Below are 230,686 nucleotides of genomic sequence, written 5' to 3' on the forward strand. Positions count from 1 at the left end.
GAGAACATTCTTTAATTTTTCATCAAAGTATGTACAATACTCTTCGGCTCGCTCCGTAGCTTCAGATCCTAATACTTTTCCATACAGCCTGAGTGAATCCTTTAAAGATTCCAGTTTTGTAGTATTTCCTGTAGAGCAAACCACCGGGATACCCAGACTCTCCATCTTCTGGGTATTTTTATCATTTCCAAAGTAGAAAACTACATCCGGATTTTCTTTTAAAATATCTTCGACATTTGGATTAGATGGATTACTGAATGAAGGTAAGGAATCAAGGTGTTTATATATGACATGAGCCCACGAAGCATGCGTTTTGTGATAATCTGCACACATGCCTATTTTGTCTTCTGCATCTAAGATGACAATTTTTTCATAAGCAGGTCCATATAATGCCAGAATATTGTCTATCGATGCTGGCAGCGTTACGGTTCGGCCTGCCATATCGGTGACTGTATGAGTACTCTGATTAGTGGTTTGATCTGCGAATGAGACCGGAATTACTGAAATGACTCCTGTAATAAGGCATATCACAAACAAGATTTTCCAAAGCTGAGGTAATTTGATTGTTTTCATAGTTCTCACAATTTAGATTTTTCCCACCAGATCAAGGACCATACCGGTTTATCATCAGGAGCTTGTAATAATCCATTTTCACATTTGACCAGATTTTTTTCAATAACTGGTTGTACAACTTTCATCTGCTCTGGATTGAGGTGATACAGTAACTGATAACTGCTAAGTGCCTGTGAAATAGTATGGTACGTAACCCTGCTAGAACACATTAAATGCTTGACATTAGGCTGAATTCCCATTTGGGCTAGAATGTTGAAGACATAGAGGTAATCAGGACTATTATGGTATTCTAAACCAAGAGCAGCCATGATTTCCTTATTGATCCTTCGTTCTCCCCCTCCCCAAGCTGTTACATATGCAGACTGGATTGCTGCCTGATTGACCTTTTTCAGAGTTTCTGAAAGGTTCATCGTCCGGGATATTGCTCTGGACATAATAACAGCATCATGAGGCTCGATATCTACTCCAATACGAGCATCATCCCAGGATACATATTTTGTATCAAGGTTGGAGATCGATTGTTTCTCAGCATCAGATCTGATTATCTCAAGCATTTTAGGAGAAAAATCAATACCTGTTACAGATTTTACAGTCTTTGCAATCGGAATGGCAATAGCACCTGTTCCGCATCCAATATCAAGAACTGACCATTCAGGTTCAAGATGTATGCTCTCTAATACTTTTAATGGATAGTCATCGATTGTCATCCATTCTTTAAAAAGGGGAGCAATACAATCATATCGCTCAATTTCTGAATGCTCACTTGGTTTGGATGGATTTGCATGAGCCTGGGTTTCTTTCCACATTTCCTCCCAATCGATATCGTTAATTTTCACCGCTCACAAACTCCTTTTCTGGGGTAAAATATTTTTGAACTATTTATTCATTAATGTATGTAATTTAAGTGAACATTAATTAAAGTCAATATCAAAAGACTACAAAAGAGATCAGATACTATTGTAGAACAAAAAAGTAAAAAATAAATAGGGGAAATTACGCGGTTAATCCTGAATATGTGATAATAGTATTGACTTCAGTGTCAGTAATATCATAGTTCAGGTACTTCGTGTAGTATTCCTTTATCAAAGAGTTCAGATCAATATCTGTAAATTTCTCTGGATATATTACCTTTGCCAGCCATGGGATACCAATGATACGGTTTGCACCCGGTGGGCGGTCAATCCATCCAAATGGCTGGTTCGGTATAAGGTAGACCTGCTTATCCTTTACTGCCTTAATATCCTTCCAGTTTGGATCAGTCATGACAGATTTGTAGAATTTCTTGTCTCCGGCAACAATCACATCAGGATTCCATGATACAACCTGTTCCATTGAAACAGGGGACATTCCCCCGCTGCTACCCTGACTAACCTCGGCTACATTATTACCTCCACAGACTGCAATCAACTGTCCGTGTGGTGAACTTGCCGGATCGGTCTTTAATCCGTCAGGACCTTCTGCATAATACACCTTCTTCTTCTGATCATCTGGAATAGAGGCAACTGTAGTAGTGACCTTCTTATAGAGATTATCATAGAATGAATTAAGTGAGTTAGCACGGTCTTCAGCACCCAGGAGTGTTCCCAGGAATTTTATTTCAGGACCATAATTTGTGGCATTGGTTGAGTCAGCGCATGCAACAACAGGAATTGGGTTCAGCCTTGTTTGAACATCTTCAATATCAGCCTGGTTCCCTCCCATTGCAGGATCAAATCCATAGAGAACAATATCAGGTTTCATTGACTGGAATGTCTCATAGTTGAGTTTACTCCCCATCTGCTGACCGCCAACATTGGGCAGTGATTTATACTTTTCTGGAACATATGAGGAATTCTTTAGATCAAAATTAATCCCAATGAGATCATCAGGCTTAATCATGTAGACTGCTTCAGAAGTTGGAGGTGCTGTTCCAAGAATTGAATGAATTTCTGTTGGAATCGTTACAGATCTTCCAACCATGTCCGTAATTGTGCGAGTGTTTTCAGCAAAAACAGGGCTGACACATATTATAGCACAACATGCAAGGAGAACCAGAATTAGTCCTCTATACCATTGCTTGTTCATCTTTCAACCGTCCTCAACACGCATCTATATCAATCCTCAAGGGTTGCATATGAAATGGTGTAAATAACTTATATGTCAAGTCATATTAAGAGATCTTGTAAATAAATATAAATTAAGTATAATATTATTGCCAAACAAAACATCTATTATTTAATAAATGCTCTATATATCTGTTAACTATGTGTGTAGGTAATGCTTGTGGCGGCATGAGCGTCACTACGATTTATCCGGTTGCTCATAGCGATCCGGGTTTTATGATGATGGGTATCGGTCTTGGGGTAGCATTGCTCCTGATCATGGCGCTGATTAAACACTCTCAACTCCTCACTGGCAGGACAATCCCATGTTTCGTACAGTTGTTCTGATAACAATCCTTTTTTCCTGTATTATTGGATTAGTGGCAGCAGCAGATAATTCAGCAGCAGGGAGTTCATCTCCTATAACACTTACAATAATGACTCCCTATGACCAGGATCTCAATTCAGGGTTAAAAGAGATTGCAAAAGAATATGGGAAAGATCACAATACGATCATCAATATTATCAGTGTACAGGGCAGAAAGAAGATTGTAGATGAACTTTCCAGCGGAAACACATCTGCAGATCTCGTTGTTATAGAGAAAGAATACCAACCCTTCAACCTGAAAGGACTGTCCAGTCTTGAGAAAAAAGGACTTATTGATAAAAGCGAGAAACTGTATAACGCTGAAGCAGACCTTGTTGTTTCACAAAAAAGTCCTATCCAGTCGACACAGGATTTAAATGGAACCAGGTATGCTGCAGTAGATCTTGTGAATTATCATATGCCTGGTGGTTGTCTCGCAACCTCGTTGCTCTCTGTACTACCGGTACAACCTGAAGTGGTAAACCAGTCTGGAATTGATAAAATCTACGAGGCTGTTGAAAATACCTCCGCTGATTCAACTATTTTGTGGGCATCAGATTATAACGTGCAGAAGAAAAATCAGGGAGAATTGAAGGCAATACCATTACCAGAATATAGTATGGACAATTACATTGCTACCCTGACAAATTCTGCTAATAAGGATGAAGCTGCAGCATTCATGGATTTTGTCTTATCTCACAAGGATAAGCTACAAAATTAAGCGATTATATATCTTCTTTTTTGAATCATCCAAATGAAGAACTCCTCCGTTTCTTATCTGATCCCTCCATGAGGTCCATTGATCATCGACCTTTTGAATATATCTCATGGCAAGCCGTTCTTCTTCATCAGGAATAATAATTCCTGCAATCCCACCATTTTTAAAAAAGAGTCTTCGTGAACCCATCAGGGCAAGGACGGGATCATGAGTTGCAACAAATGTAATTTTCCCTTCTTTAACAAGCAACTCCAATGCGTTTTTCCTGTTTACTCCTGCATTCTCTATCTCATCAATAAGAACAACAGGGGATGGGCATAGAAGAGCTGTGTCAGCAATCATTAGAGCCCTGGATTGTCCTCCGCTTAATTGAGTAAGAGATACATCTGGTGAAAACTGTTCTCCGGATAAATTATTAGCCGTCTTCAGAATAAGATCAATGATATTTTCTGGATCAGGAATAAGGCGGGATTCAGCATGTAGGGCAATAAATTCTCTCACTGTTAAATCCACAACAAAGTTCATCTGTTGTGATAATTGTGCAATTAACCCAATCGCACTGGTTCGCAATGAAGATGATGGTATTTCACCATTTATTAAAATTTTTCTGCCTGAAGGAGTATCACCCTGAGCAAGAGATTCAATATCTCCGAGCATCCTGCTCTTACCAGAGCCAGTTGGCCCAACCAGACAGATAATATCACCGGATTGGCAACAAATGGAGTATGGTTCAATATCGCCTGATTTGTTGGTTCCTCCAATTATCGTCATATTTTTGACTTCAGGGAATAGTCTTACATTATTATAATCTTCAGAAAGACCTTCCTGAATTTGCAAATGGGTATTCTCAATGCTCAAAATTCCATCCTCTTTACGTTTCCCATTTGATAGTCTCTTCCGATTCTGATTTCACCAAGGCAATAAGAACAGAGAGCAGCTGGCATCGCAAATCTGAGTGAACAATCATTTACAGTTATGGTATCCGGAGTATTCTTCATTTCATCTGCCAATGGAAGGACTCCCTGACCAGTCAGGCCGTTGATTTTTATAACTTTTGCAGATGGATTTGCTCTGCCGACTCTAAATGCGAAAACTTCCCGTTCAGCCTGAGAGACAATATCCCCTTTGGTTATAACAATCATATCAGAAAGTCTCAGCATAGGTCCAATTTTTTTCGGTGTATTAATCCCGCTGAGCGTATCAATAACGCATATGCCAAGGATGCCTCTAATGTGGGGAGAACACCTGTTACAGAGTCCCGCACTCTCAGTAATCAGAAGATCCAGATTCTCTTTCAGTCCCCAGGATACACATTCCTCAATATTTGAAACAAAATAGTGATCAGGACAGAGGTTTCCGGCAAGGCCTATATGTATTGGAACACCTGCTGCCTGGTATGTATCTTCATCTCCTGATGAGATACAGTCAAACTTTATTACACCAACTGAAATTCCTGCTTTTTTAAGTTCACGGATTGTATGAAGAATTACCGATGTTTTACCTGAAGAAGGAGGACCTGCAACAGTTACAAGTTTCATGATGTTTTTCCATAAAACAACCGGGTAAATTCAGAAGATATTTGATCGATTTCTGCACCGATGTCATGAGTATTTATGTAATCCCATCCAATCCAGTTGAATTTGGCGTCTGGATCCACACATGGTGGAACTCCTGTCATACTCGGAAATGCTGCATTACTAAATATAGATCCGGTTTTTTCTCCAGCTAAAAACGATATAAGGGGATCGAGTTCTGGTTGATGTTCTCTTTTTACAATCATCGTTACCGGACTGACAATTGGACCTTCTTCTGGCCAGATAATTGAAACTTCTGAAGATTTCTCAGCCAATTTCGCAAAGAAAAGAGGAAGTATGGAAATGGGGGGGGCAGGGTGTCGTTTAAATTTCGCCGCCTTAACCATTTCTGATGGATGTGAACCTTTTTGAACAGTCTTTGCAAATTGTCTTACTCCTTCAATGCCATATTCGGAGTATATTGTGAGAAGAACAGTCTCACAAAAAAAACCATCCTGGCCCCTGATTGTGAGAGAATTTTCATATTCTGGTTTTAAAAGATCACTCCATCGCTCTGGTACTTCAAGATCACCAAGCCGGGTGTGGTCAACCATAAGAACCTCAATGTTTGCACCAATAACTGAGTATTGATGTTCAGGATCCTGAAGATCAAGGTTTTTATATGGAGATCTCCCGTGTTCAATGGGATCCATAAATAAGTTTCTTTTCCTGAACTTATCAAAAAAATTTCTGTAATAATATCCATTCAGTCCTGGAGAAATTACAATATCAGGCATTTGGTTTATGTCTGTAAAATTTTTGACATAATCATAGTATGATAACTGATTATTTGCATTAGATTCAAGAAGATATGTAAACGGGGGATTATTATCATATGCTTTGGATAAGAGGTCTGCAAATGCCATATCAAAGGGCACTTTGACCGGACAGGGGAGAAGAGCAAGAAAATTAATATCGTGTTGATCATAACCCCGTTCAACAAGAGTGGATGGTGTTATCGTCGATGGATCTGGTAGTTGTTCTTCAAGCAATTTGATAAATCCGGTTTTATCAATGTGATGCTGTTTTAAAAAAGCTCCCAGATGAATTCCATATTCTGGTGATTCTTCATCAATCTCTATATTATAATGTCTGAATACTTTTCTGGTTTCCGGAAACCTCGTTAAAACCTCACATACTGGTATGTTTGGAGTAATCCGAGTTTTTTCAGAGGAGGAAGGATGGTTTTTCATGATCTGAACCTGGTATGTACGATACTATGTACTGAGTGCCCGATGAATTCTTTGTTTTAGACGAGTTTAATCCTAGTGTGACTTCATGTTGGGTTTTAAGAGTTTGTTGATATTAATATCCAATAATTCTTCCATTACACGATAACTGACATATTACATAGGGATTAATAATTTTTAATCTTTTATTTCCATATTTAATCATGTAGTTCTTGTTTTTATGATCTGATCAATAGTAGGATGTCCAGAGTTATCATGGCCCAATTGGTATCAAATGTTGATTATAGAACAACCTGTAACATCCAGCTTCTTTTGTAAAAAAGAAAAAAATTTTTTCAAATGAAATTTTACTAGATGTTGTGTAAAAATCGAAAAATAGGTTTTAAAATGCAACAAAGTTTCAAAAAATTAATAGGATTGTAATCCAGATCCTGTCATAATGTCCTTTACATCACTATCTGTCAGGTCATAGTGATAGAATTTTGAGTAAAACTCTTTGGTGAGGGATGTAATGTCAAGATCTTTAAATTCATCGGGATATAGAACTTTTGCCACCCATGGGATTCCGATCACTGTGTTGACACATGGTGGGCGATCAAACCAGCCTAGTGGATCACTTGGAGCAAGATATACCTGTTTATCCTGAACCGCTTTTATCTTCTGCCAGTTTGGATCAGAGTAGATATCGCTGTAGAACTTAGGTTCTCTTACAATAATTACATCCGGGTTCCATGAGATAATGTCCTCAATATTTACCGGGGTTTCTCCCATTCCACCTTTTACTGCTACCTTTGAGGCAACATTAATACCACCACAGAGGTTGATGAGTTGGACATGTGAATTGTCTGGTTCGGTCTTTAGTCCATCAACACCCTCAGCATAATAGACTTTCTTTCTCTTATCCTGTGGGATTGTTTGTGCTTTGTCTTTGACTTTATTATAAACTGTCGTATAGAAGGTATTAAGTTCATCTGCCTTTGTTTTGGCATCCCCTCCAAGTGTCTCTCCCATGAATTTTACTGACGGAGTATAATTGTTGACATCAGTGCTATCTGCAACTTCAATCAGCGGGTATGGATTCAGATTTTTCTGACGTTCATCAATAGTTTCCTGATAATTACCGGTTCTGGTAAATCCTTCAAAAATGGCATCTGGATTCATTGACATGAAGGTCTCATAATTTGCAGTCAAACCACCATACCAGCCACCGACCACCGGGAGATTTTTGTACTCATCCTTCATGTATTTGTTTTTTCCAGCACTTGTTTGCCATCCCATTAATTTTTCCGGAGCAAGCATATACACCAGATTGCTTGTCGGGGGATATGTTGTCAGGACATGATTGAGAGTTGTGGGAATTGTCAGAGTTCTTCCATCCATATCTGTGATTGTTTTAGTACTGCCAGATCCAGTATCTGCTACGCAACAACCAGGTATACAGACTAATGCTATGACAGCCATCAGAATTATCAGACCAGATAAATTCATCAGACGGGATGATCTCCTGGTACCAGAATTAATTGTTCTCATAGAAATCCTCTTATTCAGCATTTGTTCAGAAGAACAAATATTAGAGTAATAAACTGAACATTAAGTATTTTTTAACTACAATATTTAATTATGATTTATTTGATCGATTAAATTATTGCTTATTATTGATAGAATCAGTTCACAATTGAGAATGTCAGGAATGGGTGGAAGACTTTTGATCTATCTGTCTCATTCTATCAATCATTGAAAAGAGGAAACAGGAACATAAAGAGTCCCGAGTGTCATGGTGGGACAATATTATAACACTTCCTATGTGATTTGGGTTAGATAATTTCGGTATCTGATGTTATCTATTTATTTTTTGTTATTTGGAATTCATATAAATTTTGGAATTTTAGTGGCATATTATTGTAGTTCAAATTATCATAATAAATGTAGCATTCGATATATTTCATGCGGGTAATCTCATAAATATATCACATATCTGCTGGTTTTAAAAAAATAGGGACAAAAAGGAATTATTCCACAAAGGATTACTCTATTGTTTTGTAGGAGGAACAAAGGGCATCCGAGTTTGATTGATTTCATCAATTTGATGAAAACATTGGTTCTATATTCTAACCGATTCCCTTTTTGAGTGGATTAACCCTTAAAATGTATGTCATATTATCGTATAAATAAAATTCTATTTATTCTTCTAATAAATAAAATATTATCACTATGATATTTAGAAATCTTAAAATAAATGGCAATCTTTAATGGTTAAATCTACCTTTTTTCTTCTTTAAAGCAATCGTTGGATTTGTATGTGTAATTAACTAATAGTACGATTATTGAATCCTTGTACTTATCAATTCAAAAAACAATTATGTTTATAATGTCATCTCAATAAAATATGAAAAACCATGTTTCTCCATCTTTCAATATATTATCAATACCAAACAATTAATTTTCGATATTCTTAGTTAAATTTAAAAAAATTAATATACTCTTCATACTTACGAATAGGTGTTGATGCTGAGAGTATCAGCTTGATTGTAGGAGATAGTACATGAAGTTCGTATTTGTAGCAATTGTTGCAGTGGTTGCCCTTGTGGCAGTTACCGGTTTTGCAGCAGCAGACCGTTTGCCCAATGCAACCCCTGAGAACCAGGTTTTTTCCATTGACACCGTAATCGATGCCACTGGAGCAGTAGACGACAAGAGCACCATGTCCTGGGTTATTGCAACTCCAGGTAAAATCCCAACCGGAATCCTTGGAGCAAGTCAGGTTATTTCTGATGTAACCTACAAGGATGCAATCCTCACTAATGGTGGAAAGCTTGCTGAAAACAAGAACTTTGATTTCAACTCAAAGAGCCAGAGCAGTGGCCTTTACAACATTGAATCACAGAAGGTTCTGACCTATGCAAGCACCGAAGGTGCACACCTTGTTGGTGAGGAAGAGTACACTCTCTCTGTTGCAGGAAACTTTGCAAGCTCATCAGATAACATCCGCTGTGTATTTTCAACCCTCAATGGTTCAATGCTCCCGGCATTCTGTAACATTGTCTCTGCAAAGAGCAGCCTTGTTAATGTAAACAGCGCCCAGGTTTCAACCAAGGGACAGATTCGTGCAACTGCAGACACCGCTGATGTTCCAGCAGGTCTGAACTACCAGATTGCAGTTACTCCTGATGCAAACTCCGGAAGCGGCTTTGCAGAAGGTACTGTAAAGACAGTCTTTGCAGGTAGCATCATGGAAGCCCGTGATAGTAACTACGACGATGGAACTGGAAGAACCTGGAACAAGACCGCAGCAACCAACAACTGGAAAGACACTACCTCAGTAACTGGTGGAATCAAGACCCTGCAGAAGGCCTTTACCTACCAGTCCGGTTTCAAGGTATAATCAAAGACTCCAAGATCTGATAATTTTTATCAGTTCTTTTTATTTTTGATCACCTTTTTACCCCTACATTTTGATTATTATCTGAGCATGAATTATATTTTAAATATATTCGATAAACTTCCTTAAAGATAGTCAAGAATGTAGTATCCCTAAAGAATATTATATCGAAAAAAATGGTGTTTTATTACATAGAACGAAACATATTACATATCTTTCAGTGTCACTGATCTGAAAAAGAAGATTTGTTTTTTCGGTTTTTTTTATCTTAATCTATTGCAATTCCGCCAAAGTCACGATACTCAAAGCATTCGCATTTGAGATGTGAAAGATTCGGAGCACTTGTCCCGGACTCTAATTCATCAGGTTTTCCTTTCCATATTACGGTTCCTTTCTCCAGAATAATTACCCTGTCACCGATAATCTGGGCGTCCTTTATTGAATGAGTAACCATAATCGCAGGATGACTACTTGTAACCAGTTGTTCTCTCAGTTCAAGTCTGATCTTCTCTCTGGCCATAGGATCAAGAGCTGTAAGTGGCTCATCAAGTAACAGGAGATGTGGCTGAACGATAAGAGCCCTGGCTAGAGCTACACGCTGTCTCTGTCCTCCTGATAGATTTGTCACCCTCTCATTCCTTACATGTGCAATTTCAAGATCCTCAAGGGTCCTCTGGATCTGAGAAACAATTTGTTCTTTTGGTATCTTTCGCATTTTAAGGCCATATGCGATGTTATCGAAGACAGACATATGGGGGAATAGTGCATAATTCTGAAACACATATCCAATGTTTCGCTCTTCAGGGGGGGAGAATATTTTTTGTTTAGCGTTGAATACAACGTGACCGTTGAGGACAATTTCTCCATCATCCGGTTCTAATAACCCTGAGAGAAGGTTGAGAACAGTTGATTTTCCAGAGCCATTTGTACCAAGAAGGATAAGAACTTCTCCGGGATTAACCGTTAAATCTATATTCAATTTAAAATCCCTGAGTTGTTTCTCCAGGTTTGCAGTTAACATCAGGGTGACCTCCCTGCAAGAACCCGTATTGTAATGAGAATAACACAGGATATCGCGATAAGTACAAGAGATAAGGATATTGATGCAGAGAGATCATTCTGCATAAAACCATAGATTGCCAGGGGCATTGTCTGTGTCTTTCCTGGTAGATTTCCTGCAACCATAATGGTTGCTCCAAATTCTCCAATAGCCCGGGCAAAACCAAGAATTACACCAGATACCAGCCCTGTCCATGCGAGAGGTATTGTGATCCTGATGAATGTTGTAAGTTGTGATGCCCCTAGGGTTCGTGATGCAGATTCATATGACTGATCAACCATAGCAAAGGCAGTTTTTGCCTGTCTGATGTAGAGGGGCCCTGCAACAAATACCTGGGCGAGTACGACTGCAAAAGTTGTAAAAATTATGGTTATTCCGATACTATTAAAATAGGACCCGATAAGGCCCCTTCTTCCAAAAAGGACCAGAAGTGAAAGACCGGCAACAGAGGGGGGAAGAACAATGGGGAGATCAAGAAGGGTTTCAACAAAGTCTCTTCCATGATAGGACACCCTGGCGTTCAGGTATGCCAGAGGAGTGCCTATGATCACCACAATCATTGTTGATGCTGCGGCAGTGATTAGTGAGAGAAAGATTGCACTCTCGACCTCTGGTTTTAAAATCGCAGCAATAAATTCATCAGGAGTTATCCTGAGCAATAGTGAGATGAGAGGCAGAGTGAAAAAAAGGATTGTTATGAGAACGATAAAACCAAATATGACCGGAGCTATCCTGGCTGCCAGAGTTCTGGAATTGATGGTGCCGGGTTTCATGATCCTAATTCCTGTGGTGACATATAGATCAGGCTTGCTAATCTATTCATTCCCTAAATGTCTTTCATAGGTAATTTAAATTTCCAATCATATTTCCAGAAGAAGGTCTGGAATAATGGAATGATAGATGTAATCCGCCCATATTATTTCCTATTATTTTCACTTGGTTGTATGTTCTGATTGTTCATAGGTAACACTTCAATTTTTTTATCTGTATAAATTCGTATACTCATAGCAATAATTGAAATAATCTTTTAACTTTTTTTACATATATCATAGAGTACTAAGTATCGTTTCGGAAAAATCATGAATCAAAATCCTGTATCAATCCTTGAAAAGGGATATAATAAACTTCTAAGCGAGTATAATAGGCTAAATCTACCTGAAATCAGAGTGAAACAATTCGGAATCAATCCGGGATGGAATGCTGTCATCGGAACCAATGGTTGCTGCGGGGTTGCGATGAGTTTTCAGGACAATAATCCTGTCTATGACTCTGATCAGACCGGATTGGATTATTCATATCTTCAAACCTGTATTGGCCAACCACTCTTTGAGGTGTCCAGGGAAACGATGTCAGATTCATGTTTAAGTAGACGTTCAATCGGCCTTGCCGCATTAAATGCCCTTTCACAACCGTTTGTAACAGATGAGATCCTGAAAGAGAAAGGATTCAAAGTTGGGATCGAGGTAAAAGATCTGGTTAGAAGTGATGATAATCTTGTAATTGTTGGATATGGCGGTCTTGTAAAGAGTTATGCTGGCCGTTGTCGGGAATTACATGTTACAGACCAGCGGCCGGTTGAATCCTTTAAAACTATGATTATTGGTGAAATCATTACTTCAGGCCCGGTTGGTATAACTGTCCATCCTGCAGATGAAAACCGGGAGGTACTAGCCGATGCTGATGTGGCAATAATAACTGGTTCGACTCTTGTGAATGGAACATTTAATGAGGTAGTCGGATATGCAAAGAATGCCAGAATTAGAGCACTTTATGGATCTAGTGCCCAACTAATACCTGATGTACTTTTTGAGAATGGCATCAATATCGCGATGTCGGTTGCTATCAGCGATCCTCAAAAGTTTGAATATGATGTCATGAATGCTCCAGATATGGAAACGGCCCTTCGTAAGCATCAGAGAAAATATAATGTTGGAGATCCCGATAAACTCTATGATATCAAATAGATATCATTATATTATTGATAAATGGGATTATCGAGAGATTACTTAGAAAAAATTATCCAGAACCCTGATTCATCATTGATGATCCGAAATTCACTAATACCAGCAGATCGTATACTATCCTCAATCTCACCAGGGCCATATTTACGAAATCGTACTCCCGGAATTGTCTCCATGTCACATTCTGATGAGTTCTCTTTTTTTTGTTGATTGACGGCATTTCTAATCTCTGATGAACCATACCCTCCACCAATGTATGCAAGGCCTCCATCTCTGAGAACCCGACGAATTTCATTAAATGCAATTGGAAGGTTCCTCCAGAAGTGATATGAACCACGGCTCACAACCAGGTCGCACGATCCATGAGTGAGGGGAATTCTATGAACATCACCGATAATTGGATGTATACGCCCTGATAAATTCTGTAATTTGGTATTTTTCATCAGAAGGGACTGCATTTTTGCTGAGTTATCAAGTGCCATTATGGATAGATTTGATGAAGTAACTAGTGCCATGGAAAGAGGACCTGGACCTGAACCAATGTCTATACAGGTTCCATCTCTGATCCCGGTTTTCTCAAGAATCTGGCTGGCAATAACCGGATAAATCTGTGCAAATACAGATCTTGTTAAATTGTCATACCTGTCTGCGTCTTCAGTTTTCATCAAAAGGTATCCTGTAATATGATCATGGATATGAAAAAAACTAATGATATCATTTGTGATGATTAGTAAATGTAATTTCTTAATCTATCTAAATAAATTACCTTTGTGTAAGGGATGATTGAACAAAAAAGAACTGGTATTATTGGTTTTACCGGTAATTATAGGAAAACAAGCATTGTGGCAGTCTGATTGATATGACCTATGTATTCTTCTCCATAGGTTGAAAATCCAACCATTGGTATATCTTTGAATATTGATCCATATGCATCATTCTTGCCATCCTGATAAAGTTGAAGAGTTCTCAGAATGCAGTTAAAGTTTATAAGCCCTTTAATAGGCCCGTTCTTCTCCTGAATTTTTTGAATGTCTGCTGTTGTGTCAGCAATGATATCTGTGGATTCAAGAACTTGGAGATCAACTCCCTCCTTGATCTGGCAGTAGAAGTAGATCGAACTTCCGTCAACACGCTGTGGACTTCGAACAAATGGTTCGCCGTCAGCAATAAGCCCTACTGGATGAGTCATGAAGTATGAAGCCACATCGGTTTCGTTGGCATCAATTGCTTTTGCATATGCACTGACTGCAGGCAGGCCATTGAACTCAATAACCTTACGGTTCGCTTCATCAACAGATGTTGGGGTTAGTTTTTTACCAGTTTCACAGAAAGACTGTGTTTTGAGAAGTTCAAATCTCGATGCCGGCTTGATGAGAGCAAGGACCGCTGCATTGTTGTAGACCTTTCCATCCAGATACACATAGGTCTTTTTAAAAGCCAGGTCATCGCCAGCTGAACCGCCGATTACCGGAATGTCCACAAGATCCCCTATCTTTTCCATGAGCCCTTCTTCAGCACAAGAAAGTCCGTCGATAAGGATTATCCCCACATACTTATCTGGGTTTAATTCAAGTGGTTTTAATCCGAATTTGTCTGCAAGGCTGATTATTGCACGTGAAGGAGCCTTACGATCACTGAGATCAATAACATCTGCCTCAATTCCTGATATAGCATCAGATTCTAAAGCCATTGCAACAACTGAGTTCTTCAGCATGCTTCCTGATACCAACTCACCTGCAGTAGAGCATCCAATCACTGTTGCAGTAGGGAATTTCTCTTTCATGGTCTTGCTAATGGATTCTGGATCGTATTGTGAAGACGCAAAAAAGAGAACAACAACCGGTGTAAGCCCAGAAAATGAGGATGAAATTTCTGTTGCAGCAGCAGTCGGGTCTGGTTTTATTGAATGTGATACCTTAATTGTCATATTACACCGTTAGCTGAACGCCCATATCTTTTGCGATCTGTCTGATCTTTTCAATAACAACAGGATCATCATCAGATGAGGCAGTATACTTCGCTCCGTCAATACCTTTTAAAAGAAGTTTCGTTCTTGTAGTAGATTCCAGGCTGGGATTTCCCTTTGCCCGTTGCTCAATGAGGTTATCTATAAGCGTTTTAATTTTTCCTGACATACATCATCCTATGGATTCTTTAAATTCATATTAACTTGTGACTATATCTATATTCCTTAATTAAATTAGCAAGATTTGCCTAATGCTCAAATATTATGCCTTATAATTATCGGTGAATCTGATTGATTCGTATGAAGTGAAAAGATCCGGGAAAAATTCGGAAAGTACCATGAGTAATATAAAAATCCTCTAGTGACGTATCTGTTGAGCCGCTGTTATTGCCAGATTTAAGGAATTTTGTAACTGGGAAAAACATGATATGGGAAACCTCATGGTAATGGACTCATCAATACTATTCTATGACTTCCCCTCCTCGTGATATCTACCTCAATAACGCTGCAACAACCTGGCCAAAACCAGAACGGGTTATCGATGCTGTACAGGCTCATCTTCACAGACTCCCCGGTGAATCCGGGCGTTCAACCGATGAACTAACCGTCGATCCGGTTCAGGAGGCACGAGAGACTGTATCAGAATTTTTGGGTTGTAAAGAGCCTGATCATCTGATCTTCACTTCTGGTGCAACTCAGTCTCTGAATATGTTGATTCATGGATTTGCAGCCGGGCAGGAGGATATGTTTCATGTAATTACCACGGATTTGGATCATAACTCAGTCCTGAGGCCACTTACAACCCTTGCTGATAATAATCGAATTGAGGTCTCGGTTATCCCATCACGAGACGGATATATTCACTCGTCTGATATCATCAGTGCCATAAGGGATGATACGCGTCTTTTCGTCATAAATCAGGGAAGTAATGTTCTTGGGACAGTTCAGAATATTCATGAGATACATTCTGCTCTCAAACGTGCTGATTTATTCATGATAGTTGACGGATCACAGACAGCAGGTCAGATACCCGTTGATCTCTCTAGACTTGGTGCTGATGCCTTTGTATTTACCGGGCATAAATACCTCTTTGGCATGCCCGGAATTGGAGGCTTCTGGATCCGCGATCCTGATGTTGTACAACCAATAATACAAGGAGGAACTGGCACTAATTCAGCAAACCTTCGGCAACCATCAATTCTTCCTGAACGATATGAAGCAGGAACGCCCAATTATCCTGGAATTGTATCACTTGAAGCCGGAATATCCTACCTGCGTGAGATTGGCAACTCCCGCATCGCTGATCATCAAAGAAAGTGTATCGATGCTTTTTATGATCCCTTAAAGGATTCAGATCAGATTATCAAATATCATCCTACACCCGATATTCCGGTTTTTCCGGTTAACATCAAAGGAATGGATCCCGATACCGCAGGGTTTGTAATCAGAACAACATATGGAATCATTACGAGAACTGGCCTTCACTGTGCTCCACTAATTCATGCCAGAATCACCGATGGAAAAGGGTGTGTGAGATTAAGTCCATCTATACTCACTGATCCATCAGATTGTAGGTTTGCTGGTGAAGTTCTGGCATCATTGGGTGATCAGGTTCAGTCTGCAGGAACTACATCTAAGGCTAGTCAGTAAACCCGGGATCACTTTTCCTTGATGAAATACCCATTAATTCCAATGTTTGCAGCCATTCAGGGTTCTGGGTATCAACAGTGAGCGTGATCATTTTTTCACGTTCTTTTTTTGAGAGCAATGAAATCCGGAGACAGGGAGCTGGTTTGGGCTCTTCTTTCTTTTTGCAGATGATCATGGTTACTGAATAATCATCTGTGAAGAGGTCAGGTATTCGTTCTACCTGTTTTATGGTAAAACCACAATCCTGGAGAGAGCGAAGATAATCGTCTGAAAGAAATGTCTGTTTCTTGCCTCTGTGAGATTTCCACTCGGGTTCTTCACCAATCATCCACATCCTGCTCTCTAACTGGGAAAGAGGGTTATCAGCAATCTCATTATCACCAGACTGGATATTGACAAAGATTCCTCCCGGAGCAAGAGCATCATAGATCTTAGGTATCATTGAAGTATTCTTTCCACTTGGGTTCGAGGATGAAAGGATGAGATTATATCCTGCTCCAATTTCATCTGTAAAGAAATTTCCAGGACATACCTTCACCTGCTCATCCATATCATGGGCTATTATGTAATCACATGCTGTATCCGTTACTTCCGGTAAATCAAACACAATACATGTGAGATCCTGTTTCAGGGAGGCTAGGGCAATAGAATATAGTCCGTGACCTCCGCCGAGATCCAGCATTAGTCGGGCAGAGAGAAATTCAGGAAGTGCAACAATAGACCTGATAACCTGCTGAAGTCTTCCGGTCATTGCATTCTCTGCCATCGGAGGCAGGCACATATCGCAGAAGAACTCCTTTTTATCATATATTACAGGCCCATTTTTTATGACATCAGGGAGATGTACCCAGAGTTCAGAGATCTTTTTCTTAATTTTCTCCAGATATGCCCCCTGATAATACGGTGATCCAGATGAGAAGTATGTGGTGGCTAATTGTGTATTCTGATATAATCCATTATTCTCACAGATAAAGTCACAATCAACAAGAATTCGTAACAATGGGGGAAGCATTTCATGACGAGGAATAACCTTGCTGAGTTCAGTAATAGAGACCGGTGTATCCAGATAATCGAACAGTTTTAATTCAAGTGCTGCAAGAAGAGAGTAAAACTGTTGTGTTTGAGCAGCCATCCTGTTTACTTTCCGAAACAGCAGATGTGGCTCAGTTGGGGGATTTGTAATAAACACCCGTTGCTTGTTTCGGTTATTTTGTTTTCCTTTTTGGCACTGTAGAGAGGATATAGTAGATGATATTTGGTGTGAACAGAGTGTTGGTATCATTTTGATCAATACTTATTGTATCTTATTATATATCATTTGTATGGAAGATATCTTCCTAAAACAACTATTTAATTACTATTGTTGTGGATATTTGTAATAGCAGAAAGTCAATTAAATCAGGATATTAATTGAATATGTATTTACGATTTTTATATTATATTGAGGATTCAGGTTATGTTTAATACCATTCAGGAAGTTAAAGTCAAACAATGTGGAGACGGGAAGATAAAAAAAGAGTATCTTCTTCCCGGTCCGGTCAAACGCGAGATGCTCGATTCCATGAAACCTGCAGGAGATATTTACATCATGGATTATCTGGCAGATCCTGTATATACCATTATCAATGGGACCGTTTTTAATATGAGAGGAGTTATTGGGAAAAAGAAGATTGAAGTCTGGTATGCAGCAGATGAGCTAAAACAGTCAGAAGAATTTCTACTCTCACTGTTTTTGTCAGTACTTTCAGGGGAATAAATAAATATTTATCACAATGCAGGTTCCTGAATAATCGTATATTGAACTTTGAGTAGAGTAATAATCATTCTATATTCGGAAAAATATGATCTACAGTCTGAAAAGAGATACCTAATGTTGATTTAGTAACAAAACAGGTGATGAGATTAGTAACTCTATATAAAGGGAGATCCGGAGAAATTTTACTTACTCCTTTCTTCCTCAAGAACGGTAAAAACCGTAAATCCCTTCCATAAATCCAGAGTGTTCTCAGCCGTGAAAATGATCAAAACATTCAGCACACTGTTTCCGATCGAAATCGTAACGCCTGTATTGACCATTTTCTGATTGTTCGATGGAGTTGAAGTAGAATCCCGTCCACTGGTTTCATACAACCCCACCTCCTGCAGTGCCATCCTTAAATGGCAATGCTTTGTTGCATATGTGTGTACTTAAAAATATGCCATGCAATACAAACAACAAATGGCACTCCATTTAGATATATATATATTATCTTGGCAATAATAAATCAATATCTATAACCTTCCCTCATAATGACCGTTTTCGAAAAAAAGACTTATGGTAATGGTTTGATGCCAATAGATACTTCACAGTCTACTGAAATAAACACGTAATTAAACGTGGACTACTGCCTGTACCATAATGGTATTATTCTTGTAAATCCCTCATGATCACTGATCATGGTCCGTATCCTTCTGAATGAGTGTTTTAACTCATCTGATCCTGTAAGATTCGATTGTTTACCTGACCATACAAGGTCAGGGATGATACTCATTGCACAGTAAAGAGCATACCTATTCCAGAAATCATATGAAGGAGAACCATTATAATATCCGTCAACCTGTCCTCGTGCAAATGAGATACTGATATTACGGGTGAACAGGGCTAGTTTATAGAAATCATGAATGGGATCACCCCAGTCTGACCTGTTAAAGTCGATAATCCCATTCAGGTGTCCATCATGAATGATGAGATTGGCTGGATGGTAATCATCATGTTGAAAGGTTTGCCTGACTCCTTCCAATAGGTATACATTTTTCGTGATAAATTGCTGAATAACATCCAGATTTACTCCCTTTGTGTCCACTGGGTTACGAGAAAATTCTGAACAATACCATTCATGCTTTCGTAGTTTCATCATGAACCAGGGGGGAGTTTCTGGTGGTGCAGACAACTTATGGAGTTTTTTTAATTCTTCTCCTGCCTGAAAGCCGATTCGATATTGATCTTCACAACTTAACCTGATGAGTGCCTCTTCACCATCTTCCCCATCAACATAGTCAAGTATCAGCAGGCATAATCTCCCATCATCATCGATCTGAAACTGGTGAGGTTTTGGGATATACAAAGAAAATTTACTGAGGTCTTTTAAAAGATTATATTGATCACGCATAGAGGATATCGCCCTGGCATCACCAACTGGAGTGATCCGTGCCAGGTATTTCCTACTGGATGGGGTGATAAGAAGATACTTCAGATCTGAAGAATACCCTTTTTTTATTGGGATAATCTCTGAAAAATCTACACATTTGTGAATCAGATTTAGAACCGTGGGGCTTATATATTCATTCATACGAGTAAAAATTAAAATAATATTCTTAGCAGTGTTATATGATTAATCATATTCCCAAATAATTATACCCTCTTCATCCCAATATCTTTCTACCGGAGTCTGAGAAATGCATCTGGACGATATTGACTGGGATATGTTATGGAAAGAAAAGCAGAAGATGCATAATTTCACATCCAATCCCGTTTCGCAGGAGAAGCGATGGGATCAGATGGCTTCCTGGTACAGATTCTGGTCAGAGCATGATGAATACCCTCCTAAACTCCTCCAGCGCATTCAAATGGATCGAGAATGGTCTGTTCTTGATATTGGGTGTGGAACTGGAACCATAAGCATTGCAGCTGCGATGAGAACCAAACGGGTGACTGCTCTTGATGTATCAACAGAAATGCTCAATATTCTGAAAGAAGATGCAGAACGCAGGTATCTGGGAAATATCAGGTACCTCCACCAGACCTGGGAAAGTGTCAAAATTGGAATAGATATCAAGCCTCATGACATTGTCGTCGCTTCCCGTGCAATCTCCCGGACCGGTGATCTCTGTGAATCACTCCAGAAGATTAACCAGGCTGCCCGAGAGTATGCGTATATAACAGCCTGGAGTGGAGAGGAAGGAGATTTTCCTCAAAACCTTCTGAAGGCAATTGGCAGGAGCTACACAAATACTGCTGACGATATCTATGTCTATAATATCCTACACAAAATAGGAATTCGCCCCAATGTTGAGCAACTTGAGTGCCGAAATCCTATTTACTATAAAGATCACGAACATGCTCTCCAGAGTTATCAGATGCTATTAAATCTCACACCTGAAGAGACCGTGTGTGCAAGAACCTACCTAAAAGAGAATCTGGTCCGTAGGCGTGATGGCAGATATGAAACACCAGAAACACGGACCTGGTGGTCACTCTTCTGGTGGAAGAAACAATCTTAATTAGCGGTACCTGTTTGGATCATCCAGATTATCTTCGTGATTTAATCCGTAAATTCTCAGGTATATGCAGATTTGCATTTAGGACAAAGATATATCCTGCAGAGTTCAGGTCGTGATGCATAAACAGTACAGATTACAGAGCCCTCGTCTTTCTCCCTCAAGAATGGACATGCGAGAGGCCTTTTTTCTAGGATTGTATTGTTCAGAAATAATTCATGTTTGTCTGGATCGATTATGACGACCTGTTCAACCCCGGTAATCAGGTATTGAATCCTGAACCTGAATGTATCCTGTTGTTCAATGATGCCAAATACATCGCCCATGTAACTGCAACAATATCCGCATTTACCACATTGACCTGGTGCCATATGTTACCCAGAGGATATCTCCTTAAAAATATTAAACGCAATATGGCTTTTTACTTCCGATAACGCGGCCAGATTTGGTTCGATCTTGAAGACCATATTTATAAGCGCGAATTTTATTCAAGGATGAGTAATTTGAATGGACAAGTGAGCACCAGGATAGATTCTCCCAAGAAAAATTATTCATTTAGAGAAAAGAAGGTCCATACGGAATATGGATTTGTCTGATGATGTCTAATGAGTTATTTATGATTCAGAGATTAGCGGTTATATTTTTTAAAATATAAGGCATTGATCATCATTATTTGTATAAACTTTTTATTGAAATAATTATTATTTACAATTAAAAATTCATTTTACTATAAAAATATAGCAAATTTTATTACTTAATCTAATTATTTAAATTTTGATATTAATCAGATTCATTCAAAAGATTTATGACTGGTGATGAGAAATATCTATGTGCCGAGATTCGAGGTTAACATATGGTAAAAGTAAATGAACTATATGAAATTGAGGTCTTTCCCTCTGACTGGCATGATATTGTGTCCCAGTATAACTCAAACCGGAAAGCTGGCCGTGACACAGTAATTGAGAGGGAGATTGCCGGAAAACCCGTTCAGTGTGTTGTCACCGGTTACGCATGGAGAGAGTCAAGAAAGCCTAATGCTCCCCAGAAACAGAAGATAACAGTCCTGATAAAGGACATCAAAGAAGCGTAGATAACTGCGAATCCATATATTCACATCGCAGTTCAGCCTGCCTTTACACGTCATTTCGTACGCACCAGAAACGTCGTGATCGGAGTAGGATATTCCCGAAATCCATCCGATTTCAAAATGAATCGTAGTGTCTTTTTTTAAGCCCTCTGGTGAGTATACCCTTCGGAAAAAACTATTATTGGCTAGTGCAGACATATTACGGTCATCATATTGTGGGAAAAAAGGGTGGAGGTTTATGCGAATCAGTGCTCGAAACTCAATAAATGGAACTATTATTTCTATTACGAAAGGTGTGGTAAATTCAGAGGTAGTACTTGATATCGGTGACGGTATTCTGGTGACCTCCATAATCAGTACACATGCTGTGGAGAGTCTTGGGCTTAAGGAAGGAGTTCAGGCATTTGCTGTTATTAAATCCAGTGAAGTGATGATTGCTGTGGATTAAGAAAAAAATAATGAATTAGAATGATCTCCCGGATTCAGATCCTGGTGTTTGTTTGATTTGTTTGAATATCATTAAGTAGCGTATTGAGATATTTTTCATCCTCTTCAAGAGAGAATCTGATTATTTCCGGGTGCAGAAGGTTTGCAAAATACTCAAGTGCAAGAATCCATCTAATTCCGGATACCGGGTATTTCTTTGGGATACAATAAACCTGTTCAGTCTCTATTGCTGGTGCTAAAAGGCCTTCAATATGACAATGATGGAGAAAATCGGAGGTATCAGATATCCCCATTCCTAGACAAAGGATTATTTCCGGTTGTAGGGCCATGAACTCCTCCCGGGACAATGGGTGAGGTCGTGATTCTGTATAGCTTATCTGATAGTTGAGAACATCACCTCCGGCTCTTGCAGCGAGGGCCACCTCCATCTTGTCAGGATATGATGCAAGATATGGGTGTGAAAGAGCACAAAATACACGTGGATGCCTGAGGTTAGTTACAAATTTTGTAATCTGTTCAAGCCGTTCTGTGTAAAACCCAAGAAGTGGATGAACCAAATCCTGAGTATCAGCGAACTGGCCAAGTGTTCTGATGTATTCGATGTATCCTTCAGGTGTTGCAAAAAAAGTCTGTAACTTCTCAAGCCAATCTCCAGATAGAATCTGTACCAGAACCCTGCTGACCACCTTTTTATCATAAATCCCAAGTTGATTTAGTGTTCCGGAAACCATGTCCAGGAGAACCGAGGTCCTGTACCCTCCCCTGAATCGAGGTTCATAGCCATCATTTCTATAATATTCCCCGAAAACTGGAATCGTTCTCCCACAGGTGCATTCTGACTGATAGATCCTGTTTGTCAGCCGGGCCCCCATTGGGCCATAAAACGTCCGTTCAATAAGCAGGGTCTTACAATCAGGACAATAAGAACTGAGGTTGTATGTCCCGGGTGTGTTGAAGAGATAAACCCAGTTGAGCCAGGTTTTACACTGAGTGACTAACTTCTCAGCGTCATCTGGTGCAGGTTCACAATCATTATCCGCTCCATTGAATGGAATGAAGCGCATGATATGCAAAGGAATTTCTGCAGATAAATAAGAAAGATGTCTTGCCAGGTTGGTAATTTCATGCTCCCGCCGGGCTTCGAAAACTACTGATACCTCAAGATGAATCCTGGTGTCATGAATGATTTTGATGTTATCAAGCACTTGTTTAACACCACAAGGAGAACCACATGTACGGTACACATCATCTGACAGACCCTTCATTCCAATGTTTACCATATCCAGGTATGGGAGAATTTGCCTGAGAACAGGTGATTCCATACACCCGTTCGATGCACATCCCACCAGTAATCCCTCCTTCTTTAGTGTCTTTGCAGTATTGATTAATGTGTGAAATGAAACTGATGGTTCGTTTAAACAAAAAATGACTCCGAGACATGAATGGTCCCGAACCTGGTTCAGAATCTCATCCGGATCTGCCTTGAGCAGGGCACCAGCAATCAGGTCAGGATCATCGACAAGCATATGTGATACACATCCTGGACATGAAAGATTACAACCAAGAGTTGAAAGGAGCAAATATCTTCCTCCCGGAGTATAGTGAAGGAAGGGGACCGTCTCAATTGCACTAGGCCAAAGTGCCAGGTACTTATCAGCAAACCGCTCATGCAGGATTCCATTTGCGCAGGTTTGCATCCTGCACTTGCCAGTTTTTCCTTCAGAAATCTGGCAAAAATGCCCACAAATTTGGCATTCCATAATAAAAAAGAAAAAGTTATGGAGAGGAGGGTTTATTCAGAGTAACCGGTGTCTTGTCTGCAAGTAATGCAGCGACATCCTTATCTGTAAGGGTAAGCCGGTAGAATTTCTGATAAAACTCCTTGATTTCTGAGGTCAGGTCATTGTGGACATGGTCGGGATACAAGGTATTCTGGAGCCACATCATACCGAGAACATTTTCAGGTACTGGGAGTTCCCAGGCCATGATATATTTAGGCATACGGTATACCTGTTTTTTCTTGACCGCGGTAAGGTCCTTCCATGCCGAATCTGTGAGAATATCAGTCACGTTCTTAGAGTTATATGATAACAGAATGATATCATCTGGATTCCAGTTGTAGATCTGTTCCAGTGTAACCTTGCTATCGCCTCCCACAACGCCCTGTGCAACATTGTATCCACCAGCAATACCCAATGACTTTGCTTCGTACCAGTCATCACCCAGTGTTGACAATGGCTCCCTCTGACCGAAGTATACTTTTGCCCGGTTTACATCAGTATAGTCAGCAACATTCTTTTCCAGTTCGTCAACTTTTCCGTTGTAATAGGAAATGAATTCCTCTGCTTCTTTCTCTTTGCCGGTGATCTTACCGATCATCTCGTAACTCTTCATAAGAGTATCAGGTGATTCCACATCAACAACAGCAACCGGAATGCCTGTTGCGGCAATATCTTCATTAACTTTCGAATATGCCTTGTCAGAGATAACAAGTTCAGGCTTAAGAGCAATTAACTGCTCAAGATTTACATTTGTCTTACATCCTGCATTTGGAAGTTTACCAAGGTTATTTTCTGTTTCATTTACCTTGTTTCTATCTGCAGGTCCGACACATGTTCCGACCAGTTTGTTGTCAGCACCTATAACAAAGAAGAATTGGCTTGTAAAAGGATCCACCGTTACAATCCTGTTGACATTTGCTGGAAATTGAATCGTATTTCCCGCCAGATCGGTGATCGTTTTGTTTTCAGCAAAGGAAACTACCGGGAATACTAAAAGCGCAATTAATAATCCACATAGTAAAAGTTTGAAATTTGTACCCATACATTGCACTCCATTGGTCATGGATGACCACATTACTGTTGGGAATATTTAACTAAAATAGTTATGTGGTTTATCGAGTAAAGTTAATTCAGTTTATTATTCATTTGTGCCTTAAGAATATGTGTTTCAGATACTGTATCGATTTCTGAATTAAAACAAGTGGATACCAATCAGGTTTTTCAGAATCAGGTATGGTTGAAAGAAAACCATGAAAATAGTCCTCAATTCCGATTGATATTTCTGGAAGACTTTCAACAACGATAACCGGGCTCTTAAGGATTCCACTGATTTGTAGACCTTCATGATTAGAGATACAATAAGTAGGAGAGAGATATTGCCAGCCAGTATTTTCATAACTTCCTTGTGAGAGTGCATACAAGACCTCCCTGGTAACCGGGCTGGACAAGAGGTATTCTGTTTTTACTCGTCCATCAGAGAGAACTGGCTGGGTTCTGACTGATACAATCTCCATACATAGGTCATATGTTATGAGAGTTCTTGAAAGTGAGGGATGAACAGGGTGTATTCACCTGAATTCAGACCTGCGGTGTATGGGCGGGACCCATGTTTTTCAGGTAATCCGGTATCTCTATATATGTCATTGCAACACAATTCAGAAGTAGTTCGGGTGGATTGTATGTATCTCCAACAGAAAAACACCTCTCAAATATCAGGTACATCCTGGGCAGAGCAATGGACTCGCCTAAAGGAGAGACATATCCGGTCGATACATACAAACAATCAAAAGACCTTCTGGGATGATCCCGACAATGTCAGCATGTATCTTGAGAATATCCAGGGGGATTACTCAAAGATGGTGGATGAACAACTCAGAATTATTGATGCCCCACCTGGATGTTCTGTGCTGGATATCGGATCAGGACCTGGGACTCTTGCGGTTCCTCTGGCTAAACAGGGCTGTAATGTAACTGTTATTGAGCAGGCCCCCCTCATGTGCCAGGCTCTTGAAGAATACAGGATTCAACAGGATGTTCCTCTGATAAAGATAATAAACCGGCCGTGGGAGGATGTTACCTGTGATGAACTTCGGGGTCTGTTTGATCTGATAATATCTTCGTTCTCCCTCACCATGACAGATATAGCCGGAACCATCAGGATGATTCAACGAATCTCATCAGGAAGAGTCTACCTGTTCTGGTTCCTTACTCTTCCATCCTGGGCTCAAATGATGCAGGATCTCTGGCCTGAACTCCATGGCAGGGAATATTATCCTACTCCACTTGCAGACTGTCTCTGGAATGTCCTGTATGAAATGGGAATTTATGCAAATCTTGAGGTCATGGAACCGGCTCCACCAGTTTTCTATGAGTCAGTTGTGCAGGCTGCCAGGACTATTGCAAAGCAGTTTGAATGTACTGAAGAATGGCAGGATAAAATAATACATGAGTATTTGACCAAAAACGTCAGTATCACGCCTGATGGAAGGATACTGGCAGGAGGAGAGCATCGAAGCGCGACAATCTGGTGGGATAATCACCGGTTATAACTAAAAAAAAGAAGATGTCTGATACACTCAAATATTTCCGCCCTGAAAACTGGTTTCATTTTTCTGTTTGAATGCATTTTCGATCAGATCTTTTGAGAAGACATCCGGGACTGTACCGTTTTTTGCATATAGGTAAAGGGCTGTATTATATATTCCCTGCATGGCGTTAACCATAACAAAGAGTACTATCAGGATAAGGAGGTATAAAGAGACTGCAGCAATAATGAGTTCCCCAACTCCTGTAAGCATCAAAAGAAACACAGGGATTAGAGCAATAAGCGCTATCAATACAAATATAAGGGCAATACCTCCCTGACCAACAACGGTTTCTCCCCATGTTCGCTTAAAGAGTGATGCTGACTCTTTGATTGACTCAATGGCCCCCCGGTTTTCAATGATCATTATCGGAACCACAAAGAAGGTCAGAAGACTCCATGCGACTCCGATTAGAGATGAGATAATCTGGGCAACAAAATTATTATTATCTCTGATTATCTGAAGAACAAGCCCAATTGTTGCAGATATAAATGCCCATACAAAAATCTGTATGATGTTTTGTTTTGCGGCTGATATTCCGTCTGAAAACGTGGGGTCACCCCCTGTTAATCTGATATGTGCACAGGCTACAAGACCCGCGTTGAAGAAGATAACCACGAAATAAGTGATCAAGTAAAAGAGGAATATGCCAACGTACACCAGTGGGGAACTGTGATTCTTGGTATCAAGACCTACTCCCATGAGAACAGCAGGAATGAGAAACGATGCAGCAATTATGATGCAGACAATTCCAGACAGAACCGGGAATAACAGGAGTTCTTTATCCTTTTTGATTACTCCCCAACTCGCTTTTATCAGAGCGATACTTCTGCCAATCGATTCGAACATACTATAGATTCACTAAAATTCTATATAATATGCTCCATCCCCAAAAAATTGGTATGAATATAATATCCATGATTCTGCAACAAAAAGCAATTAGAGATTTCAAAATCCGCTTATTTTTCTAATATTAATATTATGTAATTAACGATTTCCTTTTATCTATATGAAATCCATAATTAACCTGTATTTCGGAGTGCTATTATGAAGATGAATGTATCGTATCTTGCAGTCGGGCTCATGCTGCTTCTTCTTGCAGTTCAGATCGGCTGTGTTTCAGCTGCAGACACAAATCAGACTGGCCTGACAATCTTTGCAGCTGCATCCCTTACTGGTGTGGTTGGTGACCTCGATAAGACGTTTGAGGCTTCACACCCTGGGATTACTATCACACCCAACTTTGACAGTTCTGCAACACTTGAAACCCAGATTAAAGAGGGCGCTTCTGCTGACCTCTTCCTTCCTGCAAGTGACTCTAACATCAACAACCTGATCAAGGTCAACCTGATTAGCAAAGATGATGTCACACCCTACGCAACCAACAAACTTGCACTTATTGTTCCAGCAGATAACCCCGCTGGTATCACCGGACTTGCTGACCTTGCAAAGCCAGGTGTAAAGATTGTAAGTGAGACTAAGGATGTTCCTGTCCGTAAGTACACCGAGCAGATGCTGAATAAGACCGTCAACGACACTGCCTATGGTCAGGCATTTGTTGATGCATTTAAGAAGAACGTCATCTCTGAAGAGACCAACGTCGCTGGTGCAACCACCAAGGTTTCCCTCGGTGAAGCAGACGCAGGAATCACCTACTACTCAGATGTCTCAAAAGAACTTGCTGATAAGATAAAGATCATCGAGATTCCTGAAAACCTCAATGTAGTAGCAAAGTACAATGCAGGTATTCTCACAGAAGCAAAGCAAAAGGATCTTGCAAAAGATTACGTAAAACTGCTGACTTCTGATGAAGGAAAGACTGCACTGAAAGAGTACAAGTTCAGCCCGGTATAAGATAACTCAAAAACCGGTTGAAAAGGCAGAAGATAGATAATCATCTGCCGACTTTTTCTTTTCTTGAAAAATTAATTATTGCACTTGAATGCTTTGATTATTCAATAATGCTGCTCTTTGCACCGATAATACGCTCTGGTGATGTATAGATATTCATTTTTCCACCTCTGATGAATCCGATGATGGTAAGCCCGGTTGCTTGTGCCATTTCTATCGCAAGTGAGGTTGTAGCTCCCCGGGATGCTATCATAGGAATACCTGCAAGTATACACTTTCGTGACATTTCTGAAGATATCCTGCCAGATATCAGGACACAGGTCCGGGTAAGGTCCCAATTAGTCCGGAGTGCATATCCGATTACCCGGTCGAGAGCGTTGTGTCGTCCGATATCTTCAGTCTTTGTTATCATCGTGTTACTGCTGACAAGACCAACGACATGAATCCCTCCGGTTCTGATGTGAAGATCAGAGTCCAGAACCAACTTCAACGCCTGATGGATCCATACCGGATCCATTCGAACATCAGATGTGATCAACGGTAGTTTGTTTATGTCAAGAAACGAAGAATCGCCTCCACAACCTGATAATATGGTCTTTTTGCCCTCCCTGATGGCAACTTTTCCAGTTGTAAGAACTCGAATCGTCTGTTTCTCTATCTGTAATGATTCGATGTCATCTACCTGTTTGATCATCCCTTCAGTGTAGAGGTATCCTACAACAAAGTCTTCAAGCCGGCTGGGGCTTGTCATGACATTGAGAATCTGCCTGCCATTGACCCACAGGGCATATGGGGCTTCAATAACGACTTCATGATTAGAAGTAGAAAAAGCGTGATCTATCTCTTTTATACAGGGAACGGTTATCGATAATTCTTCTGTCATTACAACTCCAAGTATTGATGATTAGCGATATACCAGTATTGTATGGATTATATATTTTACTTCAGAATGCGGTAAAAAGTTACAATAACTATGATTAAATGTGGCAAATTTATATACATCAGCGAAAATTTGGAATTATTATATGACAGGGGGTATAATTTCCTTTCACTTCATCATCAGTATAAAAAACACGAGGATTCTCCTGTAATTTTTCTCTTTACCTGATTGTAACAAACGCATAACAAGAAAGTGTGCTTTCAATCCTTGTTTTGCGAAATTAATACTGATTATTTGGAATCATTTTGAGGATATATCCATATATTCCGCTTAAAATTATAGGTATCCCATAATCCATTCATGATTATTACAGATTGCGGCATTAATCGGATGGTAAAAGGTCATTCATGTCAATTGTGAAACCGAATCAGAATTATATATTTTGAATTCGCAGATAACCATGTTCCTCGGTTCGTATCATTTATCCCATGGTGTTTGTTATGAAAGAAGTACTGAATTTTCATAATGTAGAAGTTCATCACGTAAAAGAGACACGTCAAAAACCATCCGATGATATCCAATTATCTCAATGGACAAACTTTTCTATTCCACGTAACTTAATAGACACATCTCCGTTTTTTATTTTTGCTAACGGCGAGTTGATAAAGAAAAATTGCAAACCACCTCCAGATGCTGATCTTACCCTGCCACATACTAATTCTGAATAATACTGTCACACACGTGGGGATATCATGCAATTAAAGAAAATATAAAGAAATTGGTGAATGACAAGATTTGGATTGATTGATGAAAGTATGGCACTTATTGTGGAGTTGAAATCATTATGTTTCTTGATAATATCAGAATCAGCAATAAACTGATTGGTAGTTTTTTACTAATCGCTGTAATTGTGGGTATAGTTGCAGTGCTTGGTTATACAAACATGGAAACGATCAATAAAGGATCGACAGCCATGTATTCAGACCACCTTATCCCAATTCAGGATTTGGGCCTGGTGTCATCTACGATATATCAAATAAGGGGAGATTTTTACAAATATGTTCTCATTCCACAGGAACAGGCAAACACTCAAAAAATACTAGAGAAAAATGTTGCCACTGTTAATTCCATAATCGGTTCATATCGGAATCTACACATCAGCAATGCGCAGAATGTAGAACTTCAGAAGTTTGATTCATTATGGGCCCGGTATCAACAATTATTAAAAGATAACAAGGCACTCTGGGATTCAGGGCAAAAAGACGCGGTACTTGAATCATTAACAACCGGTGAATTACAGAGAGTCAGGAAAGATATGGGTGCCTCAATCGATAACCTCACTCAGATAAGTAAGGATGAAGCAGAAACGATTAAATCAGAATCTGATGCGACATTTGTTCAGTCCTCATTCCTTATCACAGTAGCCGGAATCATTGGGGTGCTTGCAGCCCTTATTTTAGGAATAGTCATTAGTAAAGGAATTGTCGGACCTCTTAACCGAACTGTAGAAATGATTCTGGAAATGGGGAAAGGACATCTAGGCATGAGATTGTCAATGAACCGGAAAGACGAAATAGGAATAATGGCGGATGCTATGGATACCTTTGCCACTGATCTTCAGACACGTGTTATTCACCGTATGCAATTGATAGCAGTAGGAGAAAAAGTCCAGGATATTCCTCCATATGATGAAAAGGATGAGATTTCCCCTGCTCTCAATCAGATGATCAGTACACTCAATGCATTGCTTGATCAGATGGGTATCCTGATTGGAAATGCAAAAGAAGGGAAACTTCAGACAAGGGGAGATCCAGATCACTTCATCGGAATATATCGGGAACTCGTTAATGGTATTAATCAGATGCTTGATGCTATTACCATTCCACTGAATGAAACGCTTCATGTTGCTGAAGAATATGCAAATGTAAACTTCAACGCCCGATTCAATGACACCTATGAGGTGAATGGGGATCTTCTTGAACTCAAACTCAAATTGAATAAAATCGGGGAACATGTAGGTAAGGAATTAAAAGCACTCATCCTTGAGATCACAGATCAGGTTGAGAACCTTACCAAATCAGCAGAATCATCTGCTGCAACAGTTGAACAGCTTGCAGCCGGTGCAGATACAATCGCTCAGAATGTTGAAAATGTTCAGTTAAATGCTGATCTAACTAATAAATCAGTTCAACAGGTCCTCACAGCAATGGAAGAGTTATCTACATCTGTCTCCACCGTGGCGGTAAAAGTGGATTCCGTTTCCAAGCTCAGTCAGGATGCAGATAGAACATCGACACAGGGAGTAGAAAAAGCAGCGATTGCAGAGGATGGTATTCATTCAATAACCGGATCCGTAAATGATGTTGGACATATTATATCAGAAATTAAGGGGCAAATGATTGAGATCGGTAAAATCGTTGAGATCATTAGTGGTATTGCAGACCAGACAAACTTGCTTGCGTTAAATGCAGCCATTGAAGCTGCCAGGGCGGGAGATGCTGGTATGGGTTTTGCAGTGGTAGCAAATGAGGTCAAAACATTGGCACAAGATTCTCAGAAATCAGCAGAAAATATCGCCAATATTATATCCCTGCTTCAATCACAATCAGAAAAAGCAGCAACAGCAATGAACCTCGCTGAGCAAGAAGTGAAGAAAGGTTCTGCTGCAATAACCGACACTATTACATTCTTTAGATCTATCGCAAATCAAACACAACAGATATCGATGTATATAACCGAAGTAGCTGGCTTGTCTGAAGAGGAAGCAGCGGCTGTTCAACAGATCACAGCCAGTGTTTCTGAGGTTAATAAACTATCAATGGCTACAGCAGAGGAAGCAGTGGGAGCTTCAGCAGCATCAGAAGAAGCAGCAGCCGCATTGAAGCAGTTGTCTGATATGCAGGAAATATTGGCAGACGCTTCACAAAAGATTGGTTCATCAATGGTGAGACTCACGGGATAACGACATGTTTATTTAAAAAACAGAAGATGTCGAAATCTAAAAGAATATCATTTTATAAACGATGATAAAAAGGAAAAAACTGGCGGATTATCCACCTCCAAGCAATTCTAAAGTTACTTCATAGGGATTCTAAGGACTTCTCCCATTTTTTGTTTGAAAAGAAAGTATCTGGATGAATCTGTCAGAGTTGATCAAGAGATAGTCTGTCTATAATATCAGGTGCAATTTTTTCTGCCCCTTCTTCTTTCCAGGGTTTTTCATCAGATATCCCATCCGTACATGCATACGCATCGCTTTTTAGATCTTCTTCTGATAACTGGTTAAATGAAGCGGAGACGAACCGATCAGAACTGATGTCATTGACCCACAGGGCATATGAGGCCTCAATGACAACCTCATGATTAGAAGAAGAAAAAGCGTGATCTATCTCTTTTATGTAAAGATGATTATCGATAATTCTTCTGCCATTACAACTCCAGGGATTGGTGAACAACGATATATCAGTATTGTATGCAACCCATATTTAACTGAGAATGCGGGAAAGGTTCGATATAGAAAGCAAAGAAAAAAGAATTAAATTTTTTAATAATATTACTCATAACATTTGCAATAGTTGGGGAAAAGATCATACTGGTACTCTCTTTTTAAATAATCTGGAAAAAATTTCGTTGCAGGGAAAAGAGAGATTTGTGGATTAATGGGTTTCATATTAAAGATAAAAGATGCTTTTTTACTTGACTGTGATATATCCTATTTTCTCAATACTTGCTGACGTTAAACTATTCTGCACCGAGAGCCTGACAGAGTATGTTCCAGGTACCTGGTAGATGTGGGTCAGATTCTGGGATACAGATACATTCCCATCTCCGAGGTCCCATAACCAGGAAGTTGGGTTCCCGGTAGAGAGATCAATGTAAGAAATCTGAACCGGAGCAGAACCGACAGTCCGATCAGCCTCAAAGGACGCTGTGATTTCTCCTGGAACAGGTGTAGGGGTTGGGGATGGGATCTCCCCCGATGTCACTGTTATGGCTTTGTTGAGAGTTGCCATTCCACCGGTCTGATCATTCATTGCTTTCAGTGTCACAGAATAGATACCAGGGGTAGTATAGGTATGGATCGGGTCTCTGTCTGTTGAAGTTCTTCCATCACCAAAGTTCCAGAAAAACGAGGACGGGTTACCCAGCGACTGGTTCGTAAATTCCACCGTCAAGGGAACTGCTCCCCATGTCGTGTTCAGTGTGAAGAAGGCATGAACCTGACCAGGTGTTGGACGACCTGAAGAGGAGATTGTATGGTTTGCGATGATGTTTGAAAAAGTCCAGGAATTCACCGGTCCGACAAGAGTACCGTTTACCGAGACGTTCATAAGGTCAGCCCCCGGTTTTGCCTGGGCAATGTAGGTTGCTATTTGAATACCGGGGATATGATTGATTCCCGTTTGGATGTAGAATCGTCCAGTCATCATGCGATGCATTAATGATCTGGGCTACCCTGACTAGAGGTGCTGTGTCCCAACTGCCTGATCCATCTACTACCTCATAGGGAACTAGAGAGTATCCGGTTTCTTTGGGATCCTGTAGATCTGACCAACCAGATCCCTCTGGGTTGCTCCAATAGTTACCAGCGAGGTATGGTCCTCCTATCACATTGATTCCCGAAACCGGGCCTGTTGGATGATTCCAGGTGAAACATCTCGTACTATCATTCATGAAGATATTCTGATTATTTGCGAGAATATTGTTATAGATGGTGAAATTGCCCGGTTTTGTGTAGGTACCATCAACCAGAATGCCGGCTTTTACACTCTCCCGAATGATGTTGCCGGTCATCGTGACATTATACTGGTTACTGTACGTAGTTCGAATCCCAATGGTATTATTCGTGAGCAGGTTGTCACTTACCGAATTGTTTAGACGTGATCTGATCATTATTCCGGCTTGATAGTTGTCATATATCGTATTTCCAATGACCCGTGCGCTGGGTTCACAAGAATATATGCCATACATACCATTCTCATAAGCAACATTTCCGGAGATATTAGAATAATATCCATACCCACAATCTCTAGGATCTATTCCACCGCAATCACCTCCTCCTGCCATGATACCATATACATTGTTCCGAAATGCACGGTTTCCATACACGAGTGAGCTGTCTCCTCCGGTATATATCCCCATACGTTTGTTCAGGAAAGCTGTATTGTTCATTATTACGCAATTCCTGCCGTAATGCGGTGTAGAATAAATTCCATTACTGTTCAGGTATGCTGTATTGTTCACGATCGTTCCATATGCTCCTCCAACATATATCCCCGTATAGCCATTATCAGAGACGGTATTACCATTGACCAGTGAATTGTTTCCATCAAGCCTCATACCGTAATAAAAATCGGATATTTTGCTAAAGTTGATGATTGTTGTGTGATGTGAACCCTCCTTTCCCATTATACCGATTTCAGATGATCCGGTCAGGTTTTTTCCGTTACCATCAAGTGTTATGCCTGTTCCCTGGATCAGAATACCATACTCATATGGTGATGAGTTGAGATCATCGGTGAGATAATACGAACCTGATTCATTAATGATCACTTCACCGCTGGAATATGATCCAAGAAATGTATAATTCGTCCCGTTATACCCAGGCACAAGAGCCGTATGGTTTGATAATCCATCTGCTGATACTATTGCCACTCCACTGGAGAGCAGGAAAGAACCTAAAACAAGGACAAATATGAACCCCCCGCAATACCCGGTTTTATCATCGGTTTGAACATAATCTTTCATCATACCTACACCAATCCCCCACATTGTGGTAACAATGGATAGGTTATTAAACACCTTTATTGTTTTGTTATTATTTCTGTAAAAAAATGAAATGAAGTTTTATAAATCATCAAAAAAATATCTGGCTCTCTCTATAGTTGGTGATAAAAGGCAATTCTGTTTTGAGAACCAGTCAGAGTGTATATCTAGGTTGTATACGCAGTAAGCCGCCAAATTTCTGTTTAACTCTTCATTTACATCATACAAGAAGAATACAACTACCCAGAAAGCAAAAATGATCAGGAATAATTTCGGTATGAATGATTATTGGGACTCTGAATTTTCTACTTCAAAGATAAAGAGTTCAGAACCCTTAAAAAACTCCGTATCAATAAAAATAGATTAAAAACCTGTTAAGATACCGGACTGCTGAATCATCCCTCTCCAAGCAATTCTAAAGCTACTTCATAGGGATTCTTAGGAAGTTCTCCCATTTTTTTGTTTGAAAAGAACGTATCCGGATGAATCTGTCTGAGTTGATCAAGAGATAGTCTATCAATAATATCCTGTGCAATCTTTTCTGCCTCTTTACTCTTTCCAGGGTTTTTCATCAGATATCCCATCCGCACATGCATGAGCATCGCTTTTTTTAGATCATCTTCTGATAACTGGTCAAATGAAGCGGAGATGAAACGTTCAGGTGCTTCTGCCATTATGCTCCACTCCCGGTCTTTGTCCCCATGTGAATAGTTGATTCTCCATATGCACTCCGTAGTACACCGGTCTGGAAGATTACAAGGCCGTTTTCATTACAATTCTTTTCGTATCCTTCCCGGTCCTTGATAGCATGATATTTATTGTGTATACCGAGTTCGAGTTCATAGAGGCCCTGCATTCCGGTTCCTTCAGATTCCCTGATAAACCAGTTGTTTGAGATGAAAAGACCACCTTCATTAAGGTGGGCACTGATATCCTTCAGTATAGCATCTAGGCGGTTCTGGTCTGCATAAAGGACATGAGAAACCAGGATGATATCATACTTACCCTCGGGAAGAGATCCCAACTTTCCTTTGATCGGTGTGATCCGATCCTTCATCTCATACCTGGTAATATTCTGTTGAAGGAGCTCGGAACTTGCAGGTTGTTCAAGAACCGATGCTTTTAGATCTGGATGGATCTGGCAGGTAGCCATGGTATACAGACCATGACCACTGCTAATCTCAAGAAAGGATTTTGCATCTTTAAATCCAGCCCACCGGCTGATAACTGTCGTAATGTTCTTGAGCATCCCCCTGATCTCCTGCTCTGCATGGGATGCACCCATCAGTGGGGTCTCCTGGTCAAACGTTGTTTTTGTTTCACCACTTGTCAGGTATGTTTTCAGATCATTCCAAGGGGACTCAGGCTCTGCAAGTGCCATAATGATATCTCCCTGGTAATACCTGCTGTTTGTTACAAAATGTAGGTTGGCTGACGGTGAGACCAGATATTTCTCTCCAGAACGCCTAACGATATCCAGGTAAAAGAGCATCCCAATCAGGGGTGCCATATATTCTATGGGGATTTTAGTCCCTTTACTAATATCTTCAATTGTGGCAGATCCATTTTCAGCCATCCAGTCAAATACTTTAAGTTGCAGGGCTGCCCGGATAACCATAAACTCCTTGTATACCTGGATGAGATCATCAACTACCTCAATGACCGGAAGTTCTGGCAATTTAATTAAATCAATCTCTTCTGTCATAATTCCTCGATAATTCGGTTATTCCCTTTCCGTTTCTCACTGGTTTTCAGCCATTGTTTTCAGGTGCGTATCTGAATATCTGGGGTCAGTGTTTCGGTAACTCCGGTATGAAAATACGGGGCAAGACCGGATTGTATCTGGTAATTCACGAGGCGGAAATAAAAAAAAGGTTAGTTTGCCTTGAGGTAGATATGACCCCAGACAATCTGTCCCTTCTTCTTCTCTTTCCGCTCTCCAAGGTCACCGATGTATTCATCAAAGGTGTAGGTCTGACCGTCACATTCCTTCTCGACAGTTCCAACCTTCTTGTATCCTGGCATTGGGTAGAGGAGTTTTCCAAGGATATATGCATCTCCCTTAACCAGTTGTCCACCGACACGGCCTTCAACATCTCCCTTGATGATGACCGTTCCGCCTTCAGCGTGGGTCAGGACATGGATGAAGACATCACCCTCAATGATGATGGTTCCACCGGTCATGGCGGTTCCAACATCATTACCGGCTTTACCTTTTACCCGGATCAGACCGCCGCTCATACCACGCCAGTCACCACGGTAGGCACTACCGACATGGTTGTCAGCATCTCCTTCAATAAGGATCTCGCCGCCTTCCATACCGATTCCAAGGAATGCATCAGCATTTCCCTTTACGGTAATCTTTCCGCCTCTCATCCAGCAGCCGACGTACATATCGGCATCGCTGTTGATGAGGATCTCACCAGCTGTCATCTGCTGGCCGAACCGCTTCATCTTACGGACATTTCCGTTGACGATGATCTTGGTATCGGCTGCGGTCTCTCCAGCTTTTCCGGAAAAGGAGAAGAAGTCTCCAAGTTTCCAGACAACTTTTCCCTCATGAGCCGGAAGATCTGCGATCTCGGTCAGAGATTTCCCTGCGAACTTATCAGGGGTTACACTGTAGCATTCGAGGTACAGCTCAGGCTGCTGTACCAGGGTCATTGTTACGGTTTCCATCTTTTGCACCTCAGGCTACTTCTACTTCAAGTGCCCGTGGGCGGTACACATGGTCGTCGAACACTGCATAGTTCTCAAGGTTAACAGTGTAACTCTTGGTGAACTTCTCTTTGATATCACGCATAACCTGTGAGTTTTCAGGCATGGTGACCTTGGTCCAGATGGTGTGTCCCTTCGGCTCTGCAACAATCTCACCATTCTGGACGATAACAACTCCTTCCTTGATGGTGTAGGCAGTCTTGGTGAATGCCTCTTCAATCAGTTCTGGGTCAGCCGGGATCTTCTTGGCATCAAGGTTGTAGATAGATACGTTTCCATCTGCACCCGGAGCAAGGCTGCCGTACATGCTTGACATACCAAGAGCCTTGGCCGGACCTGCACGGGTCATCATGGCAATATCGTAGAGGTTGAGTTCGCGGTCCATGGAGGCGAGATCGGTTGCTGCAATAACCTTGTCCTTACGCTTCATGGAGTCAAGGGTTGCATCACGGGCCTTTCTGGACATGAGCCACTTGATGATACGTGGGTAGCGGCTGAATGGTCCTCCGTTCGGATGGTCAGTGGTGATAAAGGTCCGCATCAGGTCTTTTGCATAGAGTCCAATCTCAAGACCGACTGCCCACTGGATACCAATGACAGCAACGTCCTTATCATAGACAAATGGCACGATACCTGAACCGGTTTCGAGTTCAACATCACAGTTTGCCCACTTGCGGTGGTTGAGTTCCATGAGGTGGTGCTCGAATGGACCGTCTGCAGTCATGGTGGTTGTTTCATCAAGAGTGACACATCCGAGATCGACGGTGATGTTTTCAGTCTTGTTGACGTAGTCCATGACTTCCTTTGCTGCAGATCCAAAGGTTGCCCAGCTGTCACCTTTGTAGGAGTGGAACTGAAGGTGAGTGTTATGCAGAACCTGTTCTCGTCCGAACTTGTTCTTTGCTTTGTATCCCTCTGCAAGCTTCAGGGTGTCAAGGGTATCTGTATAGTTACCCGGGTTTCCAAGGTTGTTGGGGTGCAGATGTATTGAGTGGGGCAGACCAAGGTACTCGTTGGTCTCGATAAGGCCCTTGACAATCTCGGCAGGGGTGATATCGAAGTAGGGAACAGGGTCATGGATAGTGTTACAGTTCTCTCCCCATGCCCAAGCTTCTGTGCCACCTGGGTTGACGACCTTGATACCAACACCGTATGTTGCCTTCAGAAGCCAGGCGACATATGCAGCGTTGTTCTCGATCTCCTTGTTCTTGAGGTACTCAAGACAGAACCAGTTGTTACCGAATACCGGCATGGCACTGATATCGAGGATTGGTGTGTCCCTGATCTCTTCATGCACGTGGGGTGCCATGAGTGGAGGCATTGCTGCCTCGTTGACGTAGGTGTATCCCAGACGGGAGTATGCATACCCGGTCTTCCAGGTGGTTGGAATTGAGTATCCCATCTCCATCCGTTTACCCTGTTTGAGAATCCCACCACGGTAGTCACCACGGAAAAGTTTGTCTTCAGGTCTCATCTCACGTCCAAGGTTGACTTTTGGGCCAACTACGTGTGTATGGATATCCACACCACCGGCCATAACAGTCTTACCACTGGCGTCGATGCTCTTTGCCTTTGAAGAGACCTTTTCTACGATCTTGCCGTCCTTGATAGCAATATCTGCTTTGTCTCCTTTGATTCCGGAGATTGGATCAAAGACGTATCCGTTCTTGATAATCAGTTCAGACATATTCAGGCCCCCTGTGCATTGAGTTCATCAACGCGGTCAGCGATCTTGTTCAGCAGTTCCTCATCGGTAAGGAGACCCTGTGGATCGAGAACCTGTCTGAACTGGATTGGTACGTTGTCCATCCTGTATACAATTCCGCCGGTGTCAACACCACAGATACAGACCGGAATGTGCAGGTCAGAGATCTCAGATGCCATGCAGACGCTTGGATCAATTGTAACCCAGGGGTGCTTTTTGAGATGCTGGACTGCCGGAATTGGGAAGTGTGCACCTGCATCGGTTCCGATGTTGATGAACATATCAGTTTCATCACGCATTGCCATATCCACTGAACTGGTCTCACCTGGATTCATGTGGGCATAATTCTTCTTGGTAAGGTCAAGGCAATACGGGAATCCGAATGTCCAGGACCAGACTACACCAGGACCTGCGATATTGTAGTGACCACGCATTGCCATGATCGTCCACTTGGCAACCTTGTTCAGGTCACGCATAAGGGAGATTGCAATGTCGATGTTGTGGTTACGTCCATCTGAATGGGTGAGTCCCATACCGTAGAAGACAGTACCGAACCTGGCATTGGCCATGATCTCGGCAACCTGGAGGATCTGCTCTTTTGGAACATCTGCAACGACATCAGGAAGATCATCTCCATGTCCGTGCATGACCATCCTGAATGCATCGAAGAGTTCGTAGTCGTGACCTTGCTTTACCCTGACATGAATATCAGCTACGTTTGCAGTATCAGTGTACCGTGGATCGATGACGACTACGGTACGCTTCTTCTGTCCCTTTCCGGTGAAGAATCCACGAGGGAAGATAGAATACCGCGACATGTGACGTGGGTGTGCGTGTGCCGGGTTGGATCCCCAGTAAACAATCACGTCTGCACGGTTCTTAACTTCTCCAAGGGTACACGTCGGGTACCCGTTATCGAATATTGCAAGGAAAGACGGGCCGTGACAGATGGTTGCACAGTTGTCAAGGCAACCACCTGCAGACTCCATAACACGGGCTGCTGCTGCCTGACCTTCACAGTTTGTTGAACCAAACCCGTACATGAGTGGCTTTTTTGCCTTGTACAGGTGCTGTGCCGTCCATTCGATGGCTTCCTCGTATGAGATCTCTTTCATCGAGCCATCTGGCTGGCGAAGCCGGGGAAGGCGGTGTCTGTGTTCTGAGCTTCCGTGTTTGAAGATCTCAGTTCCGATTGCACAGACATTCTCGACCTCAAGCACCTTTTTTCCGTCATCAGAGACAGTGACTCTGACATCATCGCAGGAGCAGCCACAATATGGGCATCCCACATTCTCGTATACCTTTGGCATTATTCCTCACCTTTCCACATGCCGACTGCACCCTGAACCAGATGGAGAGCAGTCTTCAGTTTCTCTTCCGGTGCAGGTTCCACAGTTACTGGAAATCCACTGTATTGGGGTGTTCCGGTTGACTGGGTACGGGGAGGAACGACCTGGTTTGCCCAGACACCCTGCCTTATGTGGCAGAGACCTGGGTATACTGTCTGTCTTCCGACAACAGCTTTGACAACGACCTGACCACTCTCGCTGGTGACCCGGACGTTAGTATTCTTTAAAATTCCCAGTTTCTTCATGTCCTGTTCATTCATTTCAATGATGTTACAGGCATCGAAGTATTCCGGAGAAGTTTTCCCTATTTCCATTGCGACACCTTCTTCGAAGGCACGCTGGGTTATCATGTTTAAGATGTACTTTTCAGCCATAGGATCTCCCGAAAATCCTACTCGTCATGTTCAGGTGTTGATCAGGTCTACACCATACCACTGATTGGTTTCCTGTTTTAACAGGAGTCAGAAAGGAGGTGTATAGAATGGTACGATTCGTAGATCACGAATATGAGCCGAACCCGATCGGCTTAAGATCAACGATCTCAATTCATAATCTGAATCATTAGTTCCATCTGGAATATCATCCAGAGGAGGTTTACCAAACCTAATCTGCAATCATACATCGGTTTTAATTTATTATATAAACCCAGGGGATGCGAAAGTTAGGCATATTGACCGATTTGTGAGAATTGCCCCCTGCGCTATAAAAATTTAAATTATGGGATTTTTACTTATTTTTATGTAATCCTGGGAGTTAAAATTATGACAATATTTGTGAAAGTCAACATGAATGATTGATATTTCCTGTTGCCGCAATGTTTCTCCTAATAAATATTTTGCACGAGGTGAATAATTAGTTGTAATTTATTATTGGTTATGATTAAATTACTTTAATGAAGATGGCAGTTGGAATCCAACCAGAATCACAATGAAGATAGGTCTCATGAGTTAGGCACTATGAGCGATCAATATATGCCTAAATCAGACCGATATTATTGACAAGACGCAGATTTTCAGGAAGTTATGCATCAGGGAAAACGAGGGTATGGATCTTTCTATATGTCACAAACCACAATCTGGTTGTCAGTTGGAGGTCGTATCCCTTAAAGATTTACCAGTCATAATGCCTAATTTTTTGTGACATCTTTCAGCAGATATTTATGAAGAGTTTTATCAGGAAAAAAGTAATCAAAGGGCATGAGTATCTGTATGAAATAACTCCGTATTTCGATCCTGATACAGGGAAATGGAAGCAGAAATCAAAATACCTGGGTAAGAATGTTGAAGGAGAGCCGGTTAAAAAGGAAAAACCTGCTGTTCCAAATCAAATTTTTGATCTAGGCCAATATATTCCTCCTTTTTGGGCTGTCCACGAGTATAAAATCCTGGAAGCATTGATTTCATGCTGTTCACCTGTTGAAGCTGCAACTCTTGTAGTACTCGCGATAAATCGACTGATACAACCCTGTCCTCCTGAAAATCTGTCGACATGGTATTCAGGTACCTGTATGCCACTCCTTATACCAGGCCCGGACCTGACCAAAGAAGAGGTAATTCAGACACTCGAGAACGTATCTGATACACCTGCTACAGGTATGTTTGCCAGAATGTTCTCTCTCGTCAACAAGTTATCTGATCAGCGAGTATTGATGACACTTCAAAGTACCCCTTCCTGTCAGACCGGGATCTCTTCAAATGGTCCGGAAATTGAAGGATGTCTGGAACGGGATCTCATGATGAGATTGCATTATGATCCTGTCATGAATATTCCGGTCGGGTGTGATTTCTTCTCATTTCAAAAAGAATCTATCGAAGATTCGATTAAGCAGGTAAAATCTGGGCATATTCCCGGGGGGATTATTCTTCCCCATTGGGATTATATGTCCCCATCACTGATTCCCCTCATCATCAGAAATGAATGCCCGTTTATCATCAGAACAAATCTTGGGTATGAACCAATTTCATCGCATATATCTGAGTTAGGGGGGCAGGAGTACCATTCGACAAACATCAGGTATTACCAGGGACAAGCCTGCTATGTCAAATCATTCTCTCCAATAATCGGAGGACATAAGGTAATGGGATTTTTCCTGCATAATATTAGAAAAGAGCAATCTGATCGCTTATTATTTCACAAAAATCTGCAAAACATCAGGGATTTGATCCAGGAGATGAGTATCAGTGCCTGGATTGAAGAGGAGAAGTTGGAAGAGATTGCAGGTCCGTTTAAATCATTTTTCTCCCGTGAAGAAGCAGGTGAGATAACAACAGTACGACGTAATGAAGAAGAGATTAATCGGGCTCTTATGCAGTTTGGAAAAGACGGAGTACTCTATCAGGGTGACCTTACATGGGAATTCTGTTTTAATCTTGTTGATATCAGAAATGAATTTGAAGAAGAAATTAACAATTATATCAACGAATTTGAACGCGATTATTCTAATTTTCGGACAGAACGAATAAAAGCAGGCATCTATTTCGTTGCATTTCTAACTTTTCAGATCCGCCATTTAGTTGAAAATCGCTTGAAATCGATGAAAATTAAGCATGTTTCTACGGTTGAATCATTAATTGCAGAATTAACTCCGATACACCTGGTTAAAAGTTCTGATTTTATGGTGGTTCCAGGGCGACTCAAACGTGAACAGAAGATACTGCTCTCATTTTTTGGAGGGATTCCCTCATTACTCGATATCTAAAAAGGACTGCATGAGTATCACCGAAAGATACTCTACAGTATACTAATCGATCAGAAGACTGGTGCGAATCTAAATTTAATATGGTATTTCCGGTTTTGACATTAATCCATCATACCATAAAAAAAGGGATGATGGTCAGGTTTATTTCTGGAACTCTTTGATTGGACTTGGTCCAAGTTCCCGGATCTTGGCGCTGACATCTTCCATAACTTTACCCCATTTTGCACCCTCAGATGCTGAAACGAAGGTCATACGGAATCTCTTGTCGTCAAGACCGATGTTCTTCATCAGGGACTTGATCATGAACATCCTCTTTGCTGCCTTGTAGTTTCCTTCAAGGTAGTGGCAGTCACCGAAGTGGCATCCGGAGACGAGAACTCCGTCTGCACCGTCGACGAAAGCTTTCAGGATGAAGAGCATATCAACACGGCCCGTGCACATGACACGGACACCACGAACATCTGGCGGGTACTGGATACGGGCACCACCAGCAAGGTCTGCTCCGGCATACGAACACCAGTTACAGATGATTGCCTGGATTTTTGGGTTCCACTCGTCAGACATAGTTACTCCCCTCCGAGGAGGTATGCATCAATCTGTGCAACAATCTGTGGAGTTGTGAAGTGCTGCATCTTGATTGCACCACCTGGACAGAATCCACCACAGGTACCGCAGCCTTTACACTTTGCTTCGGTAACCTGCATGACTGTCCGTCCGTCCTTCTCTACCAGATCAAGTGCACTGTATGGGCAGAGTTTAATGCACATACCACAGCCTGCACACAGATCCTGTATACACTGGGCGAAGTATGGCTCAAGTTCCACATGCCCGATGTGGATTGGAATAGATGCTGCTGAAGCTGCACCTTCTGCCTGTGCTACTGTGTCAGGGATATCTTTTGGTCCCTGGCAGACACCAGCAAGGAATACACCGGCAGTAGTAGTTCCACAGGGGTTCAGTTTCGGGTGTGCTTCAAGCATCCAGCCATCTGCAGAGGCTGAAACACCGAACTTCTTTCTGAGGACATTTGCACCATCGATGGGCTGAACTGCTGCTGCAAGAACAACGAGGTCACATTCGATGTCAACCGGACGGTTGAGAAGTGTGTCTTCAGCAAAGACATGCAGATTCTTGGTATCAGGATCTTCAAGGATGTTTGCAACACGACCACGAATGAACTTAGCTCCTTCGTTCTGGATACGGTAGTAGAACTCCTCGTATGCCTTACCGAAGGATCTGATGTCCATGTAGAAGATGTATGCTTTGCAGCCCTCGATCTTTTCCATGATCTGGTGGGCGTGCTTGAGCGAGTACATACAACAGAATCGTGAACAGTATGCTTTGTTGACGCCACCGGTGTTGTCACGTGACCCTGCACAAAGGACGAATCCGACTGACTTTGGTGTCTGTCCATCGCTTGGGCGAACCAGGTGACCCCCGGTCGGACCGGATGCACAGATCAGACGCTCGAATTCAAGGGAATGGATAACATTCTCGTGTCGTTTGTATCCCCATTCTCTCTTCTCTTCGATTGGGATGTAGTCGTATCCGGTTGCCAGGATAACAGTTCCAACCTTATACTTGGGGAACTCGTCAACCATCTCAAGATCGATTGCTTGCTTGGTACCGCAGGCCTCGACACACAGACCACATTTGACACATGAATCAAAGTCTACGGTGTAGATCAATGGCACTACCTGAGCGTGATTGATGTAGATGGCCTTGCGTGGAGCCATACCGAACTCGAATGCATTTGGCTTAATGACTGGACAAACTGCGGTACAGTCTCCACAACCATTACAGCCACCTCCAACGATACCCTTGGCTGCTGCCTCTACGGGGTTCATGACACCACGAGCCTTCTTGCGGAGGGTGACTTCGAAGTTACCGATGTACCCTTCTACATCTTCGACTTCATGGTAGGAGAGGAGCACGATGTTCGGGTGACGTCCTGCATCCACCATTTTTGGCGCAAGGATACACTGTGAACAGTCGAGGGTTGGGAAGGTCTTGTCGAGCTGTGACATGCGGCCACCAATGCTCGGAGACTTCTCAACCAGGTAGGTTGTAATTCCTGCACTTGCAAGGTCCAGTGCTGCCTGGATACCACCAACACCACCACCAACGACCATTGCTGCCTTTTCGACAGGAACTGCCTTTGGAACGAGGTCTTCGAGGTAAATTGCCTTGGCAACTGCCATTCTGACCTGGTCTTTTGCCTTTGCAGTTGCATCGTCATGCATACCATGCATGTGAACCCAGGAGTTCTGCTCACGGATGTTTGCCATCTCAAAGCGGAACATGTTCAGGCCACCTTCCTTGGTTGCAATTCTGAATGTGGGCTCGTGAAGACGTGGAGAGCAAGCTGCTACTACAATACCGGTAAGGTTGTGCTTCTCAATGGCCTCCTTAATCATTGTCTGACCTGGAGTGGAGCACATATACTGGTAATCAGCAGCGTAAGCGACATTAGGAAGTGTCTTAGCGTACTCTGCTACATCCTTGACATCAAGGGAACCGGCAATGTTGGTTCCACAGTGACACACGAAGACACCGATTTTTGCTTCTGTATTTTCTGCCATGTCATTGCCTCCTTACAGCACCTTCTCCAGGAATGGAGCACAGTCAATTGCATGCAGATCAAGAGCAAGATCCTGTGGGCTCATACCCTGTGCAAGACCAAGCAGTTCATTGAAGTGCAGAACAGGAATGTTGTACACATCGCCGAACTTCTCTTTGATCTCAATCTGACCACGGTCAAACTGGAGCTGACAGAATGGACAGAGTTCAGTGATTGCATCGGCACCAACTTCAGAGATATTGATGAGTTTCTCGTTGGTGATGTCGAGAGCATGGACGATATCGTATCCACGGACACCGCCACCAGCACCACAGCACTGCATTTTATTACGGTACTGAACTGGCTCTGCACCGACTGCTGCTACAAGTTCTTCAAACCACATTGGGTTCTCGGTGTCACCAAAATGACGATCCTTTTGTGGTTTCATTAAGTGGCAGCCGTAGTGACAGGCAACCTTTGCTCCGGTCATTGGAGTGGTTACTGAGTCACGGATCTTCTGAACACCACAGACTTTGGGGTCGTAGTAGAGCTCGGCAAGGTGGAATACATCGATGGTTCCCTTGTATTCCATGTCGATCTCTTTCAGAACTTCGTTGACCTTGTTTCTGAGTTCCTCGTCGTGCTTGAGAATGTGGTTTACTTCCCAGATCGACTTGTAACATCCATTGCACACAAGTGCAATGTCCTTCTTCATCTGCTCAGCGAGGACAAGGTTCCGGGCTGCCATGGCGTACCAGACAGTCAGATCGATGGAACCGAATGCACCAGGTGCCGGGCAGCAGCTGGCTCCTTCAAGGGGCAGTAATTTAATGCCGACCTTTTCACTGGTCTTGATTGCGGATGCTTCACAGCCGGGGTACCGGTTTGGTGCAATACATCCGAGGAACAAAGCGTATTCGTGCACGTTTAGTCCCCCTTGAGGATACGGTCAGCGTTCTCTTTCAATCCGTAGTGGTCCAGGATCTTCTGGATACCCTTGATATATTCGGGGTACATGTGGGTTGTTGGTGGGTCAGCGGTCAGGCCAAGTCTCTTTCTTGCGGCCCGGTTGACATCGTTGTTCGGAACACCGTGACCGGAGTTGTAGATCAACTGGACGGTCTGGAGGAAGTTGCGTGGAACAATGTCCTTCTTGAATGCAAGATTCCGCATTGCCATGATGACATCGGTTGGAGCGATGTCACGTGGGCACCGGTCAGTACATGAATAACAGGTGGTACATAACCAGAGATCTGGGTCGGTTAATGCTTCGTTCTCGAGTCCAAGTACATTCCGGCGCATGAACAGGCGAATCCTGTATGTGCTGCGGGGTGCAGATGGGCAGGAACCGGTGCAAGTACCACACTGGTAACACATATTTGCGATTGTGCGGCTTGTCTTTATAACGTCCTTTGTGAACTCTGGATTTGACTGACTGTTGTGATATCTTGTGTCAGCAAGTTTTTTGTTCAGTTCAGGGTTGTCGTAACTTTTTGCAGCCATTTCTATCCTCTTTTACTGGCCGACCGCCTTCAGTTCGACCGAGCCCATTCCTGATGCCTTTTCCCGAACCATTGAGGTTCTGGCAGTACAGAGTTTGGCTTTGATCTTCTTGAACAGGTCAGTCTCTTTGCCCTTGATTCTGACTGAGTCACGCCTGAGGTAGATAATGTCCTCACCAGGACAGGCGTTTACACAGGCACCACAGAGGATACAGAAGTCTTTGTTGACTGCGATGTTTGCCTCAATCTTACCGTGCATCTCCTTTGCAGGAAGCGGGGATGGGGTATAAATCGCGTTTGCTGGGCAGACATCGACACAGGTTGAGCAACCTCCCGGACACTTTTCAGGATGGAAGGTGATCTCTCCCTCAAAGATCTTGTTGACTGTGATTTCTTCGGTTGGGCAGTTGATGGCACACCAGCGGCAGGTGCAACAGTCATCCTCGATGATGCTGACCTTTCCAAGGTTTACCTTCCCTGACATCTCACGGGTTACTTTGATGGCATCGTTTGGACAGGCTTCTGCACAGACATTACATCCGTCGCAGTAGTCACTGTCCCAGATAACGCGACCTTCAACCTTTCCAACTTCCGGAGTGTAAGGTTTATGCTCAACAGTTAATGCCTGACAGAGATTTCCGCAGATACCACACTTGGTGCATTTCTCATTGTCGACCTCGAAATCAATCTTTAAATTGACTCCCTGGCCTTTGGCTAGACCCTCACAGTCCTGACCCTCAAAGAGTGGGACGTCACGGTCTATTGCATCACGTGGGCATACATCCTGGCAGATGTTGCAGCGGACACATTTCTCATCATCGATAGATGTGCCCTTATCATAGGTTGGGAATCCCTCTTTCTCAAGAATTGGGAGCCGTTCTTCGTTGTTTATCTTCAGAGAGAGAGCTGTGAAGGGGCACATGATGACACAGACACCACAGTATGAGCATTTTGTCTCATCAATGTGGACGCTTGCTGCATCACAGACCAGACCACGCTGGACTCCTCCAACAGCTCCAACAGCTATTGCTTCTTCAGGACAAACCTCGCGACAGATTCCGCAGCCCGTGCAGATATCATTGTCGAGGATGAGGTTGTTGACCTGCTGAAGAAGCCGCTGCTCCATGATAACCCGGGATCCATCATAGGACTTCGAGTACTTCGGAAACAGTGTTGACATTAAGATACCTCGTAAGTGTTCACGATTTCGGTTCTGATAATATACCCTGGACGTGCCTCAGGCGAATGCCTTATTAGGCGTTTGTCCCGACAGCTGAATCACATCGTACGGGCATGCATCAACGCAAATCCCGCATCCGGCGCAAAGTTCATGATTCACATCAAGAATAATTGCGTCGCCATTTATGACCTTATAAATCTTATCGGTCGCAGAGGCCTCGGATGGAGAGATTGTGTTGAGTTCCAGCGCATTGACCGGACATGCCACCACACAATTGTTACAGCCGGAGCATCGCTCAATGTTCACATGTACTGCAAATGCCATATCTTACGCACCAGCCTGATCGATTAAAATCGACTGCACAAAGGTTGTAGGAAAATATAGATAAAGGTATTGAATTTTATCGCGTTTTCTGCCCTTTTTTCTAATAAAATGTAAATTACTCCTTTTTTATCTACGCCTCAAAATAAGTGATATTATTTATACACTTGAATGTATCTATCATGATTGTTCATTATGATTGTAAATTTGATTTTCACATAAATATCTGCGAATATTTGATTAATTTACAAATAGGTCTCAATTCACGTTGTTTATTCGTGCGCAGGGGTTAATAAAATCCAGAAATCCAAAAATATCTGATATAATGCATATTCCTCGGTTTCAGGCTATAATTTGGGATATTTCAAAAAAAAGTCTCTCCATTTTCGGCCAAATTGTCCATATTTTTCTTATGCGTGCAACAATTTCCGTTAAATCAAAATTCAAGGGATAAATTTTCACTAGATTCTGTCAACTTTCATGCGCCCAACCTGATAGTGACCTGGCGTGCCGCACCAAAAAGGTCTGTGTCTGAAGGTATTATGCTTAAATGTAATATCTTCAGAAGAATCACCCACCATTAATCAACATGAAAACGACCCGGTGAGCACTTATAATTGTATCGGATTCATCCAACTTTTTCAAAGGCATTCACATTGTCCTCTTAGAAAACTATCATTTTCTTATATTGTTAGATGTTCAACCCTGGTGAGCTGAGAATCCCTTCATCTACACAGACTTGAGAAAATGATATTTCCTGACTACCTGGATCCTTGAATATTTTAAACTTGGTTTATATCACTGATTCTTTGGATTGGGACCTTGTGAGAGTATGAAAGTTTAGCCACTATTAATAATACCTGGTTTAGTAGGATTCTGAATAATGTATGTAAAGAATGGTGGAATAAAACTGTGTTCTCTTTATACTTTCATGCATAACTTCGTTTCATGTCTCATGCTTTATCGCCTGTATATCTCCTCGCTGTTCTCTCAATGATTCTGCTCATCCCTACTGGAGGGGTATTGGCAGAGGATACACTCTCTTCTGCATCTCCTAAACAGCACACGCAAGACCTGACATTTTATACTGAACAACTCCCACCATATAATTATCAGGAGAATGGGTCTGTAAGGGGATTTTCCATAGATATTCTCAATGATATCAGTGCAAAATCAGGATTAAACCTCTCCCCTGAAATGATACACGTCGTTCCATGGGAGGAGGGCTACGAGGCTGCTCTTAACGGAACCAACACAGTTATCTTCTCAACTGCCCGAATTCCTGAACGAGAAAACCTGTTTAAGTGGGTTGGACCGATATCCAATGAACGGTATGCTCTGTTCGCTCCCAATGAATCATCCGTTTTGATAAATTCTCCAGATGATTTAACACATTTTAGAATTGGTGCAATATCCGACGATGCTTCTATCTCCCAGCTTCTTGCGAGGGGGGTAAATGAGAGCAGTATTGTCACTGCAGATACCATATCAGATCTCATCTCGATGATACACGACAAGAAGATTGATCTCTGGGTATATCCTGAAATCACAGGACGATATTATATTGGCCAGATAACCGGGGATTATAATTCATTTGTACCAGTGTATACCTTTGAAGGAGTTGGAATCTATTATGCTTTCAGCAAGGATGTTTCAGATGCAACAGTCAGTTCATATCAGAACGCTCTTGATGAACTGAAGCAGGAGAAGAATGAGACCGGAGTGAGCAGATATGATCAGATCCTCGGGCAGTACATCCGTTCATATAGTGCTGTAATAAACTCCAATACAAAAATATAACGTTAATGAGGGGTTTTTCATTTCCCTCCACCTTTTTTTAAATGAAATAAAAAACTAGACTTTGGTGGTTACCTGATCCAAGGTATTAGGCCTGGTCAATAGACAGTTGAATGAAAAATCAGGATATTACTCTGGCTGTCACCACTTCTTCTTCCGGTTCGAGTGGAATGAGTATCCATGCACAGATATAGATCAGGATCCCGGTTCCGCAGGTAAATAATAGTAATAACGCGATTAACCTGATGATCACCGGATCAATATCCAGGTATTGTCCAATTCCACTGCACACTCCACCCAGGATTTTATCGTTTCGGGATCGATATATCCGTTTATCAACCATGACATATCATGTTCATATCAATACCCAAAAATTGTACTCCCTAAATTGAGCCAGACTTATATCATGAATGACAAACTCAAATCACTTTCCGGTGATACACAACTTGTACCTCCCAGGAATCGCCATCTCATCCTTCTTATCATCCTGGCCTGTGGATTTATCGGAGTTGTTGATATTCAGATCGTTTCAATTGCTCTTCCTACGATCACACACCTGTTGAATGCCTCAGTTGGCCAGACACAATGGATAGCGACCAGTTATGTCATCACCGTTCTTTGCACAGTATTATTAGTTGGAACCATATCTGCCGGGATTGGTAAAGGCAGAATACTAAAAGCCGGAATACTGGTATTTACAATAAGTTCTCTTGCCTGCGGTCTTTCCACCACTCTCGGAGAATTGATCTTCTTCAGAATACTCCAAGGTCTTGGTGCTTCGCTGATGATGAGCGTTCTCATGGCTTTAATCATCGAAATCTTCCCTCCTCATGAGCGTGGAAGGGCGATGGGTCTTAACACAGCTGTGATAGCACTCGGCCTTATTGTAGGTCCGTCTGCCGGTGGGTTTATTGTTGATACAGCAGGATGGCCGTTTATATTCTTCTTCAATATCCCGGTGGGCACCCTGCTCTTCCTCGGTGCTCTTCACTATCTCCCTGCTGATCGTATCGTGAAAGGGTACAGGTTCAGCGATTATACCGGTGCTATACTCCTCGTTCTCTTCATGGCAGCATTAGCCATGGTTTTTAACACGCTTGCGAATCCACCCATCCAGGCCGCTTATCTGGGAGTCTGGACTGGTCTGTGGATAATTCTTTTTGTTGCCTTTATCCTTCGTGAGCGATCTCACTCGCAGCCTCTATTATATACCAGCATCTTTAGAAATTCCAGATTTGTTCTTCCTTCAATCAGTCTTGTCCTCTATCTCGCTGCAACCTTCATCCTTCTCACCGGTCAGCCGTTTTACTTTCAGGGTGTGATGGGTCTCTCTCCCTCCCATGTCGGCCTCATCGCATTGATCACTCCGGTTACGATGATTCTTTCAGCTCCTCTCTTTGGAATGATATACGACCGGACAAAGTGGCGGGGATATACAGTCACCGGACTTAGCCTGATGGGATTTGCTTATTTTGGCTGCGGTGTTGCATTTTACCGCATGGAGTATCTTCTCATTATCGTTTTCTTTGTTGCAACCGGAATTGGCAGGGCGATATTTCAGGGGCCAAATGTGATTGAGATCATGGCTGCAGTCCCTCCCTCGCTCCAGGGAATGGGATCAGGACTGATAACGACCCTGATGTATCTTGGCATCATGGTTGGTATCTCGCTCACTGCCATCCTTCTGACAACTGGACTTGCAACATCAGGATATTACGGTCAGGTTCTTGATGCAGATCCCCAGGTGCTTGCAGCAGTATTTGGACAGATTATGGGCATTGGGGGGTTGCTCTGCCTTACTGGAGCGGTATGCTCTTTTAAAAGGAAACATTCAGATGGATAAAAAAGGTTTTTTCTGTCTAAACAGAAAACCCCACAACATTGTACGCTAAAGGATCAATATTATGCGTAATTATTGTGAATATTCGATCTCTTCTTTTGGGATTATCTCTGATTCCTGATTCGGACATGCATCCGGGCATTGTATCTGGTGTAGCCTGATGATCCCGTTACATGAACTGCAGACATAAAATTCATCCTTCCAGCATTCAGGACATGCCCATCGTCCACAGATCACACATTGCCGCAATGAAGGAACAGGGGCAGCCCGGTGGCAGAGATCGCAGATATACCGCGAAAATGACTCGCTGTCCCTGACTGGTGGCTCACCCTGTCTGCGAATCTCACCAATCATGGAGCGAAGATGGGAGTAAAAACTCCCTGTCTGATCACTTCCTGCCGGTTTTTTCTGTTGCCAGGGAATTTTCCAGGGCATTGAGCCGACCTTCGAGATCTTCCAGAGTGGTTTTCATCTCGCTCTCAAATTTTTTCAGCGTCACAATCCGCTCTTCATCGCGGGTAAGTGCTGCATTTCTATCTTCCTTGAACGAGTTCAGGACCGGTCTGCGTACCAGTGACCACTCCTCAACAAACCGCTCAAACTTTCGGTCTAGGTACTCATCGACCCTGCTTTCAACAGGCCTGCTTATTGCAATTCTGCCACCTGATCCCTTGAAGAAGTAATACACCAGGAAGATTACCAGGATAGCAAGAATAACAATCAGAAGTATTTCTTCCGGAGTCATTTCACTTTCTCCTTCAGCAGGCGGACACGTGTTTCGAGATCGCTTAGTTTGGTTGATGTTTCCCGTTCAAATGACTTCAGACCTACAAGTTCATCCTGAACACGGTGGAACCGCTGGGTGAGATCGGTAAGATCATTTCTGGTGGAGAGCTGCCACTCTTCGATGATCAAACTCATTCTGCGGTCGAGATATCCGGAGAGGTAGTTATCAAACTTCATACTTTCTTCTCCAGTTCTTCGATTGCCAATTTCAAATCTGAAGTACGTTTTTCCAGATTAGATTTTTCAACCACCAGTCTCTCCACTTCATATGAGAGGAACTCAAGTTTCTGTTTCAGATGGCGGAGATCATCATCAGTCACAAGTCCCCACTCTTCAATGACTGCTTCCGCATTACGGTCAAAGAACGAGTCGAGTTGTTTGTCAAAGGTAGGGATTGAATCGGCTATCGATCCAGGCAGTGAACTTAGTTCCTGCATGTAATTCTTGGTTCTGGTAAATGTTGGATACATACCCATCACAGAATTTTCTTCTCTTCATCCTGAATCTTGGTCAGCATTCTGTCGAGTTTCTCATCCTTGATCATATTCTCAAGTTTCTGGATCCTTCCTTCAACAAGTTTCTGTTTTACAAAGATGTCAGATTGAAGGGCTGCATTCAGATCTTCGATTTCACGCATCGATGAGAGTTTATCTTCACTTATTCTGAGCAAAGATGGTCCTTTAGTACTTGAATCTTCTTTAAGAATACTAAGTTTTTCCCGCTCAAGTTCAAGTTCAAGTTTCCTGTTGTTGGTTTTCATCAGGCGGATTTCACGAACTATGAGGAAGATAAAGACAATAACTCCAAAGATGATAGCAATACCAATAAGCCCGTCGTTTGTAAACGTGATATCCACGCCTACCCCTCCAGTAGTTTGGTCGTATATTCAAGACCCTTATCTGATCCAGCCAGGTATACGAGGTCTCCGGTTGCGAGTACGGTAGTGTCACCCAGGGGTATGACGGTATCAGCCCGTTGTACTGCAATAATCATGACATCGGGTGGTATAGTCAGGTTCTGGATTGACCTTCCAGATGCTGTTGCAGCTTTCACCTGGGCAGCATGTTTCTCACCCTCACTCTCGGCAAGCAGTTTTTTCAGGTTTGCTGCGTCTTCTGGTTTGAGCGATTTCAGACCTCCCTCTACTGCTGCATTGAATCGTGATGTTGGAACAAGGTCTTTGATGCGTGCTGCAGTCTCACGTCCGGCTTCCCCAATCTTTTCTCCTATCGGGGTGACCTCTTCTACAATCTTTGCAGAGACTTCTTTAGCTTTCTCGTGAAGATCCTGGGCAGCCTGGCTCGTTCCCTCTCTGATGCCGGCAGTCTTTTCAGAGAGTGTTTCACCGATATCCTGGACTCCCTGGTTGATCTTTCCGGCAAGTTCTCCGGCTGCGTCTTTTACCTGTTCAGTAACCGGCACCTTTCTTTTGACATGCACGTCAGTGCCATCAGTGATGCCTAGTTTCTTGAGATCCTCTTCACTGATCCTGATCTGACCCTGCTCTACGAGTGCGTCAGCGTACACGGTAAGAGTGATTGAAGCCCCTTCGGGAGTCGCAACCTCAACCTCGGTTTTATCTTCAATCCCGATTTCTGTAAGCAGGCTGCTATTGACTCGTGCTCTGCCGCGACCAGGCATGGCACGTTTTATTGCCCGCAGGATAACTTCCTCCATACTGGATAAAAGGCATCATTGGCATATAAAATTTATGAGATATTCTAAAAAATTAAGCCATGTCGTGTCATAAAATTGTTATTTTCAGAATACTCAACCTTTCGCGGCCTATATGGGTGACCCGGTATTATTTCTGATCCTGTAAGATGTTTTCCAGTTCAGGAACTGGACAGACCGGTGTGGCCGATGCAGCACAGTTCCAGTCTTCAAGTACAGTCTCAAGCGAGGTGGTCTGGGTAATCTCCTCACCTATCGTATCCTCCACCCCTGATATCCGAAGCATCCTTCTTACCTGCCAGGTGGCATCTGCAATTCTGAGTTTTATCCCGGCAGTAGTGAGTTCCTGGTAGAGGTCAACGATCATATCAGATGCAGAGACATCAACAATCGGTGACGTACTCATGTCAAGTAGTACAAGCCTGACCGTTGGATCTTCTGCAATCAGTTCCTCTATGCGGTCTTTGACCATCTCGGCATTGGCAAAGATCAGCGGAGCATCAACCCTGATGATCAGGATGCCGGGTATTGCAATATTTTCCGGATGTCTAATCCGGTCTGCGTACTGTCTGGTATTGGGAACCCGTCCCAGAATGGCAATTCTTGGTGTTGTTACCCGGTATAAGATATCGGTAAGAGAGAGGATGACACCGATGAACACACCTGAAAGGATACCAAACAGCAGGACTCCTGCACATGTGGCAATGGCTATGCCAAATTCGTTTCTACTGATTTTTGCTATCCTTAAAAGCCCCTTCACATCAACCAGTCTGAGAACAGCCACGAGAATGAGGCTTCCGATGATTGCTTCAGGCATTCTGGTGAAAAGACCGGTGAGGAACAAGGCAACAATAGCAGTGAGGACTGCTGCAATGACCCCGGTTATCTGAGTTACAGCCCCATTAATCTCATTAAGTGCTGTCCGGGAAAAACTGCCTGCAACCGGAAAACCCTGAAAAAGGCTGGTTGCAATACTTGTTGCACCGAGAGCAAGAAGTTCCTGGTTTGAATCGACTTTATAATGGTATCTCCTGGCAAGAGATGTCCCGATACTCATGTCTTCAACATAGGCAAGGAGAAAGATTGCAAATGCAAGAGGAAATATGAACTGAACATCATTAAATGAGATATTGGGAATGATGAAACTGGGAAGTCCTGCCGGGATGACCCCAACTTCCTGAACACCGCGTGATGCCAGATCTGTATAGTTCATAACCAATATTGAGAAGATAACTACAATCAGGGCAGCCGGGAGTTTTCTGCATCTTCGTTCAGCACAGAGAAGAAATGCTATTGCACCTACTCCAATTACAACAGTTGGGAGATTTGCTGAAGGAAGATGGGTGATAAGGTATATCAGTTGATCGAAAAATGCTCCTGATATTGATTTAATGCCGAATATCTTGAACAACTGGCCACAAATTATGACTAATCCCATTCCTGCAAGAAATCCTTTAAGGACAGTTTCTGATATGAGGTTGACAATAAACCCGAGCCTGAATATACGTGCAATAATGGCTAAACATCCAGCCATAAGAACAGTGAGTGCTGCAAGGGAGGCATATCGTGCAGCATCAATTCCAACAAGCATCCCTAGCATTGCTGCAGTCAGGATGGCTTCTGATGAACTCGGCCCGATGTTCATCTCCCTGATGGTGCCAAAGAGACAGTAGACAAGTGGAGCAACAATACCGGCATATAACCCATATTCAGGGGGAAGTCCGGCAAGTTGTGCATATGCCATGAGTTCAGGAATAGCAAATGCGGTAAGGGTAATGCCTGCAATAATGTCTGCACGGAATAGTTTCTTAGTATATACTGGAAGCCATCCGGTGATTGGGAGGGTTGCTGCGAGTTCTCCTCGAATAGTGGCCCAGGAAGGTTGATTGATCTGCATATGTTCAATACGGTATTGGATACAAAGTAGCAGGATTATATGAGTATATGGGCAGGTATTGCCCTACTCTACCAGAATTTATACAATTAAAAACCGCTGCATCTCAGTAGTGGTGGTAGATACTGCTGTATTAATATCATTAATGATGTCTGTTATCTGTTGCGCTACTGATAGTGCTTCTTCGGCTGTAGAAGAAGAATTCATTGCATCTTTGGAGGTCTGCCTGACATGAGTACTCATTTCATGAACGCTTGCAGTAATCTCCTCAAAGGATGCTGCCTGCTGTTCAGATGATGATGCAACAGCATCCATATTGGTTTTGATCTCCTGAACTCCTTTTGTTAGTGATGAAAAGATCTCAAGAGTCTCACGAAGAGAAGTACTGCCGTCTTCAATAACTGATTCTGCTTCTTTCATCGCTGTAGTAGCACGTGAACTCCGGTTATCAAGTTCAGAAATCATTGTGGCGATTTTCTGGGCAGCTGTGCCAACCTGTTCAGCTAATCCCTTTACCTCTCCGGCAACAACTGCAAATCCTTTCCCGGCATCCCCGGCTCGTGCAGCTTCTATCGCTGCATTGAGTGCAAGCAGATTTGTCTGATCTGCAATATCTGAAATAATATCTGTGATTCTGCTGATCTCTACCATCTGATCACGAATTTCAAATATAATTCCTGTTGCTTCACCTGATACTTTTCTTATACTCTCCATGCCCTCTTCAGCACTTGCTGCAGCAGTAATTCCTTTCCTGGCGAGTTGGTCAGCTTCATTTCCAGATTGAGCTACGGCTTCCACATTAGCAGATACTTTCATCACATGATTTGTCAGATCCTCCATCCCCCTCAGAACCTGAACAATCTCTTCTTCGCTCATCTCTGCATTGGCCCTGGTGCTGTCAGCATTAGCTGCAATAATCCCTGCTCCCCTCTGGACATCTTCAATACCGGATTCAGCCATCTTGGCCTGGGATTCAAGATCTTTCATCTCGGTACCTATCACACCAAGGGCACTGGACACTTCAAGCCCAATCTCATTCATGGCATGCTCAAATGCAACAAAATCTCCTTTTACCTCAACTTTGTTTGAGAACCTTGCAGTGAAGTTGCATTTTGAGTATTCTGATGCAAGCCGTATGGCTTCATTGATTGGAATAATCAGTGACAGAAGTGTTGTATTAAACCCTTTTACAATCTGCTGATATGATCCATGGAATTTTATCTCGTCACCTCTGGCTTTGAGATCTCCTTCAGCAGCTCGTGATGATATCAGTTCAAGTTCGGTTATTACTCCGGTAACAGCGTTACTCATTTCGATGAGAGCAGGTGTTATCTGATCATTCTCACTTTTTGGAGTTAGACTTGTAGAAAGGTCTCCCTGTGCTATTCGCTGGAGTGTTACCACGACCTCCTGTTCAAGAAAATCAGAAAACCTGTCTGCCATACCTGCCATGTCCCCAATCTCATCTTTTCTAACAAGGGTAAGCCTGGTATTGATCTCTCCTCTGCTCATCCTGTCAAACTGGTTCATAACCTGATACAATGGTTCGGTGATTGATCGTGTCAGGGAAAAAGCGATGAACAGGGAAATAATGATGATAACCAGCGCGACAACTGTCATAAAAGTTATCGAGTTTTTTACCTCGATTGAGCCTGCTTTTGCTGTAATTTCAGCCTGACTGAGTACTATCTGTTTGAGCTGGTCAAAGGTAGCTACTGTTGCCCGTCTTGCATTTGCATGGTCACCACCGTTTTTAATGGAGGTAAGTGCATCCTGCTCCTTTTTTGCTTTTTCAAGTTCAAAAACATCGACAGCTGTTTTTTTGTAGGTCACCCATTGCGTTTTAAATGTCTCAAAGACTTTTTCTTCCTCTGGTGTCATTGATGAAGAACTTAAATTCTGGATCTGACTCTCAATATTTGTAATTTCAGTCTTCAACCGGTTTTCATCCTGTTCACGCTCATCAATGATAGCCATGGATCTGAATACAAGAGCCCTCATTGAGTTCAATGAGACCTCCATACTTGCTATCTCTGTAAGGGGAATGGTATTTTCAGTATACATATGGTCCATCTGCCTGGAAATGGTGTTCATTCCTGAAAATCCGATAACCCCAATCAGACACATAAGGAGGGTAACCAGCACGAACCCTCCTATTAACTTTTGACCTATTCTGATATTGTCGATGAACTGCAGTCGTATCATACTAAGTGCCTCCGGTCTCATCCCACCGATGAGTAATACAATGAATTCACGTATCACTACATCAAAGTAAGGGATGGGAGAGTTCCGGAAAGCAGGGCTATAAAAAAGAGAGGTCTATAATGTAACCTTGAATTTTTTCATTTCATCGGTTGTGGTTGCAACAGAATCATTAATATCTGTAATAATTGATGTAATCATTTCTACAACTGACAGTGCTTCTTCTGCTGTTGCTGATGAATTCATTGCATCTTTTGCAGTCTCTGAAACCAGACTGTTCATCTCTGTTATACTTGCAGTAATCTCTTCAAAGGATGCTGCCTGTTCCTCAGTCGCACCAGCAACACTTGTCATATTCTTGCTGATATCTTCTACAGAAATAGTGAGCTGGTTAAACGCCTGAACGGTCTCTTTTAGAGCATTTTCACCGTACTCTATTGCCTCTCCTGCCCCTTCCATGGCTTTTACTGCCATTGTACTCTTTTTCTCAAGGGTACTGATCATAGCAGCAATTTTTTGGGCTGAATTACCGGTCTGGTTCGCAAGTTCTTTAACCTCACCGGCAACAACCGCAAATCCAAGACCTGCATCACCAGCCCGGGCAGCTTCAATTGCAGCATTGAGTGCAAGCAGATTCGTCTGCTCTGAAATATCAGTGATGATATCGATGATCTTGGTGATCTCAGTCATCTGATCTCCAATCTCTTTGACTAAAGCTTCAGCTTCTGAAGAAGAGTGTTTGATACTCTTCATCCCCTCTTCAGTCGTTGCAGTAGATAGAATCCCGGTTTTAGCCTGGCGATCAGCTTCAGAGGCCGACTGAGCAACGGCCTCAACATTCGTTGATACCGATGTTATTGTGCTCGTAAGATCCTCCATTGCACGTAAAACCTGTGCTATTCCTTCTTTGCTTTGTTCAGCGTTATGTTCTGTCTGCTCGGCATTCCCTGCAATTATTCCGGCCCCTCTTCTTACATCTTCAATTCCTGATGTTGCTTTTCCTGAGTGGTCCATGAGGTCTGTCATCTGTTGTTCAACAACTTTAAGTGCTGACGAGACTTCAGTTCCAATCCTGTCAAGAGCATCTCTAAAGTCCTTGAAATCACCTTCAATCCGGATTTTTGGATTAAACCGGGCGGTAAAGTCACAGTCAGCGTACTGTCTTGAAAGAGTAATTGCCTCATTTACCGGGCTTATGAGTATATCCAGGGTAGAATTAAAGCCAAGTATTATCTCCTGATATGAACCCTGGAGTTTTCCAGGGGTTCCCCGTGCAGAGAGGTCACCTGCTGCTGCTTTTGATGAGATCTTCTGGAGTTCGTTGATCACAGTTGTAAGAGAAGTAAGGGTGTTTGAAAGTGCAGGAGAAATCTGGTCGGTTTCACCCTGACTCGTGATTGAAGAGGTGAGATCGCCGGCTGCTATGCGATGCATGGTCTCAACAACATTATGTTCAAGATAATCACTGAACTGGTCAAACATTGTGGCCATTTCACCAATCTCGTCTTTCCTGGAAAGTCGCAATCTTGCACCAATGTCCCCGGTTTTCATCAGTTTAAACTGGTTTATGACCTGATGAAGGGGGTTGGTGATACCCTTAGTCAGGAAAACTGCTATTGCAAGAGCAATGATTGCAACAATAATTCCAGTGCCAACCATTAATGGAATAATACGGTCTTTTTCTGCATGTCCTGCCTCAGCAATATTCTTTGAATCAACAAGAATACCCTGCTTGAGGGAGGCGAATGTATCAGCCGTAGCCCGCCTGGTATTTGCATGCTGTCCTCCGTTTGCGATAGATGTCAGGGCATCGTTGGTTTTTCCATCCTCAAGAAGGGAAAAGACATTTTTTGCAGCAGATTTGTAATCAGCCCACTGGGTTTCAAATAATGTGAGATTTGCCTGCTGCTCGGGACTGAGTGATTCCTGCTTGAGTTTACTAATAAGGTTGTCTATGGTTTGAATCTCGGTCTGCATTCTTTCCAGGTCCTGCGGCCTTTCAGCAGGAACTGAAAACGTCCGGAAAACAAGGGCACGAATTGAGTTGAGTGAGGTTTCAATGCTTGTAACTTCATAAAGAGGGACAGTTCCATCAGAGTAGACTTTGTCCATCTCATTGCCTATGGCATTCATACCAAAAAAACCAATAAGCCCTATTGAAGACATGAGGATTACTACAAGTATAAATCCACATATGAGCCTGGTTCCAATTGGGATGTCATTAATTTTCTCTAAATTCCTATGCATATTTTACCAAATATCCTTGTATCTCTAACTTATCGAATCCGTTGCTAATATCTTATGTCGCTCTGTTAGGATTATGATGTTTCTGATATTGAGATATCAGAAAAATGTGGTATTACCATATTGTATATATTTATAATTGCCGTAATTGTCGTAATTGGGCAATAAAAATATGGCGTAATATCGACATAGTTAATCATCTCAGTGACAGATAACTGGTAATGAATGAGTTTTGGCGTAAGATCGTTCATATGGTCTTCGGCCTGCTTATCACGCTTTTGATATACTATGTTCCAAAAGAGAGTACCCTCATAATCCTTGGTGTAGGATTACTTGTCGGGCTCTGGTTCATCGATCTTGAGATGCGTAAAATCAATGTTCCGCTGATACACGAACTCATATTCCATCTTGAGCGTCCGGGTGTTTTTCCTGGTAAAGGGGCTTTTTATTTTGTATTTACTGCCCTTGTTACCCTGATTCTCTTTCCATCAGTTGTGGCAGCCCAGGGTATACTCATTTTGTCAGTGCTCGATGGAATGGCTACCATTATTGGTTTGCGATATGGCAGGATCAGGATCATTAATCACAAATCCATAGAAGGTTCAGGCGGAGCAATAATCGTGACTTTTATTGTTCTGTTATTCTTTATGGACCCGGTTAAGGCAGCAGTTCTTTCAGTGGTTGCCGGTATTGTTGAACTTGGCAGTCCCATTGATGACAATCTGCTTCTTCCGATAATCATCGATCTGCTCCTGGTGCTACTGCCCTGGTGATAAAGTGCACCAGGGTCTACTTCTCTCGTGATTTGAGCAAGGTAAGCAGACTTTTTATAATCTCAACTGGCCTCGGAGGATTTCCCGGGATCTTCAGATCTACCGGGATGACGGTATCAATCCCGCCAAGTACTGCGTATGATCCCTTCCATATCCCGCCTGTGCATGCATCATCTCCGATTGCTATCACTATCTTCGGGTTCGGTGTAGCATCATACGTTTTCCTGAGTGCATCAGCCATGGCACAGGTCACTGCCCCGGTGACCATCAAAGCATCTGCATGTCGTGGTGAAGCGACAAATGTGATTCCAAAGCGTTCAATGTCATAATACGGGGAAGAGAGGTTTCCAAGTTCAATCTCTGCTGCATTATCGCTTCCACAGTCAACCTCCCTGATTGCAAGGCTTCTGCCAAACAGTCGTGTGATCTCCTGGTGGAGGGCAGTGTTGAGTTCTTCTATTTCCTGATTCTCTCTGACTTCCTTTGTTTCCTTGGTTTTACTTTTCTCCCTTATCCCCCGGTTATCCGGTTCATTTCCGTTAGGATACGACTTGAGTGAAGTTTCACTGCAGAGCGGTTTTTTAAAAAGATTTACAACAGTTTCAATCATGGTATCAGAGATCAGTTCCTGCATACGAGAGATTCAGGCTCTTGTTAATGACCGGGAAATCAGCAACGATGTTGCCAATAACTGCATGTTCTATCGCGTACCAGTTACAAAACGACGCTGTCCTGACTTTATACCGGTCAATGAATCCGTTTCTGATATAGACCCAGTGCAGCACCATTCCCCGGGGAGACTCTGCCATAGAAAGTGCAAACCCGTCATGAACCTGAACCGGGATTTTTGCAGGACCTTCAGGAAGAAAGACAATCAGTTCCTGGATCAACCGAAGTGATGCACGGATCTCCTGGTGTTTGAGTGTAAATCGTGCAAGAACATCGCCTCCCTGTTCACAGACCTGACCCGGTATCCTTTCACGGTAAACTCCATACGGGTGGTTGATACGGGTATCGGCAAACGATCCCGAGGCCCGGGCAACCGGACCTGAAAGAGCAAGAGATCGTATCAGTTCTGGCTGAACAACACCGGTGGTTGCAAACCGGTCAATAACTGACGGGATTGAGAGCACCCACCCTGCAATCTCATCAAGTTCACGCTCTATCTCACCTGCATTTTTAAAGAGATGGTCCAGTGATTCTTTTGAGATCTGATCAGATACACCACCCGGGCAGATGGCACCTTTGAGAAACCGGGAACCACAGATTTGGTCTGCTTCCCGCTGGATATGTTCTCGAAGGACCGTGAATCTGCTTGCAGAAACCGGGTGAGCGATATCAGTTACCATTCCTGCAAGATCTGAAAGAAGTGAGCAGGCCCGTTCAAGCTCAAGGAGTACTCCCCTGATGTACTCTGCACGGGGTGGAATGGTAACTCCACATATCTGCTCGATTGCCATACACAGCCCGCAGGCGTTCACAGCGGATTCGTCCCCAGATATGGATTCAGCTATTCTGACCGTCTGCTCCGGGGTTTTTCCTTCGGCACATTTCTCAAGTCCACGGTGAAGATATCCAAGCCGAATTTCAAGATTTACGATCGTCTCACCGATGACACTGAATCTGAAATGACCCGGCTCTATGATTCCTGCATGGACCGGGCCGACCGGGACCTGAAAGACGCTGCTTCCTTCGATGGTTTTGAACTGGTATGGATCACCCGGTTTATTCTCTCCGACTGTTGTCGGTGGTTTGTTCTGGACTTCCTTTTTGAGCGGATGGAACCCTGCCGGATATGCTTCATGAAGGAAGAGTCTGCGGGTATCAAACGCTCCAGTGAAGACAATTCCAAAACCGTCTGCAATCTCCCGTTCAAAGAGGGAAGCAACAGGGAATATCCCTGACACCGAGCAGCGTGCCATTCCGTTACCATGCGAAACCAGAATAAGCATCTTCTCTGAGCCTGGATTTTCTAATACATAGAGCAGGCTGCATCCGGTTTCTCCCTCAAACTCCTCTACACCGAAGATTGAGATCAGGTTCAATCCTTTCTCTTTGAGGTCCTTAATCGTCGAAACGATCTCTCCGCCTGGAATGCGGTAATACCGGGCAGTCTGGTCCTCTTTCAGCAGTATTCTGCCGGAGAGTGCCTGGGTCATATACCGCCCCCGATCCCAATATCATGCACGGCTGCAGAAAGGAATGCCTCCTCTCCCGGAATCATCAGAACTCCCATAAAAACTGACAGGGCGAGCAGGAACACGACCGGTACCTTCATCCAGATTGGCACGATGTATTGCAATGGAACTTCGCCCTCTGCACATGTTTTTCCCATGATATCAAGAATAAACCTGAATATGGCGGCTCCTGCAAGGGCAAAGAGCAGTAATGCCAGCAGCGGGATATAAAGCGATAATTTTCCTGATTCTAACAGGATTCCAAACTTTGAAAGGAATAGAGGGAAGATTGGTGTTCCAATGATCGCAACTGATCCAATAATGAATGCCACTGCTGCAAACGGTTGCAATCTGAAGAGATCTCCTATCTGATCCTCTGTTCCAGGGGTATGGGATTTGTACTGGCGGTGCAGGATTCCGGCAGAGAAGAAAAGGCCGGCCTTCACAACCGAATGGCCCATCATGTGATAGATCATCCAGAAGAATGCAACCGGTGTTCCGATACCTGTTGCAAGCAGGAGAAATCCCATGTTCTCTATTGATGAGAATGCAATCAGCCGCTTTATCCCGGTCTGTCTGAGCATCGAAAAACAGGCTACCGACATGGTAAGCATTCCAAAGATGATCAGGAGCAATGATATCCTGGGTGCAATGGAAGTCTGGTGGACAATCCCGGCTATCCGGGCAATTCCATATATCCCCACGTTCAGGATTGCTCCTGACAAAACCGCACTTACCGCAGATGGTGCCTTAGCATGTGCCTCAGGCAGCCAGGTATGAAGCGGAACAACTCCTGATTTTGCTGCAAATCCTATGAAAAAGAAGGTGCATGCAATCATGAGCATCCCGCTATTGCAGGATGGTGCCTCTGCCAGAATGGTCTGCCAGTCAAGACTTCCTGTTCCGGTCTTCTGCCTGATGAGTTCAAAGAGGAAGATAACCCCGATGAATGAGAAGAGCATCGATGTGGAGCAGACAAAGATGTACTTGAGTGAGGCATCGATATTCTCTTTTACCGCAAGGATGGAGACGAGGAGGGCTGAGAAGACAGTGGTAAGCTCAGCAAATATCCAGAATTGTGCTACATTCGGTGCATAAAATGCCATGGTGGTGACAAAGAGCAGAAGCGAAAAACCGAGATAAAATATTCGCAGGCTTCGTCTGCTCAGTTCACCTGCCTTGACCAGTCCGTCTATGTATCCGACTGCATAGATGCTGGCACAGGTGAAGATTACTCCGGTGACAAGCATCAGGATCAGGTTCAAGTGGTCAATCATGAAGAGCGAGAGTAATGCACCGTTCCAGGCATCAGGCATTGCCATAAGCAGGATGGTTATGATAAGAGTCGCTGCAGAGTGTATCACTCCAAGCAGGCTCATCTGCCTGTGTGATTTCTGGACTGCCTGAAGCAGGAGAATAATGGCAGTGACTGCCGGATAAAGGAGAGCCACAAGCAATGTCATGCCTGCACCTCCTCTTCAGACCAGAGATGAAACTCTTTCAGCCTGTTTGTGTACGCGTCAATGCTTGAATCCATTCCTACCGTAAGGATTGTTGTCAGAAGTACGAGGATGATCAGATCCACCATGATAACAAACTCGGTAATGAACGGCAGTTCAGTCACGAATAAACCGAAGAGGAGCACCCCGTTCTCCATCGAAAGATATCCGATAACCTTGGTAATTGCGAGCTGGCGGGTGAAGATGGCGATGAGACCCATCATCATCAGCGAGACCCCAATCACTGAACCCATGAAAAAGAGACTGTTTTCGGTGAAGAGATCCTTGAGTACCCGCGAAAAACAGAGATACACAAGCAGGATTAACAGCATACTGACCATGAGGGCTCCTCCGGGCTGCAGGTAACTGAACTTCAAATCCTGCTGGATCTTAATCCGCTGCTGTATGATCCTGATGAACCAGGGAATCCCGATCACCTTTGAAACCAGGGTAATTCCTGCAATCAAAAGAAGGATGCTATTGTTTTCTATCACACCAATCAGAATAGCGATAGCAACGAGGATCAGCGACTGGAGTGCATAGGTCCTGACCAGTGACGAGAGGTTTCTTGTCGTAAGCAGGCATGCAGCAGATATCAGAACCAGGATCAGGCAGATCCTGAGCAGAGTAGATACCATCCCGGGCTCGATCACAACATCACCTCGCTCAGGATGGTCAGCGCCGAGAAGAAGAACGCCATCATAAAGAGGCCCGGTACCCTGAAGAACCGCATTTTGGCAAATGAAGACTCAACAATGCCAATCAGAACTGATAGTGCAGTTCCTTTGATGAGAAACAGGATTGCAGCCAGGACAAGCCCAATAATAGAGGCTTCCTGAATGATTCCGATCGGGATAAGAATGTTGATGAGCAGTGCCATCATGAGGGTCTGTTTAACCGCATGGGAGAGTTCAAAGAGTGCCAGATTTCTCCCTGATGTGTCAAGAAGCATTCCTTCATGAATCATAGTGAGTTCAAGATGCGTCTCGGGATTGTCCACGGGAACCCTGCCTGTCTCTACGATGATCAGGATAAAAAGTGAGACCGAGAGAAGAAGGATGGTCGGGCTCATTCCCGGGATGATTGTTGTTGCATGCCTGAACATTTCAGGGATTGAGAGGGTGCCTGCAACATATGCCATTGCAGCGAATACAACGACTGTTGTTGGTTCTATCACAGCAGAAAGACTCATCTCCCGGGAACTTCCCATACCTCCAAACGTACTTCCTGCGTCAAGTCCGAGGAGTGCAAGCAGGAACCTGGTGAATGCAAGAAGGTACAAAAAGACGATGATGTTTCCTTCTGCAGGTGCTGCATCAGGAATCCAGATGACAGGAACAAGCAGGACAGCAACCATCAGAATGGCAAGTGAGGCATACGGTGCTGCCCGTGAGATGAAACTTGCATAATCTGAGTATACCACCTCTTTTCTGAAGAGTTTTGCAAGATTGTAGTATCCCTGCAGAAGGGGAGGTCCTGCTCGTCTCTGTGCCCGTGCCTTGACTATTTTAACAACAGTCATGTAAAGAGGCGATATTAACAGGACAAATCCGAGATTAAACAGACCCGCAAGGACCGGAGTAAAACTCATGCAAGCCACCCCATAACAACAACAAGCACCACGACAGCACCGAACACATACAGGACATATGTGTCCACGTTACCGTTCTGGAGCCTTGAAACCGCTGAACCATATGAGTCTATCAGCCTGGCTACCGGGAGGTACAGATACTCTTCAAAGAATTTCATGAGTTCAATCCGAGCTGTTCCGGATCTGACAAAACAGTGTTCAGAATCCTGATATTCTTTAGAGAATGTAATTCGTGTCCTGAATATCGGGGCAAAGATCCTGACAACCGGCTCAGTGAACCCTGAACCGGTATACTCCATTTTGCTTGTGGGATCCTGCATTCCGCATCCCCAGGTTATGGAAATTCGTGTCTCCCGTGATGCAAGAGAATATACTGCAGCGTATGTCAATGCCAGTGCCCCAATCAGAAGAATCGAGAGCAGGAGTAGATCTGGCAGATATCCGGGGTATCCAAGGATGGAGAGAATCTGGGATGAAAATATTCCGGAAAGGATGCAGGCAATCGATAAGACTGCAGGACCAGCCCTCATCATGAGTGGAACTTCGTGTGCCTGTTTTGCAGCCGGTGTTCTTGGGAGTGCGAGGAATGTGAGCCCAAAGGCCTTTACAAAGCAGACTGCAGTTAAGGCCCCGGTGAGACCGAAGAGCGAGAGGACGATGACAAGGAGCACCTGCATAAGAGGCTCAGACTGCATGAGCCCGGTGATAAGTGCCTGGTAAATAAGCAGTTCTCCTGCAAATCCGTTGAGGGGAGGAAGAGCCGAGATTGCGAGGACACCAACAAAGAAGAGCCCGCCTGTCCATGGCATTCTGACAAGGAGTCCGCCGAGTTCATCGATGTTTCGTGTCCCGGTTGCCATGTTCACTGATCCGGCTGTGAGAAAGAGGAGTCCCTTGAAGAGGCCATGACTGACAGCATGAAACACTGCCCCGAGAAGTGCCATCGTTCCGATTGCCTGATGACCGGTTGCCGTAAAGACAACAAACAACCCAATTCCTGTCAGGATAACCCCGGTATTGTCTATTGAAGAGTATGCAAGCAATCCTTTGAGGTCCTGTTCCTTTACAGCATACATCACGCCAAGAACTGCAGTAAGGCACCCAAAGAAAAGAATGACAAGACCTGATGTGATATTTGGAATAAAAAATCCGGTGACTGCACGGACAAGCATGTAAAGGGCTGTATTGAGCATCATACCTGACATCAGGGCCGAGACCGGAGATGCAGCAGCAGGATGGGCGTATGGCAGCCACTTGTGAAATGGTATTGCTCCCGCCTTGATTGCAATTCCGAGAAATATAGATAGAAATGCCAGCAGCCCGGGGAGTGTTGTTATGGATATTCCTGTTGGGAATTCAAACGAGCCTGAATTCAGGTATAACTGGATGACTCCGAGGAAGATACAGACCGTTGAGAGTTGGGTCATTGCCAGATAGAAGAATGCGGCTTTTCTGGTTTTCTCATCCTGGTATTCGATCAGGACCAGGAAGAATGATGAGATAGCCATAATCTCCCAGAAGAACAGGAATGCACATGTTGTCCTTGAAAGGAGAACGAGGAGCATACTGGTGAGAAAGATTGGGATCAGGCTGCAGAGCAGATCGCGACTTCTTCCCCCATGCATCCGGGCGATATATCCTGGACTATAGCAACAGACTGCAATCGTGAGAATGCCCAGAAGGAGAGAGAAGGCTGCCGTAAGGCGGTCAATGCCAAGAATGACCGGGAAGAGGGGTGTCAGAGAGAATGAAATACGTTCTCCTCCAGTGATACGGAGCAGGGCTGAAGCAGAGGCCAGGATTGTGAGTGCACCTGCACAGCCCTGAAGTAGTGAACAGTAACGATACGATCTGATGCCTGTGAGCCATATGGGTATGACCCCTGCTGCAAGATAGAAAAAGACAGCAGGAATAAAGAGATCAATCATGATAAAACCGTGAATATGTGATAGAGGCAGAAGGTGGTCAGACAGGTATTGCAGAATCGATGGTTGTCATCCCAGGGAAAATGAATACGATCCGGGTATTCTGCATAAAAATCGCCAAAGACCTGCCTGAATTTATCAGGTTATCGTTCGTGGAAAATCCATGTATAGATAACCCATTTGGCGCATGGGTCGATCTTACAGCATCCAGTAAAGAGACGTTTATAAGTGAGTCAGTGGTTTGTCGTCAGAATTGTCGACATTTTCCTGATATCACCAATGTGTCAGAGCGCCTGATCTTCTGAAAAACCGCAAGTAAACCGGACTGCATTACTATATTTAATCCCTCTGTTCCCGGACTCCTATGAAATTTCAATTGAGAAATCTTGACTCGGGACCCAATATTCGAATTGGGGTCCAATATCATCTCTGATTTATTTAGGATCATTTTTCTGCATCGCCAGCAATCCATTATTGTTCCTGTCTTCGGAGCAGAGTATGGGTATCGAAAAATTACTGGAAGGAAACAACCACTTTGTAGAGTGTGAGTTTTCTGAAAATATTGAGTACTATAAAGAACTCCTGAAAGGCCAGAATCCCCATGTGATGATGATTAGCTGTTGCGACTCACGGGTCGCTCCAGAGATAACCTGTCATGCAAAACCTGGTGAGATATTTGTGCACCGGAACATCGGCAACATTGTTCCGCCCGGTGACTGGAATGTCGGAACGTTCCTTGAGTATGGGATCGGACATCTCCATGTTGACACTCTCGTTGTCTGTGGACACGAAGGATGCGGAGCGATGCATGCCCTGGCACACCGTCATTGCGGAGATGACGCATTTATCCCCGGCTGGCTCCGTCATGCCCAACCAGCCCTTGCAACAGTAACTGAGAAGAATCCGTATCCTGATGATCCTGAAAAAGCAAAAGAGTGGCAGTCAAATCTTGAGATTGAGAATGTACGGCTCCAGCTCAAGCATCTGCGTACCTACAAGATCGTCCGTGATTCAGAACGTGAGGGTACACTTAGGGTGATTGGATTATACTACCGCATCTCTGATGCCAAACTTGAGGTGATAGATCCGGGAAAGCCTCTGAAACATGATGGAAAATCATCCTGATCCTTTTTTCTGACTTTTACTTTGTTTGATTCAGTCAGTTGACTGCCCATACTTCTATAAATATATAACTCATCTGGCCTCCTATGAAACCGGATTCATATGCGATGATCTGCAACGTAGTTTGTCGATCTGTGCAGCCGAAAAGGTCTGTCAAGCACAGATTAACGGAAAATTATCATGGCAAAATTAATCGTCTCCGGTATCCGGACCTGTAATAGAAAAGATGCAGTATTCGCAGAGATCAATAAGTTCATCGCTGAAATCGGGGTTGTCGACGAGATTATCGCCGGTGGGTCAACTGGTGTTGATATGATCGCAAAGATGTTCGCAGAATCCAAGGGAATCAAATACAAAGAATTTGCTCCAAACTGGCAGGATGACCTCAATGCAGCAGGTATGGTTCGTGATTCCCGTATGGCAGAATATGGAACCCATCTCCTGGTCCTCTCCAATGGTATCAGTAAGGAATCCCGGAATCTTATCAACGAAGCTAAACAGAACAATCTTGTCATTAAGACCGTCGGTGTCTTTGAAGGTTTGACCGAGACCGAAATGCTTCACCCGACAGCATCTCCTTCCTTTAACTAACTCCTGGATACCATATATCTTTGAATAGGGTTCCGAGCTCCTCCTTTCTCTTTTTAGCCTTTGGTGATGACGTGAACTATATAGGATTGAATTCACTACTCAGTGAACAATTTCCGAACTGGTTGTGTCTGATGCCGAGAACTTCTACTCAAAAGATACTGGTTGTGGAGGATAACCGCACCCAGGCAGAGTCACTTCGCTATATTCTCGAGAAAGGCGGACATGAGGTAATTATTGCTGCCGATGGTCAGGAAGGACTTGCAAGTATAGAAAAGCAGCATCCCGACATTGTTCTAACTGACGTTATCATGTCCCCGATGGATGGGTATGAACTCTGCAGAAGAATTAAGGAAAATCCTGCTACGCGGTCCATCCCGGTAATTCTGGTTACATACCTGTATAATCCGGCAGATGTCATTAAGGCCCTCGAATATGGAGCAGACAATTTCATCATCAAGCCGTACGATGCAGACTGGATCTATTCACGCATCATCGGAACGCTCGAATCGGTAACGCAGGTTCAAAAAGAGGTTGTCACTGATCCCCTCACTGTCTCATTTTCGAATCATAAGTATGAAATACGGTCAGGGAAGATGCAGATACTCAACATCCTTCTCTCAACCTATGAGACTGCCATCAAGAACAATTGCGAACTTCAGGTAGCTGATGAACGTCTCCATTACCTCAACGCCCAGCTGCAGAAAGCGGTCTCTGATCTAAAACAGGCAAATGAGGAACTCCACAACAAGAATATCGAGCGCGGTAGACTTGAAACAGCCCTTGTGAGATCCAACAAGAAGTTCCAGTACATGGGGAGCATCATCCATCATATCCTGCTCACCCAGCTGAGTTCTATTTATCACAATATGGAGAAGGCAAGTTTCGGGCAGAAAGAAGGGTTGGTTGAACCCGGGTACTTTAAAAAAGCATACGGCATGGTTGAAAAAGCTCTCAACATTGTCCGGATCACCTGCGAGACCCTTGACCCGGTCGTCCAGAGCCCGGCATGGATTGACCTTCGGGATCTGATCCATAATGCGCTGAGGGAGATTCCGGCCGGTTTAGTCAGGGTTGATTGCCGGATTCCCGAGAGTGTGAAAGTTAATGCATACCCTCTCATTGAGAAGGTCTTTGCCGAACTGATAGACAACTCGGTCAGGCACGGAAAAAAGACAACAACGATTCGGTTCAGTATTGAGAATCATGAGGACGTTCCGGTGTTGATCTATGAGGATGACGGTGTAGGTATTCCGGTTCAGGATAAAAAGGAGATCTTTTCGCATGAGTATGGACTGTCTGCAAGTCACGGACTCTTTTTGTCAGAAGAGATCCTTTCAGTCACCGGTATAACCATATCAGAGACCGGGGTTCCAGGCGAAGGTGTTCGGTTTGAGATACAGTTCCCTCGCGGATCTATCAGAATCGGGTCAGATACAGCATAAAAGTAGTGTCATCATGTATAGAGAAGGGATGCAGGGTGAGTATGAGGGATGTTATACAGCCCCGCCCTGCTTGTGTGATCCCATTCTATGTTTGAGTATTCAGGTAGGACTAGCCTGTCTTCCGAGGTATGATTCGTTAGCTCATCTGATCTGCAATGCCCGTTGCAGTGCAAATGAACATACAGTATTGTAATATATGGTGAGATATACTCCCATTTTCTGTTGTCCAAATAACTAAACATTATAACATCGAAAGTGATGCAGATGACGTCGCGGAATAATGCCATCTTTGAGGATATTATCTCGGCGTTTTCCCATGGGAAAAGATACCTCAGCATCTCTGAAGTGGCACAGTTATGTGGCCACCACAGACACACGGTTGCCAGGTACCTGGACAGCCTGGTCTTATCCGGGCGTCTTGAGATGCGGGAACATGGACAGAAGAAGAAATACTATATCGCTGACGTAAAACCCGAGTCATCACTGCTCAATTTCTCTTCCCATATTTTGATCATTCTCAACACTGATCTGACAATCAGGTGGGTGAATGATACTTTTCTTCGCCTCTTTAACTCAACATCAGAGTCAGTAATTGGGCTCAGTATCGAATCTCTCCAACTTGAGCGAATCTTCGGACCTGCCTTTACGCAGGAGGTCAGGATCGTGAGTGCAGGAGAGACACGGTCGTTTGAGACCACCATCGATCAGGATGAACATACCAGGACCTATCTTTTTACCATATCATCTGTCTCGTTTTTCCAGGAGCGGCCAGCCCTTGTCATCAACGGCGAGGATATAACAGAAAAGCATACGTTACTTGAGGCTATCAGGGTCAACGAGTCAAACCTGCGGCTCATTACTGAAAGCGTCCGTGATATCATCATCAGGTGGGATGTTGAAGGGATTATCTCCTATGTTTCACCAGCATGCGCAATGCTCACCGGTTTTGTTTCTCAGGAGATTAAAGGCAGCAATATTTCTGAATTCATTCACCCTGATGATTATGCTGCCCTGAGAAAAGAACTGCGGGATGTTTCGGGATTTGTTCACAAGCCTCCAGCCTCATTCAGGTTTAAAAATCTAAATGGGGAATGGATCTGGTTTGAGACTACTACCACTCCGCTCCTTTCAGAGAGCGGGGAGATTGAGGAATTTATCTCTGTCTGGCGTGATATCACCGAGCGGCTGGAAGCAGAAACCAGGCTGGCATTAAGCGAAGAAAAGTACCGCAGGCTTTTTCAGAGTGCCAAGGATGCCATCATTCTCATGAAACTGGAATCTAATCTTTCAGGCATTGAATCACTTGAGATGAATAACAATGCCTCTCTGATGATTCAGTATTCGCAGAGTGAGTTTTCATCGCTTGGGATTTCTGACCTCGTACGGGAGGAAGATTACCCTCTCATTGAGGATATCATCAGGACATTCATTGAGAACAGACAGGCATTCTTTGAAATAGATCTCATCCGTCGGGATGGTTCTATCCTTCCGGTTGAGGTGAATGTCCACCTCTTTTCATTACAGGAAAAACCGGTAGCACTTGCAATTGCCAGGGATATCACCGAGAGGAGGCGCATAGAAGCAGAGATTCAGGAAGCACTCCTGAGGCTCGAATATATCCTTGAGTTTCTTCCAGATCCGGTCTTTGTTCTTGACACAAACGGGGTTGTTACCGGATGGAACCGGGAGATCGAGGACCTCACTGGTGTTTCCAAACATGAGATCATCGGAAAAGCAGGGTATGCATATACAGAAGCCCTTTATGGAGAGAATGTCCCGATTCTTCCCGATTACATCCTGACGCGTGATTCTTCCATTCTTTCCCGGTATAAACACCCGGTGATCGAAGGTGATACCATCATGGTCGACATCCAGACCCGCAATCCGGTAACGGGTGTGCTTATGTGGTTCTGGATCAAAGCAGCACCGCTCTATGATATCCAGGGCAATGTCATCGGTGTTATCGAGACACTCCGGGATATTACAGCCAGAAAACTGATGGAACTTGAGATCAAACGGCAAAATGAGATCTTTGAAGCGATCAGTCAGGCTGGTTCCAACATCCTGCAGTCAACCAACTTCCAGGACTGTGTCCAAAAAACCATCAGGCTCATCGGAGAAGCTGCAGACGTGAGTGGGATCTGCCTGTTTGAGAAAAAAAGAGATTCAAACCCGCTCACATCCATTCCGTTCAAAGGGTCGTGGTTTTCTGATCCGTATTCGTATGAGTTCTCACGATTTTACCGGGAATTTGAGAGTAGCAATGCTACGTCTTATCAGGTGATCAAAGAACTGGTTGCAGAAGGGAAGACTGTATTTCGTCTGGTGAAAAACCTGCCTGAATTGGATCAGGTCGTCTTTGATTTGGCAGGGATTGCATCAATTTTACTGGTTCCAGTAATTATTGATGGTGAGATCCGTGGTTCAGTTGGGTTTCTTGAGAGCAAGTTCGAGAGGGTCTGGAGCAAGAAGGAGATCTATGCAATGGAGATTGCATCCTCGCTTATCGGGAGCACAATCGTGCGGTTCCAGTCCCGTGAGGCTCTTGCCAGGAGCGAGCGACAATTCAGGACCCTGGCACAAAATATTCCAGGTATCGTCTTCAGAATCTCTCTTTCTGATTCAGATGTCGAGTTTTACAACGATCACTTCGAGACCCTAACCGGATACTCTGCAAAAGAGCTTGCCAGTGGCCAGATAAGTTCACTTATCCCCCTGATTCTTGCTGAAGAGAAGGACCAGGTGATTCAGACCAAGATGAACGCCATCATATCTGGTAAGCCATACGATCTGCAGTACCGGATCATTGACAAACAGGGAAGGGTTCGGATGCTGAGCGAGCGGGGCAGACCGGTCTCTGATGAATCAGGCAGAGTGGTCAGTATCGATGGGATTATTCAGGATATAACTGATCAGCAGGATCTGTAACCCGGGATGAGTGTTCTCTCATCATAGGAAGGTTACGTTGAGTCGTTTTTTTCCTGACCGTCTCGCTATGAGAGCTCCATGAGTCCATTTTTTATAAAAGACGATTGAGAACAAATTGTTTTACAAATTTTGCTTTTTTGATAACGTCATATGCTTCTTCTTTCGAGGGGATATAGAAATTATCAGAATACCGGAGGTCTACCGCATAATCGGTAAGCATACAATTTCCTGTTCCAAGAGTTCTCTGAATGTATCATCTATATCAATGCAATTTCGAATGAGCCGCATTAAAACGTGAGTTTTGGTTTTCGCAATCATGAAACAAGAGAAAAACTTTGAGGTATTTCTCTGCTGCCTGCTGAGCATGGAAACAGACTGTATCAAGGGCTGGATCCTCGTGTTCTACCTCATGGCAGGCATTTTTAAGATCGTTCTCTGCTTTCAGACACCAGAGTTTGACAGATTCAGTCTGTCCTATCATACTGCTATGCCGTCCCGAATAGCATAATATGAGATCCGACCTTTATCTTCAAGACTGATCGGTATGAGATCCTTTGGTATAACAAGAATATCTGCATCTATATCAAAATCGAAGATTAATCGTCGCCTTATTTCTGATATAATCCGTCTTTGTATCAGGCGTTCTATTTGAGTAGCAGTGACAACAAGAAAATCGTAATCACTATCTGGTCTTGCATTTCCCCTGGCCCGACTACCGAAAAGATACAATTGATCTATTGGAATATTTTTTTTTGAGAACTCTTCCCTGATAATGCCTGTGAGATCATGAATGGTGACATCTTCTTTCTTTTTCACAATAGCAGCAAATTCACTCATTCAGATCTCTCCTCAATTGGAATTAGAATTTTATAGCATACAGTACATTGAAAGATTTATTTTTATCTGATCTAACAATGTATCCCTCTTTATTCTTAATCTCCACTAATTTCAGATCATATGGTACACAGGTCAATATTTAGAAGTATCTCTATTGATCTCCAATTATTAATACAGATTTAAGAACCCAGTGATCTCTCAGGAGAACAAAATAGATTGATGGGTCTCACAATGGAAGTTCGGTCAGTTCTCTTCCATTGATATTCATACTTTCTTTTCTTTAGCACTACCTTTGGGTGCTACTACCCGTATTGAAACACCATTGATCACCGGATCACCGGTTACGATATAACGGTGTATCACCTGCCCGAGCACCTCAACGAGGTCTCCTGCCCTGACATCCTCACGGGGGGTTGTAAACATCTTCACCGTGGTTGTTCCGGTCCGATCGCTCACGACAAAATGCGGTCTGTTCAGGGATCTGAAGCGTACTTCATCGACAACTGCCTGGAATTTGACAGGTCGAGATATCATCTTGTCTGTGATCTCCCGTATTTTAAGAGTCTTTGCCTGGGTTTCATACACAGGAACAAGTCCCTCATACTCCTTCTGACTCATGTAATTGAGCAGCATTGGGATGATAAGCAGGAATATGAGCGTTGGAACAGCCCAGATCAGCGTTTTGTACTCCCCGGTTTCCAGGATATACCAGAGGAGAAAGAGAGCGAAGAAAACAAACACACCAAGGTGAAGAAGCGAAGGTTTTACAGGAAATGAACGAATTTGCATTCTAAAAAAAGGGGGGTTACTCAAGAGCTTCAATCTCTTTCTTGAATGCGATCCAGTAGATCACTCCAACAAAGAGAAGTCCGCCCACGATGTTTCCGATTGTGACTATGATGACGTTATTGGTCCACATAGTCACATAATTCAGCGTTGCCAGTTTTGCAGGGGTAATATTTGCAATCTGGTCGGCATTCAGGTATCCTGAAGTCATAATGCCCGCAGGGATGAAGTACATGTTAGCAACACAGTGTTCAAACCCGGTTGAAACGAAGGCCATGATCGGGAACCAGATACCAAAGAACTTACCTACTGCATCATCTGCACAGATACCAAGGAGAATTGCGAGGTTAACAAGCCAGTTGCAGCCGATTCCTTTCAGGAACGCAGACCACATACCTGCTATACCAAAGTAACTCACTTTGGCGATACCTATACTGACTGCCCTCAGACCGAAGGCGTTGACTGTTGCTACTCCAGCTGCGTTCCATGTGACAAACGGTCCGTTTGCCATGATGTATGCATAGAAGAGTGAACCAATCAGGTTTCCGATGTACACCCAGATCCAGAGGTTGATAACTGAACCCCAGCTGATCTTGTGGATGAATGCTGCCAGTGGTGCAAGCATTGCATCACCGGTAAAGAGTTCTGCACCGGTGAGAACGGTGATAATAAGCCCAACAGGGAACACTGCTCCCAGAATGAGTTGTCCGAAACCTGCACCGAGGTTATCGGCTACAGCGGTTGAACAGACAGTCGCCAAGGCTCCTCCCATGGCGATGTATGCACCGGACATAAAGCCCCGAAGGACCATGTTCCACCACTCCAGGCCAGTCTTGTACTTGCCTGCTCCTGCTCCTTTTGCAATTATTTGCACTGGTGGATGAAATACCATAGTTTAGTCACACCTTCACAGATGACCTAACCAATACCACACAAAATCTGGTTAGGCGTAATAGAAAAATCACCTGTGATGGTATTAAATACTTTTTATTTGAGATTTTCAGTGGAAATCTTGATTGTAATTGGAATAATTGAGTAAACTCCACGAGACAAATCAATCTGGTATACTTATCTAAAGGTATCCCCGGTTCTTTATAGAAATGTTTTCTGTATCCCCGAAGGATATGATACAAGTATGTGATCCAAAATCTCCTGATGCAGAGGGGTAAATGGAAAAGAAGGATCTTATTATTGTCCCTTCTCTGACTTCCACTATTCAAAAATCAGGTATGCGTGGTTCTGTGAAATAGCCATTTTATGGATGAATCGAGTCTGTTTATCTGATCAAACGATATCCCGGCGAGAGTTGTAGGGTTTACATGGAGCACTCCGCTATCATCCTCCCACAAGGACGCAGATATAATTCCTGCAAATTCAAGTGAAATATCTGCAAGATGTACATATTTCCTGTACATCAGATATGCAGCCCCGCCATTCAGAATTGCTACCCCTGAAGATACCACTGCAAGCAGTTCAGTAATCAGATTTTCACCCCGTACGTCATCATGTCTTCAACCGACAAATTCCCCGATATAAACCCTCCTGTTTTAAAAGACCTGTTTCCTTGAGATTCAGATCCGAGAAAGATAAGCCCGGTCCCGTTGGCAGCAGTCCTTCCTGAAAGTCCCTGGCTGATAGTCCGTGACGAAGCGTATCCTCCGCCCTGAACAATTCCTGACGAATATGCAGCTGCATTCCCCTCATGTGTATCGGGGGTATCAAGGAATGCACAGATGGTCTTGATCCCTCTCGTGCTCAGCAATGCATCTGCATACTCACTGAAGAGGGTCTGTCCAGATCCCCTTACTGCCAGATCCTCATAAAGCCCGTTGTCATCACCTGCAGTCCTGGTTACCTGGCTTTCATCCCTGGAAAGTATCCGTGATGTAAACGATCCGTTTTCATCAGATGCTGAAGTTTTCAGCATCACTGATCCGTCAGTACTGATCGTTGTTGCAATCAGATCAGCACAGAGTGGACCGGCAAGCAGGAGACAGGCAACCGCAATAAGTGCCCATCTTCCTCTCCATTTAAAAAGGAGAGGATTATGCCAGGATGGCAACCGTATCAGCCCATGTCTCAAGTCCGGCCCTGATAGTATCACTCTCGTAACTGGAGAGCGAGATACTGTCCCGCTTGAAAGTGACTGTATAGAGTTCCCCGTTGCTGTTATGAGCCTTGATTGTGCAGCTGAATGAGTCCCCTGATGAGTCATGGGAAGCAGTCACTCCGGTCCCCATTCCGGTAGTGATTGCAGAATTTCCCGTGATCTGGGTGACAGCAGTGTTTACTGCAGCCATTGACGGTCCTCTCACCGGAATGGTTCCTACAGTCTTTGCCTCTGCATTCTCATAGACAATGGTTGCAGCATACGCTTCCTTTGATTTTTCAACTGCAGGTTTTGCAGCTCCTGCCGATTCATAGGCCGTACATCCCCACGGATTGTTCTCCAGGATATCCTGGATTAGTGCACTGAATGTTGCATAATCTGCAATAGGAGCAGCAAGGCTCCGTGTTGCAGACTTGACAACACTTTTCTCTGTAAAATCTCCCATCGTTTCCCCATCGTCGCAATCCTGCGACACTATTCCATTTGATCACTGATCTTAATATCTTCAGGGAGGGTTCATTTTCACGGACTATTCATCGCTTATTTGTAGAACGTGCAGAGAAGAGGAGCACACTTAATGATCGGGGTGATTATTATCGGTAAAAATCCGTTCTATGAGTTAGTGTTCCATGTATAGTATGGGTATCCATGCGTATCTGATGAGATCATGTTTCGGCAATAGTGATCTATAAAGAAATAAAGTTTGTGCTTTTTAGTTGACAAATTAGCCACAATATTTTAAAAGATATTGAGATTACCATCATTTTACTACTGAATGATCACGGACCAACGGTGATAATATTGCGTGAATTCTGGTAGTTTCGGTGATCGCATGAAGAGAAGAGGTGATTAATGAATAGAGAAATCTCCCCGTCCAATCGAATCGCGTGGCTGCTGATCCAGGAGGGGAGTAATCATGGTTTCTCGTCTGGCTGTTTAAGTATATCCATTCTTCTGAATTGGAATTGGTCAGGGATGACTGAACGGATCTTCAAAATCGGTAATCTGACCTGTCAGGTTCCCGGCCTTGGTGGAGGTGTTGATGAAGTCGTGTGTTGAGTACCATACACGGCGGACTGCAACCCATGCAGCAAAATCAGTTCTGGAAGAGGAGGGATATGAGGTCAGGGTTCTTTCCCGTCCTGAAAAAAAGCCCGGGACAATCACTCTCATTGCCTGGAACAGGTTCGGACCGCTGTTTATCTGTGTCAGATCCTATCGGAGCCGGTATCATCATTGTGAAGATATTGTAGTTCTCTCAAGTCTGCAAGGTTCTGGCAGATATCCAGGTTCTATTCAGTATTGGGTGAGATATCAGGGAGGCTGGATTAGGTACGCGATCTGTGAAGGCGGAGCGGTCAGAGTGGGGAGCCAGGATGATGTCAGGCTCTGACATAATCAGGCTAATTGCCTGGATAGTGGCTGAACATGCAGATTTGATCGTCTGGGGCTGTTATGATCGATGATGTCGGTCTTGCAGGCGTTTTAGCCGGGATACAACTCCTTATCTCTCCAGGATCGGTATTTGAGATCAGGAGTATTGGCTCTGATGGGATCGGATCAGGGTATTACAACGATCCTGAGAAGGCTGCCGGTGATGTACTCGCTCTTGAACAGGATCTCCATATATCAGGGATATATCTCACCCTGAACGAAGTCAATCCTGTTCTGCTTGCACGTCGGGCAAACAGGATCAAGACCAGGCTTGGCAGAACTGATGCAACGACTGCTGATGCAGACATCATCAGAAGACGATGGCTGCCGGTTGACATCGATCCGGTCAGGATTTCCGGTGTATCCTCGTCTGACACTGAGCATAATGAGGCTCTCGCTCTTGCAGAGTCAGTAAAAGCATTTTTGTCAGAGCTGGGCTGGCCCGATCCTATCCTCGCAGATTCTGGAAACGGGGCTCATCTGCTCTATTCCATCGATCTCCAGAATGATGATACAAGCCGTGATCTGGTTAAATCAATCCTTGAACTTCTTGATTTCAAGTTTTCAACATCTACCTGTAGAATCGATACAGCCAACTTCAATGCAGGGCGTATCTGGAAGGTATACGGAACCTATGCCCGGAAAGGGGATAATATAGCAGAGAGACCCCACCGGAGATCGCGGATTATCACTGTTCCTGCTCAGTTGAGTTTTGTCACTCTTGATCAGATGCAGAGTCTTGCCGATATCCTGCCACATGCCGGAGAATCGGTTGATTTAGATGGCACAACTAATGGTCATTCCACCGGGATGAGATCGCTGTTCAGTCTCGGTGCATGGCTTACGTCTCATAACCTTGCTGCCACTGCCAAACCATACAAAGGTGGCATCCTCTATTCGTTTGAGCAGTGTCCGTTCTCACATGCCCACAAAGACGGGGCATTTGCTATTCAGTTTGCGAACGGAGCCATATTTGCAGGTTGTCATCATGATTCATGTGGTGGTGGCAGACAGCGTTGGCCTGAACTTCGTGCCCTGTTTGGGGCATCAAAGCCTGATAGTGAGACACGCCTCGCACGCTTGCGTTCTGAGCGGATACGGGCGAAATATGCAGCAGAACATGAAGATGATGAGAGTTCGTCGAACCGGGCATTGCTCAGGTGTTCACCCTCGAATAAACCCGTTTCTCCTGCTTCTTCTCATTCTGAAGTTGATGGAGATTCTGATGCTGCTAGAGATTCTGATGTCGATCATACAGATACGTGTTCAGGTGATGGTGATGAATCTTCATCTGATGACCCGGTTCTGTATCGTTCCAGGGAGATTCTTGCTCATGGCGACCCCCTGAAGATGATGCTTGAGACATTTGCCCGGTTTCATGAAGGTGATCAGACTGTTGCCGAATGTTTTGTTCATTCTCTGGCTTCCCGCTCGGTAATCAACAGTAAAGGACTGCATGTCTCAATCACCGGTGAATCAGGGAAAGGAAAGTCCCATGCCGTTGAAACAATGAAGTCACTGATTCCCCAGGAATTTCGTCTTGATGGACGAATGAGTGATAAAGCCCTCTTTTACATGGATGATCTCGTCCCAGGCACCGTAATAACGCTTGATGATGTGAGTCTTTCTGATCAGATGCAGGAGATTCTCAAGGGAGTCACAACCTCGTTTCAAAAGCCGTTTCCATACCGGACAGTGAACACCGAGAGGAAACCGCAAATTTGTACAATTCCTGAACGATGTGTATGGTGGCTTGCCAAAGTTGAAGGGGCTGGTGATGACCAGGTCTTTAACCGGATGTTGACCTGCTGGATCGATGATTCAGAAGAGCAGGATCAGAAGGTACTTGACCGGACCCTTGCCGGTGCTGAAGAGATACCTGATTTATCAGTGAAAACTGATGAGGATGTCCTGGTCTGCAGGCAGATCTGGAATGATCTCAGTCAGGTGTTTGTGGTAATTCCATATGCACGCCGGATCCGGTTTCAGTCGGCAGAAAACCGCCGTAATCCTGATATGCTTCTGGATCTGATTCGCACGAATGCAGCTCTCTGCCAGCAACAGCGTGAGACGATAACGTCAGGAGAAACCGTATGTGTTGTTGCGACGGTTGAGGATTTCAACGAGGCTGCACGTCTCTTCTATATTCTGAATGGTGAGACCGGTGGTCAGGCAACCAAACTGACCCGTCGTGAGTCTGCCCTCATTGATACCATTGCCTCGTTCAATCAGCCTGAAATTACGACCTGGGATCTCCAGCAGGCAACAGGCTGGGCAAACAGTTCGATAACCAAGCTGCTTCACGGGTACCGGTCTCATGGAAAGGCATACTCCGGTATTCTTGAGAAATGTCCGGCTATTTCATTTCTTGACCGGACTGTCTCGGTGGGTGATGAAGGGTATACGGTTCTCAGGCGATCCCGGGTGTATCAGTGGGAGGTGGCTCTTTACAAGGACTGGATGAAAGGAGGTTCTGTCTGGATTGTCGGGGGCGATTCTGACGATAACAATGAGGATCCGGGTCATGATGCAGGATCATCTGTTCAGACTGATTCCAATGATACACCATCTCTATCTGAAGAGAATCCGGCTGATTGTGCTGAAGAGAGTGAGGAGGGCAAAAAACCGGAGCGTACCGGTGTTTCCCTCTCAAGTATTCATCCGCATGATTTTGTCAGAGTGCCTGGTGGGCCTGAGCGGCGAAGGTGCTCAGTCTGCGGGAAGAAGAGGGCACGGTATCAGCAACAGAGGAAGAATTGCACGGGATCTGACTCTCATCAGACACCTCTGGTACTCTGTGATTCGTGTTATTCACGGGCAGTCTCAAAAGAGGTTGCATCCCATGTCCTGCTCCCTGGCATTCTTGAAAATGCTGTATTGGTGAAGAGGTCAGTGCCATCAGGGAAGTGTCAGTTATGCTCTATTCATCCGGCTGTCTGGTCTGATACAGAGTCAAGGATTCATTTGTGTGACTCCTGTTATCGCAGATGCAGTAAATCTGACAAAACAGGGCCTCCTTCTGACGGTTCTCCACCCTGATCTGTTTAGTGGGAGGAGGACGGGAGAAATGGGGGGACTCGTTGGAGATACTATGACAAGACCAAATACACAATGGTGTTCCCGGATGGCGTGTTCACATCTTGAGCGGCGGCGGTATACCATGTCAAATGTAGGAAAGGTTCGCAGACAAAGTATCTGCGGCCTTACCGGGAGACAACCCGGTAATATGTGCTATTGTCCGATGGAAAAAGAAGAGGATATTGAGAGAGAGAGGGTCTGATGGCGGTTTTTGTTGAGACTATGAAACCACGTGCAGGGTTTGAACTCTGTGGGCGGATACTCATGGATAATGGGTGTCTGCTTGTGTTTATCGATGGTGTCGGGAAGTTTTCAATTCCTGAAGGGGCATTGAAGTCAGTGCTTCTCGGGCTTGGGGATGAGAGTATTTCTGGTCCTCTTTCTGGTGTAGTCAGGCGATCAGAGAGTGGGAAGGGATTATACTTTGATATCGGGGGGATATCATACGCTACTCCGGTTGCCCGGGCTCGTGCTGTGATGGCAGGAGAGCAGCGGAAAGGTCCGGTGAGCCGGGTCGTGTAAAGGTTATCATCTGGAGATGTGACGTCTCCAAAATTTTCATGAGATTGCCTGATGGCTATCATCATGACCTTTTTTGTTACGTGTTGTTGTCATGGTACGTTTGTGATTCGATCCTGTATGTCTCTGAGATCCCTGATTAGATCTCTGGGCGGCAGGGCGGCGAATGTGGAGATTGGGCGGGAGGATTCCTCGTGATATACGCTGCTTAATTGACTTGTATGTCGCTCTATGCAGGGTATTGATGATCCGGGCGGCAAGGCGGAAAACACGGGCACATGGGATAGGGATGAGATGGGGATAGAGGTGACTGTGCATCCGGGTTTTGCCGCCCTGAGATAGTAAATAGAATAAATTAATACTATTTTTAATTATTATGGGAGATATGGGGCTGAAATGTGGGCGGCGGGTTCCCGCCCGGTGGGCGAATTGGGGAGATCTCTCCCGCCCTGCCGCCCGGAGAGAGTGCTCATGAATACCTGAAGAATTTAGATTATTCGATGTTTTGTATGTAGTCCTCTTTATCACTTAATTTTCGAAAATATTTCATGAGAGAAGTATTTTAAAAATTAAGGAGCAGGGAGCATTAGGTTAAAAACTGGAAAAAAATAAATCACGTCTCTGCCCATACGAAATTGAATGCCCCAGATACATTCCGGGACTTGTTTACTCCAGTAAAATATTGTGCAACATACTCTTCTTTTGTAACGACCTGAATTTTGTTGAAACCGAATGTTCTCATATATTTTTCCTCTTCTCCCTTTCGAATTCCAAACTTGAATGTCTCTCCCAATCGAGACATCTGATCCCGGAGATTCATGGCATACGCTGATTGATCAGATCCATCAATTATGTCTCCATCTATAGAATCAAAGAGAACTGCACTTCCTTGTATTGATTGAGAAACAATTGAAGAGAACAATTCCTTAACTTGTTCAGGGGGGATGTATAGAATAAGTCCTTCTAAAAGATAGAGTGTTTTTTGACGAAAATCAAAGTCGCTTCCCGTGAGCGCTGTTTTCAGTGAGGTGATGCTTAAATCAACTGGGATATAGGTAACCTGAGGGGGAAGAGAGCCAAATATCTCTTGAATTTTTGATTTCTTTCTGTTTTGAATATCAGGAAGATCAAGTTCAAAGACTCTTACCTTTGATATCCCTTCGATTCTGTACGCACGGGTATCATATCCCGCACCAATAATTACAATCTGGGTAAATCCTTTTGAAATACTGTCTTTTACAGAATCATCAAAAAATCTTACCCGTGCGATAAGAGCATTTTTATGACCGGGGAACTGATTCTCGTAAACATCCTGCATCTCTTTAGATTTTTCAGGAGGCATCCTGGCAAGAATCTGAAGCAGGTTTGGATTTACGAATCGTATTGCGTAGGGATCGAAGCAGATTCTCTCATCAGGCTTAAAAGTAGATTCTTTTGCTCGTATTAATGCCAGGGATTCTGCAGTAATACTACCATCCCGATTATCAATCATATATTGTTCATATTCTGATACAGTCTCCATTTGTTCTGATGATTTTTGTTTCATGTCGTTCTACCAATAATAATTTTGTTTCGATTCGGGGATATGAATGATCATTGATATTTAAACAATTTTAGCGGATCAGTATTATCATATACTCAATTGTAAGTGACGAACGACAGGAGAGATCTGAAATACTGATGTTTTGAGATATTTCTTCCCGTTATTCAAGGAAAAAATGTAACAAAGAAAAAATTCATTCCCTCTCAACCAGATGTTAGGGAGCAAAAAATATTGAAATCGTTCGTTGCTATAATGGAGATGGAAGTGTACGGAATACATTTCCTTAGGATAAATTCCTCATATAACGACAAGACGATAGAAGCATTAATTTTGACTTTTAGGTACTATCCCGGGTATACAGAATTTTTCCAACCCGATGAATATGATCAATGAGATCAGGATTCTCGATTCGCTGGATTTGGATTAGATCTACTTTGAATGGCAAATTCAAATCATCGATTAAGGCATTGAGATGAAGGAGATCATTTAAAGTTACATCAGCAGAATCCACTGCAATATCAATATCTGATCCATAACGATGTGAACCCATGGCACGTGAACCAAACAAGATTACCTGATGTATATTAGGGTATGATTCGAATATTGATCTGATTCGCGATATCTGAACTTCTGATAGACCAGTTGTAGAAGAATCAGCCAACATCTGCAATACCTTTCATTTTACGCTCTAATGCCAATAGTGCAGGATAATAATCAGTAATAATTTTCTCTAAAATATCATCAGCGGTTTTCTCATCATAAGTGTGTGCTGTCATATTTCTGCTTTCAATCATGTTCATCCAGGTTTCTCCATTAGATATCAGGTCCATGGAAATTGCCTGACGGATAGCATCACGAGACCCTCTGATTTCGTGATATCCCTGATATATGGAATAATCTCTCATTAGATTCCATGAAAGTTCATACGTGAATTCAAATGATTTTATTAATCCTTGTTTCTCCATATTCGAAAGTGTCCGAGAAGAATAGAGATCAACTCCTTCCTTTAGAATTACCAGGGCTTTGTGATAATTTGTAAGTCGTTGAATATAGCGGATATCTTTCGGCATAATGCATCCTTTGTCTGTATGTAACTGGGTTCCGTTATTACAAAGGGTTATTCATTGTATGTTCTTTCCATTCGTTTGTTTGTGTAACATGTGACTTAAGTCTGTGGATTTGTTCTCCAACGGATTTTATATGTGTGTGTTGAAATTTAATATCAGCTATGGTGAGTTATCTCTTTTTAGATATCGAGACTACGGTCTTTCCGGGTGTTGTGTAGATACTCTTCGTGAACCTGAAGGAATGAGTCTAAAAAAAGTTTTGTGCAGATTTGTATAATGAAAAGTTTGAAGGTATTTATGATACTATTGTTGAATAAAGGGATTTGCTATAATTTTTAGATATGGCCACAGGATAACTTAATACTTGTTATCCATGATTGAATTGTACAATAATCGCGACAGAAATTTTAAATATCACATTAATAAAATAATTTAAATTTAACGATATTTCTTAATATATATACCTATATTTTAGGGACAACTTTATAAATATCTATTGAGTAATGATGTTATGTTTTTTATGTCCATAGGACATTATTACTAGAATAGACTAATCTTTGTATGATGAGTTTTCTAAATTATTATTAATTGTGTATATTCATAATGGGGCGAGTATCTATGGATTATTTTATTAAAGAAACCAAAAGTTGTCGTTGTGGGGCAATCAATGTCTTTTACGATGCGGATACTTTAAAATCTGGATATGAATGCCTTGAATGTGGCCAAAATATTGAAAATTCAAATCTGAATATTAATATTCAGGAATTTATTCAGAAAACTTTACCCAAAAATATTCAACCGAAGATTATAGATCATAAAATACTCCTTAATACTCATGATTGTGCAATTCTCCTTAATAGCAACTTACAGAATGAGTCCATTCCTAATTTACAGAGAAAGGTGAGGAAATATATTAATGATGGATTAATAGACGGAGAAAAAATTAGAGCACGATACCTAGTTAATTGGCCCTCGCTTTTTAATTATATTAGATTAAGTAAAAAAGAAAAACCTAAACTATCGACTAAGGAAGTTTCTTGTCTCCTTGGTATTTCTGTAGAAAAAATACGAAAAATGCTTTATAATGACACTCATCCACAATATTATGGTTACAAATTGAACCCAAAAGGAAAATGGATCATAGAGGAACGTTAAATTTTATGCGAACTTGTAGTCTATAAAATTGTCCCCATTTCTAAATTTCGCCATTCCATACCAGTCTTCATTAGGGTGCCAATCTGCATATTCAAGTAATCTGGTACAAAATTTATATGCAATTTCTACTGAATTGCACTTTTTGCAATATATTTTACCATATTGGTCACAATCAATCAACTGATAAGATTTAAATTGTTCTTCTGATGTTGATAACTCATTTGCTTTATCCTTCTTGACGAAATACTCATTTGACCATTTTTTATCAAAAATAATCCCCTTTATTGTTAATTCGATGAGATCTGGCATGGTTTTAACCTCATGGTTTTTGCCTTTTATGGTTAAAGAATAAATTTTTGCATACTTTTCTAAAGGACGGAAACTAACATCTGAATTATTAGACGTCGTTTTAAACGAAGGCCATATTTCTAACGCAATTTTTAAAAATTCATTTGTTCTTTCTTCAATATCCTTAATTTTCCAGTGGTTCATTTTTGCTAAATTATTATTTATACATAGTCCAGTATCAGCCACTTTATCAAATTTGCACAAAAAATTTTTATTATAAAATGAACTGTTCATTTGTTTTGTTAGTAATGTAAGATTACCTATAGTGTGTAAATAATAATCGTGATCTTTCCAATATCTTCCTAAATGATTCTTCCATTCTTTTGTAAGCGTTTGAGGCATTATATGTTCAAGAGTTAATTTACCTATGGGATCAAAATTTACCCCTATTCCACCTTTACGCTCTTCTATGGAAAGTAAAATAAAACGAGTAAAATTGTTAAATTCATTAGATTTGTAAAAATCATTATTACTAAAATTTTTTTCAAATGTATAATCATCGGGAAAATCAAATGACAAATTTTCCTTAACAATTTGTATTATTTGTTCCTCATTTTTATTGTTAATAGATGAGCACAAATCGAGAAATACTTGTTCTGTTGATTTAAAACTAATATTACAAACATTTTTTCTGACATAATAGGTTTCGATTATTTTTAAAATTTGAATGAGCGTTTCCTGCTTCATTGTTTTTAAATTTTTATATCTATTCATACATTTTAAAACAAAGTGCATGTATTGAGTACCTAACAAATATTTAAGCTTCTGAAAAACAATGATTAATTTTTCATCAACAGTTCCTTGAAGCCGCTTTGGATTCGATAAGATAATTATATTGTAATAATCAGCATACAGTTTCATCTCTGCCAGAAAAGATTGAATATCATCAAATTGTTGATCTCCCTTCAACTCAATAGAAAGTCGATCCATTATTGCATGAGATAATTGTTCCTGCCTAAATATCCCTGATTTTAACTTGTCAGGATCTTTTAATAGAAAGTATCGTAAAAAAATGGGAAAATCAGCCATATTTTTAAACTGGTCTTCAATGCTTTTCCAAAATGTTTTGTAGAGATGGTTTATTGTATGAATATCATCGAATTTTCCTAAAATTGTATTTCGAATAATGTCTATCGGTTCTAATCGAATTCCTGTTAGGTTTAACGTTTCGAAAATGTAGCCCACGTTGTCCGAAAAATCTAATTTAATCAAGATGAATTGAAGACCATTTAATATTGAATCGGTTATTTTTTTAGGATCAAAGAAGTTGTAACTTTCTTTATATTTCTTTAAAAAGTAGTCATAACACTTATTTACATTATTAAATGATCCTTTAGAATATCCTGTTAATATTGATGAAAAATCAGGATTATCATAATCTGATAATTCTAATTTCGGAAGATTAATTTTTGTTTCATCAAATTGGAAAAAAATTAGTCTATTAATATTATTAACAATATCATTCTGATCTGAAAAAACTGATTTTATTGCAGAAAGGGCTAAATATGTTGTAGTCAATCGTTGTTGTCCATCAATAATCCAGTAAATTGGATTTGGAGTTTCAACGATTTTTTTGACTACAACGGTACCTAAAAATTCACGATAATTTAAATCATTTGAATAATATTTTCTAAAAAGTGTATTAAAATAATCATCCCATTGTTCTTCTTTCCATTCAAACCGTCTTTGAAAAACGGGAATTTTATATTGAACTGATTCTGAAAAAATACTTGCAAAGGTTTCAGAAGACGGCTCCATGTGTCTATTGTATATTTTTAATCGGTATAACTTTTATGATGTTGATTTTTTGAACACTTTGACAATAAAAATTATTTACTGTGTTAAAAACCAGAAAAACTATTACTTTATTGAGTATCTGGTGTTATCTCATTTGTATTTATGTTTTTAAACAATTCTGAATTCTAACAAATACAAAGTATTGTATGATAAAGATTATCTCCTACAATCATCCCATCAGACCCTGGAAAATTTATGGTTTAAACCGAATAGAGGACCCCGCCACCGGTTCACAATATTTATATATCAATCCAGTGTAATTCCCTTTCATCAACGCAACATTTGAGGCAATTTATCTATGGTCACCCAATTATATGAAAAAATTCTAGTTGCAATCGACGGTTCTGACCGAAATAAAACCGCAATTGAAGAGGCCCTGAGGATAGCCCGCGGAACTGGATCTATGGTATATGCGGTATTTGTAAAGGATATCCATCGGTACAATTCCACACCAACAGATGTCATAATGGTCGATCTTCAGGTTACTATCCAGAAACTAGCTGAAGATGCACTTGCGGTTGTCCGCGACCTTTCTGAAGGAGTAAACCTGGAGACCGTCGTTCTTGAGGGAAAACCGGATGTCGAAATTGTCAGGTTTGCAGAAGAAAAGGGTATTGACCTTATCGTTATCGGTACAAATGCAAAACGGGGATTTGAACGACTGCTCCTTGGCAGTGTTGCTGAGCAGGTCATCAGGACGACATCCTGCAAGATACTTGTAGTAAAGTGATAAGACGGCTAGGAAGGCCGGATGAATAACTGAGTCGCAGAGAAGAGGAAGCAGTAGCCACAACGGTTCCCGGTGTTTTATCTATATTGCTGGAGAAACACAACGGAATTCACCTTAATAGATACTCGAATCATTCACCCGGCTCTCAAGATCTGCCAGTTCCTGCTCGAGTTCGTGTAGTTTCTTTGATGTACTCGCAATCTCTTTTTTAATCCTTCGAATATTCATTCGGTTACAACTCACTGACAGATATTCTTTCCCCAGTTCTTCCGTGATATACTGTTCTAACTGACTACGGAGAACAACAAAATAGGGATTACCCCTGATTTATTTCTCCCGGAATTCCAGTTTTCCAATCGTATTCCCTTTCGTATGAACTCCCTGTCCACCTCATATTCCATTACTGCCGTCTTTTCACTAAGGGTCGCCCCTTTCCGGTTCCATTCGCCATATTCTGCCATATCTCATCAAAGGAAGACGAATTACCGGAGGTTAATAATTATATTAGGAGGGACACCGGTATCATACCTTGTCTGCCTCGCCCATTTAGAGAGAACGGGGAAACATGATGCGTTTCTTCCGTATCAGATAAGTGAATCATTAGATAACGATTAATGTCAATATCATCATTAGACCGTTTTTGTATCATGAAGCCGTTATACAACACCCATAATAGTCAGTCATAATCCTTGAAATTCCCATAATCAACTTCTAATTATTTGTTTCCTGGTCTTTTTTTTGTTTAAGTGAGATTTCTAATCGAATCAACTTTAACAATTCATTGTATGGATTCTCTCCTTTTTTTGGTAAAAATAAATGTGGGCTTACAACTGAAATACAACCATTCTTTCCCTTCATATCTGATTGCTTGGTGCTAAACAGAATTACCGGGATATTGTTGCATTCTGATTGAACTATTCCAAAAAGAGAAATAGCAGAATTGAGAGGAAGGAAATATTCTGCAATTATGATATCATATCTGACTTTTGATATCCGTTCTATTGCTTCTTCCAATGAACGACAGATATCAACCTGAATATCCAGATTTTCTTCAAGTACTTTTTTTACTTTTAAACGTGCTTTTTCATTTTTGTCTATATATAAACAGAGAATCATGAATACCCCAAAAAATTATTTTTGTGGGTGGAGGTGATGAGGCACTATCCCCTCTTCGATCTCTTCAACTCCATGAATTACTTGATCAATAAATGCCAGAATTGCTGGCATAACTACGATAGCCCCAATTAAAGAGAATAACACTGCAATGATGGTCGTAAGCCCGAAATTACTGATAATCGGAAATGTGGAAAGAATTAAGGCTGAAAACCCGAAAAAGGTTGCGAATCCTGATACCATAATTGCAGATCCTATTCTACTGACACTGCTTTGTAATGCTTCAATAACATTATCTGTCTTTTCCCTTTCTTCGATGTACCGCTCCATTACTAAAATGGTATATTCAGCAGCAACACCGATAGTCATCGAGCCAAGACAGGCAGTCATAGGGTTATACGTGATACCCATAACATACATGGCAACAGCGTTCCATCCGACAATCGCGAAAATTGGAACGATAGGCGTAATTGCGTAGATATTCCGGTAGACAAGTGCAAGAAACAGTACTACAAGGATAAATCCTGCATATGTAATAGGCTCCTTACTTTCAATAATGTAATCTACTAACAATGTAAATAAACCAAAGTCGCCAGTAATGTTGGCCTGAATTCCTGGTGGTGGTGGATATAACCTGAGATCTCCTTCGATGTTTTTCTTGAGATCACTCTTCGATTGAGTCTCAAGTTTTACGGTATAAAACTCAAAGAGAGCCTCATTATTGCCCCTTACATAAGTTTCCTTGATGTTTTCAGGAATTCTATCCAGGACTTGTTCCAGCTCACTTTGTGTTTTAGGCAGAACTCCATTATTATATGCAACAAGATAATCAAGTATACTTGAAGAGCGAATAATTTTGGTTTTGCTTTTTTGCTCGAAATCAATGAACTCCTTCATCCATTTCATCGTATTAATTGTCATAACATCCGATCCGCGGATCAGAATCGGCACAGAATCAGTAGAGCCTATGTTCCGGGTTACTTTATCGAGATTAGCCTTTGCTGGCATATCTGGGGGAACAAATGCTTTCTCATTTGTGTCAACCGGGATCATGGGATCTAGTTGGAGCCCTATTATTGCAAGCAGGAGAACGATGAGCAGAATGGGAACTGGACGTTTTGCAATAAATATTGCCGTTTTCGAGAGAGAATGATCGACAACAGTTCCAAATTTGGAAACGCCATGACCTTTTGCCTTATAATTAATTAAAATCGCTATCAGTGGAATACCTATTAACGAAGTAATGTAGCAGGTAACTACACCGATAATACTTACAAGTCCAAATCCCTGCATCATAGGAATTGGAGAAAGAAACATTGCAATAAATCCCATGCAGGTTGCAAGCATGGCGTATAATACAGCGGGTCCGGTTTTTGTAATGGTAGTTTTGATTGCCTCTGGAAGGGGATTGTTTCGTGCTTCTTCTTCAAGACGTGAGTGAAACTGAATGGCATAATCTATCCCAAGTCCAATTATCACAGGAAATGCCGAAATTACAGCCAAACTTATTTTCATCCCTGATAGCCCGATGAACCCGAAAGAGAACAGCAAGCCTGCAGCGACAATAAAGACCGGAATAAACCGATGGTTTACATACCCGAAGAGAAGTCCCATAATAATGACCATGAGAATCATGGCTGCCATAATGAGAACACCCAGGGATTTGCCCATCTCTACTTCCATTTGTTGTTTAAATGCTGCCGTTCCGGTGATCTTAATTGACACTCCCGGTGGAGTGTTCGTGCTATCCAGGAAATTTTGAAGGTTTGATATCGCAGCTTTTCGTTTTTCAAGTGCTAATCCAGATTCAAGATTTATCTGAACCAAGTTTAGCATTCCGGTGGGTGTATATAATTGAATCGCCGATTCCGGAACTTTACTCATCACATTCTTCATCTCACCTGATGATGCAGGAATTACCTGATTATTCAGGGATTTGACTACATCTGAAATACTGGATATTGATGAGATATACTGAAGGTTTAAGATCGGTTTTTCAATGGAGTCGATATATTGCAGAAGAGAGGGACTCGTAGAATCTCCTGATTCTATGAGTAGGATTACTGAATCCTTTTGAAATTTGTCAGAATAATGATTATTAAGTATTCCTTCAGGAGATGAAGCACGTAGATAATTTTCATTTCCTGTTGACATTGATACCATGGATAATCCAAAGAGAGAGATTACCATGAGTACCAGAATAATTTTTGATAGTGTTCCTGGCTTTGCCAGTATCAGATCCGCAATATGAGAAAAAATTGAAGGCATTATCTCTGCCTCATTTACTTCTGTCGTTGCTTTCGTTGTTTTTCACGGATAGTATATACTCCTCCGAGAATCAGTACCAGAATTATTCCAATGACTCCGGGGTTTGATAAAAATGCTGCAGGACCTTCAGGTTTAACAACATTAATTGGAACTTTGATGGTATCTGATACATGACTGTCATCCAGGGAATCGCGGTATTTGATCTCTGAATCAAGACCATAGACTTTGGTGTCTGCATCTGATGTCAGGGTCAGCCCAAAGCGTGCATTAGCGCTCTCTCCTGGTTTTAAATCTCCAAGGTATGCAAGATCATCGCTGCTTGAAAATGGATCTACTGCACTTATTCTCGCTTCTGCACTGTATACTGTGACTGAACCATCGTTTTTATACGTAACTTCTACCGGTTTTTTATTACCTGGATTAATTTTTGGGGCATCACTGGTAACGGTAAAATGAACCTTGGATCCTACAGGGATTCCGACTCGTTTAAACGGTGACATCAGTGTCTTCCCATCTCCATTGTCATACACCATACCAACACTGATTGGATATTCCTGTGGATGGGCATCTTCGGATACACTCACTTTGTATGTCACTGTTGTGGTGTCGTTTGGAGCGATTGTTCCAACGTATACTCCATTTGAAACAGGAACAATTGGAGAGTCAACGGATCTGTTTAGGTATGCAATCGCACCTGTTCCCGCGTCATTTCCTATGTTTTTCAACGTAAGGGTAACATTACCGGAACCTCCTGCATTGATGTTATCGGTTTTTACATCAACAACTGCCAGGTTGATTGCTGACTGGACGATAAATGGAAGATTATCCTCGAATTTTTTGTTCAGGTACCTGTATGAAATGGTATCAGTTCCATCCTGATCAGCACTGTTCAGGTACGTGTAATCAAGGGTGATTGGAAGATCATATTTCCCTGCTTTGGCATCATCAGGTAAGTATACTTCAAATGTCGCGACTGTGCTATCAGATCCCTTAATATCTCCAATCATTTGGGAATCTGATTTTATCAATGCCTGACTATTCCCGGGAGATAATGAAACCGTAACCATCTTGGCGGTGTTTGGACTGTCATCCCGGTCAATAATTCCAGATTCAACAAATTTAAGTTTATTTAATCCTGAATTTTGTACTTTTATCTGAAATGGAATTGTTGTACCTGGTGTGAATTCATTATTCCCGACAATACTGACCGAAAGATTAGGAGACCCGGTCATATATTTTGTTCCTGCAAGAACTGGGGTTGCAGTACCAGCCACGAGGACACATATCAAAATGAGCAATAATGAGATATTTGTCATAGTAATTGGTGTAGACTTTTCTCGTATGGTATGTGTTAACCCATGTCCTTTTTGCCATTGTATTAATCCATTTTTAAATAATTTCATTTCATTATCTCCAAAATTTGAATTGTAATTAAAACCATGATGTATCAATTAATCTCTTGATTCTCAAGATTCGGAGATTATCCTATGAATCTGAATAATTGAATCAAGGGTATACGTGTAGACGAACATTAGTGAACCTTAGAGACGATTTCTATGAACTTTTCACCAGAGCGACAGAGGGCTCTCAGATCTCCTTCTGGGAGGGATGAAATACGATTTTGAATCATATTTCGCATCTGTTCTTTAAATAATTCCAACTGCTTTCTTCCTTTTTGGGTGATACTGATGTTGATTACCCTTCTGTCATTCTGATCATTATGACGTTCTATCAATCCCTCAATGACGAGTGAATCCACTAAAGTGGTCATATGAGGTTTTGAAATGTAGAGTAATTTTCCAAGCTGGGACATTGATAGCATCGGAATCTCATAAAGTTGGATTAGAAGGCGTAACTTCAGTTCCTGTATTCCTGTGTTCGTTTTTCTTTCAGCTAAAAAGAGAACATTATGATACAATTCAATGATCTCCATTAAGCAGTCCACGGCCTTAGATTCTACCGTCTTGTCCATAACTCGTTCTACACTATATTGATTGTTTCATAAGTTGATAATTGTATTGGTTTATTGTAATCATAATATACTGTGTGGTCACATCTCTTTGTTTGCAATTTTAACCTATGAGATACCGAACAAAAAACAATATAAAAAATTTACAAAATATCCATATTCCTCATGAAAAATGAGATCTGGGGAATTATCGACGTGGTTTCTCTTTTTAGAAAAGATGCTAATTATTCTCTGTCAGTTTATAGTAAACATATATTATTATAAACTTTAGAGACGATCATGTTCTGTAGAAGTGTTGGGGTCGATCTGGATGATTCTGTAACTGAAAAAATTGGAATAATGATGGTGTCCTTATTTCAAAACAGACCGGGAATTATTTCATCGGCAGTATTTCTTTGATTCGCACGAGTCGTCCTCTTACGATTAAAAAATGCTCTACTGGTGAAATAATCACGTGTATGTATCGTTTAGCGATTGTTGTACATAATATGTCTGCTGACCAGGGAAGAACAATCCTAGAGAACATATTGTAAATTTCCCGCGTTCTAACCCCTTTCATATATATCCACATTCTACCCAAAACCTTCTACGCTCCTTTTTTCCATCGCATATCCTGATTAATTATTTAATATACTTTTATTATCATCATCAAATTTGTATCATTTATCCAAAAATTTAATTTACTATATAAATTATAAACTATGTAATCTAATAGTTTTTAAAATCGCTTAAATACTGCTTAAAATCAAAATTAGTTCGCATTTTTTACTATATTGCGATATTGATTTATCTTACAAAGTTAAAACTCGATTCGCCTTGTGGAAGTTAGTTATCATGTGTGATAACACAACCATCTGGTAATGTGAGGTTATCTCATGAACGCACGAATAGTAGTGGCTTTGATGGTATTTGTCGCATGTGCATGTGTTGTACTTCCGGCATCTGCATCAATCAACAAGGTTAGCCAAGGAGGAGATGTCTTCATTGGTGAAAAAAACCTTGATGTATCTGCAGGGATGGGAGGAGCCAAGCAAATTGCATGGTGGCAGCCAGGAAGCAACTCAGATACAGAACAGCCAGCTGACATTCAGTCAGTCGCAAATTCTAATGCATTTTATGTATCCCCTGATATCTATGTCGGTAAAACGGGAATATGGTATCAGTGGAATGGAACTGTAAAGGGATCTCCGGCAATTAATGTCAAAGAACCATCAGTTTCAATTAAAATCTGGGATGTTACTGCTAATGAAGATGTAACTGGCAAGGCGGTGCCGGTTGGCAATTATGCTGACTTTGCAATAGAAACTAACATGCAGAGTTTTTCAACCCGTCCTGGTTATCAGGCAGCTGATGGTCCATTTAAGATCAAGGTTAAGACCTCTGATGGCGGGGTTTATGAGCAACTCGTTGGAAACAACGGGAAGACGTACCCTCTGACTGGTTTAACCGTGAGCCAACAACTCTGGTACTGGGTTGGAGAAGGTAATGATCATTCCAAGTTCCCTAAAAATGATGGTTGGAACACTGCAGCAGAAGATAAAAACAACAACCGCCTGTATAAAGCCGGTGTTTACACCTTCTGGGCAGAGTGCAATGCCAACGCTATGAAGGACCAGTATAAAGCACCAGATGGATCAGATTACACTGGAAAGACTGTTTCCTCAGTAAAAAGTGTTCAGATAGCTACTGATCAGGTTAAGATAGAAGCTAACAAGGATACTGTCGTGCGTGGCAATCCATTCTCTGTTACTGTTACCGGTGTACCAAATGCAGAATACTTCATTTGGGTTAAAGATACCAACTCTATGACTGGAGCATCTACCGATCAGCCACCAATGATCCTGACGACTCAGGATAACCTCAAACAGGATGATCCGGCAGGTCCGTATGAGATAGGTAAATATCAGTATGAAGGTGGTGCAGGAAAAACTATCAAACAGGATGTTCCTGATGACCCGGATTACCACGGAACCAAGTGTTATGCTCAGGTAAAACTGAATTCCAGTGGTACCCGTACTGTTGAGTTTAAAACAACCAAAGATACAAAAGACAAGAAGTACACGGTTCGTGTAGAACGCAAAGTAGGAAACCAGTTCAAGTCTGATGAAGTTGATATCAAAGTAGAGAAAGGCGATGTAACAATTGTCGCTGCAGGTGACCAAAGTTACTACCTTGGTGAAGAAGTCAAGCTTTCTGGTACTAATTCAGAAACTGATATGACCTATCTGTTCGTGACTGGTCCAAACCTTCCAACACTAGGGGCGAGCCTAAAGAATCCAAAACAGGAAATTAACAATAATCAGCCTCAGTCATTCGATGAAGCGGATGTACAGGATGATGATACCTGGGAGAAGAAATGGCAGACTCAAAACCTTGAGCTTGATGCAGGGACTTACACGATCTATGCGGTAAGTGCTCCTAATGACAAGGACCACCTCAACGATGCTGAGTATGATACAGTCTCTCTTGTTATCAAGAAACCATACATCCAGGCAACTGCATCAACCAGTGTCATCGCAAAGGGTGACAAACTCTACATCAGAGGTACAGCAGAAGGCGATCCCTCAAAGGGTGTTGCACTCTGGGTTCTTGGTAAGAACAAAGTCATGTACGATACTGAATCAGTCAATGATGACATGACATTCGAAAAGGAATACAAAGAAGGAGTCACGAAAGAGCTCTATGCTGGTCAGTACTTTGTCATTATCCAGCACCCGATGTACAATGACGAATTTGATGTATATCCTGACAATCCATTGAACCCCCAGAATGTTCTCGGTACCTACCCGACCCGTGGTTCTCAACTCTTTAAGATCGGAGGACAGGGTGCATTACAGGGTACTGATGCTGCAGAAGCACTCGTTCAGGCAATCAACAACGCTATGGTTGATGATACCTACACAAAACTTGCATTCCTTGTAGAGGAGCCAAAAGTTACTATTAATCCAATTGGTGAACAGAAGGTAGGAGCCAAGTTTGACGTTAGTGGTACCACCAATCTGGCATACGACGACAATGATCTCCTTGTTGAGATTACGTCCTCATCATTCAAACCCACAGACAAGTCACAAAGTGGTGAATTCAGTGGTGCAACTGGAACTGTAAAAGTTCAGCAGGGCACGGATGGTCTGAACAAGTGGAGTTTCAATGTTGATGCATCCACATTTAAGCCAGATGAGTACATCGTTCGTGTGTCCGGTGTTACAACCGATGTCGTTGAAACTTCATTGTTTAATGTAGTAGAAGCAGGCAGTACTCAGGTTAAAGCATCAGGATCCCCAGCAGCAAATGTTACTCCGGTTTCATCCGCTGTGAAGAATGTAACTTCGAATGCAACATCTAATGTAACTGAGAAAGCAACGGTCTTAACAGAGAAACCGACAACTGTTGTAACAACCGTTCCGCCGACTCAAAAACCAACAACCGTTCCAACAACTCCTGAACCAACCAAAAAGTCTCCAGGATTTGGTATACTTGCTACACTGGCAGGTCTTGGAGCAGTTGCATTCATTATGTTGCGTAGAAACTAAGGAATTCCTTAGTAATCTTTTTTTAGACGACTCTGGTGACTATTATCATCTGATATCGAAAAGAGTATTGTCGTGTTTCCCCATTATTTTAGTTAATTTTAACTAATATATTGCCCATATCTGGATGGAATAACCTGTACATGGCTCTCGCATGTATAAAAAACAATTTTAAAAGCAGTATATACAATACTGCAAATTTTGGGCTCTATATTAATTTAGATGATTATATCATCCAATTAATTAGTGTAGAAATAGTTGAAGTAGTGGTATTAGAATTAGAAAATTCAAAGAAACCAGATTTGGATATCTTTATTGGTTGGAGAAAGATTGAGTAGATTTTGTTGATTATCGGCAGGACAACCAGGTTGTACTCTCTCTTGGTTTCAATGAATTTGAGGTTCTGATTTTTTTAAAAATCTGTTCTCCTTTCTAATGCTAAATACTCATCTACCTATACCAATTAGTTTACTAAGGTTATAATCATACTGGTGTAATATACTCATTCAGAAATATTTACTAATTTTATGAGATGAAATAATATTATGGATTTGTGATGGTCTCAATAAAGGAGTTCGTGAATATTTCCAATATCTAACAAGATCCTTATAGAATGATTCTCACAGAAAGAGTGAGTTTAAAAAAATATTAGTGTAGTTTATCAATAAAATTAGGGTATTTCTTTCGAATATTCATGATTTTTGTTACACATTCAGCAAGAGTTTCCAGATCTTCAGGAGATATAACTTCTAACTTCCTTCTTACTTCAACACGAAGAAGTTCACGAACATCTTTGAATTTTTTCTGCCCTTCTTTGGTCAATTGAATATTTATTATCCTTCTGTCCCCTGGATCAGGAAGACGCTCAACCAACCCTTCTGCACTGAGTGCATCTACAATTTTGGTAATATATGTCTTGGAGACTGACAAAAGATCTCCAAGTTCTTTCATTGACAGTGATTTTGACAAAAAGAGATGATATAATAACCGGTAATGTGCATCCGGAATCCCGGTTAATGATGGGCGCATTGAAATGAGATCTTCAACTTGAAATTCGATAAAATCAGAAAATTTATCGATATCCTTTTTGTTATTTTTATTAACCATAATCCTGTTTTTTTATCTTGTTCAAATACTTTGTATAAGATTTTTATTGGAATAATCTACTTATATTAGTATCAATTTTTCGGATTTATAAAACCTCCAGGAAAACGAGGTTTCAAAGTTATTCTTGGATTTGAAAACATAAATATTAATATTCACTAAAATAGTTCCTGAATTTTCGGATTCCATTTATTTGGGATGTAATGAGGAGAGTCCGCACTTGTTTCAGGTCTTGAGAAGATCTTGGCTGACACTATCCGGTGATTTGTATTCAGAAGATTTTCGACGTTTAATCCCTTTCTTCCTGAACTATTAACCGAAAATTGTCCTCCCAGATATTAGTGGTTCTAGATGCTATATATATACCTGTATGATTATTATCTGAATCTGGGTCTCCGGTATGGGAGAATATGATTTCTGGGCGGCAGGTTTCTACCCGGTGAATGGATTAGGGCTCTCTACCCTGCTGCCAGAGAAGAGATACGATATCGGTGCTGATGCTTCAATTGTAAGAATTATTACAGGATATGTTCAGTTATTAGGTTTTTCTTGTAGTCGATAGAGAGATCCTTTATTGTATCTGGTTAAAAATCTCCTATGCAAAAGTTATCTCTTATCGGTGTATTACCTTTCATTATCATCATATTTATGGCAATATGTCCGGTACATGCTGCAACACTTTCGAATTCATTTGTACAAGAGACTCCTACACCGCAGCCTACACCATATCCCTATCAGACATACTCACCGTCATATTGGACTGTATTTCCTACTCCCACTGAAACGGATGTAGATACTCGGCAACGGATACTTGATAAAGCGAATTCGTGGTTTGGGATGGGATTGGAACAGTTACAGAAAAATAACTATGATGCCGCTGTAGGGGATTTTAAACTCGCCTTATTAATTGATCCGGGAAATAGTACTATTCAAAATGGGTTGACTACAGCACAGAATCATGGAAATACTACAACTTAATTTTTTAGAGATTAATTACAATGAATCAGGTTGATGAAAATTTTTGTTTCTTTGCTTACATCTTAAAACCAGATGAATCTGTAGTATAGGATCGGTCGTTGGCAAACCCGGGATCTTATTCTTGAAGGCACAGAATCCGAACAATGTGTTGAATTGTTATATGACAAGATGAGTATCAGTATTCGCTTGTGATTCCTGCAGATCAGAAATCTACTCTGCTGATAGAACTTAACTATATTTAGTAATTATGATGTTTTTGCAGATAGGTAAGGACCTTATCAGATTCCAACCACCGGGTGTCTAATTGTTTGATTAAATCATCAATCTGGTTGATATAATAAAAAATATTATTGGATGTAACCGGATCACAGGATTCAGCTAAAATTGCGAGAATTGTTAATGGATTTCTAATACCGTCATTTAGAATTGAAAACTCAGCAAAATTCTTTTTGAGTTGATTGAGAGAAATCTCGTTTTCTGACTCTACTTTTTTTCTTCTTGTGATATCATCAATAGTACCTTCCAGGAAATGGATCTTTCCGTCTTCTTTTCTAATGACTTTCTCATTTATTGATATCCAGATAATTGATCCATCTTTACGATATTTCTCTGTTTCAAATCCTCTTACCTCTCCATTTACTTCAAGAAGGTGAAATAGTTTGTCAAAATCTTCAGGATGAACATACATCTGGTTTTTAACATCTGTTATAGTTGCTTTCAACTCTTCCGGAGTGTCAAATCCATGTATTCGTGCAAATGCAGGATTCACATCTATTATGGAGCCATCTTTTGTTTCTTTAAATATTCCCAGGATAGCATCCTGAAATATCGAACGGTATTTATGTTCGCTTTCCTGAAGGGCTTCTTTCGTTTTTGCAAGTTGGAAATATTGATCTTTTAAGGATTCTTCAGATGAAAGAAGTTCTTCATAGGCAGATGCCAGTTCCTCCCTGCTTTTTAAAACCTGATTAAGGTATTTCTCTTCTTTTGTTCTATCATTGATAATACCACAGAAAATACCTTCATCGCCAAATTGACCATAACTTATACTAATCTGGAGGTTTTTTTGATCATCCTGAGTACCATTCAGTAAAGCTATCTCAGACGTAGAACCTGTTGTCTTTGCCAGATTCATTAATTCATCCCATGTATTTGATTGGAGGATAAAGGGAAGAGTGCTCACATGAGATTGAATAACTTTTTCTTTTGATTGAAATGAAAATTCAGAGAACGTAATATTTGTGTCATAGATAATGCCCTCATTATTAAACCAGAATATTCCTTCCTTTAGATGTTCTATAGAATGGGCTAATTTTTTTAGTGCATTTTGTGCAATAGTTTCCGGGGTAATATCTGCTATGTACCCTTCAATTGCAACCAACACGTCTTCTTGGAATACTCCCCTGCCTTGCTCCCAAACCCATTTAATAGATCCGTCTTTACAGATAATCCGATAATTTAATTGAAAAGGTCGATTTTTAATTATTCCGTCTTCCACAAAATCCCAGACCTTTTGTTGATCTTCTGGATGAATTACCGATCCATACGAAATATCCCGGTTAAATAGCATTTCTTCCTTTTGATATCCTGTTAATGAGAAGACCCCATCACTGATTACCATCATTGTCCAATCGGCATCGTTCTTACAGCGATATACCATTCCGGGAAGATTGTCTGTTAATGTTTGAAGAACACGGCTTTTTTCTTCCAACTTTTCTTCAATCTCTTTCCTTGCCGTAATATCTGTATGTGTACCTACGATTCGAGCAGCGATTCCATCTGGATTCCACTCTACAACCTTCCCTCTCGCTAAAATCCAAAAATAGGTATTATCACGTTGTTTTACACGGTATTCAATGGCGAAATTATCACCATGTTCAAGAGTTTTAATAAAATGTGATCGAACACGTTCTTGATCGTTTGGATGAATGAGCGAAATCCAGTGTTCGAAGTCTGGAGCAAAGGCACCTGGTTCATATCCACACATCCTGTAAAACTGAGGAGAGAGAAAGAGGACACCTGAAGAAATATTGTAATCCCACAATCCATCATTGATTGATTCTAACGTGAGAGCATATCTCTTTTCGCTAACTTCAAGAGCCTGTTTACTTAAAGTAAGTTCATTATAATTGGTGCGAAGTTCCTCTTCAACTGAAACAATTTCTTCATATGCAGCCTGAAGTTCTTCGTTTTTCCTAAATAGTTCTTCTTCTGCTTTTCTTTTTGCTACAGCCTGTTTGACCTGATGTCTGAGATCAGCAAATTGCGACCTAGGATCACCACCCTTTTGGACGTAAAAGTCAACTCCGTTATTAATTGCAGCAATGGCCACATCTTCTCGTCCTCTGCCCGTAAACAGAATAAAAGGAATATTTCCAATTGTAGACCTGACTTTTTTTAGTAATTCTATTCCATTCATTCCCGGCATTTCATAATCAGAAATAATAATATCATACCGGTTTGAATTGATTACATCAAGAGCACCAATTGGTGAAGAGATAGTGTCAACGGAAAAATCTCCATCTTTTTCAAGATAGATTTTCGATATCTCTAAAAAAAGTTTTTCATCATCAATATGGAGTATAGAGATCATCGAATTCACATTGAATAAGATGGATCTAACTTTATTTGACTCATAGTGATGTTTATATGTATCATTCTAAAAATCAGGTCCTATTGTATGGTTTAGTTCTTGTTCAATATTGCTTAATAATGGATTATGGGATCTTATCGTATATGAGGTTAGTGATGAGTTCCTGATGATTGATCCACCCATATAATCTAAAAAACGTGAAGGAGAGATTCTTTTCCAACCTCTAGAGCCTATTTACAAACTGGAGGGTGTTTATCTGGATAAAAATTTATTATTTTTATCCTATCGAGGTGATTCCAATATTTCAGGATATTTTTATTGAAGTAGCAAAGAATTGGACTGGATCACTATCAATTCACTTTCCCGGTTTGATTCATTCAACAATAGCAAGAATACTGCAATATTCGTCCTTTATCATAAATGATAAACGATTAGACTCGCTATATAAGATTCAGGCAATAATTCTATCAGATCATATGTAGTGACTATCTCATATGAGTAATCGTTTTTCGACAATTATGAGAGATTACTTCTTGTATTGAATTTGATTATAACAAGAGATAACGAGAATATTGATATAGAGCACTTTCACTCGTAAACAGGATCCTGAACAACGTGTATGATTTGTAAATGCTTGTAATCGGGCCCTAATGGGTAGCTGAGTGATCTCAACAACCGTTATCATTTTCTGATATGCGACAGGGTGTCTTTTATCATTTCCTTATACGAAAAAAGGGTTTATGCTTTTTCAAAGCACTTCATTTTATTTATACAGTACCAGGTGCCTGGTATTTTTTAGCAAAAATTCTGCCATCAGTCACGGTGATTGAGTCAGGAAGAACCCCTATTGCTCCGGAGTTTGCATTCATCGCCTTAAGGGTTACTGAATAGGTTCCAGGAACTGTATAGGTATGAGTTGGATTTATCTCCCCTGATGTTTTTCCGTCTCCAAAATTCCAGATGTACGAGGTTGGATTGCCCTGACAGGCACTGGTAAATGCAACAGTCAGAGGAGCTGGACCTGTGAGAGTATTGGCGGTAAATGAGACCTGAACCGCATCAGAAGATCCTGAAGTAGAATTTGTCTGGATTGTAGGTACTGCGTTTAAAGACCAATTATTGACCGACCCGAGCATGCTGGTTCCACCATTGGGTCCTGGCTGGGAAAGGAGGGACTCCATATCAACGGTCTGTGTTGTCGTTGCAGAATCAGAGTTCTGGATCTCAACAATCCAGGCATCATAATCCCCATGATTGCCTGATACGTCGCCATCATCAGATGCAGTATAACCAGCTACCAGGTACCTGTCGCTGGAAACTTGAATAATCGATCTTGCATCATCTTCTCCAGTTCCTCCAAGACATTTCTGCCATAGGAGATTGCCATCAGCATCAAGTTTCACTATCCAGGCATCGTAATTACCGTGGTTACCAGACACATCACCGTCATCTGATGCGGTATACCCGGCAATCAGATACCCATTGTCAGAATCCTGTATGACAGATTCAGTACCATCATCGCCTGAACCGCCAAGACATTTCTGCCATAGGAGATTGCCATCAGCGTCAAGTTTCACTACCCAGGCATCGTAATTACCGTGGTTACCTGAAACATTCCCATCCGTGGAGTTGGTATATCCCCCAATTAGATAACCGCCATCAGTGGTTCTGATAAGTGATAATGCTTCATCATCACCGCTGCCACCGAGACAATTCTGCCAGGCAATCCCCCCGGTGGTATTGAGACTGACTACCCATGCATCATAATCGCCATGATTACCCTTAACATCTCCATTCGTGGATTTAGTTATTCCTGCTACCAGGTATCCTCCTTCAGAAGACTCTAATGCCGAATTGATCTGGTCAAAACTACTTCCCCCAAGACAGTTTTGCCACTGGAGTGTCCCGTTTGCATTGAGTTTCTGAATCCAGCCGTCGTATCCTCCATGGTTTCCTGACACATTTCCATCCTCAGAGCCTGCACCTCCAGCAATGAGATACCCTGCATCAGCAGTCTGGATTCCTGACCATCCCCAGTCATATTTACTTCCTCCAAGACTGTTTGCCCATTCAGTTGTACCGTTAGAAGAGAGTTTCAGTACCCATGAGTCATCAGCACCATGGTTGCCGGTTACATTCCCGTCTGTAGAGTATGAATACCCGGTAATCAGGTACCCCTTATCAGCAGTCTGGTTTACAGACATACCGATATCAATATCTGATCCTCCAAGACTCTTTTGCCATTCAATGGATCTATTAGCAGCGAATTTCACAACCCAGTAGTCATAGTAACCGTGAAATCCAGACACATTTCCATCGGTAGAATTGGTGTAACCGCAAAAGATGTACCCTCCGTCAGTAGTATTAGCCATTGAGAAGGCACCATCATCACTGCTTCCACCATAGCACTTCTGCCAGGTTACATTACTGCCAGTGGTGTCTTTCGCTGCAGATAATGCTGATGTTATTGAAGTACTACCCGCCTTCACTTCCTGAGCCGAAAGGGTCATGAGTTGAGGTTTTTCTGCTGGCTGAAGCAGTGGTGTTGTATTGTTTCCAGAAGTGATATTAGATCCATGAAGTATTCCCGGGCCTGAAAACTCTGGTGCCGGCCCTGGGATAGCAGATACATTCAATGTCAGAAGACTGATACAAACCAGCCCGGTGAGAAGTATAAAAAAGCATCTCGCCGGATATTTAAAATAAGAATCAATTCTCATATTTCCCCATTTATCTCCCGTACGCGGCAAAACCATCCACCATACAGTAGTTCTTCGTACTATTTGAAAAGCAATATAATTATCGATATATGTTAGGGTATCGAGTTTGAAGATCAGAACCAGGTATCGGAATTAATCCTATAATGGATAACATTATTGGGTCTGGCAGAAAGAGTTGTGTTCCGTTGGTTGGTACGTCTACATATTACCCTCGCATCTCATGATTATTCGGTGAAAAAGGAATGATTGGATAGAATAATCAGATAAAACCGGGTATTGAAGAAAAAACTGAATTTGTTACCTTTCATGGTTTGATGGAGTAATACACAACCAGGACCCTGATATTCGATATTATCCTCCTCTGCCAATCCTGATTTTGTTTCCTTCTCTTGTTCTCTTTTTAATCTATCCAAAAACTCCTGGATCAATATCGTCAAGTGATTGTCCTTTTGTTTCTATTCTAAAGATCACTGTCACAAGAAGTCCTGCGAGTGATACAATCCCTATTACCACAAGAACACCTCCAATACCTGCAATATTCTGGACAATGGGGATAAGGAAAATTCCCACGGCAGCACCGGCTTTTGCAACTGCTGAAGCTAGTCCATGAGCTGATCCGCGAACTCTTGTTGGAAAGAGTTCAACCGGCAGGATGAACGTGGTTGCATTAGGCCCGAGATTTAAAAGCAGATTGAAGAAAATGAATCCGCTGAAGATGAGATAGATGTTGCTCCCAGACATCCACGCCATCAGGATAAGGAGCATGCCAAGGGTCATACCAATAAAACCATAGATCTGAAGTTTGATTCTCCCTATCTTGTCAACATACCGCATATTGAGCAGAAAACCCGCGAGCAGGAAGATATCAAGGAATGCAGATCCGGCTATTGACTGGTATATCTCATCAAGACCGGTTCCTCCTTTATTTGTGAAGAGAAGTCCTGCAAGCAGTATCGGGAGAAATATCCCGACACCATACATTGCTATATCCATTAAAAACCAGGGAATGGTGGCCAGGATTGTTCTCTTCCGATATTCTTTCGAAAAGAGAATTGAAAATTCAGAGTGCTCTTGTATGGTATTGATTGGCTCTTTATCCTGTCTTTCAACGCAGTCCCTGATTTTATCCTCTTTATGTGGGATAATACGACAGATAACACTCGCTGCCTGCCTGAAAAGTCCCTGTCCGAGATACCACCGGGGACTCTCCGGGACAGTTGCCCTTGCTATTAAAACGATTATAGCCGGAATTGCTCCTGATATCAGCATCCATCTCCAGGATGACGGATCAGGGTATATAAAGAGGGTAACAAGCCCAACGATTGCAGCGGCAAACATTCCGACTGCCTGAAATGCAAATGCTCCAATAAGCATTCTGCCTCTGAGCGCTACAGGCATAAACTCAGAGATATATGAAGCACATATCGGGTAATCAGCACCAACACCCACACCAAGGAGCAGGCGGAAGATGATGAGAGAGGATATGTCCCACGCAATACCGCAACAAAATGAAAAAATGATGAACAGGAAGAGATCGACGATATAGATTGATTTTCTCCCAAACCTGTCTGTGAGAATACCACCAATTGCTGCACCAAATATTGCCCCTATAACGGCAGCAGATCCAATAGCTCCCAAAAGAAGAGGAGTTGGTGAGAGGTCCCTGATGATCAACGGGAGGGCAATTGAGATAATAAAAAGATCATATCCATCGAGAAAAATTCCCATTGCGGATAGGATCCAAATTCTCCAGTGAGTCGGCGTAAGATGTGAACAATCAAGAAGATGACACAACGCAGCATCTCTCTTCGCAATTGCAGCAGCTTCAGACAAACTGTCACACCTTCAGACTATGGTACCGACAACAAGTCATGCAAAATTTGTTTCGCAAAGTCATGAGGGTTAAGAGTCAACATGTTCCTATATAATGGTAATTCAGCCTCGAAAATCAAATTTTCAGGCTTAAATATCAGTAATCAGGATAGATCTCATATATCCAAGTGCCATACATGTATGCCTGAAAATTATCAATCGGATTCTCACCTCACGAGTGGAAATACGGGTGTATGGAAAAAATGAGAGAGCTGATCGTGTATCCCGGATGTAAACATGCAGATTACTTTAAAAATGCGGATGCTATTCTGAGTTTCCTGACAATTGCATGAGGCTATAAACTATCCAGACGAACGGATCAGGAGCATGAATATCGATCTTCAGGTCCTGAAATCACTCTCTCGTAAAGAGAAGATATTATCGGCAGCAGTTCTGGCACTTGTATGGGGAGGAATTGTGGTCGCCTTGATTCTGTCAGAACTCAGGATCATCGAAGATCCAGGAACCTTCTTCTGGGGCTGTATTGCAGGATCCATTGTACTTGCTTACCTGGCGGTGAAGAAAAAGAAACTCGACCTTGTTTCTCTGCTCACCCCTGTGTATGCAGTCATCATCTTTACCGCTCTTGGCATTACTCCAAATCTTCTGCTCCAGGTATTATATGCAGCCTCTATCACTTTTCTGCTGTTCAGGATTCATCAGCGGTATTCCTAAATCCTATAATCCGGACTATATCCATTTTAGATTTCTTTTCTGGTAAAACTGATAAAAAGTATCCAGAGAATTGGAGGTCTATACCTGGATGAACCGTTTAAAAAAGGATGGTTTATTCGGAAAAGACATTATCATAGATCATGTCTGAACCGGTTGCCTCAAGACGTGCACGTTCTGCCCTCTCTTCTGCGAGTGCATGGATTGGCGGGGTCATGTCACGGCCTGGAACATGCTTGAACATCTTCTCGATCTCAACCTGTTGTGCATGCATGAAGAGTGCATTTGGAATGTCCACTGCACAGAGTTCTTCACACTGTCCACAGTTGATACAGGAGTCAGAGATGTGTGCGAATCTGATCAAGTGGAACATGAAGCCTGGTGGCACTGTACCTTCCGGAATGTACCATGGTTTCTTGGTAGAGCACTCGATACAGTAACAGATCGGACAGTTGTCGATACACTGGTAGCATCTGATGCACCGTGAGCTCTCGGTCATGATCTTCTGGAGCCGGTCTTTTCCAGCACCAAGGCCTTCAAAGTCGCGATGACGCCACTCTTCACCGAGTTTAAGCATTGCTTTCTCGACTTTGCCCCTGATATCAATACCCTTTGGATCTGGTGCACAGGTCTCGACAGCTCCGCTCGACTGGGCACCGTTCAGGAGATTTGCTCCCTTCTCAGAGCAGATTTCAATGAAGGTTGCCTTTCCTGCCTTCTCACCAAAGACTCCCCAGTTACCACAGGCAAGATCAGCCTGACGTGGAACTTTCATCTTGCAGCGGCGACAGTTAGACCTGCGTCCGTATCCTTCTTCTTCAAGTTCCTCAATCTTGATTCCCTTGTGACCGCCCTCGAACTCGATGATGAACTGACCCTTGTCGATCTCTTCCTTGTGAACAACATCAGGGTCAACCTCGAACTTCTCTGAGATCATCCGGCGTGCATCGACCGGACTTACAGATCCTCCACAGTTGACACCGATCAGGATAACGTTGTCAAGGTTGATCTGGTTCCGCTTTGCCATCTCGTAAAAGGCCATTGCGTCGCAACCCTTACAGGTAACCGCGAGTTTACTGTCCTTAGCACCGTTCAGGTACTTCTTGATGATCTTTGGAAGCAGAAGGGTACCACAGTGGAGTGATCCGGCAGTTGTGAGAATCTCTGCAGGGTCGGTAATGACGGCAGGTACTGCATCGTACAGGTCTTTACCCTTCTTGATTGCGACAACTGCATCAACAGTCTTGCTCTCAAGTGCGTACTTCAGCAGGGCAGTGATTGCTCCTCCACACTCTCCTTTCTTGAGTGTCTCAGCATCTTTAGCCCATGCATATACCATTTCGCCTTTCGCTGCCATGTTCAGGCCTCCTTGTCAACTGCAACAGTAAAGGCCGGCTTGGCTGACTCTTTAATCATTACTGCTTCTGGTTTGTCGGTCTGTTCCAGGCTGATACCTTTGTATGCCGGAACTGATGCGATCATTTCTGCAAATACATCTTCACAGGACTTCCATCCAAAGTCCTTGCCCATTGCTGCTGCAATGTCTGCTGTGATCTTCCAGTCGGCAGTTGCCAGTTCCGGAGCATCTGCAGCCTTGTGGACACGCTGGATTCTGCGTTCTGTGTTGGTCTGGGTCCCATCCTTTTCTGGAAGAGCTGCAGCTGGAAGTACGACATGGGCAACATCCATGAATGGTCCTGCAAGGCTATCCTGTAAGATGACAAGGCTTGCCTTCTTGAGTGCTTCAATGGTTACCGGGTATCCGCATTCGCAGACCTTCGGGTTGTCTCCGCCCATATAGACTGCTTTAGCCTTGCCTGCAAGGACTGCTGCAAATCCGCTTCCTTCTGCCGGAACTGCTCCGACATCAACAGCTCCCTGGCCGTTGTTGCGGCTGCGGAGAACTAATATTCCATCAGCGTTACCGGTGAGGATTGCAAGGTTTGCCATTGCCCGTGACCCGGCTTCAGTAAGAGCAGTTGGTGAGAATGCAAAGACGCCCTTGCCTGATGTGATAAGTTCAGCCGCTGATTTGATAGACTCCTCAGAGACACCGGCTGCATCTGCAGTTGCTGATGCTACTGACTTTTTGAAGTCAGCAAATCCTGCAATCTTCTCAGCAGCCTTGTCGTACTTGCCTGATTTAATGACTTCAGCTGCAAGAGCGTTGATGAATGCAGTTCCGGCTGATTCCTTGTAGGTTACAACTTCATCAGCAAGGTTTCCGGTTGGATTTGCTACTGAAGATGCATACAGAATCTTTGCACCGGATTTCTGTGCTGATGTTATCTGGCTGATAAGAATTGGATTCTGAACGTACAGGTTAGCACCGACAACTACGATCACTTTTGCTGAAAGGATAGAGTCGATTGAGCAGGTGGATGCATCAAATCCTACTGATTTTGCAATTCCTGTCCCAATGGCAGAGTTGAGACAACTCTGGGTATTGTCAATGTTCCCGGTTTTAATTACATCTTTTGCAAGTTTGACCATTGCATAGATGTCTTCATTTGTGGTTCTGGCTGATGCAATACATGCCACTTCATCGGGTTTGAATTCTTTGAGTTTTTGTGCTGTGAAAGAAATTGCCTCTTCCCAGGAAACTTCCTGAAGACGCCCGTCTTTTCTAATCAATGGCTTCTTGATGCGGTCGGGGCTGCTTAGGTACTCTTCACAAAACCCACCCTTAATGCAGAGTCTTCCCTCATTTACAGGTGAGCGGTGGTATGGCTGAGTTCCTGATACTACCCCATCCACAACCGCAAGGTTCATAGAACAACCAGTTCCGCAGAACGGACAGGTTGTCTGGACGTATTTAAGGTTCATTACATCGCTCCGTTGCAATAACAGGTTTCATTAGGAATTATATGAACTTATGATATAAGTTCAACAAACTTGGTGATTATTGATGGGTAACTTCAAAAATTTTGAGTGATTCAAAAAAGCGAGTCGGTTTTTCAGAGATGAAGATAATGAGATGTCCGATCTCATATATTTGCCTTCATGACCTATATATCTTGTATGAATTATGAATAAAGATCTTCTCATTCCTCCAATAATTGCTGATTGTATCTATTATGCTGTGTCAGGAGTCTCGGAAGTCCAGTTTTTGCACACTTCCGGATGCCCGATTTGCTCTGGTCAATTAATATCTCACGATCTCAAAAAACGGCGCTTCTCGACTATAAAAACAAAAGATGGAATCTCTCATATTAATGTATACGTTAAGAGATTCCATTGCAGGGATTGTGGGCATCTCTGTTATGCTGATGCTCCCTTTTATGAAAGCAGCAGGTTTGGCTCTCCTATCATAGACTTATGTCTGGTGCTCTCCCATACCTACTCATACTCGTACACTTCACATATTCTTGACCAACTCGGAATTATCATTGACCGAGGTACAGTCAGAAAAATAGTACAAAAATATGATCACCCGGTCAAGGTTGTTGACCTGTACGGGATTCAACTTCCAAGTTCCATTCTGGCACTATCAGCTCTTGGTATGAAATCTGCCCAGTCAGTTCCATTATCAGGCACTGAGGTCTTACAGGCCTGTGGTTTTCCAGAACCTTTATAAAATGTCTTTTGACTTTACCTGGATCCAATAAGAAACCATTATTGGGATATCCGGCTGACCTCAGAACAGAGGATCCGTAATGGAACTGAACGGTGTAACGATTGACAACACATTTGCAGAAGGATTCCCCATCTGGGTTTCCCGCGTAATTATTACCGCTGTAACCCGGGAATACGCTATGAAGGCTGCTACTGAGGCAACCGGCTTTGCAACCTCAGCTATCGGCTGTCCCTGTGAGGCAGGCATTGAGGGATACCTCAGCGGTGACGAGACTCCGGACGGACGCCCGGGCGTCTCAATTATGATCTGTGCCTCAAAGAAGAAACTTCCAGAGCAGGTTATGGAACGTATCGCAGAGTGCGTTCTTACTGCAGCAACCACCTCTGTCTTCAATGGCCTTCCGGAGGCTGAAGAGAAGTTCGATATCAAGATTCACTTCTTTGGTGACAAGTTCGAGTCCAAGGTTGAGATCGGCGGGCGTGCCTGCTGGAAGATCCCAATCATGGAAGGCGACTATGTTGGAGAAGAGGTCTTCGGTATGGTCAAGGGTGTTGCAGGTGGCAACTTCTTTGTCATGGCAGAGAACCAGATGGCTGCACTTCTTGGTGCACAGGCTGCATCTGATGCAATCCTCGAAGTCAAGGGAACTATCACCAGCTTCCCAGGCGGAATTGTTGCATCAGGATCCAAGGTCGGGTCCAAGAACTACAAGTTCCCAATCCCGGCAACAACCAACGAGCAGTACTGCCCAAGCATCAGAGACAAGGTTCCAGACACCAAGGTTCCAGAAGGCGTCAAGTCTATCTACGAACTCGTTATCAACGGTGTTGACGAAGCAGCAGTAAAGAAGGCAATGGCTGCCGGTATCAAGGCTGCAGTAAAAGTTCCGGGTGTAACCTTTATCAGCGCAGGCAACTACGAAGGAAAACTCGGACCCTTCCAGCTCAAACTCCACGAAATCCTTGCATAAGAGAATTTTTAGGAGTATATACTATCGGCATGACTGGTGAGATATCAGTCATGAGGCAAATATCCGGATAAATCCGGATATTTCTTTTTTTTTTCGCTAAAATATCAGTAGATTCATCCCAAAACGCTTAAAAGATACCTCGAACAAACAAGATCCTGTGGAAAGCTTGGGAGATCTGTGTGGTTGATCTACCTAAGCCTGTCTGATACGTTATCTCGAGGATGATAACACATGAAACATGACGAATTCAAAAAGGTCCTGCTGGATGCAATCGACAAGGAAGTTGAGTCATACACCTTTTACAAGACCGTTTCAGAACGGGTAACTGATGCAGCTCTCAAAGGTACATTCCTTGAACTTGCAGAGCAGGAAACCTATCACCGCAAGACCCTTCAGGAGTACCTCAGTGGCGCAAAGAAGGAGCTTAAGTTTGATGAGGTCAAGGATTACCACCTTTCAGACATTATTGAGGCACCTGCCCTGACAACCGAGTTAAAGCCTCTTGACGGCCTCAAGATTGCAATCAAGAAGGAAGAGGATGCAATGCACATGTACCAGAAACTCTCTGATGCAAGTACTGATGCAGAACAGAAAAAACTCTTTGCCGAACTCTCCAAGATGGAACTTGGACACAAGGCACGGCTTGAAGATATTTATACCAATTCGGCCTTTGTAGAGGCCTGGTAATTTCTTTTTTTTCTGTAATCTCTTTACACAGGCTCTATTTCCGGTGGCACACGATACTCCTGAATCAGTATTACTCTCAGATCCATTCCGGTGAGACTATGGGATCAGAATACGATATGATCTTGGGGGATGTGTACGATGAAGGCGGCGAAGTCTTCAGTCTGGGATCTATATAACGGTGCGAAACAGTATGTGGTGCCGCTTTTTCAGCGGCCGTATGTATGGTCACGAGCTCAATGGGATCAGCTCTGGTCAGACATCACCGAACAATACTCATTGAAAGTGGGAAGTCCGCGGGATAAGATACCTGACAGGTTTCTCGGATCCATCGTTGTGGTCAGGGAGTACGAGAAAAATCTTGACAAATATACTATTATCGACGGTCAGCAGCGGATAACCACCATCAGTATCATCCTCGCGGTGATTCGTGCGTTTGCGAAAGAACGTGGTGTCAACGAACTATACGAACAGATCTCTGACTTCCTTAAAAATAGTCCGCGAAGTGGAGAAGGACAATATGTGGTCATTCCCACCCGGGTAGATAAGGCATCCCTGTATCACATCTTTGATGAGGACTATAACTTCGAGCACGACTCCCGGATTGTTGAGTGTTTTGATTTCTTCTGGCGCAAGATAGACGAATCACATGATCTTGACATCACATCTCTGCAGCAGGTGATCACTGAGGATCTCTGTGTTGTTTACATTGAACTTGACCAGGGAGAAAATCCCAATCAGGTGTTTGAGGCCCTCAACTACCGTGGCGTTCCGCTTGAAGAGTCAGATCTCATCAGAAACTTCTTTTTCGCAAGTCTGGAGTCACCTGAGGTTGCTGAGAGCCAGTATGATCAGTTCTGGAAACCAATGGAAGAGAGGTTTGGGAACCATCAGGATCTCATCTCACGCTTTCTTCGATACTTTTGCATGAGGGCTGGTGATACTATCCGTTCAGGAGAGATCTTTGAATCGATCAGGAGAACGTTTCTTGGTGCACCTCCTGATGAGATTAAAGGCCTTCTGCAGGATATCAACCGGTTCTCTGATTACTATCTCCGTCTGCTTCAACCTGAACTTCTCCCGCTTGAGAAGGTTATATCAGAAGAGATCAGGCGACATCTTGGCAGGATCAAACTGCTCGGATCAGATGTTACCGCCCCATTCCTGATGGACTGTTTTGGATGGAATGATCCTGAGTACAAAAACGGGATTGAACTTGCTGATGACCAGTTTTCTGCCGTCTTAAAACAGGTTGAGACATACCTGGTCAGACGCGCAGTGTGCGGGAGATCTGATGTCGGGTATGAAGAGGTCTTCTCGCTTCTGTGCAGAACGATTAACAAGGATGGAGGACCGGTTCAGGATCAGGTTTCCTCGTTCTTTATACGGCTTGAAGAGCCGTACCGGATGCCTGATGATGATGAGTTTGATGATCACCTGAGATACAGCGATCTCTACCATCCTGATACTGAGAATACCAATGCCTGGGTAGTAATGACGGCCCTTGAAACGTACTTCTCTGATCAGTCACCGGCATCAGAGGCATCAGCAGGTATCGATCTCTTCGATGATACGCCATCTGAGCAGATGATTGATCATATCATGCCTATTGCACTGACTGCATGGTGGCAGGATCACCTGGGATCAGACTGGCAGACCGTTCACCAGGATTACCTCCATCGTCTTGGCAACCTGACTCTCACGATGGAAAATTCTTCCATTTTAAACGCTGATTTTGATACAAAGAAGGCATGGTATGCCCTTGATACGCACCTTCTTAATTCATCAATGAAAGGGATCAAACTCTGGCGTAAATTCCAGATTGATCAACGGTCCGGTGTCCTAGCTGCGTTTTGTAAAAAAATCTGGCCGTACCAGGCTAAAATCGCCCCCCCTGTTGTGATACAGGAAGAGTCTGTTCCCGGGCTTCGGTTTGGGGATATCCCAAAGACAGCAAAACCTGTAATGGTCACCGTGCAGGGAACAGCCCATGCAGTTAAATTCTGGTACCAGGTTCTTGAGGTTACCGTCCGGGCAATCTACGAAGCAGAACCACAGAAGTTTGAGCGTATTGTACGTGAATGGCCGGGGTACTTTTCAGATGATTCGTCCCGTTATAAATCATCGGTAGGTCCGTACACATTCAAGTCCCGGTTTGGAAGATACCAAATCCGTGATATGTGTATGGGAATGATTCGTCTGGTTGGCTGGAATGATGATTCCTGGTCATTAGAAGTAACATATCATTAATCCTTTTTTCCAGGGAGAGAGTTTATTTAGTTTGATACCGAAAATTCTGGTAACGAAATTTTCGGCGACAAAAAATGAACCCTTCTATTCAGACAACTACTGAAGAACTTTCATCCAAAGCCAGATCTACTGAAGTGAACCTGGTAGATCCATATATTATTCATTATCCCTGGATTACCGCTCTGGCGTCTGAAGATGGTAGTCAGGTTGAACTCATCGAATGTTTTGACTGTATCGGTGGTGCGATGTGGGTGAAGAAGCATTATGCCAAGAGCCCGCTTGTCACCTCAGTCAGGACTGTCGGTTCGACGAACCGGTATATCCTGAAGACCGGTGCTGTTGATCTCAATCTTGAAGGCTCACGGTTTCCGGCAGGCATCTGTGCAGTCAGTCTCTCTGATTCAACAATCCAGATCTCGTACCGGGGTATGGGCGGTGGAGGGGTTGGTGCCACCATCTGTCGTGCTACAGCTGCAGGTGTCATTTCTTCAGAATGCGAGGAATCAGGGGGAGGGAAGGTTGCAGGATCTACACTGACCTTTGCCAGAAATACGAGAGTGCTTATCGGGGTTGATGACACCGATACTCCAGAACAGGGTGCAACCTGGACCCTGGTCCACAATATCGCCCGTGCTGTGACCGGCGATCCAAAGAATGCGGGTCCCCACCGCTATCTCTCACATACCATAGTTCAACTCTTCCCGGTGCCATTCAGAACCAAGAACTGTGTCGGAGTTGTCGCCGAGTTTGCATCTACAAACCCGCAGGACCTCATTGACCGTTTTGCCGGGCTACTCAAAAAGTACACACTATCAGAAAAAACAGGCATGGCTGTGTATACCGGCTTTTCTCCAGATACTCTTCTTGCATTCGGTGAGAAGGTCAAGCGTGGTCAGGTGGAACCGGATGAGGCAGGCCGGCTGGAAGGTGGAAATCTCCGGATTATCATGAATGGCCGTGGAATTACGGGAGCATTAGCCGCTATCCCGTTCTACACCCGGTATGATGAGGCACTGGAACTCTATGGACCTTAACCAGTGGGTAGATCTAAAAGCGCGATTACTCGCAATCGGAACGGCACAGGTCACCGGTGAACCAATAGATGAGTATGTTACCCGTTCAACTGCCGGTCCGGGAGCAGGGGGCAGAGGCTCCCTCTTCTTCTCAAATGGGAGTCATCGTGTCAGACTCTCACTGGCTGATGCATCTCCGGTTCAGATAAAACATCTCGGCGAAGGAAGGGTAGAACTCACCATTGACGGAGAGAAATTTTCCGGAGTGCTTGAGCATCCTGCCCTTCACTGCCCGAGACAGGCATACATCACCATCACACCGAGCTGCATCTTCTCCTGCCGGTATTGTAATGTCCCGGTGCTGAAGGGAAGCCGGAAGACTCTAGAAGAGATCGAGAGCCTTGTTGAATCTGTATATGGAAAAATTGATGCGATCTCCCTGACCTCCGGTGTTCTGGAGAGCATAGAAGAAGAAGAAGCATACGCTGTGAAGGTTGTCTCGCGTCTCACCAGGTTTAACGTCCCCATCGGTGTCTCAATCTATCCTACCCTGCAGACTCCGGCAAGACTCAAGCAAGCAGGGGCAGCTGAGGTAAAATTCAACCTTGAGGCTGCAACACCGGACCTCTTTACTGCAATGTGTCCGGGACTCTCATTTGGCTCTATCAGAGATATCCTCCGGGAATCCGTCAGGCTCTTTGGAAGAGGGCATGTCTTCTCAAACATTATCCTCGGGCTTGGAGAGAGTGATGCCGAGATGCAGGATTGCATCGACTCGCTCTGTCAGGATGGAGTGATTCCGGTTATCAGGCCGCTCAACCCTATTGCAGAACTCAGTGAGTTCACAAGGCCGGATGCAGCTCGAATCGAACTCATATTCAGGTACCTTGAGGCTGCTCTGAAAAAATCAGGGCTTGACCCCTCGATGGCCCTGACGATGTGTCCGGCATGTATGGGATGCGATATGATCCCGGGGAGGGAATGATGTCTCCCGGTGAATCAGGTGAAGATCTGCTTGTTCGCACCATCAGGTCGTGTACTGACCGAATCTATGCGGTTCCCGGCTATCCGGTATCTTCTCTGGCAGACCGGTCTGGTGCAAAGCTTGTCATCAACGAAAAAGTTGCCCTTGAACTGGCAATTGGTGATTCCCTGGCTGGCAGACGTGCCTGTGTTATCGTGAAACATGTAGGTATGAATGCCCTTGTCGATCCCCTGGTACATGCGACATTTCAGGGTATCAGAGCCGGTGTTATCATCATTTGCGGTGATGACCCGACCGCGAAAAACACCATGACCGTACAGGACTCCCGGTACTTTGGCCTGGTTGCTTCCATTCCTGTTCTTTCAGGTATTTCAGAGTCAGGAGTCAGCGATGCCTTATGTGCCTCCGAGCAGTATTCACGGGTTGCTCTTTTGCGGGTCAGTGCAGAAGAGATAAGTCAGCCTGCCAATACCTCACCTTCTGGATTAGTTTGTCCGGAAAACAACCCGGCCACAGGTCTTGCTGATCCTGCCCTGACGATGTACGGCAGAGCAGTCCGTGCAGCTGCAGGTTCTACCCTCATACAGAAAGCGGGTCTTGCACCACATCCTCTTCCTCCGGTTCAGTCATCATCAGCACCGCAGAACCGGAAAGAGCGTGGCAGCACTCTAGGTCTTTGTGCTGACTGTCCGTTCAGATCGATGTTTGAACTGATGGCAAAGAAAGGAATGTCAGCAGTCTGCGATACCGGTTGCAGTCTTATTGCAATGAACCCACCCTACTCGTTTGGGGTCGCTTGCTACGGCATGGGCTCGGCTGTCGCAGTTGCTGCATCTTCCGGTAATGCTGCACTGATTGGGGATTACGCTCTTTTACATTCTGGGCTGCAGGGACTGATGGAAGTATACCAGGAAGGGTTGCCTCTCCTCTGCATTGTGATGGTAAACCAGTGTATGGGAATGACTGGTGGTCAGCCGGTCCCTGATCCCCTGCCATACCTGGGCTTTGCTCATCCGCAGGTCTGTGATGTAAAAGACCTGAAACATCTCGAAGAATTGTTAACCATCCCAAAACGGCCGATGACAGTACTTGTCTATGGCTCTTGTCCTGAGGAGATTGATCATGAAACCGTGGCATGTTGAGATCTGTGACGTAACACTCCGCGACGGTGAACAGACCCCCGGAGTCTCGTTCACACTTGAAGAAAAGCAGGATATCGCTCAGCGCCTTGACGCAACCGGTGTCGAGGTGATAGAGGCCGGATTTCCAATCGTTTCGGTCCATGAAAAGGAGATTGTGCGATCTGTCTCCCGAATGGGCCTTGATGCAAAGATATGCGGACTTTCACGAGCTTGTCGTGAGGATGTTGATGCAGCCCTTGATGCCGAAGTTGACATGATCGGTCTGTTTGTAGCCACATCAGACCTCCATATCAAACATAAATACAAAAAGTCTCGGGAAGAGGTTGTTGCAAATGCCCTCACGCAATGTGATTACGCCATTGATCACGGACTCATTGTCAGGTTCGGTGCCGAGGATGCTTCCCGGACACCACTTCCGGTTCTCATAGACATCTACAGGCAGGCTGCAGAGCATAAGGCTAGTTATGTCACCTTTGCAGACACCACCGGACGACTTACCCCACTTGAGGTAGCCACAATCATCCCTGAACTCGTCAGGAATGTACCGGTTCCGATAGCGATGCATAGTCATAATGACCTTGGATGTGCCACGGCAAACACAATCATCGCAGCCGAGCTTGGTGCCTACCAGTTGCACACAACGGTGAACGGGCTTGGTGAGCGGGCTGGAAACGCCAGCCTCGAAGAGGTGCTTGTTACACTCGCTCTGAAAGGAGGAATCAGCCGGTATGATATGACCCAGATTCCTGCTCTTTCTAAGAAGATCCAGCAGTATACCGGGATCATGATGCCTGCGACCAAGCCGGTGGTCGGGTCAAATGCATTTGCACATGAGAGTGGGATTCACATCGCTGCTATTCTAGAAAATCCTGAAACGTACGAGTTTGTTCCGCCGCAGCTCCTTGGACTGGATCGGCAGTTCATTCTTGGAAAACACACCGGAAAACGAGCCCTCACTCACATTCTCACGACATTCGGGTATCAACTCCCTGATGATGAGATCATGAAAGTTCTTGAAGAGATCAAGAAACAGAGCGAAGGCAAGTGTGTCATATCCCCACAGATTCTGCAGGATATCATTCGAAACGAAACCGGAAAGGAGATTATCAATGGAAACTCTGTCAGAGAAGATACTGGGTGCTCAGGCCGGAAGTTTTAGTGACAAACAGATTGACAAAGCATTCTGTCATGACGGTACCGGTATTCAGGCCAAGATAATTTATGATGAAATGGGAGCTCCGGGGATTGTAAACCCTGAAGCCTGCTATGTGATTTATGATCACATCGCCCCTGCCAATACCAGCCAGACTGCTGATCTTCACCGTGAACTCCGGGATTTTGCAACAAAGTCCGGTATGCACTTCTCTGACATCGGTGGTGGTATCTGTCACCAGTACATGGCTGAAGGACGTGTTCTTCCCGGTGAAGTTGTCATTGGTGCTGATTCACATTCCTGTACACTTGGGGCCCTTGGTGCATTTGCGACCGGAGTCGGGGCTAGTGATATGGCAGGAATCTGGGTATCAGGAGAGACATGGCTCCGGGTTCCTGAAAGCATTGCACTCTACATCTCCGGGACTTTGGGAAAAGGTGTTGAGTACAAGGATCTTGCACTCTGTTATGTTGCAAATCTGGGGATGGATGGTGCTACGTACAAGAGCCTTGAGTTTCGTGTTGATTCGACATCAGAAATCCCAATGGAAGGCAGGCTCACGCTTAGTAACATGGCTGTTGAAGCCGGGGCAAAGACCGGTCTCTGGTATGCAGACAGAATTACCCGGGAATACCTTGCCAGATACGGGCAGACCTGCCAGGATCAAAAACCTCACGATGAACCGTTTTATACTCAAGAGATTTGGTGGGAGCTTGATGACTTAGAACCGTGTCTTGCTGTTCCCCACCGGGTTGATACCGTAAAATCCGTATCTGAACTTGCAGGAACCCCTCTCGATCAGGTCTTTATCGGGACCTGTACGAATGGGAGGTTTGAAGACCTGGCCCGTGCAGCAGCAATTCTGGATGGGAAATCTGTGGCAGTCAGAACCATTGTTGTTCCTGCATCACAAGCTGATTACCTGCAGGCTGCCACATCGGGTGTTTTGGCAACCCTTGTTGCTGCCGGTTGCACGGTGTGTTCTCCCGGGTGTGGGCCATGTCTTGGTGCTCATATGGGAGTGCTTGGCGATGGAGAGGTCGGGCTCTCAACTGCGAACCGGAACTTTAGAAATCGGATGGGTGTTGGTGCATCCTATTACCTCTCTTCGCCATCAACTGCAGCAGCCAGTGCAATAGCAGGGGAGATTGCTGATCCCAGGGAGGCTGTATGACCCTCATTGCAGGTTCTGGTCCGGCTGTCTGCATCGGGGAGGATATTGATACAGACCTTGTCATTGCAGGCAGGTATCTCAGAACCAAAGATCGAAGCGTCTGGGCTGAACATGCCTTTGAAGATCTGGATCCCACCATTGCACCCCGTCTGAAAGGATGTGTGCTTGTTGCAGGCAAGAATATGGGGTGTGGGTCCTCTCGTGAGCAGGCGGTTATGGCCCTGCGTGAGGCTGGAGTTCTTGCTGTTGTTGCCCCTTCGTTTGCACGGATATTTTTCAGGAATTGTATTAACGTAGGCATTCCGGTGCTTGAATGTGAAGAATTCCCCTGTACAAACGGAGAGATGGTTACGTATGACTGTAGGACCGGGATGATGAGAACAGACAGGGTAACACGTGAATGTCTCTCACTCTCACCCAGGATGCAGGAGATCCTGGAGGCCGGTGGTCTTGTAGAGTACTGGAAAAGGAGACTTTCCAGATGATCTTTCCACCGCATTGCAAATGTGTCGGGTATGCAGGTGAAAAACCGGTAGGTGATCAGGTCTATTTTCTCTCACAGTACCTCCTTCACGAGGTCCCGGAAGGTTTTGAGATCCTCTCTGTCGAGGCAGGGGAAGGGTCCGGTATGATGAGGCCGGTTAAATCGGTGAGTCTGATTGCATCTGCTGATGAGGTCTATCAGTACCCGGAGCGGGTGATTTTGCATAACCGGGGTGACCTGATTCGCCGGGCTGCAGAGACCGGAAAACGATGTACCATTTTTACCGGCATTGACGAGCACAAGACCTTCGTCTGTGATCCTGATCCTGGAGCCCTCTCTACAGTCCATGTGTATGATGTGACACCACCGAGAGCCCATCTTGCAGAGACCATCAGGGCACTTGAGGCAACCGGACTCTTTGGTGAATTAGAGATCCAGTTTGAGTATCATGTCCGGGATATCAGGGAGACCGGAGCAGATGTCTTTCCCTGCCGGGCTGGAGGTTTTTCCAGGACAATTGATTCAGATCACCTCACCGGTAGTGAACAGGTTGCAGGATGTATGACTGCACGGCAGGTCCTTTCTGATTGTTATGGCAAAGACTTCCCGGTTATTGATATATGTCCGGCAAATGCCGCTCACGAAGAACTGTTCATTGCCCGGTGCTGCAGGGCTGAACGGACGGGAGTTCAGACAATAAACGGGAAGTATGGCGTGGTTGTACACTGGGGAGCCTCTCCGAAACAGATTGCAGATGCGGTGTATGAATTGATGAATGAGAGGAAAAACAGATGAAAGTAGTGGTTGCACCTGGTGATGGTATCGGTCCTGAAGTGATCGCACCGGCAGTTGATGTCCTCAAGATTTTTCATCCTGAATGGGAGTACAGTCAGGTATATCTCGGATATGAGTGCTGGAAGCGGACCGGTGATCCACTCTCACAGACAACCCGATCTGCCCTAAAGGAAGCAGACCTGATCCTTTTCGGAGCTATCACTACACCGCCTGATCCGGCATATAAAAGTGTCATTCTCACCATCAGAAAGGAACTTGACCTCTATGCAAATTTACGGCCGGTTTTTGGGTCAGGCTTTGATATCCTGATTGTTCGTGAGAATACTGAAGGCCTCTATTCCGGGATTGAATGGGAGGAGAAGGACCGGGCCTGCACAATCCGTCTGGTGACCGAGGAAGGTTCACGAAGAATAGCACGGTTTGCAAGTTCATGTGCCCGCAGAAGAAGACGTCATCTGACAATTGGTAACAAGGCAAACATCTTAAAGTCAGATGTCTTTTTCGTTCGGATCTGCCAGGAAGAAGCAGAAAAAATCGATGTCTCGGTTGACAAAAAATACATTGATGCCCTGGTTCTTGATGTGCTCCAGCATCCGGAGCGGTATGATGTAATAGTCACCACTAATATTTTTGGTGACATTCTTTCTGATGCTGCTGCCTACCTTGAGGGAGGGCTTGGGATGCTTCCAAGTGCAAACATCGGAAAAGACCATGCTCTTTTTGAGCCTGTACACGGCAGTGCTCCAGATATTGCAGGAAAAGGCATTGCGAACCCCATTGCAGCTATCAGGTGTATCTCATTGCTCCTGAAGTATGCTCAGGAGAGGGAGAATGCAAAGATTGTAGAGGCTGCAATCCAGAAGGTGCTTGCAGACGGGATAAAAACTCCTGACCTTGGCGGGAAAGCTGGGACGAAAGAGGTTGGTGAGGCTGTGATAAAAGAGATCATCAGGATGCGAGAAATACCGGGGCCTGACCTCTGATCCGGTTATTATAAGACACTCTGTGTTATGTGTGATTGTTCCATCACAAAGATACTACAATTCTTTACCACTATTTTTGACTCTGAAAGTAAGGAGGTTCTTATTTTTGATTGAATCTAAAAAAACCATCAGACTTTCACGCAAGGTCCTCATTCAGGGAAAAAAGTAAGTGCTAATGCTGGTATTTCCTACGTATCCGGGATTTTAAAACCGGATATCTCTGAAATTATTCTGCCCTTGTTGCTTTGTTGATCTCTTCAAACAATCGTACAAACCGCTGAACAGTCTCATCGTCAACCATGCCCGGTGCTTCGCATATCCGGTCAGACAGGGTCTCCGCGACCTTCCATCGTTCAAACTTCTCTCCCTGTCTCCGGTCGATAGCTTCACTCACTGCATGCAAAATTCCCTGGTTACCATCTCTCTCTCCAGAATTCTCCCCAGATCCCGATGTGACCACCATGTTTGGATACACATCCTTGACACAGCGGGTATAGTAGTCGTGGTTGAAAACATCCTCAATCGTAGAGCCTGGCGTCCCTGTAATCTGACTATACAAAAGAAGGAACTTTTCCCGTTCAGTATTCATTCCTGATAATCTTGTTAGAGCATCTGCAGGGATATGTTGCCCTGAAAGGAGTACTGACACCGGGTTTTTATGGGACCGGATGAGACTTGCAAGCGGGATAAGGTTTGCAGCACCACCGGCAGGTGTGATGGTGATGCCAGGTTCAAGTCCTGATTTTCCGATCTTTTCGACAGCGTAGTTCATTGCCTGAAGCAGCCAGAGATCCACAATATCTTCGACCAGAAGCTGCCTGCCTCCTATATACGTACGTGATGCAATCCGGTATGCCAGGGCCGCCTCTAGTGGGAAGAGAGACTCATGATCAGTCGGCCATTCAGTGGCCGAGACTCTGGTTGTGCCATCCTCACTCTCATGCACTGTTCTGATCCTTTCGAGGTGATCCAGATCGATCATAAACGGTGAATGAGTTGAGTACATGATCTGGTTCTCTTGTGAAAGTCTCTCAAAGAATTTCACCGAATGTTGTTGTGCTGTTGGATGGAGCTGCAAACCAGGTTCATCCAGGAGAAGAATACTGTCCTGGTATACATCTCCTGATTCGACAAGGAAGATCAGGTAGAATGAGAAGAAGTATTGAAGACCGGCGCTCCGCTGCTCAAGCTCTATCTCTGAAGTGTCAAGGTCATCTGATACCCACACCCTGAAGTAATCCCCATCGATATCATACCTGAACCTGATACGACGTTGGTCCCACCAGTTTTCAAATCTCCTGCTCATCTGGTTGGATGCGGTGGAGAGGAGAATTGACCGTTCATCCACCTGTCTGCGGATGATGGGGTTTTCATCAGTAGCATTCTTATGGGTTCCGAGTTTGTCAAGGATGTCAAGGTCCAGGTTGACATGCCTGAAGAGACAGTTTGTTGCCCGAAGGCTGGGGCTGTCTGGGTGACTTTTCAGGGTTGCAATAAAAGTGGGAATATGGATTGCACTCTCAATGACGCTGTATTGATCAAAGTATACGAATTTGGGGATGTGATCGATGATATACCGGTTTGCAGCCATCAGACTTTCGTATACTTCTATCTGCCTGACAAGACTGTATATGGGCTCACAAATTGGGTTTATAAGTTCAAGTTGCCACTGCTCATTTCCCCTGGTCTTGACCATATTGATAAGATCAGTGATATGCCGTTTCTGCACCTGTCCAGCGTTTGATGCTACTTCTTTTTGTTCTTCCAGGATCGAGAGCAGTTCACCTTTGATCCTTCCAAGGACTTCACCCCTGCCTTCAGGTGCTATTAGATTCCTGAACTGCTCTATGGCCACATCAATGACGTATGTAAGATCTTTCGCAGTGACTAGTTCAACACCGATATCTGGGTTATATGTAATACTGTATTTTCCGGTGTAATGCCGGGTTACCTCTACCCCATGTACATCATTACAGAGATCTGAAAGTGCCCTGATCTCTTCCTGTTCGCGGGGAGAGAGGCTGAACCTGCCTGATGCAGCAGGCCAGTCTGTCTTTGTTATCTCTTCTGCATACCGCTGGCGTGGAAATTCTTTCAGTCCGTCATATCCTTCACCATCAGAAGGGTTTAGTTTTGAGAGTGCTCGAAAAATAGCTGACTTTCCTGATTCATTCTTCCCCACAAAGATGGTGAGATCCTCGACCGGGATCCAGCCGGTGTCATTAATAATCTTATAGTTCTGGACCCTGAACTCGGTGAGCTGCATACGATATCTGTTATCTTGAACAATAAAAGAGATTATGTTCTGTAGTCAGGAAACAGGAAGGGATCAGGGTGCATGGCCTGTGCACCAATTGAAATTATAACCTTAACTGGTACACCTGATCGATGCCCCGGTGTTCTTTCCCCTGACAACTCTGACCTCTCCACCGCACTGGTCATCCAGGTAGGACTGGATATCGCCGGCGAGATCGGTACTATTTGTATCGGTTATTGCATACAGGGCCGGACCAAACGAACTCATTCCCGCTCCGGCCGCACCGCATGAAGTCATGTAATCGAGCATGTTGTGAAGTGCGGGGGTCTGCAGGGCTAGTTCGTCACGTTTGAACCCGTAACTTCTGAGCGCGGTTATTGACCTGCCAAACTGGTCAAGATCTTCTTCGATAAGGGCAGGAATCATCTGCATCAACACCAAGTGTGATATCTTCTCAACCTCGGGAAGTGGAACCGGGCAGGACTTTCTGAAGATCTCCTTTTCTGCATGACCGCTTGCCCCGGGCCTTGCCTCTGGGAGACAGAGGATGATCCTCCAGTCTCTTGGGAATTCGTATCTGCCAATAATCGGGGCCTTGCGTACACCTTTTGATGCCGAGGACGGGAGGAAGGATTCTTTCTCTTTTCCAGGACCAAACCGGTGTCCTCCATCAACAATTACCCCTCCATCGGCAAATGCCCTGACCCCTATCCCTGAAGTTCCGCCCCTTCCGGTAATTCTTGCCGTGTCATCGCCTTTCTTTCCTGATATCAGGGCCATGGCCGTGGCAACCGAAAGAGCAAGCTGGGTCCCGCTTCCAAGGCCGCTGTGGGAAGGTATGACCTCACTGATTCTGATGGCAACATCAGGATCATAGCCTTGCTCTTCAGCAAGGGTATTCACGATTCCGAGTGTTCTTGTTTTCAATTCCTCATCATCAGTGATGATCCTGGTTTCAAGAGCGGGTTCTGCCGTGATTACATATCCTGGTCTGTCAAGGGTGATGCCAACACCGCCGTCCACCCTGCCAAGAGATCCGTTCATATCGATGAGGCAGAGATGGAGTCGTGATGGAGTCCGAATCGTTACTCTCTTGGTACCTGAAAAGAGGTGGTCAGGAACGAACTCATCAATCCTGAAAAGAGGCTGGTTCTGATGAATAATCCGGTACCGGCGTGCAAACACTCTTCCTGATGCCACTGATACCGGGAGTGAAGGTGGAGCATCTGAACCTGAAAAGGTCCTGATGCTGGTTATCTCCCTGCGGGATTCTATCTTTTCATCACGGAGGATATGCCCTATTGGAATATCGGCCTTCATCAGGCTCGCTCTGGCATGTTCAGGGAGCCGGTTGACCGGGCAGTATGAGACTGCATGGACAAGCGGGATATCCATACTCTGATCGCAGATCTCAACGACGCGATAATTTACCGGATCGCCTGTTCTGATCTCCATCTCCTCGGCGATCTCCTCACCTGCAGGAATGACCTGTTGTGTCACTGTCCGGATTGAGATCGGTGATTCGTTGTAACATTCGAGAAGTCTTGTAACTGACCCGTCAGTGATGAGCAACGCTTTGATTGCGTCAGATATTGGCCCGGTCTTCTCCTCGATTGAGCGGAGCATGGCAGCATAATCCGGAGTTTTTGGATCTGTCGGGGTGGTCATGATGGAGGTTATATCAGGGTATAGTCTGTTCGACGTTCCTTCAGGGTTCTGCCGAGATCTGTTGCTATGTATTCCATCTCTGAGGGATCCATGTATGAGCCTGAAACGGCTCCTGCTTCCCGTGATATGCTCTCTTCATAGAGTGTTCCTCCGAGATCATTTGCTCCTGCTATGAGCCCGATCTGTGCCATCTTCATCCCGTATTTTACCCACGACACCTGAATGTTTCGAAAATTGTCTAGGAACAATCGTGACACTGCCAGCATCAACATGTCTTCTCTCCCGGTAGCGCCGGGTCGCGCAGTTCCATTTTTATAGATCGCAGTTTTCTGGTGAACAAATGAGAGGGGAACAAACTCGGTAAACCCATGCGTTTCATCCTGTATGGTTCTGAGGATGGAGAGGTGTTCTGCCCGGTCCTCTTCGCTCTCGCAGTGGCCGTACATGATGGTGGCTGTGGATTTCATCCCGAGACTATGAGCCTCCCTGATGATCCGTATCCATTCATTAGTGGAGATTTTTCCAGGACAGATGATTGCCCTTATCGGATCAGACAAGATCTCTGCAGCAGTTCCACAGATTGTTTCAACACCAGCTTCTTTAAATGCAGTCAGGACCTCATGGGTGGAACACATGCTCTTTCGTGCAGCATATGCAACCTCCATCGGGTTGCTGGCATGGAGATGAATGTGTGGTGCTGCAGCTTTGATTACCTTATAATTATCCAGGTAAGAATCGAGCATAAATGCTGGATGAAGCCCGCTGACAGTACAAATTTCGGTGACATGTCTTTCTGTTGCAAGACGTGCCTGGGCTGACAGTTCCCCTGCTGATAACATGTAGGCGCCATTCTCACCTTGCTGCCTTGCAAACCCACAGAATCCACACTGGTTGGAACAGATGTTTGTGCAGTTGATGTTCTGGTTCCTGACAAAAGTGATGGGATCGCCTGCTAACAGGTGACGCTTTTCATCAGCTGCCCTGGCAACCTGAAAGACCTCACTCCCCTTTACCTTGAATAGCATTGATGCTTCTTCAGGAGTAAGCCGGTAGCCTGCCACACAGTCAGAGAGGAGAAGATCAAGAGGTTTCATCCTTCTCATAGTCTCCTGTTCTCCTTATGAGGTTGACGTAGGGGAAAAGGATGTTTTTATGGTGGTGCAGGGGTATGATCAGGTCTTGTGAAAAGATTTGAATGACTCTTTTGCCTGCTCTTTCTGGAAAAATTTCATCAGTTCTAGCTGATCACGGGTGAAATACATATGTGCAGAGACACTTACCGTCTCCAGCCATCCCTGTGTGAGAAGGGGGAGTTTTTTCTTTTCTCTGCTCTGGTTGATTTGTTCAAGGATAAACTTCTGCATATGGGCCAGCCCGAATGCATTCTGACCCCACGCAGAGAGCATGTCATTGCTCCTGAAAAGACATATCAGGTTGAGATGATCTGTTTTGTCTATCTGGCACTGGACAAGTTGCAGGCAGGGGGGTTCATCACGGGTTATGTCCATCACCGGAGACCAGGTGATTGCAACAGCCCGGCGGCTGCTCGGATTTTCAATGAGACGGTTAATAATACTGGTCTGAATTTGATCGATTCCACCGAGGTTTCCGTCACCGATGTATTCTATCTCTCCTGTAGATCCTGCAGGCACATACCCGCATTTCTCCATGAAACTGTCAAGGATCTTTCCCAGGAATGAACGTTCTGTTTTTTTCAGTGCTAGCGATGCGACCGGGTAGTCCCTGAGCCGGTTTCCATATGTATAGGTCGCGTCTGTTCCGTCATTTTTCTTGCGGGTTATGGTATACAAAGAACTCTGGTACTGCTCTGAAAACCGATCCCCGAAGAGAGATGCACTTGACTTCATCGGAGAGCTGAACGGCGATTCGATGTGGATGCAGACCGGCTCCTCAGGATCATACGTAACCTCTCCGTCCTCTGTCATCCGGGTCTCTCCCTGGCATCGTTCTGCTATCGTTCTGACAACTTCCTCGTGTGCCTCCCCGATTGTCTGTTTCCGGATCAGGATCATATATGTGAGTGTATTAGCCCTTATTCCACAATAATCGTACAGGTTCAGGATTCTGATTTGAAGATGGGCAAAAAAATGTATCTATGAATTTCCTGATGTTGCCACAATCCACCAGCCGCCATCAATGTCAGTAGCATAATACGTGAGCCCTTTGGTGTCAGTCATTTCAGGAGTAAGGATTCCTCCTCCAGACTGAGCGAGGTCTTTTAGTTGCCTGACAATGCCTGTGTCGTGTTCCTCGGTGATGAATGAGGTTCCGATCTTGTCTGCACGGTAGGGATCAGAAAGGAGGACGCCACTCTGGTTATACGCTGATATATACATCCCGTTTCTAACAAAAGTTGCTTTATCTGAAAACGCAGAAAGAGCAGTTGTTTTCCCGTTTTCCAGAGCATATGCTTTGGCATCAAGAGCGAGGTTCATCAGTGCCTCTTGTGCACCTGTTGTTACAGCTGAGGATATATTTGATGAAGTTGCTGCGGAATCTTCTGCAAGTATAGATCCAGGAATAAAAAGGAGAATCAATAGAAATGAAAAAACCAGGAATCTAGTATCCATATGTTATTGAGGCAGGCTTATCATTTCAGCCTTTTTATTGGTTGGAATCTCCATCATTCTTGTAACAAAGATTATTGGTGCAGTGCGGATGAGATCTGTGCATGAAGGTTATTGATTTGTCGGAAGTCCCCGTCTGGCTGGGAATACGGCAATTCTCGTTTCACAGGCTCTTGTAGAGGCAAAAGATGCAGGAACTAGTGTTGAGCAGGTTCATATTCCATCACTTGTGATCAGCGAATGCAAGGGATGAAAGTACTGCAAGTCACATGAGGGTTGCAGGATTGATGATGATATGCAGTCGCTGTATGCCATGATTCGTGAAGCAGATGTTCTCATATTCGGAACTCCTGTTTACTTTGCACAGATGACCTTCCAGATGAAGCAGTTTGTCGATCGGTTTTACGCCCTTATTAATGCTGAATACAAATCGTGACTAACTCCCGGAAAAAAGGCTGCAGTGCTCCTTACGCAGGGTGATGATAACTTAACTGCTTTCACAGGAATTGTGGACACCTTCAACTTAACGATGTCATTTCTCCAGATTCCGGTGTCTAAACCGATTATTGCTGGTGGTCTTGACGCCCCCAAGGATGTTGAAAAGAATGGTTCAGTAATGGACAGATCATATCAGTTAGGAAAAAACAGGCCTCCCTGTAATAATAATCTGCAATCTAAAGAGTTCCACTCCTTTTTGTGATCAGATTGTCTGATATGCCTGAATCGATAGTGTACTTCATATCATCTGTTGTTCAATCACTCACTCTGTATAAAGGGGTCTAAATATGTCTGAAGATGGAGATGAAAGGGGGGGTCCTCATCAGTATGTGGCAGAAAAGGGCCTTGAGATCTCCTCTCCCTCAAAACCCATCACTGTATTATACGTGGATGATGACCCTGAATTCATCCGGTTTTTCAAGACTTTTCTAGAGTCTAAAAGTTCACTTCATGTCATCACCGCTACAAGCGGTCCTGAAGTGCTCGATATGGTCTCCCGGGGTGCATGTGATATCATTGTATCAGATTATCAGATGCCTGGAATGAATGGTATTCAACTCCTCCAGAATATAAGAGTATCTTCCACACTTCCATTTATTCTCTTCACCGGGAAGGGACGGGAAGAGGTTGTCATGGAGGCTATAAACAACGGTGCCACGTTTTATCTCCAGAAAAGTGGAGATCCACAGACACTCTTTGCTGAATTGGTCCATAAAATAAAGGCAGCAGTTGGAAACTGGAGGGCTGAACTGGCTCTGCGGGAGAGAGAAGAGGAACTTTCACGAAAAAACTCCGAGTTGAGCGCTGCATATGAGGAATTGCTTGCTACCGAAGAGGAACGTTGTGTATATCTGAAAGAACTGGAATCTAACCAGAAGAAGATCAGGGAGAGTGAACAACGGTATCGGGAACTTGCAGACCTGCTTCCTCTGATTGTGTATGAATGCGATTTGAAAGGTTTCATGACCTATGTAAATCGTCAGGGCTTTCTGACCTTCGGGTATCCTGAAGGCACGTTGCCACCGGGTTTCAACGTTTTTGATCTTATCGTCCCAGAAGATCGACCCCGGGCACTTGAAAACTTGACAAATATACCCCTTTCAGGCACTGCTGCTCCACATGAGTACCGTGCCTACAGGAAGGATGGAAGTATCATCCCAGTGTTCGTCTACTCGTCACCGATACTCAAAGAGGGAAACATTGTCGGGTTTAGAGGTATTGTACTTGATATTTCAGAGCAAAAACGTTCTGAAAAGGAAATCCGGGAGTCTGAACGTCGGCTTGCCAATGTCATAGATTTTCTCCCTGATGCAACTTTTGTCATTGATCGTGAAGGCACGGTTATTGCCTGGAATCGTGCGATGGAACAGTTTACCGGTTATCCTGCAAGCGATTTTCTTGGGAAAGGGGATTACGCCTATGCAATTCCATTCTATGGAACTCCAAGGCCTATTCTCATAGACCTTGCTCTCAAAAATGATGAGGAGGCCGAAAAAAATTACTCCTCTATTTTCAGGAATGGAGAAATAGTTGTGGGTGAGGCCTGTATGTTTACTCCAGATGGAGATAGCCGGTATCTCTGGGCTGCATCTTCTCCACTCCGTGATTCACAGGGAGAAATTGTTGGTGCTATAGAGAGTATCAGGGATATCACTGCCTGGAAACTCACTGAAGAAGAACTGGTCCGGTCACGCGAGGAACTTGAACATCGGGTTGATGAACGGACCGCAGAGTTAACCCGGGTAAATTCAGTTTTGCGATTAGAGATAGAAGATCGCACATTTGCTGAAAATGCCCTTCGCGAAAGCCAGGACCGGTATAAGCGTCTTGTTGATCTCTCACCTGATGCGATCTTTGTCCATGATGGGAAAGATGTTTTATTCATCAACCCTGCCGGTACAAGACTGCTTGGAATTGGGCAAACATTGAATGAAGCGGGTATGGATATGTCTGAGTTTATTCACCAGGACCTTCTGGAAAAATTCCGTTCTCTCATTCAGGAGCCAGAAAATCAGGCTAACTTTCCACTCAATGTTGAAGAAGAATTTTTCAGATTAGATCGTTCCAAAGTTACGGTTGAGGTCTCTTCTGCACCCATTTTTTTTCAGGGCAGTCCTGCAGCACTTATAGTTGCAAGGGATATCACCGGGCGGAAAAAGGTAGAAGAACAACTCAAGCGGTATGCAACTGAGATGGCTGACAAAAACAAAGAACTGGATTATCTTGCCAATCAGATGATTGAGATAAACCAGGATCTGGACAAGCGGGTGAAGGAGCGGACAGAACAGGTTTTAAAATTGATGAAGCAGAAGGATGATTTCATCAACCAGTTGGGTCATGACCTGAAAACCCCGCTCACCCCGCTTTGTGCTCTTCTTCCTGCACTTATCGAAGAAGAAGAAAACCCGAAAACGAAAGAGGCACTGGCGGTTTTGCTCAGATCTGTCTATTCCATACAGGATCAGACTGAGAAGATCCTAACTATTGCACGACTTAGTAAGGAAGATATTGAGGTAAAACCTGAACCGGTACTGATACAACCGATTCTGCTGGAATCTCTTCAGAAGCACCGCATCTATATCCAGAAAAAAGAACTCGAAATATCTGTGGATATTCCCACAGATCTTTCTCTCCTCTTTTCTTCTTCAGATGCAGGAACAGTGTTTGATAATCTCATTGGAAATGCCGTGAAGTACTCAGCAGTTGGTGGCTCTGTCTGGATTAGGTCATACCAGAATGGGGATAGAACCTGTGTTCAGGTGGGTGATGATGGCATAGGGTTGTCAACAGATGAAAAAAACCATGTTTTTGATGAGTTCTATATGGCCGATTCTTCACGTCATGACCGAAGTTCATCAGGTCTCGGTCTCGCAATTGTTCGCAGACTTGTTATGCTATACAAAGGCTCGGTATGGGTGGAAAGTGAAGGAAAGGGAAAAGGAGCTAGTTTTTTTGTCTGTCTTCCAGCACCTATTTCAGTAATGCAATAACTGCCTGATTATGCCTGCTTCAAATTTCTGATATACTCTCCAACCGCGGTGATAATTGCATGAGGATCTCCGATATGTTCTTCAATCCTTCGCACTATTGCAGAACCAACGATTACCGCATCAGCCCCCTGTTTGGCCCATTCCTGAACCTGCTCCGGGGTGGATATTCCAAAGCCTGGTGCAACCGGGACAGATGTCTTTGCTTTTACCCTCTTGAGGAGATCGATTGCTGAATGTTCTACACCAGTCCTGGCCCCAGTAACTCCCATTACGGCCACAAGGTAGATGAATCCGGCTGCCTTTGAAACAATCTCTGTAATCCGTTCCTCTGTGGTAGTAGGGCTTACCATCATGATTGGAGCAATTCCACTCTCTTTTGCTGCCCTGGTGAATGGATCAGATTCCTCAAATGGAACGTCTGCAATTACGACGCCGTTTACCCCTGCCGCTGCAGCATCAGCATAAAACCGGGAGATTCCCCTGCGTATAAGGAGGTTTGCATAGGTCAGGATAACCACCGGAGTCTCATTATCTGCCCTGAAATCCCTGACCAGGTCAAACAGCCGGTCTGTGTTCATTCCGGCATCCATAGCCCTGATATCAGCACACTGGATGACAGGTCCGTCTGCTACCGGATCAGAAAATGGTAGTCCGAGTTCGATGATATCGGCACCTGATGCAGCCATCTCCCTGATAATATTTAGGCTGGTTTCATAGTCCGGGTCTCCGGCGACCGTGAATGCAACAAGAAGCGGATTTTTATTTGCTATAAATACCGTTTCAATCTGCTCTTTACCGGTTTTCATAATGCAACACCTCTCATCTGCATCTGTTCGATAACCTGGGCTACATCTTTGTCACCGCGTCCAGAGAGGTTGATTATGAGGATGTCATCCTCTTTGAGAGTAGGTCCGAGCTTTCTGGCATATGCGACTGCATGGGAGGACTCAAGTGCGGGAATGATTCCTTCTGTCCGTGAGAGGTACAGGAATGCATCGAGTGCCTCATCATCGGTTACTGATGTGTATGTCACTCTTCCAGAATCCTTGTGCATTGAATGTTCAGGCCCGACTCCCGGGTAATCAAGCCCGGCCGATACCGAATGTGATTCCTGGATCTGTCCGTAGGAATCCTGCAGGATGTACGAAAAGTTACCGTGCAGAACCCCGGGTGAACCGCCACAAAGGGTGGCTCCATGCTTCTTGTCAAGCCCCTCTCCTCCAGCCTCAACACCGATCAGGGTTACCTTATCGCCAACGAATGGATGAAACATTCCGATTGCATTGGAACCTCCACCTATACAGGCGATGATGGCTGTTGGCATCCGTCCTTCCTTTTCAAGAATCTGTTTTCTGGTCTCGGTACCGATAACTGACTGGAGATCCCTGACAACCAGGGGGAATGGGTGAGGACCGACTACCGTGCCAATCAGATAATGGGTATCTCCAACAGTTGCCACCCAGTCTCTGAATGCTTCATTGATAGCATCTTTGAGTGTTTTTGTCCCTGACTTTACCGGAATGACCTTTGCACCCATCATCTCCATTCTGGCAACATTCAGTGCCTGCCTGGCAACATCCACTTCGCCCATATACACTTCGACGCTCATTCCAAGAGCAGCCCCGGCTATTGCGGTTGCAACACCATGCTGTCCGGCTCCGGTCTCAGCGATGAGGCGCTTTTTGCCCATGAACTTTGCCAGAAGGGCTTGTCCGATTCCATTGTTTAGTTTATGAGCACCTGAATGGAGCAGATCTTCACGCTTTAAGTAAACCCGGCATCCAAGGTCTGCTGACATATTTTTGCAGTAGGTGAGAGGTGTCTCCCTTCCTGCAAATTCAGTAAGGTATTGTTTAAGTTCATTTTGGAACTTTTCAGACGGGAGTATATTCAGGTATGCATTTTCAAGTTCTTCGAGTGCTGCAATGAGTGTTTCAGGGACATAACATCCCCCGTATTCACCGAATCGTGTTTGTAACTTCATGATTGTAACCGTGCGTTTTGTATGAATGATCTGATTTTTTGCGGGTCCTTGATTCCCGGGGATATTTCCACACCAGATGCAACATCAACAGCGTACGGATGGAGTGTCCGTACTGCTTCTGCTACATTGTCTGTTCTAAGGCCTCCTGCAAGGATAACCGGAAGCGTTGTCTTATTCATGACACTCCTGGCAAAGCCGGGGTCATATGGTTTTCCTTTTCCCTGGCTTGTATCAACAATGAGAGCATCCGTATCAACAGATGTTGGAAGATCCATCCCTGGTTCAATGACTCTGATTACCTGAACGGTGCGATCAGAAGGCATTGGATGAGGGTTTGATATCTGGATGGCAGTTGGGCAGAGCTGCAGAATCTCCTCCAGTTCTGAACGTGAACTGGTGTGGGAAACACAGACCCGACCCATGTACGGACCAGCTGCCCTGAATATTTCTGCTGCCTGTTCAGGCTCCACCGAGCGGGGTGAATCGGAGAAGAGGACTACTCCGATTGCATCAGCACCAGCCTGATCAACTGTCCGAGCATCCTCCGGTCTTGTGATCCCGCAGATCTTTATGCGTATACGAATCCCTCCAATCTTCTTCGTGGATTTTCTGCGGCCATAATACTTGAGCCGATTAGGTACCCGTTTGCATATGATCGAAGAGTCCTGATATCACAAGGCCAGGTAACCCCGCTCTCTGCAATCACTGTCCTGTCAGCCCGCTTAATCATCGGTGCAAGCCGGATTGTGGTGGAGAGATCAGTCTTGAGATTCTTTAGATTCCTATTATTTATCCCGATGAGGTCGGCTCCTGTATCAAGAGCAGTTCTGACCTCCTGTCTGTCGTGAACCTCGACAAGTGGTTCAAGTCCAGCCTTTCTGGCTGCATCTACAAACTCGCCAAGCTGGTCACCAAGTACAGCCGTTATCAGGAGTACTGCGTCTGCTCCGGCATTTCTCGTCTCTTCGATCTGTTTTTTGTCAACGATGAAATCTTTACGAAGAATGGGAACTTTTGTCTCATCCCTGATGGCTGGAATAGTCGTAATGGATCCATGAAAAAATGCCGGTTCAGTTATCACTGATAGTGCACAACATCCGCCCCCGATGAGATCCTGTGAAACGGCAACAGGATCTGTAATTGCCCGAAGGTGCCCCTTTGACGGGCTTGCAGGTTTCATCTCGGCGATGATTGAATTCCGATCTACAGCACCCGTAATTGCTTTCAGAAGGCTGAATCTTTCTCTTCCTATATGAGCCATACTTCTGGAATCTGCAAATCTGCTCATATGCCCGGGTGTGAGGGCTTCAGCCCTGATGGTTGAAGCCTGAACGATCTGATCCAGAATCATGCTGCCCTTCCTGATACCTGAATCATCTCTTCCAGTTTTCTTGCTGCTGCTCCCGTGTTAATCACCTCATATGCCAGTTTCACTCCATTGCTGAAATCAGAAGCCTTTCCACCAACATAAATTGCAGCACCGGCATTGAGGGCGACAATATCCTGGGCAGGTCCTGGTGTTCCACTTAAGACTGATCTAATGATTGCAGCATTCTCTGCTGGTTCGCCACCCTTTATTGTCTTAATGCCTGAACGTTTTATTCCGAATTCTTCTGGTGTGATTGTTCTTGGCTTTAGCATTCCGTTGTTTAATTCAACTATAAGTGTTGGTCCTGTGATCGTAATCTCGTCAAGTCCATCTCCGTGAACTACCATAGCCCGCTCGACCCCGAGATTTCTGAGAGCATCAGCAACGACCATGACCAGTTCGGGATCATACACCCCTATGAGACGGGCCTGAGCTTTGGCCGGGTTTAGAAGCGGGCCCAGGATGTTGAAGACTGTGTAAATCCCTAGTTCTTTTCGTACTGGAGCTACATGTCGCATTGCCGGGTGATACTGCGGAGCAAAGAAGAAGCCGATTCCTGCCTCTTCAACATTCCTTGCTGCAGATTCAGGGGTCTGTTCAATCGTTACTCCTAATGCCTCGAGAACATCTGCTGATCCGCATCTACTGGAAACACTTCTATTTCCGTGCTTTACAATCAGGACACCTGCAGCTGCAGCCACGATTCCTGCTGCTGTACTGATGTTGAATGTTCCTCCGGTGGCAGAATCTCCTCCGGTACCGCAGGTATCAACCATCATCCCTGACACATGAGGATAAACTGGAATTGCACAGTTTTGCATCACTCTTGCAAATGAGGCAATCTCTACTGCTGTAACTCCTTTCATCCTAAGGGCAGTAAGGAAGGATCCGATCTGTGCTCCGGTTGCATTCCCGGTTGCTATCTGATCCATCACAGCTGATGCTTCTTCTGGACCTAGGTTTCTACCTGCAATTACCTGTTCGATGGCCTGGTGAATCATCAGATACCACCGGTTTTTAGGAAGTTCTCCATAATCTGACGTCCTGCCGGGGTCATGATGCTCTCCGGGTGGAACTGGACACCATGTAATGGAAATTTCTCATGTGAAACTGCCATGATACAGTTATCCCCTTCCGATGTGGCAGTTATCCTGAACTCATCCGGAAGGCTTGCCCGATCAGCAGTCAGGGAATGGTATCTTGTCGCAGTGAATGACTGGGAGATCCCATCAAAGATTCCTGTTCCCGTGTGTGCAATATGACTCGTTTTCCCATGAACTGGCTCTGTGAGACGAACAATCTCACCGCCAAAGGTATGGATGATTGTCTGGTGTCCGAGGCAGACACCCAGGATTGGTATAACACCGGCGTACTGTTCAATGACCTTGCGGCATACTCCTGATTCTTCAGGTGTTCCTGGTCCTGGTGAGAGTATTATCCGATCAGGATTCGTTTTCTTGATCTTCTCGATATCCTGATCGCAGGTAATTGCAACCGGGTTTGCCCCTAGTGTTCCGACAAGTTGGTGAAGATTGTAGGTAAAACTGTCAAAACAGTCCACGATGGTAACGTTCATACCCGGCCTCCCTCATTCTTCTGATTTTCTATTCCGGTCTCACCTGCATTTGCTCGTGAGAGGGCTGCAAGCATTGCTCCTGCTTTTTGCTTTGTCTCCTCATACTCTTTGGTCGGGTCAGAGTCTGCAACGATTCCAGCTCCTGTCTGGAAACTGGCGATTCCGTCCCGTACCACGGTTGTCCGTATTGCGATAGCAAATTCGAGCCTGTCATCAAACCCTATGTATCCTACTGCTCCTGCATACAGGCCACGTGGGTGGGGCTCAAGATCTGCAATGATCTGCATTGCCCGCAGTTTTGGTGCACCAGATACTGTCCCTGCCGGGAAGCAGGAACCGAGTGCATCAAACCGGTCCAGTCCTTCTGCGAGCCTGCCAGCAACCTGGGAAGTCATGTGCTGGACATGAGAGAACTTCTCAACCTCCATAAAGGAACTGACTCTTACCGACCCGAATGCTGAAACCTTTCCTATATCATTTCTTGCCAGATCTACAAGCATCAGGTGCTCAGCTTTCTCCTTCTCATCGGCAAGCATCTCTTCTGCCAGTCTTGCATCCTCGGCTGCATCCTTTCCTCTCGGCCGCGTTCCTGCAATGGGCACTGTGAAGATATCCTCTCCATCGACCTTGACCAGCATCTCTGGACTAGATCCAATGACTGTCTCATCCCCAAATTCAAGGAAATAAAGGTAAGGTGATGGGTTGAGCAAACGTACCTCTTCGTAGAGCCTGAATGGGTCCCCAGTATAAGGTGTCTGAAACCTACGTGAGACTACAGCCTGGAAGATATCTCCGGCCCGGATATGTTCAAGAGTCTTCCTGACCGCTGACTCAAAATCTTCTTTTCCTAATGGAGAGGTGAGTGGGATCTCATGTGCAGGAGACGAAGGATTACCAACTGAAGGGATTTCATCACCGGCACTTTGAATCTTATCTGCAAGAGTCTGTATTTCCTTGACTGCCTTTTGATAAATCTCGGAAAAATTGTCTCCCGGGTGTATGAGTGGAGTTGAAAAAACCATGCAGGTGCTCTTTTGATGGTCCAGGACTACTCCTGACCTCGCGAGCATGAATTTACCAACCGGGCAGTTCTTCTCCTTTCCTGCATCTAGATATCCTTTGTTCAGATCAGTTACCATATCGTACGAGCAGTATCCTACAAGACCGCCTGCAAACCCTGCAGGAGATTTTCCTGATAATCCATACTTGCTCATAAATTTTCGAATCATCCCGATAGGATCAGAATTATTCCCCGTTTCATCCAGGATAAAGAGTTCCTGTATGTCTGTTCCGATTATTGATCGCACAGCCCTGCGGGGTACTCCTTCCATTGATTCGAGAAGAAATCCCTTGTCTGTCCGCAGATGCTGATATAGCACTGCGGGTGAGGCTTCAGGAATTGGAATGGTTACTGTTACCGGGATAAGCTCTGGTTTATACAGGTTTTCTGTCATTTGTCTGAAGGCAGGATATGACAGATCCAGTGACAGGCAGTTCCCTGTCACTGCGATCTCCAGTCCACCGGCATCACCTGTCTGAATGAATTTGTTGTCTGAATCATGTATATTGATGTAAGCTTTTGTACATATTTATACATTATTGTACCTATTACTCCGTTTGAGGGAATATATCACGGTTGCTGGTGTTTGCTATTCTCCTTCCTATCCTGTAAATTTACCTTAAAATGAGAAATTTTTTCCAAAAAAGCCATCATTGATTGCATGGCAAGTTCTTTTATACCCAGATGAAGTTGTTATTTCATCGAGGTGCTGACGTTAGTTCTCTGTGTGTTTATTGAACCAACAGTTTGGTCAGACCGATAAAATCAGAAGATAAACCTGGTGAAAACTGCTGTTTTCATACCTGTAGGTTAATTTATATAGTTTAGATGCTATTAGGGGAGTATTGGTAGAGAAAAATCTCTCTGCGGTGATTATTGAATAATATATAATGTATGATGGACTGAAACCCGAACATTCGTATTAAAAAAATCACCCCGGTCTCGATCACAGATTATTGACAGAACTGGAGATGTCGTATGGAAAGAAAAAAAATAGCATACTTCTGCTGGGAATCACTCTATACGGATCGGGTAGGTGGTCTTGCTAATGCTGCTACCTATCTGGCACAGGAACTGGCAAAGAAGAATGAGGTACACTTTTTCACCCGTGGAGATGGTGACTTCACATTCGGGGGAGTTCACTACCATACGGTCCGTCCGTATGGAAATAATGTGGTGGAATACTGCCGGAATATGAGTCATATGATGGCAGACCGGTTTCGCTCCCTTGACAGCCCACGCTTTGACATTCTTCATTTCCATGACTGGCATGTGACCGAGGCTCTGCATCTTTTGCAGGATCGCAACACGGTATTTACCTATCATTCGACTGAATATGGTCGCAACGGAAATCATCATGGTGACTGGTGGGAATACCACGAGATCAGTGGAAAAGAGTGGTATGCCGGTTTAATTGCAAAACAGGTGACTACTGTCTCGGGTGTTCTCAAAAATGAAGTAATGCAGTTGTATAATGTTCCTGATTGGAAAGTGCAGGTCTTTCCAAATGGGGTTGTCCCAGAACAGTTTGATGTAAGCCTTGATCAGGGAATTGTAAAACAGGAGATGGGAATTCATCCTTACGCCCCGACAGTTCTTTTTATCGGCAGGATGGCAGTTCAGAAAGGTCCGGATCTCTTTCTTGATGCTCTGCCCCGGGTAAAAGATCGATTCTGGGGCGTCCAGGCAATAATGGCTGGAGATGGTGGGATGAGATCATGGCTTCAGGACCGCTCTTCGGCATTGGGTTTGCCAGTCCGGTTCCCCGGGTTCATAACTGATACTCAGTATGTCCGGTTGCTTGCGGCAGCAGATCTTGTTGTTATCCCGAGCAGGAATGAACCATTTGGTATTGTGCTTCCAGAGGCATGGAGTGCAGGAAAGCCTGTGGTGGCCTGTGATGTTGGAGGCCTGCACGAAAACATTGAACAATATCATGATGGAATACGAACATCTGTATCTTCAGACAGTATCGCAGCAGGAATCTGCGAAGCCCTCGACAACATGGAGCGGTCACGTCGGTGGGGACGCAGTGGCAGGGCAAAGGTGTATCGCGACTTCCAATGGAATGGGATTGCAAACCGGCTGGATTCGATGTATGCCGGAGTCAATTCCTAATATTTTTCACCCATTTTCTTCAATAGTGACTCATCTTTTTTGCTCCTGACAACGATCCCTGATCATGGATAAGCCGGTTCAGACTCCTGCTGATGAGCATGAACATTCAAATACCATTCCAGTAATCAATCCGGCTACAGGGGAACTTGTTGGAAAAGTGAACAGCGGAACGGCTGGAGATGTGGATGCAGCAGTAACAAGTGCGTCAGAAGCGTTTCCGAAATGGGCTGTTAAGGATGGAACTGAACGTGCTAAAGTGCTTTTTGGAGCAGCCGCCCTTGTCAGAAGCAGACAAGCAGACCTTGCAAATCTTCTCACCCGGGAACAGGGAAAACCATTAAAAGAGTCTAAGAATGAGATTGCTGGATTTGCAAAAATTCTTGAATACTATGCCTCGATATCCGGGCTATTAAAAGGTGATTACGGTCACTCTTCAGCGTATGGTCATGCGATAGTATCGAGAAATCCACTCGGCGTTTGTGGTGCTATCATCCCATGGAATGTTCCGGCAATTATCATGGGATGGAAAGTGGGTCCAGCCTTAGCATCCGGGAATGCACTCGTCCTCAAACCTGCAACAACAGCCCCACTGACCTGTATGCAACTAGTAGGATGCCTTGTTGAAGCTGGTCTTCCCGGCAATATTCTTCAGATAGTTACCGGGCCAGGCCCGGTTGTCGGTGAGGCAATAGCAGAACATCCTGATGTCCGGGCGGTCTCATTTACTGGTGAGGTTGCAACAGGTAGACGGGTTGCGTCACTGGCGGCCCCGCTCTTTAAAAGAATCACACTCGAACTTGGCGGGAGCGATCCTATGATCGTATGCAAAGATGCAGACCTTACCGTTGCAGCAAAAGGGGCAGTTGCCGGGAGATTCTTCAACTGCGGACAGACCTGTACCGCAGTAAAACGTTTATTTGTTGAATCATCCGTAGAAGAAGAATTTGTCCACAAGCTGGAGACCCTGATCAGGTCCCTTAAAGTTGGCAACGGCCTTGGATCTGATGTTGATATGGGACCGATACACTCCCTTGCTCAACAACATCTGATATCCGGACAGATTGAACGGACCGTAGATGGTGGTTTTGGCAAGATTACAACCGGAGGAAAAGAGATAGGAGAGGGTGACCACACAGGTTTCTTCTTTGAACCGACTCTCCTTTCTGGTCTTGATCCCGAAGCTCCTGTCATGAGAGAGGAGGTCTTTGGCCCTGTTCTTCCAGTCATGCCGTTTGATTCTCTTGATGACGCTATATCTGCTGCGAATAGCACTCAATTCGGGCTTGGCGCTTCTGTCTGGACTCATGATTCTCGTGTTATCAGCAGGGCATGCGAAGAGCTGCAGGCAGGTATCGTATGGGTAAATCAGCATCTCAAACTCCCACCTGAAGTTCCCTTTGGTGGAACAAAAGACTCTGGAATTGGCAGAGAAAACGGCCGTTATGCACTGGACCATTATCTTGAAGAGAAAACAATTCTGATAAAGCCTTGATACCATGGTTGTTGCAGGAGTACATGTATCAATAGCAGGATCTCTTGACCTGGCAGCGAGTCGGGCAAAAGAGCGTGGATGTGACTGTTTCCAGATATTTACGAAAAATCCCCGTGGATGGGCAGCCAAAGAGATCACTGAAAAAGACGCTGAAGCATTCAGAAATGCTGTTTCAACTTCATCACTCTGTCCGGTCTTTGCTCATATGCCATATCTTCCAAACCTGGCTTCAGAGAAACCTGAAATGTATTGCAAATCGGTTGATGCCCTTGTGCTTGAACTAAGCCGGTGCTCTCTTTTGGGCATTCCGTATCTTGTAACTCACCTTGGTCATGCCGGGGATGATGTCAGACTTGGTCGGGACCGGGTCGTTGATGCTGTACTAAAAGCCTTTGATCAGGATATTCCTGCTGTTACTCTCCTGTTTGAGAACACCGCTGGTGAACGCAACTCGGTTGGAAGCAGACTGGAAGAGATAGCTGAAGTACTGGATAATGTGGGAGATAAAAACCACACCGGGATATGTTTTGACACCTGTCATGCATTTGCTACAGGATATGATCTGAGAACTAGTGATACGATTGCAAATGTCGCAAACCAGATAGATGATCTCTTTGGCATATCACGAATCAATCTCATCCATCTGAATGATGCAAAAGGTGAATGTGGCTCAGGCCTTGACAGGCATGAACATATTGGATGCGGGGCCATTGGGAAGCAGGGTATGGCAGCAATACTTCACCATCCGGATTTTTGTAAAATACCGGTAATATGCGAAACACCGGTGGATGATCGGCGCGGCGACGCTGAAAATATCGCTGAAGTACGTCGCCTTGCAACATCTACCTTTCATGAACTGTAATTATATAGCCTTAAAAGCCTCGTCTCATTGAAATATTCGCACTTTTTTATATTTTTAATACGCTATTTCGTGCGCCCAAGCGGTTCAAAGTACCCGGCTTTTTCTGCTTTACCATGGAAAAAAGAGGTCATAAGCCGAGAACCTTATAGCCGACCGGAGGAAATCTTACTAATATGGCGTTGGCCGGTGAAGGGGTTTATTTGAGGTCACCTCTTCCGGAAAGCGGTAATCAGGTGTAACTAATATGAGCAGGATGGGACAGATCAGCCGGGGGGTAATCCTTCTGGTTGTCATGGGGGCACTTTTTGGGACAATGGCTGCTGCCCAGCCGATAAAAGCACCAGCGGTGATAACCACTCCCGGTGTGTATGAACTGAGTGACGATGCCAGGGATATTACTGATATCTATGGTATCCAGATTCAGTGCTCAAATGTGGTAATAGATGGAGCTGGTCATTTCCTTGGTGGTGAGGAGCGGGAAAAGTCAGCAGGTGTGTTCGTCAATCAGTACGGCGGTTCAATAACCAATGTGACGGTGAAAAATCTCAACCTGGAAAACTGGGAGAGCGGGATTGATTATACCTATGTAAAAGGCCAGAAGGGCGATTCAAACCTCATCACCAAATGTGATATTGTGAAATGTGATGTGGGCATTCGTGTTGAATACTCAGATTATGTCAAGGTTGAGGAGAACCAGCTCCATGACTGCTCATCGGGTGTAGTGGTTGAGGGACTATCAACAAATACTGATCTAAAGAAGAATACCATCAAGGGTTGTGGCCAGGGAATTAGTGTCACTAACTCGCAAATGACTACTATTGAAGAAAATACCATCAATACCTGCAAGGTTTATGGGGTCGAGGTTACCGATTCTGAAGGCACTATTGTAAAGAAGAATGGAATCAGCGATAATAAGTATGCAGCATTAAAGATTGAGAACTCAAAGGAATCAGAGGTTAATGGAAATACTCTTTCTCAAACTGAAGTAGGTCCAGTCCTTATTATCGGTAACGATGTCCATAATGCCGTGATCACAAATAATTACTTCAGTTCATTTGAGAACGTTCTGGTTGATGATGTCAGCACCGACATCTCATGGAATACGACCCAGAAACCAGGCACCAACATTCTCGGTGGTCCGTATCTTGGGGGTAATTATTGGGGGTCTGCAGCCGGTGGTAAGGGATACTCAGATTCAGCGGCAGATAAAGATGGATTTGGTATTGCAGATAAGTCTTACCGGATAAATGATTACAATATCGACTATCTCCCACTTACCCACACTACTGCAACCAAGGCTCCAGAAGAACAGGAGATAATTCCTGATGCAAATGTCACTAATACAACCCCTGATACTGCTTCTAATAAAACATCAGAACCTGAATTAACGCCTGTGAAAGATTCTGAAAAACCATCTATATCAGAAAATATTTCAACAGTCCCCTCAGTGAAGGAATCTTTGACTCCGACACCCATGGAAAAACAGATAGAACAAAAAAATGTTACTAACGTCACAAATACTACAAAGTTTGCCAATGTGACCAATGTGACTACTATAACCCCGGTCCTGACAATAAATGACTCAATTCTGAATAGATCCGTTGCCAATGGATATCCAACAGAAATCAGCCAGGTACTCCAGGTAGCGGGACCCGTTAATGGTTCCAATACAGTAGATGCCTTTAAAGTTGGGAACAGATCTTCACAATCTGGAGGATTGAACACCTCTTCAGTAAACCAGTCCTCTGAAAAATTGGATTTTCCTGCACAGAATGGATACCTAGTGTTTCTGGTATCAGAGGCAGGTGGCAGGGTGATTCTGACGACCACAACGGGTTCAGAAATAAAACTCGATCCAATGCAGCAGAAGAATCTGACGGTTCCTGTTCCAGTGGGTGGGTTTGAATACACTACCTACCGTGTTGAAAAAGATGGATATACTCCGGTTTCAGGATCAATCTCACCATATCCTGGATCAGGTCAGACAACAACGATCACAGTTTCCCTAACAAAGCACGCCTCTAATGCAACCACTCAGTCTGGACCTCAACCTATCCAAAATGGAGTAAAACAATCGGATAAGATAAATTCTACACCAATTTCGAACACTACCGAGCCTTCAATCCAGAAAAATACTTCCGTGTCTTCAGCGAACAAGACTGAATCAGCAACTCCCTCACATGAAATCAGAAACCAGACTCCGGGTGTAGCCATCATCTCTGCTAATCAGACCCTTATACCGACCGTCAATGCCACACAGCCTCCAACTGTAACGGTCGTGGCAAATGGTATCAATCAGACTACATCTTCACAGTTGTCTCATGTTATTGAGGCTTCGGCAGGTCCCGGAGGTTCGATCAGTCCGAATGGTTCTGTAAGTGTTGAAAATAAAGGAGCCAGTTCATTCATCGTTACAGCTGATGATTCTCATAAGATCTCATACTTGGTGATCGATGGTATCAAAACGAGTCCGATGTCCGAATATCGGTTCATTGATGTTACCTCTAACCATACCATTATGGCAGGATTTGCCTGAACCGGGGTTGGGTACTCAGGTATCCCCTTCTATCCCGGAGGGGGCGCTTTCCCAAAATATATCTTATAATTCAGCAAAATAAAAAAATCAGGCCTCAATACTGGGTGTTATCTTTATCTTGCAAAAAAACGTTATTTGTACCATGAACCCCTCTCCCTGGTATTGCATACTGTTGGTGCTCCTTCTAGCAGTATCTGCAGTTGGTCAGGGGGAGGCAGTTGACTCTTCTGGCGGGGTTGTATCAACGCAAGTCACTACACTTGCATCTCTTGAAATTCCTCCCAAAGCAACAGTCAGCACTACGGTCAAAACAACCATAGCTCCGATTCATACTAAAGAGCCTGTTATTAAACCACCTGTAGATCAGTCGTCTGTTACCCCTTCTGGTACTCCTACCCCAGAAATACCACAGGTCAAACCAACGCCAACAGGTGTAAAAGCAACAGGAACTCCGGAAGGAAAACTGACCGGAAATCTCAATGATAATGAATCAGCTTCAACTTACTTTCAGTGGGGACGGGCATATGAAGATGCAGGTGATTATTCTGCCGCTATTGAAGAGTATGACCGTGCTATTGCACGTGAACCCTATTATGCGGATGCCTGGTATCACAAGGCACTCTGTTATGAGAGTCTTGGTATGTGGGACGAGGCTTATCAGTCATATAGGTTTCTTCTGACAATAGATCCCGGGTATCCTGCAACTGCAAATAGTACGGGTATCAGAGTAAACAATACTACTGATCATCGGCCAGTCTCTGCTCCACCTCCTCAAGGTAACCCCCTGATCTGGATTGCATCAGGAGTTGTAATTGCGGGGCTTTTTGCTGCAGGTTTTGTTCTATATCATCGAAGGAAATTCCTGGAAGCTGTGAAAACAGGTGAAATCTCTATTTCGACCCGTTCACTTCAGACAAACCCGGGACCATTTCCCGATCTAGATGCTATTGCTGCTGATGTTGAACCCTACTTTACCGGTGATCCAGAAATATTCAAAGTTGTCCTACGGCTCTCACTTGAGATAGCCCGGGAGGGGAGAGAAGGCAAGCCTGTTGGAACTGCGTTCATCCTCGGAGATAGCAATGCGGTCCTTGAACGATCAAGACAACTGATTCTGAATCCTGTTTCCGGCCATTCTGAAGAAGACCGGTTGATAACAAACCCTGATATGCGAGAGAATATCAAAGAGTTATCACTCGTTGATGGAGCGTTTGTAATACGGGAAAATGGTATTGTTGAGGCCGCCGGACGGTATATCTCTATTGATACCAGTGGAGTCACTCTGCCAAAAGGATTTGGGACCCGGCATGTTTCAGTTGCTGCTATCACCCAAGAGACCGATTCCCTTGGAATTGTAGTGTCAGAGAGTGGTGGAGTTGTTAGAGTCTTTGCCAAAGGAAAGGTTATCGTTGAAACGATGTGATCTCATTCTTGTGGCTGGCAGCGATGATCTTTCATTCCTGTTTTTAATACCATTGAAATGGTTATCAATATCTTAATCCTCATTATCCGTAATCAACGATAAATCTAGATATATTCGTTTTTGTTCTTTATCTGGTCAGATAATTAATATAACTTTTTAAGGAAGAAAAGAAAGGCATTGTCTCTGTACGTTACTGATTTCTTGTTCTTCAGAAAAAAAAATTAAAAGGAGATGTCAGGTCTCTTTTCAATATCTTCCCCAGCAAATTCCAGGTACTGAAGTTTGATAAGACCCGCTAATTTCCCGATGAAGTTCGAGGGGATTGTATCCATCATGGTGTTGAATTGCTCGGCAACGTTGTTTGCTGTATACCTCTGCCTGGCGATTTCATCTTCCACCTGTTTTACCGAGTCCATCAGGGATGTAACGGTCTGGGAAGTCTTCAGGTCTGGATAATTTTCCATAACTGCAAAGAGTCTTCCCAGCATAGAGCGCGATTCAGCCTCAATTCCTGCCAGATCTCCTGCGCCGGCAGATCCAACTGATGCACGCATAGCAGTTACCCTCTCCAGGGTATCTTTCTCAAATGCGGCATATGATTTTACTGCGCCCAGGAGTTGTTCGATCATATCAAGGCGTTTTTTAAGCGCAACCTTGATCTGTCCCAGTGTAGCCTCATGTGTGTTCTTCAGGCTGAAGAACCGGTTGTAAAGTGATACAGCCCAGATAACAAGGCCTATTATTGCCAGTACAACGACACCGGCGACGATTAGGAGGATCATAGAGATCAGTTATTATCATCTCCTCTAATGCGTAATATTTTACCCCTTCATTTATTTTTTCAGGGAATCGAGGTTTACATGGGCAGGTCAGGAGACGAACGGTTGATAAATCCACGATACTCGCTGTCGTACCAACTCATGTCTATCCTACTCATAATCGGTATCATCCTTATTTTAATCGTCTTTTCTGCACTTTATCTAAATAATTCACGCTCACTTGAGAATGAGTTCATTATCAGCCAGAATTATACTGAACAAAGTCTTAAAACGTCGGTTCGGCTATTGGAGGAGACCCTTTTTATATACGATGCTGCCTATGAACCCTCTCTAAAGAGAGCCACGAATGAGTTTTACCAGGAGTTTAATTCAACCGGCTATGAACCTGAAAAATTGGATCTTCAGGTTTTGAAGTCCAAAATTAAGAAAGACCTCAGTTCTCAGGTTGATCTGTATGTAATAAATGATGAAGGCGTTATTATCAAAAGCACAGACGAGTCTGAAATTGGTCTGGACTTTAAAAAATATCCCAAATTTTATGATAACCTTACTGCCATTCGTCTTGGAAATTCCTATGTATCTGATACCATTGTAAAAGCCATAGGGAGTGGGGAGTTCAGGAAGTATGGGTATCATCCGACCCCGGATCACCATTATATTCTGGAACTTTCACTAGATGTTGATGATCAGATAAAGAAACTGAATCTGTCTTCATTTTCCACCATTTCTAACACCTATACTCAGAATGTCCCTGGTATAAAGTCTGTTTTTGTGTTTGAAAAACTTGCTTTATATAATAATGATCCCATTGCAGGTCTCCAGTACTCTGATAACTATCTGGTCCCATATACAGAATGGGATGACAGGCTTCAATATCTAAATCAAACATTTAAAACAAAGGGCAGTATCTATGTTAAAGTGCCTGGTACAACCCAATACCGGAAGTATATTTATGTTTCTTCTCCAGAAACAACAGGTCCCTCCTTTTCTGAACTTGGCCAGGTCATTGAGATCACATATGATATGCAGAATCTCCGGAATCATCAGAAGAATGCTTTTCTGACATATCTTATGGGAGCAATCTGTTGTATCATTTTGGTCATTCTGGTAGCATTTGGGGTTACCCGATACATCACTCATCCGATTGATCAGATTGTCGCAGATATTGAGATTATATCAGATGGTTCTTATGATCATCCGATTTCTCATACCCATGGATTTGAGTTCGGGCGTCTTGAAGCTAGTATTGGAAAGATGGTTCGCCGTCTTAAAGATGACATCATCAGTATCAGACAAAAGTCAGAAGACCTGGATAGGGAACTTGGGCAGCGAGTCGCTACTGAGGAGTTACTTCGGACAGCTAATCGGAAATTGAATCTTCTCTCAAGCATCACACGTCATGATATTCTCAACCAACTGTCTGTGATGACGGGAGCTCTTGACCTGTTATCTGAGGAGAATAATAGTCAATACCTTATTGGAATTATCCAGCGGTCTGTTACAAATGTACATAAGCAGATCTCATTCACGAAGCTGTACGAGCAGATGGGTTCACATCAACCAATCTGGCAGCGAATGGCAGATATGGTAATTCATGCCAGAGAAGGAATCTCTCTCCACGGAGTGAAGATAGAGGATAATACCGGGTCACTAGAGATCTACGCTGATCAGATGGTGAATCGTGCTATCTTTAATCTCTTTGAGAATGCAGTCCGACATGGTGGTGAAGTATCTTGTATCACTCTCGATTTCACATCAATAGGTAAAGAGGGTATTCTGGTGATCTCTGATGATGGATATGGTGTACCGGTTGGTGAGAAGGAGAAGATCTTTAACCGGGGATACGGCTCCAACACCGGGCTTGGCCTCTTTCTGGTCAGAGAAATCCTTCACATAACTGGAATGACCATAAAAGAGAACGGGGCTGCCGGTTCAGGTGGGAGATTTGAGATACATATTCCTGAAGGTGCATGGCGTACATCAGATGATGAAACTCCTTAAACTCAAGGAAGAGGCCTGAATTATCTTATTTGAAAAGTTCTTTCTCTTTATCCTTCTGTATTGCCTGATAATTATCCATGAGTGTTCTGATGAAGACATATTGACTTCCGAGATGCTTTTTCTCAATGCTATCGAGAAGTATGTATGGCAACTTCATTGTTGGTATGGGGTTTGGATCAGGTTTGGATGAAATAGGTTGATCCTAGAAGAGTCCATACCATCATCACCCTGGCTTTTTTTCAGTGTGATGACCCAATTATCTGTCACAGATCCCCTGTACCTGGGAATCGTCTTTTCTTTCAAGAGATACCATAGACCTTTATATTCTGCTCGCAGAGATGATCCAGCGAAGCAACACTCTCACTATTTGTCCAGTCTCCATTGGCAAACCGGTGTTTGTGGAGCAGTTCTTGGAGCAGGTTATGAATAACCGTAAATTATTTGTCGGCAACCTTACGTATTCAGTCCGGGAAGGACAACTGAAGACGTTGTTTTCCAAGTTTGGAGAGGTTATTAGCGTTCGGATTTTGGAGAAGAAGGGATACGGGTTTGTGGAGATGGGGAGCATAGAACAGGCCAGAGCAGCCCGTGAAGCCCTGAGTGAAACTGAGTTTGAAGGTCGTAACCTGCTAATCGATGGTGTCAGACCTTTTTTGAAGTCAAAAAAGGGTCCATCAAAATCAGGACAGAGAGAAGGCTCCCGTGGTTCACCCTCAAGGTCTGGTCCCCATCAATCTAAACCAGGATCCGGGTCCGGGTATCATGATCGAAGGTCGGGTCAGTCCACGAACAGGTCCGGAAGACCTGGCCAGCGATCATCACCTGCCAGAAGATCGTCAATGCCAGCAAGACGTAACAGCGGCCCTGGCCGGAGATCCTGATCTTTAGAACTATATTGAATCCTCTCAGTTTTTTTGATTATCGAACTGTCTGACTACCTCAGGGAGGCAGGTCACTACTCCCCTGATTCCTGAAACTGTTAGGGTCATGAGAATAGCATCAACAACCTCTTCCCTTGTTGCACCCATTTGTTTGGCCATCGGAATATGTGCCCGTACTGCTCCATCATCACCGGCAGCTGCTTTCATAGCGATGTAGATGAGTTGTTTTGTCTTTCCGTCAAGGCCGCCTGACCCGGCAACCGCTCTTATCAGGTTGTTAAATGCAACAGCAACTTCAGGTGCTTCCTGTTGGAATAATTCCATTGGATTCTTATCCATAAATGATATAGAATCCGGTAGATTATCAGTTTATATCACGATAATTAGCTCAAGAATAAGCGGCTTTTTTACGGTGACTCCACCTTCTGTGTTCTATGAGTGTGGGGCAAATTCCTTACGGATAATGATTAAACGTTTTTTCGCGGTTTCTGCACCTACCCCTGGTGATGAAGTGGATTGGAAGATCTGAAATATTACCTGGATCTATGTTACCGATGATGAGGGATTCTGTGTTACTGTAAATCATATTGAATTGTATGTACCAAACAGATCGAGTATCTTAAATCTTTGGATGATATCCTTTCCTCTCGTAGTTTTATACCACCATTAAATTTTCTTATTGTTCAGGGCTATTTCTGGTTTGTCTGCTGGAAAAAATTCGGCAGCCAGATATCTGTATCAATTGATACTCTATCTATGGGAGAGATACTGGCAGGTGAGCCTGACATGATCTCATCACAGATACTGGTTACTCTTGTTCAGGTTATTCAGAAAGCTGCTTTTATTGATAATCAGCCGGTGGATCTAGGGGATGGCCCACTCCTAACAGCAGCAGAGATTCATCTGATTGACATGGCAGGAAGATATCAGGGTGATACGATTTCTGATCTAGCTGTTCGTATGGGTGTCACAAAGAGTGCAGTATCCCAAATGGTTCAAAAACTGGTTGTGAAAGGATACCTTATTCGCGGTCGTGAAGAAGGAAACCGGAAAAATATTAGTCTCCATCTAACTCCAAATGGAAAAAAAGCCTTTGAATGGCATAAATCTCTTCATTCAAACGTTGATAAGGAGATCATTTCATATCTGGCTGCATTATCAGATCATGAACGAACGATCCTGCTTGAACTCCTTGTCAGACTTATGACAACAATTGATCACTCCCTTCTGATACGAAATGATCATATTCGGGATTTTCTCTCTTCATATTCTTCAGAATCCTCTGATATTCCTTAAGTACTGATTAGTTCATGTCTGTATCAGTATGGTAAAGTATCTTAATCATTCCCTCAATAAACTAATGATGGGGCTGATGAGATACCTTTCGGGATCATCAGGCCTAGTATCGGTGAAAAGATGACAGATCATAATTCGATTGTAAATTTTTCTCCACTTAGTATTACTGACGGACCTGATGTGATTTCAATTTTTAACTATTATATTCTGAATAACAATGCGGCTTTTCTGGAACAACCGGTTCCGGATACCTTTTTTGAATATATGCTCGGACTTCTTGGTTTGTTTCCATCAGTGGGCATCAGGAGGGATGGCCATATTATCGGGTTTGGAATGCTCCGCCCTCACAATTCGATGCCTGCGTTTGCACACACAGCCGAGATCACCTACTTCATACACCCTGATTATACCGGGAAAGGAATTGGTGGAGAAATATTGTCGTATCTTGAGATGAAAGGTCGTGAAATTGGGATATGCAATATTCTTGCCCAGATCTCCTCACTGAATGAAGGAAGTATTAGGTTCCACCACAAACATGGGTTTGTTCACTGTGGCAGGTTCATGAATGTAGGAAAGAAGAGTGGAATATTCTTTGACACGGTCTGGATGCAGAAGAATATCTGACCGGTTTACCCTGATTTCAACCTATCCTGATTAATATTTTTGATGCCAAGGTATTAGACAACTCTATGTTGTCTGTCCTGTATGTGGATGATGAACCAGGTCTTCTTGATATTGGAAAGATTTTCCTGGAACGGGGAGGGAACCTTGTGGTTGATACTGTCTTATCCCCATTACAGGCTCTTTCTCTCCTTACTGAATCCACGTATGATTGTGTGGTTTCAGATTACCAAATGCCTGAAATGGATGGGCTTGAATTCCTAAAAGAAGTCCGGAAGGCCTGGCATACCCTTCCCTTCATTCTCTTTACCGGAAAAGGGAGGGAAGACGTGGTAATTGAAGCTCTGAATAATGGTGCTGATTTCTACCTGCAGAAAGGTGGCGAACCAAGGTCACAGTTTGCGGAACTTGAATATAAAGTCAGACTGGCAGCTGAAAGGGTAAAGGTTTCTGAGGAACTGCGCAACTCTCAGCGTATGCTGGAAGATCTCATCGATTTCCTTCCTGATCCGACGTTTGCAATTGATCTTAATGGGAAAGTTATCACCTGGAACCGTGCAATAGAGGAGATGAGCGGTGTCAGAAAAAGTGAGATCATTGGGCAAGGAAACCAGATCTATTCGGTGCATCTCTTTGGGGAGAAGGGTCCACTCCTTATTGACCATGTCCTTCATGACTTTCCTGAAACCACGGCGATGTATCCAACAATTACCAAAATAGGGAATAAACTTATTGCTGAACGGTATGTTCCGATGCTTAATGGAGGTACCGGGGGATATTTATGGCTTGTAGCTTCCCCGATTTACAATTCTGAAGGCACGATTATCGGTGCAATAGAGTCCATTAGAGATATTACAACTAGAAAAAAAGCAGAAGAAGATGTTAAGACAGCATATGAACAGCTTGCAGCTGCTGAAGAAGAATTACGTCAGCAATTTGAGGATCTTGCACGGAATGAGAAGCAGATCAGGGACAGTGAAAGGCGTCTTAATGATATAATCAGTTTCCTTCCGGACGCCACCTTTGCTATCGACCTGAGTGGAATTGTTATCGCATGGAATAATGCAATTGAAGAGATGACCGGAATTGACCGATCTGAAATACTTGGAACCGGTGATTTCTCATATGCTGAGCCGTTCTGGGGCTGTAGAAGGCCGATGCTCATTGATGTGGTGCTGAGGAGTAATCTTTCGATTGAAAATCATTACAAAAAACTGACTAAGAAGGGCGACAAGTACTTTTCAGAGATGGAAGTACCTCACATATATGGAGGCAAAGGTGGGTACTTCTGGTTTACTGCAACCCCACTATATAATTCTGAAGGAGAAGTCATTGGGGCAATTGAGTCTATCCGTGATGTGACGGATCACAAACGTGAGCAGGATGAACTTAAAGCAGCGTATGAGCAGCTCACGGCTACCGAAGAAGAATTACGGCAGCAGTATAAGGACCTTGCCTGGGGAGAAGCTCGCATCAGGGAAGATGAACGGTTTATCAGAGACGTTTTTTCAAGCATTCAGGATGGCATTACAGTTCTTGACACTGATCTTCGGATCATTAAGGCTAATCCGGCGATGAACAAATTTTCAAAAGATGGCACGTCTGTCACCGGACTGAAATGTTATGAAGTATATTATCATTCATCAACCCCGTGTGAGGATTGCCCTGCTATCAGGACATTACGAACCGGACATCCTGCTCACAAGATAATCAAAAGGAGAGGGGCTGAAGGGACGGTGGGTTCACTAGATGTATACTCGTATCCACTCTTTGATTCTGCAGCCGGAAAGATAACTGGTGTTATCGAATATGTCAGGGGGATAACTGATCGGCTAAATACCTCTGAAAACCGTGACTCTGGTGATGAAAATCCGAACTCCCTTCAGTAAGTATGGCCCGCCTGAACTGGAAAAAGTATCAAGATCAATTTGATCACTTTTCTGCTGAACTTCTTTCCGAAAATTCTCCTGGTGAATGTGCTATCCTATCAAGAATTCACAATATCTGCAAGGGTGACCCTGCTGTAGATCTTCTGATACTCGGAACCGAAGCACCCCTGATTGCATTCCTTGAATTCTTGTTTGCCCGGGCTGAAGGACCATATTCGTCTGTTTTTCCACTATATGCTCACCTTATCGGGTTGGTATTTAACATCTCTTCTTCTCTTAAGGCTCTGCTCAATCTCAATGCTGCCGATGCGATAGGCAACATGATCCTGAACAAGCGTGGCAGGCTAAAATTTGCAATTGCTGATCAACTCGAACTCTCTCTCCTGTTAGAATGGTGGCCTACCTTCGGTCTAGCCCCGATAACGGCTCGTCAGGTTTTTGAGGCAGTTCTGCAGAAATCCGATGTTAGTCACCGGATCAGATCAGAAGAACCCGACCTCCTCCTCAGGCTGCTTGAGGTCTTTCCAGAGTTTCAGTCAGAGTTTTTCCCTCCTGAAAAAACCCCGGATGATTTGCTTATAGGTAGACAAAATATCTCTCCCCTCCCTTCGCAGAGAAGATACCATCGTCTTTATGCAAACCTTCTTGAGCAGGGTCATGATCTCCGGCAGATGATCAAGGAGGAGGAAAACCGAATTCTCCCGATACAGATGCGCAGAAACACGTTTCTCTCGTTTCTGGTGAAACAGTTGCATAACGGAGAATGCCAAATATGTGCCATAACTGACAACTTAAGGGATTCCACCTGCAAATCTCCGATCACCGTACATCACATAATACCGCTCTCTGAAGGAGGCGCTGATAATGCCAGAAATATGCTGGTTGTCTGTCTGGATCATCACCAGGAAATTCATAATGGTCAGATTCAGGTACTATTGGGTGACCAGATTGAGGTCATACATTCTGGCGGAAAGTGTATGATACCATCAAACCCCTGATGTACCAGCAACGGAAAGGCAGATACTCATCCTTTATTGGTATTTATTCCTAAGGTACTATTCTGGTGTGCTGTGAATGCAGTCATAATTCTTATTATCGCCATCTGTGTTTTTGCTCTCGGGTACCGTTATTACGGTCTGTTCATCGCAACACGTGTTCTTAAACTCGATGAAACGAGACGAACCCCTGCGGAGTCAGAGAACGATGGGCATGATTATTATCCTACTAATAAATACGTCCTGTTTGGTCATCACTTCGCAGCAATTGCAGGAGCAGGACCTCTCGTAGGACCAGTTCTTGCAGCCCAGTTTGGATACCTTCCAGGACTATTATGGATCCTTATCGGAGCGGTTGTTGGGGGAGCGGTGCATGATGTTGTCGTTCTCTTTGCATCAGTCAGGTATCGTGGACAAAGCCTCTCTCTCATCGCAGAGGATCTTCTTGGCAAACGAGCGGGGATAATCGCTTCTCTTGCAATCATATTTATCCTGATGCTCACACTCGCCGGTCTCTCCCTTGCTGTGGTAAAGGCTCTCTACATGAGTCCGGTAAATACTCTCACTGTGCTCTCAACCATTCCGATAGCACTGCTCATGGGGTATTATATGAACAGGATTCGGCCATTTGACTACCTGGGAGGAACAATCATCGGCATTGTCCTCTTGAGCCTGGTCATCATTGCTGGCCCTATTCTTGGTCATCTCCCGTTCATATCTTCTTTATTTACCCTCGGGGAGATTCCTCTCAGAGTCATGATCCCCATATATGGGGTATTAGCAGCAATTCTGCCAGTCTGGCTTCTACTCTGCCCAAGGGATTACCTTTCGACATATCTTAAGATAGGTACCATTTTGATTCTGGCAGTTGGAATTTTTATTGTTCAGCCAGAGATCCAGATGCCAGCGGTTACTGAATACTTCAATGGAGGAGGCCCCATTATCCCAGGCCCTGCGATTCCATTTTTATTCATCACAATTGCCTGTGGAGCTTTATCGGGATTTCATGCCATCATCGGTACTGGGACGACACCGAAGATGATAACAAACGAACGCGATATTCTGCCGGTTGGGTACGGGGCAATGCTCATGGAAGGATTTGTTGCAATAGTTGCCCTTGTTGCAGCCAGTTCCATGATTCCTGCTGATTATTATGCCATCAACGTCCCCCCTGCCGTCTACAGCACACTTGGGATGGTTCCGGTCCAGCTTCCGGAACTTGAACAGATGATTGGAGAGACCCTTTCCGGCCGTACCGGTGGTGCTGTCTCCCTTGCAGTTGGAATGGCATCAATTTTCTCAAGAATCCCATTCATGCAGGGTCTCATGAGTTACTGGTATCATTTTGCAATTTTGTTTGAGGCTGCATTCGTCCTCACTGCAGTAGATACCGGAACACGTGTTGGGAGATACCTGTTACAGGAACTAGTTGAAAGAGTTATTCCGCGTTTCTCTGAAAAAAGGTGGTTTCCCGGCATCATCATCACCAGTATTGTCTTCACCTTCTCCTGGGGATATCTGCTCTACACCGGTGAGATATCAACCATCTGGCCATTATTCGGGATGTCAAACCAGTTGCTGGCTGCAACTGCCCTTATTGTGGGAACTACCCTTCTTATCAAAATGGGGCAGAAACGGTACATGTGGGTGACTGCCATACCGGGGATCGCGATGATCCCGATTACTCTTGATGCGGGGTATCTGAATATCCTAAATTACCTGAAGATGGAATCTGCAACCGGGTATCTTCTCACCCTAATATCTATTGTACTGATGATCCTGATGGTTTTGGTTTTGGCAGAAGCAATCTGGAAGTGGCATGTTTTGCTCGGGAAAAAAGTATCTATATAAGGTCCGGTGGCCTTGGTCTTTCCATGGGTTTCTTCTTTACAACCTTATGACCATATCATCCTCTCCGATGATAAGGTCATCCCCCATTATTACAACATTTCTGATGTCTCGTCTCTGTGTGATGCTGGTATAGAGATCAGCTGCAAAGTGAACGAGTGCCAGTCTCTTTGCACCTGCTTTTCTGGCAGCATCAATTGCCATCTCCGGGTTCATATGTGGCCATGCTGGTGTCTCTTGTCCGGGAAGATAGGAGCATTCGGAGATCAACAAGTCAGTATTTTGGGCCAGTTTTATGTAATTCTCACATGGGCCGGTATCGGTACAGAAAGCAATGATCTTTCCGAGTTCAAACCTATATCCGTAAACCATCTGGGTATGGACAAGAGGAGCTACAGTCACAGGAACTTCACAGACTGTTCTTCCTTCAGGGAGATCGGTGATAGTCACGTGATATGGCAGTTCTGCAACTGGAACAGTGAATGGATACCCTATGAATGATGTGAGGAGATCTCTGGTGCCTGGTGGTCCATATATTGAAAGCCCTTTTGCGAACCTGAAGCGTGCAAGGGTATGGAGTCCACTGATATGATCCACATGAAAATGTGAGAGGAAGAGGCAAGCCGGTGTTTGAACTTCAGGGCAGATGTCTGCGACCTTGTGTATTCCATCTCCAGCGTCCAGGATTATTGCTACCTCTGGTGTCTGGATGAAGATGGAAAGGGTATTTCCGGTTTTTGTTGGGTACCAGCCGTTGGTGCCTAGCAGGGTGATAGTTATTGATGTCATTCACTACCTAACTCATAGGTTTTACCATGTATCAAGGGTAATCATCTCTTTTCTACAAAAAAACCAGATACCTTAATCCGCAAAACCCCATGGAAAAGAATATCTGGTTATCAACGAGAATACCCACACTGATAGGGGGGGGCAGATCATTGATCTCTGTGCTGTATGTTGATGATGAGCAGATGCTTCTTGAAATCTGCAAAATATTTCTTGAAAAAACCGGAGAACTACAAGTACAAACAGAATTTTCACCCAGTCGTGCTCTTGAGCGTATACAACATGAGGTCTTTGACGTCATTGTTTCTGATTACCAGATGCCTGGAATGGATGGGATCGAGTTTTTAAAACAAATCCGTGGTAGTGGAAACACTATTCCTTTTATAATCTTCACAGGGAGAGGCAGAGAAGAGGTAGCGGTTGCTGCACTAAAAGAAGGTGCAGATTTTTACCTGCAGAAAGGGGGGGACCCCACATCACAATTTGCCGAAATGAGCAACCATATTCGTCAGTTGGTTCGTCGGCATCGGGCTGAATCTGCATTAAGGGAGAACGAACAGAAGTACCATACTCTCTTTGATTCAGCTTTTGATGCAATTCTTCTTCTGGACAATACCGAGATAATTGAATGTAATCCACCTACTGCTGCTTTGTTTGGGGTACCATTGGAAGCGGTCATCGGACGTTCCCCAATGGATTTCTCTCCTGAATATCAGGAAGATGGATCCCTTTCGAAAGAGAAGGGTTCAGCCCAGATACAAAAAGCCCTCTCTGGAAAACCCCTGTTATTTGAATGGAAACACCAACGGGCTGATGGAACAGTATTTGACAGCGAGGTCAGTCTGACCAGGATAATGGTAAATGAAAAAAACCTTCTCCTCGGAATAATTCGTGATATCACTATCCGCAAAAGAAGCGAGGAAGAGTTACGTAAAAAAGGAGAAGAACTCGCAGCCTCATATGAGGAACTTCTCTCAACTGAGGAGGAACTTCAGACACAGTATCAAACAATTGCCCAAAATGAACAGGCACTGAAGTCTAATGAAGCTAAATTAAATGCTATCCTGCAAGGTTCTCCTATTCCTCAGTTTGTGATAGATACTGATCACCGTGTGATTCATTGGAATAATGCCCTTGTTGTTTCAACTGGCATTAATGAATCAGAGATTATTGGAACAGATCAACATTGGCGTGTCTTCTACAAGGATAAGCGGCCTTGTCTTGCTGATCTGCTTCTTGACAGTCATGAGGATCATCTACAGGAATGGTATGATGACAAAGTTGTCAGATCAACAATTGTGCCTGATGCCTATTCAGGTGTTGATTTCTTTCCTCATTTGGGGAAAGGAGGGATTTGGTTCTCTTTTACTGCAACTCTCATCAGGGATGACACTGGGAAAGTAATCGGGGCCCTTGAGACCCTGGAGGATATCACAAGTCAGAAATTGACAACTCTAGCTCTGACAGACAGTGAATCCCAGTACCGGGGCGTTATTGAAAACCTTCAGGACATATTTTATCGAAGCGATCTTGAGGGTCGGCTAGTTATGGTAAGCCCGAGTGTCCTTGCTCTAATGGGGTATAAAACACTGGAAGAATGTCTTGGCAAGAATATCTCTAATGAATTTTATGCAGATCCCACCGAGCGAGACAGGTTCATTGCAGATGTCTATAGAAATGGATCGGTTTCTAACTACCTTGTAACCCTGAAGAAACATGATGGAACTCCGGTTCCTGTATCTACAAGCAGTCACGTCTATTATGGGGAAGATGGAAACCCCGCAGGTATTGAAGGGACTTTTAGGGATATGACTGAGCAGATTGAGACTCATGAACGACTCAAACGAAATGAAACAATCCTTTCTGCAGTGATAAATGAGTCCCCAGTCCCCCTTTTTGTTATAAACAGTAGTCATCAGGTGATCTATTGGAACAAAGCACTTGAGAAATACAGCAATGTAACTGCCGATGAGACCATAGGAACTAATCATCACTGGCGGGCATTTTACCATTCTGAACGTCCCTGTCTTGCAGATCTCCTTGTTCAGGAGGAGAAAGATGAAATACCCCGGTGGTATCTGGGCAAATATGCCCCTTCTAGGCTTATTGACGGTGCTTATGAAGCAGTGGATTTCTTCCCTGAAATTGGTGAACAGGGTTGCTGGCTCTACTTTACTGCTGCTCCTATCCGTGGCTCAGATGGTGTCATCATCGGTGCAGTCGAGGTTTTGCAGGATATTTCTGATCAGAAAGCTGCAGAGGAAGAGATTCAGACATTAACACGGTTCCAGGAAAGTATCATCATGAGTGCCAATGTCTGGTTGATGGTACTAGATAAAGATGGGAAGATTGTGATCTGGAACCATGCCGCTGAAGAGATAACTGGATATGCAGGGAGCGAAGTTTCAGGTCGATCCTGGATATGGAAAGCACTCTATCCTGATCCCATATATCGACAATCGGTGACTTCTGCGATATTCAGAATCATCAATAATAATCTGTTCCTTCAGGATTTTCAAACCACCATCCTGACAAAAACTGGTGAGCAGAAAGAGATTCTATGGAATACGAGGAAACTTGTCGGTTCTGATTTTTCAGCAGAAGAATTTGTAGCCATTGGAATAGATATATCGGGGAGGATTCGTGCCGAACAGGCATTAAGAGATAGTGAGAATACCCTGCAGGCTATCGTAAAAGGTTCACCGATTACTCAGTTTGTGATTGATCAGGACCACCGGATCATCTATTGGAATACAGCTCTCGAGGCTTATTCACACCTTACTGCTGAAGAGATGGTAGGAACTGATCAACACTGGCGTGCTTTTTATCATGATAAACGTCCCTGTATCGCAGATCTGGTAGTAGATGGTGCTGATGCTACAACGAACACCTCTTTTCCTGAACATTATGAAAAATCACAACTCATTGAAGGAGGATATCAGGCGGTGGATTTCTTCCCGACAATGGGTGGAGGTTCATGGCTCTTTATTACCGCTGCCCCGATTAGGGATGATACAGGAAAGGTGATAGGTGCAGTTGAGACCCTGGAAGATATCACTGAACGCAAGATGGTAGAAAACTCCCTACTTGAGAGTGAGGAGCGGTTTAGGACAGTTTTTACTCTTGCAAATGATGCAATTTTCCTATTCAGGATTATTAACGGGAAACCTGATGGGTTTGTTGAAGTGAACGATACCGCTTGTAGTCTGCTTGGATATCAGCGTGAAGAACTTCTTAACCTCTCCCCATCTGATATTTTTCATAGTGATTCGAAAGCTCGTGAACATAATAACATGAGTATGCTTCAGAAATACGGGCATGCAACCTACGAATCTATTATTTTGACAAAAGCAGGTGACCCAGTCCCCGTAGAGATCAGTTCCCATTCATATGAGTTTCGGGGAGTTCAGATGGTTCTCTCAATAGGTCGAGATATTTCTGAAAGAAAAAGATTCGAGTCTGCAATTCAGAACGCAAATAAAAAACTGAATCTTCTATCAAGTATTACCCGTCATGATATTCTCAACCAGTTGACTGTCCTGAGTGGATATCTTGATCTTTCTGAAGATGTAGCAGATAATGATGAGAGCCGGGGACTGATCGCAAAAGAAAAGAAGACTGCTGACACGATAACAAGGCAAATCCTCTTTACCCGTGATTACCAGACTGTTGGAATTCAGTCTCCTTTATGGCAGAATCTCTCTTCAGTGATCCAGAAAGCAGCCCATCTGCTTGACACCAGAGAGGTTACGATATTAATAGATATTCAGAACTGCGAAATATTTGCGGATCCGCTGCTTGAGAAGGTCTTTTTTAATCTGATTGACAATTCTCTCCGGTATGGAAAAAGTTTGACTAAAATCTCCTTTTCCATTGAGAAACAGGAAGATCAGACCGTTTTAATATGTAGCGATGATGGTGGAGGTATTCCTCTGGCAGAGAAAGAGAATATCTTTAATCGACGGTATTTTAGTAATACCGGATTTGGACTCTTCCTCTCCCGTGAGATCCTCTTTATTACCGGATTGTCTATCATAGAGAGCGGAGAATTTGGAGTTGGGGCACGGTTTGAGATTGTAATCCCACCTGGTGGTATCCGCTCCTTGTAGGTACATTAACCTGTCGGGAATGGAAGATCGATGTAATTTCCATGTTTTACAGCTTCAGATGCTACTGCAAGGTCGGTTATGGCAATCCCGGTTGAGTCAAATATGGTGACGGTCTCTCTGCTACTTCGTTGTATTTTTCCAACCAGTACTTCTCCGAGAGTTCCTCTAATACTATCCGGGGAGATAAAACCACTGCTTATTGGTACGTTTACCTCTCCTGAATGAATTGCCTGCTCAATGTCATCAACGAATATTTCAGCTCTTCTAAGAAGAGTTGACTCAAGTTCCTGTTTTCCTGGTGCATCTGCCCCGATTGCATTGATATGGGTTCCATCAGAGATCCAATCGTTCATAACAACAGGTTTTACTGATGGAGTCGTGGTCAACAGTACATCAGAATCAGCGGTATGTTTCGGGCTAGTTATGGTGATATCTAATGTCGGGAATTCAGCAACCAGATGTTCTGCTGTCTTCAGGCTTCGTGACCAAACCCTGACTGATTCTATCTCCAATACCTCCTTAATAGCTAAAAGGCCTGACCGTGCCTGTTGTCCTGCGCCAATCATGCCCAGAGTTCCTTGTTTCATCGGAGCAAGAGTACTTGTTGCCACTGCAGCAGCAGCACCTGTGCGAAGGTTAGTTAGCCCGGTTGCATTAAAGATAGCAACTGGTCTTCCTGTTGGTGGATCGAGAAGGATGATAGTTCCCATCACAGTTGGAAGACCCTGTGCCCTGTTATTTGGGTGGACATTCACCACCTTCACACCGGCAGTTTTCAGACTCGGAAGGTACGATGGCATAGTCCTAAAATCTCCACCTGGAAGTGGGACATAACTCTTTGGTGGCATCGTGCAAATTCCGTTTCCATGATCCAAAAATGCCATTTTCACAGCATTTATTACATCTGACATCTGGATAGAAGATTCAGGTGCCGGGTAGTATCGCATGGTATGAGATCGTGACAAGAGATCAAAAAAGTTACGAAAAGAGCCTAAACCTGTAAAGTATTACTTTCCTCGACAGGTTATACAGTTCTTTAAAAAGCGAATAATTTCAAGGACAATGGATCCGACTGCCCCAAGGGAGATCACGATGATAATGAGAGCAACAAGCGACATATTTTCCTTAATCACCGGGATAGTTCCAAGGAAATATCCAGCTAGAGTGAATGTACAGACCCATAGGATGCCTCCGCAGATATCATATGGAAGGAATTTTTTATATTCCATTGCTCCCATTCCCGCAATAAATGGGGTAAATGTCCGTACAAACGGTGCAAAACGTGCAACGATGATAGTGAGCGGACCGTATTTTTCAAAGTATTCGTGGGTCTTGTCAAGATGCTCTTTTTTGATCATCGGTAGGTTTAGTTCAAGAATTTTCTGACCAACAAACCTCCCGATGAAGTAGTTTACGTTATCTCCAATAATTGCCGCAGAGGTGATGAGAACCAGAAGTAAGCTAATATTGAGCCCTCCAACTGCTGCAACAGTTCCGGAGATAAAGAGAAGTGAGTCGCCGGGAAGAAATGGAGTTACTACAAGCCCGGTCTCGCAGAAGATTATTACGAACAGGATTCCGTAGATGAGGTTTCCGTATGAAGCCACCATCGCAGGAAGATATTTGTCAAGATGAATGAACAGATCGATAACTCCAGGGAATGTTTCCAACATGTGATGATCTGTTACCTATGAGTGGTAAAATACCTTGTTGCCTGATTACAGAGCCTTTGTATCCTGCTTGTCTGTTTCATCCCGGTTACCTGATAAACGGCCTCAGTATCCGGTAGAGCAGTCCTGGTTGAAGGCTAATAGCATGTGAATCACACATCTCATGACAACAATAACACCTGATACACGTATTTTTGTCAAATATTGGGTACCCATCTTGAAGATTCACCGCACTTACCGGACATATTCGCTCACATTTATGGCATCTGGTACATTTATGTCTGATAAGGTGAGGATGCAGGGTGTACGATCCCGCCAGTCGATATACTACTGGACGGAACAGGCTTCGAATCCATGTGCTGTTACCTCCTGGTATTTGAGTTTGAGGTTTTATTATATCAGGTCGGGTTAGTTCCTGAATCGTTGCCCCTTTAACATCTATACGGCTCTCATCGGTCAAGCCCTTCTCTTTTGCAGCTTTTATGCTCCCAATTGAGAGAGGTTCAAATCCTATGAGTCTTGCTGCAACAATATCAGTGGCTATGTAATCAGGACTTGCAAGAATAGCTCCCAGGTGAGCAGGAGTTCCTGCCATCGGACCATCACCTTCCATGATTTCTATGGCATCCATCACCTGAAGTATTGGTTTTACACAACGGTTCAGGTCAATGAGCATCTTTCCAAAGAGGAGATCATCCTGCATCCGTGCATGATATGGTGGCTTATCAAGGCCCGGGATTGCCCCGAACATGTTCTTTGTTGCACCGGTCAAGCCAGTGTAGATATGGGTCTTGAGTTTTGAGACGACAACGACAGCATCGGCGTCAAGGATTGGCGAGATGATCTCGAATTGCCTGACAAAGAATCCATCTGGAAATGAAACTGTTCGTGAAGAGGTATCTTTGTTTAAGGTCACATCAGGGCAGGTACCTAGTTCAGTGTATCCTGCAAGATCATAGGCTTTGATAAGATTTCTGGGTTTATATGGGATACCGGCCCCTGGACTGTCAGCGATGGTGACGGTGCAGCCATGTCCGGTAATAACAGTACAGACTGCCTTCAATACTGCGGGGTGGGTACAGACTGCTTTTGAAGGATCAGCTCCCATAAGGAGGTTGGGCTTTACCAGGACATGCATACCTGGTTTTAAGAATCTGTTGATCCCACCTGCCAGGTTGATGGCATCCCTGACAGCCTGTTCTATCAGATCCTCATCATACTCATCACACCTGACCAGCCCAACCGGTATCTTTTCAACGTCTTCGAGCGTCATTTCAGAAGGTCTATTCTTTCTTTTCAGCTCGTGATGCCATGTATTTGAGATAACTCACCCTTTCGTCTTCCTGAGGTTCGGACGTATCCTGCTTCCGTTCACGATTAGGTCTTGGTGAGGATTTTGTTTTCTTAGACCCCTGGTATGGATGCGGGTTCTTTGGTGGGGCTTCTTTTATTTTCTTAGGCTTTGCTTCGTTGGATCTGCGGTTAGAATCTCCCTTGTTTCCCGGTTGACTGGTCTTTTTTCCCTGGACCGGTGACTGTGAGGGTTTTCTATTAGGTTGATCTCTACTCTCTTGTTTCCTTTTAGAACCTGTTTCTTGCGTGTTACGATCTGAAGGTACTGCCTTCTGGCTCTTTTGATCGGAGACCGGAGCTGCATACTGGCCGATACGGACTGCTGGCTTCTCCGGCTTCTGTTCAGGTTTTTTAGTTTTTTTGAACTCATCTGTCACATCGACAAGATGGTGAGCCTGCTCTGCTGGCTTGACAGATACTTCTGATCGAGGTTTCCGGTCAGAATAATTTCTCGTGTCTGGCTTTCGCTTTGGCCTGTGGGGCTCATCAGATAACGAAGCCCATTTCCTGGGTTCTGATCGTTTTGATGGTACACCATCGATGAGTAGTCTTCTTCCCTGGAATATTGATTCACTGAGGGTGTCTTTTATTTTCTGAGCCTGTTCGGGTGTCCCCATTTCAATAAATCCGTATCCTTTGCCCTGCATTACTTTGACATTGATGAGATTGCCATAGGGGGCAAATAAAGTTCGTAACTGGTCTTCAGTGACCGAGTAATGCAGATTTCCGATGAATAATTTATTCTTGTTCATGATATCATAATGCTTTTTTTTGGGTTATGATTAATAATAATTAGAAATTTTGAGATTCAAAGACCTAATGTCCTGTAATTACATGATCTGTAATACCGGGTAACTACGTATGCATCTACTGCTGATGATATGAGGTTACCCTCTTCTCCTGTTTTATTATCACGGAGTATCCGCCTGTAAAAACCGCGATTTTGTGGTCTATTAATACTCTTTTAGTCCTGATATGGCAAATCCTTTGGTTTTATGCAAAGGCTTTACACGTCATGGATGAAAAATTGTAATTATTAATGGTCTGACCTGGTTCATACTCTGGTCTCTTACCATCGTGGTTGGTAATAATATCTAGCCCTGACCAGATGAGAATAGGAATTATCCGGTTTTCAAAATGTGTGATCAATCATGGATCTCCTCCCGATTATTGAGAGTATTCTCACCCTTTTTATACTGATAGCAATAGGGTATATCGCATACCGCACGGGGGTAATCACCCGCTCTGGTGTGACTGGTCTGTCATCACTTCTAGTAAACATCACTCTCCCCTGCCTGATTATTGAGAGTATGCAGGTTCCTGTAACTCCGGATCGTATTCATGAGATCGTGATCATTTTCACGATAGAACTTGTTGTGTATGGAATATCATTTATTGCGGCATTTTTGGTTCCTTACTTTCTTTCAGGCTCACAATTTGAGACCGGTGTATTTAGATTCATGCTTATCTTCTCTAACCTTGGGTTCATGGGTTACCCTGTCTGTCAGGCTCTCTTCGGGCATGAGTCTCTCTTTTACGTGACCCTCATCAATATTCCGTTTGGACTGCTTGTTTTCACAGTAGGTGTCTTCCTTCTTCGTCCTGATCTTGCAAGGAATCCTGACCTCAAGCGTATCCTCTCTCCTGGTCTGGTGTCATCTTTGCTTGGACTTCTGCTCTTTTTTGCAGGTTTTACGATCCCGTCGCCTCTTTCAGACTCGATCTCAATGCTCGGGTCAGTGACCACACCGCTCGCGATGATTGTAATTGGTGCTCTTCTGGCTCCATTGCCATTCTGCTCTATGTTTGGTGACTTTAGAATCTGGGTGGTATCTGCCTTCAGACTTGGTATCATACCTTTGGTCGTTCTTTTTCTGCTTCGCCCGTTTGTTTCAGATCCCCTTCTTCTGAGTGTTCCTGTTCTTCTGGCTGCCATGCCCATTGCTGCCAATACAGTACTTCTTGCTGAAGAGTATGGAGTGAATGCAGAGATCGCATCAAAGGGGGTATTTTTTTCAACAATCCTTTCTCTTGTAACCATTCCGGGTGTTGCCTTGTTTCTAGGTGCCGGGTAAACTTTCTGATTGGATTATCTACCTGGGTAAAATTTTCTTGATCTAATTGCAATTCAGAATACTATTCTTGAGATTTAATTTCAAACATGAGGATATTTTCACGTATTATCTTGAATTAATAATGCTACGGACATCCGTAATATATTAATAACTACGGGTAGCCGTAATAAGTACGCAATGGATCCAACCTCACACCTCAGGCTCTCGCTGGGGTTTGTTGCCACCGTGATGAATATGCTCTTTGGAACAGACAGGGGACGTAAAAACCTCCTGAGTCCTGGAGCTATTGAGATATTGTACACATCGTATTTTTCTCCGGTGTGCATGGGTGATATTGCCGGAATGCTAGGGGTTACACCCAGCTCAGCAACAGATCTTGTAAATTATCTCGAACGGGAGGGATTTGTCCGAAGGGTCCAGGATCCTGACAACCGGAGAGTTATCAGAGTTGTTCCTGCGAAGAAGGGAGAACTCTGGCTTCTTGAGACTGAAGAAAAGATCTATGGGTTTCTTGAATCCCGTCTTTCCAGGTTACCTCCACAGGAGAGATACCTGTTTGCCAGCCTCTGCAGTCAGTTTACCGGTGTTGAGGATGAGATGACATTTATCTCTGAGATCAGTGCCTTCAAAAAGGATCGGGAGTCAGTAAAAATTCCTCTTATCACATACAAAGACGGGAACCTGTTGCGGCTAGAAGAGGTTGTTGACAAACGGTACGAGACAGATCCATTCCCATATTCTTCAAAGGAATCATCAGTTATGTTTGAGAAACGAGTACCAGAAACAGTAGAAGGAATTCAGGATGAAATCACCGCTGCAGCATATGATATCATGCAACGTGGTCTGCGTGATGCGGGCCTTCTCCCGGTAGATGACCTCATCAAAGAGACCCAACCCGGAGATAACGGTCTTGAAATCGGGCCCGGACCTGGGTATTATGGGCTTGAATGGGTCAAAAAGACTGACGGGACAACTCTTACCGGGCTTGAGATAAGTCCCGCGATGATACGGCTCGCTACAAATAATGCAATCTCTTATAATCTGAATGATCGGGTGAGGTATCAGGAAGGCAACGCTCTTATGATGCCATTTGAGGATAACCTATTCTCTCTGGCATTCTCAAATGGATCGCTCCATGAATGGGAGGATGCAGGATCTGTTTTCTTGGAAATACACCGGATGCTCCAACCAGGAGGGAGGGTAATGGTGACCGATCTAAAACGCGATCTCTCTCCTGAGATTTTCAGTTTCATGCAGGGCAGTTGCAGTTCTGAAGAGATTAAGAAGGGTTTTGAAACATCAGTCCGGGCAGCGTATCGAAAGGAAGAACTTGAAGAGATTCTCTTTAAAATTCCATTCAGCTCATCACAGGTGATTGCCCATCCCTATGGCCTTGTTGTCCTTGCCAGGAAGTGATTTATTCTGCAATCATCACGGTTTGAAATAGCCGAATATAATGATTAAATCTTGTGTCCAATTGGTCAAATACTGCGTTCTGGTTAGCAATCGTTCTGGATTATTCCAGAACACTTTTTCATTTATTCGGTAATATAAGGCGTAGAATCAGACTCACAGTAAATATTCGATCACATTGTGCAGGTCACAAACCTATATGGGGCTTACATTATTAGAATCGGGGCTGGTTTGTGGCGGGGTTATTTCTTAGCCTCATCGCGTTCCAAGGCTGCTTTGGCAAAGGTAGATCTGATATCCTGAATATTACCTAGTATCTCACTGACATCAGTCTTTTTTCCTCTGATTGATGGGTCTGAATATTCTATGGATCCTTCGGATGAGAAGTCATCTTCAGAGACCATCACTCCGAATGTTCTCCCTATTTCAGGTTCAATCACCTCATCAAGTGGGTTTTCGAGTCGCTCTTTCACATCTATTCTGAGTTTTTCAAGAAGGTCCTCCATGGAACTTTCAGTCAATCCGATGACAATTATCTCTCGAGGATCCTCAATATTGATCAGGGAGAACATCCGGTTTTCAGATGCAAATCCTGTTGTATGAAACCATCTCTTTCTGAAATCTTCATAGGTTTTTCCTTCCCGCAATCTACGGGTGACAATTGCTCCCATGGTCACCATAAATCATAGTCCATTTAGATCTCATATAAAATTTCTTAGTACAAGAGAACCATTCTCCATGCTACCAAGCAAAAGAAGATTTATGTGCCATCTGTCTTTAGCAGGATAGTTCTTATATCACTGCGTTGATCTCCGTACAGGCGAGTTCATGGTAAGCGATGTCTTTCTTGCACGAATGCGGATTAAGAGTCCGGATGAAAATAATCTCACCAAGATAACCAAACTTCTAAAAGCGGCCGGCCTTTCTGATCGAATTGAAGAGGGTGATCTTACTGCGGTAAAACTTCACTTTGGTGAGCTTGGAAATGATACCTATATCAAACCGGTTTTTGTGAGACAGGTTGTTGATGAGATAAAAGGGCTGAAAGGCAAACCCTTCCTGACTGATACAAATACCATGTATATCGGGGCCCGTCATAATGCTGTTGACCATCTGCAGGTTGCAATTAGGCACGGATTCTGTTATGCAGTCGTGGATTCTCCTGTAACAATCGCTGATGGTCTGACCGGTAATAATACCCGCATGGTCGCAGTGAAGGGTAAGCACTTTGAATCAGTGAAGATTGCCGGTGACATCGCTGATGCAGATGCGATGATCGTTCTCTCTCATGTCAAAGGTCATGCCCTCTCCGGGTTTGGAGGTGCTATCAAGAACCTCGCGATGGGCTGTGCAACTCCGCTCGGAAAGAGAGATCAGCACCAGGGGATGCAGGCGAATATCAATCCACAATCCTGTGTCGGGTGTGGATTCTGTGTAACCCAGTGTCCGTTCGATGCGATCAGGTGTAATGGCAAGGTTGCCCGGGTTGAGAAGTCAATCTGCTATGGCTGTTCTGCATGTCTGCAGGTCTGCCCGGAAAATGCCATAGATTTCAACTGGAAAGATGATGTTCCAAAGTTCATCGAGAGGATGGTCGAGTATGCAGCAGGGGCAGTTGCAGGAAAGGAGGGCAAGATCATCTACCTGAGTTTTGTGATGTCGGTGACTCCTGACTGTGACTGTGTTCCATGGAGTGATGCACCGATTGTTCCTGACATCGGGTTCCTTGCCTCAACTGATCCAGTTGCGATCGATGCTACAGCCGTCGATTTAATTAATCAACAGCCAGGGATCAAAGAGAGCTGCCTGCATGAGCATCATGCTCCGGGTGAGCATAAGTTCACCGGGCTGTGGGCAAAGGTTGATGGTGAGCACCAGATCCGGTATGGTGAGCGGATGGGGCTTGGGAGTCGTGAATACCGGTTAGTGGAGGTTTAATCTATCTCCCTTTTTTTCAGATTCATTTACGAAGTTTTTTTCGCAATTCTAGTGATCGTAGAGATAAACTCAGTTTTTCCTCTGGTGTATGGCTCCCGATCAAACCGATCTCTCTCCTGGAGTTCAAGTTTCAGGGTACTATACCGGGCTGCAACCTCTGGATGCTGAATCAGGTAATCTCTGAAGTACAATTCATCCCAATCTCCGCTGTATCTGATATGGACATGAAATGCCTGTCCTGAAAATCCCTCCGGGGTGTATCCTTTCGTAAACATCATGTGGGGAGCAGGATTGCGAGGTTGGGGATCGTAAAGATACCCGATACCCATCAACGAAGTTATCAGGGTTTCCTTGTATATCCCATCGATAACCTCAAGCAGAATATCAATCGTAGGCTTTGCTATGATCCCGGGAATAGATGTACTTCCGTAATGCGATATCCTGACAATATTGTTCTCCCCAACTGCTTTGAGATAATCTCTTTCTCAGTCACATACCGCGAAGGCCATACCGAGTTGCATTCAGTCAGAATGATAGGAAACAGTCGCCCAAGTTCCTGAGGACTAAGATTGTTCAGCGGTTTAGTCAAACTGAGGTCTCCGGTAGTATTCACTAAAGTGGATGAATACTGTAAAATAACTCTTGAATTTGAATAAAATTACTGAAAAAAAGAAAGGTGAGTTTACCTGTAATCAGGATCACGAGACACTTTTGTTTGATGTACAGTCAGTGCAGTTATTACAGTACTCTATCTTGTAAGGCTGCGATGGGTCTACTCCCGGATTATCTGCAAGATAATTTCCAAGTTTCTGTATTTCAAGGTCTGTAGAGTGCTTCTGACCTGCAGAGATGATATAATCCTTACAATAGGATTCGTTATCACACTTATCAGCGCCATGGACCGCGACATACCATTCTGAATTGTTCAGCACAAGGCCACAATCACAGACAGCATATGGAGATGCAGGTCTGTCAGTATTGATATCAACATTAATATCCTGTGGGAGAACGGTGCATGGTGCATTCCAGCTGTCTGCAAATACTCCGTTTCCACTTGCATTGGAGCAGGATTTCATATACACATCGCCCTGGTAGTCTGAAGGGGTAGTATTTGGATCAATCTCATTACCCTGAACTGGTGCTGCATGGGCAAAGGAGAACGTTGAAGTGACCTGACCGACTGAGTATCCTGCCTTGATCATCCATTCTCCATCTCCATTCATGTAGATACCAACCGGTTCCCACGTAGAGCAGGCCCCACCAATGGAACTCCCGTTCTCAACAGAGCAGGAACACCGCATCTTTGTTGGATCATTCTTATCAGGAACACAGATAGTAGTATCACATATTGCATATGGCTGATTACAGACATAACCCATCTGCATCTGGTTGTTTTTTGTAATTCCTGAGGCCGCACTTATGTTATCAGCACTTCCGGCGACTGACTTTACAATACTCGTTTTATTGACAGCAGTTTCAGCAAATGAAACTGAAATTATGCATGGTATAAAAAGCAGTCCGATTAAAAATATAAACTTTTTCCCACACTCATCACCCAGAGAAACTGAATAATATTCCTACGAAATATTTGTATTAAAAGTTTGGTAGTTAGAATTTATTTATAAATCATTTCAGCCATTAATTTAGGTAATATCAAAAATAATTAAAGAAATGAATTATTTTACCAGCCTAATAAAAACAGTTAGGCTATGCTAAATGTACAAGGAGAGTCCGAGGAATCTAAAATAACTATTTCTTTCTGATCAGAATGTATGATCGTGGGTATTTGACCGGTTTACCGATCTCAGGATATACAGGAGAATAATTCCATTAATTATCAAACCTCCCAGGATGAGAATCAAAGAATTCTCCAGGGGAACATGGAGGTATTGGTTGAGAATCGGATCTGCAATAAACGCAGTAGTAGACATTTCCATTACCCTCTGTTGTCTGTGTGTTTTTTCACACGATAATAGTTGGGATCATCAGTTTACATCATTATTACTGAATGACTAAAGGATTCAGTGTTCAAATATCCTGTTCTAATGCCTTGAGTGCCTTGATGATTGCCCATTTCCCCCGGCCAAGATCTTCCATCAATCTCTCAACAATCTCCCCTTTCTTCAGACCTTCTCCTTTAAGATCCTTGTACCTCTGCAGAAGATCAGATCGCGATTCAGATGTCCACCTCTCCCTCTGCCTTTTTGGAGCAGAGCATTCAGGAATCCGTTGTTCATTGAGGAGAAATCCAGGGGTTAGATTCATTAGTTCAGGAACCCTCACAGAATAGATTGAAGGAGATATTTCAAATCCGACTGCCCTTCTATTCAGCCCAACTGCTGTCCGTGCCGTTGAGCCGCCTCCTAAAAAGAGATCACATACCAGATCTCCCTCATTGCTGGAATACAGGATCATCTTTGTCAGAAGCTGCACCGGGAGTTCATTCTTGTTTTTAATCTGCCCGGGTTTGTACTCGCGATTTATTACCCATACATCCTCTCTGTCCTGGTAATTTAATGAACCCCCTTCTAAAGATTTCTCCTCTGCCCCGAATCTGGATTCAAGGTTGAATGTCCGCCTTCCACCAGGTTTTTCATAAAAAAGGATGTGGTAATGGGATGAGATGTACTTGCGACTTGTCCAGACTCCAAAGTTGTATTTCCAGACGATGTGATTGATCTCGATTAGCGAGGTGTGCCTGAGTGCATGAAGGATATGGTAAAGGTTCGAATATCCTGATACAATATAAATCGAACTACCTGGTTTTAAAATCCGTTCAGCCTCTTTTATCCACTCAATTGAGAACTGCCCGTACTCCTCTTCTGGGATCTCAACATATCCATCAACAACACAGCTCTCATTCCTGTTGTAATGCTTATGGAGAGTATCTCCCTTGATGCCATACGGTGGATCGGTAATGATAAGATCAACTGAATTCTCTTCAAGGTGCTTTCTGGCACCGGTAATACAAGATTCGTTATAAAGTGTGCAGATAGACATCATTCTTGGATATTTTGGAATTTGTGAGTGTAGATAATCCGTTCTAGATCATTTTTTGTTGCATGATATTTCAAAAGGTTGATTTCATCCGCACTTATTCAATCTCATTTCAACCAAGATAGGGTTAAGAAAAGGTTTCTTATTACCGGATGCTCGTACATCAGAGAATGAGAAGAAGCCCCTTAACGGGGCATGTAAAACATACTAGACATGCAGATAAAAACCACTGCACCAATGGGCGCTGCATTCCTGCAGAGCCTTCAGATTACTGCGTTTACTATCCATGTTGTTGTACCGGCTATGATCCTACTTGCAGGAGCGGTTGCATATCATGCCGGCTGGATCATCTAAACGCCCTCCTCCTTTTTAAAAAAAGTTCTTTTATGATGCCGGTGCTGCCTCTTGTGCACCAACAGGTTCAGGTCCGGTATATGTCTCGCCCTGTTGTTTTTCCTGAGGGGGAAGATACTCTGGCAGAAGATGCAGACAGTCTTTTGGACAGTATTCAACACACCCTCCGCAGACGATACACCTGAACCGGTCTATATGCCACGTCCTCTCTGCCTTCGTTACTATGATTGCATCGGCAGGACAGTGCATACTACATAACCCGCAGAAAATGCACTTTTCAATCTCAACAACAAGGTGTCCCCGGGTTTGTGGAGTCTTTTTTGCAGGCACAGCAGGGTACCTGCGGGTGTCCGGTCCCCTTATCAGGGATTTTGCAATCATCTTTGTAATCGTAAAGGCACTCATATTACCGCTCCATACAACCAATGCAGGGATCAATTGAGAGCACAATTACCGGAACATCAGCCATTTGACAGCCGGCAAGCGTCTTAACCAGGGCAGGAACATTTGCCATTGTTGGAGTCCGGACACGGTGCCTGAGAAGATTTTTCTTTCCACCACCTTTTACAAAATGGAGCACTTCGCCCCGTGGCTGTTCGACTCGTGAGAAGTATTCACCGTCAGGGTTGCCTTTCACTTTGACCTCGATCTCTCCTTCAGGAATTGCATCGATGGCCTGCCTGATCAGATCAATTGAGACTGACATCTCCTCTGCCCTGACAAGACACCTGGCATAACAATCTCCATCGTCGTGCGTTACCGGTTTGAAATCAAGATACTCGTATGCACCATATCCAAGCATCCGCATGTCACTCTTAATCCCGGATCCCCGGGTCATTGGTCCTACTGCCCCGAGTTCCCATGCATCTTTCTTTGAGAGATGACCGACTCCGACTGTTCTACTCTTGATTGTCGGCTCATCAGTGAAGACTGCCACAAGGTCATCAACCTCTGACTGCAGAATATCAAGACCTGCTTTCATCTGTGTAAGCTGAGGTGCTGCGATATCTTTTCTCACACCACCGACTTTGCAACTTCCCTGGATGACTCTTCCGCCAGTTGTCTCCTCAAGCACATCAAGCACACTTTCCCTGATTCGCCATGACTGCATGAAGAGATTTTCAAATCCCATACTGTCTGCGAAACATCCAAGCCAGAGAAGATGACTGTGCAGACGTGAGTACTCAGACCAGATCGTTCTCAGATATTCTGCCCGGGCTGGCACCTCTATTTCCATAAGAGCTTCAATACCCTGACTGTACCCGACACTATGGATAAAACTACAGATTCCACAGATACGCTCTGCTATGAAGATGTAATCTTTATAATCCCGCTTTTCAACGAGTTTCTCAAGACCACGGTGGACATATCCGATTCGCGGAATAGCCTCAACGACCTTCTCATCCTCAAGCACCAGATCTAAATGGATCGGTTCAGGCAGGACCGGATGCTGAGGTCCGAATGGAACAACAACCTGTCTACCCATCAGGCTCCCTCCTTTTTGGCGACAGTAGGTTTTCCGAATGGATAAGGAATTGATGTCGTGATAAAAGTCCCTTTGAAGTCAAGGAGATTTCCTTGTATTTTCAGTCCGTAAAGATCAGAGATCTCATTCTCATATCCGAATGCCGCAAAGTATATCCCGGTAATGCTGTTAATTGGAGAACCTGCATCAGTTATCAGTTTCAGGTCTACGAATTTGAACTTCTGATCCTGATCTACATGTTCAAATGAGTAATGGAGTTCAAAATCATCTCCAATCCGTGCACAACAGATCTGAACCAGCCGGGAGCCGATATCTTTCTGTTTTTGCACTTCAGATGCAAGTGTCTGAAGGGTTACTTCAATCGTCTCTTGTCCTTCCTTTCTCATGCCCCAGCCTCCGCTCGGCTCATATCTGCTCGTTTTTGTTCAAGAATTCCAAGAGCCTTGACTATTCCATCGATGATCTGTTCAGGTCGTGCTGCACATCCGGGAACCCAGACATCAACTGGAAGAATCTCTCCTACTCCGCCTGCGATATTGTAACACTCTTTGAAGATTCCGCCTGTACAGGCACAAATTCCAACACCTACAACGACCTTTGGGTGTGGCATCTGGTCATAGAGGTTCTGGATTACTGACCTGTTCTGCTCATTAACGCCACCGGTAATGACGAGGATATCTGCATGTTTGGGATTTCCAGTATTGATTATCCCAAATCTCTCCACATCGTACCGCGGGGTCAGGCAGGCAAGAATCTCGATATCGCACCCATTACAACTGGAGGCATCGTAATGGAGTATCCAGGGTGATTTTGATAAGTATGCCATATTTTTTCTCCATCAGAGCAGTGAAAGGGCGATGATGTTTCCTCCCCCTAGAATCAGGGTAATAATCCAGGCACCCCTGAGGGCCGGGAGCCATTTTACACGTGATGTGCTGTTGTCTGCAAGCATCTCAAGGAAGTAAACGATAATAATTGCCAGAACTCCGAGTATTGGATTTCCTACAAAGAAGAGATAAACGAGCCCGAGTAGGATGACTATTTCATAGAGGTGGGCGATCTCAACCATTCCGAGTGTTGAGCCTGAAAACTCAGTCATTACCCCTTTAACCAGTTCCTGGTGTGCATGGTGAGAGGTGGAAAGGTCAAATGGTGATTTTCTGAGTTTGAAGGTCAGGATACAGACTACAGAGATGAAGATTCCAGGCAGAAGGATGACAGGGAGTCCTGAAAAGTTCATGATATCGCTTGCTGCAAAACTCCCGGTTACTTCATAGAATCCTACTGCTGTGAGAATGATAACAGGTTCAACTGCAATCAACTGGATAAGTTCTCTCCCTGCACCCACATGAGCATATGGAGATCGTGTGCTGTATGCAGCAAGAACCAGGAATACCTCAGATAATGTCAGGGCAAATATCGCTAGCAGCAGATCACCACCGCCAAAGAATATCAAGCCGGTAACTACCATAAAGGCAAGATGCAGGAATATGAGGACTGCTGGTGCCTGCCATACTCCAACTCTCTCTTTCTCAAAGAGTTTGGCAATATCAAGGAATGGCTGAAGAACAGGTGGTCCTACCCGCCCCTGCATCCGTGCTGTGATGATTCGGTCAACTCCGGTGACAAGGACACCAATCACGGGAGCGAGGATTAGAAATGCAATTGCTGTCAGGATGGTATTCATAGTACACCTCCACTGATGAGTCCTATTAGCAGAACACAGAAAAGGACGATTGTGATCAGTGAGCCATACTTTGAGAGACCGGCTTCTGGGAAGAGATCTTCAAGATACAGGTTTGAAAGTGAGATCTCACGTTTCATGCCAATACTACCCTCCATGAGTCCATCATGTACAGTAACACCACCCATATACCGCCTGAGGTTTCTTCTTGGTATGAGAATCTTTACCATCAACACCGGAAGTACGACGATGAGAGCCAGCATAAGAAGCATAATCATAAGATTGGATGCCGGGATCAACTCAGATATCGGTCCGTATGTCATGACAAGGAATGGTTCAATAAGGTATGTCGAGATTGGTGCAATTCCAAAACAAGCGATGATAGTCAGGGCTGTCAGGGGTATAAGAGCTGCCCACTCGGCCCGGGAGATCTGAAATTCTATTGATTCCTCCCATTTTCTGACTTCTAGGAGTTTGCCCATCCACTTAGCCCAGAAGAACACCGTTACGGCACTTCCATAGGCGAGAATTACGATAAGAATCATTCCAAATGGTGGAAGAGCCTGTGAAAAGGCATGTATTGATGCCCATTTGGAGATGAGCATTCCGAACGGAGCCAGGAACATTCCTGCGATACCGATCAGCATCATAAGACTGACCTTTGGCATTGATGCTGCAAGACCGGTCATATCCTCAATATCCCTACTCCCAACCCGGTGTTCTACAGTTCCCACGGAGAGGAAGAGGAGTGACTTGGAGATAGCATGGAAAATTATCAGGAATATGGCCGCCCAGAGTGCTTCAGGAGTTCCGACTCCTGCACAAGCCACGATCAGTCCGAGATTTGCTATTGTTGAGTAGGCAAGGACTTTCTTGGCGTTGCTCTGTGATATCGCTATACAGGATGTGACCAGGAATGTTACTCCACCAATCAGGGCTATGACCATTCCAAGGATTTGTCCGTCAAACACTGGAGCAAACCTGGCAATAGCGTAGACTCCGGCCTTTACCATTGTACTTGAATGGAGCAGGGCTGAGACCGGAGTTGGTGCTACCATCGCCCCCACAAGCCAGGATGAAAATGGAAGCTGGGCCGATTTTGCACATCCAGCGATGGCAATCAGACAGGCGGGTACAAGAGCAATTGCAGGTCCAGCTGCTATGAGGCTGCCGATTCCCAGATGTTCCGATCCCCCATTCATAAGGATATAGAGTATTGCTATTGGGAAACAGGCTCCTCCTATAAGGTTATAGAGAAGTGCCCGGAATGCGTTTGTGACAGCCTCACCATTCTCCGGGTATCTGATCAACAGATATGAACAGAGGGTTGTTACTTCCCAAAAAAAGTACATCCAGATGAGGTTATTTGAGAAGACCACTCCGAACATCGCAGAAAGGAAGAGGAAGAGAATAGCAAAAAATTTCGGCCTCTTATCTGGGAGATCTTTATGGTGTTCATGATATTCACGCATATATCCAAGTGCGTAAATACAGATAATCCCACCAATAACTCCGATGATCACTGCCATGATAGCAGAGAACTCATCTGTAAGCAGGTCCGGCACTTTTGCATGCCCTTCAAGACCAAGCCATTCTGCTCCTCCGATAAGAAGCAGTTGTAAGAGTACAAACCCGGTTATCAGGAATTGCTTTGCCTTCACACTCACCATTACCAGATATCCTGCAATCAGGATCTCAAGAACCAGCATAACTAATGCAATACCTGGTGCCGGGACTGTGAAAAATAACTGGTTCTGTCCAACTGGCAACGCAAGAAGAAGAATTGATCCGAGGGCACAAATCCCTGCTCCCGCAGTGACCACTATTCCCCTGAGATTCTCATTGCGAAGCACAGTGAGAATCAATGCGGGAATGAGGGGAAACATGATCAGAAAGAGAAGCAGTTCCACATACAGATCCACATACATCACTGTGATGAGATTTGCATCTATCATTATTAATCATTATTAACTGAATCTGGCAAAATGGGATGACAGATATAAGAGATTCAAATTGACTGGCTCAGATCACAGGGGTAATTGCATGAGAGATTCAATTATTATTTATGGGTTCTCAGGATCAGCACCATTATTTCCCGCTTCTGCTCTCAATTTCACTTGCCATCTTCATGGGTTCTCTAGATGGTACAATTGTAAATATAGCCATCCCTTCAATATCAGAGTCATTCTCCCTCTCTACATCTGCTGTGAGCTGGGTATCAACTATCTATCTGCTGGTCATGGCCGGCTGTGTTCTGATTTTTGGAAAAATTTCTGATATTATTGGATTTAAACGGATTTTTCTCACCGGATTTGTGGTTTTTACCATTGGTTCTTTTACTTGTGGTACCCTGCCTGAACTGACCGGGTCGTTTCTTACTTTGGTAGGGTCACGAGCATTTCAGGGAATTGGTGGTGCAATGTTGACAGCAATCGCTCCTGCAATGGTGAATGCGTATATTCCGATGGAAAAGAAAGGGAAAGCGATGGGCTTTATTATGACCGTTGCTGCTCTTGGAACAGCCATCGGTCCGACTGTTGGTGGTATCCTTACTGAATATCTCTCCTGGAACTGGATCTTCTTTATTAATGTCCCAGTTGGTATCATTGCTGTCCTGATTGGCCAACGATATATTCCTGTCCTTGCTCTATCATCCTCCCACGAATCATTTGATCGAATCGGAGCAGTCCTTATCTTTTCAGGACTTGGATTTCTCCTCTTTGGAATGTCTGAAGGAGATTCAATTGGGTGGACTTCTCCCGTTATCGCTGGATCACTCACTCTTGCATTCATTCTTCTTGCCTTGTTTGTCCGAACTGAGTTCCGTGCTCCGTATCCACTCCTCGAACTCCGACTCTTTAAGGACCGGAATTTCTTTTGTTTAAACCTCATCATGGCGTTGCTGTTCTTCGGGTTTTCAGGAATTAATTATCTACTCCCCTTTTATCTGAAGTATGTAGGGGGATACAGCACTTCAACATCAGGTCTGATACTTACATCCCTTTCGTTTGCGATGATGGTCACCGGCCTGCTTGCAGGTACTCTTTATGCTAGGGTAGGTGGGAGACGGATAGCCAATGTTGGTGCCTTTCTTCTTCTGGTTGGATATTTCCTGATTCTACAACTTCATGTTAATACTACCCTTTGGTATGTGGTCCTATGTCTTGCGATGATTGGCTTTGGTCTTGGTTTTATGATCACTCCAATTTCAAGCATGATTATGAGTTCAGTTGCCAAGCAGTACCAGGGTATGGCCTCATCACTGACGAGTCTTGAGCGGTTTGCACCCCTGACAATAGGGATTGCAGTCTTTAATGCGATATTTATCCAGGGAATGATTCTTATTGCAACTGAGTATGGTGTTACCCGGAGTGCACCAATGTACATCCAACAGAGGGCTCTAACGGCTGGGTTTGATCTGACCTTTTGCGCAACTTTTATTTTTGGAATTGCAGTTCTCATTCTGACTTTTATTATAAAAGAGAAGGTGCACCCAGATTATCTGGAAGACTCTTCCTGATCGTAATTCTTTTTTCTTTTCTTGTGGTTCACCAACCTCTGAAATTTTCATAGCCAGAATTATTGATGCCCTTGTTTCCAATCCCAGTCGTCTTACCTTTTCCACCTGGCATTCAATCTGAATGCGTATCTTCTGTTTTGGCCATGAACCGCTTCATTTTCCTGTCATGCTTGATGTCTGTTCTTACTACTTCCGTCCATGCAATTCTCCGATCTTCGACCTAATTTTCTGCTCTCTCTTTTGTTCTGACTTTCAAATTGTTTCTAACATATATCATTATGAAGTTTAATTTCAATTATAAAACCAGATATGAGTTAATCATAGGGCGGTTTTATTCCGCTAGAACGCCAAAATAATAAGCCGTGAAGGCAAGGCTAGAAAGCGGGCACGTCATGCTCGGGCAGGACGGATTAACCCTGTATGATCAGAGCGGTTTTGGAAGACCGCTAAAAGAAGGAGTCCGTCTCTCTCCAGTTGAGGCTCTGTACCTTGTATATCGTGGCCGAATTGAGGTTCCCGGGTTTGATTTTGACTCACTCCTTGTCCATTTCTCTGGTGATATTCATGTTCTGAGATCTTTCCTTGTCTACCGGGACATCAGGGAAAGAGGGTATGTTGTTCAGACAGGTCCACAGGACTTCAGGATATTTCGTCGTGGTGAGAAACCAGGAAAAGGGGAGTCTCTGTATATGCTCCGGGTCCTGTCCGAACGTGATCTCATCGATTTTGCGGTGGTAAGAAAAGAAGTTCAGGCTACCATAAACATGCGAAAACGCCATGTTCTTGCAGTTGTTGATGACGAGTTTGAACTGACTTATTACGAGGTCAAGATCCAAAAACCCGCACCCATCGAAGATACCCAGAATCCGGAACCGGTATGTGGCATTCTTTCAAGTAGATCGGTGATAATACCAGCAGCACCTGAATCTGTATATGATCAGGCATTTTATGGGAAACGCTTTGATGACGATCGGATCGTCCTCTCAACAATCGAGTCGGTATCACTCATGGAACAGGGATTTGTGACGGTAAACCATGAAGGCCGTAATATCACTGCTCAAGAATATCGTGAGATGATCCGTGAGTTCGATACTGAAATGGAACCAAAACTGAAGGTTTATCAAAATCTGCGATCATTGAACTATATTCCAAAAACCGGTTATAAGTTCGGCCATCACTTCAGGGTGTACCTCGGTAGAAAGGTCCACTCTGAAATGCTCGTTCAGGCCATTGAGCCTAATACTACTCTTCCGATGAATATCATTTCCCGGTCAGTCAGGATGGCACACAGCGTCAAAAAGAAGATGCTTTTTGGTTGTATACATGCAGAAGGCATCGCGTACGTTGAGTTTGCACGAATTAAACTCTGATTATAACAATTTTCCAGAAATAAAAACCAGATAACATGGAATCCAGCATAAACCCATGGGCTTCAACAGATCAATCTGTCGATATTGAACGGCTTCACACGGAGTTTGGGATAGAACGGATAGAGACTGCAGTCAGTGACCTTCCTGATCTACCATATTTTATGAAGCGGGGGATTGTGTTTGGTCACCGCGATTATGGTCAGATCGCTAAAGCGATTGTGAATCATGATCCGTTTCATATCCTAACCGGGTTTATGCCCTCTGGCCATCCACATCTCGGGCACCTGATGGTGATGAAAGAAGTAGTCTGGCACGTCGAGCAGGGTGGAAACGGATACATATGTGTTGCTGATCGTGAGGCTCATGCTGTCAGAAATCTCTCGTGGGAGCAGTGTAAAACATTCGGGGATGAATATCTCTCCTGTCTGTTTGCTCTTGGATATGAGGGAGAAACATACCAGCAGAGTCAGAATAGAGTTGTACAGGATCTTGCATTTGAAGCTTCCACGAAGGTTAATTTCTCTGAGATGAGTGCCATCTACGGGTTTACTCCAGAAACTGATATCGGGCATGCGATGAGTGTACTCACACAGGTATCTGACATTCTTTATCCACAGGTCGATGATGAACCGGCACCAACTGTGGTTCCAGCCGGGCTTGATCAGGATCCTCATGTGAGACTTACGAGGGGTATAGCACATAAACTCCGAATGTTCACGGTAGAAGACCGTGAAACCCATATAAGTATTAGATCTAAAGAGGCCCCGAAAGAGGCTATGGATGCTGTACAAAAGGCATTCAAAGGATCAAAACGGTATGAGGGTCATATTGATGTTACCGGAGTTCCTCATGATATCGTCGCAAAAACCATCAGGGCCATTGAGCGGACAAATGGTGGTTATGGTTTTGTCACACCCTCTGCAACATATCACCGGTTTATGCCAGGCCTTACCGGTGGAAAAATGTCCTCAAGTGTTCCTGAAAGTATCATCGGGTTCTATGAGGATGATAAGGTGGTCAATAAGAAGATCATGTCTGCCCTGACCGGTGGGCGAATGACCTTGCAGGAACAGAAAGAACTTGGTGGAGAGGCTGACAAATGCCCGATTTATCTATTGAACCTATTTCATATGGTTACAGATGACACAGAACTGGCAGAAATTCACCGACGGTGTAAGGCTGGAGAACTGATGTGTGGTCAGTGCAAGAAAGATACTTCTGCACGGGTGCTCGCCTTCTTATCCGATTTCAGGGAAAAGATAGCAGTGGCATCTGATATCCTGGCCAGCAGATCTTGTTGATCTTTTATAGATCACTTCCCTTCTATAACTGAAATGGATGAAATTTCCTGGGTTATGTAACTATCAGCGTGTGATATGTTTTATACGGCAAATTAAATCTTCAGTCCTTGTTATGAGTGAGATATTCTTGTGTAGGTAGGATCTTCTCCATCAAAGGGTATTTTAATCTCTGTACCTTGTCGGCAATGAAAAGGGTCAACTGTCTCCTTCAGCCTCTTTTCAACAATAAAAAAACGCCAATCTCTGTTTATAACAGGAATTATGTGAATACTCAAACATTTCTGCTGTTCTAGCGATATTTGGTTTTATGGAGTCAGACCCATTCTATAATAAGTGATCACCTTCAAAAGATACTAGGTTTACTTATGAGGAGCTCGGGATATACTCCCTTATTCTTCTTCGGTTCATTTTTTTCGTTTAGATAGGGGTCTGGTTCTTTCCGGGCCCCTGTAATAATCGATTACCACTGTTCAGGTTTTCAGGAGATTAACCCATGTATGATACAATAATTCACCAATCACCGGTCATAACGATGATATCTCCCCTTTTATCCAGGAGGGGAGTATGCAATTAGCATTGAATGAGAAGCGACTGCTTCTTGAACTGAATAAAATCGGATCAGCTAGTCCGGAAAAACTGGCCCAGGTACTGGATCGCCCTGCAGAATCAGTCATTCAGTATGGAGGTCTTCTTTCACAGAAAGGTCTGGCAGTTGTTGAACGGAATGTTAGTTCAAGACTGATTCTCACTGATGAAGGTTCCCACTATTACTCTGAAGGACTACCTGAACGCCAACTCTATGAGTCTTTTTCCGAATCCTCATCTATTGCAGATCTCAATAAACACCCCCACGCAAAAATTGGTCTTGGATGGATGAAGCGGCTAGGTTGGGTCCGTATAGAAGATGGTTCAGTTATTAAAATTGGTAGTGCTGAAAAATCCCCTATAGAATTAGGGCTCTCTTCACCTGATTCGGCCACACCAGAGGTTCGAAAAGAACTTCTTAAACGAGGGCTGGCAGAAGAAGAAGAGTCTGTCCTCTATTTAATCAGTATTACAGATGAGGGGAAAAAATTCGCAGCATCGGGTCTGACCCTCGTTGAAGAGACCGGGACATTAACCAGCGATCAGATCAGTTCAGGAGCCTGGAGGGATCTTACCCTTCGCAGGTATGATATCACCAAGAAGCCCCGTCCAGTCTGGCCAGGCAAGATCCATCCATATCAGCGGCTTATCAACGAGATGAGGAGAATTCTCCTTGATATGGGATTTACCGAACTTTACGGTTCAGTTGTCCAGGGAGCATTCTGGAACTTTGATGCTCTTTTCCAGCCCCAGGATCACCCTGCAAGAGAGATGCAGGATACTTTCCACCTCAAAGAGCGGTCAGAGCTTCCAGGCGGATGGGAAAAAGTCAGGGACATTCATGAACATGGCGGCGATACTTCGTCATGTGGATGGGGTGGAAAATGGGATCCTGAAAAAGCAAAGGCAACAGTGCTCAGGACCCACACAACATCACTCTCAATTCAGCATCTTGCAACTCATCCGAATCCCCCTGAAAAGGCATTCTGCATTGGAAGGGTATATCGGAGAGAGACAATTGATCCAACCCACCTTCCTGAATTTGAACAACTCGAAGGAATAGTAATGGATGAGGATGTGAGTTTCCGTCACCTTCTTGGATATCTCAAAGAATTCTACGGTAGAATGGGCTTTTCAAATGTACGGTTCAGGCCTGCATATTTCCCATATACAGAACCGAGTGTCGAACCTGAAGTCTGGATAGATGGACTTGGCTGGGTTGAACTTGGTGGAGCGGGGATATTTCGGGAAGAAGTCACTGCCCCGTGGGGAATCACGAGTCCGGTTCTGGCCTGGGGGCTTGGTGTTTCACGAGTCGCCATGCTCAGAATGGGTCTCTCTGATCTCCGTGAACTCTACCAGAGTGATATCGACTGGGTCCGTCGGACACCGGTTATGGATGGAGGTGATTACTGATGCCGGTTGTATCGCTTCCATATAAATACCTTGAACGACTCACGGGAACTGACCGAAAGATGATCATCGAAAGACTTCCGATGATAGGTTGCGATATTGAACGTGTTCTTGAAGAACAGGTTGATGTTGAGTTCTTCCCTGACCGGGTAGATCTCTACTCAACCGAGGGTGTAGCCAGAGCCATGCGGGGATTCCTGGGTCTCGAAACAGGAGAGGAGAAATACCTGGTGGCCCCCCCGTCTCTCCAGTTTACAGTCGATGAAAATCTAAAAGATATCAGGCCGTACCTTGGATCAGCAGTTATCAGGAATATCTCTCTTGATAATGAAGCGATCATCAGCCTCATGGGAGTTCAGGAGGCACTTCACTGGGTTGTAGGAAGAGGTCGCTCAAAGGTCGCGATCGGTATTCATGATCTTGACAAGATCACCCCACCGTTCAGGTATTATGGTGCTCCGGTAACCCGATCATTTGTTCCCCTCGATTTTTCTGAGGAGATGACACTTGCCGAGATCATGGAGAAGCATCCAAAAGGTCGGGATTATGCTCATATTGTGGCAGGTAAATCAGTTATGCCCCTGATAGAAGATGCAAAAGGTAATGTCCTCTCATTCCCGCCAATTATCAACGGTGAACTGACCCGCGTGACCGAAAAAAGCAGGAACCTGCTCCTTGACGTAACAGGCACTGATGAGCGTGCCGTCATGACTGCAGTAAAAGTTATCACATCTGCACTCATTTCTGCAGGAGGTACCTGTGAAGCGGTGTTGGTAAACAGCAAAGCATGTCCTGATCTCTCGCCTGCCGAACGAGTTATAAGCGTAGCAGCGTGTAACAAATTAATCGGTTGTAATCTCTCTGCAAAAGAAATGGCCGAGGTACTCAAAAAAATGAGATATGGTGCCGAGGCTGCTGGATCTGACACAATCCGGGTGAACATCCCGTGCTATAGGGCCGATATCATGCATGACTGGGATGTCTTTGAAGATGTTGCAATTGGGTTTGGGTTTGATAACCTTGACACTGTGCTTCCACGTGCACCAACTCTCGGGTGTGAGCACCCTGTCATGGTTCGATCCGGTCTCCTTCGTGAGATTTGCTGTGGTCTTGGATATCAGGAGGTGATGCCATTTACGCTCTCCAGTGATACAGTGATGTATATAAATATGCAGCGGTCTGCACACCCCGGAGTCCTTCGTGTTCTTCACCCAATAAGTGAGGATCAGACTCTTGTCAGGACTGATATCCTTCCATTGCTCCTTGATCTTTTCAGGATCAATAAACGTCGAGAACTTCCTCAAAAGATTTTCCATGTTGGTGATGTTGTCAGAGAATTGAAAACCGGGCAAAAAATTGCTCTCTCTTCGACACATCCAGGAGCGGATTTCTCTGAGGCTTATGCAACAGCTGATGCAGTCTGTCGTGAGATGGGACTTGTATATGAAGTGATTGAAAGTTCAGATCCGGCATTCATCGAAGGCAGGCGTGCTGACATTGTAGTTGATGGAAAGGTAATTGGTATATTTGGTGAGATCCATCCCGCAGTGCTCAGTGCTTTTGACATTGATCAACCAGTCTCTGCAATAGAGATTGATCTGACCCTTCTCCCCTGAGCTCTTTTTTCAGAATCTGCAAACAGGTTCGAAATGTTCAACCGCTCTCCCGACTTACGAGTTGGTACCACCGAAGTCTTATGCAGAAACGATTGAGCATCCTGGTTTCAGGCAGAGTTCAGGGAGTTGGCTACCGGGGATATGCACGACTTATCGCCAACCGGTACTGTGTAACCGGATATGCATCGAATGAGCCTGATGGCCGGGTATCTATTATCGCAGAAGGGGATGAATTGGCGCTTGATCAGTTTGTAACTGATTTGTATGCTAAGGATGAGCCCCTGATTGAGGTTCAATCTATCGAGGTCTCTGAATTGCCCTATGTTGGAGAATTTGCACACTTTGAACCGCATTTTGGGGACTTTCAGAAAGAGATGTTTGTTAGATCAGAACTTGCACTTGAGTACATGCGTGAGATGCTTAAACTTCAGAAACGGTCCCTGAAGACTCAAACTGATATGCTCGATGCACTCCGGGATATGAAGAAAGAGTCAAAGAAACGTCGTGAAGTTCTAGAACGAATGATCGAAGCGATTCATTCACAAGGGTAATGAATATATGGTAATTCAAGATTCTCCGGCTGGACTTGAAGTCGGAAAAAAAGTGGATATCAGGGTTCTGGAAGCGATTGCCAGAAAGGGAGATGTATCTATCATCCTCTACTTTGAAGAGGACCTAGTAAAAACTTCTTCCTATGCAGAAGATTTGAAAAAGTATGGTCAATTACCTGATGATGAACGGCCGTTTATTGAACTTGTTTCTTTCATGTCATTTCAACGTGAGATGAGCCCGTGCTTTAATGATGCTCTGACTACGGTTCCTCTGATTATTACAATCTACTCAAATTCAGAAGAGTATAATGGAAAACCAGTAATAAAAGGAATCCTTCCATTTCTGGATGAGATGGATGCCCCCTAATATTTTATATATTAAACTAAATGTTGCGATATATCAGTGGGATCATATCGACCACAAAAAAAGATCTCATGAGTTTGTCTACCTGGTGTTTATCTATTCTCTGAAATAAGGAATGAATATATCTTTACAAAAACCACAAAAAGAGTAATATGGTAGGGTTGAAGTCAAGGGGTATCGGGGATATCCATCAGCAATTTAGATCACTTCAGGCTATTGTTGATCATATCCGATCTCAGGAGATGTTTCTTCAGGTTCTTGATCGTGAAGATGCAATTCCTGATATGGCAAAACGTCTCTCCCGTGAGGCAATTACTGGAGAATTGAAATCTAATAAGCGTCTCTTCCTTGATTTTTTTTACAATATGATCGCTTTATCTGGAGAAAGTGATCGAATTCAGGATGTTGAGTTTAAATATGTGGTGATTGGTGAAGACCTACTCGAGATTGACCGGTGCCGACTCTGGTATGATGAACTAGAACTTCAGATGCCGTTTGAAATAGGAGAAAAGTTTGGCAGGGCTGTCCTTGGGGATCAGATGAGTAATGTGGTTGAGACCATCACTGAGTTTTATAAAAAAGCTGAAGCAAGATTTGATAGGGAACTGGATGGAAATCTTGAACGCTGTTCTCTTCTTGTTCTTGAGGAACATTATCCCCAGTCTGCTTACCATATCACTGTCAGGCTTCCTGCAACAATCCTCAACGATTACCCTGTTTCAATATAATTTGGGTTACCTAACTGCCTTTTTTTCCGCATCAGGATATGATATTCCTCTGAGTTCCCTGATCTTTTTCATGACTTCTGTTGTATATAGTGAGATTCGCCTGAGTCGGTACGTATCTTCAGTCGATGCCAGGAATCTGATCTCACGAAGACGGGAGTCAGCGTCATCAAGGAGGGTATTTACGATATCCCCTCCGGCCCCTCCACCAGTTGGTTCGGGAATAATTACAGAAGATATAAATTGAAGGTTTCCTTTGTCCATGAGGGGAATCATGTCGATCCTCACCCGTTTGACAGCCTCATGAACATTCAACGGCCCGTTCGCAGCAAATCCCTTTCCTTCCTTAAAGCGATCCTTTCCTGAAATCCATATTCTTTTAACCAGATCAGGGAGTTCTTCGATTGTTCGGGGTATTGTATTCTGATGTTCTTGTCTCAAAAAGGATTTGCAGGCATTATTCATAAAAATAATCACTCCGGCTGTTGTGAAGAGCATGACCGGATGTGGGATTGATTGTATTGCAAGGATGGAAAGACGATAGTCTCCTGCTTTGAGTGACGATACTACCGGCGATTGCCGTGTTGGTTGTGTCTCCCGCTCTGGTTGAGTCTCTTCTACAGGCTCAGGAGGATGAACCGGACGTTGAGTGGTGGTTTGGTAGAGCTTGTGTTTATGGGCCACCATCTCAATGTTACTGTAAAGTTCCCGTTCCTTAAACGGTTTGATCAGATACCCAAATGGTCCAGATTCAACCGCGCGCTTGATAGTATCATCATCTGAATGTGCGGTCAGATATATGCTTGGTATATTATATTGTTGGTAGATCCTTTTCGCAGTCTCGATACCATCAATGTCCCCCTGAATTGTAATATCCATCAGGATGATATCTGGTTGTTTTTCTCTTGCAAGGGTTATGGCTTCATCTCCGTCAAATGCACTCCCAACAACCTCGTATCCGAGCTCCTTAAGTGTCTTTTCAAGGAGTACTGAAGTAACTGCTTCATCCTCGACAATGAGAATACGCCGTTTCATAGGTGCACCCGTTCTCCGGGATTTTCACTAAATACTATTTCTATCGTTGTTCCCGGTCCTTTTATTCGAGTTATCTCTCCTCTAAGCTGGTGAGTGAGCCGGGAAATAAGTTCAGTCCCAAGTGAGGTCCCGGTTGAACTCTTCTCTTCAGTTATTCCGCGTCCGTTGTCTGATACTATCATGTGATAAAAATGGTTCTGATGGGTGAAGCTCACCTTGATCTCCCCGTTTCCCCCTGGTTCAAAGGCATATTTGACGGCATTGGTTATCAATTCATTTAGTATAAGTCCACAAGGAATACACCGTTCAATGTCGAGAACGATGTCTGGATCGATATCGGTGATATATCTGACTGAAACATTAGCCCCAACATATTCCTGTTTCAGGTGATTAATGAGATTTCCCACGTATTCATTAACATTGATTCTTCCGATATCACGAGAACTGTAAAGGAGTTCATGGATTGAAGCCATTGCAAAGACCTGGTTTCGGCAATCCTGCAAAATCTCACTTGTCACTGGATCTGTTGTTCTCATTCCCTGAAGTTTGAGAATTCCAGAAATAATCTGGAGATTGTTCTTTACCCGGTGGTGAATTTCTTTTAACAGAAGTTCTTTCTCATGGAGGGAGGTAATGATTTGTTCCTCATCACGGATCCTGCTGGTTACATCACTGTATATCAGGAAGATCTCGCGAGCATTGCCGACATGAGTGTTTGAGAGGTAAATTTCCCTCCATTTATTTCCTGATGGTGTTTCTATCAGAATCCTTGACAGACTTTGAGGTGTTCCGGTTGTAATCAGGTTGTTGAGGGCTGTACTGAGTTCCTCAGGGATTACAGGGCCGAAGTAATCTTGAAATGTTTTGCCTAGCAACTTTTCCTTCTTCTTATCCTCCAGATTTTCAGCTGCTCTATTCATCTCTATTAGGATGAACCTGCTATCACCGTCATGGTCAAGAAAGATTGCGCAACCTGCATTCATATTTGAAAAAAGCATGTTCAGGCGGTTCTGACTCACTTTAACCTGGTCATCAAGGACCTTTTGACGGGTAATATCTATGATAAATCCTTCAAGGCCGATTACATCCCCGTTCTCGTTTAAAACACCTACTCCCTGCTCCCAGACCCATTTAAATTTCATGGTGTTGGTGAAGATACGATATGTCAGTTTGAACTGGGCATGCCTTTCTACAGCCCGCCTGATAACCTCCATGATCCGGGGACGATCATCAGGGTGAATAAGCGAGGTATAAGTTGGGTTCTGGTTCTGAACTAAATCTGTCGAATGATAACCTGTAAGAAAGAGACTTCCTTCACTAACATATTCCATTGTCCGGTCATTATCAAAACTACACTTGTACACCATTCCTGGTAGGTTTTCGATGAGAGTATTGACCATTCGTTCACTCTCGACCAGTGCGTCCTCAGCAAGCCGGTCTGAAATATGACCTGCTATCTGAACGACTATTCCCTGAAGAAACCTCTGGAGAGGAGGGGATAATTCCCGGTCATCTTCAAATGAAGCGATATGTATGAGGCCTATTGGTTTGCTATGATGGGTGAGTGAGATTACAGCATCTGAATGTATCTTCTCGGTTGTTTCAAGGATGTGTGAATACTCATGGATAGTCTGACTGTTTCTGAAGACTGAGTCGGTTCCCCGGAGTAATGATAAAAAGAGAGGGATTAGATGAGCCTGTATCACGTGATCACTATATTCTGAAGAGAATCCCTCTGTCATTGCAAGCGAGAGGTGATCCTGCTCATCCACCAGGTAGATAGCTGCTGCATCAAGGTATGAGGTAGCGATGGCTGCTTGAAGACAATGCTTTAAAATATCCTCGATTTTCTTTGAGTTTGCACTGGCTATGGCGAGATCCCGCTGGGCACGTAGGTTCTTCTCTGCTCTGACAAGTTCAACTGATGTGTTAACCTTATGAGCCAGTTCGGTAAAGGAGACATGCGGGCTGTTTTCCTTTTGTACATAAAAATTTGCCCCTCTGTTTAGTGCTTCGACTGCAACCGATTCACGTTCTCTGACCGTAAAGAGCACAAATGGAATTTGGGGGTCTTTCTCTCTGATCCTTCTGAGTAACTCAAGGCCATCCATTCCGGGCATAGCATAATCTGAAATAATTGCATCGTATCTTCGTAATTTCAGTTGTTTCAGCGCTTCTTCACCTGAATCAATAACATCAACAGAGAATCCGAACTTTTTCTCAAGGATTTGTCGCCCGAGGTCGAGGAGAACAGACTCGTCATCGACCAAAAGAACTTTTGTCATATCCACTCACCCAACATGGTCCCTCTGTTGATCTCAGCACGAGAGTGAATAATCGTTGGGATCTTTGTTTAGGCCAGGTCTTTCATAATACTCGGTTATGGTTATTATCCGACAATTTCACGAGCGATAGAACAGAAGAGTGACAAGGGTCCGGCTATGATGAATTTTCTTGATATCTCAACTGGAATGATTTCACCATCATGTCTTCGATGAACAGATCTGACCCTGAAGGTTTCTTCTTCCTCTCTCTGAATCTCCCACATCGTCTGCCAGATTTCTGTGCTGATCTCTGGATTAATGTCAAAGACAGTGATCTGCTGAATCTCCTCAAGTGAATATCCAAGCAATTTACATGCGGTCTCATTTGCCCGATACACTGCTCCAGTGCGATCAAAAAGGAGTATTGAGTCGGATGCCTGGTCAAAGACAAACCTGATGATTAAAAGTTCTCTTTCCAGCTTTTCCCGTCGCGTCATCTCTGCCATCAGGTCCTGATTTGCTGCCCTCATTTCCCGTGTTCTCTGTTTAATTACAGCTTCGAAGTTGGCATGGTAGATCTGCAGTTGTTCTTCAAGGTGTTTGCGCTCTGAAATGTCTGTACCAATTGCCTGGATACTTCCAAGTATTCCATCACTTGTGAATATCCCCCTGTACTGCCACTCTTCCCATGCTACCATCCCGTCAGCCTGTATCGTTTTAAATGCAATCTTTGCAATCGAGTTTTTTGGTGTCAGATCAGCTCGTAGCCTTGTGAGTCTCTCAAGATCTTCATGTGAGATAACGGGTTCATAGGGGAATCCTACTAGTTCATTCCTTTCTCTCTCCATCCTCCTGCAGAACGCATTATTGACATAGGTGAGTATTCCGTCAGGACGTGATCTGAAGATGAACTCGTTCTGGTCTGCTGATAGGGTTTCAGCCTCTTTTCTATAGATTTCAGCCTGGTGGAGAGCTTCTTTCATTCTTGTCTCATCCTTGAGGATGATTGCACATCCAGGACGCCCGTCATCACAGACCACGGGAATAATCGATATATCAAGCCACCGGTCAATACTTCTGACCCTTATGGTGAGATCAAGGTTGTCTTTCTGCCCCTGAACTGCTCGTTTGACTCTGAAGATCATATCGTTTTGCATGAGAAGGCTCAAACTGGGATCAGTGATCTGTTTACCTGTAGGATCGTCAGATAATCCGATGATCTCACAAAAACCGTTTCTGATAGCTCCCACGACCATCCGGCAGGTGATGAGAATGTAGGGATCACGTGTGCACACAGCAAGGGCTGAAGAGGGAATCCTATTTGAAAGATGGTATACTTTGGCTGTGCTCACAATCCGAAGATCTACTTCTCCTTTCATCTGCAGTCCGTCGAGGTACTTAGCCACCGTTGTCCGGTGTATCCCAAGCACCTGCGAGATGTCGGTAATGGACATTCCACGTGGATGCTCTGCGAGTTGTTCCTTGATTCGCCTGAGTTCTTCAAGATCTCCGATCATCTTCCCTTCACCTCAATCAAATGTCCTTCTCATATGTCGTACATATTATACTATCATATTACTAATTAAACTGAAGTGATCCATCTATTAGGTTTGACTCTCTTTTTGGAATTAAATTTTTGGGCCAATTGGCTCTCTAATTTATAAAAAGGATGAATTTCTGTCGAATAATTTCATTACAAATATGTACGACAGATGCAACTCATTAAATATGGGGGTGTATAACTCCTGATCAGATGCTGCGTACACCTCAAATGGTGTACGTGGATCACCCTGTCCTTTGGTTGTACCAGACTTTGGTCAGAACAACAGGGACATTCTTAACGATTAATCATGAAGGAGACATGTCATGGCTGAAGACTTTGAAGTAAAGCTTGAGAAGAAAGCCTACATTCCTGCCCCTCACTACCTTGCAAATTCTGCGCTGGGTAATTACAAAGAGGCTTATAACAAGTTCACATCAGATCCGGATGGATTCTGGGATGAAAAAGCACGTGAACTGAAATGGATGCGCCCGTGGGAGAAGGTTAGGGAATGGAATCATCCGTATGCCCGCTGGTTTACTAGTGCCAAGCTGAACATCACCGAGAACTGCCTGGATCGTCATGTGAACAATGGACGACGTAACAAACTCGCCATCATCTGGAGAGGTGAAGATGGAAGAGAAGAAGTCCTGACGTACAGGCAGCTGTACCGCTCTGTTATGAGGTTTGCAAACGCCCTGAAAAGTCTGGGGGTACAGAAGGGTGATCGCATCTGTTTCTATATGCCCTTTGTTCCAGAGCATGTGGTAGCAATACTGGCTTGTGCAAGGATCGGTGCTATCCACTCGATCGTCTATGCAGGGTTCGGAGCAGAAGCACTCCACTCTAGGATACGTGATGCTAATGCCAAGATTGTTATAACGGCCGATGTTGGTAAACGAAGAGGAAAGACGATCCCTCTCAAAAGTATTGTTGATGATGCTGTTCGCAATGCCCCCAGCGTTGAGAAGGTTATCGTGCTCTGCCGGGAGAAATGCCCACTGGAGTTGTACTCAGAATTAGAGGTTGATTTCTATGGGATCCAGGAAGGGATGTCGGATGAGTGTCCCGCTGAAGAGATGGATGCTGAAGATCCCCTTTTCATCCTTTATACAAGTGGGACCACTGGATCTGCCAAAGGGATTGTCCACGCATGTGGTGGGTACATGGTTGGAACCCATTACACCTGCAAGTACATCTTTGACATCAAGGAGAACGATGTCTACTGGTGCTCAGCTGATCCAGGCTGGATCACGGGGCACAGTTACATCGTTTACGGCCCGCTCTCAGTCGGTGCTACTGTTGTTATCACTGAAACAACGCCCGATTATCCTGATTACGGTGTCTGGTGGAGTATCATCGAAGAATTTGGCGTATCGATCTTCTACACTGCTCCGACTGCAATCAGGATGTTTATGCGGGTAGGCGAAGAGTGGCCTAACAAGTATGACCTAAGTTCGCTCAGAATCATTGGTTCGGTCGGTGAACCCCTCAACCCTGAAGCCTTCGAATGGTACTATCGGGTTATCGGAAAGAACCGGTGCCCGATTCTGGATACCTGGTGGCAGACTGAAACTGGAATGCATATGATCACAACACCACTTGGAATGCCGATGAAACCGGGTTTCGCCGGGGTTCCAATTCCTGGAGTGTTTGCCGATGTGGTTGACAAGGATGGAAACCCGGTACCTGCTGGCCAGGGTGGTCTGTTGGTCATCAAGGGACCCTGGCCGTCGATGATGAGAACCGTGTATAATAATGATGAGCGGTACCGGAAGTACTGGACCCAGATCAAGGATTATTATACAGTCGGCGATCTCGCGGTTAAGGATGATGACGGATACATTATGATCCTGGGGCGTTCTGATGACATTATCATCGTTGCAGGTCACAATCTCGGTACTGCAGAGGTGGAGTCTGCCCTTGTAGAGCACGAGGCTGTCGCAGAAGCAGCGGTTATCGGTGTTCCAGACGATATCAAGGGCCAGGCAGTCAAGGCATTCGTGACACTAGTCCAGGGATATGAGCCCAGTCAGAAGCTTGTGTCTGAACTGACATACCACGTGAGGATGAGTATCGGGCCAATAGCCATGCCAAATGCGATCGAGTTCATGGATAAATTGCCGAAGACAAGGAGTGGGAAGATCATGCGACGGCTTCTCAAGGCAAAAGAGATGGGCATAGATCCAGGGGATATTTCAACACTGGAAGAATAGAGAGACAGATTCCATGACTGAAAAAGGATTGCATGGACAGGGGAAATCAAAATATGATCCAATTGTTCTCGCAACTGATGGTTCAGCTTCAGCACTAGCAGCAACGATAAGAGCAATAAATCATGCAAAACGGGAAGGAAAGATGGTGCATGTCATCACCGTCTCCGGTCCTTCCCCCCTTGTTGGGGTTGAAAAACTGGCAGAAGATTATGCAGTTGGCAGAACCTGCAAGGTTGATGGAGTCTGGTTTGCTGAAAATTACGCTGACGAGCAGGATGTTCAGATAACCGTTATCAGAAGGGATGGCCCGATAGCCGGAGTCATCGTCGGGTATGCTTCTGAGGTTGGAGCCGATCTCATCGCGATGGGGAGTTCAAATCTCCATGGTGTAGCAGGGTTCATGCTTGGTGATGTATCTGAAGCTGTACTCCGGTTATCTGGATGTACTGTCTGGGCAGTTAAACCCACACGAGAGGAGATGGAAAGGGTTGTTCAAAAGGTAAAAAAGTATGTTAAACCAATCAAAACGGAAAAATCTGTTGATCTGATACCCGATAAGAAACTTTGGAATATTGGAATGATCATGTTTACCCTCTATGTGGTTGCTTATGCTGTCTTTACAGTAGTTGGAACCTTTATGAGAGATATTCTTTCAATGAGGGTATTTGGTCTCAATCTCGCGATATTATCAGGAATGGGTATCATAATCGCTGCAATAGTAATTGCCCTTGCATACAACTGGTACGCCGGGACCAGGGCAGTTCTGGTATAGAGGAGGGAGATAATGGATTATAGTTTCAAACCACTCGCATTCACAATATTTGTGCTCATCACCCTGTCTACCCTTGCTCTCTCATTCTATGCAGCAAGGCGTGTTAGGACAGCAAGTCACTTTTATACTGCAGGAGGAGGCGTAAAGTGGTTTGTCAATGGCATTGCATTTGCTGGAGATTACCTCTCGGCTGCCTCGTTCCTGGGTATCGCAGGAATGATCGCCTTCTCTGGATTTGATGGGTTTATGTACTCGATCGGATTTTTGGCTGGGTGGATTGTTGCCCTGTTGATTATCGCGGAACCACTTCGCAAGATCGGGAAGTTTACCTTCGGTGATGCCCTGGCCTGGAGGTTTGCAAGTAAGAAGATACGACTATGTGCTGCTCTTTCGGCATTGGTAGTTAGTATTTTTTACCTGATTCCTCAGATGGTTGGGGCCGGATCAATAATCCAGCCGCTCATTGGTCTTCCATATGAGGCTGGGGTCATCATCGTCGGTGCTGTTGTGATCCTGATTGTAGCAACAGCAGGTATGGTCTCAACAACCTATGTGCAGTTCATCAAGGGATTTCTCCTGTTGATTGCAGCCGGAGCCCTAACGGTTGGGGTACTTGCCGTAGCAGGAATGGGGCCATTAGAGTTTATCTCAACAGTCCTGAATAGTCCGGCGATCACGGTACCGGCAAGCAATGGAACAGTAACAGGTGATGTATTCATGACTCCGGGAATGAAGTTTAAAAATCCTCTCGACTTCGCCTCCCTGGCTCTTGGGCTGATCCTTGGGACTGCTGCATTGCCGCATATCCTGATCAGGTATTTCACTGTTCCAACCCCTGCAGACGCACGGAAATCTACCGTAGTAGCCATTATTGCCATCGGGGTATTCTATGTCCTGACCCTGTTCCTGGGTCTTGGTGCTAATTACTTCATGACGGTGGATCCAAAGAACTCAAACCTCTCTGCTCCGCTTCTTGCAGAGTTTATCGGAGGGGAATGGTTCTTTGCGATCATCGCATCAATCGCGTTTGCAACCATCCTTGGAACTGTATCCGGGTTAATCATCGCGGCTGCGGGCGCAATTGCCCACGATATCTATACTGAAGTGATGGGGAGGAGATCTGATGACAAGAAAGCACTTCGGATATCCAAACTAACGGCGGTGACAGTTGGGGTGATTGCCATCATTCTGGGTATCATTTCCAAAGGACAGAATGTAGCCTTCCTTGTAGGGCTGGCCTTTGCCATAGCAGCATCAGCAAACATCCCTGCTCTGATATGCACGCTTTTCTGGAAGCGTAGCACCGAGCGGGGGATCATAGCTGGGATCCTGACCGGTTTACTACTCTCCGTCAGTTTAATCCTGATAAGTCCGACAGTAATGGGAAAAGCCGCGCTTTTTCCGCTTGAAAATCCCGGGATTATATCTATTCCGCTGGGTTTCCTGGTAACGATTCTGGTATCATTAACAGGGAAAGAGAAAAAGAGACCAACCGGGATAGAGAACCCGGCTTCAATGTAATTTTTTCATAGATATTTATCTGGTTGTTCCTGCAATGTGTACTAATATCTCCGGTTAAATCATGATTCAAACCGGACTTATTGGGTATATCTGATATTATGTCTGAAATATGTGATGGAAAGAGCCGTGGATCGATCCACTCCGGTCTCTGTGTTGATATTATTCAAAAACAGGATCAACGATCCGGAAAGAAGACGCGTGGGGTGGTGAGTGAGATCCTGACTGGCTCGTCTTTTCATCCTCACGGCATCAAGGTGAGACTCAAAGATGGCACAGTCGGTAGGGTTTGCACAATAATTCAGGAAGAAACCTTTTCACTCAATCAGGCGCAGGATTAAACCAGCGTACCTGATATATTCATCCATTTCCCCTATGATGTGTTAAAATCGAAAAACCGAAATTATCTTTTCCCTTCCAAAGCACTCTCTTTTCTCTGAAGGGACTGGAATATGCGCGGAGTGACAATCCTCTTTTTAACATATTATATCGTAGCAGGATAGGGGAGATAACTTATCCATTTGCTCTCTGCCCTGACTTGATGCGCGAAACCTGATATGATTGCAACTGTCAGATACATACTGGATATCTGGAACAGGAGGAATGGCTGGTACGATCTGCCCGCGAATAGTTCTGATGTCATTCATGTGTCTGGTACTTGTCAGTACTGCCACTATTGGTGATGAGATCAGAGAGAAACCTAACAACACTACTCATGATGGTCCGATTCAAGTGATTCTTGATTCTGATTCTCGTATGGTAGAGATTGGTGATGAGATCCTTCTCAAGGGAATTATTGATAAATCGCTGATTGGAGGTGCTCCGTCAGACGTGGTTATCCTAATTTCGGCTCCTGAAGGTAGTCTTGCTGACACTTTCATTTTGTCTTCTCCTGATCAGCATGGGAAATTTTCCTATAAACTTCCTGCAGATGTGGGTGGAACATGGGGATTTGAGGCATTATATAATGGAGTTAATAGCCCCAAAATTATGGTTGATGCGGTCCCATCAACCAAAGCTGGAAAAACCACTCTTACTTTATCGGGATGGCCTGCATACCCCCGGGTCGGTGATGAAGTAGTCTTTAAAGGCAGGCTCACCGATTCATCTGGGAAAGGTGTGCCAAATAGGGAGATTGGATACCAGTCAGAATCATCAGGTAAAAAATTAGGATCTAATGAGAGTGGTCCTGATAATTCTAATTGGGATGTCCTGGGCTTCGGTCAGACTGATCAGATGGGGGAATATAATTTTAAAATTCCGGTCGTTCAGGATGGTGCGATAAATGTACGGGTTCTCTTCAATGGCGATGGGCAATACACTCCATCCGAGAGCAAAATAATCAGTTTAATAGTGAAAAATCCTTAAATCACTTTTCTTGTATTGTTAAATTTGGCTACGTTATTTCTCATCTTGTGTGCCTGTTTGTTCTCATTTTTCTGAGAAAAAAGTAATTAGTAAGTTATTTTTTTAGGAATTTTTCAGGTTCTTTTTTAAATGCGTCAAGGCATCCTTTACTGCAGAAATAAAAATTTTTGTTCTGGTATGTGGTTTTGAACTGAGCATTTGCCATCTTTACCTCCATTCCACATACCGGATCAATGGCGGTATCTTCAGATAGTGTCTGTGGATTTTTCATACGGATTGGTGGGGTGTACTTCCTTAAAAGTAATGATAATGATACTACTGTCACTGATGAGAGTGCCATGGCAAGGGCGCCATACTCTGGTCTGAAGATAATTACTGGGTAGAATAGGCCCGCTGCGAGAGGTATGAGAATAATATTGTATGCAAATGCCCAGAAGAGATTGAGTCTGATTCGTCCCATAACTTTTCTTGCCAGTTGAATAGCAGCAACGGCATCGGTTATCTCATCCCTTACAAGGATGATATCTGCACTTTCTATTGCAACATCAGTTCCGGATCCTATTGCAATACCTGTATCTGCTCTGGTGAGTGCAGGTGCATCATTGATCCCATCCCCGACAAAAGCGACTACTTCTTTCTGCTGCTGAAGCCTGGATACTTCATGTTCTTTCTCGTCAGGAAGCACATTGGCAATAACACGGTCTATCCCAACCATCTGTCCTACTGCCTGGGCTGTTCGTTGGTTATCACCGGTTACCATCCCTGAAGAGATATGCATCTGTCTCAGTTCAGCAATAGCAGATGAAGCTGATGGTTTCACTGAGTCGGCTACGGAGATAAGTCCAAGAAGTTGTTGGTCTCTGGATACAAGAATGGTAGTCTTTCCTTCCTCCTGTCTTTTTATTATCTTATGATTCGCATCTGATTCGACAGGGACACCGGCTTCAATGATGAAATGCTGATTTCCTGCCCTGATTATTCCTCCGGCGATCTCTCCCATCAGACCCTTCCCGGGTAGATAAGTAAACTGGTTGACATCTACCGGTTCTATTCCTTCTTCAGATGCTTTTGAGATAATTGCTTCACCGAGAGGATGAGTTGAAAGATGTTCAAGAGCCGCAACATAAGAGAGAAGAAGTGGGCGTGAACCGGTGAATACATCAATGTCGGTTACTACAGGTTTTCCTTGTGTAAGGGTTCCGGTCTTGTCGAAAAGTACCGTGGTCAGGCGATCTGAAATCTCAAGACTTTCACCATTTCTTATTAGTATTCCAAGCTCAGCTCCTCTTCCAACTCCAACAGTGATGGCAGTCGGTGTGGCAAGACCTAATGCACAGGGACAGGCGACCACCAAAATTGCGATCAGGGTTTGGAGTGCGAATTGAAGCCCTGCATCAGCTACAAAGAACCAGAAGAAAAATGCTCCGATTGCAATTACTAAGACAACCGGGATGAACCATGTGACAGCAGTATCCGCTATCCGTTGAACGGAAGGTTTTGATCCCTGGGCATCTTCAACTAATCGTATGATCCGCGAGAGCATCGTGTCAGCACCGATCCGTCGTGCCTGAAATGTCAGACTTCCGGATGTTGCCAGAGTCCCGGCTACGACCTCATCCCCTTGTAATTTTTCAACAGGAAGAGGTTCACCTGTCACCATGGATTCATCAACAAAACTGGATCCAGATATTACTGAGCCATCCACCGGGATTCTGTCGCCCGGTCTGATGACCACCATGTCACCCACGATCACATCCTCAATCGGGACTCTGATTTCTTCCTTATCCCTGATAACTGCAGCAGTATCAGCCTGTAGTCGCACCAAGGACTGAATTGCCGATGAGGTCCTTCCTTTTGCTCTCGTCTCCAGGTACCTCCCGAGCATGAGGAATGATGTCAGCATGATTGCAGTCTCGTACAGGATATAACTCATATCAAGCACTATGCCAAAAGTTCCAAGCACACTTGCAAGATAAGCAACAGTTGTACCCATTGCATACATGACATCCATATTCAGAGTCCGGTTTTTCAATGACGTGAAGGCAGCCCTGAATATCGGCATGCCAAGCCAGAAAAACGCTGGAGTCGCAATTAAAAACTGAAGGTAGATTAGTGGATACATCAGGTCTTTGGGTGCTGCCATTAAAGCCATGAGGATGGCTGATATTGCAAATCCTGCGATTACCCGTGTAAGTTTGTCATGGAGGTCTGCCTGAAGTCCATTATCACCTGTCTTGAGGGTCCCTTCCTTATCTGTGCCTAGGTACTGGTATCCAGCCTTTGTGATAGCGTCCCTCATTTGAAATAGGGTGACAACATAGGGATTATAGGTTACATATGCCCGTTCTGAACCAAGATTTACGGTGGCCGTAATAACTCCATCCAGTTTTTTAAGAGCGGTCTCTATTGTCTGTGCACAGATAGCACAGGTCATCCCTCCTATCCGTATGGTGACCTGTTCATTGATTACTCCAAAACCACTTTTTTCTACTTCTTTGGTTAGTGTTGCGTGGTCTGTAATTGCTGGGTTAAACTCTACAACTGCTTTTCCCGTTCCAAAGTTGACCTGTGCATTGGAAACCCCATCTGCAGAAGAGAGCCCTTTCTCTAGGTTGATAGCACAGCTGGCACAGTGCATTCCTGAAATTGCCAGTTCTATCTTCTTCTTTTTTTCATCTGCCATTTTTACCCGAATTCTCCTGTTCTGATCTATTTACCTGCCGTTCTTTTGAAGTGAAAAATGCCTGATCGTATCTTCATTGTCGTTTCAAGTCGTTGAACATTCCTGCCGTTTTCTTAAATAGAAAGAGATGATCACTATTCGATATGATACTCTGTACCGCCCAGATATCACCCTGCTGGCAGAATCCTGAATGCACCCTGACCTCAATAAAAACCAGAATTGCTGAAGCAGTAGAATATGATGCGTCTTTTATTTCATTTCCTGAGCAGGTAATAACGGGTTGGGATCCATTGGATGGAAAGAATTTTGTCCAGACTGAAAGTGATGAAATTGTATCTGTCTTATGTGAATATGCCTGTGATTTTAGTATCGGAATTCTTGGTTCATACCGTGAAAAGTATCAACCCCACCCACGTAACACAGCTATCGCGATTGCTCCGGATGGCCGTATTCTTGGCCGTTATTCAAAAATGCATCTCTTTTCACCTGGTCATGAGGATCAGGCATATTGTCCTGGAGAAGAGATTGCGCTGTTCTCTTATGATGGCTGTAGGTGCGGAATAGCAATCTGCTATGACCTCAGGTTTGCTGATCTCTTCAGACTTTACCGTGATGCCGATGTAGATCTGGTAATGGTACCAAGTGCATGGCCGGCTTCCCGTATGCGATATTTTGAACTTTTTGCCACAGCCAGGGCAGCAGAATTTCAAATGTATGTGGCTGGGATTAACACAGTAGGAAGGACTCCAGTAGATCTCTATTCTGGCGGCTCACTTATTGCTGGTCCAGATGGGGCTGTGATCTGCAGAGGATCGGAAGTTGAAGAACTTCTCTTCTCTGATATTTGTCCTGATCTCGTTGCTGGTATTCGTGAAAGTTTTCCTGTTCATAGTGACCGGAGGAGTGAAGTCTATCAGAATCTTTCCTGATACTGTCTGGAAAAAGATGTAAGATTCCCCAAAAAAAATTATGCCTTTTTTGTGATGTTTTGAGCCTGGCTTGTATTCTGTGTTGTATACTGAACATTTGGTTCAGAATAAAGGACATTGGTGATGTTCCTGTAGTATGTAAGTCCCTGTTCTGTAGTCATATTTGGCTGAAGTGAAACAAGTTGAAGGCCAGGCATACCATATGCTGTGTAATCTGTCATGACTGAAGCATGAATCGCAGCATTTGTGGTATTTGCATACACAAGCATATCCTGTGTTGTGTGGAAAGCTGTCTGGTTATATTTGACAAACAGACCCCCGGATGTTGAAGTATTGCCTGCTGGTGGCGGTGAGGTGGTGGTGCTGTTCTGGCCCGATGCACTTGCAATCGAATAGATAGCATTCTTCTCAGCATATTTTACAGTTGGGAGACTCTGGTAATATGAGATTCCCTGTTCGATTGTCATTCCTGGTGGTAGAATGACTAGTTCAAGACCGGGTATGCCCTGTTGAGAATAATCAGTCTTCACAGTCGCACCAATCGCTGCATTTGCCTGCATTGAGTATGCCTGCATAGACTGGTTGTTTGGAAATGCTGAAGGGTTGAACTGAACCAGTAGTTCGCCCTGTACATACGAAGCCGTAGTAACATTTGGTTGCGGTGGGGGTGTGGTTTTATTATCTCCAGGTATTGCAGTGGTGTTATTGACTGCTTCAGATGGTGCAGTTTGGGCCAGGACGATCACCGCAAGAAAGAGACCTGCGATCAAGGTTAGCACGAGGGCTTTTTGTCTCATATCGTATGATGGTATTGTCTGAACTATTATTCAGGCTTTTGCTCAACCAATTGATCAATGTAATTCAAACGGGGTTTATTAACAATCTATTATCTGAGTTTCATCACAAGAGATTCATTTTTTCCGAACCAATAGTATTTTTTATGGGCGACTCTGGATCATATCGCTTCTCCAAGCGTCTCTCCCATGTACCGGCCTCTTTTCTTGGTGAACTGTTTCGGGTTTCATCCCAGCCTGGTGTGATCTCTCTTGCCGGCGGCCTGCCTGATGCAGAACGATTTGATGTTGAAGGCATTAAAAACGCAGCAGTGGAAATATTCGCGCAGGAAGGAAAGACTGCTCTTCAGTATACAACAACAGACGGATATCTTCCACTACGGACCTATATTGCACAAAGGTATCGCTCACGTCTTGGCCTGAATGCAGATCCCAATGATATTCAGATCGTAAACGGTTCACAACAATGTCTCGACCTTCTCGCAAAAATTCTCATTAATCCTGGTGATCATGTTCTCATGGAACGACCCGGATATTTAGGGGCGATTGAGGCCTTTTCTTATTATGAACCAGTAATTGATTCAGTTCAGACTCTTGATGAATCTGCAGGTCCTGACCTTGATGTTTTGCAGAAACAGATAGTAACTGATAATCCAGTACTCTGGTACGGAATTCCGAACTCTCAAAACCCGTCAGGAATAACCTGGTCATCTGGTGTTCGCAGGGATGTCGCTGATATTTTGGATGGTTCAGACACTCTCTTATATGAAGATGATGCCTTTGGTGAACTCTTCTTTAATGGACGACCCAGGAGCCCGGTCAAAAAATGGCTCTCTCACCAGACTGTCATGACCGGTTCATTCTCAAAAACAATATCTCCAGGGCTTCGGTGTGGATGGATATGGGCTCCTCATCCTGTAATTGAAGAATTTAACCGGGCTAAACAGGCTTCAGATTTGCATTCCAACCTGCTTTCGCAGATGATACTGACAAGATATCTGGAGAATAATAATGTAGATGAGCGCATCAGGGAGACAGCCAAAATTTATGGGGAACGTTGTTATCTCATGCAAGAGATCATTGATGATCAGTTTCCGCCCGGCACTCATCATACCAGTCCTGAGGGTGGTATGTTCATGATGGTTACCCTTCCCTCTGGTATTGATTCAATGGAACTCTTTAGGAAGGGGGTCAGTAATGGAGTTGCAGTAATGCCCGGGTTTCCTTTTTACATTGATGGAGGTGGGAGTGATACCATCAGGTTGAATTTCTCGGCAGTAGGTTTAGAACAGATCTCTGAAGGAATGGAGAGGTTATCACAGGTTCTTAGAACCCTGCTATGATTTGTAATTTTATATATCTCGAGATATGATGGGGCCTGTTATGGTTGTTGTCTCATCAGGACCATAACCAAATAGGATGCAGCCGTACAGTACCCCCAAGTGCATGCAGTCAGGAATGAACTCTGAAGGATCTAGTCCGGCAAAGCAGGCCTATATTATGGGCCTAAAAAAGTACCGCGATGGAGATCTGAAAGCGGCCTGCCCATATTTTTCTCAGGCTATTGATGGGGGTATTGATGATTTTGACATTCTTTACTATAGAGGGATGTGTCATCTTGAAGCAGGAGATTATCAGTTAGCTTTAATCGATTTTGAAGTACTGGTCAGGCAACAGCCAGAAAATCCAGAATACCTCTTTCGACGAGGTTTTGTTCACTATAAACTAGGAATGAGTACAGAAGCGATTCGTGATCTGGCTCTGGTCCCTGAGGATTTCGATGATTGTTCTATCAGATGGCATTACCTGGCTGTACTCTTTTATAAACTTGGTGATTATGAGGCAGCACTTGGTGCCATCGAAAAAGCTCTGACTAAATTCCCAACCATGCCCAAGATATGGTTCAATGCAGGAGTAATCCTTGCGGCTATGAACCTTAATGACCGTGCTGATCTTGCATTTGTTACAGCTTCCAAAATAGATAGTCGGCTCACCAATGCATCCCGTATGATTCTGGAGTGACAGTGTGGATTTTATCAGTCTACTCGCAATAGCTGTCGGCCTCGGGATGGACTGTTTCGCGGTCTCAATAGCTGCCGGAATAGCAGTTCGTGAGAGTCGATTATCGGTCATATCCAGAATTGCAATTTTATTTGGCCTGTTTCAGACAGGTATGACACTGCTGGGATGGGCAGGAGGTTCATTCATCATCGCATGGATTGAACCTTTTGACCATTGGATCGCTGCAATTCTTCTGGGAATCATCGGGGGAAAAATGATTCAGGAAGGTTTATCCGATTCTGATGAGAAAGGAATCGATTTTTACTCAGTATCAGTTCTACTTCTCCTAGCTGTTGCCACAAGCATTGACGCACTCGCTGTAGGACTCTCCTTGGCAGTATTGAAGGTTCAGATTCTGATCCCTGCTCTTATAATTGGGGTTTGCGCTGTTGTAATGTCTGGGGCCGGGTTTTTAATCGGTGAGCGTTTTGGCGATCATATTGGCTCAAAAGCCGAGATAATTGGTGGGATTGTTCTGATCTTTATAGGTCTGAAGATCCTTGCTGAACATATTATTGGAGGTTAAAACTATGAATCAATCAAAAACAGACTCTGCAATATTTATATGCTCTTCAATATGGAAACGTATCTTGAAATGCAGACCATTTTTAATTCTCTCACCTTTTGTTATCCTTGTTTTTTTCCTGCTTATGTGCGGATGTACCACATCTCCAATATTATCTAATAATCCTAATAATACTGGTCTCACAATTCTTGTTGATGACCCTCATGCTTTGGGTATGGTACAGAATCTTGGTCGTGAGTATGAGAACAAGACTGGTGTTTCAGTTTCAATAAAACAGGTCCAAAGTACTGGCGATGATGGAGCATCTTATCAAAAAGGTGACCTCCTTATTGCTGGCATAAGTCGCATTCCTTTTTATGCCTCAGAAGACCGATTGGACTCACTTAATACCTTTTTAAGCACCAACTCCACAGTCAATTGGAGTGTAATGGAAAGGCCGTCTCTCAATATGGTAGGTGAATATCCTGAGCATTCAGGCACAATTTATGCCCTTCCATTCAGCCAGGATGCGCTAGGTATTGTGTACAGGTCTGATCTACTGGATGATCCAAATGAGTCTGAATCTTTTTGTACAACCTATGGATACCCTCTCGGAGTACCGGGACGCTATAGTGAACTGAGAGACATCGCAGAATTTTTCTCCCGTAATTCTACAAATCTGTCTGGAATAGGATTTGCAGGTCTTGGTGGATCTGATCCCATTTCTTCTCCTTGGCTTAGTATTGTCACCTCATATGGATCTGATATATTCGGGGCTTCTTCTGGCAAGGCTGCAGGAACATGGAATAGCAGCAAGACTGTGATGGCTATGACTGCTATGCGTAATCTTTCCAGGTATGAACCTGTTGGGGCAGAGAAATGGGGGGACAAAGATGTTGCAAATGCTCTGAATTCAGGAACCATTGCTGTGGGTATCACATGGTTTTCACAGTTCCCTGATATTCAGACAGCTGCTGAAAAGCAAAATCTCTCATTTGGGTACATCCCCCTTCCTGGTGAGATCACTGCAGATGGATCCTTTAGAGCAATAACGGTACGGATTGACGGGATTGGACTTCTCAAAGGTGGATCGCAAGACCGTGCAAAAGAATTTCTGACCTGGCTCTACTCTCCAGTAGTGCAATTTTCTATGGCAAAGTCTGGTCATCAGCCTGCCCTCCTTACTGTGCTTGACTCGTATCCATATCTCAATATGAATCCATTCAACCGTGCATTACCTGAAAGCATGCGGATCGGAGTGAGTGCTGAAAAGGGTCAGTATGCTAATGAGGTCCGAAATGTGACTGAAAATGCTGTAAAGGCTATTATTTCACCCGAAGGAGACGTATCTCAAGACGAAATATTAAAAATTCTGAATACATCTGCAGCTTTGATCGATTCAATCAGACAAGACGGAGTATCCAAACCCTGAAACTTTTTTATCCGTTTTAATAATGATGGGCATGGGTATGTAGTGCGAACTTCAACCCCTATCTGAATCGGTGGTCGAGATAAAAATCTTTGATTTTTAAATACCGCTAGACAAAAATCATGCGTATTTTCCACGCATCCCATGTGTGTCTACGTAAAACCACCCGGTAAGGAGTGAAGCCGAATGGCAGTGGCTTTCTCGCAATACTGATATTATATCAGTATTTTTAACTTAAATCCAATTTAATATCTTATTTCTTAAAATGTAGGCATTATAACATATTTTCCTTGAACTCTCTGGACATTGGATGTTTTTTCTGAACCTGAATTGTGTGTTTCTTTTTTTCTCATAGCGAATCGTCGCTAAAATATCACTGTGTTTCAATAATTAACCCGAATAGGGCAAACTTTAACCCCCCATCTACTGACCATTGATTCAGAGGTCAATACCCCCGGATATCAGGAGTGTTGCCTCGAAGGTCTGTAAACAGGAATATCCGCATAAGATTCATCTCCTGAGTGGTATACGTGACGTCGGTTTCCGGATATACGATCCGGCCGGCAAAACCGGTCTCCATAACAACTGTTGCATCGGGTGGTTCGACCCACGGGCCCCCGTTCTGCATTCATGGATCACCTACCAGACACATCAACCCCACCAGACAGCACGTGTCAGATCCGGATGACCCCCCGGCGTTCCATATGACCGTGGAGATGGATTACATCATTCCCATCCCCCCTGATTGCATCCCGTCAGGGATTCCTGTTTACAACCTTTCTCTTTACTGATATGTCCAGTTTCCACACCCGATAGTAACCCGGATTGTTCTCAGGAAGTGTTCGCCTGATTTCTGTACCGGATTTAATTCTGGGTTTTCTGTTTTCGGTATACCTTTAGTGCGTATCATCAAGCGGTTCAGGAAGTGTTTCAAAATTGTTTCCACTCTGATCTTTTTTAATCAAGATCTGATCCCTGTTCACAACTCTGCAAAACGACGTGTATATGAAAAAAAAGGGTTCGATATCACTCTTTTGGCGATTTATGAGCGGCTTTTATTAATGATTCATCGTATCTTTAGGATCCTTCATGATCTCCCTGAATCGATGATTCATTTTGCTATCAGATAGGCATTCTTCTATGAAAGTCACAACGCGGGTAAGTTTATCGCAAGAATCTGGGGAGAGTCCGTGTTCCATGATGCAGGCTTCACGGTCTGCTGTCTGAGCTTCCACTCCTGCAAGTTCGAGTAGTCTTCTGATGATGAGATGCGAATCTTTGGTCCTTCTGGCAATACGGGATCCTGCATCGGTAAGCGTAACACCCCCATATGGCTCGTAATTTACCAGACCTGCATCAGAAAGACGTTTAAAACCATCGGTTACCGTCGCTGGAGTTATCTGAAGGGCTGCTGCGATGTCACGTGATTTTGCATACCCCTTCTCCTGTACTATTTCAAAAATTACCTCGAGAAGATCCTCTTTTCGTTGTGATATTTTATCTTCTGCCAATTGATCTCCTCTGTGTCTCTTGTGACATGTTTATTAAGAACTGTGTAATATCTGGATCTTATTGATGATATACTCTGGCTGTTTGAATTGATAATTAGACATTTAAACAGGATCTAGATATTGTTCTTGTTTGCTGCAAATGTTCAGAAAGTTTGTGATAATCCATTCATTCCTGACTTCTGGATGGAATAGAACACCGTACCAAGGACGGTCGTTGGTTCGTATCATCTGTATCCCTGCTTCAGACCTGGCGAGGACAGTTACATTCCCTGATATTTCAACACCTGAGCGGTGTAGTTCCCACCCGGTGAACTGTTCTTTTCCATCAAGGAGCTGATCTCCGTTTACACATCTTATCTCTGTCATTCCTATCGCCTCTGACGGGATGAGCCTTCCCCCACTGGCTATTGTAATCAATTGCATCCCTGCACAAATTCCGAGTACAGGGCCGGCCCATTCCAATACCCATTCAGGGAGTCCTATGGTGAGGTAATGGTCATCCATCAGTGAAGTACCTGTTAGGATAATCCCCTTTAGGTTACTAGGTCTCTTGAGTGTAGCTAGCGGGAGAACAATAGTTCTAAATCCGGCGATCTGTGTTATGATTATAATCGGGCTTACAAATTCACGCTTAAGCAGGGAAAGATCCTGCCTAGTACAGTCAAGGATCGCGATCATTTAACCTCTAACTCAGCTCCAGTAATCAGGAATCTTCCGTTATGGTTTTTATAAATAATCTCTGATCCTGTTATAACGATACGCCGTTTGAAGAAGGGGGCATCACAGACAAAGCTTTCGTATTCTCCCCCTTCACCTGTGAGTGAGATACCATATCTATCCCTGATTGACATCAGCCGGGTTACAAATCTTGGGTCCATCCTTCTACCTAGCCAGGTTTCATCAAATGGTGCTGAGAAAACTCCTGCAATATATATCTCAAATTGGTTATCTATCAATTCCTGCAGGTATTCTTCCTGATTGCAGAGCCAGAGTGGATTGAATGACCAGAGTCCCAAATCGAGACAAATACGCTGAACACGTGCAGCCTGGTACACCGATTGAATAGCACCCGAAACAATTCCATTAATATCAAATCGGTTTACAGCCTCCTGAAGTGAAGCCTTGAGATCATCAAGTTCGACTTCTTCCTGACCATCTGTCTGATATTCGATCAATGGAATTTCTGCTGCTTCTGCCTGGAGACGAGTCAGTTCGATGTTTGGGGTATGAAACATGTAACTGTCAGTGTTCTTTGATAGAATCGTAACAAGACAGACTACTTCATCAGTTTGCATTGCTTTCCAGCATGAGTATAATGAATCCTTCCCTCCTGAAAGAAGAACTGCCAGTCTCATGTCCTTTCTCCTGAATAGTTGGCTCTTATCTCTTCAGAAAAGGATCTCCCATCACTTCTGAGTATACCTCTGATAATCACATCCTCTCTGATTCCATCTTTCAGAAGATGCTCTCTGAGTAGCCCTTCTTTTTTCATTCCGAGTTTCTCCAGTACTCTGCCAGATGCCAGGTTTCGTACAAAATGTGATGCGGTTATCCGGTGCAGAAGTAACTCATCAAATGCGTATGTAATGACCGCTTCTGCTGCTTCGGTTGCATATCCATGGTTCCAGAATGGGAATCCTATCCAGTATCCAAGCTCGGCACGGGCATGTTCGGGCTCAAGCGTGAGTCCAACCGCACCGATTATCCATCCATCTTCTTTCCGTGTTACTGCAAAAACCACCTGTGATCCCTCAGAGTACCATATCTCATGGGAGGCTATCCAGATCTCTGCCAAACCGGGCATATAAGGGTGAGGAATATTAATACAGCCGTGGGCAACCTCTTCTGACCCGGCAAGTTCCTTTACGATACATGCCTCTTCATAAAGAAATTTCCTTAGTACAAGCCTGGTGGTCTTTAGGATTGGATAGTTATCTATCATCTTGATTTCTGGATATTGAAATGAAACGTCTGAAATACCTAATTATTTCTCCAGATTACAGGTTTTCCCAATTCAGAATATGAGGTGCCTATACAAAAAAAATGAGATCAACCCGGTTTTATAATAAATTGAGATGAAAAGGGCATTAAGACATCTTTACCCTTTTCTATTTTGGTATCATGCGAACAGATTTGTGATTGCATGAGTCATATTTTCAAAACCGGTCGATAGAAGGACGCCTGGATCAATCCCAAGGATCGGGAAGATGAAAATAAAGTATGCAAATGTACCGATACTGCTCCCGACATTTGCAAGTGCTGCGACAAGCACCACCTTAAAGAGTGGAATCTTTCGCATCTCCGCAAATGACTCGGCTGAGAAGATCTTCTTCACATCTGATGGTCGTGGTTTTCTGATTTTTGCTTCAACAATTGCTGAGAACCATCCTGCTGCGATAAGTGGATGTAGTGCAGAAATTGGTGAGACGAGAAATCCGGTTATAGCTGAGAGGGGATGCCCACCTGCGAGAAGAGTGCATGCCATTGTGGGGATTCCATGAATGACAACCCAGTACATAAGTGCAAGAATGAGCACATCAGTCCCGACTCCTGAGAAAACAATGGCCAGGATGATCAGGGCGAAGACGATCATAACAGCAGTTGCAAATATCTTCCCCCATGGCCGTGTTTTTATAGTCTCTACCAAATTAGCCATTGGTGGAAGAGAGTTTGGTTCTTTAAGAAATCCTTCAATGCCTTTTCTGTGACCAGCACCTACAACAGCAAGAACCCGTTCATGAGTTTGTCCAAGTCTGATCAGATGATAAGACATGTACGCATCACGCTCTGAAATTAAAGCGTATGCTCCCCTGGGAGAGAATTTGTGGAATTCATCCATTGCTACTGTGACAAAGTCCTCTTTTTTAAGTTCTTCTATGTCTATCATGTCACTTGCATCGTCAGCCACCACAAGCGACCCTGCAAGGGCATAAAACATCTTCAGTTTTTCCAGGATTGACATGGAAGCCCAGAACCGGTGAAGGGTCACCCTGATATCCCGATCAATCAGGGCAAGTTCAATTCCCTTTTCTTCTGTCTCTTTGATGGCCGCTTTCATCTCAGCGCCGGGCTCAACACCCACATCCATTCCAATTTTTCGCTGGATGTATGCCAGAACCCATTGAATAAGGAGTTGATTAAAGTTTTTTGCCTGTAGAATCTCTTCGATATCTGGGTTCTGTTGTTGTTGTTTCAGGCCGTTGTATCTGCCCTGATCCAGTTCAATAGCAACTACGTCCGGGTTCCACTCCCCGATTGCTTCGACTACTTCGTCGACACTCTTCTGCGAGACATGTGCTGTCCCAATAATCCTGATCTCACCCATTCATAATCCTCATACCTTCACCGTCGATGACCACCAGTTTTCCGGCCGGGATCTGCTCTCGGGTTAAAACTTCCGCAATATGCTCTTCTTCGGCTTTCTCTGCTTGTTGCCGGTCTATTAAATCTTGTACGAATCTGTTCACTATCTCAGGATCCATTACATCTGTACCAGTCCCGATTCCACTACAGGGAGATACCATCAGATTTTCATTATCTATCATAAATGGATAAGTCCGGCATATCCAGGGGCGGGATTGGTAAATTAAACAACCATGTTCTCCAAGAAATTTGCATCTGTTGCCATCCCTTCGGATCGCCCATCCAAGGGTATATCTACGCTTCCCTTCGTGAATAAAATCCGGATAGGGTTCAGCAATCTCATCAAAGGTGAGTGATGTGGCAGCCATAATCACCCTGACTTCTGCCGGACTTACCAGGACAAGGTTAGATCCCGGTTCAATTTCCCTGCAACATGCACCGCACCTCATACAGGTGAAAGGGGTTTTTCTGATCTCTATGGATATGTTCTGGTCAGAAATTCTGTTCAACCCTGGCAAATTTTTTCAAAATTCTCAAAAATTCGGTAACCTTCAAATGTATGACTTACCTCTGGATGCCACTGGACACCAAAAATGGGAAGATCCTGATGTCTCAGTGCCTCATTTCCGCAGATATCAGACGTTGCAAGTCTGATAAATCCGGGCGGTGCTTTGACTACCTCATCAGCATGGGATGCCCATACCTGCATAGATTCAGGATAGCCTTGAAGGATCTGATCCTGATCAATTACTGAAAGTGTGACTGCACCATACCCTCCCATGCGTCCGGGTTTCACTTCTCCTCCAAATTTTGTAGCGATGATATGAAGCCCGAGACATATTCCAAGCACCGGTATTTGCAGGTCTAGATATTCAGCAGACCTACCTGCACGACTGATCTCGGGCCCTCCACCAAGTATTAGTCCACGAAATCTTGATGAGATCTCCTCTGGAGGGGTGGTATTTGGAATCAAGACTGATTCAATATCAAGATCTCGAAGGGCCCTTGAGATAAGATGGTTAAATTGACCATAATTATTGACCACAGCGATGGGGAGCATCTCCTCATATTTTGGCGTGCTGACTACAAAGGTTTTGAGGGGCAGTATGTTGTGACAAACTTAAGGATAGCCTCTTTGATCTCTGGAAGCTGGTAGCCCAAAAGATGGGCAAGAAAGATCGCTCCTCCTGCTCCCATCCCTTCTTTTACTTCTCCAATACAATATCGGACAAGACCTGAATGACCAATAGATCCGAAATCAGGGTTTACTATAGTGAGTGGTGCCCCGATTTGTGCAGCAATCTCTATGCAATTTGCATCTTTATCATCTTGTACATAGATTGTCGTAACCACATCTGGAACAGATATTCCCAGTTCTTTTATAATTGAAGCCACTGCAAGCATTTGTGTTCCCCCTGCAAGATAGAGTTTACCTGAATATGTACTGGCTATACCAGTAACAACTGCCATCATCGGATCACCTGCTTCTGTGATTAGTTGAAGAGGACTTTTTTCCCCAGATGTTTCAATTCTTCCTAGAACTGTTGCGACGATCTCTTCTTTGAGTTTCTTAGGGCTCTTTACTGCAGCACTGCTGACATGGGCCTGATACCCCCCTGCACGAAGTACACAGAGCGCTGTTGTGGTTCCTCCCGGGACACATTCTCCTATCACTAATGTATCACAGGTTTTTGAGAGAAGTGATCCAGCCCATTGACCCTGTGTATATAGTCGCTTTGCATCTGGAACTGCGGCTGTGACTCTGGGATCCTGTCCTGGTTGTGAATAGAAGTCAAGGCAGGGAACAGTAGGCCTGTGCATAAGGCCAGCATTTATGAATAGGACTGGAAACCCAGCGAGTTCTGCCATTGATCTGGTTATGGAAGCAGGGGTTGGGCATCCAGTTCCCGTGTTGGGGGTTATATTACAGCTCGTTATCTTTCCCTGTATGATCAGTTCTGCATCCAGATTTGGGACCATGAGGGATCCCTGTGGGTCTGGACCGGCACCTGAAAGGCCCGGTACAGTTGATAAGAGAGTATTTGCAAGAACACCACAAAAAAGGGGTGATTTTGGGATGTGGTTATGTGATCTGGAGAGAAGTGTCATGCTCACGGGTTGGTATCATTGATTCATGAATCTGCCTGCATCAAGGACCTGTCATGATAAACCAGATACAAACAGTACTTCTATTCCTGTCAGGAATGATAGGTACACAAGTTTATGAATCTCCTGCATCCTTTTATCGCCCTGCTTCAGTTTACTACTGTTCTCCCTCTTGGAAAAATGGCTCCTTTTGAATCATTTTCCCGGAATGTCTGGATCTACCCGCTTGCCGGGTATGTAACTGGTGGGATTGCAGGTGCAGTTCTCTTCATCTTATCCGCTCCTCCTCTTGTTTCAGCAGGTGTCGGATTAGCTGTTCTACTCTTAATCACTGGCTGCAACCATCTGGATGGACTTCTTGATTTTGGCGACGGTCTTATGGCTCATGGCAGCCGCGAGATCAGGATACGGGCACTCACTGATCGGACGATAGGTACCGGAGGAATAGCCCTTGGGCTAATGGTCACCCTGCTCTCCTGGGGATCCCTTGCATCTATCCATCAGGCATATATTGCAATTCTTCTAGCTGAGGTTGGAGGAAAGTTTGGTATGGCTGTTATGACAATTTTTGGCAGACCGTTTCATGATGGACTTCATGCAATGCTTCACAAGTATACTTCTCCTTGGTTTGCCATACTCTCAACCTTTCTTCTTCTCCCGCTTTTGCTCCTCCCCGTTTCAATCATATCCATAGGTCTTGCATTTACGGTGATGGTGGCAATCCCGGCTGCACTTATTATCCTTGCAAACCGGATTTTTGGCGGAGTCAATGGAGATGTTACTGGTGCGGCTGGAGAGATAACGCGTGCAGGTGTTCTGGTGATTTTTGCATGTTCTGCTGTAGTGCCCGCACCATCAGTCCTTGGATTCTTATTTTGACCTATTTGGATCTGAAACGAGGGGTGTATCCTGCATTTGCATCATCGTCACAAGCGATTTCAGTTCCATCTCTGACAAGGGTGTTGAATTGCATCGCTGCTTCCATCAACGCTTCGGGTGGCATCACACCCGTTCGGATCTGACCTGCAATTATGTCATATGGAGAGGGCATTATCCGCGCTCCTACTTTTACCCCTTTGCAATGGATACACAGTCCGCATCTTGTATGCACTGCGAGTGTTCCTGAAGCGCATTCAACCTGAACTTTATCGCTGGATAATTCTCGGAGTATTGGGAGAGATTTCATGATATTGGATATCTATTTTCAGGATCAGTATATATCAGTTCGTTCATCGGGCTCTAAATCATAATTGGTGTCCGAGAAAAGGAATGGGCGAGTATGAAAACTATTAAAAAGAACTTCTATCAAATATGTAATACTCGCATAAATGGACTGTGTTAGGCAGATCTGATATTTGCGGAGGTATTGGAGGATACTATACTATGGCAGCTGAGAAGCCACACATTAACCTCGCGGTCATCGGCCACATTGACCACGGCAAATCTACTACCGTCGGACGTCTTATGTATGAAGCAGGAGCAGTTCCTGCACATATTATTGAGCAGTACAAGAAAGAAGCAGAATCAAAGGGTAAGGGTTCCTTTGCATTTGCATGGGTTATGGACAACCTCAAGGAAGAGCGTGAGCGTGGTATCACCATCGATATTGCTCACAAGAGGTTCGACACTGATAAGTACTACTTTACTGTCGTGGATTGTCCCGGACACCGTGATTTCGTCAAGAACATGATCACCGGTGCATCACAGGCTGATGCAGCAATCATCATCGTTGCAGCACCTGATGGTGTAATGGAACAGACCAAGGAGCACGTATTCCTTGCAAAGACCCTTGGTATCAAGCAGCTCATCATTGGTATCAACAAGATGGATGCATCCAACTACGATGAGGCACGGTTCAACCAGGTTAAGACTGATGTTGGTAACCTCCTTAAGATGGTCGGAACCAACCCTGATGCTGTAAAGTTCATCCCAATCAGCGCATTCGAGGGTGACAACATCACCAAGATCAGCGACAAGATGCCCTGGTACAAGGGGAAGACACTCTTTGCACTCCTTGATGAACTTGAAGTTCCAGAGAAACCAACCGACAAGCCACTTCGTATTCCAATTCAGGATGCATACTCAATCTCCGGTATCGGAACTGTCCCTGTCGGCCGTGTTGAAACAGGTATCCTTAAGAAGGGTATGAACGTTGTTTTCATGCCAGCCAACAAGGGTGGGGAATGTAAGTCTATTGAGATGCACCATGAAGAGCAGCCACAGGCACTGCCCGGTGACAACATTGGGTTCAACGTTCGTGGTATCGGTAAGGACGATGTCCGCCGTGGTGATGTATGTGGTGCCGCTGATGTTCCACCAGCAGTTGCAGAAGAATTCTCTGCACAGATTGTGGTTCTTCAGCACCCAAGTGCAATCACCGCAGGATATACTCCGGTGTTCCACTGCCACACTGCACAGGTAGCATGCACCTTCATTGAGCTCGTCAAAAAGCTCGACCCACGGACTGGTCAGACCTCTGAGGAGAATCCGACCTTCCTGAAGGCAGGAGATGCAGCAGTTATCAAGTGCAAACCAACCAAACCCTTCTGCGTAGAAAGCGCAAAAGAATTCCCCCAGCTCGGTCGCTTTGCCATACGTGATATGGGTCAGACCATTGCAGCCGGAATGTGTATTGAAGTAGTCAAGAAACAATTCCGCTAACCCTAATTTTTTGGGTGTGTTTTATCATGCAGAAAGCCCGTATCCGGCTCACCGGAACAGATTATCAGAAAGTCGAAGAGGTATGCGACAAGATTCGTGAGATCGCAGAACGCACAGGCGTAAACCTCGCAGGACCAATTCCGCTCCCTACCAGAAAACTCGTTGTTCCAATCCGGAAGAGCCCGGATGGCGAAGGTACCGCAACTTGGGACCGCTGGCAGATGCGTGTACACAAGCGCCTCATTGATATCGATGCAGATGAGCGTGCTCTGCGACAGCTGATGCGCACCCAGGTGCCAAAAGATATCGGTATCGAGATTGTTCTCGAGAGCTGAAACTTCTTGGTACATAACGTGCTAATGCACGTAATTTCCAATATCTATAACCGCACCTCCGCAAAGGCGGATCATGTTTCTTCTTTTTTAGGTATGTTTAGTTTAATCTAACGTTAATAATCGGCTTCTATGATAATTTAGAATATCTGGATTAGACCCAGTTATCCAGTAAGAAATCATATGAAACGAATTTCTCCAAGGTCAAAAAAACAGAAATATCGAATAATTACACTTTCTTTTCATGCGCGATGGATTGAAATAACGTTTATTCCGGTGGGTCTTATAAAAAAAAGCCTATTTCTTCTCCTTATTGGTTTCAACCCTGAAAATTCATGAGATGACTTTTTTTATTTAAGTCTAGAATGATCAGATATACATGTGCACATGCAGTCTGAAAGATCGTCTTTCTCTCTCTCCGACTAGGATATTTATTCTCATATTCCTTGTGGGACTCCTCGTCCGGATTATATTACCTGAAATCAAACTTCTTCATCATGATGAAGCGATCCACGCCTGGTTTACCTATGATCTGATTACCAAGGGTACCTATTTGTATGACCCGATGTATCATGGTCCGCTTCTCTACTATATTACTGGAGCAGCATTTCTGCTTTTCAAGGATTCCGATATTATTGTCAGATTTCTTCCCGGGCTTTTTGGAGCAGCGATCATTCCATTTTTCTGGATTTTATATCGGGAAGGATGGATAAAACGCAACCATGCCCTGGTCGGAGCATTATTCTTTGCAATATCTCCGTGTATGGTCTACTTTTCCCGTTTCCTTAGGCATGACATTTTTCAACTCTTCTTTACAGTGGCCTTGCTTGTTTTTCTCCTCATGTACTTTGACAAAGGGCGATGGCAACATGCAGTCGGTGCAGCAATATGTGCTGCATGTGGTCTCTGTTTAAAAGAGGATATGCCCTTTACACTTCTGATATTTGGTTTATTTTTCATGTTCATGCTCTGTAATGGGCGAATTGCCCTGCCATGCACATGGAGACGCGATCTCATTTCAAGCCTTTTGATCATGGTCGCAATCGGTGCGACTTGTTATACTACTTTTTTTATTCATCCAGAAATGTTTATTCAGGCTCCTTTCAAGGCAATTGAACACTGGATGGGAATCAATGGTCAATGCCGTCTTTGCGGAGGTCCATATTGGTATCTTCTTATTCTGGGTTTATACGAGGTTCCAATTGCTCTTCTTGCCGGCGTTGCAGTCTGGCAGTACGGTATCCGCGAGAGAGGGTTTTCAGAAATAAAAACCGGAATTGCCTCTTATCTGACATACCTGCAGAAGAAAAGTGGCTTATTTAAACCTTATGTGGGCATTGGAGATCGTTCCCGGTTTATTTTCCTTTTTGCCTTATATTGGACTGTTCTGTCTATGATTTTTTACGCGTATGTAGGTGAGAAAGTTCCCTGGCTTATTATACACCAACTCTTTCCGATTATCCTGCTTGCATCCTATGATATCCGATCCCGGGTTAAGTTCATCGCAGTTACTATTGCCTGTATCTTCCTGTTTGTGATGATGGTTCATGTTTGTTACACACCAACTGACATTAACGAACCGATTGTACAGGTACAAAATAGTGAGGATATACGAGAGGTCATGAAACTTATCGATGATTCAAATTCTGTAGTTATCGCTACCGATAATTACTGGCCTCTACCCTGGTATTACCGCGGGGATAAATGGGACAAAATTTCATTCTATGGACAGAAAGTAGATCCCTCTGTCTTTGAATCAAAGCATCCAGATCTTGTAATCACTCACGACACTGAAAGTTATCCTACTCTCCCGGGTTATGAGAAAAGGCAGTATAAACTCAGTTACTGGTTCTCCTGGTTTGATAACAAGGATCGGATCCCTGAATACTATCTTTTTAGAGATGGGAAGATGGGAAGCATCAATCTTGATGTCTTTGTAAAAGAAAAACCGAATCTGGGTATTGCTCAATAACTATCTGTTCCTTTTTCTTATGTTCTCTATATAAATGGTACAACCTTAATACTGAATTAGATGTTCTAAATGACCCAGGAAAGGATCATAATCTAATGGTAATGATATCCACGTAGCCTAGGTTTATCCGAATAAAAAAGGATTGTTAATAGATTTTTCAGCAAAAATTAAAAGAGCTCATCATACTGATGAGATTTCTTAGTTTTCGTAGATGAGCGTTTTTTCCATCCAAAGGATCCTCCTCCACCTTTTCCACTTCCACCTTTACCTTTACCGCCGCCTCCACCACCACGCCTTTTTATGAACAGGACAGCACCGGCAATGATTGCGATAATGACTACAACGATAATAACCTTGGGGAGAATGGATGATACTGTAGCACCTATGTCAGGCCCTGAGCTCACCGGTGTCTGGTTTAGATCATTATTGAGATTTTGGGTATCATTAAACACTTCTTTGGCTTTGGTAAATGCATCCTCTGCTTTCTGCTTTGCATCAGCATACTTACCCTGATCAAAGAGTTCCTGAGCATTAGTTGCATACTCGGCCGCAAATTCACGTTTGGTGATGATTGGCGACATACGTGGATCTGTTCCCATCTTCTTATCTGTCTTGAAGTACGTGATCCACTCATCAGTACGATCTATTGCTTCTTTTGCATCTGCAATCGTTTTCTGGGCAATACCCATATCCAGATAGGTGTATCCATCCTGAACATAGGTACCAGCATTCTCCATGTATATTTTTGCATTGGCAAAAGTCTCCTTTGCTGCTGTATCAAGTGCAGCATTTGCATCTTTGACTTTTTGATCAGCTTTTGAAGTGTCAATACCGTCGGCTTTATATTTCGCGATATCTGTCTGCAATGTCTTGACTTTTGTTTTTACTGAACTAATGTCTCCAGTTAGTTCATTTGGATTTGTAACAAATGCAGAAACGTTTTTTACTTGTTCTTTAACCTTGTTATTTGCACCTGTGGTACTTATACTCACTAACTCAATTTGCTTGGAAGAATTGACTTTAGGGGCATTTCCTTTCAGTGAAACCTTAACCTGTTCTTCCTTGTCTTTATAGGATAGTTCCCATCCTGTGAGGCTTAACTGGCTTTTGCTGGATGCAGGTCGGGGGTTCTCTACACCATCAAGTACGATAACATAGTTCCAGATTGGGTTATCAAGTTGGGTGGAGAGGAGGATATTTTCATCACTGGGAAAAGTTTCACCTGCAGTTGAAACGAAATCGATTTGAAAATCAGCAGTGACATTTGTCTTTCCAGATTCGAGGTCTCCAGCAGGTTTAACGTTGACATACCCGACATCAACCCCTGCCAGAACCGGGGAGATTGCAAGTCCAAACAGGACCAGCAGTGAGATAATGAGTGTTCCAGTCTTCATGCGCATCTCATTCAAACAATGGTTCAATACTCTCATCGAGTTTTATCTTGTTCTCAACATCAATTCGTTCTGAGGTTGCCTTTGTCTCCTTGGCAATCTCGAGAAGATTTGTGACCCGTGGTGCGTCTGCAATTGATGCGAGAAGAACAACTGCGGCAACAAACCTGCTCTGTGCAGGGAAGTCTCCACCTCTCACTTCAACACCTGCAATGTTTTCCTCAACCCAACTCTTAGCTTTTTCGATCCCCTTTCGATCTAGTTCATCTGGTGGCCCGGCTACCAACACAAGGGCACGACTTGCCGTGGAGTACTCGCAGGGGAGAGTAAGCCGTCCGAGCATTGCCCTTCGGACAAGAGAAAGAACACGCGAAGTCCGGTCTTCTCCCATCAATTTATCTTCTGGGCGGCGCTCTTCTACTTGATTCCGTCGTAGCATCCGTCCTAGAAGTCCTACTTCAGGTTCAGGAGTTTGCCCTCCAACTTCACTGATGGCATACCCGACCGAACTAATGCCCCCGCCTTTGAGTGTATTGATTATTTCACTCGAGTCAACTACCATTTCTCCTACATGGCCCAGTGATCCAACTTCACCAGCCCTGAAGAGAAGGCCAAACCTACGGACAATTTCTTCGTTAAGCCTGTCAAAAGCTCCTTTAATACTTTCGCCTTCATTTTTCCACGCACTGTTGTCAAAGAGAATTACATTATCTGCTTCTTTAACCAGTGTGGCAAGGCTTCGTGCCGCATTGTATGAATATAGCCTTCCTTCTTCAGGGGCAGGAAGAATTGCAAGTACATAGACCGGTTCTGTATAGATTTTTTTGAGGTGCCGGGCAAGAACAGGGGCACCTCCGGATCCGGTTCCACCTCCTAGTCCTGCCACAATAATGAACGCTTCTGTCTCACCGATCCCTTTGCGATCGATAGCGTTCATAACGATATCGATCTCATCAAAGGTTATCTGGGCTCCGGTGTCGTTATCTGTTCCTACTCCATGCCCTTTTACTGTAGTCTGACCAATTAGAACCCGATCTTCGAAATCGAGGTTCTGAAGTCCCATGAGATCAGTGCGGGCGGTATTGACTGCAATAGCACGGAAACTTCCTCCCGATGCTCTTTGGTCAAATTCGATGAACTTGTCAACGATTTTGCCTCCTGCCTGACCGAATCCTATAAAGAATACTTTCATTGTGGTTACACCAGTTGCCCTGAGATTATTAGGAACCTTGATATTGCGTACATTTTACGTGTGTATACTCAAAAAGCTTCTTCAATAAGCGCGAAGGGATTAACTAAGGAAGAATGAGCGGAGATTTCAGATGAGGATAGGGATCATAGGCGGAGGTCTTGCCGGTCTTGTCGCCGGGTATTCGCTTGCTGAGGTCCATGATGTCGTTATATTTGAGCAGGAATCAGATCTTGGTGGTCTTCTCTCCTCTTATAGGATCGGTAATTATTCCATCGAGCGGTTTTATCATCACTTCTTCTCTGGTGATACAACTCTGATGACTTTGCTTGATGAATTAGGACTTTCAAGTGAGATAATCTGGTTATCGGGCTCCACTGGTTCCTTTACTGATGGCGCGATACACCCCCTTACAACTCCGTTTGAGATTCTTCGCTATCCATACCTGAACCTCCTTGAAAAAGCAAGGCTAGGTCTCTTTACCAAACAAGCCTCGCATATTGATATGGCTCCCCTCGATGCCATATCAGCTCATGATTTTATCATTTCCAACCTTGGAGAAAGGATATATCATTCATTCTTCGAGCCACTTCTCAAATCGAAGTTTGGTCAGAATTCAGATCTTGTTTCAGCAGCATGGCTCATTAGCCGTGTGGCTATAAGGTCAAATCGTGGAGTTGCTGGAGAACGTTTAGGTTACATTAAAGGTGGGTTTTCTGTTTTTATCGATTGCCTCTCTGATGCGGCCCGTAATAACGGGTGTACAATCCGAACTGAAGTCCCGGCAAAGTCCGTTATTCAGGTCACTACATCCACTCAACCTGGATGGAAGATCAATGATGAGTTTTTTGATCTGGTAATTGGAACTGTAAGCCCTCGCATACTTCAGAGCCTTGGCGTGCCTAATATCCCATCAATTCCATACCAGGGAGCAGCATGTCTGACCCTCGCGCTCTCCCGTGATGTTACTAAAGGTACGTACTGGCTGAATATCACGGATCCAGCCCCTTATGGTGCTGTTGTTTCTCATACAAACTTCGCCCCGTTTGAGTGGTACGGGGAGCATCTCGTGTATCTAGCTTCATATTTTTCTGGAGATCCTGATCCTAATCTCAAGGAAAAGATGCTATCTGATTTCTGCACAAAATTTTCTGTAGATCCGAGCGAAATACACTGGAGTAGGATCGCAATTGATCGCGATGCCGGTCCTCTGTATCTCACTGGATATAGGGATCATCTTACCGATCCGGCTGTACCTGGACTATACCTTGCAGGGATGTTCTCACCTGAAAACTACCCTGAACGGAGTATTGAAGGCTCTGTAAAGGCAGCCCGGCGAGTCGTGGAGGGTATTCGAAACCGTGAGTAATATAATTCAATCATTCATCTCCGTGGTTATTCCCGTCTATAATGATCTGCCAGCCCTGAAAGAAGCGGTTCCTCTTACCCTCAAGATGATGGATGACGTTTTTTCCGGGTTTGAAATTATTATTGCTGAAGATGCAAGTACTGATGGTTCCACTGAATGTGCAGCGTCATGGCAGGAAAAGGACTCAAGAATAATTCACCTACACCGTGATCAGCGACTTGGTCGTGGATCCGCTCTGACTACTGCAGCCTTACAGGCAAAAGGTGATATATTCTGTTACTTTGACGTTGATCTCGCAACTGATATGTCATACCTTCCTCAACTTATCAGAGCAGTCACCGATGGTGCGGATATTGCAACCGGCTCGCGTCTTTTATCAGATAGTAATATCACCCGTAGCCTGGGTCGTGAGGTTAAGAGTCGTGGATATAACTGGCTTGTCAGGTTCATTCTTCGAAGCAGGCTGAAAGATCATCAGTGCGGGTTTAAGGCTTTTAATAAAGACAAACTGCTTTCACTCCTTCCAGAAATTAAAGATACGCATTGGTTTTGGGATACTGAAGTGCTGGTTCGTGCACAACGAAAAGGGTATGTGATTGAGGAGATCCCGGTCATATGGCGGGAAGGACCGGGAACTACAGTCAAGTCACAGGATATCTGGAAAATGGGTCGCTCAATACTAAATCTCTGGTGGAAACTTCATGTACCGTAAAATATTTGCCCTAATTTTGTCCCTCCTCTTGGCTGTTGGTATCATCGGCGTCATGCTTTGGCGTGTTTGGGGTGATTTGAATGCAGCACTTCAGTATCTGCACCCTGTTTATCTTGTTCCGGCTGTACTGATCTGTGTAGTTGCCTGGTTCTCCCGTGGATGGCGTTACAAGGTCATTCTTGCCCGGCTTAGTGTAATAGTACCGACGGTCTTTGCCACTGCCTGTATCTATCTCTCACAAACCGTTAATCTGCTTGTTCCTGCCAGATTGGGTGATTTGATCAGGATTATTCTTGTTAAGCATGAGTATGATGCTACAGTCTCACAAGGGCTCTCCTCAATTGTTGTGGAACGTGTTTTTGATATCATCACGGTTGCATTTCTGGGTCTCATCTCCGTCCTCTTTGTTCTGAATGTCCCTGAATGGGCACTCTCTCTTATTGTAATCCCATTGGTTCTTGGTGCATTATTCTTTGGTGTTCTCCTCTTTATGGGGCGCTTTTCATCAGAAAATAAGTACCTCGGCTACCTCCTGACTATGCTCAATGAGGTAAAAGAAGCCTCTCTTACTCCTTCCACTGCGATAATTCTCTTCTTCTCATCGGTGGGTATCTGGATCATGGATACGATAATCTGCGTATCTGTGTCAGCGATGTTTAACCAGGAAATCCCTTTGGCAGTTGTCCTTCTTGCGATTGTTGCTGGAAATCTGGTAAAAGCTGTTCCGGTAACTCCTGGAGGTCTTGGGACGTATGAAGCCTCTCTGGCAATAATTTTTGAATTGTCGGGTGTTGCCCCTGCTACTGCGACGTTAATTGCGGTGATTGATCATCTCATTAAAAACCTAATAACTGTTATCGGTGGAGTTGCATCAATTTTCTATTTTGGGAACTGGGTAGTCCCTGAAATGATGGCAAGTATAAAACGTCGCCTGTCAGATAGTGGAGAGGAAGATGTATGATTTCTCCTGGGGATATTACCCTCATCCTTGCATGGATAGTTCTCTTGTTTTTTCTTCACTTCTCACTCATCCCTTTTCTTCAGCCTCACTTTAAAAAAATATTCATTCCTCTTGCTTTCAGCCTTTCACTGCTTCTTTACACCCTTATAAGTTTCTGGAGTGCATTCTTCCATCTTCCTGTTCAACTGGCACTGTTCCCCTTCGTTCTTGGAATTGGTTATTCATATGTGAAGATCGGGAGAAAAAACGGATTAAGAGGATTTTTCACATGTTACTCGGTTGTAACATCGGAATGGAGGTACTACCTTCTTTTCATTGTTGTCTTCCTGGCCATGTTATCCCTCCGAATTTACAGCCCTGACATAAGTTCTGCTGAAAAGTTCATGGATCATGGGTTCATCTCCTCAATGATGCGAATGCCAGTTATCCCTCCTCTTGACCCTTGGTTTGCTGGAGGTGATCTCTCTGTTTATTATTATCTCGGTCATTGGATGCTTGCATCTCTTGGTCTTACAGCGGGCATTCCTTCAACAGTCCTCTTTACCATGGCACTGCCGACGATAGCTGCCTATACTGCTGTCAATATGTATGGAATTGGTCATCTTCTCCTCCCCCGTCTTCGTCTCATTCCGGTGGTGCTCCTTTTTTTAATGAATCCTGCTTTTGTTCATCTTGCTTTAGCAGGTACTGAATGGAGTAAACTTCTCTGGGATAGTACTCGGGTTATTGACGGGACCATAAATGAATACCCGCTGTTTTCTTTCATTTTCGGAGATGTACATGCCCATGTTCTGGATTTTTTTCCCCAGACTACTCTGATTCTTCTTATCACTCTTGCAATAACGTGTTGGAAGGAGATGCATCCAGTATCGCGTCTCGTTTTGATACTGTCTTCAGGTCTTGCACTAGGTTCGATCCCTCCCACAAATACATGGGATATTCTTATCCAGGCCCCCCTGGTTCTTATTACCGGGGCTATCCTGCTGTTTCATTCAACCAGTATCTATCCTGTACAAGATCGGTCCCTTTCACTTGTAAGCGGACTCATACAGAAGGTCAGACAACCTGAACCTGGGAGAAGGATCATCAGACACTTTTCAGAGGGAAGAGGGGCATTTCTATACCTTCTGCTGGTACCCCTGATTGGTGTTCTTTGTTATCTTCCCTATTATGTGACGTTGAAAGCACAGGGTATAGAAGGGATTGGGATAGTTCCTCTTCCATCTTCGCTCTCTGAATTTTTACTCGTGAACGGATGGTTCATTCTTATACTTGTCATCTCACTTCTTCCGATATTCAGACGGTCACCCTGGCTTCTTATCATTGCTGTCCCGTTTCTTGTCACCGGTTATATTGCTGCAGCAATACCCGCGGTGCTTCTTTGTGCAATACTTGTCAGACATAAGGGTGCTTGTGATCTCCTGGCCGGGGCAGGTCTTGTTATCCTTCTATTCTGTGAGATCTTCTATCTGAAGGATAACATGGGGGACCAGTACTTTCGGATGAATACAGTTTTTAAACTCTATATTACTGCCTGGATTCTCTTTAGTGCAGCAACAGCCGGTATGCTCGGAAGGCTCCTTCTCCCCTTGGTCAGTAAACCATCCTGGTCAGCCCGAATTATTGATGGAGCAATCCCATTGATCCTTCTCCTCCTGCTTGTCCTGCCTGTCATGGTAACAGCAACTCATGCAGGACCGCATACCCCGACGTTGGATGGGCTTGCATGGCTTTCGGTATCGCATCCTGACGATCTTGCAGCAGTTACGTGGCTTCGAAGCCAAGAAGGAAACCTTACGCTGGTGGAGGCTGAAGGTGGTGACTATGGGTATTACTCACGAGTTTCTGCGTTCACCGGGATACCGGCATTTCTCGGATGGCCGTTCCATGAATCAATGTGGCGTAATGATACACCCTCTGGTTGGTATAATCAGAGGGTAACGGCTATTCGGGCAATCTATGAAGAGCCATCAAAGTTGGTAAATCTTATGAAGATGTATCATATTGACCTCCTGTATGTTGGACCTACAGAAGGTGAAAAATATAATGTTACCCTTCCTGAAACTGGTCTTTCACCGGTGTTCCATCAGGGTACTGTCACGATATACCGTGTTGCCTGAACCGGTTTTTCTGACCGGTTCTGCTTTTCATAATCTCTAGATTTCAAAACCTTTATTGACTCTGATCCCATACTTGTATGGCACATTCGTCATGTACTGATGAGTGATGACGGAGAGACCGAAGCTCTCCTGAATGAGGTGTAATATGGCAAACTACGTTACCTTTGAAGTTTCTGACGAGATTCAGAACAAGGCACTTGAGGCAGTCGAAACGGCCCGAGAGACCGGCAAGATCAAGAAGGGCTCCAACGAGGCAACCAAGGCAGTCGAGCGCGGGATCGCCCAACTCGTCCTTATTGGTGCTGACGTTGAGCCTGCTGAAATTGTGATGCACCTTGGCCCACTCTGCGAAGAGAAGAAGGTTCCGTACATCTTCGTCACTAAACAGAACGATATCGGGGCTGCATGTGGCCTCGAGGTTGGATCTGCTGCTGCTGCCGTCATTAAACCCGGCAAGGCGAAGGAGATCGTTGACGAGATTGCAGGACAGATTGCTGCGCTTAAGGCCGAGTGAGTCTCATGTCTGACGCAACGCCCGCCGAAGTGATCGAGGTGATCGGCTCTACGGGTATGCATGGCGAAGCCATGCAGGTCAAGTGCCGGATACTCGATGGTCCAAACAAGGGACGAATTATTACCAGGAACACGGTTGGCCCCATCCGAGAAGGGGATGTTCTTATGCTCCTTGAGACAGAGCGTGAGGCAAAGAAGCTCTCCCGGAGG

212 protein-coding genes and 1 pseudogene (2 of these 213 only partly in view) are annotated in these 230,686 nt (G+C 44.0%); 94 read left to right on the plus strand and 119 right to left on the minus strand.

Annotation, left to right across the window (positions count from 1 at the left end; genetic code table 11):
* The 3 genes from DK846_RS10685 to DK846_RS10695 all read right to left on the minus strand — a co-directional run.
* Nucleotides 1-441, minus strand: the 5' portion of a protein-coding gene (locus tag DK846_RS10685; protein ID WP_181391731.1) for an ABC transporter substrate-binding protein. It extends 567 nt beyond the left edge of the window; only the first 441 of its 1,008 coding nucleotides appear in the window; the start codon lies at nucleotides 439-441; the stop codon falls past the left edge of the window.
* 137 nt (nucleotides 442-578) lie between these two features.
* Nucleotides 579-1,379, minus strand: coding sequence for a class I SAM-dependent methyltransferase (locus tag DK846_RS10690; protein ID WP_109968944.1), 801 nt, complete (start codon nucleotides 1,377-1,379; stop codon nucleotides 579-581).
* A gap of 187 nt (nucleotides 1,380-1,566) precedes the next feature.
* A complete protein-coding gene (locus DK846_RS10695) occupies nucleotides 1,567-2,637 on the minus strand; it encodes an ABC transporter substrate-binding protein (protein WP_109968945.1) in 1,071 nt (356 codons plus the stop codon).
* Between the two features lie 179 nt (nucleotides 2,638-2,816).
* On the opposite strand from DK846_RS10695, the gene DK846_RS17470 reads away from it, so the two are divergent.
* The gene (locus DK846_RS17470; protein ID WP_146201201.1) at nucleotides 2,817-3,002 is read left to right on the plus strand and encodes a hypothetical protein; all 186 of its coding nucleotides are present in this window, start codon (nucleotides 2,817-2,819) and stop codon (nucleotides 3,000-3,002) included.
* Nucleotides 2,981-3,742 (plus strand): molybdate ABC transporter substrate-binding protein, encoded by a 762-nt coding sequence (locus tag DK846_RS10700; RefSeq protein ID WP_109968946.1) that lies wholly within the window; start codon nucleotides 2,981-2,983, stop codon nucleotides 3,740-3,742. The genes DK846_RS17470 and DK846_RS10700 overlap by 22 nt, the downstream gene beginning before the upstream one ends.
* Here DK846_RS10700 and DK846_RS10705 read toward each other — a convergent pair.
* From DK846_RS10705 to DK846_RS10720, 4 genes are all read right to left on the minus strand, one after another.
* Nucleotides 3,731-4,597, minus strand: coding sequence for an ATP-binding cassette domain-containing protein (locus tag DK846_RS10705; protein WP_245926526.1), 867 nt, complete (start codon nucleotides 4,595-4,597; stop codon nucleotides 3,731-3,733). The genes DK846_RS10700 and DK846_RS10705 overlap by 12 nt on opposite strands.
* Entirely contained in the window at nucleotides 4,594-5,277 is a 684-nt protein-coding gene (locus DK846_RS10710) for a GTP-binding protein (RefSeq protein ID WP_109968947.1), read from the minus strand. The genes DK846_RS10705 and DK846_RS10710 overlap by 4 nt, the downstream gene beginning before the upstream one ends.
* Entirely contained in the window at nucleotides 5,274-6,506 is a 1,233-nt protein-coding gene (locus DK846_RS10715) for an ABC transporter substrate-binding protein (RefSeq protein WP_109968948.1), read from the minus strand. Before DK846_RS10715 ends, DK846_RS10710 begins: the two co-directional genes overlap by 4 nt.
* 405 nt (nucleotides 6,507-6,911) lie before the next feature.
* Nucleotides 6,912-8,033 carry an ABC transporter substrate-binding protein gene (locus DK846_RS10720; RefSeq protein WP_181391732.1) on the minus strand — a complete coding sequence of 374 codons (1,122 nt, stop codon included), beginning with the start codon at nucleotides 8,031-8,033 and terminating at the stop codon, nucleotides 6,912-6,914.
* A 1,012-nt stretch (nucleotides 8,034-9,045) separates the two neighbouring features.
* On the opposite strand from DK846_RS10720, the gene DK846_RS10725 reads away from it, so the two are divergent.
* Nucleotides 9,046-9,885, plus strand: coding sequence for a hypothetical protein (locus tag DK846_RS10725; RefSeq protein WP_109968950.1), 840 nt, complete (start codon nucleotides 9,046-9,048; stop codon nucleotides 9,883-9,885).
* A gap of 265 nt (nucleotides 9,886-10,150) precedes the next feature.
* On the opposite strand, the gene DK846_RS10730 is transcribed toward DK846_RS10725, so the two are convergent.
* Nucleotides 10,151-10,903 carry an ABC transporter ATP-binding protein gene (locus tag DK846_RS10730; RefSeq protein ID WP_109968951.1) on the minus strand — a complete coding sequence of 251 codons (753 nt, stop codon included), beginning with the start codon at nucleotides 10,901-10,903 and terminating at the stop codon, nucleotides 10,151-10,153.
* The gene (locus tag DK846_RS10735) at nucleotides 10,903-11,715 is read right to left on the minus strand and encodes an ABC transporter permease (protein ID WP_109968952.1); all 813 of its coding nucleotides are present in this window, start codon (nucleotides 11,713-11,715) and stop codon (nucleotides 10,903-10,905) included. Before DK846_RS10735 ends, DK846_RS10730 begins: the two co-directional genes overlap by 1 nt.
* Nucleotides 11,716-12,021: 306 nt before the next feature.
* Between DK846_RS10735 and DK846_RS10740 the strand changes: the two genes are divergently transcribed.
* Entirely contained in the window at nucleotides 12,022-12,906 is an 885-nt protein-coding gene (locus tag DK846_RS10740) for a Rossmann-like domain-containing protein (RefSeq protein ID WP_109968953.1), read from the plus strand.
* A gap of 38 nt (nucleotides 12,907-12,944) precedes the next feature.
* Here DK846_RS10740 and DK846_RS10745 read toward each other — a convergent pair whose 3' ends face one another.
* The 3 genes from DK846_RS10745 to DK846_RS10755 all read right to left on the minus strand — a co-directional run bounded on the left by DK846_RS10745 (nucleotide 12,945) and on the right by DK846_RS10755 (nucleotide 15,038).
* The gene (locus DK846_RS10745; RefSeq protein ID WP_109968954.1) at nucleotides 12,945-13,568 is read right to left on the minus strand and encodes a class I SAM-dependent methyltransferase; all 624 of its coding nucleotides are present in this window, start codon (nucleotides 13,566-13,568) and stop codon (nucleotides 12,945-12,947) included.
* Nucleotides 13,569-13,726: 158 nt separating this feature from the next.
* Complete coding sequence (locus DK846_RS10750) at nucleotides 13,727-14,830, minus strand: FIST signal transduction protein (protein WP_109968955.1); 1,104 nt, start codon at nucleotides 14,828-14,830, stop codon at nucleotides 13,727-13,729.
* Nucleotide 14,831: 1 nt separating this feature from the next.
* Nucleotides 14,832-15,038, minus strand: a complete 207-nt coding sequence (locus DK846_RS10755; protein ID WP_109968956.1) for a hypothetical protein — start codon at nucleotides 15,036-15,038, stop codon at nucleotides 14,832-14,834.
* A 299-nt stretch (nucleotides 15,039-15,337) separates the two neighbouring features.
* Between DK846_RS10755 and DK846_RS10760 the strand changes: the two genes are divergently transcribed.
* The gene (locus DK846_RS10760) at nucleotides 15,338-16,519 is read left to right on the plus strand and encodes an aminotransferase class V-fold PLP-dependent enzyme (RefSeq protein ID WP_109968957.1); all 1,182 of its coding nucleotides are present in this window, start codon (nucleotides 15,338-15,340) and stop codon (nucleotides 16,517-16,519) included.
* Here the strand turns inward: DK846_RS10760 and DK846_RS10765 are convergent.
* Nucleotides 16,509-17,651 carry a methyltransferase gene (locus DK846_RS10765; RefSeq protein ID WP_181391733.1) on the minus strand — a complete coding sequence of 381 codons (1,143 nt, stop codon included), beginning with the start codon at nucleotides 17,649-17,651 and terminating at the stop codon, nucleotides 16,509-16,511. The genes DK846_RS10760 and DK846_RS10765 overlap by 11 nt on opposite strands.
* A 324-nt stretch (nucleotides 17,652-17,975) precedes the next feature.
* On the opposite strand from DK846_RS10765, the gene DK846_RS10770 reads away from it, so the two are divergent.
* Nucleotides 17,976-18,275, plus strand: a complete 300-nt coding sequence (locus tag DK846_RS10770; RefSeq protein WP_109968959.1) for a hypothetical protein — start codon at nucleotides 17,976-17,978, stop codon at nucleotides 18,273-18,275.
* Nucleotides 18,276-18,900: 625 nt separating this feature from the next.
* Here the strand turns inward: DK846_RS10770 and DK846_RS10780 are convergent.
* Complete coding sequence (locus tag DK846_RS10780; RefSeq protein WP_109968961.1) at nucleotides 18,901-19,848, minus strand: aminoglycoside phosphotransferase family protein; 948 nt, start codon at nucleotides 19,846-19,848, stop codon at nucleotides 18,901-18,903.
* A 106-nt stretch (nucleotides 19,849-19,954) separates the two neighbouring features.
* Between DK846_RS10780 and DK846_RS10785 the strand changes: the two genes are divergently transcribed.
* Entirely contained in the window at nucleotides 19,955-20,779 is an 825-nt protein-coding gene (locus tag DK846_RS10785; RefSeq protein ID WP_109968962.1) for a class I SAM-dependent methyltransferase, read from the plus strand.
* A gap of 56 nt (nucleotides 20,780-20,835) precedes the next feature.
* On the opposite strand, the gene DK846_RS10790 is transcribed toward DK846_RS10785, so the two are convergent.
* Nucleotides 20,836-21,147 carry a YkgJ family cysteine cluster protein gene (locus DK846_RS10790; protein WP_109968963.1) on the minus strand — a complete coding sequence of 104 codons (312 nt, stop codon included), beginning with the start codon at nucleotides 21,145-21,147 and terminating at the stop codon, nucleotides 20,836-20,838.
* A 482-nt stretch (nucleotides 21,148-21,629) separates the two neighbouring features.
* Here DK846_RS10790 and DK846_RS10795 point away from each other — a divergent pair, with 482 nt between their 5' ends.
* Both DK846_RS10795 and DK846_RS10800 read left to right on the plus strand, forming a co-directional pair.
* Complete coding sequence (locus DK846_RS10795; RefSeq protein WP_109968964.1) at nucleotides 21,630-21,866, plus strand: hypothetical protein; 237 nt, start codon at nucleotides 21,630-21,632, stop codon at nucleotides 21,864-21,866.
* Nucleotides 21,867-22,101: 235 nt separating this feature from the next.
* The gene (locus DK846_RS10800; RefSeq protein ID WP_109968965.1) at nucleotides 22,102-22,311 is read left to right on the plus strand and encodes a TOBE domain-containing protein; all 210 of its coding nucleotides are present in this window, start codon (nucleotides 22,102-22,104) and stop codon (nucleotides 22,309-22,311) included.
* 34 nt (nucleotides 22,312-22,345) lie between these two features.
* Here DK846_RS10800 and DK846_RS10805 read toward each other — a convergent pair whose 3' ends face one another.
* From DK846_RS10805 to DK846_RS10815, 3 genes are all read right to left on the minus strand, one after another.
* On the minus strand, nucleotides 22,346-24,007 hold the full coding sequence (locus tag DK846_RS10805) for a radical SAM protein (protein WP_181391734.1): 1,662 nt from the start codon (nucleotides 24,005-24,007) through the stop codon (nucleotides 22,346-22,348).
* Nucleotides 24,008-24,086: 79 nt separating this feature from the next.
* On the minus strand, nucleotides 24,087-25,133 hold the full coding sequence (locus DK846_RS10810) for an ABC transporter substrate-binding protein (RefSeq protein ID WP_181391735.1): 1,047 nt from the start codon (nucleotides 25,131-25,133) through the stop codon (nucleotides 24,087-24,089).
* Nucleotides 25,134-25,233: 100 nt separating this feature from the next.
* Nucleotides 25,234-25,605: a hypothetical protein gene (locus DK846_RS10815; protein WP_109968968.1), complete on the minus strand. Its 372-nt coding sequence runs from the start codon at nucleotides 25,603-25,605 to the stop codon at nucleotides 25,234-25,236.
* 165 nt (nucleotides 25,606-25,770) lie between these two features.
* Here DK846_RS10815 and DK846_RS10820 point away from each other — a divergent pair, with 165 nt between their 5' ends.
* A complete protein-coding gene (locus DK846_RS10820) occupies nucleotides 25,771-26,640 on the plus strand; it encodes a class I SAM-dependent methyltransferase (RefSeq protein ID WP_181391736.1) in 870 nt (289 codons plus the stop codon).
* Nucleotides 26,641-26,667: 27 nt separating this feature from the next.
* On the opposite strand, the gene DK846_RS10825 is transcribed toward DK846_RS10820, so the two are convergent.
* A complete protein-coding gene (locus DK846_RS10825; RefSeq protein ID WP_109968970.1) occupies nucleotides 26,668-27,525 on the minus strand; it encodes a DUF6159 family protein in 858 nt (285 codons plus the stop codon).
* A 198-nt stretch (nucleotides 27,526-27,723) separates the two neighbouring features.
* Between DK846_RS10825 and modA the strand changes: the two genes are divergently transcribed.
* Nucleotides 27,724-28,530: a molybdate ABC transporter substrate-binding protein gene (gene modA / locus DK846_RS10830; protein WP_109968971.1), complete on the plus strand. Its 807-nt coding sequence runs from the start codon at nucleotides 27,724-27,726 to the stop codon at nucleotides 28,528-28,530.
* 97 nt (nucleotides 28,531-28,627) lie between these two features.
* On the opposite strand, the gene fdhD is transcribed toward modA, so the two are convergent.
* Entirely contained in the window at nucleotides 28,628-29,410 is a 783-nt protein-coding gene (gene fdhD, locus DK846_RS10835) for a formate dehydrogenase accessory sulfurtransferase FdhD (RefSeq protein ID WP_109968972.1), read from the minus strand.
* Nucleotides 29,411-29,907: 497 nt separating this feature from the next.
* Here fdhD and DK846_RS10840 point away from each other — a divergent pair, with 497 nt between their 5' ends.
* Both DK846_RS10840 and DK846_RS10845 read left to right on the plus strand, forming a co-directional pair.
* On the plus strand, nucleotides 29,908-30,135 hold the full coding sequence (locus DK846_RS10840) for a hypothetical protein (protein ID WP_146201202.1): 228 nt from the start codon (nucleotides 29,908-29,910) through the stop codon (nucleotides 30,133-30,135).
* A gap of 116 nt (nucleotides 30,136-30,251) precedes the next feature.
* On the plus strand, nucleotides 30,252-32,369 hold the full coding sequence (locus DK846_RS10845; RefSeq protein ID WP_109968974.1) for a HAMP domain-containing methyl-accepting chemotaxis protein: 2,118 nt from the start codon (nucleotides 30,252-30,254) through the stop codon (nucleotides 32,367-32,369).
* Between the two features lie 181 nt (nucleotides 32,370-32,550).
* On the opposite strand, the gene DK846_RS10850 is transcribed toward DK846_RS10845, so the two are convergent.
* The 9 genes from DK846_RS10850 to DK846_RS10890 form a co-directional block, all read right to left on the minus strand.
* On the minus strand, nucleotides 32,551-32,862 hold the full coding sequence (locus DK846_RS10850; RefSeq protein ID WP_109968975.1) for a hypothetical protein: 312 nt from the start codon (nucleotides 32,860-32,862) through the stop codon (nucleotides 32,551-32,553).
* Between the two features lie 237 nt (nucleotides 32,863-33,099).
* On the minus strand, nucleotides 33,100-33,837 hold the full coding sequence (locus tag DK846_RS10855) for a PKD domain-containing protein (RefSeq protein WP_245926527.1): 738 nt from the start codon (nucleotides 33,835-33,837) through the stop codon (nucleotides 33,100-33,102).
* Nucleotides 33,743-35,158: a NosD domain-containing protein gene (locus DK846_RS10860; protein ID WP_181391738.1), complete on the minus strand. Its 1,416-nt coding sequence runs from the start codon at nucleotides 35,156-35,158 to the stop codon at nucleotides 33,743-33,745. The genes DK846_RS10855 and DK846_RS10860 overlap by 95 nt, the downstream gene beginning before the upstream one ends.
* A 410-nt stretch (nucleotides 35,159-35,568) precedes the next feature.
* Entirely contained in the window at nucleotides 35,569-35,847 is a 279-nt protein-coding gene (locus tag DK846_RS10865) for a hypothetical protein (protein ID WP_109968978.1), read from the minus strand.
* On the minus strand, nucleotides 35,847-36,878 hold the full coding sequence (locus DK846_RS10870; protein ID WP_109968979.1) for a class I SAM-dependent methyltransferase: 1,032 nt from the start codon (nucleotides 36,876-36,878) through the stop codon (nucleotides 35,847-35,849). Before DK846_RS10870 ends, DK846_RS10865 begins: the two co-directional genes overlap by 1 nt.
* Nucleotides 36,879-37,048: 170 nt before the next feature.
* Nucleotides 37,049-37,852 carry a formylmethanofuran dehydrogenase subunit C gene (locus DK846_RS10875; protein ID WP_109968980.1) on the minus strand — a complete coding sequence of 268 codons (804 nt, stop codon included), beginning with the start codon at nucleotides 37,850-37,852 and terminating at the stop codon, nucleotides 37,049-37,051.
* Between the two features lie 10 nt (nucleotides 37,853-37,862).
* Nucleotides 37,863-39,578 (minus strand): formylmethanofuran dehydrogenase subunit A, encoded by a 1,716-nt coding sequence (locus DK846_RS10880; RefSeq protein WP_109968981.1) that lies wholly within the window; start codon nucleotides 39,576-39,578, stop codon nucleotides 37,863-37,865.
* A 2-nt stretch (nucleotides 39,579-39,580) separates the two neighbouring features.
* Entirely contained in the window at nucleotides 39,581-40,906 is a 1,326-nt protein-coding gene (locus DK846_RS10885; protein WP_109968982.1) for a formylmethanofuran dehydrogenase subunit B, read from the minus strand.
* The gene (locus DK846_RS10890; protein ID WP_109968983.1) at nucleotides 40,906-41,319 is read right to left on the minus strand and encodes a molybdopterin dinucleotide binding domain-containing protein; all 414 of its coding nucleotides are present in this window, start codon (nucleotides 41,317-41,319) and stop codon (nucleotides 40,906-40,908) included. The genes DK846_RS10885 and DK846_RS10890 overlap by 1 nt, the downstream gene beginning before the upstream one ends.
* A 785-nt stretch (nucleotides 41,320-42,104) precedes the next feature.
* Between DK846_RS10890 and DK846_RS10895 the strand changes: the two genes are divergently transcribed.
* A complete protein-coding gene (locus DK846_RS10895; protein WP_109968984.1) occupies nucleotides 42,105-43,643 on the plus strand; it encodes a hypothetical protein in 1,539 nt (512 codons plus the stop codon).
* A gap of 141 nt (nucleotides 43,644-43,784) precedes the next feature.
* Here DK846_RS10895 and DK846_RS10900 read toward each other — a convergent pair whose 3' ends face one another.
* Genes DK846_RS10900 through DK846_RS10925 form a run of 6 tightly spaced genes read right to left on the minus strand, consistent with a single transcriptional unit; the run spans nucleotide 43,785 to nucleotide 49,209 of the window.
* On the minus strand, nucleotides 43,785-44,207 hold the full coding sequence (locus DK846_RS10900) for a hydrogenase iron-sulfur subunit (RefSeq protein WP_109968985.1): 423 nt from the start codon (nucleotides 44,205-44,207) through the stop codon (nucleotides 43,785-43,787).
* 2 nt (nucleotides 44,208-44,209) lie between these two features.
* Nucleotides 44,210-46,225 carry a CoB--CoM heterodisulfide reductase iron-sulfur subunit A family protein gene (locus tag DK846_RS10905; RefSeq protein ID WP_109968986.1) on the minus strand — a complete coding sequence of 672 codons (2,016 nt, stop codon included), beginning with the start codon at nucleotides 46,223-46,225 and terminating at the stop codon, nucleotides 44,210-44,212.
* A gap of 12 nt (nucleotides 46,226-46,237) precedes the next feature.
* Nucleotides 46,238-47,128: a CoB--CoM heterodisulfide reductase subunit B gene (hdrB, locus tag DK846_RS10910; RefSeq protein ID WP_109968987.1), complete on the minus strand. Its 891-nt coding sequence runs from the start codon at nucleotides 47,126-47,128 to the stop codon at nucleotides 46,238-46,240.
* A 2-nt stretch (nucleotides 47,129-47,130) separates the two neighbouring features.
* The gene (gene hdrC / locus DK846_RS10915) at nucleotides 47,131-47,706 is read right to left on the minus strand and encodes a CoB--CoM heterodisulfide reductase subunit C (protein WP_109968988.1); all 576 of its coding nucleotides are present in this window, start codon (nucleotides 47,704-47,706) and stop codon (nucleotides 47,131-47,133) included.
* A gap of 12 nt (nucleotides 47,707-47,718) precedes the next feature.
* Nucleotides 47,719-48,885, minus strand: coding sequence for a 4Fe-4S binding protein (locus tag DK846_RS10920; protein ID WP_109968989.1), 1,167 nt, complete (start codon nucleotides 48,883-48,885; stop codon nucleotides 47,719-47,721).
* Between the two features lie 57 nt (nucleotides 48,886-48,942).
* Entirely contained in the window at nucleotides 48,943-49,209 is a 267-nt protein-coding gene (locus DK846_RS10925) for a 4Fe-4S binding protein (protein WP_109968990.1), read from the minus strand.
* A 945-nt stretch (nucleotides 49,210-50,154) separates the two neighbouring features.
* Here DK846_RS10925 and DK846_RS10930 point away from each other — a divergent pair.
* The gene (locus tag DK846_RS10930; protein ID WP_109968991.1) at nucleotides 50,155-51,006 is read left to right on the plus strand and encodes a substrate-binding periplasmic protein; all 852 of its coding nucleotides are present in this window, start codon (nucleotides 50,155-50,157) and stop codon (nucleotides 51,004-51,006) included.
* 118 nt (nucleotides 51,007-51,124) lie between these two features.
* Here the strand turns inward: DK846_RS10930 and DK846_RS10935 are convergent, their stop codons facing one another.
* A complete protein-coding gene (locus DK846_RS10935) occupies nucleotides 51,125-51,346 on the minus strand; it encodes a PspC domain-containing protein (protein WP_109968992.1) in 222 nt (73 codons plus the stop codon).
* A gap of 63 nt (nucleotides 51,347-51,409) precedes the next feature.
* On the opposite strand from DK846_RS10935, the gene DK846_RS10940 reads away from it, so the two are divergent.
* Nucleotides 51,410-52,846 (plus strand): MFS transporter, encoded by a 1,437-nt coding sequence (locus tag DK846_RS10940; RefSeq protein ID WP_109968993.1) that lies wholly within the window; start codon nucleotides 51,410-51,412, stop codon nucleotides 52,844-52,846.
* A 69-nt stretch (nucleotides 52,847-52,915) separates the two neighbouring features.
* Here the strand turns inward: DK846_RS10940 and DK846_RS10945 are convergent, their stop codons facing one another.
* The 9 genes from DK846_RS10945 to DK846_RS10985 all read right to left on the minus strand — a co-directional run bounded on the left by DK846_RS10945 (nucleotide 52,916) and on the right by DK846_RS10985 (nucleotide 61,646).
* Nucleotides 52,916-53,278: a hypothetical protein gene (locus DK846_RS10945; RefSeq protein WP_109968994.1), complete on the minus strand. Its 363-nt coding sequence runs from the start codon at nucleotides 53,276-53,278 to the stop codon at nucleotides 52,916-52,918.
* Entirely contained in the window at nucleotides 53,232-53,588 is a 357-nt protein-coding gene (locus DK846_RS10950; RefSeq protein ID WP_109968995.1) for a hypothetical protein, read from the minus strand. The genes DK846_RS10945 and DK846_RS10950 overlap by 47 nt, the downstream gene beginning before the upstream one ends.
* Nucleotides 53,585-53,806, minus strand: coding sequence for a hypothetical protein (locus DK846_RS10955; protein ID WP_109968996.1), 222 nt, complete (start codon nucleotides 53,804-53,806; stop codon nucleotides 53,585-53,587). Before DK846_RS10955 ends, DK846_RS10950 begins: the two co-directional genes overlap by 4 nt.
* Nucleotides 53,803-54,099 carry a hypothetical protein gene (locus DK846_RS10960; protein WP_146201204.1) on the minus strand — a complete coding sequence of 99 codons (297 nt, stop codon included), beginning with the start codon at nucleotides 54,097-54,099 and terminating at the stop codon, nucleotides 53,803-53,805. Before DK846_RS10960 ends, DK846_RS10955 begins: the two co-directional genes overlap by 4 nt.
* Nucleotides 54,100-54,104: 5 nt before the next feature.
* Nucleotides 54,105-54,485 (minus strand): hypothetical protein, encoded by a 381-nt coding sequence (locus tag DK846_RS10965; RefSeq protein WP_109968998.1) that lies wholly within the window; start codon nucleotides 54,483-54,485, stop codon nucleotides 54,105-54,107.
* Nucleotides 54,486-54,487: 2 nt separating this feature from the next.
* The gene (locus DK846_RS10970) at nucleotides 54,488-55,306 is read right to left on the minus strand and encodes a TrkA C-terminal domain-containing protein (protein WP_109968999.1); all 819 of its coding nucleotides are present in this window, start codon (nucleotides 55,304-55,306) and stop codon (nucleotides 54,488-54,490) included.
* Between the two features lie 127 nt (nucleotides 55,307-55,433).
* Nucleotides 55,434-57,200, minus strand: coding sequence for a SulP family inorganic anion transporter (locus DK846_RS10975; protein ID WP_109969000.1), 1,767 nt, complete (start codon nucleotides 57,198-57,200; stop codon nucleotides 55,434-55,436).
* A gap of 78 nt (nucleotides 57,201-57,278) precedes the next feature.
* Nucleotides 57,279-59,402 (minus strand): HAMP domain-containing methyl-accepting chemotaxis protein, encoded by a 2,124-nt coding sequence (locus DK846_RS18395; RefSeq protein ID WP_181391739.1) that lies wholly within the window; start codon nucleotides 59,400-59,402, stop codon nucleotides 57,279-57,281.
* Nucleotides 59,403-59,516: 114 nt separating this feature from the next.
* Nucleotides 59,517-61,646, minus strand: a complete 2,130-nt coding sequence (locus DK846_RS10985) for a HAMP domain-containing methyl-accepting chemotaxis protein (RefSeq protein WP_109969002.1) — start codon at nucleotides 61,644-61,646, stop codon at nucleotides 59,517-59,519.
* Between the two features lie 218 nt (nucleotides 61,647-61,864).
* On the opposite strand from DK846_RS10985, the gene DK846_RS10990 reads away from it, so the two are divergent.
* Entirely contained in the window at nucleotides 61,865-62,416 is a 552-nt protein-coding gene (locus DK846_RS10990) for a diacylglycerol/polyprenol kinase family protein (RefSeq protein ID WP_109969003.1), read from the plus strand.
* A 16-nt stretch (nucleotides 62,417-62,432) separates the two neighbouring features.
* Here DK846_RS10990 and DK846_RS10995 read toward each other — a convergent pair whose 3' ends face one another.
* The 6 genes from DK846_RS10995 to DK846_RS11020 are packed head-to-tail and all read right to left on the minus strand — an operon-like array spanning nucleotide 62,433 to nucleotide 69,611.
* Nucleotides 62,433-63,050, minus strand: coding sequence for an NADH-quinone oxidoreductase subunit B family protein (locus DK846_RS10995; RefSeq protein ID WP_245926528.1), 618 nt, complete (start codon nucleotides 63,048-63,050; stop codon nucleotides 62,433-62,435).
* Nucleotides 63,031-64,575: a hydrogenase large subunit gene (locus DK846_RS11000; RefSeq protein ID WP_109969004.1), complete on the minus strand. Its 1,545-nt coding sequence runs from the start codon at nucleotides 64,573-64,575 to the stop codon at nucleotides 63,031-63,033. Before DK846_RS11000 ends, DK846_RS10995 begins: the two co-directional genes overlap by 20 nt.
* The gene (locus DK846_RS11005) at nucleotides 64,572-66,056 is read right to left on the minus strand and encodes a proton-conducting transporter transmembrane domain-containing protein (RefSeq protein WP_109969005.1); all 1,485 of its coding nucleotides are present in this window, start codon (nucleotides 66,054-66,056) and stop codon (nucleotides 64,572-64,574) included. Before DK846_RS11005 ends, DK846_RS11000 begins: the two co-directional genes overlap by 4 nt.
* Nucleotides 66,053-66,745: a hydrogenase subunit gene (locus DK846_RS11010; RefSeq protein WP_109969006.1), complete on the minus strand. Its 693-nt coding sequence runs from the start codon at nucleotides 66,743-66,745 to the stop codon at nucleotides 66,053-66,055. The genes DK846_RS11005 and DK846_RS11010 overlap by 4 nt, the downstream gene beginning before the upstream one ends.
* Nucleotides 66,742-67,683 carry a respiratory chain complex I subunit 1 family protein gene (locus DK846_RS11015; protein ID WP_109969007.1) on the minus strand — a complete coding sequence of 314 codons (942 nt, stop codon included), beginning with the start codon at nucleotides 67,681-67,683 and terminating at the stop codon, nucleotides 66,742-66,744. The genes DK846_RS11010 and DK846_RS11015 overlap by 4 nt, the downstream gene beginning before the upstream one ends.
* On the minus strand, nucleotides 67,680-69,611 hold the full coding sequence (locus DK846_RS11020; protein ID WP_109969008.1) for a proton-conducting transporter transmembrane domain-containing protein: 1,932 nt from the start codon (nucleotides 69,609-69,611) through the stop codon (nucleotides 67,680-67,682). Before DK846_RS11020 ends, DK846_RS11015 begins: the two co-directional genes overlap by 4 nt.
* Before the next feature lie 17 nt (nucleotides 69,612-69,628).
* On the opposite strand from DK846_RS11020, the gene DK846_RS11025 reads away from it, so the two are divergent.
* The 5 genes from DK846_RS11025 to DK846_RS11045 all read left to right on the plus strand — a co-directional run bounded on the left by DK846_RS11025 (nucleotide 69,629) and on the right by DK846_RS11045 (nucleotide 75,691).
* A complete protein-coding gene (locus tag DK846_RS11025; protein ID WP_109969009.1) occupies nucleotides 69,629-69,913 on the plus strand; it encodes a hypothetical protein in 285 nt (94 codons plus the stop codon).
* Between the two features lie 193 nt (nucleotides 69,914-70,106).
* Nucleotides 70,107-70,733, plus strand: coding sequence for a carbonic anhydrase (locus DK846_RS11030; RefSeq protein ID WP_109969010.1), 627 nt, complete (start codon nucleotides 70,107-70,109; stop codon nucleotides 70,731-70,733).
* Nucleotides 70,734-70,910: 177 nt separating this feature from the next.
* The gene (locus DK846_RS11035; RefSeq protein WP_109969011.1) at nucleotides 70,911-71,321 is read left to right on the plus strand and encodes a DUF2493 domain-containing protein; all 411 of its coding nucleotides are present in this window, start codon (nucleotides 70,911-70,913) and stop codon (nucleotides 71,319-71,321) included.
* A gap of 131 nt (nucleotides 71,322-71,452) precedes the next feature.
* Nucleotides 71,453-72,763, plus strand: coding sequence for a hybrid sensor histidine kinase/response regulator (locus DK846_RS11040; protein ID WP_109969012.1), 1,311 nt, complete (start codon nucleotides 71,453-71,455; stop codon nucleotides 72,761-72,763).
* A gap of 264 nt (nucleotides 72,764-73,027) precedes the next feature.
* Entirely contained in the window at nucleotides 73,028-75,691 is a 2,664-nt protein-coding gene (locus DK846_RS11045) for a PAS domain S-box protein (RefSeq protein ID WP_181391740.1), read from the plus strand.
* A 262-nt stretch (nucleotides 75,692-75,953) separates the two neighbouring features.
* Here DK846_RS11045 and DK846_RS11050 read toward each other — a convergent pair whose 3' ends face one another.
* The 7 genes from DK846_RS11050 to DK846_RS11080 form a co-directional block, all read right to left on the minus strand.
* On the minus strand, nucleotides 75,954-76,172 hold the full coding sequence (locus DK846_RS11050; RefSeq protein WP_109969014.1) for a HEPN domain-containing protein: 219 nt from the start codon (nucleotides 76,170-76,172) through the stop codon (nucleotides 75,954-75,956).
* On the minus strand, nucleotides 76,169-76,528 hold the full coding sequence (locus DK846_RS11055) for a nucleotidyltransferase domain-containing protein (RefSeq protein ID WP_109969015.1): 360 nt from the start codon (nucleotides 76,526-76,528) through the stop codon (nucleotides 76,169-76,171). Before DK846_RS11055 ends, DK846_RS11050 begins: the two co-directional genes overlap by 4 nt.
* A 264-nt stretch (nucleotides 76,529-76,792) precedes the next feature.
* The gene (locus DK846_RS11060) at nucleotides 76,793-77,317 is read right to left on the minus strand and encodes a nucleotide-binding protein (RefSeq protein ID WP_109969016.1); all 525 of its coding nucleotides are present in this window, start codon (nucleotides 77,315-77,317) and stop codon (nucleotides 76,793-76,795) included.
* Nucleotides 77,318-77,333: 16 nt separating this feature from the next.
* The gene (locus DK846_RS11065) at nucleotides 77,334-78,206 is read right to left on the minus strand and encodes a formate/nitrite transporter family protein (RefSeq protein WP_109969017.1); all 873 of its coding nucleotides are present in this window, start codon (nucleotides 78,204-78,206) and stop codon (nucleotides 77,334-77,336) included.
* A 331-nt stretch (nucleotides 78,207-78,537) separates the two neighbouring features.
* Nucleotides 78,538-78,777: a hypothetical protein gene (locus DK846_RS11070; RefSeq protein ID WP_109969018.1), complete on the minus strand. Its 240-nt coding sequence runs from the start codon at nucleotides 78,775-78,777 to the stop codon at nucleotides 78,538-78,540.
* 17 nt (nucleotides 78,778-78,794) lie between these two features.
* The gene (locus DK846_RS11075) at nucleotides 78,795-79,376 is read right to left on the minus strand and encodes a hypothetical protein (RefSeq protein ID WP_109969019.1); all 582 of its coding nucleotides are present in this window, start codon (nucleotides 79,374-79,376) and stop codon (nucleotides 78,795-78,797) included.
* Nucleotides 79,360-79,869 (minus strand): hypothetical protein, encoded by a 510-nt coding sequence (locus tag DK846_RS11080; RefSeq protein ID WP_109969020.1) that lies wholly within the window; start codon nucleotides 79,867-79,869, stop codon nucleotides 79,360-79,362. The genes DK846_RS11075 and DK846_RS11080 overlap by 17 nt, the downstream gene beginning before the upstream one ends.
* Before the next feature lie 407 nt (nucleotides 79,870-80,276).
* On the opposite strand from DK846_RS11080, the gene DK846_RS17475 reads away from it, so the two are divergent.
* The 5 genes from DK846_RS17475 (at nucleotide 80,277) to DK846_RS11100 (ending at nucleotide 84,458) form a co-directional block, all read left to right on the plus strand.
* Entirely contained in the window at nucleotides 80,277-80,483 is a 207-nt protein-coding gene (locus tag DK846_RS17475) for a hypothetical protein (RefSeq protein ID WP_146201205.1), read from the plus strand.
* The gene (locus tag DK846_RS11085) at nucleotides 80,467-80,817 is read left to right on the plus strand and encodes a hypothetical protein (protein ID WP_109969021.1); all 351 of its coding nucleotides are present in this window, start codon (nucleotides 80,467-80,469) and stop codon (nucleotides 80,815-80,817) included. Before DK846_RS17475 ends, DK846_RS11085 begins: the two co-directional genes overlap by 17 nt.
* A 62-nt stretch (nucleotides 80,818-80,879) precedes the next feature.
* Entirely contained in the window at nucleotides 80,880-83,897 is a 3,018-nt protein-coding gene (locus DK846_RS11090; protein ID WP_109969022.1) for a hypothetical protein, read from the plus strand.
* 52 nt (nucleotides 83,898-83,949) lie between these two features.
* On the plus strand, nucleotides 83,950-84,138 hold the full coding sequence (locus tag DK846_RS11095; RefSeq protein ID WP_146201206.1) for a hypothetical protein: 189 nt from the start codon (nucleotides 83,950-83,952) through the stop codon (nucleotides 84,136-84,138).
* On the plus strand, nucleotides 84,138-84,458 hold the full coding sequence (locus DK846_RS11100; protein WP_109969024.1) for a hypothetical protein: 321 nt from the start codon (nucleotides 84,138-84,140) through the stop codon (nucleotides 84,456-84,458). The genes DK846_RS11095 and DK846_RS11100 overlap by 1 nt, the downstream gene beginning before the upstream one ends.
* Nucleotides 84,459-85,068: 610 nt before the next feature.
* On the opposite strand, the gene DK846_RS11110 is transcribed toward DK846_RS11100, so the two are convergent.
* The 3 genes from DK846_RS11110 to DK846_RS11120 form a co-directional block, all read right to left on the minus strand.
* On the minus strand, nucleotides 85,069-86,001 hold the full coding sequence (locus DK846_RS11110) for an SAM-dependent methyltransferase (RefSeq protein ID WP_109969026.1): 933 nt from the start codon (nucleotides 85,999-86,001) through the stop codon (nucleotides 85,069-85,071).
* Nucleotides 86,002-86,335: 334 nt separating this feature from the next.
* Nucleotides 86,336-86,662 carry a nucleotidyltransferase domain-containing protein gene (locus DK846_RS11115; protein WP_109969027.1) on the minus strand — a complete coding sequence of 109 codons (327 nt, stop codon included), beginning with the start codon at nucleotides 86,660-86,662 and terminating at the stop codon, nucleotides 86,336-86,338.
* Nucleotides 86,652-87,068, minus strand: coding sequence for a nucleotidyltransferase substrate binding protein (locus DK846_RS11120; RefSeq protein ID WP_109969028.1), 417 nt, complete (start codon nucleotides 87,066-87,068; stop codon nucleotides 86,652-86,654). The genes DK846_RS11115 and DK846_RS11120 overlap by 11 nt, the downstream gene beginning before the upstream one ends.
* Nucleotides 87,069-87,683: 615 nt before the next feature.
* Here DK846_RS11120 and DK846_RS11125 point away from each other — a divergent pair.
* Entirely contained in the window at nucleotides 87,684-88,220 is a 537-nt protein-coding gene (locus tag DK846_RS11125) for a hypothetical protein (protein ID WP_109969029.1), read from the plus strand.
* Nucleotides 88,221-88,223: 3 nt separating this feature from the next.
* On the opposite strand, the gene DK846_RS11130 is transcribed toward DK846_RS11125, so the two are convergent.
* The gene (locus tag DK846_RS11130; protein WP_109969030.1) at nucleotides 88,224-90,326 is read right to left on the minus strand and encodes a DUF262 domain-containing protein; all 2,103 of its coding nucleotides are present in this window, start codon (nucleotides 90,324-90,326) and stop codon (nucleotides 88,224-88,226) included.
* 337 nt (nucleotides 90,327-90,663) lie between these two features.
* On the opposite strand from DK846_RS11130, the gene DK846_RS11135 reads away from it, so the two are divergent.
* The gene (locus tag DK846_RS11135) at nucleotides 90,664-91,095 is read left to right on the plus strand and encodes a universal stress protein (RefSeq protein WP_109969031.1); all 432 of its coding nucleotides are present in this window, start codon (nucleotides 90,664-90,666) and stop codon (nucleotides 91,093-91,095) included.
* Between the two features lie 711 nt (nucleotides 91,096-91,806).
* Here DK846_RS11135 and DK846_RS11145 read toward each other — a convergent pair.
* The 4 genes from DK846_RS11145 to DK846_RS11160 form a co-directional block, all read right to left on the minus strand.
* A complete protein-coding gene (locus DK846_RS11145) occupies nucleotides 91,807-92,211 on the minus strand; it encodes a response regulator (RefSeq protein WP_109969032.1) in 405 nt (134 codons plus the stop codon).
* Nucleotides 92,212-92,226: 15 nt separating this feature from the next.
* Nucleotides 92,227-94,476: an efflux RND transporter permease subunit gene (locus tag DK846_RS11150; RefSeq protein WP_109969033.1), complete on the minus strand. Its 2,250-nt coding sequence runs from the start codon at nucleotides 94,474-94,476 to the stop codon at nucleotides 92,227-92,229.
* A gap of 14 nt (nucleotides 94,477-94,490) precedes the next feature.
* Complete coding sequence (locus DK846_RS11155) at nucleotides 94,491-95,879, minus strand: COG1361 S-layer family protein (protein ID WP_146201207.1); 1,389 nt, start codon at nucleotides 95,877-95,879, stop codon at nucleotides 94,491-94,493.
* Between the two features lie 128 nt (nucleotides 95,880-96,007).
* Nucleotides 96,008-96,448: a MarR family winged helix-turn-helix transcriptional regulator gene (locus tag DK846_RS11160; RefSeq protein ID WP_109969035.1), complete on the minus strand. Its 441-nt coding sequence runs from the start codon at nucleotides 96,446-96,448 to the stop codon at nucleotides 96,008-96,010.
* 872 nt (nucleotides 96,449-97,320) lie between these two features.
* Here DK846_RS11160 and DK846_RS11165 point away from each other — a divergent pair.
* Both DK846_RS11165 and DK846_RS11170 read left to right on the plus strand, forming a co-directional pair.
* Entirely contained in the window at nucleotides 97,321-99,975 is a 2,655-nt protein-coding gene (locus DK846_RS11165) for an MEMAR_RS02690 family S-layer glycoprotein (RefSeq protein WP_109969036.1), read from the plus strand.
* Between the two features lie 140 nt (nucleotides 99,976-100,115).
* A complete protein-coding gene (locus DK846_RS11170; RefSeq protein ID WP_109969037.1) occupies nucleotides 100,116-100,310 on the plus strand; it encodes a hypothetical protein in 195 nt (64 codons plus the stop codon).
* 310 nt (nucleotides 100,311-100,620) lie between these two features.
* Here DK846_RS11170 and DK846_RS11175 read toward each other — a convergent pair whose 3' ends face one another.
* Nucleotides 100,621-101,001 (minus strand): MarR family winged helix-turn-helix transcriptional regulator, encoded by a 381-nt coding sequence (locus tag DK846_RS11175; RefSeq protein WP_181391741.1) that lies wholly within the window; start codon nucleotides 100,999-101,001, stop codon nucleotides 100,621-100,623.
* 475 nt (nucleotides 101,002-101,476) lie between these two features.
* On the opposite strand from DK846_RS11175, the gene DK846_RS17670 reads away from it, so the two are divergent.
* Complete coding sequence (locus DK846_RS17670) at nucleotides 101,477-101,638, plus strand: hypothetical protein (protein WP_181391742.1); 162 nt, start codon at nucleotides 101,477-101,479, stop codon at nucleotides 101,636-101,638.
* Nucleotides 101,639-101,673: 35 nt separating this feature from the next.
* Nucleotides 101,674-102,054 carry a tetratricopeptide repeat protein gene (locus tag DK846_RS11180; protein ID WP_109969039.1) on the plus strand — a complete coding sequence of 127 codons (381 nt, stop codon included), beginning with the start codon at nucleotides 101,674-101,676 and terminating at the stop codon, nucleotides 102,052-102,054.
* A 238-nt stretch (nucleotides 102,055-102,292) separates the two neighbouring features.
* Here DK846_RS11180 and DK846_RS11185 read toward each other — a convergent pair whose 3' ends face one another.
* From DK846_RS11185 to DK846_RS11200, 3 genes are all read right to left on the minus strand, one after another.
* Entirely contained in the window at nucleotides 102,293-104,647 is a 2,355-nt protein-coding gene (locus tag DK846_RS11185) for a PAS domain-containing response regulator (protein WP_109969040.1), read from the minus strand.
* A 767-nt stretch (nucleotides 104,648-105,414) separates the two neighbouring features.
* A complete protein-coding gene (locus tag DK846_RS11190; RefSeq protein WP_181391743.1) occupies nucleotides 105,415-107,367 on the minus strand; it encodes a PKD domain-containing protein in 1,953 nt (650 codons plus the stop codon).
* Between the two features lie 405 nt (nucleotides 107,368-107,772).
* Nucleotides 107,773-109,200, minus strand: coding sequence for an MFS transporter (locus DK846_RS11200; protein WP_245926529.1), 1,428 nt, complete (start codon nucleotides 109,198-109,200; stop codon nucleotides 107,773-107,775).
* A 366-nt stretch (nucleotides 109,201-109,566) separates the two neighbouring features.
* On the opposite strand from DK846_RS11200, the gene DK846_RS11205 reads away from it, so the two are divergent.
* Nucleotides 109,567-109,914, plus strand: a complete 348-nt coding sequence (locus DK846_RS11205; RefSeq protein ID WP_109969044.1) for a hypothetical protein — start codon at nucleotides 109,567-109,569, stop codon at nucleotides 109,912-109,914.
* 112 nt (nucleotides 109,915-110,026) lie between these two features.
* Here DK846_RS11205 and DK846_RS11210 read toward each other — a convergent pair whose 3' ends face one another.
* Both DK846_RS11210 and DK846_RS11215 read right to left on the minus strand, forming a co-directional pair.
* Complete coding sequence (locus DK846_RS11210; RefSeq protein WP_109969045.1) at nucleotides 110,027-111,268, minus strand: Coenzyme F420 hydrogenase/dehydrogenase, beta subunit C-terminal domain; 1,242 nt, start codon at nucleotides 111,266-111,268, stop codon at nucleotides 110,027-110,029.
* A gap of 2 nt (nucleotides 111,269-111,270) precedes the next feature.
* Nucleotides 111,271-112,737, minus strand: a complete 1,467-nt coding sequence (locus tag DK846_RS11215) for a molybdopterin oxidoreductase family protein (protein ID WP_109969046.1) — start codon at nucleotides 112,735-112,737, stop codon at nucleotides 111,271-111,273.
* Nucleotides 112,738-112,939: 202 nt separating this feature from the next.
* Here DK846_RS11215 and DK846_RS11220 point away from each other — a divergent pair, with 202 nt between their 5' ends.
* The 12 genes from DK846_RS11220 (at nucleotide 112,940) to DK846_RS11275 (ending at nucleotide 125,121) form a co-directional block, all read left to right on the plus strand.
* Nucleotides 112,940-113,488 carry a hypothetical protein gene (locus DK846_RS11220; RefSeq protein WP_109969047.1) on the plus strand — a complete coding sequence of 183 codons (549 nt, stop codon included), beginning with the start codon at nucleotides 112,940-112,942 and terminating at the stop codon, nucleotides 113,486-113,488.
* 79 nt (nucleotides 113,489-113,567) lie between these two features.
* The gene (gene fhcD / locus DK846_RS11225) at nucleotides 113,568-114,458 is read left to right on the plus strand and encodes a formylmethanofuran--tetrahydromethanopterin N-formyltransferase (protein ID WP_109969048.1); all 891 of its coding nucleotides are present in this window, start codon (nucleotides 113,568-113,570) and stop codon (nucleotides 114,456-114,458) included.
* Between the two features lie 231 nt (nucleotides 114,459-114,689).
* Nucleotides 114,690-115,145, plus strand: a complete 456-nt coding sequence (locus tag DK846_RS11230) for a ferritin-like domain-containing protein (RefSeq protein ID WP_109969049.1) — start codon at nucleotides 114,690-114,692, stop codon at nucleotides 115,143-115,145.
* Between the two features lie 138 nt (nucleotides 115,146-115,283).
* On the plus strand, nucleotides 115,284-117,392 hold the full coding sequence (locus DK846_RS11235) for a DUF262 domain-containing protein (protein WP_181391744.1): 2,109 nt from the start codon (nucleotides 115,284-115,286) through the stop codon (nucleotides 117,390-117,392).
* A 74-nt stretch (nucleotides 117,393-117,466) separates the two neighbouring features.
* On the plus strand, nucleotides 117,467-118,426 hold the full coding sequence (mmp11, locus tag DK846_RS11240) for a methanogenesis marker protein 11 (protein ID WP_109969051.1): 960 nt from the start codon (nucleotides 117,467-117,469) through the stop codon (nucleotides 118,424-118,426).
* Complete coding sequence (locus DK846_RS11245) at nucleotides 118,416-119,390, plus strand: radical SAM protein (RefSeq protein ID WP_109969052.1); 975 nt, start codon at nucleotides 118,416-118,418, stop codon at nucleotides 119,388-119,390. Before mmp11 ends, DK846_RS11245 begins: the two co-directional genes overlap by 11 nt.
* The gene (locus DK846_RS11250) at nucleotides 119,363-120,532 is read left to right on the plus strand and encodes a thiamine pyrophosphate-dependent enzyme (protein ID WP_245926530.1); all 1,170 of its coding nucleotides are present in this window, start codon (nucleotides 119,363-119,365) and stop codon (nucleotides 120,530-120,532) included. The genes DK846_RS11245 and DK846_RS11250 overlap by 28 nt, the downstream gene beginning before the upstream one ends.
* Complete coding sequence (locus DK846_RS11255; protein WP_109969054.1) at nucleotides 120,513-121,691, plus strand: homocitrate synthase family protein; 1,179 nt, start codon at nucleotides 120,513-120,515, stop codon at nucleotides 121,689-121,691. The genes DK846_RS11250 and DK846_RS11255 overlap by 20 nt, the downstream gene beginning before the upstream one ends.
* A complete protein-coding gene (locus DK846_RS11260; RefSeq protein WP_109969055.1) occupies nucleotides 121,642-122,859 on the plus strand; it encodes an aconitase/3-isopropylmalate dehydratase large subunit family protein in 1,218 nt (405 codons plus the stop codon). The genes DK846_RS11255 and DK846_RS11260 overlap by 50 nt, the downstream gene beginning before the upstream one ends.
* A 5-nt stretch (nucleotides 122,860-122,864) precedes the next feature.
* Nucleotides 122,865-123,344, plus strand: coding sequence for a LeuD/DmdB family oxidoreductase small subunit (locus DK846_RS11265; protein ID WP_109969339.1), 480 nt, complete (start codon nucleotides 122,865-122,867; stop codon nucleotides 123,342-123,344).
* Complete coding sequence (locus DK846_RS11270; RefSeq protein WP_109969056.1) at nucleotides 123,341-124,138, plus strand: DUF7714 family protein; 798 nt, start codon at nucleotides 123,341-123,343, stop codon at nucleotides 124,136-124,138. Before DK846_RS11265 ends, DK846_RS11270 begins: the two co-directional genes overlap by 4 nt.
* Nucleotides 124,135-125,121, plus strand: coding sequence for an isocitrate/isopropylmalate dehydrogenase family protein (locus DK846_RS11275; RefSeq protein ID WP_109969057.1), 987 nt, complete (start codon nucleotides 124,135-124,137; stop codon nucleotides 125,119-125,121). Before DK846_RS11270 ends, DK846_RS11275 begins: the two co-directional genes overlap by 4 nt.
* A gap of 226 nt (nucleotides 125,122-125,347) precedes the next feature.
* Here the strand turns inward: DK846_RS11275 and DK846_RS11280 are convergent, their stop codons facing one another.
* From DK846_RS11280 to DK846_RS11300, 5 genes are all read right to left on the minus strand, one after another.
* The gene (locus DK846_RS11280; protein WP_109969058.1) at nucleotides 125,348-127,387 is read right to left on the minus strand and encodes an AAA family ATPase; all 2,040 of its coding nucleotides are present in this window, start codon (nucleotides 127,385-127,387) and stop codon (nucleotides 125,348-125,350) included.
* Between the two features lie 102 nt (nucleotides 127,388-127,489).
* A complete protein-coding gene (locus DK846_RS11285; protein WP_109969059.1) occupies nucleotides 127,490-129,046 on the minus strand; it encodes a beta-ribofuranosylaminobenzene 5'-phosphate synthase in 1,557 nt (518 codons plus the stop codon).
* An 8-nt stretch (nucleotides 129,047-129,054) separates the two neighbouring features.
* Nucleotides 129,055-130,149, minus strand: a complete 1,095-nt coding sequence (cofH, locus tag DK846_RS11290) for a 5-amino-6-(D-ribitylamino)uracil--L-tyrosine 4-hydroxyphenyl transferase CofH (protein ID WP_109969060.1) — start codon at nucleotides 130,147-130,149, stop codon at nucleotides 129,055-129,057.
* Nucleotides 130,150-130,218: 69 nt separating this feature from the next.
* A complete protein-coding gene (locus DK846_RS11295; RefSeq protein WP_109969061.1) occupies nucleotides 130,219-131,079 on the minus strand; it encodes a thymidylate synthase in 861 nt (286 codons plus the stop codon).
* Nucleotides 131,080-131,160: 81 nt separating this feature from the next.
* Nucleotides 131,161-131,637 (minus strand): hypothetical protein, encoded by a 477-nt coding sequence (locus DK846_RS11300; RefSeq protein ID WP_109969062.1) that lies wholly within the window; start codon nucleotides 131,635-131,637, stop codon nucleotides 131,161-131,163.
* 271 nt (nucleotides 131,638-131,908) lie between these two features.
* On the opposite strand from DK846_RS11300, the pseudogene DK846_RS11305 reads away from it, so the two are divergent.
* The 3 genes and pseudogenes from DK846_RS11305 to DK846_RS11310 form a co-directional block, all read left to right on the plus strand.
* Nucleotides 131,909-132,070: pseudogene (locus tag DK846_RS11305) on the plus strand (flavodoxin family protein); the annotation flags it as partial.
* Between the two features lie 24 nt (nucleotides 132,071-132,094).
* Nucleotides 132,095-132,334 carry a hypothetical protein gene (locus tag DK846_RS17480; protein WP_146201208.1) on the plus strand — a complete coding sequence of 80 codons (240 nt, stop codon included), beginning with the start codon at nucleotides 132,095-132,097 and terminating at the stop codon, nucleotides 132,332-132,334.
* An 85-nt stretch (nucleotides 132,335-132,419) separates the two neighbouring features.
* On the plus strand, nucleotides 132,420-135,122 hold the full coding sequence (locus tag DK846_RS11310) for a PAS domain S-box protein (RefSeq protein ID WP_109969064.1): 2,703 nt from the start codon (nucleotides 132,420-132,422) through the stop codon (nucleotides 135,120-135,122).
* Between the two features lie 8 nt (nucleotides 135,123-135,130).
* Here the strand turns inward: DK846_RS11310 and trpA are convergent, their stop codons facing one another.
* From trpA to DK846_RS11345, 7 genes are read right to left on the minus strand one after another with little or no spacing between them, the layout of a single operon-like run.
* Nucleotides 135,131-135,928, minus strand: a complete 798-nt coding sequence (gene trpA / locus DK846_RS11315; RefSeq protein ID WP_109969065.1) for a tryptophan synthase subunit alpha — start codon at nucleotides 135,926-135,928, stop codon at nucleotides 135,131-135,133.
* Nucleotides 135,925-137,106 (minus strand): tryptophan synthase subunit beta, encoded by a 1,182-nt coding sequence (trpB, locus tag DK846_RS11320; RefSeq protein WP_109969066.1) that lies wholly within the window; start codon nucleotides 137,104-137,106, stop codon nucleotides 135,925-135,927. Before trpB ends, trpA begins: the two co-directional genes overlap by 4 nt.
* On the minus strand, nucleotides 137,103-137,762 hold the full coding sequence (locus tag DK846_RS11325) for a phosphoribosylanthranilate isomerase (protein WP_342769665.1): 660 nt from the start codon (nucleotides 137,760-137,762) through the stop codon (nucleotides 137,103-137,105). Before DK846_RS11325 ends, trpB begins: the two co-directional genes overlap by 4 nt.
* A complete protein-coding gene (locus tag DK846_RS11330; RefSeq protein ID WP_109969068.1) occupies nucleotides 137,675-138,457 on the minus strand; it encodes an indole-3-glycerol-phosphate synthase in 783 nt (260 codons plus the stop codon). Before DK846_RS11330 ends, DK846_RS11325 begins: the two co-directional genes overlap by 88 nt.
* Nucleotides 138,454-139,476 carry an anthranilate phosphoribosyltransferase gene (gene trpD / locus DK846_RS11335; RefSeq protein WP_109969069.1) on the minus strand — a complete coding sequence of 341 codons (1,023 nt, stop codon included), beginning with the start codon at nucleotides 139,474-139,476 and terminating at the stop codon, nucleotides 138,454-138,456. The genes DK846_RS11330 and trpD overlap by 4 nt, the downstream gene beginning before the upstream one ends.
* Nucleotides 139,476-140,051, minus strand: a complete 576-nt coding sequence (locus tag DK846_RS11340) for an anthranilate synthase component II (protein ID WP_109969070.1) — start codon at nucleotides 140,049-140,051, stop codon at nucleotides 139,476-139,478. The genes trpD and DK846_RS11340 overlap by 1 nt, the downstream gene beginning before the upstream one ends.
* Nucleotides 140,048-141,556 carry an anthranilate synthase component I family protein gene (locus DK846_RS11345; RefSeq protein WP_245926531.1) on the minus strand — a complete coding sequence of 503 codons (1,509 nt, stop codon included), beginning with the start codon at nucleotides 141,554-141,556 and terminating at the stop codon, nucleotides 140,048-140,050. The genes DK846_RS11340 and DK846_RS11345 overlap by 4 nt, the downstream gene beginning before the upstream one ends.
* A 533-nt stretch (nucleotides 141,557-142,089) precedes the next feature.
* On the opposite strand from DK846_RS11345, the gene DK846_RS11350 reads away from it, so the two are divergent.
* The 5 genes from DK846_RS11350 to DK846_RS11370 all read left to right on the plus strand — a co-directional run bounded on the left by DK846_RS11350 (nucleotide 142,090) and on the right by DK846_RS11370 (nucleotide 149,542).
* The gene (locus tag DK846_RS11350) at nucleotides 142,090-143,229 is read left to right on the plus strand and encodes a glycosyltransferase family 4 protein (RefSeq protein ID WP_109969071.1); all 1,140 of its coding nucleotides are present in this window, start codon (nucleotides 142,090-142,092) and stop codon (nucleotides 143,227-143,229) included.
* A gap of 64 nt (nucleotides 143,230-143,293) precedes the next feature.
* Entirely contained in the window at nucleotides 143,294-144,721 is a 1,428-nt protein-coding gene (locus tag DK846_RS11355) for an aldehyde dehydrogenase family protein (RefSeq protein ID WP_109969072.1), read from the plus strand.
* A gap of 4 nt (nucleotides 144,722-144,725) precedes the next feature.
* Complete coding sequence (locus tag DK846_RS11360) at nucleotides 144,726-145,583, plus strand: deoxyribonuclease IV (protein ID WP_109969073.1); 858 nt, start codon at nucleotides 144,726-144,728, stop codon at nucleotides 145,581-145,583.
* Nucleotides 145,584-145,827: 244 nt separating this feature from the next.
* Entirely contained in the window at nucleotides 145,828-148,119 is a 2,292-nt protein-coding gene (locus DK846_RS11365) for a NosD domain-containing protein (protein ID WP_109969074.1), read from the plus strand.
* A gap of 175 nt (nucleotides 148,120-148,294) precedes the next feature.
* Complete coding sequence (locus tag DK846_RS11370; RefSeq protein ID WP_181391745.1) at nucleotides 148,295-149,542, plus strand: diadenylate cyclase; 1,248 nt, start codon at nucleotides 148,295-148,297, stop codon at nucleotides 149,540-149,542.
* 221 nt (nucleotides 149,543-149,763) lie between these two features.
* Here the strand turns inward: DK846_RS11370 and DK846_RS11375 are convergent, their stop codons facing one another.
* Nucleotides 149,764-150,324: a LemA family protein gene (locus tag DK846_RS11375; protein ID WP_109969076.1), complete on the minus strand. Its 561-nt coding sequence runs from the start codon at nucleotides 150,322-150,324 to the stop codon at nucleotides 149,764-149,766.
* A 78-nt stretch (nucleotides 150,325-150,402) separates the two neighbouring features.
* Between DK846_RS11375 and DK846_RS11380 the strand changes: the two genes are divergently transcribed.
* Both DK846_RS11380 and DK846_RS11385 read left to right on the plus strand, forming a co-directional pair.
* A complete protein-coding gene (locus DK846_RS11380) occupies nucleotides 150,403-152,322 on the plus strand; it encodes a HAMP domain-containing sensor histidine kinase (protein ID WP_181391746.1) in 1,920 nt (639 codons plus the stop codon).
* A 338-nt stretch (nucleotides 152,323-152,660) separates the two neighbouring features.
* On the plus strand, nucleotides 152,661-153,203 hold the full coding sequence (locus DK846_RS11385; RefSeq protein WP_245926532.1) for an RNA-binding protein: 543 nt from the start codon (nucleotides 152,661-152,663) through the stop codon (nucleotides 153,201-153,203).
* A gap of 24 nt (nucleotides 153,204-153,227) precedes the next feature.
* Here DK846_RS11385 and DK846_RS11390 read toward each other — a convergent pair whose 3' ends face one another.
* A complete protein-coding gene (locus DK846_RS11390; protein WP_109969078.1) occupies nucleotides 153,228-153,542 on the minus strand; it encodes a carboxymuconolactone decarboxylase family protein in 315 nt (104 codons plus the stop codon).
* A gap of 288 nt (nucleotides 153,543-153,830) precedes the next feature.
* Between DK846_RS11390 and DK846_RS11395 the strand changes: the two genes are divergently transcribed.
* The 5 genes from DK846_RS11395 to DK846_RS11415 all read left to right on the plus strand — a co-directional run bounded on the left by DK846_RS11395 (nucleotide 153,831) and on the right by DK846_RS11415 (nucleotide 159,855).
* Nucleotides 153,831-154,499 carry a MarR family winged helix-turn-helix transcriptional regulator gene (locus DK846_RS11395; RefSeq protein ID WP_109969079.1) on the plus strand — a complete coding sequence of 223 codons (669 nt, stop codon included), beginning with the start codon at nucleotides 153,831-153,833 and terminating at the stop codon, nucleotides 154,497-154,499.
* 120 nt (nucleotides 154,500-154,619) lie between these two features.
* Nucleotides 154,620-155,123 (plus strand): GNAT family N-acetyltransferase, encoded by a 504-nt coding sequence (locus tag DK846_RS11400; RefSeq protein ID WP_109969080.1) that lies wholly within the window; start codon nucleotides 154,620-154,622, stop codon nucleotides 155,121-155,123.
* A 65-nt stretch (nucleotides 155,124-155,188) separates the two neighbouring features.
* Nucleotides 155,189-157,009, plus strand: coding sequence for a response regulator (locus DK846_RS11405; protein WP_109969081.1), 1,821 nt, complete (start codon nucleotides 155,189-155,191; stop codon nucleotides 157,007-157,009).
* A gap of 2 nt (nucleotides 157,010-157,011) precedes the next feature.
* Nucleotides 157,012-158,007: an HNH endonuclease gene (locus DK846_RS11410; protein WP_109969082.1), complete on the plus strand. Its 996-nt coding sequence runs from the start codon at nucleotides 157,012-157,014 to the stop codon at nucleotides 158,005-158,007.
* Between the two features lie 72 nt (nucleotides 158,008-158,079).
* Nucleotides 158,080-159,855 (plus strand): carbon starvation CstA family protein, encoded by a 1,776-nt coding sequence (locus DK846_RS11415; protein WP_109969083.1) that lies wholly within the window; start codon nucleotides 158,080-158,082, stop codon nucleotides 159,853-159,855.
* A 36-nt stretch (nucleotides 159,856-159,891) separates the two neighbouring features.
* Here DK846_RS11415 and DK846_RS11420 read toward each other — a convergent pair whose 3' ends face one another.
* Complete coding sequence (locus tag DK846_RS11420) at nucleotides 159,892-160,641, minus strand: MBL fold metallo-hydrolase (protein WP_109969084.1); 750 nt, start codon at nucleotides 160,639-160,641, stop codon at nucleotides 159,892-159,894.
* 158 nt (nucleotides 160,642-160,799) lie between these two features.
* On the opposite strand from DK846_RS11420, the gene DK846_RS11425 reads away from it, so the two are divergent.
* The gene (locus DK846_RS11425) at nucleotides 160,800-164,747 is read left to right on the plus strand and encodes a PAS domain S-box protein (RefSeq protein ID WP_245926546.1); all 3,948 of its coding nucleotides are present in this window, start codon (nucleotides 160,800-160,802) and stop codon (nucleotides 164,745-164,747) included.
* A gap of 5 nt (nucleotides 164,748-164,752) precedes the next feature.
* Here DK846_RS11425 and DK846_RS11430 read toward each other — a convergent pair whose 3' ends face one another.
* From DK846_RS11430 to DK846_RS11445, 4 genes are all read right to left on the minus strand, one after another.
* Nucleotides 164,753-165,694 (minus strand): ornithine cyclodeaminase family protein, encoded by a 942-nt coding sequence (locus tag DK846_RS11430; protein WP_109969086.1) that lies wholly within the window; start codon nucleotides 165,692-165,694, stop codon nucleotides 164,753-164,755.
* A gap of 60 nt (nucleotides 165,695-165,754) precedes the next feature.
* A complete protein-coding gene (locus DK846_RS11435) occupies nucleotides 165,755-166,420 on the minus strand; it encodes a DedA family protein (RefSeq protein ID WP_109969087.1) in 666 nt (221 codons plus the stop codon).
* A gap of 85 nt (nucleotides 166,421-166,505) precedes the next feature.
* Entirely contained in the window at nucleotides 166,506-167,690 is a 1,185-nt protein-coding gene (locus tag DK846_RS11440; protein ID WP_109969088.1) for a DUF362 domain-containing protein, read from the minus strand.
* A 10-nt stretch (nucleotides 167,691-167,700) separates the two neighbouring features.
* Nucleotides 167,701-168,522, minus strand: coding sequence for an RNA recognition motif domain-containing protein (locus DK846_RS11445; protein WP_109969089.1), 822 nt, complete (start codon nucleotides 168,520-168,522; stop codon nucleotides 167,701-167,703).
* 399 nt (nucleotides 168,523-168,921) lie between these two features.
* Between DK846_RS11445 and DK846_RS11450 the strand changes: the two genes are divergently transcribed.
* Together DK846_RS11450 and DK846_RS11455 are read left to right on the plus strand one after the other, a co-directional pair.
* Complete coding sequence (locus DK846_RS11450) at nucleotides 168,922-169,845, plus strand: AEC family transporter (protein WP_109969090.1); 924 nt, start codon at nucleotides 168,922-168,924, stop codon at nucleotides 169,843-169,845.
* A 177-nt stretch (nucleotides 169,846-170,022) separates the two neighbouring features.
* Entirely contained in the window at nucleotides 170,023-171,261 is a 1,239-nt protein-coding gene (locus DK846_RS11455; RefSeq protein ID WP_109969091.1) for a methyltransferase domain-containing protein, read from the plus strand.
* A 239-nt stretch (nucleotides 171,262-171,500) separates the two neighbouring features.
* On the opposite strand, the gene DK846_RS11460 is transcribed toward DK846_RS11455, so the two are convergent.
* Nucleotides 171,501-171,929, minus strand: coding sequence for an ROK family protein (locus DK846_RS11460; RefSeq protein WP_245926533.1), 429 nt, complete (start codon nucleotides 171,927-171,929; stop codon nucleotides 171,501-171,503).
* Between the two features lie 157 nt (nucleotides 171,930-172,086).
* On the opposite strand from DK846_RS11460, the gene DK846_RS11465 reads away from it, so the two are divergent.
* Nucleotides 172,087-173,196 (plus strand): DUF362 domain-containing protein, encoded by a 1,110-nt coding sequence (locus DK846_RS11465; protein WP_109969093.1) that lies wholly within the window; start codon nucleotides 172,087-172,089, stop codon nucleotides 173,194-173,196.
* A 26-nt stretch (nucleotides 173,197-173,222) separates the two neighbouring features.
* Here the strand turns inward: DK846_RS11465 and DK846_RS11470 are convergent, their stop codons facing one another.
* The 4 genes from DK846_RS11470 to DK846_RS11480 form a co-directional block, all read right to left on the minus strand.
* Complete coding sequence (locus DK846_RS11470; protein ID WP_219970707.1) at nucleotides 173,223-173,645, minus strand: GrpB family protein; 423 nt, start codon at nucleotides 173,643-173,645, stop codon at nucleotides 173,223-173,225.
* A gap of 249 nt (nucleotides 173,646-173,894) precedes the next feature.
* On the minus strand, nucleotides 173,895-174,575 hold the full coding sequence (locus tag DK846_RS11475; protein WP_146201210.1) for a hypothetical protein: 681 nt from the start codon (nucleotides 174,573-174,575) through the stop codon (nucleotides 173,895-173,897).
* Nucleotides 174,576-174,959: 384 nt separating this feature from the next.
* The gene (locus tag DK846_RS17675) at nucleotides 174,960-175,133 is read right to left on the minus strand and encodes a hypothetical protein (RefSeq protein WP_181391747.1); all 174 of its coding nucleotides are present in this window, start codon (nucleotides 175,131-175,133) and stop codon (nucleotides 174,960-174,962) included.
* A gap of 91 nt (nucleotides 175,134-175,224) precedes the next feature.
* Nucleotides 175,225-176,199 (minus strand): DNA-methyltransferase, encoded by a 975-nt coding sequence (locus tag DK846_RS11480; protein WP_109969095.1) that lies wholly within the window; start codon nucleotides 176,197-176,199, stop codon nucleotides 175,225-175,227.
* Between the two features lie 207 nt (nucleotides 176,200-176,406).
* Here DK846_RS11480 and DK846_RS17680 point away from each other — a divergent pair, with 207 nt between their 5' ends.
* Nucleotides 176,407-176,547: a hypothetical protein gene (locus DK846_RS17680; protein WP_181391748.1), complete on the plus strand. Its 141-nt coding sequence runs from the start codon at nucleotides 176,407-176,409 to the stop codon at nucleotides 176,545-176,547.
* Nucleotides 176,548-176,577: 30 nt separating this feature from the next.
* Here DK846_RS17680 and DK846_RS11485 read toward each other — a convergent pair whose 3' ends face one another.
* Genes DK846_RS11485 through DK846_RS11510 form a run of 6 tightly spaced genes read right to left on the minus strand, consistent with a single transcriptional unit; the run spans nucleotide 176,578 to nucleotide 181,672 of the window.
* A complete protein-coding gene (locus tag DK846_RS11485; RefSeq protein WP_109969096.1) occupies nucleotides 176,578-176,952 on the minus strand; it encodes a 4Fe-4S binding protein in 375 nt (124 codons plus the stop codon).
* 1 nt (nucleotide 176,953) lies between these two features.
* Nucleotides 176,954-178,033 (minus strand): hydrogenase large subunit, encoded by a 1,080-nt coding sequence (locus tag DK846_RS11490; RefSeq protein ID WP_109969097.1) that lies wholly within the window; start codon nucleotides 178,031-178,033, stop codon nucleotides 176,954-176,956.
* Nucleotides 178,033-178,419: an NADH-quinone oxidoreductase subunit C gene (locus DK846_RS11495; RefSeq protein ID WP_109969098.1), complete on the minus strand. Its 387-nt coding sequence runs from the start codon at nucleotides 178,417-178,419 to the stop codon at nucleotides 178,033-178,035. Before DK846_RS11495 ends, DK846_RS11490 begins: the two co-directional genes overlap by 1 nt.
* Nucleotides 178,416-178,859, minus strand: a complete 444-nt coding sequence (locus DK846_RS11500) for an NADH-quinone oxidoreductase subunit B family protein (protein ID WP_109969099.1) — start codon at nucleotides 178,857-178,859, stop codon at nucleotides 178,416-178,418. Before DK846_RS11500 ends, DK846_RS11495 begins: the two co-directional genes overlap by 4 nt.
* A gap of 12 nt (nucleotides 178,860-178,871) precedes the next feature.
* Nucleotides 178,872-179,720 carry a respiratory chain complex I subunit 1 family protein gene (locus tag DK846_RS11505; protein WP_109969100.1) on the minus strand — a complete coding sequence of 283 codons (849 nt, stop codon included), beginning with the start codon at nucleotides 179,718-179,720 and terminating at the stop codon, nucleotides 178,872-178,874.
* Nucleotides 179,717-181,672, minus strand: coding sequence for an NADH-quinone oxidoreductase subunit 5 family protein (locus DK846_RS11510; RefSeq protein WP_245926534.1), 1,956 nt, complete (start codon nucleotides 181,670-181,672; stop codon nucleotides 179,717-179,719). Before DK846_RS11510 ends, DK846_RS11505 begins: the two co-directional genes overlap by 4 nt.
* Before the next feature lie 110 nt (nucleotides 181,673-181,782).
* Between DK846_RS11510 and DK846_RS11515 the strand changes: the two genes are divergently transcribed.
* The 8 genes from DK846_RS11515 (at nucleotide 181,783) to DK846_RS11550 (ending at nucleotide 191,165) form a co-directional block, all read left to right on the plus strand.
* Nucleotides 181,783-183,237, plus strand: coding sequence for an MFS transporter (locus DK846_RS11515; RefSeq protein ID WP_109969101.1), 1,455 nt, complete (start codon nucleotides 181,783-181,785; stop codon nucleotides 183,235-183,237).
* A gap of 362 nt (nucleotides 183,238-183,599) precedes the next feature.
* On the plus strand, nucleotides 183,600-184,607 hold the full coding sequence (endA, locus tag DK846_RS11520) for a tRNA-intron lyase (protein ID WP_109969102.1): 1,008 nt from the start codon (nucleotides 183,600-183,602) through the stop codon (nucleotides 184,605-184,607).
* Nucleotides 184,608-184,642: 35 nt separating this feature from the next.
* The gene (locus DK846_RS11525; RefSeq protein ID WP_109969103.1) at nucleotides 184,643-185,908 is read left to right on the plus strand and encodes a tryptophan--tRNA ligase; all 1,266 of its coding nucleotides are present in this window, start codon (nucleotides 184,643-184,645) and stop codon (nucleotides 185,906-185,908) included.
* Between the two features lie 564 nt (nucleotides 185,909-186,472).
* A complete protein-coding gene (gene pheS / locus DK846_RS11530) occupies nucleotides 186,473-187,909 on the plus strand; it encodes a phenylalanine--tRNA ligase subunit alpha (protein ID WP_109969104.1) in 1,437 nt (478 codons plus the stop codon).
* A complete protein-coding gene (gene pheT, locus DK846_RS11535) occupies nucleotides 187,909-189,522 on the plus strand; it encodes a phenylalanine--tRNA ligase subunit beta (protein ID WP_109969105.1) in 1,614 nt (537 codons plus the stop codon). Before pheS ends, pheT begins: the two co-directional genes overlap by 1 nt.
* Before the next feature lie 80 nt (nucleotides 189,523-189,602).
* Nucleotides 189,603-190,073 (plus strand): acylphosphatase, encoded by a 471-nt coding sequence (locus DK846_RS11540; RefSeq protein WP_109969106.1) that lies wholly within the window; start codon nucleotides 189,603-189,605, stop codon nucleotides 190,071-190,073.
* Between the two features lie 7 nt (nucleotides 190,074-190,080).
* A complete protein-coding gene (locus DK846_RS11545) occupies nucleotides 190,081-190,440 on the plus strand; it encodes a hypothetical protein (RefSeq protein ID WP_109969107.1) in 360 nt (119 codons plus the stop codon).
* A gap of 149 nt (nucleotides 190,441-190,589) precedes the next feature.
* A complete protein-coding gene (locus DK846_RS11550) occupies nucleotides 190,590-191,165 on the plus strand; it encodes a hypothetical protein (RefSeq protein ID WP_109969108.1) in 576 nt (191 codons plus the stop codon).
* A 6-nt stretch (nucleotides 191,166-191,171) separates the two neighbouring features.
* Here DK846_RS11550 and DK846_RS11555 read toward each other — a convergent pair whose 3' ends face one another.
* From DK846_RS11555 to DK846_RS11565, 3 genes are all read right to left on the minus strand, one after another.
* The gene (locus tag DK846_RS11555) at nucleotides 191,172-192,197 is read right to left on the minus strand and encodes a response regulator (RefSeq protein ID WP_109969109.1); all 1,026 of its coding nucleotides are present in this window, start codon (nucleotides 192,195-192,197) and stop codon (nucleotides 191,172-191,174) included.
* Nucleotides 192,194-194,482, minus strand: coding sequence for a response regulator (locus DK846_RS11560; RefSeq protein ID WP_109969110.1), 2,289 nt, complete (start codon nucleotides 194,480-194,482; stop codon nucleotides 192,194-192,196). The genes DK846_RS11555 and DK846_RS11560 overlap by 4 nt, the downstream gene beginning before the upstream one ends.
* A 104-nt stretch (nucleotides 194,483-194,586) precedes the next feature.
* Nucleotides 194,587-195,978 (minus strand): PAS domain S-box protein, encoded by a 1,392-nt coding sequence (locus DK846_RS11565; RefSeq protein ID WP_109969111.1) that lies wholly within the window; start codon nucleotides 195,976-195,978, stop codon nucleotides 194,587-194,589.
* Nucleotides 195,979-196,327: 349 nt separating this feature from the next.
* Here DK846_RS11565 and acs point away from each other — a divergent pair, with 349 nt between their 5' ends.
* The 5 genes from acs (at nucleotide 196,328) to DK846_RS11590 (ending at nucleotide 201,875) form a co-directional block, all read left to right on the plus strand.
* Nucleotides 196,328-198,217 carry an acetate--CoA ligase gene (gene acs / locus DK846_RS11570; protein WP_109969112.1) on the plus strand — a complete coding sequence of 630 codons (1,890 nt, stop codon included), beginning with the start codon at nucleotides 196,328-196,330 and terminating at the stop codon, nucleotides 198,215-198,217.
* Between the two features lie 13 nt (nucleotides 198,218-198,230).
* Nucleotides 198,231-198,989 carry a universal stress protein gene (locus DK846_RS11575; protein ID WP_109969113.1) on the plus strand — a complete coding sequence of 253 codons (759 nt, stop codon included), beginning with the start codon at nucleotides 198,231-198,233 and terminating at the stop codon, nucleotides 198,987-198,989.
* 12 nt (nucleotides 198,990-199,001) lie between these two features.
* A complete protein-coding gene (locus DK846_RS11580; protein ID WP_109969114.1) occupies nucleotides 199,002-200,510 on the plus strand; it encodes a solute symporter family protein in 1,509 nt (502 codons plus the stop codon).
* A 98-nt stretch (nucleotides 200,511-200,608) separates the two neighbouring features.
* On the plus strand, nucleotides 200,609-200,848 hold the full coding sequence (locus DK846_RS11585; RefSeq protein ID WP_109969115.1) for a YwbE family protein: 240 nt from the start codon (nucleotides 200,609-200,611) through the stop codon (nucleotides 200,846-200,848).
* A 220-nt stretch (nucleotides 200,849-201,068) separates the two neighbouring features.
* Nucleotides 201,069-201,875: a hypothetical protein gene (locus DK846_RS11590; RefSeq protein ID WP_109969116.1), complete on the plus strand. Its 807-nt coding sequence runs from the start codon at nucleotides 201,069-201,071 to the stop codon at nucleotides 201,873-201,875.
* A 94-nt stretch (nucleotides 201,876-201,969) separates the two neighbouring features.
* Here the strand turns inward: DK846_RS11590 and DK846_RS11595 are convergent, their stop codons facing one another.
* Nucleotides 201,970-204,558 carry a heavy metal translocating P-type ATPase gene (locus DK846_RS11595; RefSeq protein ID WP_109969117.1) on the minus strand — a complete coding sequence of 863 codons (2,589 nt, stop codon included), beginning with the start codon at nucleotides 204,556-204,558 and terminating at the stop codon, nucleotides 201,970-201,972.
* Between the two features lie 143 nt (nucleotides 204,559-204,701).
* Here DK846_RS11595 and DK846_RS11600 point away from each other — a divergent pair, with 143 nt between their 5' ends.
* Nucleotides 204,702-205,487, plus strand: coding sequence for a carbon-nitrogen hydrolase family protein (locus tag DK846_RS11600; protein WP_109969118.1), 786 nt, complete (start codon nucleotides 204,702-204,704; stop codon nucleotides 205,485-205,487).
* A 38-nt stretch (nucleotides 205,488-205,525) separates the two neighbouring features.
* On the opposite strand, the gene DK846_RS11605 is transcribed toward DK846_RS11600, so the two are convergent.
* The gene (locus tag DK846_RS11605) at nucleotides 205,526-206,284 is read right to left on the minus strand and encodes a S8 family serine peptidase (RefSeq protein WP_109969119.1); all 759 of its coding nucleotides are present in this window, start codon (nucleotides 206,282-206,284) and stop codon (nucleotides 205,526-205,528) included.
* Between the two features lie 143 nt (nucleotides 206,285-206,427).
* On the opposite strand from DK846_RS11605, the gene DK846_RS11610 reads away from it, so the two are divergent.
* The 4 genes from DK846_RS11610 (at nucleotide 206,428) to DK846_RS11625 (ending at nucleotide 210,279) form a co-directional block, all read left to right on the plus strand.
* On the plus strand, nucleotides 206,428-207,624 hold the full coding sequence (locus DK846_RS11610) for an aminotransferase-like domain-containing protein (RefSeq protein ID WP_109969120.1): 1,197 nt from the start codon (nucleotides 206,428-206,430) through the stop codon (nucleotides 207,622-207,624).
* Between the two features lie 76 nt (nucleotides 207,625-207,700).
* Nucleotides 207,701-208,303, plus strand: a complete 603-nt coding sequence (locus tag DK846_RS11615) for a tetratricopeptide repeat protein (RefSeq protein ID WP_109969121.1) — start codon at nucleotides 207,701-207,703, stop codon at nucleotides 208,301-208,303.
* 4 nt (nucleotides 208,304-208,307) lie between these two features.
* Nucleotides 208,308-208,868 (plus strand): manganese efflux pump MntP, encoded by a 561-nt coding sequence (locus tag DK846_RS11620; RefSeq protein ID WP_109969122.1) that lies wholly within the window; start codon nucleotides 208,308-208,310, stop codon nucleotides 208,866-208,868.
* Between the two features lie 4 nt (nucleotides 208,869-208,872).
* Nucleotides 208,873-210,279, plus strand: a complete 1,407-nt coding sequence (locus DK846_RS11625; protein ID WP_109969123.1) for an ABC transporter substrate-binding protein — start codon at nucleotides 208,873-208,875, stop codon at nucleotides 210,277-210,279.
* A gap of 442 nt (nucleotides 210,280-210,721) precedes the next feature.
* Here the strand turns inward: DK846_RS11625 and DK846_RS11630 are convergent, their stop codons facing one another.
* From DK846_RS11630 to cobT, 9 genes are all read right to left on the minus strand, one after another.
* Nucleotides 210,722-210,904 carry a hypothetical protein gene (locus tag DK846_RS11630; RefSeq protein WP_109969124.1) on the minus strand — a complete coding sequence of 61 codons (183 nt, stop codon included), beginning with the start codon at nucleotides 210,902-210,904 and terminating at the stop codon, nucleotides 210,722-210,724.
* A gap of 430 nt (nucleotides 210,905-211,334) precedes the next feature.
* Complete coding sequence (locus DK846_RS11635; RefSeq protein WP_109969125.1) at nucleotides 211,335-211,787, minus strand: metal-dependent transcriptional regulator; 453 nt, start codon at nucleotides 211,785-211,787, stop codon at nucleotides 211,335-211,337.
* 102 nt (nucleotides 211,788-211,889) lie between these two features.
* Nucleotides 211,890-212,465 (minus strand): type 1 glutamine amidotransferase, encoded by a 576-nt coding sequence (locus DK846_RS11640; RefSeq protein WP_109969126.1) that lies wholly within the window; start codon nucleotides 212,463-212,465, stop codon nucleotides 211,890-211,892.
* Nucleotides 212,462-213,142 carry a diphthine--ammonia ligase gene (locus DK846_RS11645; RefSeq protein ID WP_109969127.1) on the minus strand — a complete coding sequence of 227 codons (681 nt, stop codon included), beginning with the start codon at nucleotides 213,140-213,142 and terminating at the stop codon, nucleotides 212,462-212,464. Before DK846_RS11645 ends, DK846_RS11640 begins: the two co-directional genes overlap by 4 nt.
* The gene (locus tag DK846_RS11650) at nucleotides 213,139-213,729 is read right to left on the minus strand and encodes a GNAT family N-acetyltransferase (protein ID WP_245926536.1); all 591 of its coding nucleotides are present in this window, start codon (nucleotides 213,727-213,729) and stop codon (nucleotides 213,139-213,141) included. Before DK846_RS11650 ends, DK846_RS11645 begins: the two co-directional genes overlap by 4 nt.
* A gap of 177 nt (nucleotides 213,730-213,906) precedes the next feature.
* Nucleotides 213,907-215,112, minus strand: a complete 1,206-nt coding sequence (locus DK846_RS11655) for a TraB/GumN family protein (RefSeq protein WP_109969128.1) — start codon at nucleotides 215,110-215,112, stop codon at nucleotides 213,907-213,909.
* Entirely contained in the window at nucleotides 215,105-215,659 is a 555-nt protein-coding gene (locus tag DK846_RS11660) for a YkgJ family cysteine cluster protein (protein WP_245926537.1), read from the minus strand. Before DK846_RS11660 ends, DK846_RS11655 begins: the two co-directional genes overlap by 8 nt.
* Nucleotides 215,656-216,210 carry a GMP synthase subunit A gene (locus DK846_RS11665; protein WP_109969130.1) on the minus strand — a complete coding sequence of 185 codons (555 nt, stop codon included), beginning with the start codon at nucleotides 216,208-216,210 and terminating at the stop codon, nucleotides 215,656-215,658. The genes DK846_RS11660 and DK846_RS11665 overlap by 4 nt, the downstream gene beginning before the upstream one ends.
* A 23-nt stretch (nucleotides 216,211-216,233) precedes the next feature.
* The gene (gene cobT, locus DK846_RS11670; protein ID WP_109969131.1) at nucleotides 216,234-217,259 is read right to left on the minus strand and encodes a nicotinate mononucleotide-dependent phosphoribosyltransferase CobT; all 1,026 of its coding nucleotides are present in this window, start codon (nucleotides 217,257-217,259) and stop codon (nucleotides 216,234-216,236) included.
* A 114-nt stretch (nucleotides 217,260-217,373) separates the two neighbouring features.
* On the opposite strand from cobT, the gene cobS reads away from it, so the two are divergent.
* Complete coding sequence (gene cobS / locus DK846_RS11675) at nucleotides 217,374-218,135, plus strand: adenosylcobinamide-GDP ribazoletransferase (RefSeq protein WP_109969132.1); 762 nt, start codon at nucleotides 217,374-217,376, stop codon at nucleotides 218,133-218,135.
* 1 nt (nucleotide 218,136) lies between these two features.
* Here cobS and DK846_RS11680 read toward each other — a convergent pair whose 3' ends face one another.
* Nucleotides 218,137-218,442, minus strand: a complete 306-nt coding sequence (locus DK846_RS11680) for a hypothetical protein (RefSeq protein ID WP_109969133.1) — start codon at nucleotides 218,440-218,442, stop codon at nucleotides 218,137-218,139.
* Between the two features lie 197 nt (nucleotides 218,443-218,639).
* On the opposite strand from DK846_RS11680, the gene tuf reads away from it, so the two are divergent.
* The 3 genes from tuf (at nucleotide 218,640) to DK846_RS11695 (ending at nucleotide 222,221) form a co-directional block, all read left to right on the plus strand.
* On the plus strand, nucleotides 218,640-219,917 hold the full coding sequence (tuf, locus tag DK846_RS11685) for a translation elongation factor EF-1 subunit alpha (protein ID WP_109969134.1): 1,278 nt from the start codon (nucleotides 218,640-218,642) through the stop codon (nucleotides 219,915-219,917).
* Between the two features lie 26 nt (nucleotides 219,918-219,943).
* Nucleotides 219,944-220,252 carry a 30S ribosomal protein S10 gene (gene rpsJ, locus DK846_RS11690; protein WP_109969135.1) on the plus strand — a complete coding sequence of 103 codons (309 nt, stop codon included), beginning with the start codon at nucleotides 219,944-219,946 and terminating at the stop codon, nucleotides 220,250-220,252.
* 376 nt (nucleotides 220,253-220,628) lie between these two features.
* Nucleotides 220,629-222,221 (plus strand): flippase activity-associated protein Agl23, encoded by a 1,593-nt coding sequence (locus DK846_RS11695; protein ID WP_109969136.1) that lies wholly within the window; start codon nucleotides 220,629-220,631, stop codon nucleotides 222,219-222,221.
* Between the two features lie 167 nt (nucleotides 222,222-222,388).
* On the opposite strand, the gene DK846_RS11700 is transcribed toward DK846_RS11695, so the two are convergent.
* Entirely contained in the window at nucleotides 222,389-223,615 is a 1,227-nt protein-coding gene (locus tag DK846_RS11700; RefSeq protein WP_146201211.1) for a hypothetical protein, read from the minus strand.
* Between the two features lie 7 nt (nucleotides 223,616-223,622).
* Nucleotides 223,623-224,804, minus strand: a complete 1,182-nt coding sequence (locus DK846_RS11705) for a tubulin/FtsZ family protein (RefSeq protein ID WP_109969138.1) — start codon at nucleotides 224,802-224,804, stop codon at nucleotides 223,623-223,625.
* A 130-nt stretch (nucleotides 224,805-224,934) separates the two neighbouring features.
* Here DK846_RS11705 and DK846_RS11710 point away from each other — a divergent pair, with 130 nt between their 5' ends.
* The 6 genes from DK846_RS11710 to DK846_RS11735 form a co-directional block, all read left to right on the plus strand.
* Nucleotides 224,935-226,170, plus strand: coding sequence for an NAD(P)/FAD-dependent oxidoreductase (locus tag DK846_RS11710; protein WP_109969139.1), 1,236 nt, complete (start codon nucleotides 224,935-224,937; stop codon nucleotides 226,168-226,170).
* Nucleotides 226,163-226,882 carry a dolichyl-phosphate beta-glucosyltransferase gene (locus DK846_RS11715; RefSeq protein ID WP_342769664.1) on the plus strand — a complete coding sequence of 240 codons (720 nt, stop codon included), beginning with the start codon at nucleotides 226,163-226,165 and terminating at the stop codon, nucleotides 226,880-226,882. The genes DK846_RS11710 and DK846_RS11715 overlap by 8 nt, the downstream gene beginning before the upstream one ends.
* Nucleotides 226,872-227,843 carry a lysylphosphatidylglycerol synthase transmembrane domain-containing protein gene (locus tag DK846_RS11720; RefSeq protein WP_109969140.1) on the plus strand — a complete coding sequence of 324 codons (972 nt, stop codon included), beginning with the start codon at nucleotides 226,872-226,874 and terminating at the stop codon, nucleotides 227,841-227,843. Before DK846_RS11715 ends, DK846_RS11720 begins: the two co-directional genes overlap by 11 nt.
* The gene (locus DK846_RS11725; RefSeq protein ID WP_109969141.1) at nucleotides 227,840-229,963 is read left to right on the plus strand and encodes a DUF2298 domain-containing protein; all 2,124 of its coding nucleotides are present in this window, start codon (nucleotides 227,840-227,842) and stop codon (nucleotides 229,961-229,963) included. Before DK846_RS11720 ends, DK846_RS11725 begins: the two co-directional genes overlap by 4 nt.
* 145 nt (nucleotides 229,964-230,108) lie before the next feature.
* Nucleotides 230,109-230,477 (plus strand): 50S ribosomal protein L7Ae, encoded by a 369-nt coding sequence (gene rpl7ae / locus DK846_RS11730; protein WP_109969142.1) that lies wholly within the window; start codon nucleotides 230,109-230,111, stop codon nucleotides 230,475-230,477.
* 5 nt (nucleotides 230,478-230,482) lie between these two features.
* Nucleotides 230,483-230,686, plus strand: partial view of a 30S ribosomal protein S28e gene (locus tag DK846_RS11735; RefSeq protein WP_109969143.1) — the 5' portion only. Its footprint extends 3 nt past the window's final position; 204 of the gene's 207 nt are visible here — the first part of the coding sequence; its start codon is at nucleotides 230,483-230,485; its stop codon lies off the right edge, out of view.

It is taken from the genome of Methanospirillum lacunae (assembly GCF_003173355.1).
In the GTDB taxonomy this organism is placed as follows: Archaea; Halobacteriota; Methanomicrobia; order Methanomicrobiales; family Methanospirillaceae; genus Methanospirillum; species Methanospirillum lacunae.

Bases quoted from the DNA above. Each gene is read 5' to 3' on its own strand.
- DK846_RS10690 (WP_109968944.1), bottom strand. From the start codon at position 1,379: ATGTGGAAAGAAACCCAGGCTCATGCAAATCCATCCAAACCAAGTGAG.
- DK846_RS10695 (WP_109968945.1), bottom strand. From the start codon at position 2,637: ATGAACAAGCAATGGTATAGAGGACTAATTCTGGTTCTCCTTGCATGT.
- DK846_RS17470 (WP_146201201.1), top strand. From the start codon at position 2,817: ATGTGTGTAGGTAATGCTTGTGGCGGCATGAGCGTCACTACGATTTAT.
- DK846_RS10700 (WP_109968946.1), top strand. From the start codon at position 2,981: ATGTTTCGTACAGTTGTTCTGATAACAATCCTTTTTTCCTGTATTATT.
- DK846_RS10710 (WP_109968947.1), bottom strand. From the start codon at position 5,277: ATGAAACTTGTAACTGTTGCAGGTCCTCCTTCTTCAGGTAAAACATCG.
- DK846_RS10715 (WP_109968948.1), bottom strand. From the start codon at position 6,506: ATGAAAAACCATCCTTCCTCCTCTGAAAAAACTCGGATTACTCCAAAC.
- DK846_RS10720 (WP_181391732.1), bottom strand. From the start codon at position 8,033: ATGAGAACAATTAATTCTGGTACCAGGAGATCATCCCGTCTGATGAAT.
- DK846_RS10725 (WP_109968950.1), top strand. From the start codon at position 9,046: ATGAAGTTCGTATTTGTAGCAATTGTTGCAGTGGTTGCCCTTGTGGCA.
- DK846_RS10730 (WP_109968951.1), bottom strand. From the start codon at position 10,903: ATGTTAACTGCAAACCTGGAGAAACAACTCAGGGATTTTAAATTGAAT.
- DK846_RS10735 (WP_109968952.1), bottom strand. From the start codon at position 11,715: ATGAAACCCGGCACCATCAATTCCAGAACTCTGGCAGCCAGGATAGCT.
- DK846_RS10740 (WP_109968953.1), top strand. From the start codon at position 12,022: ATGAATCAAAATCCTGTATCAATCCTTGAAAAGGGATATAATAAACTT.
- DK846_RS10745 (WP_109968954.1), bottom strand. From the start codon at position 13,568: ATGAAAACTGAAGACGCAGACAGGTATGACAATTTAACAAGATCTGTA.
- DK846_RS10750 (WP_109968955.1), bottom strand. From the start codon at position 14,830: ATGACAATTAAGGTATCACATTCAATAAAACCAGACCCGACTGCTGCT.
- DK846_RS10755 (WP_109968956.1), bottom strand. From the start codon at position 15,038: ATGTCAGGAAAAATTAAAACGCTTATAGATAACCTCATTGAGCAACGG.
- DK846_RS10760 (WP_109968957.1), top strand. From the start codon at position 15,338: ATGACTTCCCCTCCTCGTGATATCTACCTCAATAACGCTGCAACAACC.
- DK846_RS10765 (WP_181391733.1), bottom strand. From the start codon at position 17,651: ATGGCTGCTCAAACACAACAGTTTTACTCTCTTCTTGCAGCACTTGAA.
- DK846_RS10770 (WP_109968959.1), top strand. From the start codon at position 17,976: ATGTTTAATACCATTCAGGAAGTTAAAGTCAAACAATGTGGAGACGGG.
- DK846_RS10780 (WP_109968961.1), bottom strand. From the start codon at position 19,848: ATGAATGAATATATAAGCCCCACGGTTCTAAATCTGATTCACAAATGT.
- DK846_RS10785 (WP_109968962.1), top strand. From the start codon at position 19,955: ATGCATCTGGACGATATTGACTGGGATATGTTATGGAAAGAAAAGCAG.
- DK846_RS10790 (WP_109968963.1), bottom strand. From the start codon at position 21,147: ATGGCACCAGGTCAATGTGGTAAATGCGGATATTGTTGCAGTTACATG.
- DK846_RS10795 (WP_109968964.1), top strand. From the start codon at position 21,630: ATGGTAAAAGTAAATGAACTATATGAAATTGAGGTCTTTCCCTCTGAC.
- DK846_RS10800 (WP_109968965.1), top strand. From the start codon at position 22,102: ATGCGAATCAGTGCTCGAAACTCAATAAATGGAACTATTATTTCTATT.
- DK846_RS10805 (WP_181391734.1), bottom strand. From the start codon at position 24,007: ATGCAAACCTGCGCAAATGGAATCCTGCATGAGCGGTTTGCTGATAAG.
- DK846_RS10810 (WP_181391735.1), bottom strand. From the start codon at position 25,133: ATGGGTACAAATTTCAAACTTTTACTATGTGGATTATTAATTGCGCTT.
- DK846_RS10815 (WP_109968968.1), bottom strand. From the start codon at position 25,605: ATGGAGATTGTATCAGTCAGAACCCAGCCAGTTCTCTCTGATGGACGA.
- DK846_RS10820 (WP_181391736.1), top strand. From the start codon at position 25,771: ATGTATCTCCAACAGAAAAACACCTCTCAAATATCAGGTACATCCTGG.
- DK846_RS10825 (WP_109968970.1), bottom strand. From the start codon at position 27,525: ATGTTCGAATCGATTGGCAGAAGTATCGCTCTGATAAAAGCGAGTTGG.
- modA (WP_109968971.1), top strand. From the start codon at position 27,724: ATGAAGATGAATGTATCGTATCTTGCAGTCGGGCTCATGCTGCTTCTT.
- fdhD (WP_109968972.1), bottom strand. From the start codon at position 29,410: ATGACAGAAGAATTATCGATAACCGTTCCCTGTATAAAAGAGATAGAT.
- DK846_RS10840 (WP_146201202.1), top strand. From the start codon at position 29,908: ATGAAAGAAGTACTGAATTTTCATAATGTAGAAGTTCATCACGTAAAA.
- DK846_RS10845 (WP_109968974.1), top strand. From the start codon at position 30,252: ATGTTTCTTGATAATATCAGAATCAGCAATAAACTGATTGGTAGTTTT.
- DK846_RS10855 (WP_245926527.1), bottom strand. From the start codon at position 33,837: ATGATGACTGGACGATTCTACATCCAAACGGGAATCAATCATATCCCC.
- DK846_RS10860 (WP_181391738.1), bottom strand. From the start codon at position 35,158: ATGATGAAAGATTATGTTCAAACCGATGATAAAACCGGGTATTGCGGG.
- DK846_RS10865 (WP_109968978.1), bottom strand. From the start codon at position 35,847: ATGGCAGAAGCACCTGAACGTTTCATCTCCGCTTCATTTGACCAGTTA.
- DK846_RS10870 (WP_109968979.1), bottom strand. From the start codon at position 36,878: ATGACAGAAGAGATTGATTTAATTAAATTGCCAGAACTTCCGGTCATT.
- DK846_RS10875 (WP_109968980.1), bottom strand. From the start codon at position 37,852: ATGGAAACCGTAACAATGACCCTGGTACAGCAGCCTGAGCTGTACCTC.
- DK846_RS10880 (WP_109968981.1), bottom strand. From the start codon at position 39,578: ATGTCTGAACTGATTATCAAGAACGGATACGTCTTTGATCCAATCTCC.
- DK846_RS10885 (WP_109968982.1), bottom strand. From the start codon at position 40,906: ATGCCAAAGGTATACGAGAATGTGGGATGCCCATATTGTGGCTGCTCC.
- DK846_RS10890 (WP_109968983.1), bottom strand. From the start codon at position 41,319: ATGGCTGAAAAGTACATCTTAAACATGATAACCCAGCGTGCCTTCGAA.
- DK846_RS10895 (WP_109968984.1), top strand. From the start codon at position 42,105: ATGAAGAGTTTTATCAGGAAAAAAGTAATCAAAGGGCATGAGTATCTG.
- DK846_RS10900 (WP_109968985.1), bottom strand. From the start codon at position 44,207: ATGTCTGACGAGTGGAACCCAAAAATCCAGGCAATCATCTGTAACTGG.
- DK846_RS10905 (WP_109968986.1), bottom strand. From the start codon at position 46,225: ATGGCAGAAAATACAGAAGCAAAAATCGGTGTCTTCGTGTGTCACTGT.
- hdrC (WP_109968988.1), bottom strand. From the start codon at position 47,706: ATGGCTGCAAAAAGTTACGACAACCCTGAACTGAACAAAAAACTTGCT.
- DK846_RS10920 (WP_109968989.1), bottom strand. From the start codon at position 48,885: ATGTCAACACTGTTTCCGAAGTACTCGAAGTCCTATGATGGATCCCGG.
- DK846_RS10925 (WP_109968990.1), bottom strand. From the start codon at position 49,209: ATGGCATTTGCAGTACATGTGAACATTGAGCGATGCTCCGGCTGTAAC.
- DK846_RS10930 (WP_109968991.1), top strand. From the start codon at position 50,155: ATGTCTCATGCTTTATCGCCTGTATATCTCCTCGCTGTTCTCTCAATG.
- DK846_RS10935 (WP_109968992.1), bottom strand. From the start codon at position 51,346: ATGGTTGATAAACGGATATATCGATCCCGAAACGATAAAATCCTGGGT.
- DK846_RS10940 (WP_109968993.1), top strand. From the start codon at position 51,410: ATGAATGACAAACTCAAATCACTTTCCGGTGATACACAACTTGTACCT.
- DK846_RS10945 (WP_109968994.1), bottom strand. From the start codon at position 53,278: ATGCCCTGGAAAATTCCCTGGCAACAGAAAAAACCGGCAGGAAGTGAT.
- DK846_RS10950 (WP_109968995.1), bottom strand. From the start codon at position 53,588: ATGACTCCGGAAGAAATACTTCTGATTGTTATTCTTGCTATCCTGGTA.
- DK846_RS10955 (WP_109968996.1), bottom strand. From the start codon at position 53,806: ATGAAGTTTGATAACTACCTCTCCGGATATCTCGACCGCAGAATGAGT.
- DK846_RS10960 (WP_146201204.1), bottom strand. From the start codon at position 54,099: ATGTATCCAACATTTACCAGAACCAAGAATTACATGCAGGAACTAAGT.
- DK846_RS10970 (WP_109968999.1), bottom strand. From the start codon at position 55,306: ATGGAGGAAGTTATCCTGCGGGCAATAAAACGTGCCATGCCTGGTCGC.
- DK846_RS10975 (WP_109969000.1), bottom strand. From the start codon at position 57,200: ATGCAGATCAATCAACCTTCCTGGGCCACTATTCGAGGAGAACTCGCA.
- DK846_RS18395 (WP_181391739.1), bottom strand. From the start codon at position 59,402: ATGATACGACTGCAGTTCATCGACAATATCAGAATAGGTCAAAAGTTA.
- DK846_RS10985 (WP_109969002.1), bottom strand. From the start codon at position 61,646: ATGCATAGGAATTTAGAGAAAATTAATGACATCCCAATTGGAACCAGG.
- DK846_RS10990 (WP_109969003.1), top strand. From the start codon at position 61,865: ATGAATGAGTTTTGGCGTAAGATCGTTCATATGGTCTTCGGCCTGCTT.
- DK846_RS10995 (WP_245926528.1), bottom strand. From the start codon at position 63,050: ATGCAGGAACTGATCTCTGATACCATGATTGAAACTGTTGTAAATCTT.
- DK846_RS11000 (WP_109969004.1), bottom strand. From the start codon at position 64,575: ATGACCCAGGCACTCTCCGGCAGAATACTGCTGAAAGAGGACCAGACT.
- DK846_RS11005 (WP_109969005.1), bottom strand. From the start codon at position 66,056: ATGACATTGCTTGTGGCTCTCCTTTATCCGGCAGTCACTGCCATTATT.
- DK846_RS11015 (WP_109969007.1), bottom strand. From the start codon at position 67,683: ATGAGTTTTACTCCGGTCCTTGCGGGTCTGTTTAATCTCGGATTTGTC.
- DK846_RS11020 (WP_109969008.1), bottom strand. From the start codon at position 69,611: ATGATTGATCTCTTTATTCCTGCTGTCTTTTTCTATCTTGCAGCAGGG.
- DK846_RS11030 (WP_109969010.1), top strand. From the start codon at position 70,107: ATGGGTATCGAAAAATTACTGGAAGGAAACAACCACTTTGTAGAGTGT.
- DK846_RS11035 (WP_109969011.1), top strand. From the start codon at position 70,911: ATGGCAAAATTAATCGTCTCCGGTATCCGGACCTGTAATAGAAAAGAT.
- DK846_RS11040 (WP_109969012.1), top strand. From the start codon at position 71,453: ATGCCGAGAACTTCTACTCAAAAGATACTGGTTGTGGAGGATAACCGC.
- DK846_RS11045 (WP_181391740.1), top strand. From the start codon at position 73,028: ATGACGTCGCGGAATAATGCCATCTTTGAGGATATTATCTCGGCGTTT.
- DK846_RS11050 (WP_109969014.1), bottom strand. From the start codon at position 76,172: ATGATAGGACAGACTGAATCTGTCAAACTCTGGTGTCTGAAAGCAGAG.
- DK846_RS11055 (WP_109969015.1), bottom strand. From the start codon at position 76,528: ATGAGTGAATTTGCTGCTATTGTGAAAAAGAAAGAAGATGTCACCATT.
- DK846_RS11060 (WP_109969016.1), bottom strand. From the start codon at position 77,317: ATGCAAATTCGTTCATTTCCTGTAAAACCTTCGCTTCTTCACCTTGGT.
- DK846_RS11065 (WP_109969017.1), bottom strand. From the start codon at position 78,206: ATGGTATTTCATCCACCAGTGCAAATAATTGCAAAAGGAGCAGGAGCA.
- DK846_RS11080 (WP_109969020.1), bottom strand. From the start codon at position 79,869: ATGGGAGATTTTACAGAGAAAAGTGTTGTCAAGTCTGCAACACGGAGC.
- DK846_RS17475 (WP_146201205.1), top strand. From the start codon at position 80,277: ATGAATAGAGAAATCTCCCCGTCCAATCGAATCGCGTGGCTGCTGATC.
- DK846_RS11085 (WP_109969021.1), top strand. From the start codon at position 80,467: ATGAAGTCGTGTGTTGAGTACCATACACGGCGGACTGCAACCCATGCA.
- DK846_RS11090 (WP_109969022.1), top strand. From the start codon at position 80,880: ATGATCGATGATGTCGGTCTTGCAGGCGTTTTAGCCGGGATACAACTC.
- DK846_RS11095 (WP_146201206.1), top strand. From the start codon at position 83,950: ATGACAAGACCAAATACACAATGGTGTTCCCGGATGGCGTGTTCACAT.
- DK846_RS11100 (WP_109969024.1), top strand. From the start codon at position 84,138: ATGGCGGTTTTTGTTGAGACTATGAAACCACGTGCAGGGTTTGAACTC.
- DK846_RS11110 (WP_109969026.1), bottom strand. From the start codon at position 86,001: ATGAAACAAAAATCATCAGAACAAATGGAGACTGTATCAGAATATGAA.
- DK846_RS11115 (WP_109969027.1), bottom strand. From the start codon at position 86,662: ATGTTGGCTGATTCTTCTACAACTGGTCTATCAGAAGTTCAGATATCG.
- DK846_RS11120 (WP_109969028.1), bottom strand. From the start codon at position 87,068: ATGCCGAAAGATATCCGCTATATTCAACGACTTACAAATTATCACAAA.
- DK846_RS11125 (WP_109969029.1), top strand. From the start codon at position 87,684: ATGGATTATTTTATTAAAGAAACCAAAAGTTGTCGTTGTGGGGCAATC.
- DK846_RS11130 (WP_109969030.1), bottom strand. From the start codon at position 90,326: ATGGAGCCGTCTTCTGAAACCTTTGCAAGTATTTTTTCAGAATCAGTT.
- DK846_RS11135 (WP_109969031.1), top strand. From the start codon at position 90,664: ATGGTCACCCAATTATATGAAAAAATTCTAGTTGCAATCGACGGTTCT.
- DK846_RS11145 (WP_109969032.1), bottom strand. From the start codon at position 92,211: ATGATTCTCTGTTTATATATAGACAAAAATGAAAAAGCACGTTTAAAA.
- DK846_RS11150 (WP_109969033.1), bottom strand. From the start codon at position 94,476: ATGCCTTCAATTTTTTCTCATATTGCGGATCTGATACTGGCAAAGCCA.
- DK846_RS11155 (WP_146201207.1), bottom strand. From the start codon at position 95,879: ATGAAATTATTTAAAAATGGATTAATACAATGGCAAAAAGGACATGGG.
- DK846_RS11160 (WP_109969035.1), bottom strand. From the start codon at position 96,448: ATGGACAAGACGGTAGAATCTAAGGCCGTGGACTGCTTAATGGAGATC.
- DK846_RS11165 (WP_109969036.1), top strand. From the start codon at position 97,321: ATGAACGCACGAATAGTAGTGGCTTTGATGGTATTTGTCGCATGTGCA.
- DK846_RS11170 (WP_109969037.1), top strand. From the start codon at position 100,116: ATGGCTCTCGCATGTATAAAAAACAATTTTAAAAGCAGTATATACAAT.
- DK846_RS11175 (WP_181391741.1), bottom strand. From the start codon at position 101,001: ATGCGCCCATCATTAACCGGGATTCCGGATGCACATTACCGGTTATTA.
- DK846_RS17670 (WP_181391742.1), top strand. From the start codon at position 101,477: ATGGGAGAATATGATTTCTGGGCGGCAGGTTTCTACCCGGTGAATGGA.
- DK846_RS11180 (WP_109969039.1), top strand. From the start codon at position 101,674: ATGCAAAAGTTATCTCTTATCGGTGTATTACCTTTCATTATCATCATA.
- DK846_RS11185 (WP_109969040.1), bottom strand. From the start codon at position 104,647: ATGATCTCTATACTCCATATTGATGATGAAAAACTTTTTTTAGAGATA.
- DK846_RS11190 (WP_181391743.1), bottom strand. From the start codon at position 107,367: ATGAGAATTGATTCTTATTTTAAATATCCGGCGAGATGCTTTTTTATA.
- DK846_RS11205 (WP_109969044.1), top strand. From the start codon at position 109,567: ATGAATATCGATCTTCAGGTCCTGAAATCACTCTCTCGTAAAGAGAAG.
- DK846_RS11210 (WP_109969045.1), bottom strand. From the start codon at position 111,268: ATGGCAGCGAAAGGCGAAATGGTATATGCATGGGCTAAAGATGCTGAG.
- DK846_RS11215 (WP_109969046.1), bottom strand. From the start codon at position 112,737: ATGAACCTTAAATACGTCCAGACAACCTGTCCGTTCTGCGGAACTGGT.
- DK846_RS11220 (WP_109969047.1), top strand. From the start codon at position 112,940: ATGAATAAAGATCTTCTCATTCCTCCAATAATTGCTGATTGTATCTAT.
- fhcD (WP_109969048.1), top strand. From the start codon at position 113,568: ATGGAACTGAACGGTGTAACGATTGACAACACATTTGCAGAAGGATTC.
- DK846_RS11230 (WP_109969049.1), top strand. From the start codon at position 114,690: ATGAAACATGACGAATTCAAAAAGGTCCTGCTGGATGCAATCGACAAG.
- DK846_RS11235 (WP_181391744.1), top strand. From the start codon at position 115,284: ATGAAGGCGGCGAAGTCTTCAGTCTGGGATCTATATAACGGTGCGAAA.
- mmp11 (WP_109969051.1), top strand. From the start codon at position 117,467: ATGAACCCTTCTATTCAGACAACTACTGAAGAACTTTCATCCAAAGCC.
- DK846_RS11245 (WP_109969052.1), top strand. From the start codon at position 118,416: ATGGACCTTAACCAGTGGGTAGATCTAAAAGCGCGATTACTCGCAATC.
- DK846_RS11250 (WP_245926530.1), top strand. From the start codon at position 119,363: ATGCGATATGATCCCGGGGAGGGAATGATGTCTCCCGGTGAATCAGGT.
- DK846_RS11255 (WP_109969054.1), top strand. From the start codon at position 120,513: ATGAAACCGTGGCATGTTGAGATCTGTGACGTAACACTCCGCGACGGT.
- DK846_RS11260 (WP_109969055.1), top strand. From the start codon at position 121,642: ATGGAAACTCTGTCAGAGAAGATACTGGGTGCTCAGGCCGGAAGTTTT.
- DK846_RS11270 (WP_109969056.1), top strand. From the start codon at position 123,341: ATGATCTTTCCACCGCATTGCAAATGTGTCGGGTATGCAGGTGAAAAA.
- DK846_RS11275 (WP_109969057.1), top strand. From the start codon at position 124,135: ATGAAAGTAGTGGTTGCACCTGGTGATGGTATCGGTCCTGAAGTGATC.
- DK846_RS11280 (WP_109969058.1), bottom strand. From the start codon at position 127,387: ATGCAGCTCACCGAGTTCAGGGTCCAGAACTATAAGATTATTAATGAC.
- DK846_RS11285 (WP_109969059.1), bottom strand. From the start codon at position 129,046: ATGACCACCCCGACAGATCCAAAAACTCCGGATTATGCTGCCATGCTC.
- cofH (WP_109969060.1), bottom strand. From the start codon at position 130,149: ATGAGAAGGATGAAACCTCTTGATCTTCTCCTCTCTGACTGTGTGGCA.
- DK846_RS11295 (WP_109969061.1), bottom strand. From the start codon at position 131,079: ATGATCCTGATCCGGAAACAGACAATCGGGGAGGCACACGAGGAAGTT.
- DK846_RS11300 (WP_109969062.1), bottom strand. From the start codon at position 131,637: ATGGATACTAGATTCCTGGTTTTTTCATTTCTATTGATTCTCCTTTTT.
- DK846_RS11310 (WP_109969064.1), top strand. From the start codon at position 132,420: ATGTCTGAAGATGGAGATGAAAGGGGGGGTCCTCATCAGTATGTGGCA.
- trpA (WP_109969065.1), bottom strand. From the start codon at position 135,928: ATGAAAACCGGTAAAGAGCAGATTGAAACGGTATTTATAGCAAATAAA.
- trpB (WP_109969066.1), bottom strand. From the start codon at position 137,106: ATGAAGTTACAAACACGATTCGGTGAATACGGGGGATGTTATGTCCCT.
- DK846_RS11330 (WP_109969068.1), bottom strand. From the start codon at position 138,457: ATGATTCTGGATCAGATCGTTCAGGCTTCAACCATCAGGGCTGAAGCC.
- trpD (WP_109969069.1), bottom strand. From the start codon at position 139,476: ATGATTCACCAGGCCATCGAACAGGTAATTGCAGGTAGAAACCTAGGT.
- DK846_RS11340 (WP_109969070.1), bottom strand. From the start codon at position 140,051: ATGAACGTTACCATCGTGGACTGTTTTGACAGTTTTACCTACAATCTT.
- DK846_RS11350 (WP_109969071.1), top strand. From the start codon at position 142,090: ATGGAAAGAAAAAAAATAGCATACTTCTGCTGGGAATCACTCTATACG.
- DK846_RS11355 (WP_109969072.1), top strand. From the start codon at position 143,294: ATGGATAAGCCGGTTCAGACTCCTGCTGATGAGCATGAACATTCAAAT.
- DK846_RS11360 (WP_109969073.1), top strand. From the start codon at position 144,726: ATGGTTGTTGCAGGAGTACATGTATCAATAGCAGGATCTCTTGACCTG.
- DK846_RS11365 (WP_109969074.1), top strand. From the start codon at position 145,828: ATGAGCAGGATGGGACAGATCAGCCGGGGGGTAATCCTTCTGGTTGTC.
- DK846_RS11375 (WP_109969076.1), bottom strand. From the start codon at position 150,324: ATGATCCTCCTAATCGTCGCCGGTGTCGTTGTACTGGCAATAATAGGC.
- DK846_RS11380 (WP_181391746.1), top strand. From the start codon at position 150,403: ATGGGCAGGTCAGGAGACGAACGGTTGATAAATCCACGATACTCGCTG.
- DK846_RS11385 (WP_245926532.1), top strand. From the start codon at position 152,661: ATGATCCAGCGAAGCAACACTCTCACTATTTGTCCAGTCTCCATTGGC.
- DK846_RS11390 (WP_109969078.1), bottom strand. From the start codon at position 153,542: ATGGATAAGAATCCAATGGAATTATTCCAACAGGAAGCACCTGAAGTT.
- DK846_RS11400 (WP_109969080.1), top strand. From the start codon at position 154,620: ATGACAGATCATAATTCGATTGTAAATTTTTCTCCACTTAGTATTACT.
- DK846_RS11405 (WP_109969081.1), top strand. From the start codon at position 155,189: ATGTTGTCTGTCCTGTATGTGGATGATGAACCAGGTCTTCTTGATATT.
- DK846_RS11410 (WP_109969082.1), top strand. From the start codon at position 157,012: ATGGCCCGCCTGAACTGGAAAAAGTATCAAGATCAATTTGATCACTTT.
- DK846_RS11420 (WP_109969084.1), bottom strand. From the start codon at position 160,641: ATGACATCAATAACTATCACCCTGCTAGGCACCAACGGCTGGTACCCA.
- DK846_RS11430 (WP_109969086.1), bottom strand. From the start codon at position 165,694: ATGCGATACTACCCGGCACCTGAATCTTCTATCCAGATGTCAGATGTA.
- DK846_RS11435 (WP_109969087.1), bottom strand. From the start codon at position 166,420: ATGTTGGAAACATTCCCTGGAGTTATCGATCTGTTCATTCATCTTGAC.
- DK846_RS11440 (WP_109969088.1), bottom strand. From the start codon at position 167,690: ATGACGCTCGAAGACGTTGAAAAGATACCGGTTGGGCTGGTCAGGTGT.
- DK846_RS11445 (WP_109969089.1), bottom strand. From the start codon at position 168,522: ATGAACAAGAATAAATTATTCATCGGAAATCTGCATTACTCGGTCACT.
- DK846_RS11450 (WP_109969090.1), top strand. From the start codon at position 168,922: ATGGATCTCCTCCCGATTATTGAGAGTATTCTCACCCTTTTTATACTG.
- DK846_RS11455 (WP_109969091.1), top strand. From the start codon at position 170,023: ATGGATCCAACCTCACACCTCAGGCTCTCGCTGGGGTTTGTTGCCACC.
- DK846_RS11460 (WP_245926533.1), bottom strand. From the start codon at position 171,929: ATGGGAGCAATTGTCACCCGTAGATTGCGGGAAGGAAAAACCTATGAA.
- DK846_RS11465 (WP_109969093.1), top strand. From the start codon at position 172,087: ATGGTAAGCGATGTCTTTCTTGCACGAATGCGGATTAAGAGTCCGGAT.
- DK846_RS11475 (WP_146201210.1), bottom strand. From the start codon at position 174,575: ATGGGTTATGTCTGTAATCAGCCATATGCAATATGTGATACTACTATC.
- DK846_RS17675 (WP_181391747.1), bottom strand. From the start codon at position 175,133: ATGGAAATGTCTACTACTGCGTTTATTGCAGATCCGATTCTCAACCAA.
- DK846_RS11480 (WP_109969095.1), bottom strand. From the start codon at position 176,199: ATGATGTCTATCTGCACACTTTATAACGAATCTTGTATTACCGGTGCC.
- DK846_RS17680 (WP_181391748.1), top strand. From the start codon at position 176,407: ATGCAGATAAAAACCACTGCACCAATGGGCGCTGCATTCCTGCAGAGC.
- DK846_RS11485 (WP_109969096.1), bottom strand. From the start codon at position 176,952: ATGAGTGCCTTTACGATTACAAAGATGATTGCAAAATCCCTGATAAGG.
- DK846_RS11490 (WP_109969097.1), bottom strand. From the start codon at position 178,033: ATGGGTAGACAGGTTGTTGTTCCATTCGGACCTCAGCATCCGGTCCTG.
- DK846_RS11495 (WP_109969098.1), bottom strand. From the start codon at position 178,419: ATGAGAAAGGAAGGACAAGAGACGATTGAAGTAACCCTTCAGACACTT.
- DK846_RS11500 (WP_109969099.1), bottom strand. From the start codon at position 178,859: ATGGCATACTTATCAAAATCACCCTGGATACTCCATTACGATGCCTCC.
- DK846_RS11505 (WP_109969100.1), bottom strand. From the start codon at position 179,720: ATGAATACCATCCTGACAGCAATTGCATTTCTAATCCTCGCTCCCGTG.
- DK846_RS11510 (WP_245926534.1), bottom strand. From the start codon at position 181,672: ATGATAGATGCAAATCTCATCACAGTGATGTATGTGGATCTGTATGTG.
- DK846_RS11515 (WP_109969101.1), top strand. From the start codon at position 181,783: ATGGGTTCTCAGGATCAGCACCATTATTTCCCGCTTCTGCTCTCAATT.
- DK846_RS11525 (WP_109969103.1), top strand. From the start codon at position 184,643: ATGGAATCCAGCATAAACCCATGGGCTTCAACAGATCAATCTGTCGAT.
- pheS (WP_109969104.1), top strand. From the start codon at position 186,473: ATGCAATTAGCATTGAATGAGAAGCGACTGCTTCTTGAACTGAATAAA.
- pheT (WP_109969105.1), top strand. From the start codon at position 187,909: ATGCCGGTTGTATCGCTTCCATATAAATACCTTGAACGACTCACGGGA.
- DK846_RS11540 (WP_109969106.1), top strand. From the start codon at position 189,603: ATGCAGAAACGATTGAGCATCCTGGTTTCAGGCAGAGTTCAGGGAGTT.
- DK846_RS11545 (WP_109969107.1), top strand. From the start codon at position 190,081: ATGGTAATTCAAGATTCTCCGGCTGGACTTGAAGTCGGAAAAAAAGTG.
- DK846_RS11550 (WP_109969108.1), top strand. From the start codon at position 190,590: ATGGTAGGGTTGAAGTCAAGGGGTATCGGGGATATCCATCAGCAATTT.
- DK846_RS11555 (WP_109969109.1), bottom strand. From the start codon at position 192,197: ATGAAACGGCGTATTCTCATTGTCGAGGATGAAGCAGTTACTTCAGTA.
- DK846_RS11560 (WP_109969110.1), bottom strand. From the start codon at position 194,482: ATGACAAAAGTTCTTTTGGTCGATGACGAGTCTGTTCTCCTCGACCTC.
- DK846_RS11565 (WP_109969111.1), bottom strand. From the start codon at position 195,978: ATGATCGGAGATCTTGAAGAACTCAGGCGAATCAAGGAACAACTCGCA.
- acs (WP_109969112.1), top strand. From the start codon at position 196,328: ATGGCTGAAGACTTTGAAGTAAAGCTTGAGAAGAAAGCCTACATTCCT.
- DK846_RS11575 (WP_109969113.1), top strand. From the start codon at position 198,231: ATGACTGAAAAAGGATTGCATGGACAGGGGAAATCAAAATATGATCCA.
- DK846_RS11580 (WP_109969114.1), top strand. From the start codon at position 199,002: ATGGATTATAGTTTCAAACCACTCGCATTCACAATATTTGTGCTCATC.
- DK846_RS11585 (WP_109969115.1), top strand. From the start codon at position 200,609: ATGTCTGAAATATGTGATGGAAAGAGCCGTGGATCGATCCACTCCGGT.
- DK846_RS11595 (WP_109969117.1), bottom strand. From the start codon at position 204,558: ATGGCAGATGAAAAAAAGAAGAAGATAGAACTGGCAATTTCAGGAATG.
- DK846_RS11600 (WP_109969118.1), top strand. From the start codon at position 204,702: ATGATACTCTGTACCGCCCAGATATCACCCTGCTGGCAGAATCCTGAA.
- DK846_RS11605 (WP_109969119.1), bottom strand. From the start codon at position 206,284: ATGAGACAAAAAGCCCTCGTGCTAACCTTGATCGCAGGTCTCTTTCTT.
- DK846_RS11610 (WP_109969120.1), top strand. From the start codon at position 206,428: ATGGGCGACTCTGGATCATATCGCTTCTCCAAGCGTCTCTCCCATGTA.
- DK846_RS11615 (WP_109969121.1), top strand. From the start codon at position 207,701: ATGCAGCCGTACAGTACCCCCAAGTGCATGCAGTCAGGAATGAACTCT.
- DK846_RS11625 (WP_109969123.1), top strand. From the start codon at position 208,873: ATGAATCAATCAAAAACAGACTCTGCAATATTTATATGCTCTTCAATA.
- DK846_RS11630 (WP_109969124.1), bottom strand. From the start codon at position 210,904: ATGCAGAACGGGGGCCCGTGGGTCGAACCACCCGATGCAACAGTTGTT.
- DK846_RS11640 (WP_109969126.1), bottom strand. From the start codon at position 212,465: ATGATCGCGATCCTTGACTGTACTAGGCAGGATCTTTCCCTGCTTAAG.
- DK846_RS11645 (WP_109969127.1), bottom strand. From the start codon at position 213,142: ATGAGACTGGCAGTTCTTCTTTCAGGAGGGAAGGATTCATTATACTCA.
- DK846_RS11650 (WP_245926536.1), bottom strand. From the start codon at position 213,729: ATGATAGATAACTATCCAATCCTAAAGACCACCAGGCTTGTACTAAGG.
- DK846_RS11655 (WP_109969128.1), bottom strand. From the start codon at position 215,112: ATGGGTGAGATCAGGATTATTGGGACAGCACATGTCTCGCAGAAGAGT.
- DK846_RS11665 (WP_109969130.1), bottom strand. From the start codon at position 216,210: ATGCTCCCCATCGCTGTGGTCAATAATTATGGTCAATTTAACCATCTT.
- cobT (WP_109969131.1), bottom strand. From the start codon at position 217,259: ATGACACTTCTCTCCAGATCACATAACCACATCCCAAAATCACCCCTT.
- cobS (WP_109969132.1), top strand. From the start codon at position 217,374: ATGAATCTCCTGCATCCTTTTATCGCCCTGCTTCAGTTTACTACTGTT.
- DK846_RS11680 (WP_109969133.1), bottom strand. From the start codon at position 218,442: ATGAAATCTCTCCCAATACTCCGAGAATTATCCAGCGATAAAGTTCAG.
- tuf (WP_109969134.1), top strand. From the start codon at position 218,640: ATGGCAGCTGAGAAGCCACACATTAACCTCGCGGTCATCGGCCACATT.
- rpsJ (WP_109969135.1), top strand. From the start codon at position 219,944: ATGCAGAAAGCCCGTATCCGGCTCACCGGAACAGATTATCAGAAAGTC.
- DK846_RS11695 (WP_109969136.1), top strand. From the start codon at position 220,629: ATGTGCACATGCAGTCTGAAAGATCGTCTTTCTCTCTCTCCGACTAGG.
- DK846_RS11700 (WP_146201211.1), bottom strand. From the start codon at position 223,615: ATGAAGACTGGAACACTCATTATCTCACTGCTGGTCCTGTTTGGACTT.
- DK846_RS11705 (WP_109969138.1), bottom strand. From the start codon at position 224,804: ATGAAAGTATTCTTTATAGGATTCGGTCAGGCAGGAGGCAAAATCGTT.
- DK846_RS11710 (WP_109969139.1), top strand. From the start codon at position 224,935: ATGAGGATAGGGATCATAGGCGGAGGTCTTGCCGGTCTTGTCGCCGGG.
- DK846_RS11720 (WP_109969140.1), top strand. From the start codon at position 226,872: ATGTACCGTAAAATATTTGCCCTAATTTTGTCCCTCCTCTTGGCTGTT.
- DK846_RS11725 (WP_109969141.1), top strand. From the start codon at position 227,840: ATGATTTCTCCTGGGGATATTACCCTCATCCTTGCATGGATAGTTCTC.
- rpl7ae (WP_109969142.1), top strand. From the start codon at position 230,109: ATGGCAAACTACGTTACCTTTGAAGTTTCTGACGAGATTCAGAACAAG.